Below are 230,686 nucleotides of genomic sequence, written 5' to 3' on the forward strand. Positions count from 1 at the left end.
CATCGACACCGGGCACGCTCAGTTAGCCCGTCGCATGTCTGGTGCCCCGCCCGTCGCCGACTTTATCACTGATGCCGGTGCGCAGCTTGCCCATGTCCATCTGCAAGACGTCGATGGCCATGCCGACCGCCACTGGGCCCCGGGGGAAGGGGAAATCGAATGGACTGCCGTTTTTCGCGCACTAGCGACAATCGAGAGCGCCCCGAATCTGGTGCTTGAACTGCGCAACAAGGCCGACATCCCTAAGGGCTTCAAATCCCTGAGTGATCTTGGTCTGGCAGTTTGAGAAGGGCCAATCCAAAAATAGAAACGTATTGTACATGACAGAGATCCCACTTCTTCACACCAGCCGCCTGAAGTTGCGTCGAATGACGTTTGAAGATTGGCTGCCTTATGCCACTTGCATGCAATCCGAGCGCGCAAAATACATGGGCGGCCCGTTTACGACCACAGCCGCTTGGGGAGTGTTTTGCTCCGATCATGCGCAATGGGATTTTTGCGGCTGCGGTGCCCTGATGATTGAAGATCGGCAAACGGGTCTATGCCTTGGACAGGTCGGGATTAATGCCAGGCCACTTTTCCCAGAACATGAACTGGGCTGGCTGGTTTTCCCCAAAGTCGAAGGACAAGGCATCGCCTTCGAAGCCGCCACAGCATTGCGCAACTGGGCACAACAGGCGGGGGCATTTCGTTCTCTCGTAAGTTATGTCGACCCTCAAAATGAACGCTCGCGCAGACTAGCTGAGCGTTTAGGCGCGACTCAAGATGACACTGCTGCAAAGCCGGACCCAACAGACATCGTCTATCGGCACTTCTGACGAAATTCGATTTTGACCAAACTGCATAGGTTGCCTTTAGGACATCTCGGTGACCAGCAAGGCTCGCTCAATGCTCATCTTCAACGCTTGCAGAATCATATGACACCGAAATATCGTCATCCTAGTGTTACAAACTATGGCTGGGGGGCCCTATGGCGGATTACATTGCTGAACTCGACGAAATGCAAAATATCGCTGCTGTTTGGATCAAAGAGAAGTCGGCGCGGGGGCCAAGTGTTTTTGACCCAAAAAAACATATCTTTGATGCCAACAGGCCATCGGGATATTTTGGCGCTCCTAGAGAAAAAATGATGAACTGGATCGCTGACACTCAAGAGCAGAATCGACTGTTGCGTTGACGCAAGCCTACCCATTGTTCGTAACTCTGAGGCGCAACGTAACGGCTGTCGGCATCCAATGCGGCGCAACCGCAATTTCGTCTCGTGTTGCGCCTATGCGATCGGCAAGTCGCAGAGAACGTTGATTTTTGTTCTCTATGCGGATCAGCATTTCAGCAAAAGAGTCAACCTTGGGGACATGCGCAAGGTAGGCAGTTACGGCTTCAATAGCATAACCCTTTCCTTCATATGCATCCTCCCAGATCGTCCACGTCAATTCGGGCGGCTCGGCCGTATCAATCTGAAGCGCACCAACATGACCAATAGGCGGTTCTGTCGCAAATTTTGTTGGAGTTTGAGTGCGGGCATCGCCCGGACATAACTATGCTGCGAGCGCAGCAAACTGCTGAAATGCGGTGAGGCCGTTGGCATGGAGCTGCCCCTTTCGGATCATATGCGTGGTCTCGATCCCAGCCAAGGTCGCCTCGGCAGAATGGAAGGCCTTGAAGCCAAGCATTGGGCCCGTGATCCGCTTTATGAAGCGATGATCTTGTTCGATGATGTTGTTGAGGTATTTAACCTGCAGTATCTTGATGGTGTTGCATGAGCCCGTGAACTTCAGGATCACATTGACGCTTTGCAGACCCGCCAGATTAGCGCCGCTTTTGTCGATGACAACACGGTCAGGCACGCCGTTCGTGCCAATCGCGCGCTTGAAAAACCGACGGGCCGCAGCCTTGTCGCGGCGCTCAGACAGCATGAAATCAAGGGTTTTTCCTGTCTTGTCGACCGCTCGGTAATAGTAGGTCCATTTGCCCTTAACCTTGATGTAGGTTTCGTCCATGCGCCAAGATTCAGCCGTTGGCTTCTTGCGGGATTGCGCTTGTGCCGCCAGCAGCGGCGCAAACTTAACCACCCAACGGTTCAGCGTCCCATGATCAACATCAACGCCACGCTCCTCCATGATCTCCTCGAGCTCGCGGTAGGAACCAGGGTAGCGCAGATAGAAGAACACGGCGTACAAGATCGCTTCCTTTGGGAAATGTACGCCCTTGAAGTCAACCATCGCTCCGCCCCTATCGTCCGCCACCTCTGCCGCAAAATTACTGCTGCATCACGTGATCCGGCGAAAGTCAAAAAAGTTTGCGACAGAACCCATTCGGCGCGTCGCAGATTTCTGGCAGCTCCGGTGAAGGGACTGCGGGAAACGGTGCTGATCTCATCCAGTGAAGGCAACCCGCGCCGACACTGTTTCTTGGCCGGTTTGTTGTCCGGGTTACCAATGAAACAGTATCTGTGACAGTGAACTTTAACCCTGCGTCGCCAAGGAATGACGTCCACTGTTCTGTTTGATGCGCAGGTAAACTTCTGCGCCGATGAGATAAGGCAGAAAGAACCCCACGCTTTGTACCAGATCAAACCCTCCTGTGAATTGGGGGTTGGACCATAGACCGTTAGTGGCCAGATACCAAAGGCCATAGTGGACACGGTAGAACCAAGAACCCAAAGCCAGCCAGAAAAAACGCAATGCCCAAGCGTAGTGATCCGCGAAGCGCCTTGCCCTCGCGTAACGGATTGTCTGCATGGCGGTCAGCAGAACCAGTACCCCGTAGAGTGAAAAACCGATATTCATGGGCGTTCCACCGATTGTGCCCCTCAGTGGAATGTAGACGAGCCCACCCACCGCGGTCGCAACAGCAGCAATGATGATAAGCCGCCCCGACCAGCGGTGCAGCGCGGGCAAACGCCGCCGCAATAAAGCGATCAATTGGAGCGGCACCAGCACTGTAATAGCCGCTCCAGCGGCCATATGGCTAAAAATAGACAGATTGGCGATAGGATTATCGGACCGTATGTAGTGCGGCTCGGGCAGGGCATCCAGCAGACCGCCCTGCGCAAATTTTGTGGCATAAATCGCAAAGGGAAGCGTTAGCAGCACCAAAAGGACAAGCGACGACGTTTGGAGAACGTTTTTCATACACAACATTAGACAGCGTATGAAAGGTTTAAGCAACTTTATGGGAATAGACGTTTTTCACACAGAACTGATAGCAAGGTGCGTGCAAATCAGCATTTTGGTCTCAAGTTGCCGTTAGTCCCGCCTTTCATCAAGGTCCGGCCTGGGCCGGAATTTCGAGGGCCAATTTGTCATTTTCTCTGAACCCGACATTCGCTGCGCCACAGAAAACGGCAAAGTGGGCTCACTGCCGCCGAATGCATCGGCAGAAATGGTGTTCTCGGCTGACTTCCGAGAGCAGGCATTCACTCCGCTTGTACGATGACATCGTCAGCGCGGTGCTGATGTCTGGGGATGGAGGGTGGACCGGAGGGCAAATCATGCCAAGAGTCCAACTTCCAGCTGTCACCCCGAAACGCAAAGCCTGGAACAAAGGCCGAATCATCGGCCAGAAACGACCGCTCCTGCCGAAACAGGTCTGGGCGATCCGCGCGCGTCTCGAATTGGCGGGCAACCTGCGCGATCTTGCGCTGTTCAATGTGGCAATTGATAGCAAACTTCGCGGATGCGATTTGGTGAAACTGGCCGTCACCGACTTGGTGAGGGATGATCGCGTTCGCGAACGCGTGTCTGTGATCCAGAGCAAAACCAAGCTGCCCGTTCAGTTCGAACTCTCTGAAAACACGCGCGATACGATTGCCTCGTGGGTCAAGTCGCCGGAAATGATCGGCTGCCGTTTCATATTTCCCAGCCGATTTCACCACCGCCCGCACATCTCAACACGCCAATATGGACGGCTTGTGCGAGATTGGGTGGCGGCGATAGGGCTGGAACCTAGTGGATACGGCACACATTCGCTGCGCCGGACCAAAGCAACGGAGATATACCGAAAAACCGGAAATCTCAGAGCGGTTCAACTTCTGCTCGGACATACCAAGGTTGACTGCACAGTCAGATATCTTGGCGTCGAACTTGAAGATGCGCTGAGCATCGCCGAGCAAATCGACATTTGAACCATGTTGGCGGGCGGTACTTGCCGTTCGCCAATTCAGACCGGACCTACGTTCGCGCCGCAACGGTGGTTTGAATCGAGCCCGAAGCAGACGGAGCTACATTGCACTGTAACCGACTGACCCGCCCTCCTCAACCAAGCCTCCACTGACAGCGCCATCTGCCCAGTTATTAAGCCAACGGCATCAAGTTTCCCCTGACGCCGCCCATTCGACCCAAGAACTCTGCCGACGGACATTGCACGGTCAATCCAGCCCCAGATGGTCGGCAATTATGCCGAATACCATATCTGGCTGCTGTAAATGAGGACTGTGGCCCAATCCCTCCAGCATCCTGCTTGACGCAGAACCGGAACCGGCGGCAACGATGCGTTTGACTTGTTCTTCAGTGCCAAATTCATCCGCTGTTCCTTGCAGCAACAACAGTGGAGCCCGAATATCCCTCAAGAGCGGTTCAATAGACCATGACCGAAAGCTTTCGGACAGCCACAGATCGCGCCAGGGCCTGTATGCAGCATCAAGATCAATGTGCCTGTTCGCAAGACGCGTCAGAAATTCAGGCGTCGCGTCGCGGGAGGCAAGCGCGCGAACGCCATCCACGGAGCGTTACTCCACGAAAACATGCGGGGCGATTGCAATGACGCGATCCACACGGTCGGGATGATATGCGGCGGCTATCAAAGCTATGGTCGCGCCGTCCGAATGTCCCAGCAGATCAACTTTGTCGATCCCGAGCGCATCCAGCAAAGCCGGCAGCGCAAATGCTCCCTCATAATGTAGCTAGCCTGGCCCGAAGCCGGAACGCGCCGGGCTTTTGCCGCATCCGGCGCGCGAGTAGGCAATGACCCTCCGGCCATTATCAGCCAACCGTTCGCCAAGCCGGATCAAAGAGGCCCACGTTCCGAATCCATGGTGCAACAGGACCACCGGCGCGCCCTGCCCGAACTCGGCAACCTCCAAAGAGCCGCGCGCCGTCCGGACCATCCGAGTTTTTGCAGATTTGAACCGCACCTTGATATCTATACCGCCAGAACGTCGATCAGGCGCTTGCGGTCGTCATCATCGTCGCCCTCGCCCGTCAGGATCGCCTGACCGCGTTCCAGCACCATGAATCTGTCGCAAAGCGAAATCGCCTCGTGGACGTTTTGCTCCACCAGCAGGACGATGGTTCCGGCTTCGCGCATTTCGCGGATGATGGCGAAAACCTCGGCAACGATCATCGGTGCCAAGCCTTCCGAGGGCTCGTCGATCAGGACGACACGCGGTTCGGCCACCATGACACGAGCCATCGCCAGCATCTGCTGCTCGCCGCCAGACAGGGTGTTTCCGGCCTGTTTGCGGCGCTCCGCAAGGCGGGGAAACCGGTCATAAACCGTGTCTAGATGCGACTTACTGCTGCCGCCCTTGCGGCCCATCAGGCCAAGCACCAGATTTTCCTCGACGGACAGGCCGGGGAAGATTCGGCGATCCTCGGGAACTATGGCCACGCCCGCACGATTTATGGCATCGGGCGAATGCCCGGTCAACGTCTCGCCATCCAGCGTGACGGAACCGTCTGTCGGGCGCAGCCACCCGGCGATGGTTTTGAAAAACGTCGTCTTCCCGACGCCGTTGCGTCCGAACAGGCCGATAACCTCGCCGGCATCTGCCGTGAGGCTGACACCTTGCAAGACATGGGCAAGTCCGTAATGTGCATGCAATTGATCAATTTTAAGCATATCTCTCACCCGTGTCCAAAATAGGCAGCCTGGACCGCACTGTCGGCGCGAACCTCTGCCGGTATGCCTTCGGCCAGCTTGCGGCCCTGATGCATGACCACCACGTGGTCCGACAGGGACATCACCAGGCCGATGTCATGCTCGATCAGCAGAATCGTTACTTCGTCAGTCAGACTGCGGATCAACTGCGCCGTATCCTCGGTGTCGCCGTGGCTCATCCCCTGGGTCGGTTCGTCGAGCATCAGGACCTGGGGTTCAGAAGCCAGACACATCGCGATCTCCAGCCGCCGTTGTTCCCCGTGGCTGAGAGCCGCGACAATTTCATGCGCCTTTTCCGCAAAACCGAACCGCTCGATCAGTGCGGTGACCTTGTCCGCCGCGCGACCGTGTCTGCGCAGAGGCAGCAAGGCCTGCCCGAGCGGCTCCAGACGCTGGGCGGCAAGGCGCAGGTTTTCCCGGACGGTCATCTCGAAGAACAGGTTAGTGATCTGGAAAGACCGGGCCAGGCCGGCCTCCTGCAGGGCCGCAGGCCCCTTCCCGGTCACATCTTTGCCTTTGATGATAACGCGCCCGCCACTCGGTTTAAGAGCGCCGGAAATCAGGTTGAACAACGTAGTTTTGCCTGCACCGTTCGGGCCGATCACCGTGGTGATTTTATTGCGTTCGGCAGTAAAACTGACGCCGTCAACGGCCTTAAGCCCACCAAAGGCAATGCACAGACCCTCCACTTGCATGATATCGGTCATAGCGCCGTCCTTTCCGGCTCAGGCTTGGGTTGCCTTGCGCTGTTGCGCAACAGGTTGCGTTCGACGAAAGGCTTCAACATGCCAACTATGCCCTTGGGCATGAACAGGATCGCACTCATAAAGATCAGGCCAATCACGATCAGGTGGTGTTCTGTCCAACTTCCGATAACGGACTTCAGCATGGTCAGGATCACTGCGCCCCAAATCGCGCCGGCCAGAGTGCCGGCACCGCCGACGATCACCATGATCAGCGCATCGCCCGATGTCGCGAAGAACAGCAGTTCCGGCGAGACGAACCCGCGCAGCATCGGATAGAGCGCGCCGGCAAGCCCGGCGATTACAGCCGCAAGCACATAGGCGGCCATTCTGGCAGCCCATGTCGAATACCCCAGATAAGGCACGCGCTTTTCATTGGCTTTCAGCGCAATGATGATCCGGCCGAACGGCGTCCCCAGCAGGTAAGCCGACACGGAATAGAGCAGCGTTATGATCACCAGCGTAAGCAGGAAGAACCCCAGTGGATCGCCTGCTGACAGAGTGATTAAGCCGAGCGGAATTTCGATCACGGGAATGCCAATTAGGCCATCTGAGGCTCCCAGTTCCCGACTGTTATAGACAACCTTGGCGACGACCTGCGCCATGCCAAAGGTTATCAGCGCGAAATAGACGCCGCGCACACGGTTGGCGATAAGCCCGCCGACAATACCGGCCAGCAGGACGCAGACGCCCGCTGCGCCCATGGCGAGCCAGAACGACGGCTCCTCGCGCAGTACAAGCGCTGAGACATATGCCCCGATACCGAAATAGAGCGCCTGCCCAAGAGACAGAAGACCGGTGAACCCTAGAAGGATGTCGATCGATAGCGCCAGACCCCCAAGGATCAGCGCCTCGGTCGCAAGGCGCAGATAGAAAACGTCGCCGCTGAAGCTGGCGAAAGCTGCGAAAACAAGCGCCACAATAACCAGAATCCCAAAGAACACGTGGTTTGCGCGCATGGATATATCTAGACGATCATGCATGACCGATCCTCCCGAATATGCCCTGCGGGCGGAACATAAGAACAAGGACCATGACGCCGAAGACAATCGGATCGGCCCAGACGGGCGAAATGACCAAGCTTGAAATGGCCTGGACCTGCGTCAGCAGGACCCCAGCGATTACTGCACCCCAGATCGATCCCATGCCGCCGACGATAACGACGGTAAAGGCCATCAGGATGAAGTCATGACCCATTGTCGGGAAGACCGAATAGATCGGTGCCAGCAAAACCCCTGCCAGACCGGCCAGGGCCACGCCAAAGGCAAAAGCGCCTGAATAGACCCAACCGACACGGACGCCCAGCGAAGCCGCCATATTGCGATCAAAGGCTGCGGCGCGGACCATCGCGCCCAGACGGGTACGATAGACTACCAGCGCCACCGCAACGATCACCACGGCACCGATTGCAATAAGAAACAGCCTGTAGGTAGGGATGAAAACACCCAAAACCTCCGTGGCACCTGGCAACGGGTTTTCGGGGCGATGCGTGTTGGGGCCGAATACGATCTTCAGAAGGTCTTCGGCAATCATGCCCAGACCGAAGGTCAGCAGCAGGGTCGACACATGCCTGTCCCCGCCATCATAGACCCGGCGGATCAGAAAGCGTTCCGTCAGCACCCCGATTGGGATCATTAGGATCGGGACCAGCGCGATCAGCACCCAGTAGTTGAAACCCAGGGCGGAAAGCGCCAGCGCACCGAAGGCTCCCACGGCGTAGAACTCGCCGTGGGACATGTTAATTACGTCCAGAAGCCCAAAGATAATCGTCAGTCCAAGTGCCACAAGGATCACCGAGACCCCCAACGCAAGGCCATTAAGCATCTGTGGTGCCAGCACGAATTGGAGATATGAGATCAGATCGGGCATAGGGCGCTCAGAATTTGTCGCAGGTGTCAGGACCGATGGCATCTTCGCCGGCGATACTTCTTGCGATGGTGAACTGGCCGTTCTTTACTTCAACGACATACATCGGCTGTATCGCCTGATGGTCGCCTGCCCGAATGGTCTTGGTGCCTTGCGGCGTTTCCCAGGACAGACCTTCCAGCGCGGCGCGGACCGAGTCGGTGTCTGTTGCACCCGCAGCTTCGACAGCCGCCTTGTAGGCGAACAGCAAACCATAGCTGTCGGCACCGTACAGGTCCGGATCAGCACCGTTCCTCTCGCGGAATGCCTCGGTAAAGGCTTTATTCTCCGGGGAGTCGATAAGCACGGAATACCCAACGCCGGTAATGAACCCTTCGGCCGCAGCACCGATCGCATTGATGTTCTGCGCTGTCACGGTACCCGATGCACCAAGGATGGTGAGGCCTTCGCTAACGCCGAAATCGTTCATTTGTGTGAACAGACGCACGGTGTCATTGCCGGCGACCGATGTATAGAGGACATCGGGACGTGCCGCACGCAACTGACCGAAATACTGCGAATAGTCCTTTGAGTCGAGCGGAGCAAAAACCTCGCCGGTCGATGTCGCACCGACACTTTCGGCTCTCTCTTTGAACGCGGCGACGGTGGAGCGGCCCATTTCATAGTCCGGACCAAGGTAATAGACTTTTGCTCCCGGTTTTTCCTGCTTTAGCCATGCCGCAAGCGCCTCCGATTGCTGGCCCGCGCGGGCGTTGACTCGAAAGACGTTCGGTGAACAACCGGAACCGGTGATCGCATCTGAAAACGACACGGTCGTCGCGATCAGCTTGTCGGCCCGATCAGCGACTTGGCCCACAGCCAGCGTGGCTCCGGAATTGACGGTACCGGTTAAGAAGTCAACGTTGTCGACCGTGAACAGTTTCTCTGCCTTGGTGACGGCAACGGCGGGATTTGCCTCACTGTCCTCATAGACAAGTTCGATCTGACGACCAGCGATCCCGCCGGCAGCGTTGATCTCTTCCACCGACTGGTCTATGCCCCAGCGGACCTGCTGACCGATGCCGGCATAGGTGCCGGACAGAGGCGTAAGCACACCGATCTTGATAGTTTCCTGCGCGTAGGCGCTGGACGCCAGCAGCATCGCTATTGTTGTCGTCGTTAAAAGGTTATGTTTCATCAGGTTTCCTCCCAGAAGTTTTTAGGTGTTTCATTCAGCATCCGCGGAATGCTGGGCTGCGTTTTTCGTGAAAAGCGAGAACGCCTTCTGCGAAATCTTCGGATTGGCGCAGGCGGCTATAACAGTGGCCCTCCAACTCAATTCCTGTGGCGACAGTCGCATTCTCGCTGTCGTTCAGAAGTTTCTTGGCCGTGCGTTGCGCCAGCGGCGAAAACACCACCAGCTCTGCAACCAGCGCGTCGGTCGCTGCGACCAGTTGGTCAACTGCCACGCAGTCGACGACAATGCCCCAGTCGCGCGCCTGCTCGCCGGATATCCGGCGCGAGCGCATGACGACGTCTTTGGTGCGGGCAAGGCCGATCAGGCCCATCAGGCGGGCGGACCCGCCAGAGCCAGGAATCTGGCCGAGCTTCTGTTCCGGCAGGGCATAGCGCGTGCCGGGCGTGGCAATCCGGAAGTCGCATGCCAGCGAAATTTCAAAGCCGACGCCGAACGTGTAGCCCTGATTGGCCGCAATCACAGGTTTCGCGCAGCGCCAGGGCGCGGCGATATTGTCCGCAAGATGGCTGACATGCTCGGGCGAGGCATCAAGGAAACCTCTGATGTAACCGCCCGACGAGAAATTGTCCCCCTCGGCGCGCAGGACAATAACCCGGACCCGATCGTCCGCATCCAGTTCCTCGAAAGCCACCCGAAGCTCGTCCCGCTGCCCCATCGAAATGACGTTCATCGGCGGGCGAGACAGAATGATGTCGCCGCGTTGGCGTTCCGGGTCAATCTCGACCCGGAACCCGTCAAGGTCGCTTAGGCGGGAGTCTGTTGAAGTGTCGGTCATTATTTTCTCCTGAAAGGCTATTTCTCGACACCAGAGGCGTCAGTGGTTTCGGGGTTGTATTTGCCGGTCGCCAGAACGCGGCGCAGCAGCTTACCGACCGGCGATTTCGGCAGATCGGTGACAAAGACGATGCGGCGGGGTCGCTTGTATCCGGCAAGCCCCGAATTCCGGCAGTGACTGTCGATTTCATCAGGCGTTATCGGGCCGGAGCGGCGCACGAAGGCGGTTACGACATTGCCCCAACGTTCATCCGGCATCCCGACAACCGCACATTCGCTGACGCCTGGCAGTAAGGACAGGCAGCTTTCAACCTCGACCGGGCTGACGTTCTCCCCGCCCGATATGATCATGTCATCCACACGGCCGGTCACGAACAGGTCGCCGTCCGCATCCATACGGCCCAGGTCACCTGTGAAATACCATCCGTCGCGCAGCGCCTTGGCGTCTGACTCGGGCCGGCGCCAGTATCCTTCAAAGGCCTCATCCCCTGCCAGGGTTGCGATGATCTCGCCTTCTTGGCCTGCGCTCACCTCGGCCCTCGGGTCGCCGCTGCCGACGGTCACTATACGCAGATGCTGATTCAAACCGGCGCGTCCGGCAGAGCCCTGTTTGAGAGTTGCATTCTGGTTGATTGAAAACGTGTAAACTTCTGAAGAACCATAGTGGTTGACGAACAGGTCTGGCTTGAAAGCGACGTTCAGACGGCGCAACAGTCCGTCAGTCATCGACGCGCCGGCAAAGCCCAGCCTGCGGACCGAGGAGATGTCAGTCGTTGCGAAATCTTCATGCGCCAGCATATCGTGATAGAGCGTCGGAACCAGATAAAGGCTTGAAATAGCGTGATCCTCTATCAATCGAAGCGCAGTTTTCACATGAAAACGCGGCAGGCAGACAAAGCGTCCTCCCAGCAACATCACAGCCAGCAGCGACCGCACACCCATCGTATGATAGAGAGGCATGACGCCTAGCGTGCGCTCACCCTGCGGCATTAGGTTCTGTGCCACATGCGCCAACGCTGCAGCGCGTTCGGTTCGGTGCCTTCGCGGCACGCCCTTTGGCTTCGCCGTGGTACCGGAGGTGTAGAACATCAGAGACAGGTCGTCCGGTCCGGCCGCGGGCGTCGCGTCGGCCTGAGCCTGGTACAATTCGGCGATATCGGTTGCGTCCGCGCAGTTGGCTCCAACAGAAATCCACGGCATTCCCGGAGCCCTGAGCGAACCTTTGACAGCGTCTTCGCTGGAGGCGTCGAAAACTAGCGCCGTGCCTTCTGCGTCATCCAGCACGAAATCAAGTTCATCCGGTGTCACACGCCAGTTGATCGGAACGATGACCACGCCCGCAAACTGGCAGGCCCAGTGTAGCGTTGCCGCGTCTACGGTGTTTTGCAGGGCCGTGACCAACCGATCGCCCTTTTTCAGACCCACGCGGTGCAATCCATCGGCCAGAGCCGCGACACGCGGCAGCCATTCGGCGTAGGTCAATTGAAGGTCGCCATCAACCAGCGCAACTGCATTCGGGTCACGGGCCACAGAGGCCAGAAATGATCTGCCGAGATCAAGCATTCAAACGCTCCTTTTGCAGAATTTTAGCCGCTTCCATCGCGGCAGTGACAATCGGCTCGTATCCGGTACAGCGACACAGATGGCCGGCAAGCGCGTCGCGGATTTCGGTTTCGCCAGCCTCAGGATGACCGCGCAACAGTGTGTCGAGAGACATTAGGATACCCGCCGTGCAAAACCCGCATTGCAGTGCATGATGACGGCGAAATGAATTTTGCAGGACGGACAGGGAGCCTGGCTCTGGTGCCAGATGTTCCACGGTTTCGATTTCGGCTCCGTCGGCCTGCACTGCCAGTGTCAGGCAGCTACGGGCGAGGCCGCCGTCCATGCGCACCGTACACGCTCCGCAGACGCCGTGTTCACAGCCAACATGGGTGCCCTTGGCGCCAAGAACGTGGCGAATAAAATCGGACAGCAGCATGCGGGGCTCCGCCTCTGCATGTACCGGTTTTCCATTCAGTTTCAGACTGATGGCATGCGTTTGGTCAGCAATCAGGCGGCGCATTGGCGGGCCTCCGTTATGGTTTTGCGCCCCAGTCGCCGCACAAGATCCCGGCGGTAGCGGGCGGTGGCGTGGAGATCGTTGCGGGCATCGAGCGACCAAGCGAGATCGTTGAGCGCGTCGTCGACCTGCCGCTCATCCAGCGAGGACCAATCGCGCACCAGCGGCGTGTCGTTGACGCCGCCGATGGCTAGCCGTAGTCGGTCGCCGGTGGCGATTGCGGCAACGGAAACAATGGCAAAATCGCCGTGGCGTATGCCTACCTCGTTGAACGCGTGTCCGGTGCCTTCTTGGGAGAGCGGGAAGCTGACCGCTTCGATCATCTCGTCCGGTCTGGCGGCCGTCTGCATCATACCAGTGAAAAATTCGGCAGCGGGAAGGCGGCGCGCACGGCGCCCGCGCAGATGTACCGTGCCGTCGAGGGCCACCAGAGCCAAAGCGATTTCCGCAGACGGATCAGCATGCGCGACAGAGCCGCAAACCGTACCCCGTGCCCGTGTTTGGACGTGACCGACCCACGGCAGAGCGGCGGCCAGCAAGGGCACTTCCGACAGGAGATCCTGTCGATTTAAAAGAGACGCTTGACGCACGGCGAAGGGCACGACCAGTTGACCGCGCTCAACTCGTATCTCGGCACCGCCCGCCACATGCATTACGTCCACAAGCAGGGTCGGCCGCGCAAGGCGCATGTTCAGCATTGCGACCAGCGACTGGCCACCGGCGATGACCCGGGCGCCTTCGCCTTCGGCAGCCAGCGCTGCCTGTGCCTCCTGAACCGTGCCAGCCCGCAAATAGTCAAAGGGAGCAGGTTTCATTTACCATCTCCGATCCATACGAACAGACGTGCAAAAAGACTCCGCTGGCCACCGGCCCGACGACCTAGGGCCGTAAAGAACTGCCCGAGCACGATGCGCGCCGCACCATCCAGCAGGCGACCGCCCACGGAGGCGACCTTGCCACCGACACGGGCTTCGTATTCATAGGCGATCTCGGTTCCGCCATCAGGCAGCACGGTCAAACTGACGCGTCCCGTTCCCTCACCCATGCCAAGCGCACCGGCGGCACGCCCCGTCAAGAGGGCGGAGCTTGGCGGATCAAGCTCGCTGAGCGCGACATCGATCTTGTAGCGGCCCTTTACCGGGCCAACACCAAGGGTCACATCGGCGCTGAACCGATCTTCGCTAGGCCGGGTGACGCCGTGGGCCCCTGGAATAATCGCTGCAAGTTGTTCCGGGTCCATCAACAGATCCCAGATTGCCTGTGGCGACGCGGACACCTTGGCTCTGCCCCGCCCCGTCAGGCCCTTGCCTGTCGTAGGTGCGGCGGGTTGGTAGCCTTCCGGTGCTGCAGGTTCGGCGTCCAGAAATTCGGCAATACGCGCGGGCGTCAGCGGCAGGACAAGGTCGACCGCGCCACACTTCGGCGCCAGTGCGTCGGCGACGGCATTGGCTACGCAGACCGGCGTCGACATGCAGTTGCCCTCTCCGACACCTTTGGCACCGGTCAGCGTCAGCGGCGACGGCGTTTCGATATGCAGGATATCCAAGGTCGGGATTTCCAGAACGGTCGGCACCGGATAATCCGCGAAGGTGCCTGCCAGAAAGGCGCCGTCCGGACCGTAGGCGAACTCTTCGAACAGAGATGCGCCGATCGCCTGCGCGAAAGCGCCGCGAATTTGTCCTTCGACCATGCCGGCATGCAGAACGCGCCCACAGTCATGCATAGTAACATAACGGTCGACCCGAACCTGACCGGAGACCGCGTCGATCTCTACACCACAGAAATCAAAGATAAAGGAATGACACAGCGAGGAGTTGATCCCATCCTCGCCAGTAGGTGCCGCCAATTCTCCGGGCGACCAGATCGCTGTTTCACGAACTACGGGGTCCATATCGTCGGGCAGCGTTCCCGGAGCCCAATGGCTGGCCGAGGCGATACGCGCAAAGGATATGCTGGCTTCAGGGTTGCCATTCAGATGTACGCGCCCTCCGGCAAAGACGATATCTTCCGGCCGGCCGTTCAGTTGCCCCGCAGCGATCCGCGCGAGGCGATGGCGCAGTCTGTCGGCGGCAAGTTGCACTGCCGAAAGAGTGGAGGCTGCAAACCGGCTGGAATAGTTGCCGGCGGCGATGGACCAGGCATCCTTGGCGGTATCAAATTCGGCAACAACCCTGACATCTTTGGAGCGAAGTCCCAGAACACCGCTCACCAGTTTCGCCGCTACCGTCTGGTGCCCCTGTCCTTGCGGCACGCTGTCTATTTGCACAGTCACAGATCCCACTGGATCCAGCGAGATCGTAGCTGCAGCATGCGCGCCGTTTTTCGGGCCAGATTTGGCGCGCTGCGCCGGCGTCAGCGCCGTGGAAAGATAGCCCATGTTCGAAACAGACGGCTCGACTGCGGCAGTCAGGCCGATGCCATAGATCCGCCCCGCGGCGCGCGCCAGATCACGTCGAGACAACAGCTCGCCATAACGGCCGTCATTCAGTGCAACATCGAAGGCGCGGACATAATCGCCCGAGTCATACGTGGTTCCGCTGGCTGTCCGGTAGGGAAAAGAACTAATCAGGTTGCGGCGTATGACGTCAAGCGGATCAAGTTCCAGTTCGTGGGCGATCCTCTGCATTAGCCGTTCCAGCGCGTAGTAGATCTGCGGCCCTCCAAAACCCCGGTTGAGGCCAGTTGGCGTCTTGTTGGTCATCACGATCCGGTTTCGAACCGAAAGGTTCGCAATGTCGTAAGCACCGCAAAGATTACCGTGCATCCGGTAGAGCGTTGCCGGTTCAGGGGCACGCAGATAGGCTCCGACATCTTCGATCTGATCCCAGAACAGAGCCGTCACGCGGCCGTCCGGCTCGACGGCGGCTTGCAGTTCGACGACGCGGTTGGTCGCAGACACCGACGCGGTAAGGTGCTCAAGACGGTCTTCGATCCACTTCACGGGGCGGGCCGCGATGCGGGCGCAGGCAGCCATCAGAACGATATAGGGGAATACTCCCTGCTTGACCCCGAAACTGCCGCCGGAATTCGGCGGGGTGCGCAGTCGCAGCTTGCTTCCAGGAACCTTCAGCGCACGCGCGATTACGGGATGAATCGAAAACGGACCCTGGAAGTTCGCCTGAATGTCATATCCGGTACCGTGCGGATCGTATTCGGCCAGAACCCCGTAGGTTTCCATCGGCGTGCAGGAATTGCGGGGATAGCGGACCTTGACCGCGATGCAGCGTGGAGCAGCCTCGCGGGCGGATTCTGGGTCACCATAGCGGAATGTGCGTTCCGAACCGAGGTTGTTTTCAAGTTCTTCGTGCAGGACATACGCGTTCATGTCCAAGGCGGCCTCAGGGTCGATCACCGGCGGTAACGGGGTGTAGGTCACCTCGATCAGGTCAAGCGCATCTTCGGCAACATAACGGTCTTCGGCCAGCACAACCACCACCGGTTCCCCGACATATCGCGCGCGATCCACAGCCATCGGCCAGCACTTGATCGGAATTTTGACGCCGACCATCAGCGGTTCCGACACCTTGGCCAGGGCGGTGCCGTCGATTACGGCAGCCACACCGGGCAAGGCGCGGGCGCGACTACTATCTATCGAGACAATGCTGGCATGGGCATGAGGAGAGCGCAGAATAGCGGCGTGCAACGTGCCTACGGCAAAGGGCAGGTCATCAATGAATTGTGCCGATCCAGACAGGAGCGCGCCATCCTCGATGCGCTCTTCCACGTCCGCTGTCTTTGTATCAAATGCCATTAATGGCAGCCTCCCTGATGAGCGTATTCAAGCTCTTATCAGGGACGATGGACTACAATCCGGCTGTAAATCGATACCGCGGCATCGCAGAATTTACCCTAGAGTCTCAAAGATGGAAGGCTTCGCCTATATCCCCGATCCGGGCGATGGACCGAAACTGGCTGGGCGCAACGCCGGCGTGGTCGCGGAAGAAGCGGGTAAAGTGCGCTTGGGTGGAAAAGCCGAGCTTATCGGACATTTGGCCGAAACTCATATCGCTATTGACTGTGCCGAAAATGGCCTGTTCCAGTCGCACAACATTCAGAAAGACGCGCGGGCTTACGCCGGTCGAGGCTTCGAACACACGGAAGAAATTGGCGCGGCTCATGCCTGCCTCTGCCGCCAGTCGCTCGATATTGTCGACCTCGCCCGGTTCGCGTCGGATCATGGCTATGGCTTTTCGTACGCGCCAGTCCACCGATTGCACGCGCGCCGCCTCGCGCAGTCCCGCCCCGACACTGCGCCATTCTGTAAAGCGTTCGATCACAGCGATCATCAGGTCACCGAGCAATTTCTCGTGCTCTACGACATCCGTCGGCGCATGGATCATGGACGTGGCCAGCGCCATCGACAATTTGCGGATTTTTAGCGTTATGGCACCTGTGGCGGATGCGAAGAACCCGGTATCGCCGGACGAGGCCCAGTTCTTTCGGAACTCTGCCAGCCAGATCGGTTCAATATAGAGGGCAAGGATTAGACAATGCGGCCGGTCCGGCTTATGAACATAGGCATGCGGCGTCCAGGCATTCACCAAAACAGCGCTTTCATCCGTGAGGTGCGCTACAGTCTCGCGGACAAGAAACTGCGTGTCAGCACCATCGACTTTCAAAAGGACATGGCAGTGGGGATGAGCGTGCCGCACAAGATTGCGATCCATATCCAGAAGTGCGACACGGCCAAAACTACCAGAACGTATGCGCAGGGCTTCCGACATCGGCATAATCTAGCATTACAGACAGACAATAGATACTAGTAATGATGTAAGGCTGGAATGCCCCATCTGATTTGGCCCACCGTTATGTTTAGAATACGGAGGACGAAGGATGGCAAACAAGCGGCACAAGCTCGAGGAAATAGTTCAGAAGTTGCGGCAGGTTGATGTGCTTGTCGGCCAAGGGATGCAGCGGGTGGATGCAATCCGCAAAGCTGTAAACGCCATTCAGAAATGTCACCGGTTGCGTTGACTGGAGTGCAGCCTGACAGGGCGTAGACCTCAGATATCGGAGCCCTGGCTGGCTGCGCGGAGCTCGCGATATTGGGTTCTGTCGCAAATTTTCTTGACGATTGAAGGCGGCCGTTGTGCGGACGCAATTATGCTGCGAGCGCCCCAAACTGCTGGAATGCGGTGAGGCCGATGGCGTCGAGTTGCCCCTTTCGGATCATGTGTGCAGTCTCGATCCCAGCCAGTGTGGCGTCGGCTGAATGGAAGGCCTTGAAGCCAAGCATGGGGCGCGTGATCCGTTTTATGAAACGGTGGTCCTGTTCCACGATGTTATTGAGGTACTTGACCTGGAGGAACTTGATCGTGCTCCCAGAGCCTGTGAACTTCAAGATGACGTTGACGCTTTCCAGACCCGCCAGATTGGCGCCACTCTTGTCGATAACGACCCGATCCGGTACGCTATTGGTGCCAATTGCCCGCTTGAAAAACCGCCGGGCTGCTGCCTTGTTGCGGCGCTCGGAGAGCATGAAATCAAGGGTTTTGCCTGTATTGTCGACGGCTCGGTAATAATAGGTCCACCGTCCCTTAACCTTGATATAGGTTTCATCCATGCGCCAAGATACGGCGGTCGGCCGCTTTCGCGCTTGGGCATTCGCGGCGATCATCGGCGAGAATTTGACCACCCAACGGTTCAATGTTGCATGGTCAACTTCAGCCCCACGCTCCTCCATGATTTCTTCCAGGTCGCGATAGGAAACGCCATATCGCACATAGAAATACACCGCGTACAGGATCACGCTTTTAGGATAATGGGCTCCCTTGAAATCAACCGACATCCAATACACCCCGCTGCTTGCTTGTTTGAGAACCATGTCGCAAAATCAGCCAACAAACGAAAGACCGCAAAAGTTTGCGACAGAACCCCGCTGGCTGATGATATTTTCTGTCCCCTCGTCGGCCTTGAAGGGCTATCGTTTTCCACGCTCGGTCATTGGCTATGCCGTTTGGGCCTATCACCGCTTCGCCCTCAGCCTGCGGGACGTCGAGGATCTTCTGGCAGAACGCGGCACCACGGTGAGTTACGAGACGATCCGAGTTTGGGTGGCTAAATTTGGAACACAGATTGCTGCCAAGATCCGACGTGATCGAGCGAAGCCCGCTGACAAGTGGCATCTGGACGAAGTTATGATCACGATCCGCGGGAAGAAGCACTGGCTCTGGCGCGCGATCGATGGCAGTGGAGACACGCTCGAGATCCTTGTGCAATCACGCCGAAACGCTAAAGCCGCCAAGCGGTTTCTGCGGAAACTCATGAAGCGGTGGGGGACACCTCGAGTCATCGTGACGGACAAACTGCGCAGTTATGGCGTTGCCACGCGCGAGCTTTGCCCTAGTGTCGATCACAGATCACACAAGGGATTGAACAATCGCAGCGAGGCGTCGCATCGGCATACACGTCGACGGGAGAAGATATTCGGCAGGTTCAAATCTGCAAGACAAGCCCAGATGTTCCTGTCCGTCCACGATCAAACTGCCGTTCTCTTTCGTCCGAAACGCCACCGTCTTTCCGCCGCTGACTACCGCCGCACACGAACACAGGCCCAAGGCTTCTGGGATGGGGTTCTGTCGCAAACTTTTTTGACTTTCGCCGGATCACGTGATGCAGCAGTAATTTTGCGGCAGAGGTGGCGGACGATAGGGGCGGAGCGATGGTTGACTTCAAGGGCGTACATTTCCCAAAGGAAGCGATCTTGTACGCCGTGTTCTTCTATCTGCGCTACCCTGGTTCCTACCGCGAGCTCGAGGAGATCATGGAGGAGCGTGGCGTTGATGTTGATCATGGGACGCTGAACCGTTGGGTGGTTAAGTTTGCGCCGCTGCTGGCGGCACAAGCGCAATCCCGCAAGAAGCCAACGGCTGAATCTTGGCGCATGGACGAAACCTACATCAAGGTTAAGGGCAAATGGACCTACTATTACCGAGCGGTCGACAAGACAGGAAAAACCCTTGATTTCATGCTGTCTGAGCGCCGCGACAAGGCTGCGGCCCGTCGGTTTTTCAAGCGCGCGATTGGCACGAACGGCGTGCCTGACCGTGTTGTCATCGACAAAAGCGGCGCTAATCTGGCGGGTCTGCAAAGCGTCAATGTGATCCTGAAGTTCACGGGCTCATGCAACACCATCAAGATACTGCAGGTTAAATACCTCAACAACATCATCGAACAAGATCATCGCTTCATAAAGCGGATCACGGGCCCAATGCTTGGCTTCAAGGCCTTCCATTCTGCCGAGGCGACCTTGGCTGGGATCGAGACCACGCATATGATCCGAAAGGGGCAGCTCCATGCCAACGGCCTCACCGCATTTCAGCAGTTTGCTGCGCTCGCAGCATAGTTATGTCCGGGCGATGCCCGCACTCAAACTCCAACAAAATTTGCGACAGAACCACCACAAGCGCCAATACCGCGAGAGCGGTTTCGTCCTTGTCCCGCGACCTGTAAATTTGGGAAATAAATCTCGCTGCGACATGCTCAAATGGCTGGTTTTCACGCCGCGCAGCGGCGCTGAGAATGATGCGGACGGGTTCTGTCGCAAACTTTTGCGGTCTTTCGTTTGTTGGCTGATTTTGCGACATGGTTCTCAAACAAGCAAGCAGCGGGGTGTATTGGATGTCGGTTGATTTCAAGGGAGCCCATTATCCTAAAAGCGTGATCCTGTACGCGGTGTATTTCTATGTGCGATATGGCGTTTCCTATCGCGACCTGGAAGAAATCATGGAGGAGCGTGGGGCTGAAGTTGACCATGCAACATTGAACCGTTGGGTGGTCAAATTCTCGCCGATGATCGCCGCGAATGCCCAAGCGCGAAAGCGGCCGACCGCCGTATCTTGGCGCATGGATGAAACCTATATCAAGGTTAAGGGACGGTGGACCTATTATTACCGAGCCGTCGACAATACAGGCAAAACCCTTGATTTCATGCTCTCCGAGCGCCGCAACAAGGCAGCAGCCCGGCGGTTTTTCAAGCGGGCAATTGGCACCAATAGCGTACCGGATCGGGTCGTTATCGACAAGAGTGGCGCCAATCTGGCGGGTCTGGAAAGCGTCAACGTCATCTTGAAGTTCACAGGCTCTGGGAGCACGATCAAGTTCCTCCAGGTCAAGTACCTCAATAACATCGTGGAACAGGACCACCGTTTCATAAAACGGATCACGCGCCCCATGCTTGGCTTCAAGGCCTTCCATTCAGCCGACGCCACACTGGCTGGGATCGAGACTGCACACATGATCCGAAAGGGGCAACTCGACGCCATCGGCCTCACCGCATTCCAGCAGTTTGGGGCGCTCGCAGCATAATTGCGTCCGCACAACGGCCGCCTTCAATCGTCAAGAAAATTTGCGACAGAACCGCTTTCAATGCTATTGTTTCGATTGTTTCGAATATTTCGATTGATCTGGAAGGCATTCGAGACAATATAGGTATCAAGCGCGATCAACAGCGCCAACCAAGGAAAGGATGGGAGCGATGAACGTAACTTCACTCGCCGATTTTGGAGAAAGACTTCCCACAGCAGAAGAGGTGGACAGCGCCGCTGGTGCGATGATGGCCATTGAAACCAGCCGTGACGCTGACGGGTCCCTGACGATTGGCGACACCAAGCTGTCACCCTCGCTGGTCGATCTGATGAGCGACCTGTTCAGCATCGTTGCACGTGGTGAAACCGTGACACTGGTCCCGCTGTCGCGACAACTGACCACGCAAGAAGCAGCAGACCTTCTGAACGTATCCCGCCCCTTTCTGATCAAGCTCATAGATCAAGGCGCGCTGAGCTGTGAAATGGTCGGGACGCATCGACGTGTCGCGCTCAAAAATGTGCTCACTTACAAGGCCAATCGTACGGCTGGGCGGCGGACAGCGATGGCAGAGATGCAGGACATCGCAGAGGATTTGGAGTAACGCGTGATACCTGCGGCCAACCGATACACTGCCGTTCTTGATGCCAGCGTGTTGTTTCCCAACATGAAGCGCGACTTGTTACTCCGCTTCTTTGAAGCAGACTTGTACCGGGCACGCTGGACGGAGCAGATTCAGCAGGAATGGTTGACCAATGCCATCGCCAAATACGCAGACAAGGAAGACCAGCTAAGGCGGACGGATGCGCTGATGCGCAAACATTTTGAGGATGCCTGGGTGGACGGGTACGAGCGGTTCATCGATACCGTCGTCCTTCCCGATCTTGATGACAGGCATGTGGTCGCGGCTGCGATCCGCACCAATGCGCAGTACATTGTGACAGACAATCTCAAGCATTTCCCAGTGGACACTCTGGGCGAACTCGATATCGAACGCGGCTCGGCGGACAAATTTCTGGCAAGCACGTTCGAGCACTACGAGCTGGAAGCCCTAAGCATTATCCGCGAACATCGGGCAAATCTGAGAAGTAAGCTCACAGCACCAGAATATCTGATGAACCTGATTTCAAAGGGGCTGCCCTTACTTTCTGCAAGATTGAAACCACACCGAGACGCGATCTAAGCCTACCTGGACATGACACTCTTCCAATTTTATAGACACAAATTATTATTTGTCTCTAACTCGGCAAGTGCCAGATTATTCTTGTCTGTTTTAGAATGGCGAAGTTACCAAATTCGAGGGCCAGCTCGGCTGCGAAGCACCCCCAGACTGAAGACGTCTGACCCTGCGTGGAGCCAGGATGTGATGATGAGGCGGAACGGCGGGCGCGGAAAATCTAGGAAACCGGTCATTCTTAGCAAGGTATCAATTGACCCAGCGCCTGATCGTTTCCCGGGCTATAATCACGCCGCGTTCGGCAAAAAGGTCTTCAACATCCGCAGCGCTCTCAGCGACCTAGCTGTGAGCCCGTACCGCATTGGCGTTGATCTAAAGAGGCAAGTTAAAGACTTACAGGCGCGTCATCGGGATTGGTATTTCTTTCACCAGCCGCTACACGGACCAGAAGCGTCAAACAACTTGTCGATGCCGTTCTCATCCCCACTGTTCTCGCGGAAAATGGTTACGCACCTCAGGTTTTTTCTTACTTTTGACTTCAACAAAATGGTTACCTATTTGCGGAATTTGATTACTTTTGTGCGGAGTAACTGAGAGAGCCGACGAAAAATGGTTTTCAGCTCAATGTCGGAATTCGGGGCGATAACCAGCCCTTTCGAAAACCACTGAAAATACGGATCTTTGCCGAGTAACCTGACTGGCCGTTCTGAGATCGACCGAATGGTTAACGTCTTCTTAAAAGCAAGCTCCCCCCAAAGCCTCAACTAAAACTGAGCTTAACCATCGGAGGATATTCTGTGTCCAGACGAACTAATGGACACTCGACGTGAAAAACTTTGATCCCTCTAACGCAAATTCCAAACCAATCACCGCCCATTCCAACTATGAAGGCAAATCAGTTTCGCTCAGAAAACTAATCGTGAAAATGTCGACCGCTGCTCATGAGCCGAGCCGACTGCTAGCGCAGACTCTGACTTCGCTAGCCGTCAAAAATAGATGGGCGGTATTGACGAGAGACCTTCATCACAGCCCACCTCTGCGGTGCCCTCCCGTAGTGGTGTGCCCAAAAGTCCTATCCGCAAATCTGAGCGATCTCGTCGCGCAGTTCGGCGAAGTGGTTGCCAACTGCAACGCTCAGTTTGCGGCATACCAAATCGGCATGCTTTACAGTTCTCTTTTGCCAAAGTCCGCGAAATCGCTAGGTGGGATTTTTTATTCTCCGCCAGCGATCTCGGACATGCTTTTGGCCTTGGCTAACGATGCAAAAGCAGATTGGACCCGTCATCGTTTCCTTGAACCAAGCTGTGGTGGTGGCGTCATACTCACTGCGATTGCAGAACGGATGATTGACGCTATCAAACGACGGCCCTGCTCCGAGGTTTTGACCCATCTTTCAAAAAATCTGGTTGGATATGAAATCGATCCCTTCGGCGCTTGGCTCGCTCAAGTTTCAATAGATATCTTGGCGCTGCCGTTTTGCCGTGATCAAGACGCCATCTTTCGTACGATTGTTAAATGTGCTGACACGCTGGCCATCAGAGAGAGCAAACAGTTTGACTTCGTAATCGGTAATCCTCCTTTCGGCAGGACCAAGCTTACAGCCGAACAAAGGCGACATTTTGAACGCAGCACTTTCGGTCATGCCAACCTTTTTGCACTGTTCTGGGACCAAGCACTTCGTTTCGTTCGCGTCGGTGGAACTATCGTATTTGTTACACCTACAAGTTTTCTCTCTGGACGGTATTCCCGCAAACTACGTAATCTGCTGTCTGAACATACGGAACCAAAACACCTGCAATTTTTGCGCTCCAGAAGTAGCGTTTTTGAAGGTGTCAGACAGGAAATGGTAATTTCCAGCGTTACTCGTATTCAACCTCGCCCACCCGTTACTGTCCAAGAAATATACCATGGCTCCAACGGTGAATTGAAAATCTACCAACTCGGACGACATCAAATTACCAGGGAATTAGGTGCGCCGTGGGCGTTCCCACGATCACGGGAACAAGCAGGCCTTGAAAATATTCTGAACGGGTTTGAGTGCCGGTTGAGCGACTGGGGATACTCGGTTTCAACAGGTCCCATCATCTGGAATAGGCATAAGCACAGGCTCAGATCCAATCACACCGGCCAAAGCGTTCCGCTGATCTGGTCAGAAGCCGTTCGGCGGTTGGGGGTCTTTCAATGGCGCGCATCGCGGCAGAAAGGAAAGATCTGGTTTGAAACCGAGAACGGCGACGAACATCTACTGTGCACAGAGCAGTGCATTCTAGTCCAACGGGCAACCACAAAGGAACAGCCTAGGCGGCTCGTAGCGGCCCTACTCCCAAAAACCTTTCTTGACCAACACGGCTCAGTTGTTGTCGAAAATCATATCAACATCATCCGACCCATTCAAAACAGGCCCCGAGTCAGCTTGGAAGATTTAGCAAACTATCTAAACAGCAAGATAGCCGACAATGTACTGCGATGCATAGCAGGTGGCACGTCAGTCTCAGCTTCCGATCTACTTACGATGCCCCTGCCCTCTCCAGGAAAAATCGCATGCTATCTGTAGGTCTGCGTCGTAGCCATGCCCCCGCGGCAATTAATCCAACAACAGGATCAGATATTGCTGTGAAGCTGGGCTTTTTCGTTGGCAAGACTGGCTATTTTCTAAGTGTGGAAACGACTAATGCTGGCAAACATTTTCAGGCTTTGATGAAGGTTTTGTTACCGGCCAACATTGTCAAAGGGCTTGGCTCGCGAATATCCGGGTTGCTCTTATAAGGACCTCCCGTTCTTCTCGGAGAATGCGATTTTCGCGCCGTAGCCTTTCGTTCTCTTTTTCCAGCCCTTGGTCTTGCTCTGGCTCCTTAGCTGAATCGCGCTGCGCCACTATCCATTTGCCCAGAGTGGACTTACCTATACCAAGATCGTCCGCTACTTGCTGGCGTGATCGACCGCTTGTCAGTGCGATACGCACCGCTTCCTTCCTAAATTCGTCAGTCTGTTGTTGGCCCATGTGTTTGCCCTCTCTCGCTGCATCAAAATCGATGGTTTTGGCTGGATAACCCGCCAAATTATCCCAAATCTCCCGTTATGCTATCCACCTCAATCGGGATCACAGATTCCAAGGTGGACACACAAAGGGAGCTCTTGAGACTAATCACCTCGTATTTTTCGAATGTTGAACTTTTTGAGTATCAATTCGATCTCGCCCGTGTCTTCCATATGCTCAAAACAAGATCTCAAAAGACTGAAGAGCCTCCCTTTTTGAATTCCCGCGTCACGGAACAGTACGTTGAACCACTCCTGATCTTCTGGCAGCACTGTTAAGTGCAGCTGCCCTTGATATCTTGATTTTCTCCGATCATCACGTCTGCTCGAGCTGCCAGAATTCGGCGGAAAGCTATCCGTTTCATGCGGACTATCTGGAGGAGCGAGAGCCGCGATGAGTCCATCGCGAACACTCTCTTGAATAAGAGCTGCCAGTTCTTTTTCTAGAAAACTATTCTTATCCATACATCACGTTTTCCGTTTGCTGACCCTACTGGAGAGAACATTCATCCGCTTGAGACAAGTTGGACGAACCATTCATAGTATACTTCATTATTCACAGTATACTTCATAGTCGCAACCTCTATTTGTCTGCTTTGTCAGCGGATGGTCACTTCAGATTCAGATCCACTAATAAATGCGCTCGCGAAGGTACTTCGCAGACACCGCCACGCGGCCGGTTTGTCCCAGGAGGACCTCGCGTTTAGAGCCGGCCGGAGCATGCGATATATTTCGCTCCTTGAAAGCTGTCGGCATCAACCGACGCTGCAAACACTAAAGAGGCTATGTGATGGACTCGAAATATCGCTAGGCAGCTTTGTGACTGAGATCGAAGCTGAAGCAAAACGGATCGAACGTCAGTCTCCCAAAAGCAGCTAAGGTCGGCAGCAAGACGACGCTCCATTTCACCCAAAGCTAAAATCAGCTTGACTGGAGCGCCAAGCGCTCATTTATTAGTTCTATGGCCAGCGCATACACCGACAGAGCATTCCGAATATCCATCTGACTTTCAGACGGACAGTAGGAGTGCCAGGTGGGCAACGGGCCTTATACACCCTTTTTAAGCAGTAGATGACTGCCGGCGCGCGGGTTCGACTCCCGCCACTCCTAGCAAAGAAATAGCAAATTTGTAGAGAGCTATGTGAAAAATCCTGAAACATTTGACTGGAATGATATCAGAACTTCTCTTGAAAGATCGCTTGGCAAAAAAGACATGCAGGGGTGGATTGAGGGCATTGATTTACGCATGCAAAAGATGCGCATTGAGCTTGGAGATTATGAATCCTTACCAAAAATTGCACGGATCAAGCAAGAATCTGGATCCTTGGGCATCTACACCGAAGGCTCTGAAAATGCGCGCGCGAGACAAATGCTTGACGACATCGCCCGCGAGGTCGAACGCAGCTGCGAAAGTTGCGGCAATGCAGCCCAAGCCCAAAAGATTGGCTCAAATATCCGCACGCTTTGTTGTCATTGCTACAATCGCGTTTTGCGTGATCCCTTCAAAGAGAATGACGGCCACGGTACCCGTCTCTTTCTAGATATAGCTGAAAGCTATCCTGACTTGGTTTTGAATAACTGCGCCTCATTGCGACCTGCTGTCGGCAGAGGATGGCTAGATGCACTTGATCGATGTCTTCAGGAAATGGAGCACGCTGTTTTGGAAGCGGACCTTCCGCCTGGTACAGTTCAAATTTCCGATGCCAAGGAAAAATATGGAAGAATTTCAATCGGTTATCATAGATATCACGACTGTGTAGATCTTGCCGAGGCTCAACTTGAACTAGACACATACAAAACATGCGCGATTTGTGGCCATGTTGGCAGCCGAAGGCGGGGAAAAAGCGGAATTTATCCAGCTTGTGATCACTGTTCGTCTCAAAACTTTTACCTTTCGGGCCTCTATGCTGACGCGCGGGAAGCAGAATATAGCCATCCTGTATCATTGAACGATGTACCAGTCCCGACTGGGCCAGAGTTGATGACGTATCATCTAGGCCCGCTTGTTGCGGAGATTGCCGCCGAATTTACTGATTGGCATCCGATTACGATCATCGATCAACTGCTCAGTCATGATCCGGCAGAAAACGGACGCAATCTCGTCGATCTTGTCCGTGACAAGGATGAAGCGGCTCTCTACCGCGTCCTAGAAGCACTCAGAAGCTGAGGTGAACAAATACTGTCTAGGTCTGGACAAACTAACCTTTCACATCGCTTTGGAAATCAGGTTGGGTCCGTCCAATTAAAGGTCGTGGAAGATTCGCGACTGGGCTGCGGAAAGCTGACCGATCCCTAAGTTAGAGGACGGGACCATAAATTGTGTGTGCAAAAGTTGCTTGCACAACATCTTGCATCAAAAGGAATGAAAAATATTAAATTTAACGTTATCAAAACGTTAGGGGCATATATCGCACCAACGCATTAACTATTCCCTTACTTGCGGTATTATCTCAAAGCAAAAAATTGTTGCTTGAGGATAAGTTGCGTGCAATGAGTTAAGTTGTCGCTAACTGGCGCAAATCACGCCATTTAGCGACAAAATACAATCGGCCCACTAAGAGGCCCAGAGGGCAGAATACATTCGAACATGAAAGCTGTAGAATCCAGTTCAATCGCCGCATCCATTGCGTCTAACGCTGCCCGCCTTTCGGAAGCGCTTAACACTCATATGCGCAATAGCTTCCAGCCCGATAGCAGAAAAATGCTACGCAAGTTTCATCCTGCCGAAGTAGCCGAGCTTACCGGCATCAGTATGTCTAATCTCAGGACTCGCCATCAGGACGGTGATTTCCCCGATGTAGAGACCGATTCCAGAGGGCGTAGACTTTATACTGCTGAGGAAATTGACCAAGTTCGCCATGTAATGGCAAGAACGGGCCGCAATGGCGACGCGTATCTTCCTGGACGTCGGGACAACGACGCCCTTCAGGTTATATCAATCGTAAATTTTAAGGGAGGAAGTAGCAAAACGACGAGTGCTATCCACTTAGCTCAAAGATATGCACTGCGTGGCTACAGGGTACTTGCAATCGACATGGACCCCCAAGCTAGTTTGACCACCATGTTTGGATATCGTCCTGAAATTGAATTTGCCGAAGGTGGCACAATTTATGATGCCCTAAAATACGAAGACCCTATTGCTTTGAGTCGAATCATTAGGAAGACCTATTTTCACAACCTCGACCTCGCACCCGCAGGCTTATTGCTGTCTGAGTACGAGACCGAAACAGCCTATGCACTTCAGCACAAAGTCGACCCACCATTTACGCAACGACTTGCGATTGCCCTCGACGAAATTGAAACAAACTACGACCTCGTAATCATCGATTGTCCGCCTCAACTAGGGTTCACAACGATGACTGCTTTGTTGGCATCTACCGGCCTTCTGATCACGGTCGTTCCTAGCATGCTGGATGTTGCCTCAATGGCGCAATTTCTTGAAATGGCTGGAGAAACTGTGCAGACACTTGAGGAGGCCGCAGGGCCAATCGACTGGAACTTCCTTAAGTTCTTGATTGCTCGATATGAGCCAACGGACGTACCCCAGTCACAAATGGCAGGTTTCTTGAGGTCCATTCTCCTCGATCAGGTTTTGACCACACCCATGCTCAAATCTACAGCAATCTCTGATGCGGGGATGACGCAGCAAACCATTTATGAGCTGGACCCCTCCCAGGTTGTCAAAAAGACACTGGTTCGGATCCTTGAGAGTGTGAACGGCGTCGCTGACGAATTCGAGAAAACGATCCAGAAAGCTTGGGGAAGGGAGACTGACTAATGGCCCGTAGAAACCTTTTCCAGCCCCCTCCCCCACCGGATGCAGACAGCCCAGCGGTCCCCGCCGGAGAGCAAAAATCGCGCTTCCCAAATACTGGCGCGATGAGTGGCGTAAAATCCACCTTGAAGGACGTCGCGAGTAATGCGGTGAGAGAAATCTCAGCAGAAGTCATTGAGGAGAACGGCCCTAAGGACCGTCTCTCGTTCACCGATGCCGATGTCGCAACCCTAGCTGAGAGCATTAAGGCCCACGGCCAGCAAGTGCCTATTATGGTACGCCCCATCAAGGACAAACCCGGACACTATAAAATTGTCTATGGTCGCCGCAGATTGCGGGCCTTGCGATCCCTCGGCATCCCCGCGAAGGCACTTGTCAGGTCTCTTTCTGATGAAGAAGCCATTCTTGCCCAGGGACAAGAGAACACCCAGCGTTTGGATCCCAGCTTCATTGAAAAAGCGCTTTTCGCGGCTGAGCTCGCGACAAGTGGTTATGAGCAGGCAATCATTCTCGATGCGCTCGCTGTAGACAAACCAATGCTATCGCGCATGACTAAAGTTGCACGTTCCATTCCAAAGTTAGTCATCGAGCAGATCGGTTCCGCTCATGGCATTGGACGGAGACGTTGGGAAGAGCTCGCGGACCAGTCGCGCAATGATAGCGTCGATCTTGAACAGATCACCGCGACGCTTCAGCTTGATGTCGCCAAGAGCTCCGACTTCCGCTTTGGCATGGTCAGTGACGCCATCACTCAGGCGCTGAAATTTAAGGCCTCTGACAAACCAGCGGCCCCCCCTACCCTCTCCATCAAACTTAGTGATGGGACGGCTTTGGCTGAGGTGAAAGAAACGGCCCGCGCTTTGACATTTAAACTGTCAAAATCTGAGGCCCCAGAATTTGCTCAGTGGATGCGTAACAACGCAGAAGCTGAGCTTACACGTCTCTATGAGGCGTGGCAGTCAGAGCGAAAATCTGACTGATACGACCGAGCAGTAACACTTAAAAAAGGAGCACGACCAGCAGCCAAAAAAGAAAGAGCCCCCCAAGGTATTCCTAGGAGAGCCCAATCTGTTCTTTGCACTTTCAGATTTACCAGCTTCTCCGCGCCAGTCAACAACAACCGATTCGGTTGCAGTAGATTTGCGGCCTTTTTTCTGATTTTCAGAGATATTGGTGCCTTTCACATCAGGTTGTCGTGAAAAAATATGGCATTTACACAAGCAACTGCACCCACTGGGCTGCGGACCAGTGAAATATTGTCCGCGGACAATTCCATTCCAGAGCGCCACATCGTCGTTGCTACGCTTCGCAACGCGGCCCCGCGCCTCGGTCTCAGCGCATCGGTGATTTCGACATTAGATGCGATGCTTTCGTGCCTCGCGCCAAAACGCAACCACCACACAGTGTTTGCATCGAACGCAACACTCACGTTTCGACGCAACGGCATCTCTGACAGAACGATCAGACGTCACGCAGCAACGTTGCAAGAGATTGGTCTACTCGTGCGCCGTGATAGCCCAAATCGGAAGCGCTTCACAAAGCACAACACCCACGAGGGCAAGGCTCTTCGGTTTGGTTTCGATCTTTCACCACTCTTCGCCCGTTTACATGAAATTGCGGCGATGGCTGCGGAGGTCCTGAGGGAACAAGAGAAAATTGATTACCTGCGCGCCAAAATCCGCGCAGCTGCCAATGCGAGCCTCACAAACAACCCAAACGACACCACGGCCCTCAGCATCTTCCGTATCCTTCGCCGTAAATTGTCGCTCCAGGACTGCGAACAAATCCTCACAGACCTGCCCGTCACTAAAGTTGAAGCCGAGGCAACCGCTGATCAAAATTCTAATTTGACGACAACTATGACCGCCAGTGACGGTCATTTTGTCCGGCACCATCATAAGTCAAATAAAGAACATATTGATAAAGAGAGGATTGCTCTAAAAAAAGAACCACCTCTAACCGGTTCTGATGCTCCGATCACAATCCCAGGATTGCTATCAGCGTGTACAGAAGCAGCCAAATTTTCACTGAGAAAGATTGAAACAGTTCATGATGTCGTGGCCCATGCACGAACGCTTGCACCGATGATAGGAATCACTAGCCAAAACTATGAAGCAGCACACGAACGGCTTGGTGCTCTAAGAGCTGCAGCGACAGTATGGGCGATTATGCAGTTCCATGGCAAAATCAAAGCCGTTGGTGCATACTTTCGTTCAATCACTACAGGCTCAAAGAGTGAAGGCTTTAGTCCAGAGAAACTAATAAGCCGACTTGCTACAGCTCAGAACTATGCAGCTTGAACCAACAATTGTCCGCGGACAATTTTCTTCCCGCGAGGCTGGTTGAACGCGCTTCCATGACAATACTAGCTCAGAGAAAGTCACCGAGATCACAGTCCGGCAGCCTTCGTCAGGTTAACGCGGAACCGATCCCGCCGACGTTGATAGCACCGCGTCACCTCTACCTATGCATGACCAAGTTGCTTCTGGATGTAGCGTTCGTCGACGTCAGCACTCGAAGCCAGGCCCGCCCGCAAGCTATGCCCAGAGAACAGGGCAAGGCGCTCTTTCTCGGACAACTCGCTGCGGGGTGTTGTCACGTTAACTCGCCGAGTTTGCAAGTTAGCATGCCGTACGTTGATCAAGGGGCATTTGCCGCGGATTTCCACGCCTCCAATGCTTCGAGCCGATGGTAGCGGATGGTGAGAGCGGACCGACGGCGGGCTGGGACAGAGAAACAATTGCGGGTTGCGGACTGCATAGAGACGAAGCGCTGCAATCCACCCGGTGATCGGAAGCCCTGCATTACTCGCTCTCGTTTTCGGAAAGGTAAATGGCTATTCTCTGCCCGGTTATTCAGCCCCTTGTGTGACCAATGATCAAGGCCAGGCGCGACCTCGCGCTTTGCGGCGCCATAGGATCGTAATTTGTCCGTAATGATCCTTTTGGGCACGAAGCCCCAGCGTTTTATTAGCTTGACCAAAAGCCGCTTTGCGGCGCGCTTGTCTCGCCTCGATTGAAGGATTTCCTCAAGAACAACGCCGTGTTGATCAACCGCGCGCCACAGCCAGTATGACCGGCCCGCGATCTTCACAACGACTTCGTCCAGATGCCAGACATCGCCGGGGCGCGGCTGCCGTCGCCGTAGGACGTGGGCGATCAGGGGGCCGAACTTGACGGTCCAGCGCCGGATCGTTTCATACGAAACGTCCACGCCACGTTCCAGCATCAGCTCCTCGACCTCGCGCAGGCTCAAGTTGAACCGGACGTAGAGCCAAACAACATGAGCAATGATCTGTGGCGGAAACCGGTGGCGCTTGTAGTTAATTTTCAATGTCTGCATCGACAATGCCTACGCCCAGATCAATGAACCAGCAACCTCAGGCCCGTTAACGTGACAACACCGTCTTCTGCCCTCGACGACCTGCTCAGGGATAAATAGGGCGTAGGGCCTTGTGCTGGGTCAAACCAGAAACCGGCTCTGATGCCATTTATCAGATTAACTTGGCGGATTTCAGAAGTTCAGTCATCGGCCTGAATTCTTCCTCATACTTCTTCCACTTTTCACCACTGTTACGGTAGATCGGTTTGCGAACCTGATCTGCGCTTGCCGTCAATACATGGTTAACGGCCTGCTCCGGGGAGAGCCAGTCTGTGGACCATTCAAGATCGGTCGCCTCGGCCAAGGCTCTTGTTACCGAGACGGGGTCATCTACCAACTTCTGATAGTCCAGATCAAAGATCTGGTTTGGGTAACAGCTGTGCCAATGCGCCATTAGATCACGATAAATAACCATGAAGCGAGCAATGTCGAAGAAGTCGTAGATGAAACCATTCCCGATCCCGTCGAAAGCGTGACTATATAACGACCAAGCCACCGGTATCAGGTCGCGATGGGTATGCACAATTTTGGCTTCGGGCAATGCAGCACATAAGAAGCCGATCCACCTGAAATTCAGCGGCATTTTATCAATGATGATCGGGCTGCCATCAGAATATTTGGCAAGCGCTTCGCGAAGTGCTGCGCCAAGTTCTGCGATATCGTCCGTGGTTAACTTCAACTCCCCGCGGGCTTTGACCTTATCAATCAGACGAAGCACCTCGGTTTGAACGACAGACAGCTCGCCACACGGCTGCACACCTTGCCCACGCGACAGGATACGCTCGACCAATGTCGTGCCCGAGCGCGGCAGGCCAGTAACGAAAATCGGGCGGAATGTGTGTTCGCCTTTGATTGGCTCGATACGCTCCTTAAAAAGGGCCTTCGCTAAACCATAGTTTACCGCATCCTTCTCGAACTCATATCCGATCGCCGCTTTGGTTAACCGATTGGCCACCTCAAGATATTTGAAGGCCGCAGGGAAATCGCCCAAGTCCTCCATCGCCTTATACAAAGCAAAATACAGCGGAGCGGCCTTAATATCCGCTGGGTCGATAGAGGCGGCAAGGTTAATCATTGCCTTCAAATGCGGTTCATCTTTTGTATATGTGATCGCTTTTGAAAAATTTGAATGAAACCCTAACGTCTCTGGCTCAAGAGCAATTGCACGGCGGAAGTACGTTTCGGATTTGCTCTTGTCTCCCTGCGCGCGTGCGAGGACCCCCAGATGGTTCAAGACGGCCGCATCGGTACTTTCATGCCCCAATGCAGCTAGAAAACAGTCCTCTGCTGCCGCCCCTTGACCAAGTGCGTGAAGCGCTCGGCCCCTCAATATTTTAGCATTGTGATCATTCGGGGCCAGCTCCAGGACATGATCAATTGTCGCAAGCGCAGCCGGTAGTTGCCGCCGCTCGAGCTGGCTTTCTGCAAGTGCAAGTTTGATGGGCAGCACTTCCGGGGCAAGCGCCACAGCAAGAGTCAGGGCGCGTTCTGCCTGGTTCCACTTGCGTGTGTCCTTTGCGCTGCGTGCGATCTTGAACAATTCAGGCATCGCATCAGATTTGACAGCATCCAAGCCCTTCTTGGCACGGCTGTTGCCCGGAAAGCGGTCAAGCACATCCTGATATGCGCTCTGCGCCAAGTGCCAATCTTTTGCTGCTCTTGCCTTATCAGCGGTCGCCAAAATCTTAGCTATGGGTGCGGGTTTTGGCATTATCGTTAATCACTTCCATCATTTCGTCCCGTGCCACTGCAAACTTAGGCTTCAATCTAACAAGATTCTTTAGAGGGATGCACCATATTTTACTTGGCAACCTAAGTTCTACCCAAAATTAATCATGCTTTAACTGAAATGTTCTTCTAAAGAACAAAAAAATGTGGTGTTGTGAGAAAAAAAGAAAAGTTGGGCAGGCAAATGGAAATCTCATACGCGTTGGCGCGTTCAGCGCCCATGTTAGAGTGGGAGCAAGAACGGGCTCTCATTGAAGGCTGGCAAACGAACAAAGATCCAAGCGCATTGGAAGAGCTTCTTTTGTCCCATGCGCGCATTGTCTATTATTGGGCGCGAAAGTTGAGCAGTGACCAAGCTGACCGGGAAGACCTTATTTCAGAAGGAATAATCGGTTTGATCAAGGCGGCAGAGATGTTTGATCTTGAACGGGACGTTCGGTTTTCCACCTATGCCCGCTGGTGGGTGAAAAACGCAACGATCACGGCCCGAAACCGATTGCACGCGATCGTTGACACGCCCGAAGGCACATCCAAAGAAATCCCGGCACCGACCCGCCATTCGGTTGATGACGAAAACACGCTTCTGTCTTTGGTGTCTGACGATCCAAGTCCCGAAGAGCACTTGATTACCCGATCTTCCCATCAAAAAATGTGCAAGAATATTTCTGAGGCAATGGCAGGTCTTGATGCGATTGACCGGGAAGTCGTGCAATGCCGGATGATCAAGCAGCCCCCTGAATCAGTTAAGGATTTATCAGTTCGCCTTGGCGTTAACTCTGACAAGTTACGCCAGCTTGAGCGTCGTGCGATGGTACGGCTCAAAACTGAACTGGTGTCGCGCGGCGTCGTAACAAGTAGAGCAAGTTAACGTGAATTTCATTCTCCCACCAACTGGTACCGATACTGGCTTTAGCCCTGCCGCGAAACCATCAACAGCTTCGTCAGGCCCATTCTCTGCTTTGGTCGGAAACGGTCAAGTAACAAAATCAGGCGCTGCCGTCACACCCACAAAATCGGGTGCGACGCCGAATGTGACTGGTACAGGCGAAGGTCAAAACAAAGTCGGGCTCTCAGGCAGCCTTGGCGCGCTACTTTCTAATGTGACCGGAGAAGATGATCTTTTTGCGTTGGTTAATCCGGAAATGCTGGATGGTACCGACGCATCACTTGGAGGCCTGATATCAGCACAACCGATTATCCCGGCTCAACCACCTCTGACCGAGGAAGCCGCAAACGCCTTGATGGGAATGATGCCTGAAGCGGGTCTGCTGGTTCCGGCAACCGTCGATCCGGCTGCATTTAAAACCGGTGCGTTATTGGCAGAGGGTGGTATCGAAAGCGCTGATGGGCTTTCTCTGGTGACGCCGACTGCCAATAACGCACAAACGTCGGCCTCAAATGGCATCCAGACTGATCTTGGCACCCAAACAGCCGATCCTTTGCAGCAACTTCAATCTACGACGGCCGTGCAAATCAAACCAAGTACAGGTGAGCAAAAACCATCGGGAGCGGCTCAGCTTCTTACGCAAGCTACCAGTACCGCCCAGATGGCAAATACAGTTTCCGGACCTTCGCAAGGAGAAGGGCAGGGGGATTTGCAAAGTATGACCGGTGCCGTTGAGCCCTCGAAAATTCCCCAACAAGTGGCTGCGACGGTGCAGGCAGATGTGCCGGTTGCCGCCGAACCGATCAAGGATATCAAAGCTCAAACCTTCAAGAAAACGCGGGATGTTTTTCAAACCAATATGCAGCCAACGGCGTCTTCGGTAACTTCGGAAACAGCCGCTGATGAAGCGCCTGAACAAATTTCGGGCAAGTTTGCCATGGCGACAACCACCGCGCAAAACACACAGACACCAGATATTTTCAACAAGCTGACGTTTGACATGACATCCGTAAAATGGATCGGCGTTGGCGAAATCCCTACTGAAATGACAACGGACCTCCAGCTTCAGTCGATCAATGAGACCGAAGCGCTCGCGGCAACACAGAATACACTTTCCAGCAGATCAGTTGACGGGCTGGACGCACACCCCAAGACAGCACCAAAGCATTTTGCCGAAGCTCTGGTTGCCCAAGTGAAGTCATTTGAAGTCCGTAAAGGGCGTACAATGGTCAGTCTTTTACCTCGAGGTTTTGGAAAGATAGATATCGAAATCCTCACGGAAAAGGATAATACTACAAGGGTCATGATTAGAGTCGAAAACTCAATGGTTCTTCAAGCTTTGCGCGATGAGCGGCAATTGTTAGCACATGCTATTGGCATGTCTGACGCGAGTAATTTTGACTTTGAGCAAAGTGACGCCAATGATACTGGTGGTCAAAGCCAACAGCAGTCCCAAGGCTCTGTTAACCAGGGTACCATGATGTTCGAAGCTGAAACCAAGTCTGAACATGTTGATATCGTCGCAGACGGTCAGCTCGATTTGTTCACCTAAGGGAGATTACCGATGTTAACGAGCCAAACGTTGCTGAGCAGTGTTACCGCATCGAACACCGATCAGGCCAATTCATCCCTGTCCCAACTTGGTGATGACTATAACAAATTCTTGACGCTTTTGACGGCACAGATTTCGAACCAGGATCCGCTTGAGCCGGTTGATAGCACGCAATTCGTGGCGCAGTTGGCCCAGTTGTCGCAGGTCGAACAAGCGGTTCAGACAAACACACGTCTGGAGACATTAACCAGCCAAATCAGTGGCTTGATGAACCTGGGTGGCCTTGATCTTTTGGGCCGCGATGTGAACGTTGCATCAAATACGGTCATCATGGAAAACGGGACAAACGGCTCAAGCTATGAAGTGGGACCAGGTGCTACAGAAGTGACCGCCAATATCATCGACAATTTGGGGCGTGTCGTACGCAAGTTGTCCGGCTTGTCCACCTTGACCGGAACCGCCAACCCCTTGGAATGGAACGGTAAAGATAGCTACGGAAACGATCTACTTGCCGGAAAATACACGGTGCAGATGATCGCCAAAGATTCCGCGGGAAATGCAGTCGATATTCAGGTTTCCCGGAACGCTAAAGTTGAAGATGTTAGATTTCATGAAGGTGAGATCATTTTTGGCTTGGATGGCGGGGAAACCGTTTCCTCGATCACGGTAAAGTCGGCAAGCTGATCCTTAAACTAAAGACTTATTTTCTAACGCTTTTCCTCATGAAAATAGCATTAATCCTCGCGGTGCGGACCGAAGGGAAATTGACATAGAGCTTGCGCACGATCTGTTCTGATAGATCAAGCTTCATGACGTCCTCTTCGGAGGTCACAGTGATCCCTAAGTTTGTTGTCGCAAGCTCGGCTATGGCCGCGACGGCTCCATCACGCAGCAAAGCACGCCCATTTGCACCATTGATTTTGGCAAACGCCGCGGCCCCCATCACATAGACATCAAGATTAATCGTCATGTTGATAATTTCACCGGGCTGCGTGATCTGCATGGTGAAATCACCCAGAGGCATCTTGAACAAAAGCTCATTTTTACGGGCGGCAGCGGCCTCTGATACAGGGGCTTGGGACGAGCGCAAAAATTGCTCGCCAAAATAACCCGCCGCCCCCATTCCCAAAACGAGGGCACCGATAATCATGATTTTGATCATTGGAGGTACCTTCTAGTATGGAAGGATAACTTCAAGCACATCCTGCCCGTATCTTGGTGTTTGAACCGTCGAAATCTGTCCGCGACCACCATAGGTGATCCGTGCCTCTGCAACTTTGTCATAGTCGATGGTGTTATCAACATAGATATCCGCCTGACGGATAATGCCGGCAATCCTTAGCTCCCGCAGTTCGGCGTTAACTTTGACTTCCTGGCGTCCGGCGATCACAAAGTTTCCGTTCGGAAGCGTTTGGATAATCAGCGCGGCAACGCGCAAGCGGATCGATTCATTCCTGCGGATAGAACCTTCACCGTTGACCGATGAATTGCTGTCCAGGCCCAGTAACTTGCCGCTGTCAGTCGAGATATCAAAGTTAAGTATATCCGGATCTGCAACACTTTGTGACGCAGACCGACTGCGCCCCGAAGCATTTTGTAGCTGGGCTCGATCGTTAATGTCGATCAGCACTGTCACCAGATCGCCGACATTTCCGGCGCGGCGGTCTTGAAAAAGCTGGGGTTTGCGGGAATCCCACAGGCTCGACGCTTCGGCACGTGTTGCGACTGCAGGCGCGACCGGGGGCGGCATTGGAATGCTTATCCGGTTAACTTCACCCATCGCATTAGGATCAAGGGTCAGATCACTGACTGTTGGATTGCGCGTTTCATTAATCTGCTCGCAGGCGGATAAAACAAAGACGGATAGCAAGATTAGCAAACCCTTAAGGTCGATTAACCGCATCAATTTCATCTTACGACCTCTACGATTCCGGCACCTGTTGCGATGGCCGAGATTGCTTTGTTGCTGGAGAGATTAACCACGCGGATTTCTTCTCCCGCATGTGCATCAGCCATTGCTTTGCCCTTTGCTGTAAGGCGCAAGCCGCCATAATTTAACTGTATTTTCACGTCTTCGCCGCGGGTAATAATCCGGGGCGGCATAACAGATTGCCGTGGCACCGGTCTGCCGGCCACAAGCATCCGGCGCACCTGCTGGCCAACCAGTTCATCGACATCGCTTATGGCAAAAGACCCCAAGCGCTGCATTGGCATATCCACCATGGTGATGTCGCTTCTGCTTACGATCTGATCTGGTTGCAGACGCTGGTTTGGGACCGGAACAGAAAGGTTAATAATCACAACTCCCCAAACACGTTGGGGAATATTGGCCTCAGTCATGACATTCGCAATGAACTGACCGGTTTTATGATCGATCCAAAACTCTTGGATAAAGCGGCCACTGCTAATCATGCCTTCTGCCATCTGGATATCCATGCGTCCATTGACAGGGATCGTGGCACCAAGCTCGGCCATCGTGCGCTCTTCGACCAGTTCCGTCACCGGAATACTCTCTGCCGTCGCTACCGACGCCAAGATGACGGCGGCAAGGACGCCAAGATAAAGGCGCGTTAAACTTCTGATCAGCTTCATTTACCCGACCTCATTACTTGATTTGGTTCGTCGTGGTCATGATTTGGTCAGCAGTCTCGATCGCCTTGGAGTTCATCTCGTAAGCGCGCTGCGCCTGTATCAAATCGGTGATCTGCTGAATGATATTCACGTTTGATTGCTCAAGATAACCTTGTCTCAGGATGCCGATACCGGGCTCTCCCGGGTTCGACTGCACGGCTTCGCCCGACGCGGGTGTTGCTTCCATCATGTTGTCACCCAAGGGCTTAAGCCCCGCATCATTAATGAAAGTCGCCATGGTTAGCTGACCAAGTTCAACCGGGTCTGTTTGGTTTTCAACATAGGCCATGACGATACCGGCTTGGTTAATCTCGATTTGCCGGGTTAGTTCTGGAACAATAATGGCCGGCTCAACATCGTACCCATTCAGGGTCACGAACTGCCCTTCGGCGCTCAGCTCAAAGTTCCCGTCGCGGGTATAGGCTTGCGTGCCATCAGGACGATTAACCACAAAATAACCACTTCCCTCAATCGCGAGATCCATTTGGTTTTCTGTCTGGATCAACCCGCCTTGAGCGTTGTGCCGGATGACACCCGCCGCTTGCACGCCAAGGCCAATGTCGGTCCCAACCGGCCGTGCTGTGCCCTCTGCCGAGGTCAGCGATCCGGCGCTGTTCTGGCTTTGGTAGACAAGATCCTTGAACGCCGCGCGCCCGCTTTTGAAACCGGTCGTGTTGGCGTTGGCGATGTTGTTGGCGATGACATCAACGTTTGTTTGTTGCGCGAGCATACCTGTCGCGGCGATACCAAGTGCTTTCATTTGATGCTCCCATTCAATCTCATCAGATGCGTCCCAGTTTCTGGATCGCTGTTTTCGTCAATTCATAGTCTTGCGTCATTAGCTTTATGGAATTCTCATAGGCCCGCTGAATTGAAATAAGGCGTGTCATTTCAAGCACGGCCTCGACATTGCTGCCTTCAACAAAGCCTTGATTTACCTTAACATCTTCGGCGACTACAGGGGCCTCTGCACCTTCAGGCAGTTGATACATGCCCCGCCCAAGCGGCAATAATCCGGCTGCATTTTGTATCTTGAGAATCCCAATGCTCCCAAGAACGGCACCGCTCTGATCTGTAATCGTACCGCCTTGCGTGATGACAACCTGATCCCCGATATCATCGGGCAACAGCACCGGCCCGCCGCCCGCATCAAGAACCGGCAATCCAGCCGAAGTCTTAAGCTGCCCGTCCGCATCCACCACAAGGCGACCATGGCGGCTATAGCCGGTTTCACCGTTTTCCATCCCGAAGGAAAGCCAACCGTCGCCAGAGAGGGCAATATCAAATGGGTTGCCCGTGGGCGTCAGCGGGCCACTCGCAAGATCAAGGTAGCTTCCGCGATCCTGAACATAGCTGATGGTGTTTTCACCGCTGCCATACTCAACAGATTCGACCAAAGGATTGATGGCCTTGTAGCCCGAAGTAGACGCGTTTGCGAGATTATGCGCAGTCGTGTTCAGGTTCCTCTCAAGGAGCGCCGTCTGAGAAAGGGAAACATAGCTGATATTGGTCATTCAAAATCCCCCCGTGGCAACAATCACCCCATTTGAACAGCTAGCAGACTGTTGCAAAAGTATATCTTGGCGACTACAAGTTTAATACAGGGTTTAAACTTGAGAGCAAGAACAATGTAATGGTTAGATCATGTGTAAAATGCGGCTGCGTCGCTTTGCTTCTTGCTGGACCGCTCGGTTTTTCGAATGCTTCAGCAACTGAACTTGCTGGAAAGTCGACCACGCATCCTTTGGCATCAAGCCAAAGGCGCGGTGATTTAGACCTGCAGTATTGGCAGGCGAGCACATTCAAAGAAGATCTGAGCTCATTAATTGCAATGCTAAGTGCCGGAAGCGGGTCCGAGTATACAGAAACGTTAATGGATACCGCAGAGCTTTACCTGACCCATATGCTATTAGATGAAGCGTCGTCTGTCCTTGATAGGGTGGTGCCGGACAGCCCGGTAGGCGCAAAACGCTACCGTGCATTAAGTGACGCTGCAGCCTTGCTGAAAGGCGACCCGGTTGAGACGTTTGCCACGTCCCCCCTAAGTGACCCCGCCCGAACCGATATGGCCTTTTGGTCCAGCCTTCAGGCAATCTCCTCTTCCGACGGTCAGCTTCTGCAGGCGAATATAAAGTCGAGTTTCACGGGGCTTGGCCAGCAATCCAAGGCAGTATTGCGAGAACTGCTGCCATTATTTGTTGAGGCTATGGTGGAACTTGACTTGGCCCAGCACGCTGACATCGCGCTGCGCTTGATCAAAGAACTGCCCGAACTGGTAGGCACACCCACCGAGCAATTCTTGATCGGGCGCGCAAATGAGAGGCGCGACAATGATGCAGCGGCACTTGTCGCATATCTTGAGGCTGCCGAGGGGCAGGACGTCTATGCAGCGCGGGCGCGTCTGGCGATTGCCGATATGGCGCTTAAAGAAGGGGGCAGGGGGGCCTTGCTCGCTGCGCAGAGCATCCTTGAGAACGGATCAGAATCCTGGCGCGGTGACAATTATGAGCTTGAGCTGCACCGAAGAATGGCGCGTGTCTATCACCTGCTGCACAACGAGGTCGAAGAGGCGCTAACCTTGGGGAAAATGCTGGCTAGATTTCCGGCAGGGCCAAAGGTTGAAGAAACCCGAAAGGATGCGCAGGACCGGCTGGCAGCCATCTATCAAAAAGGTGCCGAGGGAAAATATCCGCTATCGGACTGGATGAAACTGCATCTAAGATTGCTGCCCGTTTTTCGCACGCTGCCCGGATTTGCGGACCAAATTGAAATATTGGCGGATTACGTTCTTAAACTTGGGTCCACTGATCTTGCTGCCATGGAATATCGCAGCGCGATCCGGATCACCCAAGAACAAGAAGAAGCCCAGCAAGTTGATTTTGGTGCCGAATTGTTCCGACTGAACATGAAACTGGCAAAAGCGCAGCTGAAAGGCGGGCTTCTTGACCAGGCACGGGTAACGCTCGATTTGATGGATCTGAATGCAGGCAAGAATTCGATTCAAGATTATCGCATTCTAAAGGCGCGCGTGCTGTCTGGTCTTGGTGATCGCGGCAAGTTTCTTGAGGTTTTTCTTGAAGACCCCTCTGTCGATCATCTGCGCAATATGGGCATGGCCTTGTCCGAAGAAGAGCAGTGGGAGCAGTCTGCAGATGTTTATTTGCAGATGTGGAGCTCCCATCCGAAAGAATTTGAACTTCAGGATGCGGCGCGTTTGTTGATCGCAGTAAATCGGTCAGGTGATCTTGATGCACTGGACAGGATTGTACGGGCCTTTCCTGACCTGACCGAGTCCAAGCACCTGATATCTATGGTGAATAACATTGACTCATCGCCATCCCCCCTTTTGCCTCTGCGCGTTAAGGGTGCCGTGGAGCGGCTCGAACGCCTGGATGCGGCAATTGATAGCATTAAGAAATCCGGAATTTCTCCATGAAAAAATCAGATTTCTTTTTGAAAGCATGTCCATAACAAGGACAAAAGTGAAATCTTTAACTTTCCTTAAATCTTAAACATGTAAGTAATGAGATAGGCAGGAATAAAAAGACAAAAAAAGGTGGTCAAATGAGTATTTCAAGCGCGCTTCAGACGGGCGTAAGTGGCTTGCGGGCAAACTCCCAAGCAGTTGGTGGCATCTCTGAAAACATCGCGAACTCTAACACAGTTGGGTATCGCCGCGGCTTTGCGCACATGGTCACAACGACCGCGTCGGGTGGTTTTGGCGAAGGCGTGCTTTCTGTAGCAGCGGTTGATCAAATCGATATCTCGACAGCTGGCGGGCTGATCTCAACGAACTCACCAACAGATATGGCTATTGGCGGTAACGGCTTTTTTGCCGTTTCATTGTCACCGAACGAGAAAGTCCCGACAAACTATATGTTGACCCGCGCAGGGTCGTTCCTTCCTGACAAGGATGGGAACTTGAAGAACGCTGCGGGCTATTTTCTGGCCGGCTACCCAGTGGGTGTGGACGGTACAGTCGGATCCGTAGACCGGAGCTCTTTCCAGCAGATGGAGACCGTTAACATCGGTAACTTGAACATTTCGGCTGATGTGACAACAACCGTTGAGTCCTTTGGGAACCTGCCATCCCAGGACACCGGCCTTGCCGTTGCTGGCGCACCTTTTTCCAGTTCCTCCGAGATATTCACAGCACTTGGCGAAAGCCAGCGACTGTCTTTCACATGGACGCCAACGACGACGACAAACATGTGGGATATCGCAGTTTCTGACCATGAGGGGGCTGCATTGGGTGGGATGACGCTCGAATTCTCTGACTCTGGGCCGCAGGCCGGTGCGCCGCTTTCCTATTCCAATGTAACCTCGGCAGCCGTTGCGCCATCGGCCTTTGCCTTTGACACCGCGACAGGCATAGCGAGCCTGACGTTGAATAACGGTGTTGTACCACAAGAAATTGAAATCAACTTTGGTGCACCCGGTAGTTTCGAAGGGGTGACCCAATTTGCGGGCGATTACAGCATCGCCTTTGACCGCGACGGGTCAAGCGTTGGTGAATTGGTGCGCAGTGAAATCGCCGAGGACGGAACACTTTATGGAATTTTCGACAATGGCCTGAGACGCGCGATTTATGAAATCCCTGTCGCGATCGTCGCCAACCCCAACGGCTTGGTCGAGGTGAAGGGCAATGCATACAAATTGTCCGGTGAAACGGGATCGTTTTCGGCTTTGCGCGCGAATTCTTCGGTTGTCGGATCGGTAAATGCGGGTGCCCTTGAAGCGTCAAACGTCGATATCGCCCAGGAAATGACCGACCTTATCAAAGCGCAGCGGGCGTTTTCGACCAATGCCAAGATCATTACCACCGTTGACGACATGATGGACGAGACAACAAGGCTCAAGCGATAGATCGTAACTAGCCGGAGGAAAACATGAGCCTTTCAGGCGCACTCAATTCAGCCGTATCGGGTTTGCAGACGACGCAAGGCCTCTCTCGAATTGCGGCTGATAACGTGTCCAACGCGATGACGCCGGGGTATGTTCGGCGCCAAGGTATGCTTGTGTCCCCCGGCCCCGGGCAAGGTGGGCCAGTTATCGGTGAAGTGAGGCGGGAGGTAGACGCCTCTCTTCAGCGTCTGTCCCGCCTTGAGAACGGAAAAATGGCGCAATATCAGGTGATCCAGGAGGGATTGAACCGGTACACCGCGTATCTGGGCCAACCCGGTGATGGCACATCCCCCGCGGACCGCTTTAACGACTTTCAAAACAGCCTGACAAACCTGGCAAATATGCCCTCTTCCAACGGAACACAGACTGCGGCTGTTTTATCGGCCGAAGATCTGGTTCAGTCCGTGCGCGGGGCGGCGACGACCCTAGGAACGACACTGAACGACGTAAACATGGAAATCCGCTATGAAGTCGCGGATTTGAACCAGGCACTGTATCAATTGCGGGACCTAAACGTTAACCGCCGCGATTTTGGCGGCGGCACGTTGCAAAGTGCGCAGATCGACGAAAAAATCGACGGCCTGATGGACCAGATATCAGGCATCCTTGATACGCGCGTGGCAGTGTCATCTAACGGTTCGATCAGCATTTATACCGCCAATGGCGCCGCCTTGCTTGAGGGTGATTTTGTACAAGACGTGAAATTCTTCCCCAGTGACGGCACGTTGATGGCAGGCTCGCAGGATATCACACCGTTCAAAGAGGGCGTCAGGGGGTTGCGGCATGGCAGCCTTGTCGGGCTTACCCAGCTCAAGCGCGAAGTGATCCCGCGGTTCAGTTTGCAGCTTGATGAATATGCCCGCGGCTTGGTCCAATCGTTTGAAAATGCCGACGCGACCTTGTCACCGGGGGAGCCTGGTCTGTTTACCGACAACGGCCTTGCTTTCGACCCGCTGAACAGTGTTGGTCTGGCAAGCCGCCTGCGCTTGAACGACAAAGTATCCTTGTCCGGCGACGGAGAGGTATGGCGCATTCGCGATGGTCTGGGCGCGACGGAGCCAGGCCCAGCGTCAGATTCATCGCAAGTTGTGCTATTTGTCGAAGCCTTGGCTAATCCTGTCGGTGCCGATCCTGATACGGGGATTCCGACGCAGATCGACCTGAAAAGCTTTGCCGCCGAAATGATTGCTTCCCAAGCTTCCGAGCGTGCGCGATCGCAAAACGACTTTAACGCGGCTAGTTCGGCGGCAGAGGTTGTCATGGCAGCGCGGCGCAACTCTGAAGGTGTGAATATTGATGACGAGATGCAGCAGCTCATGCTGATCGAGCAAAGTTATGCCGCAAACTCCCGTATCCTCACGACAGTGTCAGAGATGATCGACACGCTAATCGCAGCGGTGTGAGAAAGATAAAATGGTAATTGGCATCAACACATTCTCTTCGTTCCAGTTCAACCTTTTCAACCGGCAAAGTGTTCAGCGCGCGACAGTCGATCTTCAGCGTGCGGGCCAGGAAGCGGCAACAGGACGGAAAGCTGATGTCTATTCTGCTTTGGGGCCCCACGCTGCGAACTTGATCAAACTTCACGGGCAAGAGGCAAACACACAGACCTATATTACCTCGAATGAAGTCCTAGATGCCAAGCTTGGGGCGATGCTGACCTCTGTTGATGCCGCACGGAACCAGTTGCAGCAAGTCGTTGAAAACGTGGTCATTAACGCGACCCGCCCACAAAATGGTGCCGAGGTGTTGCAGCTTCAGGCAAACGCAGCCCTCGAGGCATTGATTTCCACGTTCAACATCAGCTTCAACGGCGATCATCTTTTTTCGGGGCTGGAGTCAGGCAAGCCGCCGTTTACTGAGTGGCAAAAAGAAAATGCGACAACAGGCCGATCACCAAAAGATGTGACCACCGCAATTTTTGGTTCAGGCCCGACAGATGCAGCAAGCGCTGCGGCCATTATCGACCAGATTGACCTTACCTTTGCATCAAATGATACCGCCGATCCGTCGAATAATTTCGAAGAGACATTTTATGCGGGAACGCCAGCGCTCGACGCCGGAGGAGTGCCCGCAAAGCAGGTGAAGGCAAGAATAAATTTCGGGCATGATCTTGTCTATGGCATTAGCGGAAACGAAGCGGCATTTCGCAACGCCTATAAGGGCCTTGCGATGCTGGCTGTCACCGATGTCAGCAAAATGGACGAGGAAAGTTATACAGCCTGGATGGGGAAGGTTGTTGAAAACCTGACCAAGGCCCAAGATGGCCTGCTGGATGTTTCCGCCCGCATTGGTTTTAATCAACAAATCGTCGAAAAATCACAAAAGCAGCTAGACGATGTTTCTCTTGTCCAGCGCACTCAAATTTCAAACTACGAAAGCGTCGACCCTTACGAGGCCGTCACGCGCATGAATAATTTGGAAACCCAGTTGCAAGCGAGCTACCAAGTGACAGCGCGCCTTTCCAGTCTCTCGATCCTGAACTTCCTGCGTTAACTGGCGATCTGCGAATGCGATTGCGGCGAGCTCAGCTTATAGCCGCGCCCGTGTACCGTTTCGATATATTGCCAGCCGCTTTCGGATGCTGTGGCAAACTTTTTGCGCAATTTACAGATGTAAACATCAATCACCTTGTCAAAGGGTTGATCGACACTGGTGCCATAGATTGCGTCATAGATCGCGTCTTTGGAAATCACCCGGTTAGAGTTCAACGCAAGGTGTTGAAAAACCGAGTATTCTCTTTTTGAAAGCTTTATCTGGCTGCCCGAGACAATCGGATCGCGACCGTCAAAATACGCCGTCAGTTCGCCGACGATAACGCTTTCCCCCGCATGACCGTACAGCCTGCGAATGATCGAATTTGTGCGCGACAAAAGCTCGGTGCCTTTGATTGGGCTAACGATGACATCATCCGCCCCGATATTCAAAAGCTCAGAGGTGTCTTGGGCATTTCGAAAATCACGGATAACGATGATGGGGTTAACGCATCCAGCCGCGCGGGCTACCTGGATTTGGCGCCGCATATCTTCACTTTCACCGATCAGAATAGCGCTGGTTTCGTGGCCTTGCTGCAGCAATTGACCAATGCCTGTAACGAAAAAATCGTCTGTTACGAAAATCGCCTCAAGACCTGCGGTACGTAGTTCCTTGGACAGCCCACTATGGCGATCCTGTCGTTGCTCAAAGACGTACATCCGCATTTTTGGTAGGCCCTTTTGATTATGTTATTCATGTGTTTAACAAGAATATATTTTTTTAACAATATTTAAAGAAATTTTTTACTTGTGCTTAAGCTTGCAAGAATAAATAAACTTACTGTATATGTAGGTATTCTTGTGGCTTGGGATTTATAAATGACAACTTACCATCTCATGCGGAAAACACTGAGAAGCAGCCTTTGCGCGCTGATGCTGGCAATGGTCGCCATCCCTGCAAGTGCAGATGTCCGGATCAAGGATATCGCGAGTTTTGAAGGCGTGCGTGAAAACCACCTGATTGGATACGGCCTGGTCGTCGGCCTGCAGGGCACCGGTGACAAGCTCAATTCAAGCCCCTTCACACGTGAATCCATTCGCGGGATGCTCGAGAGGTTGGGCGTCGCCAATCTGGACAGCGCCACCCTCAAGACAACTAATACTGCTGCTGTGATGGTGACGGCCAAGTTGCCGCCTTTCGCGCGCCGCGGATCGCCGATTGATGTGACGGTTTCGTCACTGGGTGATGCAGGAAGCCTGCGTGGCGGGACACTATTGATCACGCCCCTGACTGCGGCAGACGGCGAGGTTTACGCCGTGGCGCAGGGTGCAGTCGCTGCATCCGGCTTCTTGGCCCAAGGCAACGCCCAGTCCGTTGTGGAAGGCGTTCCGACCATTGCGCGCATCGCCAACGGTGCCATTGTTGAACGCGAGATCGAATTCAGCCTCTTCCAGCTCGACAGCATACGCATCGCACTCCACACACCCGATTTCACAACAGCTGACCGGGTGCGCCAAGCGATTGCCGATGAACTTGGGTCCAGCCAGGTCGAAGTCCTCGATTCAGGGACGATCGAAGTCTGGGTCGGCGGCAAAGAAAACGCCCCTCAAACCATTATGGCCGTCGAAAATTTGATGGTCGCCCCAGATGCCGTGGCCCGCGTCGTCATTGACGAAAAGTCGGGGACGATTGTGATGGGGGCCAATGTGCGAATCGCGCAGGTTGCTATCAGCCAAGGCGGGTTAACGGTGCGTGTACGTGAGAACTACAACGTTAGCCAACCCGGCCCCGTCAGTTTGGGCGGCGATACGACCGTGATTGCCGACGGTTCAATCAGTATCGGCGGTACGACTGTCATCGTTCCTGAGACGGAAATTGATATCACCGAAAAGGACGCCAGTTTTACGATCCTTGATGGCGATGTCAGCTTGCAAGAATTGGTTAACGGGCTGAATGCCATTGGAGTAGGTGCGCGGCAAACGATCGCGATCTTGCAAGCGATCAAGGCTGCTGGTGCCCTGCATGCGGATTTGGAGATCATTTGATGGATGATATCAGTGCAAATCCTCTCCAGGCTTTGATGCCTGCGGCAAGTCACCTGCAAGCAAAAGATGCCAAGGAAGTTCAAACAGGCAAGGATTTCGAAGCGCTGTTTCTGACCCAGTTTGTTGACCAGATGATGAAAACCGCAGGCTCCACAGCGTTTGGTGGCAAACAGCAAGCGGACATGTGGCGGTCGTTCATGTCAGAAGAGATTGCGAAAAACCTGGTTGAGCAGGGCGGTCTGGGCCTTGCCGGGAACGTCAGCGATATGCTGGGTGCCTATGGGCAGGCATCTTCTGTGACCGATGACAAAATAGGTGGATCATGACACAAAAGAAAAAATTCCGCTTTGGCGATCGTTCAAATGCCGCACCACAGAACGGACCGGCGGGGGAGCTGACACTCACACCCGAAGACGAGACCAATCTTCTGGATTACATGAGCAAGATCAAAGAGACCGTCGACATCCTTCAATACGAGATCGCCGCAATTAAGAAGGGTGATCTTGGTGTCGTTGGAGAAGTGTTTGAACGCAAAGAGCGTGCGCTAAAATGGTTGGAGTTGCGAACCCCTTTGATCGAACCCTTTTTGAACCACGAATTTTCGGAAAAGCTTATGATCCGGAAAAACCTATCCGAGCTGAAAAAAAATATTGAGGAAGACGACGCCATGCTGTCGCGCATGGCAATTGCCGCACGTACCATATTGCGAGAATTTGAAAAAATCATCAATCGCAATGGGTTAAGTGGGGTATATGGTAAAACCGGCCAAAAACTGGGGAAGCCAAACACGCTTCAAATGAGCATCGATCAGAAATTCTGACCAACGCACTGACAATTTTTCCGAATTCTTTAACCGCGCGTTAACCTCAGCCCTTACATAAGTTCTGTTGGCTAACGCCGATCTCAGTCAGAAGACTGGGTTATCAGTCAGAAGGCTGAGCAGTAAGAGAATAAAGGAGAACATCATATGTCGTCCATTCTCACCAATAACTCCGCAATGACAGCTCTGGCCACACTCAAAGAAGTGAACCGTGGGCTTAACGAAACTCAGTCCCGTGTATCCACCGGGCTGCAAGTATCGTCCGGTAAGGACAACGCAGCTTACTTCGCCATCTCCGAGACGATGAAGGGCGATAGCGGCATGTTCAAAGCCATCAACGAAGGCATGACAGCGACAAAGAACTCCGTCGCAACTGCCCGACTTGGCGCTGAAACTGTCAGTGATCTCGCGCAAGAAATGGTCGAGCGCATTGCGTTTGCCCAAAGCAACGGCATCAACAAGGCTGACGTTCAGAACGAACTCGACGCACTTGTAACGAACATGCAGTCCGCAATTGATCAAGCAACCTTTAACGGTGATGATCTGGTTGGGGAAGCATCCTCGACCGTGACAGTGGTTACGGGTATTTCGCGCGCAGGTGTTTCATTCTCAACAACAAGCATCACATTTGACACAGTCGATTTGCAGGGCATCCATGATGCGCTGGCTGCGATTGACCTGAATGCTGTTGATGTAGCAGACGATCCTTTGACAACCGGTACTGATGAAACCTTCAAAGCTCCGACAATGGAAAAAAACCTGGCCGCGGCTGAGGCACAACTTTCCGCCGCTATCACGGCATCGACTTCCTTGGGCATCACTGAAAATACCCTTGATGGCCAAATGCAGTTCCTTGACAGCCTGACAGACACACTGGACTCCGGTGTAAGCTCGATGGTTGACGCGGACATGGAAGAAGAGGCCGCGCGTCTGCAAGCCTATCAGGTACAGCAGCAGCTCGCGACACAATCACTGTCGATCGCTAACCAAGCGCCGCAGAACATCCTGAGCCTGTTCCGCTAATAAGGTTAGTTATGTTAAATAATCTCGCGGCTTAACGTTTTACCGTTTCGCTAAATGGATTATTGAGTACCTCCAAGCGACCCGGCCTGCATTGATTGCGGGCCGGGTCATTTCGTTTTGGAGACTGGTAAGATTCAGCGTTACTCCGGCTGGGTTTCAAAGAATCTTTGCAGCGGGTCTTTGATTCCGGCTTCCAGTATCATCCGGTAAATATCCGCAAAACCTTCTGCGGCCAGCGTCTTGTCGCCACGGCTTTGAGAGAGAAATGGCGTTGCCGTCTGGAAAAACCGGATCGCCTCATCTGTCTCGGGATCAGAGCCGGCTTTGTAAGCGCCAAGGCGGATCAAATCTTCCATGTCCGCATATGTTCCCAAGGCTTTACGGGCCACTTTTGTGATCTCGAACTCTTCTGGTGAATGGCACCCCGGCAACATTCTGGAGAGCGATTTTTGCAGGTTAACGGCCGGGAAACGGCCTTGTTCTGCAATGTGACGGTCCAGCACGATATGCCCGTCAACGATCCCGCGAACAGCGTCCGCGATTGGTTCGTTCATATCGTCCCCGTCGACAAGAACGGTGTACAGCCCCGTGATGTCCCCTTCATTGGCGCGGCCAGGTCCTGCGCGCTCGAGCAGGTGTGGCAGCTCGCTGAAGACCGAAGGTGGATAGCCACGCAATGTCGGCGGCTCACCTCGGGCAAGGCCGATTTCACGTTGAGCCATAGCAAATCGCGTGACGCTATCAAGCAGCAACAAGACCTGCTTGCCCTGTGATTTGAAGTGCTCTGCGATCGCTGTCGTCGTCAATGCGGCCTGCTTGCGCAGCAATGGGGCCTCGTCGCCGGTCGATACAACAACAACGGCGCGCGCCATGCCTTTTTCGCCCAGATCTTCCTGGATGAACTGCTGAACTTCGCGACCGCGCTCCCCGATCAGCCCAATGACGATAACATCGGCATCGGTATTCCGCGCCAACATCGCCATCATCGTTGATTTTCCAACACCCGAGCCCGCAAAGACCCCCATACGCTGCCCGCGACAAATCGGCGTGAAGATATCGATACATTTAATCTGAGTCTCGAGCTTCTCGCCCACTTTCTTGCGGTCAAATGCCCGTGGCGGATCTGCGCGGAATTTCGATTTGCGCTGCGGACGACGGACGCGGGTAAATGCGGACAACGGTTGCCCCAATGCGTCAACGACTGTGCCAATCCATGAATCGTCCGGGTGGATAACGTCGTCATGCTCTACCAGTTTGACCGGGTCGCCAATCGCAACCCCGTTCCAGGTGCCAAAGGGCAGAAGGCAAAGCTCGGACCCCTGCGCGCCAACCACCTCTCCCTCGATTATCCCGTTCTTTGAATGCACGCGACACCGGCTGCCGATCCCCGCGAGAGACTCAAGCCCCCCCACGGTCAGGGTCATCCCGACAATAGCTTTTACGGTGCCTGTTACCTGTACACTTGAGCAAGAATAAATACTGCTCTGTAGATTAGAGAAGGCAGAATGCAAATTTAACCCTTCCTTAATTTTTTATACTTGGTATATATCAAGTATAAATTGTGAGTCTAGAATGAATACAGAATCCACATCATTGTTTGATCTCGCGACTAAACGTTTGCAGTGGCTTTCGACACGTCAAAAGGTCGTTTCCGAGAACATCGCCAACGCAGATGTCGCTGAATATCAGGCGAAAGACATCGAGAGCTTCGCAAGCTACCTCAACGACACTCGGGCCAGTAATGCCCTTGAAGAGGCTGATGTGGTTGAGGCTTCTGTAAGCTGGCAGTCGGATATGACCGGAAACAACGTCGTTTTGGAAGAACAGATGATGGAAGCCAATTCCAACGCAAGCCAGTTCAAAATCGCCGCGAACCTGTACCGTAAGGCCCACGAGATGATCTATACGGTTGCCGGCCGCCGTTAAGCATTAGGAGTTATTGAATGGACGCCCTTTCAGCAATATCAGTGACGGCGGGAAGTGCCATGCGCGCCCAAGGTGATCGACTGCGCGTTGTCTCAGAGAATCTGGCGAACGCAAACTCGACTTCGCAAACAGCTGGCGGTGATCCTTACAGACGCAAGATTATCTCGTTCGAAAACGGCACGGATGAGCGCACTGGATCTGCAATTGTCGAGGCCACAAGCACCGAGCGGGACGAATCCGCTTTTACATTGCAATACGAACCGTCGCACCCCGCTGCAGATGAAAACGGCTATGTTAAGCTGCCCAACGTTAATCCGCTGATCGAGATGAGCAACATGCGCGAAGCAGCCCGTAGTTACGAGGCGAACTTGTCGATGGTCGAAAATGCCCGTGACATGCGCCGCCAGCTTGTAGAGCTTTTGAAGTAAGGAATTACGATGACTGATTTTTCAGCGGTCCGGTCTACGTACGTTCAGGCAGCCTATGCCAAGACCGTTCAGGGCGAACGCAGCACTGGCCCCGCCGCACCGGATGGCAAAGATTTTTCCCAGATGGTTGCGAATGCAGCCAGTCAAGCCATTGATAATGTTCGCGAAGGCGACAGCATGGCGATGAAGGGTCTGACCGGTCAGGCAGGGCTTCAGCAGGTGGTTGAAGCAACAATGGCAATGGAAAGTACCGTCCAGGTTTCTGTCGCGATGCGGGACAAACTTGTCGAGGCTTATCAAGACATTATGCGCATGCCGATCTGATGGGTCGCACGCTGGGGCATCGTCTGGAGGTTCGTTTTGGATTCCGTCACAATCTATGAAATTACGCGGCTGACGCTCACAACCACACTCATCGCTTCGGCCCCTGTTTTGGTCGTTGCGCTTGGGGTTGGCCTGATCATCGCGTTCTTTCAAGCGCTGACACAAATTCAGGAAATGACACTCACCTTCGTCCCCAAGATTGCCGCGATATTTGTCACCCTAGCCTTGTCACTGCCGTTCATCTTTTCGACATTAAACGCGCTTTCGAACCGCGTTTTCGACCTCATTTCCAATGGCGGTATCTAACGTGCCGCGCGTGAAAGAAACCTTAGCATTTTTAATCTTGGTGTTTTTCAGCGCCTCGAACGCAAGTGCAGAGGCAAATACTTGGTCATCCGGTTTTTACACATCTTCTGAGCCATCCAATACTGTGGTTATCCTGGAAGAAACAAGTCTCGCGCCGTCCTCCGTCTGCTTTCAGCAAATAATGGCAGCGCAAAAGAAATACGGGATACCTGACAACCTGCTCTTGGCGATCGGGCTTCAGGAATCCGGGCGCCGTGTCAGCGGCAAACTGGTGATCTGGCCCTGGACAGCAAATACAAACGGCAAGGGCGCGTTTTTTGGCAGCAAAGCAGCTCTTGATGCCTATGTGCGCAAAACCCAAGGCGAAGGCGTTTTTTCAACCGATGTCGGGTGCATGCAGATCAACCAGCGCTGGCATGCGGATCAGTTTGCCTCGCTCGAAGCGGCGACTGATCCGCATGCAAATGTCGATTACGCGGCGCGCTTTCTAAAGGGTTTGTTTGCGCAGACGCGTGACTGGTGGGAAGCAGCAGGGCGTTACCATTCGAAAAATGAAGTTTATAAAACCGCTTACCTGAAGAAACTGGTTCAAAACCAGCGCGTTGCGCAAAGAAATGCAAGCCAATTTTCAGACTATGCGCAAACCACCGACGAAGTTACGCTGGCTGTCGTCGCACCATCTGCACAACCCGGTTTCAACTGGAGCGCGGATATGACAGATGCCAATTCAGGGCGCTCGGTGGGCGCGATGTCGATATATTCGGCCCAAATATTGCAGCCGATCCTACCATCTTATGCAAAGGTGAACTGACCCATGGCAACGCCTGATACAAATCTGCCAAGCCGGTCGGGCTTTAGTTTTACCAAGCTGGGCGGCAACAACCGCGACATCGGTTTTGCATTTGGTATGGTTCTTATCCTTACCATGCTGTTCATTCCCCTGCCCCCGTTTTTTCTTGATCTTGGCCTTGCGATATCTTTGTCGCTGTCGGTTCTTATCCTGATGGTCGCCCTGTGGATTGGCACACCTTTGGAGTTCAACTCCTTCCCTACCCTGTTGCTTGTTGTGACCATGCTCAGGTTGGCGCTGAACGTATCATCGACGCGGCTGATCCTAAGCGAGGGTCACAACGGGCCCGATGCCGCGGGCGATGTGATACAAGGTTTCGCGCAATTTATTCTTGGTGGTGATTTCATAATCGGCATCGTTGTTTTTGCGATTCTGGTGATCATCAACTTTATCGTCATCACAAAGGGTTCCACCCGGATCGCCGAAGTCGCTGCGCGTTTCTCTCTTGATGCGATGCCCGGCAAACAGATGGCAATTGATGCCGACTTGGGCGCAGGGGCCATCACCGAAGATGAAGCCAAAGCCCGCCGCAAGAAAGTCGAAGAAGAAAGCTCGTTCTTCGGTGCCATGGACGGTGCTTCGAAATTTGTGCGCGGCGATGCCGTTGCCGGTCTGATTATCACGCTGATCAACGTTTTCGGCGGCATCATGATCGGCATGATGAGCCACGGGCTGAGCGTTGGCGAAGCCATGAACAAATACACTGTCCTGACCATCGGGGACGGTTTGGTCACGCAGATACCTGCGCTTGTCGTGTCGCTGGCTGCCGGTTTGCTGGTCACCAAGGGCGGCACCTTGGGCGCAGCAAACGAAGCGGTCTTGGGCCAGCTTAGCAACTATCCCCGCGCGCTGTACATGGCCGCAGGTCTGACATTTTGCATTGGCTGGCTGCCCGGCTTTCCTTTGGCAATCTTCTTGCCGCTTTCGGTGGGAATGGCCGGGTTTGGCTACATCATGCAAAAACAGATCGGCGAAAGAGACGCGATTGCAAAGATTGCAGCTGACAAGAAGGCCGCTCCGGAAGAATCCGCCGAAGACAAGATTTCCGAGATGCTCCGCGTCGACGACTTGCGTCTTGATTTGGGATCGGCACTTGTACCAATGATCACCTCGGTAAATGCGGCATTGCCCGGCAAGGTCAAAAGCCTCCGTTCACTGTTTATCAACGACTACGGGTTTGTCCTGCCCCCGGTCAGGATCAAGGACGATTCTGATTTGCCTGCAATGACTTACACAATCTCCTTGCAAGGGGTAGAGGCCGCCCGTGGAGAGGTTGACCCACTGATGATGATGGTCATCAACCCCACAGGAGGGGAGATCGACCTGCCCGGCAAACGGACACGTGAGCCGACGTTCGGCTTGGATGCTATATGGGTGGATGAAGCGCGCGGTGCCGAGGCTGAAATGATGGGGTTAACCGTTGTTGACCCTGAAAGCGTGGTGACGACCCACCTGACAGAAGTCATCAAAGAGCACATGCCTGACATATTAACCTATGCAGCGACCCAAGAATTGATTGAAGGTCAGGACAAAGACTATCAAAAACTGCTTTCCAGCAGCTCTGACAATAGTCCGGCGATCGTCTTGCAGCACGTCTTGCAGGCATTGCTATCGGAGCGGGTTTCAATTCGGAACCTCCCCCGGATCATCGAAGCCGTCGCGGAGGCGAGTGCCAACACCAAGAATATCCGTTCCATTATTGAACATGTACGTGGCAAGCTTTCCAAGCAAATATGCCAGTCGTTGAAAGACGCCCAAGGTTATATTCCTGTTATCAGTCTTGGTGGCGACTGGGAGAGTGAATTGGTAAAATCCATCTCTACGGCCAACGGCGAAGAGACGTTTTTAATGTCGCCCTCGCGGGTTCAGGATTTTGTTTTGGCGGCCCGAAAAGAAGTACAAAAATTCTCCAACGCGGATGAATGGCCGGCAATTCTTGTGACACCACATGCTCGCCCGTATGTACGTTCAATTCTTGAACGGGTTAGCCCCATGACACAGGTAATTTCCCACAACGAGGTCCACCGAAAAGCGTCCTTGCGCACCGTTGGCAAGATCGGAAACTAGTCGTGTCGCTGGATGCCTTTGTCTCATCGATCTTCTTTTCATACCTCGTCGTTTTCGCGCGCATCGGGTCTGCGTTGATGTTCATGCCCGGTTTCGGAGAGGCGCAGATTCCCCTTCGGCCGCGCCTGTCTATCGCGTTGCTCATCAGCGTTGCTCTGATGCCGATGGCCCCAATTTCACTTGCAATGCCCGACAGCCCCGTCAGCGCCGTTCTTTTAATCGCGAAAGAAGTGACAATCGGCCTATGGATCGGAATGTGCGCGCGTATCCTATTGTCAGCGCTGCAATTTGCGGGTTTCCAGGTTGGGCAGGTGTCAGGCTTGGCAAACGCTTTTGGGCCGTCCTTCGGGTCATTTGAGGGCGCAACGATGGTAGCGACCTTGATGCTGCTAAGCGCTGTGACCATGATCTTTGTGACAGACACACACCATCTTATTATTAGGGCATTAATGTCGAGCTATGAAATCTTTCCACCGGGACAAATAATGATCGGCGATTTGACCGATGAACTGCTCAAGGTTGCGGGCAAAAGTCTCTATATCGGGACAGCGATTGCGGCCCCATTCTTTGTCATGGGCGTGGTTTTAAACCTTGGCATGGGTCTTGCGAACCGCATGATGCCCCAGCTCCCTGTATTCTTTGTCGCCGCATCCATATTGATCGGTGCCGGCCTGCTAATCTTGGCCATCGCAATGCCCTCAATTCTTGATTTCTTTATTGAGCGTTTTCAAGAGTGGCTTTTTGGCTTTAAGATTTAGCCATGGCACAAGGTGGCGACAACGACAGCACAGAAAAGACGTTAGAACCGACTGAAAAGCGGCTTAAGGACGCGCGCAAGAAAGGCGATGTTCCCTCCTCCAAAGAGACGGGGAACATGGTCGTGATTCTTGCGCTTCTGGCGATCACGGCGCTTGTTCTTCCCTTGCAGGCACCCAAGATCATTTACGCCCTGAGTATTCTCATCGAGCAGACTTCAAATTTTGACGTGGCAACCGGCGACCCAGGCGTTAACCGCCTAGGCCAAATCATGAGCGATTTCTTCATGCGGCTGGCCATAGCAATCGGGCCTCTATTTGCCGTTTTGTTTGCAGGGGGCGCCATTGGCGCTGTTATTCAGGGCGAAACAGTCGTTGCCGTCGAGCGGATCAAGCCGAAACTGTCCAAACTCTCCCCCTTCGAGGGCCTAAAGCGGCTCTTTTCCGCGAATTCGATTGTCGAGTTCATCAAGAGCATCATCAAGGTCTTTGCAGTAGGTGCGATGGCGATCTGGGTGACCGAGGAAGCCGTTAGGCGCATCTGGACGACGTCGGGTTTCATTCCTGAATATCTTCCCGCCTATCTGGGCATCGCCGCGCAAAAACTATTGTTAGCTGCGGCAATATTTTTGGTGCCCGTTGCTATCGCTGACATTCTTTGGCGCCGTTTTGACTGGCGCAAGAAGCAACGGATGAGCCAAAAAGACATTCAAGATGAACAAAAGGAGAGTGAAGGATCTCCAGAGATTCGCAACAAACGCGCAAGACGGCGGCGTGAATTGTCACAACAGCGCTCGATTACAGCCGTTCCGCTGGCCGATGTAATTCTAACCAACCCGACCCACTATTCAGTTGCGCTGAAGTACAATCCCGAGAATGACATGGCTCCCGTCTGCGTCGCCAAAGGTGCCGACGCTGTTGCGCAGAAAATCCGCGAAATTGCCTTTGAAAACGGGATCCCCATGATCGAAAACAAACCTTTGGCGCGGGTTCTATATGATACCGTTGAAATCGATCAGGTCGTTCCCGTTGAGCATTGGGAGATCGTCGCTGAGATTATCCGCTTTGTTTTTGACCTCAAGAAAGACGGTAAAGGCAGCAAAGCCCCCGAAGGATCGACCCTGAGGACAAAGCCAAACTGATTATTTCAGTTTGATGCCCACCAGATCCTGGTCCCCAGGCAGTTGCGATCTCTCAAGGATAATTTTTGAAACTGCCCGCGCCCGGACCGCTGGAATTTTGGCAAGAATAGGCGCTGCGGTGCGTGGTCTCATATTGCCCAACACCATTATCGTTGTTTCAATGTCCATATCATCCATGATGCGTGCGGCATCTGTCGGTTTCATATTTGAATACAGATCGATCAGACGGTTCAAATCGTCCGTCTGAGCAGCTTCAACTTTGCCCAACAGCTCTTCGATCGACGTTTTCAATTCTGTCAGCGACGCCAGTTCAACCAAAAGACTTTCCTGAGCCAACGCCAGCTCGGCCATTTGGTTCTGAATTTCATCTTTTTGTTGTGCAACCAGATCGCGTTCACGGTTCAGCGAAAGCAATACTTCCTCCGGAGCGGTACAGGTTGTTTCCTTTTCCTCCAAACCACTCACAAGGGGCGGCGCATCCTCTTGAGGAACAGCTGCTGCATCCTCCTTGACTGCCGCTGTTTGAATAACCATCGGCGGGTTCTGGATTTCCGCGTCTTTGAATAAAGGCAGCAAAGGAAAAGAAAACGCCGCCTTTGCACAGAGAGTTACCGCGAGGCCGCCGAGGATGAGCTTACCGTTTAATAGCTTGATCACTGCTCAAACCCTAGCCGCGGGGGTATTTTCGAAAAATGCCTTCACAAGCTCTTTCTTGTCACGCAACACACGCATTTTGGAGGATGTATCAACTTCTTTTTGAGGGGCGCTACGTTGACTGGAGAACGCTTTTTCAACAGCCACAGTTTCGGCGACCGGTTCTGCGCCCGCCTTCTCGGCATCCTCAATGTTCTGGCGCATCAAATGAACTGAAAGCTCTGACTTTTCAACGGCATGGGAAAATTCGTGCACCAGGGGCTGCAACTCTTTAAGCGTCGCCATAAGAACACGGACTTTGCGCGATACAATGTACCCGTAACCAATACTGCCCATCAAAAGCAGAATAATTACGCTATCAATTATCGTCGTCATCATTTTCAGACTCCTCTAGAATTGCGAGCTTTTCAGTAATTTGAACGGCGACAAAGCCGTTATTTCGTTTGCCAAGAGAAACTTTAAAGATCGGGGAATCTGCGCATGTCATCAACGCCTCCACCCCGTCTTCAATGCCCAGATCAATTGTGTCGCCCGGCTTCCAGGACATGATCTTTTGAATTGGGAATGAAGTTTCCGTCAAAACGACTTCCATATCCATTCTGGCACTTTTGATTTGCGAACTGATGATTGCCTGCCAGCTATTTTCACCAGACGTCCGGTCGCCGAAATACATTCTGCCCAAATCGGGCAGAATAGGTTCAAGCGCATCATATGGAATGACCAAATCCAACGTGCCAACCTGACCCGCTTGAAGGATATTAAACCTCAACCGTGCGCACAGGCTGGCATTCTTTGTGATGATCGCCCCATCGCTATTCGTTTCTATCCGGTCCAGCGCCAGCTTTGTTGGTGTCACGACTGAAAACGACCTTTCCAACACGCTAAAGATGGTAGAAGCAAGACGCTCTCCAAACCGCAATTCAATCGCGGTGAATTCATGCGTCTCATCATCAATGTTCTTGATCTGGTGGGCCTTACCCCCAAGCATAAGCTCAACCGAGGTCATCAACAGGCTTTGGTCTAGAACCAGAAGGATTTCACCTTCGAACGGTTCGCCATCGGCAACCGCAAAAAACACCGGCGATGGCAGGCCCTCGATAATCTCTCCCATCGGAAGATATTCTAAAGACACCAGAGACACATCACACATGACGCGCGTCAAATCCGGGAATACTGCCGTGAGGTTTTCAACCATGCGTTCGGCGATAACGTCCAGCATCGGCAGGCGTTCGAAGTTGAAATTCGACATGCGGATAATCTCATCAACAAGATTAGCGCTGGCGGTATCAACTTTAGTATTTTGCGTCATTTTGTCCAACTCGCCACCTTACTGTACAATCAAGTCACGAATGAGGATTTCTTGCGGTAGATCATTGCCCACTGCGGCGCGTGCGCGCTTAAGAAGCTCCGATTTAACTTGTAGAATTCCCGCCATGCCTCTCACGTCGGATTCCGAAAGGCCGCGCAAATATCCATTAAATACATCACGCATGAATGGCTCCCGCTCTGTCATAAGAGCCTGAGCGCCGGGTTCAGTACGATAGGCCACAACCATACTGATCTTGAGAAAAACCCTTACAGCTTTGCCCTCACTGTCAAATTCCTGAATATTCGTGACAAAATCACCGATGTCCAACAACCCGTCATCGACGGCCTCAGACCCGTCTCCGCCCTTCGGTTTTTCCTGAAGCGCCATCGCATTCTCGGCAGGATGCCCATCTTTGGCCAACGGATCCTCAACCAAATTTGATTTTTTAGTGTGCGTGTCAGCATCATTTCCATGCGCGTCTGCTCCGCTCTCATCCGCCACCGCATGATCAGAATCAACTTCCTCAACGAGCGACTCGACCTCCTGGAGATATGCAGTCCGCGCGAGGAAAAACCCGCCGCCAAGCGACAGCACGCACATCAATGCAGCTGCAAGAAGCATCTTTCTTGACCCGCGCGGCTTTTCAGCACCCCCCTCGGGCGCATCCTTCGCAGCCGAAACACGTTTTTCTTTTTTTGCCACACCTACACCTGCAATCTATATCAAGAATAATTGCCACCTACCGTCAAAAATAACAAGGTTAAATTTTCTTTAATACTTGATCTTTCGCTGATATACATGATCTAAGATGAGAGGGCAGAAGAGTGGATATACTATGCAGGGATTGTTCGAAAATCTAATGGCGCTCGGCCGGACAAGGCTGGCTATCTTGCTTGGCGCAGGTGCTGCTATGGTCCTTGCGCTGGTCTTGGGATTAAGCGCAGTAACCAAGCCGGATTACACGCCAATCTATTCGAATCTCTCGGCTTCATCGGCCGGCTCCATTGAAGCGACGCTCACAAACGCCGGCTTCAAGGCCTTGATAACCGACAATGGGTCCAGCGTTTCGGTGCCGCGTTCCGACGCAGGCCGTGCACGTATGGTACTGGCCGAAACCGGCATTCCAATCGACGGCGATCCAGGTTGGGAACTGTTTGACGAAAGCAGCGGCTTGGCGATGAACTCGTTCTTGCAGAAGATTAACAAGATGCGCGCGATGGAAGGAGAGCTTGCACGATCTATCCAAACGCTTAATGGAATTGCCTCTGCGCGTGTGCATTTGGTTTTGCCCGATCGGGAGCCTTTCTCGCGGGATACTCCATCACCCCGGGCGTCAATCATTCTGAGGCCAGAGGCCGGTAGCGCGGTGAGCCGCAAACAGGCTGAGGCCGTCCGAAATCTTGTCGCATCTTCCGTTGCCGGCCTGGATATTTCAAAAGTAACCGTGCTGTCGGCAAGTGGCGAAACTATTCTTGCCGAAGGGAGCGAAGGCGTTGGTCAGAGCGGGATGCAAACAGCGAAAACTTCGGCAGAAGATCGCCTTGCTCAGGAAATTCAAAGCATTCTGACCGCCCGCGTTGGTGCCGGTAATGCCCGAGTTCATGTTAACGTCGAATTAAGCTCGCAGCGGGAAGTGATCGTAGAGCAGTCTTTCGACCCCGATCAGCAAGTTGTCCGCTCCACTGAAAGCAAGTCCAAAAACCAGAGCGATACTGAAGAGACCGGTAACGTTGGCGTCGAGAATAACATACCGGCGGCGCTGGCTGGTGGAGAGGGTGCGGCTGCAACAAATAACAAGTCCGAGACTGGCGAGACAGTCCAATACGAGATCGGAAACACGCGCCGTGAAATCGTCCGCGAAGCTGGGGATGTCCGGCGAATCTCGGTCGCTGTCTTGGTTAACGGGATCTACAATGCGGAAGGGTCTGACATCGTTTATGACGAACGCACCGTAGAAGAACTTGCCCGTCTGGAAGAACTTGTGAAATCCGCAGTCGGCTTCGAGGAAACACGGGGCGACAGTGTTTCGGTCGATAGTATGCGCTTCATGGACTACTCAATGGATTTGGGTGATCCGATCAACCAGTCTTTGGGCTCCAAGCTTACCGAAAGTATTGTTCCGATTTTCCGCGGTATTCTTGCGTTGTTGATTGTGGCCCTGGTTATGATCTTGGGTGTCCGCCCATTGCTGCGTAAATTCGGCGAGCCCCAAGAATTGAATAGCGTTGAAGAGGGCGTCTTGCCCCCAGCGAGTGCGGAGAATGCCGGGCTGTTGGAGACCGAGCAGAAAAACTATCGGCCCTTGATGCCGGGGCCATCGGCAGGCGCTAGTTCGGAAAAATTGACGCCAAATGAAATGTCTGGCGCGGACAACGGCGATCTGGAGTCGGCGGAATACATCAAAACGCAAGGTATCCGTGGCAACCTGCACAAGCGGAATATCGAAAAAATTCAAAACCTTGTCGATGAAAAACCTGATGATGTCTTGCGCGTCATTCGCTCATGGCTCCCCGCTGAGGCTGAGGCATGATTGAGCTGTTTGACCGCAATTTCGACGCTGAAGCGGGGCCGGTATTTCCTGAAAAACAGAACCCGAATTCGGAGCTGGACGATAAGCTGGCAAAAGCCCGCCAAGAAGGTTTTGACGCCGGTCGCCGTGTGGGAAAGCTTGATGCACATACTGAATTTGACGCCACCGAGACTGAGCGCCTGACACAGGAACGCGAGCAGATCAAAGCGCAGCTGAACCAGCTTGTTCAGACAGACGCCAACCAGGCCTATGAAGCCGAGCGCGATATCGTGGAAATGTTCCTAGGGATTGCTGATCGACTGGTTCCAGAACTGCTGGCCCAGCATGGAGCGGACTTGGCTGTGGCAAGAATTCGGGAAAGCGTAAAAAAAGCAAGAACAGATCCTATTTTATCCATCCACGCGCACCCGGATGTGGTGAAGGCCCTCGAAGAACAGGCCGCCACTTGGTTGGAGGAGCAGCCCTTGACTGCCAAGGTTACCATAGTCGGCGATCCAAAAATGGCACCCGGGGCGGCGCAGGTAAACTGGAAAGCCGGTCGTTTGAATTATGACATCGCTCAAGCGGCCCAAGCCATGCGAGAAGCGCTTGAAATTGCGGCCAATCAGTTGAAAGAAACCAATAAGGAAGCGGAATAAATGTCGGAAAATGAACGCGAAGCAATGCCGTCAGATCTGCCGAAACCAACAAAGGCTGCACTAGCTGCGAACAGCGCAAAGCAAACGTCAGAGCATGTCGCAGACTCCAAAAGCCTGGACGCTATTTTTGGTGTTAAGTTGGATGTTCGTGTTGTGCTGGGCCGTAGCCGCATGCCCATCTCGGAAATCCTTAATCTTACAAAAGGATCGGTTATCGAACTTGACCGCCGCGTCGGGGAACCTGTCGATATCATGATTAATGACCGCATGGTCGCGCGTGGCGATTTGGTTCGGGTTCAAGGTGACACTTTGGGCGTTGCCTTGCGTGAGATCGTCAAAGACTTCGTTTCCGAGATCTGAAGGCTGTGCGCATCGTTTTACCACCATTTCTGCGCCGTAGTTTAGCGTCCGCCCTATTCGTGAGTATCCTGTTGCTAATCGGCCAAACCGCATTCGCACAGGAAACCGATGTAGGGGGCCTGATCCGCGATTTATCGGCTACTTTTGGTGATGTAGCGCCAGGCAGTGATCAAGGCGCAAGCCTGTCGGGCCGGTTGATCCAGCTGTTCGCGATCGTGACCCTGCTTAGCATTGCGCCGGGCCTGTTGGTCATGGTCACCAGTTTTACGCGCTTCGTTATCGTGTTTTCCATGCTGCGCTTGGCACTTGGCCTGAACCAGACACCACCGAACATCGTGCTGAACGCAATGGCTTTGTTCATGACATTTTTCGTGATGCAACCAGTCTTCGAAGACGCTTGGGATGGGGGGCTCGTGCCCTTGATGGAAAACGCGATTACTGAAGAACAGGCGATGCGACGCATTTCGGAGCCATTCCGGACGTTTATGGTCGCCAATACCCGGGATAAGGATCTGCAACTGTTTCAAGATATTGCAAACGAAGCAGTCGATCCCGAAGCAGACACCCTGCCCAGCTGGCGGGTCATTGTACCATCGTTCATGATTTCCGAGTTGCGGCGGGCTTTTACCATCGGGTTTCTGATTTACCTGCCCTTCATCGCGATTGATCTTATCGTTGCGTCAGTCCTGATGAGCGCGGGTATGATGATGCTGCCCCCTGTTCTCGTGTCCCTGCCCTTCAAGGTCATTTTCTTCGTTCTCATCGACGGATGGTATATGTTGGCTGGCTCACTTATCCAGTCTTACGCGTCCGGATAATTAGCCGCGCTGACCCACAAAGGAATACTAATGGTGGATGAAATCAGGTAGTCTTGGCGGGCCTAGTTCATCCATGGTTGGAATCAAAAGAAGCTCATGAACCAATTCGCACCTCTCAGCAAAAACCGGGCTTTAACAGGCGCACAAAAGTCTGCGATCCTATTTTTGTGTCTGGGTGAGGCGCGCGGCGGCACAATCATGCAGCAGTTGGATGAAGATGAAATTCGACAGATCACCAAGGCCATTTCGAACATGGGCGAAGTTGATGCAGCTTTGGTCGAAGAGATAATTGCGGAATTTGACCAGAAGGTGAACCATGTCGGGTCGGTTGTCGGATCTATCGAAGCGGCAAAAGCTCTGCTTAATGAGTTCCTCCCAGAGGAACGCGTCACCGAGATTTTGAGCGAGATCGGCCAGAACAGTGCAGGGAACGTTTGGAAAGACCTGTCAAATCTGGATGAAAAGCAGTTGCTGAGCATTCTGGTCAAAGAGCATAATCAAACGGTTGCAGTGATCTTGAGCCGGATCAGACCGGATGTAGCCGCCAAAATTTTGCCCCTGCTTGGTGCTGACCGTGCCGCAGATCTGATCCAGCGTATGATGGGCATGGAGCGGCTGCCGAGCGACACGATCAAAAGCATCGAAACCACCTTGAGAGACGGCATAATGGCTCGGGTCGGTCAAAGCCCCGAGGCCAAGATCGAGGGGCAGCTCGTATCGATCTTTAACAAGATGGACGAAGAGCTTTTCAACACCATTACCAAAGCTCTTGAGAAAGACGCCCCCGATCAATTGCAGGTCATCAAGCAGAAGATGTTTGTCTTTGATGATTTGACAAAGTTCAGCGCTGTTATGCTTGGCAAGATCATGCGGGAAGTGTCGGCGCAAGCGCTGCCGCTCGCCCTGCGCGGTGCCAAAAAAGAAGTAAGGGAGCATTTTTTGGCGTCTTTGCCCGCCCGATCACGCGACATGCTTCAGGAAGAGATGTCTTCCATGGGGCCCGTCAAATCAAGGGATGTGAAAGACGCGCAATCTCAACTCGTCGATGCGGCACAGCGGCTGATCGCAGACGGAACGGTATCGCTGCCAGAAAGCGAAGAAGACCTTATTACCGAGGTTTCAGACTGATTAACGGTAAAGCTGTGAAGCCGAAAACGTTATGGTTGCGACATCGATGGTGATCGGCACAAACTGACTGCCAAAGTTTGACGACTGCATAATGCTCAGCGCAATATTGTTCGACTGAAACCCCTGCGGGTTCAGAATATCCGAAATCGCAGTGAACTTAGTGATAAGCCGATCCCGCTCGGCCGGGTCCTTAAGCTTTGTAATATCGTACTTTTCTTCAAGGATTTTCTTCTGTTGGTCCAGATCAAGTCCGGACATCTTTGACGGCAACCCGAGCGCTATCTGAAAAAAATTGGTCATCTTCTTGTCTCGAAGAACCTCGAACCAACCATCAATGCCTTCGGCCTGCTCCCGGAATTCCAAGACCGTTCCGAGGGTTTCGTTTTGGGCGTCATTCTCGCTGATATACTGCCTGTTATAAAAGCGGGATGCGATGTCATCCTGAAATGCTGTAGTTGAAAAATCGACAGTCCGAACGCCCGTTTCCGTGGTAAAGCCCAACGCAAGGTGCATCTCACGAAAGCGATTATCTGTGAGCCGGTTCAATAGCGATTCAGGCGCTACCGGGTCGCTTTCCAAAAGCTTCCGGATAAGACCCTTGCCAAAGATTTGATCCTCAAGATCAAAGGCCTTCATGACAAAGCTGTATACTTCGAAATCTTCGATCAGTTCTTTGGGCGAGGTTATATTTCCGATACGCTCGCGAAATGCTTCTTCAGCACGCTTGTTTACCGGTGAATCGCGCATTGTTGAAAGCTGCCGGTCCCGAGTGGCATCAAGCAGCTTGAGTGCTGTGGGGCTACTGAGTCCTGAAATGCTGATCATGTGTCCCCCTACTCTGCCGCAGTGGCGGTCGCGTTGTTTTCGATCAACTGCAATAGCCGCCCCTCATAATCCATCAGCGGCCGCAGGGCTCGCATCGCCCGATAGAAGTCGGCCTGAGAAACATGGCTCGCTGCCTGAAAGATATGATCGGCCATTTCATCATGAAAAACAGGGACTAACTTGCCTAGCCGCTTTTGAATAATTGGCACCAGCTTCTTGCGGATCGTTGGGTGCAAAAGAGCCGCCTGAATGAAAAAGTATACTTCCTTTACAGGCGATCTCGCTTCATCTTCTTTTAAAAGTTCCGCCTCGCGCACAACATCGGCTTGGTTTTCTATGACGATAACCTGCCGCCTGTCCGCGTTACGGACGACGCATCCGTTGATCAAAATGCGCTCATTCGGCTTCAATGTAAGTCGGAGCGCCATGATATTTACTCAGCCGCCAGGGATTGGCCGGAGCGCCCGCTCAAACCCTCAATGATGTTACGATTAACATCGATCAATGGCTTAACCAGTTTACCGCCTGCCATCACGCCTTGTGTGTGCTTTTCGACCCAAGCAGAAAGCGAAATCAACGAGGCGCGCAGTTCAGGGGAAAGACCGTTATTACTTTCCATCAGGTCAATCTTGAAAGTCAGCCAGATTTGCTGGTTCTTCCACAGCCAATGCTGAAGGCCGCCCGAAAGTATCCGAAGCCGATCCAGCCGGGCCTCGGCCGTATCAAATTCTTCATAGAGCCGTTCAAGTTCTGATGTCACTCCAACCAGAATACGCCGCTCAATCTGACGTGGTTCCTCGGTAAGAGAAATCGTCCGCTTATATGCGGTTACGCTCATAATCCTGCCTCATGTTTTTATTTTTCTACTGCACAAGGATTTATTTAACATGGTGAGGTTAAGGGAAATTTAAGGATTCAGAAATTACCCTCATTCGCATCAAGACTTGCAAAGATAGAAATAAGATTAGTGTATTAATGTTACACTAAACCAAGGCCAACTCGTCGAGTGGCGCTTGGCATGTGGCCGAAAATAGACCGCTAGAAATAAGGATTATTAACGGAAGCAATCAGTTAGGGCGCGATCCGCTAAAGCTTCCTGCGTGCGAGGTAACGCTGTGCATCTGGTGTTTTTGGGCGACCGAGAAACTATCCCCCTCGTGGTGATGACCTGCATCACAGCTTTCTTCAAACTTGGCGAGAGAAACCAGAATGTTGCCCATTGCCAAGCCCATCTTCTGCGCACTTACATGTGGGGCATTACGCATTTTTGCGCTTTCAATGAGGACGATAGTATCATCGCTGATCTCAATGCCGCATTCTTGGTCAAGAATATCCGCGAGCGTCGCGCCCGGTAGGACCTCCTCCAAACCATACATGGCGATCGGTTCATCGAAGCTGTAGCCACTTGTTGAGTAAAAGCAGGCCACCGGATGGGGCAAAAGGGATTGGAGCATTCGGGCCAGTGGCGAAATGCTGTCATCTTGACAGGCATGCAGGCTATTATTCCAGATTTGTTCCACCAGCATCGATCGCATAATTTCATTCCCCCATCGATATATTTCTACCTCAGGTTAACGTGAAGTTCGCGCTGGATGAATGAAGAATTTGTTAACTTTTGGGCTAGAAAGCTTGCTTAAAAATTCTAAAATATCGATGGGTCCATGTGCTCATATGGCTGTCTATTGAGCGCGAATGTCGCTAGAGCCCTGTAAAATATACGCTACATATTGCTACCTTAAGGCCAACAGCATCTATTTGTGGTGGTCGGCACAAAATACAGCCTAATCGTCATGGTTGAATTTTTTACAATTAACATTCTTGCTATGAGGGAAATTATGTGAGCGGGCGATTCGGAGCGAATCTCTCGAAATTGCCCACTTCAGATTGTATTGACGTTACGGAAGGAAAACGCCCTCAGATAACCTTCGAACCGTCATTCGGCCCTCAGCTGCAGGCCGAAGGTAATGTATTCCGGGGAAGACGGCCACCATTCAGATAGGGACATTCCGGCTAAGGCCAACAGCGGCTCTGATCAGCGTTGCCCTAAACTGACAGTCGCGCAATCTGCAACAGTTCGCCCAAGTCTCGTTTCACTGTGAGTTGATATCCGGATGAGCGAATGGTCGACAAATCAATTGCACCGTCAAACATGCCCACCAGCTTTTTCCGAATCTTGGCAACGTGAACATCAAATTTTCTGTCCCCGTAACGCCAAAGCCGCGAGTCCACCTCTAGGCTCAGCGCGTCACGAGACACAATTTCACCGGTATGCATGAAAAGAACATGTAAAATCTGGGATTCTTTGACGGTCAGGTCAGCGTTAGAGGCAACAATCGCTTCGATCTCGCCAAGCCGCTCGCTTCTATACAAATGTGCCAAGTCCAGGCTCTTGCCCAACCGCAGCAAAATTCGCAGTGCAAGTTCATTGATGGAGATCGGCCAGTCGAAGACATCAACGGCCCCCGCCAAGAACGAAAGAACGCCGGTTTCAGAACCCGTATTATTCAGAACCATGACCATAGGGCCGTCCGGCATCGTCGAGATTTCCTTGATGGCTTCAAATGTCGCGTCAGGGACCTCAGGAAGTTGAACCAAAATCAAATCATGTAAAGATGTCTTGCGAGGCTGGCTCTGGATGTCCTCTATCGTGTCGACCACATCAAGATCACAGCAAAGCACCGTTTCGACCATGCGCGTAACCGTGGCGCGCACAGCATCGTCGGCGCTTATCAGAAGAAGGGATATTTTCGCATGACCGTCCATTATACCTTCCAGATACTCCTGAGCATACAGTGCCCCGTTAACGACTCGTTTCCATCAAGGATATCAGTGTTTACGTTTCTCACAACCTTTTGGCGGTCGCCCAGGTACAAGGACAAATTTATTTTTGATATGTTTAACCTTTTTTAACTTTAAGCTCTAAGTATCCATCAAAGGGTTGCAGAAAGCACCCGATAATATTTTGAGGCTAGGTTCACTGATATGAAACATAGAATTGACCGACTTACCCCGCGCAACTCAGCGCTTGCCGCCGCTGCACATTTGCAAAAATTGATTACCCTGACCAAAGACGACAGTTTTTTGACAGAAACCATCAAGGTAGCCAATCAAGTCGTGCGTTCATCTGATCTTAGTATTTTCAATCAGAAGATGCATTAATAGTTTTCAATCGACCTGTTGTACGCGCCTTTGAGGGCCAATCATCTGACAATGTCAAGAAAGTTCACATGGTTTGTGTGACCTCAATACATTGAAAACAGGGTGTTTTATGGCAATTCTCAATTTCCGGTTGCAGTTTTACCAACAGTCAGGTTGCGAACAAAAGACTTGAGAAACTCTTGAAAGATGTGCATTAACAAATACTTATGTACTTAAGAGTATTCTTCCAAAAGAATGTAAGAAAGTGAGTGCCAGCGTGAGTGATTTTCTTGATGTTAGTCTGCCAAAGGCAACAGTCAGTATTTTGACTGCCTTTGCAGGACGTGAACACGTAACTGTAGAAGAAGTATTATCGCTGGCCCAGGAACTTCCCAAGGTTCTGGCGGAGAATGCTGGCTACAAAAAGACTGCAGTCGCGTCAAAAGAGCTGCCGCAAGCCCCCCCTTCGGACGCCCCTATGGTTGATGTTGCCAATTCGGTTACTGAAGACGCGGTGATTTGCCTTTGTTGTGGACGTGCGTTCACCATGCTCAAACGGCATCTGCGCGCAGAGCATGGGCTGACCGAAGCCGCCTACCGTGAGAAATTCAATCTCGCAGACGACCATCTTCTGGTCGCACCAAGCTATTCAATCCGGAAGGCTGCGACCGCCAAGCGTATCGGGTTGGGCAAGTATTCCCGGGAAAATACCGATCAATCCCCCCCGGTTTCGGGCGCTTAACCCCCCTGCCCCGCAGCGTCTCACCTTTGACATAGTTTCGTCCATCTAGTACTGATAAGTCTCTCAAGCTCAAGAAGCAGAAGCTTTTTTTGCCGACAGAACCGAAGAGTTCGAATTGTGAGAGGCGGAACTTATGGCAGCGACCACGCAGCCCAAGATTTTCAGGAAGATCGAAGTAATCGAGGGAGGCGGCCACCACGGTGGCGGCTGGAAGGTTGCTTATGCTGACTTTATGACGGCAATGATGGCCTTCTTCCTCCTCATGTGGATTTTGGCGAGCGCCGACGAGCAAAAGCTTCGTGGCATTGCAGAATATTTCACCGATGCCTCCATGCCAGGCGGGATTGGCGTTCTTGACGGTGCAACTCTTGGCCCGGCTGGCACTTTGACCGCATCCAACGGCGCGGTCGTTGCCCGGGGTACGCAATTGGGAATGGTTGACGATCCTGCGCCGGCCAAGTGGGAGATCAGAGACACAACCCAGTCGAGCGATGTGCAGCAGTCAGATGAAGAAATGAAATCTAAAGACGGCGCAGCAGACGAGCATGAAAACAGCTCCTCTTCGGCAGCTGACGCAGCACACGATGCGATTCTTCAAGATATGATCAAGCAGGAACGGCTTCTCGACGAACAGAAGTTTGCGGAGCTTGAAAAAGACTTGCTTCAGGCGATGCAAGAGCATCCTGAACTTGAGCCCCTGATGAAAAACATCATGTTCGAGAAAACGCCAGACGGATTCCTCATTCAAATTATTGACCAGGAAGGTCAGCCAATGTTCGTAAGTGGACGGGCAGAAATGCAAACTTCGACCTTGAAGCTGATTGAGAGCCTGGGAAGTTCATTGTCAAAGCTGCCCAATAGAATCGTGTTATCCGGCCATACAGACTCCATAAAGTTTCAGGATAGCAAAGTGTACGATAACTGGGATCTCTCATCGGATCGCGCCAACGCCACACGTCGAGTATTTGAAAGCTCGGGCGTTTCGCTGGACCGGATCATTCGTGTTTCCGGCCTTGCCGACACCCAAGCGCTCGTTCCGGAAAACCCCGAGGACCCATCGAACAGGCGGATTTCAGTTCTGCTCAAGTATAATGAGCCAAAAAATGCACCGCAGACCAATGACATTGTGAAAGACAAACCTGAAACCACAGGTCATGTTGAGCAAAAGGATAGCCAGCACGCCGACGCTACCGCCGACCATGTAAAAGAGGAAAACCTAGCAGCTGTCGATGATCAGGTGTTCGAAAACCTGCTTAACGTGCTACGGTAATCGCCCATCGTTACGCCTGCGCGAAGGATACAGACTTTCCGCTGCGCCGGCTTGAGAATTGCGGGCGGCGGGATCTTTCCGCAGACCGGCGCAAGAATTCGGGCAGCAGTGAATTAGCGCTGTCCGTTTGCGTTTTTCTCCCAGTCCGATAACCGGCAAAGCGGTTCGTCGCACATTGGGGGGTCGGCCGCTCGGAGCCTTTCAACCCAAGAAGAAGGGCCGGATCCAGCCCCTCTTCCAGTGCATAATTGTAGTTAACCGAATAATCCAAAGCGTCTTCCAAGATCCCTTGGTCAGATGCGATCAAGGTCATCAAGCGACGCTCATCAGAATAGAAGAATGTCTTTGTCTCATAACCCGGCACCTGAGGCACAAAATAAACGCTATTATCCTGAAGCTTCAGCCTCTCGACAAGTCGTTTTGGCATCGAGGCACGTTCATCACGCCGGAAAACGTTCAGACTACACTCACCAGACTGGTAAAGACATGTCGCCAGACAAATGTGATCAGGCCAGCCCGCAAAAATATACTTGAGATCATCCGCGTCAATGAGAACAACCAAGACGCGTTCAGTATCAGACATGCTTGTGAGCTCCGGAATCAAAAAGTTAAATTTAGTGTATGATCTAAGTTCATTTAACTATAATCAACCAAGCAGAACAATATCAAAAGCAAAAACTGTTGAACTGTTATTGCGAACTGCAAGATTAAGTGGCACCTTTAGCTAAAATGGCATGGATAAAAAATGACGATAATCATTGGATTTGCAGTTGTGATGGGCATGGTCTTCGGCGGCTATATGCTGTCGGGCGGTGACATGGGCATCATCACACATGCCCTCCCCTTTGAAGGGATGATGATTGGCGGCGCGGCTTTAGGGTCGTTTATTGCCGCAAACTCCTTTGCAAACATCGCCGGTGCAGGGAAGGCGTTGGTAAAAGCATTCAAAGGTCCCAAATGGAAATCAACTGACTACGTTGATCTCTTGAACCTGATGTATACCCTCGCGAAAATGTATCAGCAATCCGGGATGTTAGCCCTCGATGAACATATCGAAAACCCGAAGGAAAGCGCGATATTCTCTAAATATCCAAAGCTTCAGAAAGACCATTTTGCGATTGACCTGATCACTGACAGCTTCCGGATGCTGGCCATGCAATTTGACGATCCGTACCAAGCCGAAGACGTGATCAATAGGAAGCTCAAGAAGCACCACCACGAAGCGTCTGTCGCCCCGCATGGCCTTACAACTGTTTCAGATGCTTTGCCGGCGATCGGGATTGTTGCCGCTGTTCTTGGTGTTATCAAAACCATGTCTTCCATCGACAAGCCACCCGCGGTGCTTGGGGCCATGATTGGTGGGGCATTGGTCGGAACTTTTCTTGGCGTATTCTTGGCTTATCTTTTTGTTTCACCAATTGCGAACCGTCTGCAAGCGATCGAAGATCAGGACGGTATTTATTATGCGGTGATCCGCGATATATTCATCGCGATCCTGCACAATCATTCACCCGGGATTTGTACGGAAATTGGCCGCGGGAACATTCCAACCAGCCTTCAACCCTCCTTCTATGAGATGGAAGAAGCGCGGAAATCCCTCTCCGAGGCGGCATAATCCATGCCAACGCGGGACCGGCTAAGAGCACTGCGATTGGTGAGCCGTATCAAGCAATACGAGCTTGAGGCGATCGGAGCGGAACTGTCGGGGCTTCGTGCCAACCTGAATGACGTTGTTAATCAAAGTGAAGATTTGGCCAAAACCGCGTCGCAGGAAACCGCCAATTCCACAACAGATACGCGCCCATATCTTCCAAGCTATCTGGCTTCTGTTGACCATCACCAACGACTGCTCAGCCGGAAAAGCGAAGACATTGAAGCAGGGATTTCCAAGCTACAGACCAGTTTGCTGGATGCATTTCGCGATGTAAAAACCAAAGAAAATGTTCTTTCGCGGCTATCCCAAGCGGTCGATTTGGAGGTTGAGCGCACTGAAAACTCAGCCCTGGATGACGCAACGCGGAGCCTGTCGGCGCTCAAACACACTATTTAAGCCCAGCAGCATTGCCGCTAGGCTGAGTATTTGGCTTTCCAAATCTCGCGAATTTCGTCTGCGAGCGTCATCGGATCGAACGGCTTGACGATGATGGCCAAATCGTTCGGATCAGACAGCAACTTCTGGTTTTCCGGCCCGGCGCGCGCAGTCAGATAGATTGCGGGACAGTCTTTGTAATCAGGGAGTTTTCTAACCTGCTCCATCATTTCCGGCCCCGTCAAACCGGGCATCTGCACATCTGTAACAATAAGCTGTGGCGCAAACCCGTCTAACAGCTCAATTGCGCTCGTCCCGTTTTCGGCCTGTTTAATCTGAAATCCGCCAATAAGCTCAAGAGCAAGGCCAACGATCTCAACAAGCTGCTGATCGTCATCAACGTGCAAAATTCTTTCAAGGGTGTCCAATTTCAACAGTCCAAATATTGATCGTTTCAGCTAAATCTATGAGGCGATACGCTTGCTTGAGGCACCGCCGGAGGTGGAAAACTTGGAAACAACCCCATGGCCAGCCGATGGAGCGGCGACTGAATAGCCTAAGATGCAAGTCGGCCACCCTTCTGGCAATTTGCCGTTTTGAACTGGAAAAATTGCCAGCCCGACTATATCGTCAGTTCTTAAGAACTTTGCTAATAGATCATATTTGATTAAATTACTGTCTTCAACTGTCGATAGGTTGCTGGTGACTGTCGCTCTACTGTTTTCTGCCAGCCAAGTTTTCACATTTGCTTCGGTACATTCAGTCAAAACCTTAAGGTCGGCTACGTCGCCCAACAGGTCACCAGTATTGTTGAGCCACCTTTGAATTGAACTTTCCGCTGCAATCGACCCCTGAAAAACATTGCCGACCACGTGCGCCGGCACCTCGATTATATAAACGTCCGAATTGCGAAGAACCTTGTTTGCAAGCGCTGAATCAAGGAATTTATAGGTCGCGTCATTGAACCAATTCTTAGCATGCACTTGACCGACGACCCCCTTACTCTTGGAAAACTGTTTCAGACTTGGCTTGCCAGTTTCAAGATTAACCTTCACGTCATCTTCACCAAACTGATCGATCAGCCTTTGGATCGCGGAACTGCCCAGGATGCTATCAATTGGATGGATGTTGTTGGATATCTGTCCTGTAAAGTCGTGCATCGGTTGGCCATCAGGGGTTTCAATCTGTAGCGGAATCACGTCTTCACCATTCGCGGCGACCTTTGGCAGATCAACAAAGAACTCCGTCCCTTGCTTTTCTTTACTCACAAAATATACGCGGCCTTGGTGCTTGCCGATGATCTCTCTTACAATCGAAAGACCCAAACCAGACCCACCTTTTGAACGGGTATCGGAACTGTCGGCCTGCACGAACCGTTCGAATATCGTGCCGTGCAAATGTTGTGGGATCCCCACGCCAAAATCCCTAACGCTGAGCCTGAGCATGTTGTCCTTTTCGACCAGTGACACGAAAATCTCGTCGCCCTTTTGGGAAAACTTTGAAGCGTTAGAAATCAGGTTATCCATGACGCGGGCCAGACTGTCAGGGTTACCATAAGCAAGCAAAGGGGCGTCAATGTTTACGTCGATCCGGCGCACGTTGACGCCTAAATTTCCAGAGTAGATACTATTGGCTTCCAAGGCCTGGTTCACCAATGAACTCAGGTCGAAAACCTCCATTTTCAAGTCCATTTTCTTCGCATCGAACTTTTCGATATCAAGAATATCGTTGATCAGCTTGATCAGCCGGTCGCAATTGAGGGTCGCGATTTTTACAAGTTTGCCCATCTTTTCCGGAACGTGACCGACTGCATTTGACCCGATGATCCCCAACGCACCCTTGATTGACGTGAGCGGCGTACGCAATTCATGGCTGATCGTTGCAATGAATTCTTTCTTTGCGCGCTCCGCTACCTTTCGCTCCGTAATGTCACGATAGATCACAATGAACCTCGGCTCGTCCCCCGGCGGCGTCGCATATTCCAAGTTAATCTCAAAGGTGACGCCGGTCTTGGCCTCCACTTCCCATGTGGCACGACCAGACCCCTTTTCGACCAGGTCCAAACAGCGCTCTTTAAACTCCTCGAACCTTTCGGAGTTAAGGAAGTCGGAAACCTTCTTGCCTTTCCAACTGCCTTTCACGCTGCCATTTATTAAAATTTCCTGTGCTGCTGCGTTCACATAAGACAATTCATAGGTTTTGGGCCGAACGACGATGACCAGGTCCTGAAGCAGCTCAAGAGTATTGTTAAAGCGTGTCTCGGAAATACCCTCGCGGGTTTTGGTGACATCCGACGCCACCATGGCGATTTCGACCATTTCCTGGCTGGGGTTTTGCACCTGAATAAATGTGCACTCGAGCCAGACCGGCTTGCCGTTTCTGTTCAAAAACTGCTGCACGCCTTTCCATGTGCGACGTTTGGATACCATCGATCCGATTTCTTCATCAAAGGCGGCCTTGTTTTCCGGCACCAGAAAGTCGCTCAACGCGTGCTGGATCAGTTGGTTACGCTTCAGGCCCATCACATCTTGGAATTGTTCATTCACGTGGGTGATAACGCCGTCATGCGACAACATGCAGAAGACAGAGTGGGCCTCCACCGCAGTTCTGTAAAACTCCTTTGAACGCAGCTCGGACGCCAGTACGTTCCTGCGCTCTTCAGCAAGCCGCGCACTCTTAACAAGTTCTCTTACAAGAAAAACAAAAGAACCGATGATAAGGGCGGCAACAGCGATGGCGATCCATTTATATCGTTCAAGGATATTGGTCGCGGCAAGCTGCATTTGGCTTTCATAGGGACGCGCCCCGAGGGCCATCAATAGCTTGCGCACCTGCTGGTAATTTTGTGGGGCCTGCCAGACAACTCCGCCCATCGCTTTGGATTCAGCGGTTTGGCCGTTGATCTGCAAAAGGGATTCAATCGTAATGGCCATCGCTTCCTCGGATAGGCTTGGAAGCGCGGCCAGAACCGACCCTGGAAAAATCGGGGTACTCACCCAGAACGGATAATCGGCATGTTTAATAGCCGAGATTGGCCGTAATTCATCAAGTTCCAACCGCCCTTCGCGGGCTAGTTTTTCAAGAACACCGGCACGAATAACGCCAACATCCACAAGCCCGGACTGAACCGCCGAAACGACCTCCAGCTGATTGCCGCCGGAGAATATGGCCGTTTGTAATACAGATGCTTCGTCAATCCCTTGCGCGCGAAACTGTTGAACGGCCAACTTCCAGCCAATAAAATCGCTTCGATCGATGCCCATAATTCGCTGACCAACGGCATCAGACAATGTCTTGATATTGCTATCTTGGCGCGTAAAAATCACAGCACCGGTCTTGTCATAGCTTTTTCCGTCCCACACCTGCGCGATCGACGATAAAGCCCGCGCGCCCATCTCTTCTTCGGCGGCAACGAAACCGGCAGCATCGGTGAAAATCAGGTCAAACCCTGATGTCTCTTCAGCCGTGTAGTTTGACTGTGCGAAATATGGTTCGATCTTGAAACGGTAATTCAGCCCCCGATCCCGCGCTGAGGCATCCAGAAATTCCTTGGTCAGCTTCCAGTCTTCCAGAGCGCGTGTAACACCCTCTGAGGCGCTGACCCCAATCGTAAGTTCGGCTATTTCAGAAGGATCATTCGTTACCTCTTGAGACTGCAAAGGCCCGATTGAAGTAATAATAATGCTCAGGGCGAGAAAAAATAATCTGAATACTTGCCCGAGCTTGGACCGCAGGCCTACCAAATCTTGGGCAGCTCTATCGCAATCTAAGCATCGTCTCGATAGCATTTTCGTACCCAAGAATATTGATTTTGCCGATCACACCGCAGGACAGGCTCGTCACAGTAGTTAAAACGTTAATTTACGTTTATGGCAAATGTTTGACGACGGAAACAATGACGTTTCAGAGCCAGCATTGTATCATTAACACGATCTGTGCCCGAAATACCCTTCTGCAAGGGAACTCCCTTCAGTGTAAAGGGCACTATCACGAGGCCTGTCCATTCAACCGCCCGTAAAAACTGCGCTCCAGATGCAACTCCCCTGCCCCGGCTTTTTCAACCATCCCGCGCAGATAGCCCCCCGGAGAAACCACTTCGCCCGTGCAGTGTTTTTCGAACACAAGAACAAGGGCTGCTGTCGCCACTTGCTTGCCCAACTGGTCCTGCGCCACGTGCCATGCGTGTTCTGAAATACCAATCATTGGCCTGAGCTGACCCGCCACGCGGTGAACGTCAGACCAATCCTTGAGGTATCCACCCATATCCTGAGCCCATGATGCGAATTCTGGACAGGCTTGCATGACCGTTGGCAGATCAAGAGAGGTAGCGCGTAATTTATGCGTTTTGGCTGCCCAATCCTCCGTAACCATCTCGGTTTTGTAATCACCCATTGTGTTTATCACGGCATCAGCCATGTTTTCTTTATCTAGGCGGTTACTAATTACAGGTTTAAGTTTATTTGTAATTAGTATGTCAGGTTCAAAAATGACCTCCGTGGGGTTCATTTTATGTGTTTTCTCAGGTGTTTCTGACTTAATTATCGTGAAGTTATCAACAGCCTCAATCACCTCGGTTTCTTCGAAAATGGTCCGCTCAACACGGGCTTGAAGGGCTCTGAACCACGCAAGAAGCTGCTGCAATGCATCAGATGCCGTTGGGCGCCGAGGGAGCTTGCTGAGCAGCTCTTCGAAAAGATTTGTAAGTTGCGTCCATGGGCCGCTGTAGCCCCGTGACAGGGCAGCGTCGATTTGTGCGCGGATCATCCGACGGGAAACGGTAATCTGGCGCTTGAGGCGTTGGCAAAGCTCGCGTTCGGCGCGCAACTCCATATACAACTGCTCGAACTCTTCGACACGCGCCGAAAGCGGTGCCAGATCGAAACCATAGGCTTCGATGATGACACCATCCGCGTCCCTACGCCCCCAGCGTTTGCCATTTGGGCTATCCTTGAAAGCAATGACACCGGCTTCCGCAAGGCGCCTGGAGTGCCGTTTCAGCGCTGACAGTGAGAACCCCGTTTGGTCCATCAGATAAGCGTTAGAGGCCCAGACAATCGGGCGCCTGCCCTCTTCCCAGTCCTGAGCCTGTGTAAATGCCCCCAGCGTATCCAAAAGCATCATATCGCCGGCCTTCAGCCCGATATGTGCTCCTACACGTTTTACCGCGACGAATGCCTTTGATTTGGATGCAGAAATCTGTTCACCGGCTTGGGCAAATTGCGCTGCAACCCCAAGACCCGGTGTCGGCTTGCGCCAACCTGACTGTTTCATACCTGTGTCTCACCTCCATATATGTGGAGGCAAAAGAAATCCGTTCACCAAATCGGTGTTGCTTTGTTGACAGCGATTCGCGGGAGAGGTATCTATCAGGTGTTCAAATTGATTAGATCAGCTCTCAGGCCGCTTGGTTTGGGGGCTTTTCTTTTGCCTTTAGTTCACTCGATCTTCTCCTGTTTTGACGAGAGAAATGCTTGATAGAGGCCATCAAGGTTTTCAGCGAGATAATCACCGAATTCCGAGGCATCTGTTGATGTCAGTGAAACGCTGAACGCTTTGCCAGACTTCCCCAAAACACCTTTTATCCGTCCGCCATTGGCGGTCCAGGTCCGCTTTTGCGGGCCCGCGCGTTTCGCTTTATTCCGAACCACCCTGCCCTTTTCAGAGAGTTTGCTCAGAAGAAGCTCGAATCGCGCGTCACTGTGCAACTCGGCAAAGCTGGGCTCTGCCACCAATTGCTGCGTCAACTTTATGTTTTCCGGCTCAGACATCAATTTCTTGAAGCCTTCCCAACGGTCCCGACCGATCTGTTTTGCCGGGCCAACGGCATCGATGATGTCGTTAGGGATTTGCTGCGCGACGGACAACATCCGCGACAGCAGCGTGCCATCTACAGTCAGCGCAGACATAATGACATCTTTTGGCTGACCAATTTCTAACAGGCTTCTGGCAAAAACTGCCTTCTCTACGAACGACAGATCGGCCCGTGCTGTGTTTTCGTGGCCTTGTGCAAGGATATGCGCAACATCATCCATTGGCTTGACAACAGCACGGACCATACGCCCCAGCTCTGCGGCAGCACGTACGCGTCGGTGGCCAAAAACGACCATGAAACGTCCAGGGGTTTCTGGATGCGGGCGCAACAGCACAGGTGTGTCTTGTTGCCCTTTTGCGATAGACGCCTTGAGCTCTTGAAACGCGTCGTCATCCAGCCCGAGCCGGTCGCTGACAAAAGAGCTGTCGATTAGGTTTGGGGCGATTTCAACAATCGTTTCGCCCTCCATCATCCGGCGCGCATCTTCCGCAAGACTGTCGATGGACACTTTCATAGACTTTGAGGCACCGCGCATCGCGTAATTTGTGCGACTGCCATCGCGCGCCTTATCGCCGGCTGGATCCATTACACTTTTCAAGAGATCTTTACGCGCCATGATGTCCCTCCAAATCGGTTCCCCAGAGGCAATGTTTGATCGAAATTCTAAAATCTGCACGGCTGTCAAAAACGCTCATTATGGGCGCCCCCAAGCTTCGTGAATGAGATCGGCAATTTCATCATTAACAGCGTTAAGAGAATCCATCGCACGGTCATAGGTCGCACGCACGAACTGAGACCGCTCCACCTCGTAAAGGGTTTGTTTGGTGATGCCCGCGTCAGATATCGCCGTAGATTTGACCATATGAGATTGCAGCATTTGTCCGGGGAACATGGCTTGCATGAAGCCGACCATTTGCTTCTGCGGGCTGTCCGTTGGTTCAAACCGTGTCACCAGATAGCGGAACCATTTGAGGTTCATCTGGGCTCCCGCATCGCGGATCGTCTTCATGATCCCGCCCAACATCAAAAGGAACTGGCTCATCGACATGACGTCCAGCATTTGCGGATGAACGGTAATCAATACCGAACTCGATGCAGTCAGCGCCGTAAGAGTCAAATACCCCAGCTGTGGAGGGCAATCGATAACGACGATATCGTATCGGTCATCTACCTCCTTCAGGGCTTCGGATATCCGGGTAAAAAACGCGCGGCCAGCCTGAGGGTCTTTGCTCGTTAATGCGACGGGCGTATCGTATTCGTACTCCTGCAAATCTAGGCTTGCAGGGACGATGTCAAGGTTTGGGATATTTGTGTTGCGGATGACTTCCGAGATCGGGCGCCGCTCTCCATCATAGCGCAATGTCTCATAGAGAGAGGGGACTTCATCGAGCTCCGGCTGGATACCGTGAAGCGCCGTAAGCGATGCTTGAGGATCCAGATCAATCGCCAGAACCCGGTGGCCGCGCAAGGCAAGGTGCTGGGCAAGGTGCGCAGCGGTTGTGGTCTTTCCCGAGCCGCCCTTGAAGTTCACTACTGACACGACGTGCATATCTTCGCCGTCCTGGCGATGCGGCACATACCGCTTCTTTCCGGAACGCCCATGCTTGTCGAGATAGGCTCTCAATTCAAGCATTTGCTCTGCGGAATATGTCCGCCGTCCTGACGGTGACGTCGTTGGCTCAGGGCCTTTGCCTTCAAGGTGGAGTTTCTTGATGTTTGATTGAGTGACCCCGAGGAAGTATGCGACTTCAGCCAGGCTGAACTGGCGTAGACTCTTTTGTGCGTTGGGGGGATACTGCTCCATACGCAACATATTGAGCCTGTCAGAAATCAGTTCCCCTTGCTCGAGAATGATCTCGTCGAAAGGTTTTGGAGCCTCGTTCTTCTCAAATTTTTGCATACTGACTGCCCGCTCTTATCAAATATCGCTTTTAGCGCGATTTCACTTACACAAGTGTCACTAAAGGGGATTTTCGAGTCGGGCAACAAGTTTTCATCCCGGGACGCCAGACAGTGTAAATATTGTAGGGAGCCCCACATCTTGTGGCGCGCCGATGTTGTGGCGCAATTTCAGCATACGCACTGCCTGAGGTTAAGGCGGGAATAACAAGCCAGCACCATCTAAGATACTGGTATTAATTCATTTATTAGATTTGCACGGCTGTCAAACTGCAGCGTTCGGACCATTCTGCTGAATTTTGGCCGGCTAGGAGGTGGTATCAGCCCGATGATTGGTCCGTTTGGTCGTCAGAGTGAGTTTAAATACAAAGATCTCGCAATCCGCAGGTGGGACCGAGGAAAAAATGTGCGGTTCGCGGAATGCTCTCCCGGCGATTCTCTTTCGCAAACAGAGCGGTTCACCCGATCTCAGAACCTTCCGATAGACCCTCCCAGGATCACAGATCACCTCCATCCCGCAATTTTTTGTCTGCTTCTTTGAAGCGGAGGCGAGCCATGGTAAACAGGCGCATGCCATTTCGGTTTATAATCCTACCGACATCATTTTGACCGTAGCGTTGCGGTTGAGCCAGAAATCGTCCGCAGATAATTTGCTTTCAATGAGGCAGTCGAAGAGGGTTCATGACAATGCCAGCCCAGACAACCCCATCGAAATCAAAGTCCCGCAGCCTTCGTCAGGTTCACCCTAAACCTGTCTCTGCGCCGCTGGTACCTGCGGGTCATCTCAGCCGATGCATGGCCAAGGTGCTTCTGGATGTAGCGCTCGTCGACCTCTGCACTCGAAGCCAGACCCGCCCGCAAGCTATGCCCCGAGAACAGGGCAAGCCGATCTTTCTCGGACAGATCACTACGGATGCCCGCGTCCAATACAGTTTGTTTGATCAGCCGTGCGACGTGTTTGTCAGAGAGGCGCGCATCGAGGGCGCGCTTGTTGTCACGGGTGGTCCGGCGGAAGAGGGGGCCAAAGTCGATCTTGGCGAACTGCAGCCATTGCTCCAGCGCATGGACTGGGCAGGTTTGATCCGACGATCCCCGGCCAATCTCGACCTCGCGCCAGCCGGTTTTTCCGCGCAGGAACAAGACCGCGCCGTTATCTTCGATCTCGACCCAGCCACCGCTATCTGGCGTATCATCGCGGCTATGATCAAGGCTGACAATCTCGGAGCGACGTAGCCCACCCGCATAGCCAATCAGCAGGATCGCACGGTCCCGCAATCCGCGCAGATCGAAGGGCAGGGTGGCGATCATCGCACGGATATCCTCCGCCAGCACCGCTTCTTTCTGAACGGGCGGCCGCGCGTGCTTGCGCCGGATGCCAGCCAGAACAGTCGCGATATGCCGGTCCTTTCGATCAAGCGTAAAGCCGCGCTGCTGGTAGTGCCAGGCAAGGCCAGACAGGCGGCGCTCGATGGTCGATACCGACAGCGGTCGTGCTGGACGGGCAGGGGCCTCGGTGTCGGGCGCTGCACAGTTCGCAATGTAGAGCCCGATCAGTTCCGGGCTGGGGGGCAGCGCGTTTGCGCCGCGCCTGCGACACCAACGCGTAAAATGCGCCCAGTCTTTAGCATACGCCTTATTCGTGTTCTCAGCCGTTGCCTGACGTGCATAATCGCGCGCTGTATCTACAAGGCGGTCGAGAGGACCCGACCCCGCTACATCGTTAGGCAGGCTCAAGCGCTCATCAGTAGACGGAAGCGCATCGTTTGCTTCATCGGGCCTAGGTATATTCAGGCGTGATTTGTCGTTGTTTTCTGTCATGCTGCTGAACATACCCGTTATGTCCGATAATGCAAACTTATTGGACATAGCGAGGTCATGCAGGGCGGGGCGGTTGTGTCACTATATACTGGCTAAAAGCGCCGCCCAAGGTTAGGCTTCGCATATGAAACACGCGCTAACCCCACTTGATGCGGACAAAGAGACATTACCCCCGATGCCGGGGTGGGTCACCTCTGCCCGCAATGAATCTCTTGAAGATGTGGCGTTTTTGTCAGGTGCGGCGCTTGGCCACCTGCATCTTGTGGTGACGCGGGCGGACGTCCCCCAAAGCTTGTTACGCGAGCGGTTGGCACTGCGCGCTGCAGAGGCCTGTGTGGCCCAGTCGGGACGGCCAGAGCGGGCCGCAGACCTGCGCGATGCGGTACATCTGCTGCGCCCCGACGATCTGCCCGGCCCCGCGGGGGAGATTTATCAGCACTGGCGACAGGCGATCGAACGACCGGTCTCTGTCACCGCGCTGCACCGTGCCTTACCGACCTATTCTGAGACCGAGCTTAAGGTATGGCTCGGCAGACCTGGCGCGGGGCAGGGTGGCCCGGTGGGGCGTGCGTCATCCGTGTTTGAGGCGGTGATGTCGGATCATCCGCGCGCGGAGCATGTGGCGCTCCTTCTGGCGGATGCAGCGCTGGCGCAGGCCTTGGGATGGCACTATGCGGTGCCGTTGCTGGGGGTCGGGCTTACACCGCGCGATCTGCGCAAGACCGGTGATGATCTGCGGCGCGCCTGTCACCGCGCTGTCGTGGCATCGGCCATTGAGACAACCCGGATGGCGGCTGATCTGGCGCGGCGCGCGGCGCGTCTTCACGCGGTGGCTCCCAGGCTGCGCGCCAAGGGGGCAGGGGAGGCGGTTGAGATGTTTCTGACCCGCGATGCCGTGGCTCCGTCTGCCTTGCCGTTGCCGGATCGGGCGGCGCGGCGGCTGTGCGATCGGCTGGTGGCCTTGGGTGCGCTGCGCGAAGTGACGGGGCGCGACAGTTTCCGCCTCTACGGAGTGTGAATATGGCAAAACACCACCCCGCTGACCTGGACCGCGCCCTTGCCGATCTGTCGCCAGAGCAGCGCTGGCGCATATGGATGCGCAGGATCGAAGCGGTGCTGTTCGCGAGTTCTGCACCGGTGCCGCGCGCGGATCTGGCGCGGGTAGTGGGGGATGCTTCGGTTGATCTGCTGATCGAGGATCTCGCCGCCGACCTGGAAGGGCGGGCGTTCGAGGTTGCCCGCGTTGCCGACGGGTGGATTTTGCGCACCCGCGCCGTCTACGCGCCCGCGATCCGCGCGGCAGCAGAGGTGGGTAATCAGGATCTTGACCTGAGCGAATTTGACACCGCGGTGCTGGCCGCCATTGCCTATCATCAGCCAATCACGCGCGACGGATTGATAGACATTTTCGGCAAGGAGATCAGCCGCGATCTGATCGGACGGCTGAACGGTCTGGGTCTGATCGGGACGGGCCCCCGCAGCCCCCGCCGCGGCGCGCCCTACACCTTTGTCACAACCGACCGGTTCCTGGTGGCCTTCGGGTTGGAGAGCCTGCGGGATTTGCCGGACAAGGAGCAATTGCAAGATGCGGGAATCGCGCTGTAGTAGGGCAGGTCTGCCGTGGTATCATACGAAATACGCCTGCTAGCCCTGACTTCCAAACGACGGCGAGACTTCAGTCTTGATCGGGGCGGATCAGTCCTTCGGCATACTCATAGCAGAACGAAGCGTTTGCTATGACCTCGCCTATCTTCTGAAAATTAAGAATATCAAGACGCAGGCACTCGGCCAGCGGAATAAAAGACTTGTGTTCTAGCCCACGCATACGAGGCAAGGCGCTTGCTTTGGCACCATGTCCGAAAATCAGCCGGAAAGGGAAAGAACCAGAAAAATTTACGCCAGATCCAACAAAACACACCGGCCAACTGATTGATTGGATGTGCAAAAGGTTGACGCAAAGCAAACATATTTTTTACCTCAATTTAATTTATCGACTTCAGAAAGGTGACTACTTAAAGAGTGAGGGGCTGAACATGGCCACTGTGACCGGCGGAACCGGCGACGATACATTGACCGGTACGACGGGCGCGGACAGCATCCAAGGCAACGGCGGCAACGACTCTCTGCGTGGCCTTTCCGGCAATGATACGATTGCGGGAGGCACCGGGAACGACACCATCTATGGCGGGCAAAAGGGTCCGCCAAGCTACACGGCGGTCAATAACGGGCAGACAATTAACGGGACCACCGGCCAGGACTATTTCCGTTGGGCCGCCGAAGATGGCTCCATTGCGACCATCCGTCTTGATGACGGGGGCGGTAGCGACAATGATGGTGACAATGTCGCGGATTACGTGCTGGTCGGGACGACGAACACGACCAATACCCTTGCCTTGCGTGGATTCGACTATGGCACGGACAAGATCGTCCTGCAGGAAAACTACACCGGCATCACATCTTCGGTCACTCAGCATTCGCCGACCACCTACGGCGTTATTTACACAGTCACATATGCAAACGGGAACACGCAAACCTTCAATATCGAACTGAACGGAACAGGCACGATCAGCCCCGATCAGATATTTACGACGACGCAGCCGACGGTCAGTGACGACGACAGTCTTTCCGGTGGTGATGACGCCGATACCTTCGTGATCGAGGATGACTTTGGCAACGATACCATCGTCGGGGGCGAGGGCGGGACTGATTACGACACGATGGACCTGTTGGCTCTGACGGGTCCGGTCACGGTGACATATACCGGCGCCGAGGCCGGGACGATCACCTATGGCACGAACACAATCACATTCTCCGAGATTGAGCATCTGGTACTGACCGAGCAGGCGGACACAGTCGATGGCTCTGCCGACACCGCAGGCATGTACATCGAAGCCCGGGGCGGCAACGACTACATTCTCGGCGGCGCGGGCAATGACAGCCTGCGAGGCGAGGACGGCAACGATACGCTGTCCGGCCAGGCGGGCGACGATTCGGTTGCGGGCGGGGCGGGCGACGATCTGATCTATACCGGATATGGTGCCGACACGGTCTGGGGCGATTCCGGATCGGATCGGTTCGTCATCGACGATGGGGACGGGTCGGTGACGGTCTATGCCAGCGACGAAGGCGGCGACACCGATACGCTGGACTTCAATACCGGTGCTGCAACGAATGGGGTCATTGTCAGTTTCGGTGGATGGGAATTCGGCACGTTCAATTTCGACGGGACGACCGGCACCTTCTACGAGATCGAGGCCGTTTCGGGAACGGATCTGGCCGATAGTCTAGATGCGTCCGCTGATATGTCGGGGCTCGAACTGTCCGGTGCGGCGGGTGACGACACGGTTCTGGGCGGAATCGGCGATGACGTTATCGATGGCGGCACCGGTGACGATACCATCGCAGGCGGGCAGGGCAACGACACGATTACCGGCGGTGATGGCAGCGACACGTTCAGCTATGCCGCAGGCGACGGCATAGACACGATCACCGATTTCAACACCGGCAACACGGGCACGCTGAATGACGGTGACAGCACCAACAACGATTTCATCAATCTGTCGGCTTTCTATGATGACATCTGGGAATTGCACGCCGACCAAGCCGATGATGGCATTCTAAACCAGTCCAACGACGGGATCGGCGGTGCCGACTACTCTAACAATGCGAGCTTTGGCACCGGCGGCCTTATCTTTTCAGGGGCCAGCGCGGATAGTCCCAGTTTCACCTCCGAAAACACCGGTGTTGTCTGCTTTACGACCGGTACTGCCATTCGCACACCGCGCGGTGATGTCCTGATCGAAGACCTTCGGGTCGGCGATCTGGTGATCACGGCCGACAATGGTCCGCAACCCATCCGCTGGATCGGCACACGGCAACTGGATCACGAGGCCCTGCGCGCTGCGCCAAACCTCAGGCCGATCCTGATCAAGGCAGATGCCTTGGGCAACGTGCGGTCATTGTTCGTCTCTCCGCAGCATTCCATGATGGTTGGCGAAAGCAATCTGGTGCGCGCGAAACATCTTGCCGAATATATGCCGGGCGTGCGCATCGCCAGCGGCAAGCGGTCGGTCTGCTACGTCCATCTGATGTTCGACGCCCATCAGATCATTTTTGCCGAAAACGCCCTGTCGGAGAGTTTTTATCCCGGACCGATGAGTCTCAAGATGATGGGGCATGAGCCTCGAACGGAGCTGCTATCGCTGTTCCCCGATCTTCGGGCAGACCCGAGCTTGCGCGCTTTTCCGGCAAGCTGGTACGGCGGGCCTGCCCGCGCGGTGATCAGACGGCGCGGCTTGGCCGTCCTGTTTTAAACGCATCGTCTGAATTTCATTTCGGGTAGGGCCGGTTCCGAACTGCAGATGATCGGTGCAGCAACGCCCCGTTTATCGATAGTTTGATGGGCGACACTTCGGTGCCCAGCGACGAAATCGCTGCTTGAGTAGTGCGCACCGAAAGCCCCCCATTGGCCAAGTGCAAGAAAAAGCAGCGTCACGAAACGTGTCAGCGATCATCGTTCAATCGGATATTGGCACTGGGGTCAGACACTGGTCTAAGATCATCTTAGTGAATTCCCGCACTGCCCCTGAAACGGTAGCGGCTCGGAAGCCCTTTGATCAAGCAATAGAGACGATTATGAAAGCACGCGCATTTGCCGACAAAGCTTCAGGGCTTCTTCTTTGCGCGATGACGGTGCTTGTGATCTGCAATGAATGGGGGGTGGCCAAGTGGAGTGAACCTCTCAAGCTGGTTCTCGTACTGAGTTTGGTCGCGATCCTGACATCTCAGGTGCGATTGTCGCGCAAGGCTTTCGTTCTGGTGGGGCTGATTTTGAGTATTGCGCTGGCGGTCACGAACCGTGACTGGCTTGATATTGTCGTAAAAGGCCTGAGTACCGCTGCGTTTATCGGTGCGTTTTTTGCGGCGCTTTCGACGCTCAGAACTGTTGCCCAGACGTCTCCTGCTATCCAACGGGCAGGAACATTTCTGGCCGAGCAAAAGCCGGGCCGTCGCTATGCCGCGCTGACGCTTGGGGGGCAAGCATTCGCCTTGTTGCTGAACTATGGTTCCATTCAACTTCTGGGTACATTGGCGATGGCAAATGCGAAAAGTGAACCCGATGCCGAAATTCGCGGGCATCGTATCAGGCGGATGTTGCTGGCCATCCAACGCGGCTTTGTCTCATCTTTACCGTGGTCACCGCTTTCGTTTGCGATGGCAATTACCATAAGTGTCATTCCGAATACCACATGGACGCAGGTCTTGGTCCCGGGGCTCATGACGGCATTCATTCTGGCTGGCATCGGCTGGGGTCTGGATACTGTATTCAAGCCGCATTTGGCGGTAACGCCAACCCGAACAGAGCCGACCGGAACTTGGTCCACGATGTTACCGTTGCTCGCGCTTTTGACGGTTCTGGTGGTCGGCGTTGTCAGTTTGCACGAAGTTTCGGATGCGCGGATCGTTGGTTTGGTGGCCGTTTTGGTGCCCTCTATCGCCTTGGTCTGGATGCTGATCCAGCACTGGTCTGATGCCCCGTTTGCCAGTACCGGGGCCCAAATCAAAAGCTATGTTCTAGTGGAACTACCCGGATATCGTGGTGAGCTGATTTTGCTGATGATGGCCGGTTATATTGGCACTGTTGGTTCGCAGTTGTTGGGGCCTTTGATGCTCAAAGCAGGGTTGGATCTTTCAACGGTGCCGCCTTGGATCATCTTGGTTGCCTTTGTTTGGATTATTCCGCTGGCGGGTCAGATTGGCATGAACCCGATCCTTGCCGTTACGCTGATCGCACCTTTGATACCTGACGCGGCCAGTCTGGGTGTGCAACCCACGGCGCTTGTGGTTGCACTGACGGCGGGGTGGGCGCTGAGCGGCGCAAGTTCGCCTTTCACGGCAACCACGCTGCTTATTGGTTCATTCGCTGGGATCAGTGCGCTTCGTGTGGGGCTGGTCTGGAACGGTGCATATACGCTGATCTGTGGTGTCGCGTTGTCGGCGTGGGTATTGATCTACGCGTTTGTGATCTAGTTTCTAGGTGTCTCAGGGCTTTGTCAGGTTATGTCCCAACGCTTTGATATGGAACTGATACGGTAGCATCAGACCACGAATTCACCTACGCAGCCAACCCAGAGGCTATGGGCCTCTGTTCGTGTTCGGCGCGAATGCACAAGGATTTCGAGCGTGTATCCGTTGCCATCGACCGCACGCCAGAGCCAGTGCTTCTTCCCGCGGATCGGGATCACAACTTCGTCCCGGGTGCTACTTGTCGGCGGGCTGAGGTCGATTACGTCGGATCTTGGCCGCAATTGGTGTTCCAAATTCCGCTACCCAATCTCGGATCGTCTGATGGCTGACCGTAATGCTGCGTGCTGCCAACAAATCCTCAACGTCCCGCAGGCTGAGGGCGAAACGGTGGTAGGCCCAAACGGCAAATCCGATGACCCAACGTTGAAAGCAGGGGAGTAGGCCAGCTTGCAGAGACAGTCCCTTACCATTGCTACGGCTTCGTGAGAGGGCGTGGTGTTCGTCATGAGTTATCCTTCCTAGTGTGACACCAAAAAGTTATGCGCCGAAAGGGGCCGTTGATACGGGTCCGGGGATGTTATCCACATATACGGCTTGGATCAGGCCTGATGAGAGCAGGGTTTCCCAGAAAAGTGCAGTTTTGTGCTGAGGTTTCGGGAAAACGTGGCGCATGTGGACTGCCACGCCATGCCTGTAGGAAATAGTTTTTCGCGGAAAGTCTAAAGTGCCTGTCATTCCGGGAGCATCGGCAAGATCGATCACAGGATCGAATAGGGGACCGCGCGTGATTGAGCGCCGTGTGTGGCGGACGGGACTGATTAAAGAATTTCCGATGGGCTCGCAATCCCCTTAGAAAACGTCCCTGCGGTGCAATTCGCGATCGCTTTTCTGCCTTCGTGGGCGAGTTTTGTCACAGAAAATCGGTCTTTTCGTCGCTATTTCCAGAGAAATATCGCTTTTATTCAATGAATTCAATCGTGTAACAGAATTCGGCATGTGTCACACGTTAAGTGACACTCGTAAGCCATTGATTTAACTAAGATATATCTCTTAATCTATCTATGTCACAGAATTTATATAAATGTATTAACGTACGCACACACATGCGCACGCACACACACACAAGGACACTCATTCGGGTGTGACACGTGACACAAGCTAACTCATTGTTTTCATTTAATAGTCATGTCACAGCCTTCTGAATTACAAAAAATCTGTGACAGTTTCAGCCTGGTCTACCCCTCTTACCGATCCGTCCGGCCTGACCGAGACAGGTTTTCTACCTCAACTGTTCACGGCTTCGAAGCAGGGGGTTGTTTGGTAAGGACCCGCGCGCGCCGGACGCGACCCGGGTGTTTCGGTTGCCATCGGAGACAAAGATGGAAGATTGGACCCGGAGCATCGGAAGCGCCGCGCTCCCCGCCGCTCTGCGCTGCGGTGACTTTTCTGACAACCGTCCTGACGCACGATGCTGATCCGGAGAGATGGGAGGGTTGGGGTTTGGAAGTAAAGCCACGACCATCTTCGGCGCGGCATATCCAGCGTGCCCTGCCGCCGCGCTGAGCGAGGGTCTGTCGTGACCCCCTGGCGGGATTTCTGCGCACTGCTATCATCACTGACCCTGGTAGTGATCTGAGCACTACCCGTGCCGGTGAGCCAAGCACTGACCTCAGCACGCACCTCAGCGCTGATGTGCGTGCTGAGGTCAGGGTGCCCCTCTATGCTCCGCTATCGACGGATCTTGGCCCCGAGTGCAGAATGCGTAGCAAGTCCTTGCCGTTCAACTCGGTTTCCTGCAACAGACCGTCGGCTACGCGATGAACCAAAGCCCTATTATCCTTAATGATCTTCTTGGAAACCGTACCGGCGCGTCGTAAGTCGGCGTTCAGCTTTTGCACAGCAGTGGATGGCAGGTTTGGTAAAAGTCCGGCGTCTTGTGAGATCGAGATCATTGTGTTGTGCCGCATGCCCCAGCGATAACGCATACTGAACGCCAGTTGTGTGGCTTCTGCCAGATCGCTATCCGCTCCGCTGGAGCAGTTTCCGAGCAGGACAATCTCGGCGGTGCGCCCGCCCAGTAAAGTCGCCAGATGGTCTTGCGCTGTCCGCTCCGTCAATGTGTCCGGAATAGCGTATCCATATTCGCCGCCAAAAGCCGTCAGCTGCAGATGACGAGGAGGCGGCAGGCCCAGCCGGTGCCCGACTACGGCATGCCCCGCTTCGTGGATCGCAATACGACGCAGGAGCTCGGGAGGTCTTTGCGGTGCAATGTGATCGACGGCAGACGATAAGTGCTCTGGCCGCATGGGGTTGCCTGAGCGTCGGGCTTTTTCGCGTGCGTCGCGGATCACAGCGCTGACCTGAGCGCCTGATACGCCGAGCAAGCGGCTTGCGATATCGGCTGCGCTAAGTTCCTTGGCATTGGCACCCAGCTCAATTTCCATGATACGCAGAATGCCTGCGCAATCGGGGTTGCCTAGGTGGATTTTGGCGTCGAAGCGGCCGGGGCGCAAGATGGCTGGATCGACGAGATGCGGATGGTTGGTGGCACCGATGACAATGACGCCAGGCGTGTCATTGAGCCGTGACAGATGTTCCAGCAGCCCGTTCACGACGCCGACAATGTAGTCAGAATTGCGGGTTGGTTTATTGCGAAGCCCAAATGAATCCAGTTCATCGAGAAAGAACACGCAAGGTGCAGAGCTGATTGCTTCTGTCACCTTGTCTGAGAGAACTCTCAGAAAATCGCCCTGATGTCCCGCCCGCTGGCAGTCGGCATAACTGGTGGAGACCAGCGGGATGCCTGCCGATCCGGCGAGGGCTGCGGCGAGGCTTGTCTTGCCGTTGCCGGGCGGCCCGTAGAGGAGGGCGGAGCAGGGCACCTCGGACCACGATACCTTACCGATCTGCCAGTCTTGTAGATCTGTCAGCACCCCGTCGCAAAAAGTGGCAGCTGTCAGTGGCAGGTGGATCTGTTGCAGGGTCATCCGGTTTGACGGAGGCGCGGCCACCGATGCGTCTGAGAGTTTGGACAATCGGCTCAGAACCTTTTGCGCGGTCTCGCCGTGAAACGCGGTGTGCAAGAGCGGCAACGGCATCTTTGCCAGTGCCGTATCCGAAGGCATGAGATCCCGCAAAGCGGCCCCGGTGATGTCGTCGCCCAGGGCATGGGTGTGCCGCAGGATCTCAATGACCATGGTCCGGCAGAGTGGCGGCAGCGTGATGGAGCGGGTGACGAGCGGTTGCATGTGCTCCGAAAGATAGCTGCGCCCTGGCACAAGTGCGACGATGCTTCGGCCGCATTCAATCGCAGTCTCCAGGCCATCTTCGAAATCCTTCAGCGCCCGTTCCTGATCAGATTGTGTCTTGCCGCGGTATCCTAAGACGATGGCTTGCACCGAAGACAAGGATTTGCGGTGAGGCGAGGCCAGGTGGCCGAGATGAACCAAGACGTTTGGCAGGTCGTCCCACGCGCGCTGACGTTCCGCGCGATGCGGGAGCTCCAAGCAGGTCAGGGACTGGGGTGCCGCTAAGTTAAGCAGTTGCGCAGGGGTGTCAAAACAGGCGGCGAAGCGGGCTGCCAGAAGCATTCTGGCAAGGGGAACCCGTGCGGCGCGCTGTGTTCCCGCCCGGTCTGCGTCGCGGGTTCGATAGGTCTCCGTTTCCGATAGAAACTTCGCGGCCTCAGCTGGCTTCTGATCATGGGCTGTCGACGTGCCGTGGCCCTCAACATTATCATGTAGTTCATCAGCATCTGCCTCGGCGTCATCCGTGGATACGGCGGAAAACCCGTTGTAGTGCTCGTTGTACTGTTCGAGGATGCGGCGGAGCAGGTCGTGGGTGAGCTGTTTGGTGTAGGCTGTGGGATTGGCTTGCATAGGATGCCTCAGGAATAAAGAATTTGGGAAATGTTCAGGCTGATCGTTCCGCATGCCTTGCATCGATGTCGTCGAGCAGAGCGTGCATCCGAGCCTCGGCAATGGGGTAGTAAATCTCAGAGACGGTATTGATCGCGTCGCCATACGCTGACTTCGGGACCAGCCACTCCGGGTGGTCCCGCTTGAGGATGGTGTGGCATTGCGTCTCTTCTGAGCGCGCTACGTGACCTGTGGGAAGGCGGATCGCTCGGATGACCTCTGTCTTGACAGTTTTTGCGATCCCGAGCTGATGTCGCAATCGCTTCGCTGGGCGCGCGCTGTAGCCGAGTTTGAGGACCGGAAGCCCCGGCAGGTGGATGCGAAACATGTAAATATGGGACGGGCGCGATGTCCGGCCCGGGCTGCATCCGGCGCAGGCACAGTCACCCCATAGTATGTTGCCGACCATGATATCCTGGCCGTGGCCGCAGGTGTGCCGATAGCGACGATACCCTTGTCTGCCGCTATGTGCCGCGCCGGACAACGTCCAGCCAAAACGTAGAGATTGTGCGGCGTATCGGTTCTCCCGACAGATATCGCATCCAAGGGCGTGGTCGCCACGTGCGGCGCTCTCCACGCGGTAATACTGCCGGTGAATCTCGTGACCGCAGGGCAGGACAAAGTGGCCGTGACGCTGACTTTTTTGCGAATGGCGGACGAACGAGACGCCGATGCGGGCTGCCGCGGCAATGCGGCGATTTCGAATGCAGTGGGGGCATTCTGGTTGATTGTTTGAGATCACGCTTGCGCGTTTCACCTGGTGCTGACCGCAAGTGTGGCAACGGATGATCAGGCGACTTCGGTCCACTACGACGGCGATGGCATCGAACCCTTTCGCGAGTGCTGCGGCGCGCACGTCGTCGCGTTTTAGTGGGCCGTGGACCGGAATTCGGTCATCACCAATGCGAAAGTTGAAGCGGGCGTAAGGTGAAGAAAAGGTGCTGAATATCAAAATCCTTGGGTTGGAGAGGCTGAAAAAGGGGGGGTGTCGATAGGGTCGAAAGGGGGCGGTGGAAGAAAGGCGCGTGACATCATAAAAGAGGCGTGTGCAATTCGCGCACGGGTAGACCCCGGAATTGCCATTGATCTCGCTAACGATGCGAGGTCGGCGAGATGTTGGCGATCCTGTTCGGAATCAGTGCCATCTGACCGCTGGAGCGCAAATAGGTGCCGTGCAGCTGCCGCGAACGGAACCGGGATCAGTGGTTGGCGGGCAAGATGCCACAGGCGGGATGCAACAACGTGCCACAGCTGCTCCGCCTCGTCCCGAAGACCGGATAATGCCGGGTCGAAGTCTGCACCAGACAGGTCCATGTCGATGCGATGGGCCTCGGCCATCATGGAGATGATTGCGTCGAGAGCGACATCAACATCATAAATAGGTTCGGAAGATCTGGGGTCAGGATACACCATCATGAGACAGGCCTTTGTTTTGGGCGGAGAATAGAACGCGGTCGCAGCCGACAGCGTCGCAATGGCCGCCGTCGCTTTGACGCAATTCATGCAACCTTGTCTCAGGCTTCGTCGAGCAGGTCGTTGATGTCCGGGATCGGATAACTGGGATCATGACTGTACTGCACGTAGCTGCCCGCTTGCATCAGCAGATCGGCAAGGCGGTCATCCTGTCCGCGTTCCGACCGCAGGCGGCCTGCTTCCCGGACGAGGGCCGCGCTGTCGACGGTATGGCGCTTTGTCTTTGTCAGGCGCATGACAAACACGTTCGAAAGCTGGTCTACGGCTGTCTCAAGCGCTGGCATCAAAGACGTGATCCGCGCAACAGCGGACAAAGAAACATGTACGGTGTGCCAAGCGGCGTAGGCATCAGCATGACGTTCGATACGTTCCGCCGAAGTCTGGGCGCAGAAGTACTGGTAGTCGGCGCGGAAAGCGCGAAACAGCGCATCGCAAAGAGCTTCGAAAGCGTCGATTGACTGCTCTGCAGTCAGGTCAGAATTTTGGGGTACGGGGCGGCCGAGAAGCGTGGTACAAATGGTGTCAGTCATGCGGATCTCCTCACAGATCAGTGTGGCCAAGGCGGTGACGGAGGTTAGGCCTCTTGCGTCGTCTGATTACTATATGGTTTAATAGCGCTAAGAAGTCAAGAAGATAACATGCACAAAAAGATGGGCCGACCCAAAATAGATTCTGAGGCAGTCAACGTTCGCCTCACGCGCGACGTCATCGGAAGGATTGATGAAGCCCGAAAAGAACAGCCAGATTTGCCCACGCGCCCAGAAATGATACGCCGGATGATTGAGGACTGGCTGGACAAGGATGACGGTTCTTGATGGACCCGGCATGGAACGCGTGACCAACTTTTCGCTCGGTGATTTTTAAATCTCTGGTTTTCCGGCCGGGGCAGGGTTCAACCTAATGTGTTGGTAACCGAGTCGGAGAGGAAGACTTTGACGCTAGCGTTTCCGGATATTTCTATGTCGCTAGAAACAGCAAGGGTGCAGATGCGACGCTCTGTACGGTACCGTTTTCCACCCTGAAATTTAGCATGCGAGAAGTAAGAGGCCTGCGCTGAGAGATGCTTCTCTTGAGCGACCTGCCTATAAGCAAAGAATCCTTTCCGCCAATTAATAAATGGATAACCAGCTTTTTTGTCGTGATGGGTCTGGCCTACTGATGGCCGTCGCCATGTCTTTTGTGGAGTGTAATTTTCGGTGAGGTGCTGGCAGAAGGGCGGGTGTTCTCCTTGCTAGCAAATGATTGCGAGATCGGGCAGCGATTGCAGAAACGCTAATGAGTAAAACCCAGCACAGCACTTATCTCAAAAATGGCTCTCAGAACTTTCTGGGACCTAGTCGATCTTATCCTTCAGAGCAGCAATTCTTGAAGGTGATACATGTCCATCCATACATCAATCAATACGCCCGCACGCATCCCGCAGGTTGACACAGCGCCGGTCGTTCTGCGCTTCAAGGGCCTGCGACCCCAGAACCTGGGCCGGTTCCGGATGCATGATCAGCGCGTCGGGGGAGATCTTTCCCACGTCGATCAAACCCGTTCAAAGGGCAATCATGTCCTCTTTGGCAGGCAGGACTGGATTGAAACCCTGCGATCCGAAATCAAGGAAATGTCGGACTTGAATCAAGAACGTCAGATCGCTGCGCTAACCGCAAGATCCCGTGTCGCAGAGGCTATCCGCGTCGAGGAGGCCGGCCCTTCGCAGCCATGGCGTCAGTCCACCGCAGGGCCTCTGCGGGAAGGGATCCTGTCTGTGAGCAAAACGTGGTGCGGTGGAACAGGTGCAGCGTGTTGGGATGGACCCCGGATTGCGCAATTCAGGGACGCTTCACTGGGATTTCTTCGGGCGCATTTTACTGAACAGCAGTTGCGATATGCCGTCGGGCACATGGATGAAGAAGCTTACCACATTCACTTTGTGATCGCCGTCTGGACAGAAAAGACGACTGCAAACCGGGGACAGCAGTTCCTTCTGCGACCGGCTGCCAACCCGCTTTTGGCAAGCTACGAGCATGCGCAGGACCTTGCTGGGGAGCATTTTGGAAAGATCGGTTTGGAGCGCGGAATGCGGCGGGCCGCAGCCATACGTGCGGCAAGAGAAGCTGGCAAACCGTCGGCCGAACCCCGCTCTCATGTACCACCATCGGAGTGGCGGGCACGAGAGGTTGCCAAGGCTCAGGTGGAGGTAAAAGCCATTCTGGATGCGGCACATGAAGAAGGAGCGCGCGTTGTCCAGCGCACGCGCGATCTGACGGCCCGCGCATTGCGTAAATCTCGGAAAAGGGCCAGCCTTAGGGCAGCGGAACGCACCGCCGCTGCGGCCCGGGAAGCACAAAAATACCTGTCGATTGCTGAAGCTGCTCGGGAACATGCGCGGACTGCAACCCTCGACCGGGACGTTGCCGTCCAGAAGCGTGCTGCCGCTCAGGACGCCGTCACACGACTGGAAGAGGCGTCTGTGCAGATCACGAGACACTGCGCGGCGATGGAGCAGCGGGCGATCCGGGCGACGGAAACCCGGCTGGAAGAGGAGCGTAAAACGCGTAAGGTCAGGGAGACGCAGACGGGACTGTTGACCACCTCGCGTCGGATCGAAAGCAAACTCGTTGCAGCTCAGCGCGACCTGGAGCGGCGCGAAGATGCACTCACTTTGCGCGAGAAAGCGGCAGAGGCGCTGGAGCGTGGCATCTCGTATATCATCGGTGGCGGGATTGCCTGGGATGAACACGCGCAAAGGTTTGCGCTGGATGCTGAACTGGTGCCCGTAGACAGGGAAACCCTTAGGCAGACCGTCCGGACAGCGGGCCCCTTGTTCCTACGCGTTGCTAAGGCGATTTCACGCGCGGCATGGGTGGCCCTTGGTCGAGCGCAGGGACAGATCAGCGCAGACGCAATTATCCTGACAAATATTCGCGCAGAAATGGGGCTGCCGCCCGAGCGCAGTCTGGCGGATGTTCTGGATCGCACCGGTGATGTCGACCCGGATCTTTAGCCGAGGTCCAGCACCATCTGACGCGGATCGAGCAGCCTGCGCCTTGGCTTGGGCTTCGGCTTGGCGGTCCGCGAGGCGAGCGGCTTTGCGCAGACGCCGCACGTCTGACGGGACATTTCTCCCATAAACCGGGCCACCGACGCGTCCGCCGCGTTCTTGAAGGCGGTCTTCTCCGTTGCCGGCACCCAAATGCTGAGGCGGGTCAGATCTGCCGCCCGCTTCCGGTCCGTGGACCGCTGCGCATACATCGCATGGTCTACCTTTTCCGCCTTTGTCCGCCGCCTCGCAGGTTTTACCGTTTCTGTCATGATGTTTCCCGGCCAACAGGCCGCTCCGCTGTTTCGTTCGTCGCTGAGCTATGAGAAATTGCAGAAAACGGTATCGACTGGGGGATACCCTTAGCGGATAACCTGTATTTAGGGGAACGGTATTGCCTAGGCCGGGGCCGCTTGAAGGCCAGAAGGACCAGTCGATCCGTCAGAGCATGTCTGGATTCCGGTCGCAGTTGTAAATAAAGATTCTCATCAACGTGGAGCGGTCCTCCTTTACGCTGGTCAAAATCGGCGGGGCCGAATTGGGGCCGCCACGCGATGGCCGTCGCGCCGATCTTCTCACGCGCAACGGTAATGACAAAGCAGGACCCGACAGTTCTCAAAGATTCAGGGGCCTTTGCCGCGGATCTGGCAAGCTAATCTTGGTCTTTGACCTTGGGCTGTCCAGTGTCGGCGCGAGTGCCGCCCGGTTCACAAATTGCAGTATGATCCGCGAGCCGGCACCCGTTTCGGAGACTGCTCCCTAGTCAAAATACCTTGCTTTGCAGGTTATCCACATAAAGCCATCACCCATGACCTTCGCAGCCGTAGTAAACTCGAAAATCTGCTCCTTTATACATTTAAGAGATCGGGTGAAGCCGAGACATTTCTGGACAGACAGGTCCGGCCACCGATCTCTGCTTGTTGTAACGCCGACCAACACCCGGCAATCTGAGAGGACTTAAATGTACTACCTTGTCGCAGCTTATGAACGCGAACAGCCCGAACACCCGCTCCACGACAACATGGTGTTCAGTGCGATCTGCAATATGCCACCTCGTGCTGTCCATACCTCCCCTCCGGAAGCTTCTCGCCGTGGCCTGAATGCCAACACTGATTTGCGCCTGATCGGCGAGCATGACGAGCTGACCGACGCTTTGAGGGCCATGCATGACATGTACTGTCGCCCACCTTCGGCGCATGGAACGATGCTGCGGAGCCTGCATGACATGATTGATGGTTCTTCGGTCGTTGAATGGTTCACTCCCGGTAATCTTTACGATCTCTCGGAGGATGAAACTGAGCAATTCATCTCAAAATTTGCGCACGATGCCGCGTTTGAGATTGAGACGGAAGACGAACTGAAGATCCAGGTCCAACAGATGTACATGGAGGGAGAAGCTGGCGGTTACGAACTTTGCATTAAGACAATTTACGATATGTTCCGGAGCTACAACGACCTCTGATGATCTGGAACGGCGTCTTCTTGGCGATTGCCGTGCAGATCAGATGCATCGCTGCTGGACGCTCGCCTTGAATGTGGCTGGCCTGAGCGATACCCGAACCCTGTGGTCTGGGTATGGGAGGACGATTGGAGATACCCTATTTGGACGGGCCGACCGTTGCGACCAGTAGTTCATGCCAACGGGCACATCGGTAGACATGCGAAGCGCGAAAGCCGCCTACCACGAGTACATGCCGTTTGTTCGCGTGATCCTGCAAACTTCCGGAAGCCGTCGAGACTCAATCCTTGGTCTAAGTCCAACGCGTCCTAAGCATGCGCCGCTCGGAACGAACAGACGCGGCGCTAGGTTTCTTTCAACAGCCCGATTCCCTGTTCAAGAGGCATTGCACGAATGTTTTCAGCTACGGGAACATCACGCTCTCCAGCGTAGATCAGCAGCTTCCGGTTGGCCTTGATATCTTCCGCACCCGTGTGGAATCCGCGCGAGACCTTGGGTGTCGTCGTACGTTTGATCTCGATGGCCCAAATCTCGCCACCGGGCAGACGAAGGACCAAATCAAGTTCAGCTCCGGCAGAGGTACGATAGAAAAAGGGCTCGGTGCCAGCGGGTGCCGCCGCCAGAAGGGTCTCGATGCAGAACCCCTCCCAACTGCCGCCGACGACAGGATGCCCGAGCAAGCCCTCGGTCGTACCAATACTCAACAGCGCATGCACGATCCCGCTGTCCCTCACATAGACCTTTGGCGATTTCACCAGGCGCTTTCCGACATTCTCATGCCACGGCTGCAGCCGCCGGACCAGCATGAGATCGACGAGCAGATCGAGATAACGACCGATGGTTTGGCCCGACACACCGAGCCCTTCAGCAAGTGCGGCGGCATTCAGCAAGCCGCCTTGGACATGCGCCAACATGGTCCAAAAGCGCCGCAATGTCGCGGCGGGAATACGCGGCCCAAGGGCAGGGATGTCACGCTCCAGATATGTGCGCAGGAAATCCAGACGCCAGTCCATGCTGGCCTGATCGCTGCCAGCCAGGAAACTGTCAGGGAAGCCGCCACGCAGCCAGAGCCTATTCAACTGATCTGCGCCCACCTCGGTAAGTTGCAGAGGGGGCATTTCGATATACCGTACACGCCCGGCAAGGGACTCTGCCGATTGTTGCAAGAGGACATTTGAGGCTGACCCCAAAAGCAGAAACTGTCCCGTCCGAAACCCAGCCCGTCTGCGCTGGTCGATCTGACCACGCAGTGTCTTGAAGAGGCCAGGCATCTGCTGCACCTCGTCGAGGATGACGAGTTTTCCCGCCTGTTCATCCAGATAGAGATCCGGTTCGGTCAGGATCTGCCGGTCCGCCTCACGTTCAAGATCGAGGTATACCGATGGTCGCTCCGAAGCGACGTCGAGAGCAAGCGTGGTTTTCCCTACCTGTCGGGGGCCAAGGAGGACTACAGCGGCTTGGTCCTCCAGTGCGGATTGCACAAGTTGGTGAGTTTGGCGGATATACATACCTTGCAATTATTCCATGCAATGGAAGGTTTGCAAGGTTAAATTGGTGTGCAGTTAGTGTTACAGGCCAATTTCAAATGTAACTTGAAGTAACAAATAGGCTTTGCCCTAAAATTCACTCAACTAATCAAAGTCGCTCCGCCCGTTCCGGCAGCATGCTGACGGACGACGGCTGCCAGTTGGTATATCCACGCGGTTGCCCCGCTCCGCTTTCTTGCGCCATCTCGTGGTATTGTTCGTTTCTGCCATAGTGTTTCCCGGCCGACAGGCCGCCCCGCTATTACGTTCGTCGCGGGCTATGAGGAATTGCAGAAAATGGTACCGGCTGCGGGATACTCTTATAATGATTACATGGATTTAGCGGGATCGCGGATGTCCGCGCCGGTGTCGCTTAAAGGCCAGAAGGATGGCCGACCCGCCAGAGCAAGTTCGGAGTCCGGCCGAACAGGTCAATGACGCATTCAGCGAGAGCATTGTCATAGGAATCGCCGACTCTTCCAACCGACGGATCAATGCCAACTTCGACAAGGCGCTCGGTATTCTTGATCGAGAGATATTGCGATCCACGGTCTGAGTGGTGAACCAAGGCATTGTTATCAGGTGTTTTTCTTTGCCAGATTGCTTGATCCAAAGCGTCGAGAACGAACTGCGTTGCCATTGACGTAGATACGCGCCAGCCGACGATGCGATGGGCGAAGACATCAATGACGAAAGCGACATAGACCGTTCCCGACCACGTCGAGACGTATGTGAAGTCGGAGACCCAAAGTTGATTGGGCCATTCTGCTTTGAACAAGCGGTTTACCTTGTCGTCAGGGCACGGCTGTGAGGTGTCCGGATTGGTCGTGACAACCTTTTTACCCCGAACCACGCCCTTCATGCCCAAATTGCGCATCAACCGCTCCACCGTGCATCGTGCGATCTCCTGATTATCGCGCAGTAAGACATGCCAGATCCTCTGCGCGCTATAGAGCTTGCGGTTCTCTTCCCAGGCAGCATTGATCTTAACGCACAGATCAGCGTTCGCCATCGCCCGAGCTGAAGCCCGATCACGATCACGATCACGCGCGATGGCGCGCCGTTCATCATATGTGGACTGGGCGATTTGCAGTATTTTTCACATCGGCTCGCCCCCGAACGCACCGCGATGTTCTTCAATGAAAGCAGTTGCTTGCCAAACGGGCGGTCGAGCTCCGCCCCAATGCCCGGCAGTGCCTTGCGCAGCAAGGTCACCAGAGGGGGGCAAAATACGCTGATGCTTTCTTCAGAATCTCATTGGCTTGCCGTTGTTCTCGCACCTCGCGCTCTAACGCCTTGATGCGCGCCTTCTCGGCGCTGGATTGGCCCGACCGTTCGCCACCACCACGCCGGGCCTGCCGGACCCAAACGCGAAGACTGTCTGGCGAACAGCCTAATTTGCTTGCAATCGCTGTGACTAAAGCAGCTTCGCTCCGATACGCATCACGGTGTTCCATCGCCAACCGCACCGCACGTTCGCGGCACTCACGTTCTCGTGCATTGCTCCGCAATATCCTGCGGGCAGTGGGCAACGCCGCTTGCAACATCAAAAACAAGCCGAACACTCAAGCTCTGGCCCTCGTCAGTCGCGGAAGTCAAAAGAGCGCCCGTCAGTCGCCTCTTGGATTGGGCGATGCAAAAAGACCCGAAGCTAGGGCAAGTGGCAGACCCAGAGCCAGCCAGCCGAAGCGATTACATTGATCTCATTCTGGAAGGTGGCTTTCCTGAAGCCTGAATGCTGCCACTTAGCTCCCGCCAGCCGCAGTGTCGGGATTATATAGATGCGGTCGTCGAGCGCGATGTGGGTGATATCAACCTGGTTCGAAAGCCTGATGGCCTGCGTATCGTGATCGACCAGATGGCGGCGCGCTCAGCTCAAGAAATCAGCATCTCGGAACTTGCCAAACTGAGCAGGTTGCAACCTGTTACGGTCGAACAATATCTGGATATCCTGATACGGTTGTCGATGCCTATCAAGCTGGGAGCCTGGACATCGGGTGTGAGCAAGCGGGAAATTAAGAACCCAAAATACCATTTCGCGGATTCAGGCATCGCCTGTGCCTTGCGTCGTTTCACCAAAGATACCTTCTCCATCGAAAACAATTGGCAGGCCTTGGGCGGTCTACTGGAGAGCTTTGTTTTGAACGAGCTGCTGCGCGCTGTCCCGATGCAGTGGTCTTGTCACGGTTACGTTCCGGTCTCTCAACTCATTTATGCGGCCTTTCGTTCGAATGCCAAGGGGCTTTTCCCGCCGAGCGATGAGTGACGTCGGCGTGGATTATAGAAGCCATTGATATACTGGAATATCGCGCCTTCTGCCTGGCGGCGTGTGTCCCAACGATTGCGCCAGATCAGCTCTGCCTTGATGGATTTGAAGAATGTCTCAACCATCGCATTGTCGTAACAATTGCCCTTGCCGCTCATCGAGACCTTGAAGCCGTGCTTTGACAGGCGGCGCTGATACTCGTTGGAACAGTATTGCGACCCGCGATCCGTATGGTGAATGCAGCCTTCGGGCGGTTGCCGTAGCGCCACAGCCATGTCCAACGCCCGGATCGCCAAATCCCGTTTCATGCGGTTGCTGACAGCCCAGCCGATGACGCGGCGAGAGTAGAGGTCGAGGATGACAGCCAGATATAGCCAGCCTTCGCTGGTCCAGATGTAACTTATATCACCGGCCCATTTCTGGTTCGGGCCATCCGCAGTGAAGTCCTGATCCAGCAGGTTGGGCGCGATGTTGAACGTGTGATCGCTATCTGTTGTGACCTTATATTTTTGGGTCCTGACGACCTTGATGCCGTTCTCGCGCATCAAACGGCCCACACGCCCGTGGCCGACGCTCAGCCCCAGTTCTTGCAGTTCTTCAGTCATCCGTGGGCGTCCGTAGCTTTGCAGGCTAAGCCGATGCTGCTCACGGATGTGGGCGAGAAGTACCATATCATCTCGCTGCCGTTGGCTCATTGGGCGTATCCGCCACGCACGAAACCCACGAGACGTGACCTGCATGATACGGCAGAGAAATTCTACGGGCCAAGCTTCCTTCCAGGCGTCGATGAAGGCGAACCTCACCGGCTTTCGCCTGCAAAGAAGATTGCCGCCTTTTTTAGCACTTCCCTCTCCTCGCGCAGTAGCCGGACTTCTTTGCGAAGGCGGATGTTTTCCTTCTCAACATCCTCATGCGGCCCAGACATCAGATCGTCGTGCTGATGTTGCTGAACCCACTTGTTCAGCGTGGAGACGCCAACCCCTAAATCCGATGAAAGCTGCGGGCGCGTTAAGCCGCTGGTCGTCGCCATTCGCACAGCATCACGCCGAAACTCGTCTGTGTATCGCTTTGCCATTCCTTATCTCCTTCATAGCAAACATTGCTCGAAAGAGACCGGAACTAAAACGGGGCAAGACCACAGGTTGCTGACCAGCGCGAGATTGACATCCTGATCGACGGCGGCAGCCTTCTTGTCTGTGTTGAAATCAAAGCGTCTGCATCGGTCTGCAGTGATGACTTCAAACACCTCAAATGGTTCTCAAAAGACGGGCCCGGTCGCAGCAGGACATGTACAGGGATTGTCTTTTACCTGGGTCAAGAAAAGTTCACCTTTGGTGACCGAAGCTTTGCTCTCCCGGTGAGTGCCCTTTGGAGTGAGGTCAAAGTCTGAGTTGCTATTTCAGATTTTATCAACCCAGTCATGATCCACTTTGAACGCAACCTCCCATCGAAATTATCTATCAGTCTATATGGCCTAGTATCAGCGTTCAAAAACTGCTTAACACCTTGCAATAATTTCCAAAAAGGATTTCGCGATGATCCAGCCCACTGTTTCGTTCAAGAACAATCTGCAACTGCTTCCGTCAATCGAGGGCCTCGCTCGCATCGACCTTATCGACCCGACTGGTATCGTTGTCTCGTCTATCGAAAACCAGCCCGGCAAGCAGGGTTCGCTCGCCGTCTATCGGTATCTGGAGCAGAGCTTCGGCACTTTGGATGCAGAAGCCGCCGCACATGGCCTTGCCGTGTTTGCCGAGCACACAGAAGATGCGAGGAACCGCCCGGGCGCGCATCCAAACATCGACCGCTTGCTGGAAATCGTCGGTGGCGCTGATCCTTTGAGCATACGGCTTTTTGAAGCTTAAGAAGACACGGTCCATCTGCATTACAGGTTTTTTGGGAGCCACGCCCCGAACCCGGCTTTCATGATATTTTTGCGATGGTCAAAATCGGTCGTTACCCGAAGGTCGAACACCCGGATGGTCTTGGGCCGATTTCTACCAAGGTGCTGGCCAAAATACCACGACCTGACAGCTAGAACAGGCGGCCACCCTGCGCGATCCGGGTTGGAGGAATGGCCATGCTAAAAGCCAATAAGCATATGAAAACTCATCAGGCTTGCTTGGATAGTTGTCCCTGAACAGTTGTCGCCCGCTGCGTGTTAGCGGCACCCATAACATTCTTTTTCGTGTCAAACCTTGTCATACGCCCTTGATCAAGAACGAGAATTTTATTCACTGCGGCAATAGCGCTTGGTCTGTGGGCCATGACGATCACCGTGCTGCCCGCAGCCCGTAAATCCGAAATCGCCCTTTCAAGGGCGTCGTCGCCAGCACCGTCAAGATTTGCGTTGGGTTCGTCCAAGACCACCAGCGCAGGGGAAAAAATGACCGCGCGTGCAAGGCCAATGCGCTGGATTTGCCCCCCGGATAAGGGCGTCCCGGATCTGCCGCCGACCATGGTCGCATAGCCATTGGGCAGACGCAGGATCAAGTCGTGGACCCGCGCGAGCTTGGCTGCAGCGATAATGTCGGCATCGGTGGCAAGCGGGTCAAAGCGGGCAATATTCTGACCAATTGTGCCGGGCAACAAGATCACGGATTGAGGCAGATACCCGATATGTCGTCCGATTGCACCCGCAGGCCATTTGTCAAAGGCGGCACCATCGATTTGCACTTCGCCGCGATCTGGCTTCCATGCGCCGACTAAAAGACGGGCCAATACCGACTTGCCCGACGCAGATTTGCCGATCACGCCCAGCCCGTCCCCCGGCTCAAGATTGAAGCTGACACTTTGCAGCAGAAGCTCTTGCTGCGTATGGGCCGCATTGTCGGAAAATTTCGTAAGCGACGTTACCGTAATCCGTCCCGCAGGTTTGGGGAGGTCAATATTGCTTTCGCGATCAGGGGTGTTTTCAAAGAAATCATGCAGCGATCTATGGGCAAACAGGGTCTTTGCGATGCTGCGCCACTGGCTGATCGCCTGATCAATCGGTGCCAGAACCCGGCCCGAAAGGACCGAGGAAGCGATGATCATACCCGGTGTGATTTGATCATTTAGAACCAGCACCGCGCCAACGGTCAGAATAGTTGACTGGAGCAGCACCCTGAAAGTTTTGCTAAAGGATGCAAGAATTTCAGTCCCACGGGCTGACCGCTGTTGGGTGCCGAGGTTTTTGATCTGCATGGAGCGCCAATGATCCGCAAGGCAACCCTGCATGCCCATCGCCAATACGGTTTCGGAATTTCGCATCGCCTCGGTCGAGAATTCAGACTGAACTGTCGCGTCTTGAGTGCGCCGGTCTTGCCACCGCCGCGCAATCACCCCTGCAAGAAACCCAGAAAACGCGGCAACCATAGCGCCGCCCACGACGATCAATCCAAGAACCGGATGGACAATAAAAAGAACGCCCAGAAACAGCGGGGCAAATGGCACATCAAACAGGCTGGATGCAGAGGGGCCGGACAAAAACTGGTTAAGGACAGAGAGCTGTCCAAGCGGATCAACCCTGATGTTTTCGCGGCTTTGACAGGCCTGTAGTTGAGCCACAAAACTGTCGCGGCCAAGATCGAATTCCAGTCGCGTTCCGATCCGTGACAACATGCGTTGGCGCAGCAGATCAAACAGCCCGTAAAAAAGATAAAGGACCACGACGATGCTGAACAGGCCGACCAATGTGATGATTGACCCGCTGGACAGGACCCGATCATAGACCTGAAGCATATAGATTGAACCGGTGAGCATCAAAATGCTGATCAGGCCGCTGAAAAGCACGATAACCGCAAAGCCTGCTTTCTGGCGGCGCAGTGCAATAGCATATTTATTTGACGCTTTCGCCCCCGCCATTCCCATTGCTCCTTGGATACTGATTGATCCTGAAGCTAGGCGAAAACCCTTTATCTTTGGCAAGCGGCCCAGATCTTTTTACGGATAAGTTGATCGATTTTTGTGAAATTAATTTAGCATGATTAGAGCCCGAGTTAGTCTCTAATTAGGGTTTTTACTATAGCCAAATCCCTGAACGACAGCCCGTGTGTAGGGGGCCTGCGATGGTTTGTGAAAGGGAAAGGACGGGTTCAATTGAATATAGTGGATTTCTGAATTTTTGGCGGTTTCGGCCTTCTGGGGCCAAAGCCAGATGCCAGCACCGAATATGAAAAAAACCATGGCGTAAATTGCCCCCCAGATGTGTACTGTCATCAAGGCAAATGTCAGGCCGAGCATACAAAACATCCACGCGCGGCGAAATTTCCATTGCCGATCGTCCACCTGTAATGATCGTGTGCCTATGCGCCAAAGGGCATAAATATAGCCGGCTGCCAAAAGGCTGAAACCGGGCAGGCCGTAACGCATGGCAATCAGCAGCCAGAAATTGTCGACACTGGGGGTGTGCATCCAGATCGGGCGCACCCAGTCCTTGAGGCCCAGGCCCCAGATCGGGTTTGCCCACACATTAACCATCCCCCATTCAAAGATCGTGGCGCGCCAGTATGCGCTATGTGCGGAAAACGTCGCGTAGGTCATAAAGACGCGCAGGGGTGTTCGGTTCGATGCCAAATCCACAACGAGATAGCACAGACAAAGCACCCCCAGCAGGATCACCCAACGTTTGGCGGTTTTTTCAAAAAGCGTTGCCCAGAGGATCAGTCCGACCTGTATGGCGATCGCGAGAATTGCACCGCTGGAAAGCGCCGACAGGCCTGCAATGCAGGTTATAAGGGTGAGGGCCAGACGCTTTGGTAACGTCAATTGACCGGCGAGGCCGACGAAACACAGGGCCGTTCCGATTGAACAAAACAGCCCCCAATGGATCGGATGTTCAAAGCCAAGTTGAACTCTCTCCAGCCCCAGCCGCTTGTCGATAGAAAGGTCGGTCGGTGCGGAAATAACCGGAATTTTCCCCGCAATTTCAATCAACAGGGACGTTCCGGTGATCGCTTCGAAGATCGCGAAAGGGGAGCAAAGGACGATACACCCGACCAGCGCACGGATAAGAGTGAGAAAATCATCACTACTGCGGATACAGGCCCGACCCAACAGATAAGCCCCGAAAAATTCAGCCCCTGTCGCGCCCGCATTCTGGACCATCTGATCGGGGTTGTTCACCCAAAGCGCCAGAACCATCCAACCGAAATGGAGTGCGAAAAACGCATCCGGTAAACGCAAAGCCCCGTAATGACCGCGCAGCAAATTCACGGCGAGCGGCACACTCAGCGTGACCAGGAAAAAGCGAACCCCTGACAGAAAAAGGGATCCGACGTTGAACCCGATGGGCAGAATAATGAGCGCAAGAAACACCCCCACGCTAATCGCGGCATAGGTCCGTGGCGCGCGGGGCGCGATGGCAAGAGCGTCTTGATCGCGGCAATAACGGTTTTGGGGGCTCATCCACTAAATCCCTGTCGCGACCCGATGACTTCACTTGCGCGTGTTAGTCAGAAAACCCCCAGAGCCTTAAGATTTAGTGAAGATTAACCATGCCAACGATCAAGGTGACACAGACGCAACGCCAATCTGCACGCTGCTATACCCCGGAGCCTGAATTGATAAGCAACAGGAAGGTTTGCCATGCAAATGACAATCGGGATCGGCACGCAGCTTGGGCAAACAGGAGTTGGCGACATCCGGACGGTGCCAGAGGTCACGCCACCGGCAGGGGTGACGGAAATTTTGTCCGATGGCTGGCGCGCAATTTATCCTGATATTGCAGGGGAAATAGCCGACCCTATTGCGGTAGAAAGACAGGGGTTTGACGGGTCAGGCGCGCAGGTCATGCATATGGAAACCATCACAATTTCCGCCCGCGTTCGCGCCCCTTACCCCAATCACGCAACCCTGACGGATGGTGATGTGGCTTTGTCGGACTATGTTTTCGCGGCCGACACGGTAGCCGGCGCGACCAACACAAGCACCCGTGCCTACCCCAAACCGATTGCGATGTGGCTTAACCATGATCGCGAACATGCCACCGGACCGACCCATAGGCTTCGTCTTGCTGTCGCACATGCATTTGCGCGCCAAGGACGCCCGGTTGCTGCGGTGCAGTTTATTGCCACTGACGGGGTTACCAGCGTCGCGCAAACAGTGTCGGCAATGACGAAGATCAGCTTTGATGCCTCTGGCCTGCATGTGCCGCATTTTGCCACTGACATGGATCTGTCCTTGTTAACGCAAGGCGCTGTTCTGACAATTGATGCGGTAATCTATCCTTGGGTCGGCGAGGCGTTTACGATTTCGCTGCACGCCGATCCTTACCCTTCCCCGAACTTGACCACATTGCGTCTGTTGAATGATCGCTCCGGTGCTTATGGAACCGCCTTTGCCTATGTCGATCCAACCGCCGGCGATGATGGGGCGGGTGTCGTTTCAGCCAACCCGGCGCATGCCGCCGCACTCCCTTTTGCGTCGATTGCGGCGGCGAGCACGGAAATTCGCGCGTTCAACTCGACCACATATGGCCGCGTGAATGATGCGGGTGGTGGCGTCATCCGGCTGGTCGAAGGGGTACACAGCTTTAGCCCGTTCAAAAGCCAAGGCAGCAGCGTTGATGTCCCCTTGATCGTGGAGGCCGCCGACCCTGCCGCGCGGGAAACGACCGTTCTGACAGATGGGGGCAGCAGCAAGTTCAACGCCATTCCAACCCTGCTGAAGATACGCAATCTGACCCTGCGCAAGACGGGCGCAAGCGTGGTGTTTCTGGACAGTGCCGCGTCATCGGCCAGCAGTCTTTTCGTGGCGGAAAACTGCATTTGGGATGCCAATAACACCAATTACTATGGCGCGTGGGTTTATCGCGTTGGTCGGTTCTTTCAAAGAAACTGTAGCATTGGTGCGGGGGGCGATCCACAGCAGGGCAACTTTTTCTCGACCGAAGCCACGATGGTAACGGCCATTGGTTGCGAGCGCTGTGCGGGGTCGATCACCTATCAAGCGGCGGGGTGTTCGGACCTGCCAGAGTTCACCTGGCGCGATGCCACAACCGCCCGGCCTGAAATGACAGGAATTTTCCTTGGCTGGAATAAGTTCTCTAACGGGACAACGACCAACCCGATTATCAGTGTCAGCGCCCCGATTGGGCCGCGTGGCCTCGCCTTTGTCGGGAATGTCGTTGAAAGTTGGGGTACGAGCAGTAATGCCGCGATCCGGTTGAATGCAGATAGCGATGCAAATCCGGCGGAAAACATCGTTGTTCAACACAACACTGTCGTCGGAGAGCGCGTCAATCTGCTGTATCTGGATGGCGCTGTGAACGTGGCTAAATCCGCACATGTTAAGTTTAATCTGTTTGAACGGCTGAATATGAAAAGCGATGTATTTGCGAGTCAAAGCGGGAATACGGGGAACTGGCCGGTCAGATACAAGGTCGGCTGGTCGTTCAATGCGATGTTGAACGGTTCAAATAACGCCACAGATTACGGGCCGGCTTCGTGGCTTGGGGAGATCGGTTCGACGGGGGAGGTGACGGGTCTTCAGCCGGACTTCGTTGCCGATCAGTCGCATCAGGGGACAAACACGGGCAACGGAGACTATGCGCCAAATGCGGGCACTGCCGTGCCGGTCATTCCGCTGGGAGCCGCTGCATATTCATTTGACCTGATGGGAAATAGTATCGGCACCGCAGCCTATATCGGGGCTATCGCCACGCCCGCCTGACGGGCCGCTGAAACGCGCCGGCCCGCACGTAGTCAAGCGCGGGCCGCTCTATCCAATGCCACGATGCAACGGCACAGAGCAGGACCATCGGCAATGACAGCGCGATGTTCAACAGTGGCCCCATTGGCCCCCAGAGCCAGATTGCGAGGCCCTGCATCGGGAATGCATAGATATAGATCCCGTAAGAATAGTCGCCAAATCTGTTAAAGCTTTTGGCAGCGCCCGATGGCGCATATCCCAGCCAAAATACCGTATAGCTGAGCGCCAATATCAGCGTCGGAAAGGCAAGGCGGGTTTCATGGCTGAGCCAGGCAATCGCCACCAGCACCAGCATGACCGGGACAGACAAGGTGATCTGACCGCGCCAGACCCAAAAGATGGTACCGACCAAAAACGGGAACGACAGCGTTTGTAACTGGATCAATCGCGGCGGCCAGTCGAACGGCAAGGCCGCCAGACACGCATAGAAAATCAACACGGTGCCAAAGGAAACGCGTGACGACAGCACGCCGGTCAGGCCCAAGATAAACAGCCCGAAATAACACGCGACCTCATGCGCCAACGTCCAGATTGACCCTTCGACTGTAGGGTAGGGCAAATCAGTGAATACGCCCGGAAGGGTATATTGCGGGGCGATCAAGGTGACGTTTCGGGCAAGAAAAGAGAAGGTGTTAGGGTCTGATAGATAGTCTAATGCGGGTAAAGTCGTCACCAAGGGCCCAAGCGTAAAGGCCACAAACACCAGCGAGGCTGCGAGGCCGGGAAACAGCCGGCCCATGCGTGCGAGGATAAAGTCCGCAGGCGAACGTGACCGCTCAAAACTCCCCGCGATCAAGAAACCGGACAGCGCGAAAAAGACATAAACGGCCAGTTCCCCCATGGTGTGACCGGTTGTGGATTCCAGCGGCTCGATGCTGTGCGGTCCAAGCGATATGGGCCATGCATGAGAGATAAGCACAGCATTGGCTGCGCAAAACCGGATCAGGTTGAAATTATTGTCACGCCCGTGCGCGGCGGAATGCAGGCGAATTGTGGTGTTTTGCCTGAAACGGGTGCGTGTTGAATTAGATTTTAACCCCATGCTCATGTCTCCGCCATAAATCCGGTGGCGGTATTGCAGCGCAGATAGGTCATCAACTCAGCCATCGTTAGGGCAAGAACAGCGAAGCTCGCAGAAAAAAGGGCCGCAGCGGCCCCCCAGCTAAGGTGGTTACCGACCATAACGGCAGTGCCTAGAATAAGCATGGCGATGGCAAGCGGCATGAGGAGCGGCCGCAGCGGCAAGGTCTGGCGACCAAGGGCCAATGACAAGCCGACCCCAAAACCCGCAGCTTCCCCGACGATACCGATCCAGACCAATATCATAACATTGCCCCCGTCTTTGACGGCCAGCCATGCGACCGGCAAAAGCGACACCCGCACAAGGTTTGTGATAACTTCATTCTTGGTGTGGCCTGCCGCTAAGGCAACGATTGCGCAGCCCCCGGCGAAAACGCGAACCGCGTATAATGTGGCCAGCCAGACCAGCAACGGGATCGCGGCCGCGTATTTTTCCGACAGCACTGTCAGCAAAAAAGGCCCACCAAACAGCGCGACACAGACAACCATCGCGCAGCCCATGAGAATATGCGCCTGCAAGGTGGCGGTCACTAAACCTGCATAGCTGCGCGTCCCACGGGCGGCCGAAAGCTGCGGCAGGAAAAAGCTCATCGTGCTGCGCGAGATCACCAAGGCCGGGGTTAGGGTTAACGACAGCGCCATCGAAAAAAGCGCCAGCGTTTCAAGGCTGAACCGAAGTGCGATGATGCTGCGTTCCCCGTGAAACACCAAGAACAGCAATGCCCCGCTTACCATCAACGGCCACCCGAACCGAAGCGATTGCTGCATCGCAGAGCGATCAAAACAAAGGCGATATGGCCGTTTTGCGACACCATGCGAGACGATGAACGAGAGTGCGGTTTGCACCAAAATTGAAAACAGCAGAACACGGTAATCACCGAACTGCTGATACAAGGGCCACACAGAAAGCAGCGACGCGGCGGGCGGCAGCAAGCCAAGGGTAACAGTCGGGCCGAACGCCATCTGGCGACCGAAACGATGCGCGTCAAAATGGGTAAACCCCAGAACCAGCGGCACAAAAGCAATCAACTGAAACGCCCAAAGCGCCTGTGGTATCCCAAAAAATGAGGCGAGGGGTGATGCGATGAGCAGCAGCAGACCTGCGCAGAAAATACCCCTTATCGCAGCAAACCCTTGCAGGCCATTTTGGAAAGACGGGCTATCACCGTCAGCCGATTGGGCCATTTGCTGTTGCAACCCCAGGGCGGTCATCATCTCGATCATGGCCAAGGTCAGGAGGAATATTGATCCCACCCCGAAATCTTCGAGACTGATCAGGCGCGACACCAAAAGAGTGCGGGCCATCATCAAGGCGGCGCTTGCAACGTTTCCGGACAGGATCAAGCCAAGGGAGCGGAACATCTTGCGCTAACCCGCTCTGACGGAGCGCATGGAAACCGGGTCAAAATTTCGTCTATTCTGCCGCTTTTCATCCGGTACAGGTTTCAAGCCCTCGTGGCGGGGCAGGGCAGGGGTTTCAGCCTTTCGCAAAGACGGTTGGTTAATTCGCATCAGTTCTGTTCCACTGGGTGACAAGGTGGCTATCAACCCCGCCCAAAATAAGATGCAGCATCCGCCTTGCGCGATAAATCCGGATCCTGACGAGGCAGGAAAATGCTTTGCCACGGTTGCGCAACCCGCTGATCCTTCTGCAAAATAATATGCGCGGGATTTCAGCGATGGGTGATCCAACCAACAGCAATGCCTTGCCGATCCACCAGAATCTGCGGGCCTGTCCGCCAGCCTTTTGCAGGTCGTGAAAAATATGGCGGTCCCATTTGATCTGAAGGTCGGAGAAGCAGAGCCGGGGTGGATGGAATACCGTCATTTCAGGAAGATAATGAATGGTGTGGCCCAATCGGGTGGCCCGCTGCCCCCAATCGCGGTCTTCAGCGATTTTCAGGCCCGCAAACGGGCCAACGCGGTCAAAAACCCGTCGCCGCACCACCATATTTCCGGTGCCAGTAAACCCTTGCCGCCGGATGTAGCGATCCATTCGATAGGCAAAAATGCTTTCATATGCTTCGATCGCGGTCAGCCGTTTGGGGTCATCATAGGCGATCCGCACATCGCCGCCCAAGATGTCGACACCTTGATTCTGCAAGGCCCGTTCTGCAACGGCCAGCCAGTCAGGGGCCGGGATGCAATCGGCATCGATAAAGGCAATAATCGCGCCTTTTGCCTGTTCTACCCCAAGGTTTCGCGCCAAGCCCGGCCCCGCCAGCGGTTGGTGAAGCAGTCGGACATTGTCAAACTTTGCGCAAATACCATCGGGTGGGCGGGCAGACCCGTTATCAACCACAATGATTTCAACGGGCTGCCGCCGACCCGCATCAAGAGCAGTCAGGCAGCGCAGTAAACCCCCAGCTTGGTTAAGATGGGGGATCACGACGGTAATCTCTGTCAAGGCGCGCGCATGGTTCATCCGGTCTTAAGACATCTTTTAGGTAAAGGTTTGCTTAACGCCTGCGCCTGAATTTCAAACTTATTCCCTAAATCCGTGGCTGATTTGCGCCAACAATGGTTCGGTCAGATAGTGAAAAACGGATTTTTCACCCGTCTGAAGAAATACATCAATGGGCATTCCAGCGATCAATCGTTCGGCCTTGGGCAGCCGAGCAAGCTCGGCCTGTGGGACATCGAGGGTAACGCGATAAAAATATTCGCCTGTTAAGCGGTCTTGAACGGTTTCCGGCGACACTGCAGCAACAGTTCCATCCAATTTCGGCGCGCTCTGTTGATCCAACGCTGTCAGGGCGATCTGTGCCAGCTGGTCCTGGCGTACCTGATTTATATCGCGCGGCGGCACGCGCACCTCAAAGGAGAAACCGGCATTCTGGGGTATGATCTGCAACAGTGTATCCCCGCCACGGATCACGCCCCCAAGCGTCGTCATGGCAAGTTCATGAACGATCCCATCTGCGGGCGCGCGTAGATCCAGGCGGTCAAGCTGCGCCTGAAGGGTGAAAATCTGTTGTGTCAGCTCGTCTATTTCAACAAGCACATCGCGCAGGTCACTGGTGACTTGTTCCTGAATTGTGCGGAATTCTTGGGATGCATCTTCGGCCACCTCGTGCCGTCTGATCTTCATGCTTGCCAGCTCGGATTGTCGGGCCGCGAGATCCCCTTCCAAGATGGCCTGCCTGCGCAGCGCATCTGTCAGTTTTTCCTGTCGCGACAGTCCTTTTCCCATCAATGCATTGATATTCCGTAGTTCCTGATCCAACAAAACCTGCCGCCGTTCCAGCGATGTGATCTGCGCCAAAACCCCCTGCATCTGGGTGTCCAGATCGGCAATGCGCCCGCGCATCTGACGTCGCGACCCGATCCTAAGGTCCCTTCGGGCTTGGAAAATATCCTGCTGAAGGTTTTCAGCATCGCCTAAATAGGCGCTGAGTTCAGAAACCGGAATCCGCAGTTCGTCATAGGCGAACACCAACTGCCGCGCCCCGGTGCGTTCTGCGTGCAATCGCGCGCGCAAGGTGAGCGCCGCAGATAGATGCGTGCGGACCCGGCCAAGATTGATTTTAACAAGGGTCGGGTCCAATCGGGCAAGCACCTGACCTTTTTCAACAAAATCACCGTTGCCAACCAAAATTTCGACCAGGGCACCGCTATCAGGGCTTTGCACGGTTTTGGGTTTCCCCGCGACGCCGACTTGCCCGGTTGCGATAACCGCGCTGCTGATTTTTGTGGTGACAGCCCATCCGCCCAGAATTCCGACAAGGATAAAGACGGCGCTAAAGCCAACAGCGCTTAGTCTTGCCAGGCTCGTTTCAGGCCCTGACGGGGTATTGATCGGCATATTGGTCCTCTCAGGCAGCAGCAGGTTGCATGTGCAACACACGCCCGCTGAAATCGCCTGAAAGATGTGTCAGCTTCGCGGCAGCGAGCAGTCAAACAGAGGACTAATCCTGACGAATCAATATTAATTCGCCGCGGATTTACGAAAAATTCATTTCTTTTGACACCAATAAACGAACCTTTTCTTAACTCCGCAGGGCATATGACGACACACACAGATCGCCACATTCTGATCGTCGTCGAAAACCTGCCGGTACCCTTGGATCGCCGCGTCTGGCTCGAGGCGACGACGCTTGCGCGCGCAGGTTACGAGGTTTCTGTCATCTCGCCTATGGGGCGCGGATGGGATGCCACCTACGAGGTTATCGAAGGCGTGCACATTTATCGATACACGCTTCCGGTCGAAGCACATTCCGGCGTTCTCGCCTATGCTCAGGAATACGGTCATGCCATCTGGCAATGGTATAGGCTTGCCAAAAAGGTGTGGAAAAGACGCCGGTTCGATGCGATCCAAGGCTGCAATCCACCTGATCTGGTCTTTTTGCTGGCGCTTTTATACCGGCACCGGAGCGTCAAATATATGTTCGACCACCATGATGTCAGCCCGGAACTATTTGAGGCCAAGTTTGGAAAACGTGGCGTGATACACTGCCTGATGTGCGTATTGGAACGGATCACTTTTCGGGTCGCTGACGTTTCAATGGCAACCAACGACAGTTTTCGCGCCATCGCGATGACGCGGGGCAAGATGGACCCGTCTGATGTTTTCACCGTTCGGTCCGCACCAAAAACCGAACAATTCCTGCCCGCCACCGGCGATGCGACCTATCGCAAAGGGGCCGAAACTCTGGTCGGCTATGTTGGCGTCATCGGGCAGCAAGAAGGCATGGATTTACTGGTGCGCGCCGCCGATCATCTGGTGAATGCGCTTCACAAGGATGTGCATTTTCTGATTATCGGCTTTGGTCCGGCGCGTCGTGACATGATGCAAGATGTGACGGACCGGGGCCTGACAAAGCATTTTACCTTTACCGGTGCCCTGTATGGCCCAGATCTTTTGGATGCTTTGAATGCAATAGATATTGGTGTGGCATCGGACCCTAAAAATACGATGAACGACATTTCGACGATGAATAAGGTGATGGAATACATGACCTTGGAAAAACCCGTGGTTCAATTTGACCTGACCGAAGGCCGCGTGTCGGCTGGCCCCGCGTCGCTCTATGCCAAACCCAACGACCCCATTGATTTCGCAATAAAAATTGAAACGCTGATAGACAACCCCGCGTTGCGACGCGACATGGGTAAAGCAGGGCGCAACCGTGTTCTGGACCGATTGTCCTGGACGCATTCCGAGCAATCGCTTTTGGCGGCCTATGCACGTTTGTTTGAAAAATAGACTTAATAACGCGTTTCAAAATTGCGGGTAAGGGAAATGAAAACCTCGTTTGATCGCCCTGCACCCGTGACCGTATCGCGGATATCACGGCGGCGCAGCCCGATGTTGAATGTCGCGTCACGTTTCAATGTGCGCGCATAACTAACAGCGATTGCGCGGTTCATCGTGGTTAATCCCGACAGGGTATTTTCCGCCTCTGCCCAGTCGAGGCGAAACAACAGCCGGTCCAATGGGGTCATATCCAGATGAACCCCCACCCCGAATTGTGTATTGATCTGTTCGCTGTCATCCTGATCACTGCTTGCTAACGCGCGTCTTAGGCGGGTTTCCACACCCCCGAAAGGAAGTGCGGCATGGTAGTTTAGATGCCCGATGACATGCCGGTCGCCGCCCGCAGTGCGGCCGATACCGGCACCCGCCACAAACGCCCCATCAGGCAAGCTGATGCTCCGCTCGATCATTGCGTGCATGCGATGCCCGCTTTCCGTCGACACATACCCGTATTTGAACGCCAGCGGCCCGCTCGGACGATCAATTTGGTAAGTAGTATCAAAGCCGTAACTCTCGCGGCGGCCGGTCACTGTCTCTTGATTGAAAACGCGATAGCCCAATGTAGTGGTCAGCTGGCTGACCCTGTTCAAATCCAGCCGCGCCATCAGGTCGATCCGCTGGCGTGATGCGCCGCTCAGCACTTGGCCGCCTTGTCCGATTGCGGTGCCGCCCTTGTATTTGACCTGTTCGCTGGCCGCCAAAATACCGAAACCCAAGGGGGCATTTTCTCTCCATTTCAGGTTTAGTTCAGCACTGAGCTGCCTGCGCCTTGCTGTCCCGATAGGAAGCGCTGGCCCAAAGGCGGTCGCGTCCATCTGAATCAAATCAGCCTCTTTCACACTGGCGTCAAAGGTTAACGAGGCATCGCGCGCCTGTCGAAAATACTGGATCGCCAAGAACGGATCGACTGCCCCATCTGCCACGCTTCCTGCACCCGCGCCCCCCGATGCGCGCAGGGACAGCCCGCCTTTCAAAGCAAGATGCTGACTGCGCGTTTCGCTAAACAGTCCAAAGCGGAAAGCGGTGCTTGTCTGGTTCAGTCTTTGCGGGTTTACCGTGTTGAGCGCCGGGTTAGAGTAGCCCTGCACCGAGGTTTCGACCGAAAGAGTCAATGCGATGCCACCCGTGCCACCGGCTTGCGCCAGATTGGTGAACAAAATCAGAATCGCCACCGTCAAAAGGCTGCATCGTATCGGGCCAATCATGCCCTGGCCTTCATTCAAACAGACGTCTTTGGGGTACAACGATCACGTCGCCATCTTGCAATGTCATCTGTGCGGCCGCAGACCCTGCTTCGATCTGTTGGTAATTCAGCGGCACGATCTTGGCCGCGCGCCGCAATTGGACGCGTTTGATCGCTGCGAATTTGGTGAACCCGCCCATCGCGGCAAAGGCTTGCAATACATTGGTATTTTCCGGAATTTCGAAATGTCCGGGTTTGTTTGCTTCGCCCATTACGAATACGGAAATCAGCTTTGGTTCCGTTGGCTGGCGCATGTCGGGTCGCCTTTCTGCCAGTCGTTCGACAGACACAAATACATTCGGCGGGTTGGCGAAACTGGCCGACAGACGCGCGGCAAGGCCCCGTTGAACCGCCTCGACGGGCTGCCCGGATATCCGCATCGTTCCGGCCATCGGCACCGAAATCCTACCATCCGGCGTGACCAGAACGGACCGGTTCAGTTCAGGGTCCTCCAGCACTTCGATCCGCAGAATATCACCCGGCCTGATATGGTAAGACTGCGCCGCAACACTGCCCGCCCCCAGGATCACGGCCACATATATCACGGTGGTCAGCCGGACATGAAAAATCGTTCGAGCAAGCAACCAACGCATGTGTTTCCTTTCAGACCTGAATCTTCCGTCACATCCAATTGACCCCGTAGGAGTTAAAGAATTGTAAACGGTTAACCATGATCTTGATCCCGACTTGAATTGGACATCGGGATGGGACGGCATTGTGGAAAAGATCCTTTTGATCAAAGGCAAAGGCGGGTTGGGCAATCGCATCCTCTCGGCGGTGTGCGGCCTTGTTTATGCGCGGCTCACCGATCGCACCCCCGTCATTGACTGGCGCGACGGCAGCTACGCCCCGATCGGGACAAATGCCTACCCCTTGCTGTTTAACACGCCAATCACGCAAAGCGCCGACGCGTTCGACGCATTTTCGGGGCCGGTTTCACCGCAAATCTGGGCTGGGAATCTGCAATTGACGCCGCAGGAAATGATCGAAAAATACGCGCCCCACAGCCATTCGAACCCCTTGGGGTATCGCAAATTTTGCGTTGATCTGGGGCGGTTGAACACATCCGATGATGTCGCGGTTTTCTGGTCGTATCTGCCAAAGTTCCGCCGCATCGCCCACCACCTGCGCCGGCATCCCGAGTTTGCCGGCAAGTCAGAGCGCCAGATCGTTGCAGATTGTCTGGGCCAGTTTTTCACACCAAATGACCATGTTCTAGGACAGGTCACCGAAAATGCCGCCAGGCTGTCAAAGCCAAGTATTGGCGTTCATATCCGCTATACGGATCGCAAGATTCCGCTTGGGCCCATCAAAACGACCCTCAGGAAAATGGTAAGACAACTCCCCGACGCGTCAATCTTTTTGGCAACGGATAACGCGGATGTTCAGGCGCAAATGGCGTCGAAATTTTCCGGTGTGCACTTTATAGACAAATACCTGCCAGCCGATGGCAGCAGGCTCCATTGGCCCACGTCCGACATTGCAAAGCTGGAAGAGGCCGAAAATGCCCTGATTGATATGTGGCTTTTGTCGCGCTGCGACCACCTGATCTATTCGCGCCATTCGACGTTTTCGGTCACCTCGTCCTACTTGGGGAATATCCCTACGTCGCGGTTACATGACGTTGATCGCCTGACAGCTTCCGTTGTCGCAAAACGTTGGATTCAGGCCTATGCGTAACCTGCCAACCACTCGGCCCGCCGCGCCCAAACCACCTGCCAATGATGCGCCGTTTCACGCAGTCGTGCATTGCGAGAGATGGTTAACGGGCGGGTACCAAAATACCGAAGCGCCCCCCATAACCACATCAGGAAAATACCGCTGCCGATTTTCCAGCGAGGCCAATGATCCCGTATCAGTGACGCGCGTGATTTCATGACGGAAATCGTCTTTTCCTCATTTCGGGTGGTCGATGCGCCGACGTGATGGGTGATCTGGGCGTCAGGGGTGATGGCAGGCAGATACCCAAGTTTGCGCGCACGCAGGCACAGATCTGCATCCTCTCCATACATGAAGTATTTTGGCCGGAACCCGCCAAGTTGCTGCCAAAGCGGTCGCCCGATCATCAAGAAACACCCCACGACAATATCGACTTTGCGGATACTGTCCCTTTGCCAGCCGGTGTATTTCTCGGGGTTAACCATGTCCGATTCCGGCCAAAGGGTCGTCAGACCGATTGCCCTGAAAAACAGGCTCCTGACAGATGGTGCCGCCCAGCAGGACGCGATGTTCAAAGACCCGTCGGCAAACACGGTCCGCCCGCCCCAAATCCCTGTTTCGGGATAGGATTTTGCAAATTTGACCAGCGCATCGACAGCCTGCGGGTGGGTTTCCGTGTCGGGGTTCAACAGCAAGAAATAAGGCGTGGCGCATTCAGCCGCGACCACATTATTCGCCATCGCGAACCCGATATTTTCGGCCGATGCGATGACCCGCACTTGTGGGAAAGCAGCCCTTATTCTTGCGACTGAATCATCCCGTGACGCGTTGTCAAACACGACGCAGTCAAACACGGTATCCTGCGTATTGGCATATAGGGTTTCGACCGCTTTCAGCGTCAGGTCAGCCGTGTTGTAACTTATGATAATGACAGTCAATTCGGCAGTCTGTGTCCGTAACCGTGGCTGGCAATGCGCATTCATTTCAGTGACCGTTTGCCTTTAGAACGACGCCGATCGTTTTTACCAAAATCATCAGGTCTTCTCGGAGGGAAAGCCTGGCAGAATAGGCACTGTCGAACACGGCGCGGTCGGCAAAATCTGATAGATTTCGGGTAGATACCTGCCAGTTCCCGCTGATCCCGGGCAGCATATCATAGTAATCGCGCCCTGTATAAAGCGGCTCTTGGCAAATCATCATGGGGCGCGGGCCGACCAGGCTCATGTCTCCCCACACCACGTTCCAGATCTGCGGCAATTCATCAAGAGAAGTCCGCCGCAAAAAATGTCCGAAATGGGTGACACGGGGGTCGTGTTTCAGTTTTTGCATACAGTGCCATTCCAGCTTGGCCGCTGCATTATCGGCCAGATGCCGTGCAAGAACCGTGTCCCCGTTGCTGACCATAGATCGCAGTTTCCACATTTTGAAGACACGACCGTTAAAGCCAATTCGAAACTGTGAATAAAATGGTGCCTGACCTGTTAACCAAATCATCAATGCACAAATGCCCACAAGGGGGATCACCAAGGGTGCAAGAAACAGACAAATCAAAAGATCGAGCGCCCGTTTGCCACCGTTTCGGTACAAACCGCTGCGGGTATTCTCCTCATTTTTTCCTAATGTTTGCGGGGGCTCCCGGACGATTGCGCGCGTGACATCAAGGGTCGAAGACGGGCTGTTGAAGTCCTGAAAAATCATATGTCGGCCCATCCCTGTTTCGCGGTTTCAAACCAGTGATCCTCTCCGGAATACGGCGGGATCTGGTTAATCAGTGCTAAATCCCTAGGCCGCCGAGAGTTACCAAGCCGTTAAGCAGCAGCCCAATTAACCAAAATTCTTTGGGGGTCAGCGGCGGCTCTCCAAAACAATCCGATCAGGGTTGCCCAATTAACCAGCATTTAACTTTCTGCGGCCAATCTGGAGTTCGGATGTTTCACAGATCGTTAATGCACCAGTTTGAAGGGACCACGAGGCAATGACTCACAAACAGCGTTTGCATCGTTTTTTCCGCTGGCTTTCCGGCGTTGGTACCGGCTGAAAATGGATTTTCCTTTCTTCATTTCTCGGCTTGTCCTGCGGTGGCACTGGATTGCGGTCTTCTGCGTGATTGGCGTCACCTCGGCTGCCGTCATGACCAGCCTGCGAACCCCCGTCTATGTCGCCCTCGCGCGTATATTGGTGGAGCCGGAGCAGATATCGAGCGATCTGGCAGGTTCATCTGCACCCCTACAATCGCAGTCTCGATTGGATCTGATATTGCAACGCATCCTGGTGCGCCACAGCCTGTCAGACCTGGCGTGGCATGAAAAAATCTATGAGGGTTTGCGCCAAAATACCCCCCTCACAGACGAGCAGGTCAGCGATTTAAGGTCGAGGATACGCATGACCCACGCGCCGGGACGTGACGCCGCACCCCTTATCAGCATCAGTTTTGAGGCCTCCTCCTCCCAGCTTGCAGCGGATGTCGCCAACAAGATTGCCACAATGGTGATGCAAGAAGACGTCGCGACGCGAACGCAAATCGCGCGAAAAACCCTCGAATTTTACACACAAGAAGTCACGCGACTTGAGAGGGAGCTTGCCGCTCAGGATGCTGCAATTCTGGCTTTCAGGCAGGAAAATACCGACAGTTTGCCCGATAGCCTTGCCTTTCGGCGAACCCAGCAAACCACGCTTCAGGAACGACTGTTGCAAGTGGAGCGTCAAATTGGAACGCTGCGCGAATTCAGGGCAAAATCGGAACGCCGCCGGCAACTCCTTGCTGCGGCCGATGCGATCAAACCCTCCATCTCCCAATCGAACGAAGAAATACAACTCGCCGTTTTAGAAGAGGATCTGGCGACCCAGACCACGCTCCTCTCCCCTGATAACCCCCGTGTAAAAATCCTGTTGTCGCAGGTGAACGGCTTGCGTCAGCGTCTGCAAGCTGCGGGCAAAACACCCGATCACCCCGTCCCGCTGCCAGAACCGGCATCGAGTTATGAGATAGAGCGCGCCGAAATTGAAGGGGACTTGGCAGAACTCACGACCCGAAAGACGCAGATAAGCGATTCATTGACCGCACTTGCTGAATCTATTGAAGCGACCACATCGAACGGCATTACCCTCGGCAATCTTGAACGCACACAGGCCAACACACGCGCACAGCATGAACAGGCCGTCGCCAGCAAAACGCGCGCCGAGACCAGCAAGATGATTGAAACGTTGCGCCACGGGCAACACATTTCCTTGTTCGAAAAAGCCTTGCCGCCACTTCACCCCAAGGGGCCAAGCCGGCTTGTCGCGCTTGTTGCCGGGTTTCTCTGCGGGTTGCTCGGTGGAGTTGGGTTTGTTTTCATTCAAGAGCATTTTAGCAAAAAGATCCGGCGCGCTGCGGACATCAGCAATGCCTTGGGGATCATCCCCTTTGCAACCTTGCCGTATCAAACAGCCGGAACCGAAATATCGCGCCGCCGCACACCGACACAGGTGACGGTTGCCCTTGTGCTGGCCGGTTTGTCTGCGGGGCTTTGGGCGCTGCAGGGGTATTCGGTGGGTGCTTCGCATGTTGACGGAACAATTGGGCCAACAGAATTAACGACTGCCAAATTAACAACTGAAAACCTTCAGACAACAGGTTCGGAACGTCATTGAATACCCCCCTTACAACCCTTGATCAAACCCAGAGGCCCGCGTTGAATACGCGCCTCAAACCCATTCCGTCCGTTCAAGAAAAGCGGGTCCTTCAGGCCGCTTGGGAAGGGATAAAAATTGCCGATCTGTGCCCCGGCCACCTTTCCCAAAACCTGATTTTTACCCATGGATCAGGCGCGGGTGCGATGCCCTATGATATGCTGCGCACCCGTCTGCTGCACCACATGCGTGCCAAAGGGTGGCGGCGCGTTGCGATTACGTCACCCACCGCTGAATGTGGGAAAAGCACGGTGGCGCTTAACCTCGCGCTTAGTCTGCAACGGCAACCCGACTGTCGGACCATCTTGCTGGAAATGGACATGCGGCGACCCTCGTTGGCAGCCATGTTGGGATGTGCACCACCCGCTGATATGGCGCATTTCTTACGCGGCGACCGCCCGTTCCACTCTGCCGCATTGCGCGTGGGTGACAATCTTGCGATCTCCTCCAATCGGAACCCGGTGACCGACGCTGCTCAAATTCTGGCAAGCCGCTTTTTCCCCCTTGCGCTGAGCTCTCTTGATGACACCTACGCAACGGACATCACTATTATCGACACCCCGCCGATGCTTTTGTCCCATGATATGATGGCCATCGCGAAACATGTGGATTGCGTTCTGGTTATCGCCGCCGCCGACCTGACAACCACAGACCAGATTGACCAATGCGAACGTGAACTGTCGGGGCAAACCCAGATGCTAGGGGTGATCCTGAACAAATGCAGACAGCAGGGACCCGGCTACGGATATGGCACTTATGAATAATACGAAATACTGATCGCGATGATCGCCTAATAGTTAGGCCATGCGCCCCAATCTAAGGCGGTGATCCAAGCTGATCCCGCTGAAACCCTTTGCTTTATCGGATGGCTCGTCCAAAATTACAGAGTCCGTAATCAAAAAAGTACCCTTTCCATGGCCGAGAAAACACCGCCCCTAAGCGTGAAAATCGCGCGGATTGTTAAGGATATATACCCTGACCTCGATGCCGACGTTCTGTCCAGTTTGATTGTCGAAGCCTTTTGGCCCGAGACTGCGCCGCGCCGCAAACGCGGGCGTTTGCCTGGTAACAATCTGTGGTCCGAAAAAGACGCGCTGGTGATCACCTATGGGAATTCGATCATTGACGGGTCATTCAAACCCTTGGACTTGCTGCATGATTTCTTGCTGCGTTACCTCAAGGGGGCGGTGAACAGCGTACATATCCTGCCGTTTTTCCCCTATACATCGGATGACGGGTTTGCGGTAACCGATTTTCGGGCGGTGCACCCGCAACTGGGCGACTGGTCAGACATTAACCGTATTGCGGCCGATTTTTCGTTAATGTCGGATCTGGTGTTGAACCATGTTTCAAGCCAAAGCAATTGGTTCAACGCCTACCGACAAGGGCAGCCCCCTTATGACAAGTTCTTTTTCGAGGCGGACCCCGCTGATGATCTGAGCATGGTAGTGCGGCCGCGCACGACGCCGCTGCTTCAGGAGGTCGAAACGACCAAAGGCACGCGTCACGTTTGGTGTACCTTCAGCCACGATCAGGTCGATCTTGATTTCCGAAATCCCGAAGTCCTGTTGGAATTTTTGCGAATTATTCGCCTGCATGTCGACAATGGCGTCCAGATCATCCGTCTGGATGCCGTTGCATTCATCTGGAAACTGGCGGGCAGCCCTTCGGTCCATCTGCCCCAGACCCACGCGATTATCAAACTCATGCGGCTGCTGTGTGACTATGCGCCCGAAAAGATCATCTTGCTGACCGAAACCAATGTGCCCAAGGCTGAAAACCTGAGCTATTTTGGGGCTCGTGACGAAGCACATGCGATTTACAACTTTCCCCTGCCACCGCTGGTTTTGCATGCCATGATGTCGGGCTCCGCCAGATATTTGCACAAATGGCAACGCGCAATGCCGCCGGCCCCGTTGGGCTGCGCCTATCTTAACTTTACCGCCAGCCATGATGGCATCGGCATGCGCCCCGCCGAAGGGGTATTGCCCGATGCTGAAAAAGACAAAGTAATCCAGACGGTTAAAGAAATCGGGGGCCTAGTATCCATGCGCGCGCTGCCCGATGGCGGGCAATCCCCTTACGAGCTGAACACCACATTTTATGATGCCATGGGGCGCACGTTCAAAGGATCGGACGCCCATCATTTCGACAGGTTTATCTGCTCGCAAACCATTGTTATGTCGCTCGAAGGGATCCCCGCGTTTTATATCCATTCGCTGTTGGCCACGCTCAATGATCATGCGCAGGTCGAACATCGCGGCATGAACCGCGCGATCAATCGCCACCGCTGGGATTATCCAACGCTACGCGCATTACTTGGCGATGAAACGACCCCGCAGGCGCGCGTGTTGGACGCTTTGACACAGCGGCTAAAACTGCGGTCCCGCCAATCCGCGTTCCATCCCAACGCCACGCAATTCACCGTGAACCCGGAGGACGCGCGGGTGTTTGCCGTCTGGCGCCAAAGCCTGGACCGCCACCAATCGATTTTTGCGCTGCACAACGTCAGCGATGAAACCGTTTCCGTTCCGACCAGCACGCTGAACATGATCGAGGACGAAACATGGGTTGATCTGCTGTCGGGCGAAACCGTGCCCGCGGATGCGGAAACGGTCACCCTTGCGCCCTATCAGTGTCGCTGGATCACAAACCGGATCTAGCTGAATTCCGCTTCATCCGCTGCGGCGGCGGCATGTAGGTCAGCCAGAAAACCGGGATCGGCAGAATGCACCCGGTTCCAAGTCGGAATGAACGGCGTCTCGCGGGGGTTCTCAAGGAAAAAGCTGCCGGCACGCATGATGTTATTGGCGAATAGTTCAATCGCCTGTTCCTCCTTGTGACGGTCGATTTCCAACCCGTTCATCACTGCATCCGCGTGATAGGCCTCAAGCAGATCCAGCGCTGTGCGGTAATAGGTGGCCTTGAGCGTGCGGAACGTATTGTTGGTAAATATCGTGCCATCTGCGGCAAGTTTGCGGAAAATCGCCTTGCAGATATCGGTCGACATCCGGCTTAGACCGGCGCTCGCATCCTCGGGCGACAAATCCTGATGTTTGTGGTCATAGTTATCGCAAATCTCGACCTGGCAGACCGCTTTGGGTGCCAGATTGCGCCATGCCTCTGACAATACTCCGATCTCGAGCCCCCAATCAGACGGGATACGAAGATCAGGCAAAATGCCGGTGCGCATAGCGAATTCGCCAGATAGTGGATAGCGGAAACAGCGTAAATATTCGATGAAATCACGATCCCCGACGACCTTTTTTAGCGCGATCAACAGCGGGCTGACCAGTAGACGGGTCACGCGCCCGTTCAGATGGTCATTGCCCACCCGCGCGTAATATCCCTTGGCCACCTGATAGGAAAAATGCGGGTTTGCTACGGGGTAGATCAGCCGCGCCAGCAGTTCGTTGGTGTAGGTGACGATGTCACAATCATGCAGCGCCATGACCGAACTGTCCTGACAGGACATAAGATACCCCAGGGCTGTCCAGACGTTTTTGCCCTTGCCTTGTTCGGACGGGGCCAACCCCAAAGCGTCAAGCCGCGCGCCCAGTTCAAGCATCCGCGGGCTGTCGTTCCAGATCACCATATGGCGCTGGTTCAGGCCCTTGAAGAATTCTTTCGCGTGGCGGAACTGTGCTTCGTCTGCGCGGTCAAGGCCGATGATAATGCGGTGAAGATAGGTAACCTTGGACAGCTCGGCCAGAATGTTCGGCATCGCGTCGGTTTCCAGCTCAGAATAGAGGCAGGGCAAAATCAACGTCATTTTGCGGGTCTGTGCAAAGGTTTCCAGCTCGTATGTCAGTTCATCCAGCGACCGTGTCCGCAGGTTATGCAGCGTCGCGATGTTACCGTTTTGGTGAAAATCTGACATGGGTGATCGTTCCTATCTAAGGTTCAGGTCAATAAGGAGGCCAAGGATCGCAGCGTTCCACCCTTGGGGGCCAGGCAATGCGGTGCGGATAATGGCGCCGGTTTCTTCGCCTTTTAACGCAGGCAAGGCTTTGCGATGCGGGTTTGCCACAATAACGCCGGTGTCTGCCGTTTGCAGCATCTCGACATCATTGGGGGCGTCGCCCAAGGCAACCGTGTGGGCCGGTTGATATTCGGCAATCAATTCGGCCATCCGGTCGGCCTTGGTCTGGCCAAAGGACAGGGTCAGAAACCGCCCCCCTTCGCGCGCCGTAATGCCATGTTGCGACAGATGGTTCAGGAGCAGGTCCAGCTGTTCGGCGGTGCCGCCCCATAGGCCGGGTTCCGAAAACGCTCGCGCCATGGCAAGTTTTGCCTGCCCGGCATCAAGGCCGGTCACGGCTGACACCTGTGCTGCGGTCATATCCCCAAAACCGCGAAAATGCTGGCGCAAGGCGGGGGGGGTGTCGTCCAATATCGCCCGCAGCTTGGAATACTGCGTACTGTCTGCCATCCCAGACCCGTTTGCCAGCAACAGACCCGCGCCGTTTTCAACGATCGCAGGCCAGTGCGACCATCCAAGCACAGCGCGAATGTTTGCAATTTCGGGGCCGGTTTTACTGCTTGCCATGATCAGCCCGCCCCCGCAGGCGCGCAATGCCTCTAATGCCGGTTTTGCCGCATCCCAGCTGTAGGTCGCATGATCAATCAACGTGCCGTCGAGGTCGGAAAATACTAAAATTGGAACTGCGGGCACGGATGACATACCCAAATGTTGCCGTCTGGGCCCCAAGGAAACAACAGCCAAAGCACTTTTTTCGGGCAGCATTCCGGCTAGTGCCTATTTTTTAATCACGCGCTTTGGATGTCGGTCCTATGGCTAGTGTTTTGGCATACCCTTGGGGCGCATTAGACGTTTTTGTGCGGCAATTCGGAAGGGTGCGTTGGGGGCACCGTATCCTTTGTAGCCACCGCGCCGTTCGACAATTTCAAAGAACATTCCACCGGCATAGGGCTGGGAATAGAACTGGAAAAACGCGCCGTTTGCGTCTTCGTCATACAGGATATTGCCAGCCTTGAGACGGGCCAGAACCGCAGGATCAAGGTCAAACCGCGCGGCGAGGTCAGCATAGTAGTTGTCGGACATCGGCAAGGGTTTGAAGCCGCGTTTCGCCATGGCATCGCTGGTAACAAAGATATCGTCGCTGGCCAGTGCGATGTGCTGCACCGATGCGCCAAAGCTGTCGGCAAGGAAATTGCCCGCCATGGTGCGGTGGGTTTCTGCCCCGTTCAGCGTAATCCTGAACGTCCCGTTTGGTGTCTCAAGCGCCTGGCTGCGCACCAACCCGTCGGGGTCAACCACATCGACCATGGGCGATTTGTTCATCTGGAACAGCGTTGTATAGAACAGCGACCAGCTGAGCATTTCATCATAGCTCATGGTTTGGGCTAGGTGATCAATCCGCATCAACCCTGCGTCGCTGTCATCTTGGGCGGTTTGGGTGAATTCGACCGACCAGACATCATTCAGACCGCTGGTTTTGTCGATGAAATGCATCACACTACCGCTTAGGCCGCGGATCGCGGGGATGTTCAGCTCTCCGGGGCCGACGGGCTGGTTAAAGGGGGCGGCCCCCAGACGCTGCGCGCGTTCAACGGTATCAGCAGCAGCGTCGACCGCGATGCCGATGTCACAGACGGTGGTGCCATGGGCCATATAGGCGCTGCTGGCATAGCCGCTTTTCTCACGGTTCACGACAATCCGGATGTCGCCTTGGGTCCACAAGGCCAGCTTCTTGGCGATGTGGGTGCCGGAGTGTTGGAAGCCCAAGGTGCGCAGGATAGTCTCCAATGCGTCCGCTTCTTCGCCGCGCGACGCGAATTCAACAAAGGATACACCATCAACTGTGGAGCGTGCGGGCATCGGGGCCAGCATGGCCGCCGCCGCAGGTTCGGCGCGTTGCACGTCATCCATCAAGGCAATCAGCGACCGATGGCCGTCTTTGGCAATCGTCTTGGCGCTGCCGCCACGGAACTGGTCGTTGAAAATCTCGAGCGAGATCGGGCCGGCATAGCCTGTGGCCATCACGGCGCGCATGAAATCGGTTACGGCAAGGTCGCCTTCGCCGGGCATATTGCGGAAATGGCGCGACCAATACAGCAGGTCCATGTCGATCTGTGGCGCGTCGGCAAGCTGGACAAAGAAAATCTTGTCACCGGGGATACGCCGGATCGTGTCGGGGTCGATCTTGCGGGCAAGGGTATGAAAGCTGTCCAGAATGATGCCCACATTCGCATGGTCGGCACGGCGCACGATTTCCCATGCATCGCGGTGGTCATTCACATGTTTGCCCCATGCCAAGGCCTCAAAGCCGACGCGCAGCCCGCGTTTGGCAGCGCGGTCGCCCAGTTCGGCAAAATCAGCCGCCGCACGGTCGATCCCGCCAAGGGCTTCCGGATGGCAGCTAGAGCAGACGAGAACCAGATCGGTGCCCAGTTCCTGCATCAGATCGAATTTGCGTTCGGCCCGGTCAAACGCCTTGGCGCGCAGAGGTTCTGGCAACCCTTCGAAATCGCGGAACGGCTGGAACAGGGTGATCTCTAGGCCCATGGACCGGATCAGGTCGCCGACCTCGCGGGGGTTGCCGTCATGGGCGATGAAATCCTGTTCAAAGATCTCGATGCCGTCAAAACCGGCGGCGGCAATCGCCTCCAGCTTTTCGGGGAGGTTACCGGAAATCGAAACGGTGGCGATAGATGTTTTCATCTTAATATCCCAATACACGTGGCAGCCAGATCACCGTCTCTGGCACAAAGGTCAGGATCAGCAGCACCAGCACTTCGACGGCAAAGAACGGCAGGATTGCGCGGGTCAGTCGCGCCATGCCCACACCTGCGATGCCTTCGGCCACGAACAGGCACAGGCCCAAAGGCGGGGTGATCAGGCCGATCATCAGGTTGAAGATGACCAGAATGCCGAAATGCACCGGATCAACGCCAAGGCTGACAGCGATGGGGTGCAAGATCGGGACCAGCACCAGCATCGCGGCGATCCCTTCGAGGAACAGACCGACAAACAGGAACAGGATGATCACGGCGATCAGGAAGGTGGTTTTGCTGTCGACATTGCCCAAGACCCAGTCGGTCAGCATGTTCGGGACGCGGTTATAGGTCAGCAGCCAGTTTGCCGCCGAAACCGACGCGATGATGATCAGGATCACGGCACTGTCGCGCATGGCGTCGGTGAAAATGCGCGGCAGGGCGCTGAACGCGATCTTGCGGTACACAAACATCCCGAGAACCAACGCATAGGCCACTGCAAAGGACGCCGCTTCGGTGGGGGTCACGATGCCAAGCAGGATGGACCCGACAACAAACACCGGCATCAGCAGAGGCAGCACACCGCCCAGCAAGGCCGTGCGGGCAGGGGGCGCTTCGGCTTGGGCGGCAAGTTCGGTCGCGCGGTCGATTTTGACTGTCATCATCACGTAAGCCGACAGGAAAATCGCCAGCAGGATGCCCGGAATGACGCCCGCCATGAACAAGGCAGGTACTGAGACGCCCGTGACGATCAGCGCATAAATGATGACGGGGATCGACGGTGGAATGATCGGCCCGATTACGGATGAAGCCGCGGTCAGTGCCGCAGCATAGGCGCGGTCATAGCCGTGTTTTTCCATCTCGGGGATGAACACGCGGCCAATCGCAGACGTATCGGCCACGGCAGAACCGGAAAGCCCCGCGAAAATCACCGAGGCCCAGATATTGACCAGTGCAAGCCCCGCGCGCATCCGTCCCACTAGAACATTCGCGAATGCGATAATGCGGCCTGTGATGCCGCTTTCGTTCATCAGCTCGCCCGCGAGGATGAACAGGGGAATGGCCAGCAGCGGATAAGAGTTTAGACCCTTGAACATCTCGGTTGCGACGATGCGCAGCGCATAGGGCGCGTCGCCCGTGGCCATGAAAAGGCTAAGGGCGGCGACAATGGCAAAGGCAATCGGAAGGCCTGCCAAAAGCCCAAGGATAAGGACGATATAGACCATCTTAGGAGACCTTCAGCGCGGCGCGGCGCTCCATGAATTTCAGGAATGCTGCGATCATCAGGAAAACGCCCCCGACGGCGATCGCGAATTGATAGGTGCTGACCCGGCCAATCCAGATCATGCCTTCGATGCCGGTGGATTCAACCAGCCGTTTGGCTGTGCCAATCAGGCCGGAACTGTCAACAGCGGCGCGGCGGGTGGCAAAGGCATAGCCGGACCATGCAAGTGCGGCCCCGACGGCAATCATCGCCAGATCAACCCCACAAAACAGGATGTCGCGGCGGCGTTTCGACAGAAAATCGGTAAGGATGGTAAATCGAATGTGGCGGTCTTGCATATAGGCAAGCGCAAAGCCGAACATCACGCCGTATACGGCGATATAGATCGGCAGTTCCTCGCCCCATTCGACTGATTTACCCAGAGTATAGCGTCGTAGCGAATTAACAAAAATAATCATAAAAACCAGCGCCATAGAGACACCGGCACCCGTTGCAAAGAAACGTCTGAAGAAAGTGTTTAGACGATCCATAGCGGTTCGCTCCCTTGGGTAAGATTGCCGCGCACCAACATGTCAGAGCGCGGCAAATTGATGTATTATTCAGACGCGGTGGAAACGGCGGCTTGCAGATCGTCGATCCACTTGGCGTCGTCACCCAGTTCGCCGCGCAGATATTCTACGACCGCAGGCTGTGCTTTTTCTGCAAACATAGCCAGTTCTTCGGATGTTGGCGAATAAACCTGCATCCCTTCGGCCTGGACTTTGTTCACGCCTTCGGCTGTGCCCCACTGCTGGATTGCGCGGCCCATTGTACCTGCAACGCGTGCCGCTTTGGCAACGACTTCCTGCTCTGCAGGGGCAAGCGACTGGAAGAATTCATCGTTGATGATGATAAAGTCGGCTGCATAAACGTGACCGTCGAGGGTCATGTATTTTTGCAGCTTGTGCAGGTTGTTGGCATAGATCACGCCGACAGGGTTTTCCTGACCGTCAACAACACCGGTGGACAATGCGTTTGGCAGTTCTGTCCATGCGATCGGAGTCGGTTCGCCGCCCAGACCTTTGACCATTTCGATATACAGCGGAATAGGCTGCACGCGGAATTTCAGACCTTCCATATCCGCAGGTGTGCGGATTTCGCGGGTGCCGTTGGTGAAGTTCCGGAAACCGGTTTCCCCATAGGCCAGCGTGCGCAGGCCGGTTTTGTCAAGGCAATGTGCGGCCAATGCGTCGCCGAACGGGCCGTCCAGAACATCCCACGCGATGGTGGCAGAGGCGAAGGTGTAAGGAATATCCAGAACCGACGCGGCAGGACAGACCTTGGACATGGCGCCCGATACCAATGCGATCTGTGTCAGACCTTCCTGGACCTGATTAACCAACTCGTCTTCGTTGCCCAAAGCACCGGCGGGAAACAATTCAACGGTCAGGTCGGTTTCGCCTTCGACAATGTTCTTGAACACATGGGCTGCGGCTCCCTTTTTGGACGCGGTCCATTCGTCGGGATCCACATGCGCAATCCGCAGGGTTTGTGCCTGGGCACCGGCAGCGGCAAGGCCGAGTGCAAGGGCCGTTACGGCCGTAAGTTTGGTGATATTAAAACGCATGATATCCTCCGTTTTGCGTTTGGGTGCTGTTTGAACAGCGGGTTCTTTTATGAGACGAAAGATTCGAACGTGGCTTTCATCCGCATGGGGTCGGGCGTGCGCCCGGTAAACAGTTCAAAGGCCCTGACCGCCTGATAGACGGCCATGCCGGACCCCGGCAGAACCCGGCAGCCAATGGCACGCGCGGCGGCCAGAAGTTCGGTTTCAAGCGGGAAATAGACAATGTCGGCGACCCACATTTCGGGGCGCAGGGATGCCAGCGGATAGGCAGAGCCGGGCAGTTTCGCCATGCCGACAGGTGTTGCATTCACCACGCCATCGGGGCGCAATGTCGCGATGTCATCCAAGGTGACCACATCGACCGTTGTTGTTGGCGCGCTGGTCTTGAGCAGGGTTTGCAACCCGGTCGCCCGGCTATGGTCGCTGTCGGCAATCGTAAGCCGTTTCACCCCGAGGGCAGACAATGAATGGGCCACGGCCACGCCCGCGCCCCCAGCACCGACCTGCAAGACATGATCCAGCGTCGCGCCTGCCATGTTCTCGCGGAACCCTTCCTCAAAGCCCCATTTGTCGGTGTTATGCCCGATCCGTTTGCCATCGCGAAAAACGACAGTGTTCACGGCACCAATGGCGCGGGCATTTTCCGAGATGCTGTCAAGCAGGGGCATCACGTCGATTTTGTAGGGAAAGGTGACGTTCAGCCCGGCAAAACCGCAAAATTCGGCGGCATCTATGATCGCCTCAAGCGGGCGGTCGCCGCGGGGGAACTGATCGACATCCAATATCTGGTACAAGATGCGTTGCCCGTGGGCGGCACCTTCTTCCATGTGCAGTTTAGGAGTGCGCGACTTTTGGATGCCACGACCAACCAGCCCGATCAACAGATCAGGATAGGACTTTTGGACAGCCGGCTTGGGCGCGTTCACAACGTTCGAATTCATGTAGTCCTCCGCTTCCTGTCGAATCTTGCTGCCGACTAGGATTGTCACAATGAACCACACGGTTAATTGTGTGTCAACAGAGTTGTACTGAACGGTTAATTGTGTTCGGTTTTGAAAAAGGCTAGAAAATCTGGATGACGTCAAAACCCGCCTCCAACTCGGTGAAAAACCGTGGGTCCTGGAAACAGAACCCTGATGCCGTAAAGGCAGATATCTTGCGTGTTGCGCGGGCCGAGTTTGCAGATCACGGCCTGTCAGGCGCCCGCATCCAAGAGATCGCGGAAAAGACCAAGACCTCCAAGCGGATGATTTTCTACTACTTCAAGGACAAGGAAAACCTGTATCGCGAGGTGCTTGAGCAAGCCTACCGCGAGGTCCGCCAAGGCGAGAAGGCATTGGCGCTGGATAGTCTTGATCCGGTCGAGGCGCTGACCCAGCTGGTTGCATTCACGTTCACCCATCATCGCGCGAACGAAGATTTCATCCGTTTGGTGATGATCGAGAATATCCATCGCGGCGTGCATCTATCTGCATCCGAAACCATCCGTGCCGGCAACTCTCCGGCGGTCGAACAGCTTAGCGCGATCCTTGAGCGAGGAACGGCGCAAAAACTGTTCAAACCGGATATCGCAGCGCAGCAACTGCATTGGAAAATCAGCGCGCTGTGCTTTTTCAATGTGTCGAACGAACCCACGTTCAGCCGGATTTTCGGCAATGACCTGATGACGGAAGCGGGTCAGGCAGCGCTGCGGCAGGACGTTGTCGACACCATCGTCGGGTCGGTGCTGGCATAACTGTCTACTCATGGCAGGCCCGATCACGACGCTGTTTTCAGCGGTTCGAATCGTATGGATTTCCGGGCAACCAACACGCAGAAACACCGATTTCAGAGATCGTTTCAGGCCGATTTTTGAAGCTTAAAATTTTTTATTCGTCATCCTTATCGTGCGGTGGGCTTACTATTTCCCGCAATATTGACCACGTCATATCACCGCCATAACTTGGCTTGGCCGCTGACACAAAGCAGTCCGGAAAACGTAATACTTTGGTATGAAACACCTGCACCCTTTGGGGGGACAGCGGTATTTGCCACCTAGGTAGGATTTCGAAAAGCCCGTTAGCGCGTCAGTTTCAGTCTCATCAGGGTCACTCCCGGCCCGACACACTGAAAGAGAATGAAATGACTATTACACGCAAAGCGCTTCAGGTTTTCGCCCGCACATTCGCAAAAGACGAAGACGGCGCTACAGCGATTGAATACGGTTTGTTCGCAGCCCTTGTTGGCGCTGTGATCGTTGGCACCGTTGCAACATTGGGCAAGCAAACCAACTCCGGCTTCAGCACAATGAGCACCGCGATGACCGAAAACGGAATTTCGGCCACCCAGTAATCCTGACTGGTACGAGAAAGAGGGGCGCGCAAGTCTGGCGCGCCCTCCGTGCCCAATGCACCCAACAAGGATGAACCCCATGCCATTTGACGCTGTCACCAATCGCGATACCGCGCAACTTGTCGCCTATGTCTGCACGGACAAAGGTGCCGATGTCGCGCGTTCGGCGCTTGAGTTGAGCGGCAGTGAAAGCGCGGCGCTGCATGGCGGGGGATTATCGGGTGCTGCGCGGTTGTGTTCGGGCACGGCACAGGCCCAAATCGTTCTGACCGAGATCGGAAATATCCCGGTTGAAATGGCCTGCGAATGTGTCACCGAGATCGCCAGATCCGGCGCGTTGGTTGTGGTGATCGGGGCGCAGACGGACATCGGCACCTATCGCGCCTTGCTCAAGGCGGGGGCGGCTGAATACTTTAGCTTTCCTGTCAGCGCGCAGGAAATTCTGAGCGTGCAGCGCAATACACCCGAGCCATCAGTTGTTGTTGAACTTCCCCTGCCGGTGACCAAGGCACCTTCGGTCGCGATCACGGGCAGTAATGGCGGGGTCGGCGCTAGTATTCTGGCGCAAAACCTGGCCTATTATGCGGCGAACGCCAAAGGCCCGAACCTCCGGACCGCCCTGCTGGATGCCGATCTTCAATTCGGGTCCCAAGCCATTGATCTGGACCGTGACGAAACCGTTGGGCTGTTTGATGCGCTTCGGGCACCAGATCGTCTGGACAGCACATTCATGACAGCCACGATGGAGCATATTACGGATCAGCTGTCGCTGTATTCGCAGCAAATTCGTGCCGGTCAGGATGTTCAGGCCTACCGAAAAGGTCTGCCCTGGCTGTTCCCCCCCTTAAGGGAAGAATTTGACGCGTTGATAACCGATCTGCCGCGCACTGTTTTGATCCAAAGTGCCGATCTGACCCAACATCTGAGCGCGATTGTTCTGGTGATCCCCGCCGGATTTTCGGGTGTGAATGCGGCAAGTCGTTTGATCGGGCGGATCAACAGTCACGATCCTGACGTGAACATCCTGCCGGTGCTGTCAGAATTGCGCCATGACGCAGGATTGTCCAAAAAGGATATCGAAAAGACGATCGGGATTCCGATCGTGGCTACTTTGCCCCGGTGTGATGCCCCCATGGCAAAAGCCCAGCGGGCAGGGCACCCGTTGATCGAAATGCAGCCCCGAGGGGCCTATGCCAAGGGTGTTGCCACGATCTGGGATGCGGCTGTTGCGCCGCGCAAAAAGGATAGCGGGCACAGGTCCGGTTCTATTATTAGCAAGATTTTCAGATGAGTATCCATTCAACGTCCACCCATGACCCTGATGATTTATCATCGGTTCTTTTGATCGCCAGACAGATTGACGCCGAAGGTTTATCCGCATCCGAACGCGCAAACGTGGCCGTGTCCTATGTGGTGGAGAACGCGCAGACAGCCTGGTCATTGACGCGCCAGCGCAAGGCACTGGCTGATGCGACGCGCGCATTGCAGGCGGAATTGGGTCAGGACGCGCCTGCGCCTGTTGCCAATGTGGTTGATTTCAAACCAGCCGAAGCCGCCAAATCGCGTGAAAAGCCCGCCGCTGAACCTGCAAAAGAAACGGGTCAGGTGATTGCCGAAACATCAAGTGACATGATGAATCTGGCCAATGAGGTTGTGCAGGCGCTGTCTGAAATCCTCGATTTTTCCGATCTTGTCGGCCAGCCCCGCGCCGAGCAGGAAAAGCTGATCCATGGGTCGATACGGGCCCTGTCCGAAGATCGCAAAATGCATCTGAACGGGCGCGAAGTGTCGGCTTTGGTGACAGCAGTCCTGGCGGATATGCTGGGTCTTGGCCCGCTGGAGGCCTTGCTGGCGGACGAGAATATCACCGACATAATGGTGAACGGTCCCAAGCAGGTTTATGTCGAACGCAAAGGCAAGCTTGAGCTGACTGGCGTCCGGTTTCGCGACAACGCCCATGTGTTTGCCGTGGCCAGCCGGATCGTTGCAGCCGTGGGACGGCGCATTGATGAAAGCCAGCCGATGGTCGATGCGCGCTTGAAAGACGGCAGCCGCGTGAACGTGGCAGTGCCCCCTTTGGCCATTGATGGCCCGACCATCACCATTCGCAAGTTTCCCGCCAACCCTGTGACGTTGGACGCATTGGTTGACGGCGGCAGTCTGACTGCACAGATGGCCGCGTTTCTGGGGCTGGCTGCGTATCTGCGGCTCAACATTCTTGTTTCTGGTGGCACGGGGTCGGGCAAGACGACCCTCATGAACGCGATGTCGCAGTTTATTCCGGCGGGCGAACGGCTGGTGACCATCGAAGATGCCGCCGAATTGCGGTTTCAGCAGCCGCATGTCGTGCGTTTCGAAACGCGCCCCCCCAATGTCGAAGGCACGGGCGAGGTGACGATGCGGACGCTGGTGCGCAATGCGCTGCGGATGCGCCCCGACCGGATCATCATCGGCGAAGTCCGGGGCGACGAAGTGCTGGATTTGTTGCAGGCGATGAACACCGGGCACGACGGGTCGATGAGCACGCTGCACGCCAATTCCCCGCGCGAAGCATTGACCCGTGTGGAAAGCATGGCGGCACTGGCAGGCTTTGCCCCCGGTGGCGGTGTGGTGCGCCGGCAATTGGCCGACGCGGTGCATCTGGTTGTTCAGGTGTCGCGGATGCGGGACGGCAAAAGGCGGGTGACGTCGATCTCTGAGATTGCTGGCCTTGAGGGGGATACGGTGACGCTGCAAGAATTGTTCACGTTTCACGCCGACGCAAGCAGCACCCGTACCCATGTGAAGGGCGAATTTCTGTATTCCGGTTTCCGTCCGAAATTTGCGGTCAAAGCGGCTGACTACGGTGTCGCGGATGACCTTGATGGTATCTTGGGGCTGACCGCATGACATTGACCCTGATCGTGACCGCTGCGGCATTTGTCGTGTTTGCGGGTCTGGCGCTTGGCTTGCTTGTGCGCAGCGATCGCCAGCGCCGCTGGCATTTGGCGCGGCTAAAGCGGGTGCGCCCCGATACGGCGGTGCGGCTTGAGAAACCTCAGCGGGGTGTCTTGGATAAGCATCGGAAATTCGGCTTGGTGGGCCGGATCGAACAAGAGCTGGCCAAGACCAGCTTGCGCAGCAGTGTGAACGAAATTTTCATACAGGTGTTCTTGGCGGCCATCGGTATTTACGGGCTGGGCGTCATTCTTGGTGGGCTTCATCCGTTAACGGCTTTGCCCTTGGCGATCTTGCTTCCTGTCGGGGGGGCTGTGCTGGTTTTGCGCATAGCAAGAAACCGGTACCGCGCGGCGTTTACCGCCGATTTGCCCGAAGCGCTGGATGTTTTCGCACGGGGGCTGCGGGCCGGGCGGCCGGTGTCGGATTCCCTGTCGATCGTTGTGGCCAATGCCAAAGGTCCGATCCAATATGAATTCTCGCGCTGTCATGATGAAATTACCATGGGTACGACTTTGCCCGACAGTCTGGCGCGTCTGGAATTGCGCATTCCGACGGCCGAGGTGTCGTTTTTTTCCGTCGCGACATCGCTGCAGGCGGAAACCGGCGGCAACCTGATCGAAACGATGGAGGGCCTTGCCAACCAGCTGCGCGAGCGCCGCAAACTGCGTAAAAAGGCGCGTGCCCTGTCGTCGGAAGCGCGGGCAAGTGCGCTGATCCTTGCGCTGTTGCCTTTCGCGGTGACCTTGGCGATTGCGGTGTTGAACGGCGCGTATCTGGAGCCGCTTTATGCGGATCCGCGCGGCCGGATGATTTCGCTGATCGCGCTTGGCAGCATAACTCTGGGCGTTTTCATCATGGCGCGGATGGGCAAGCTGGATGTCTGAGGGGGTGCTTCAACCGATATTCTGGCTGGCGCTTGGGGGGATTGTTCTGACTATGTTGGGCTGTGCCGCGCTGTTGCAGTTTGAACGGCAGCGCAACCTGATCGCCGCGCGCTTGATGCGGGCCAAAGGCACGGGACCTTCCCGTGCCACCCATGACAAAACACGGCAAAGCGGCAGCCTGGCCCATGCTGGCAAACAGCTACGCCGGATTGTCGGCCTGATCGGAGAGCGCATGTCGGTCATATTGGGCGGTGAATCGCGCGATACGGCGGCTGAACTGTCATCGGCAGGGTTTCGCAGCCGTGACGCCTTGCTGATCTATGCGTTTTTGAAAACTGTCTTGCCACTGGCTGCGATGATCTTGGGGATGGCTTGGGTCTTTACCACCACGGAAATCGGTATGGACATGATGATACCGGTTGCGACGGTGATCGCTGCCGCCTTGGGTCTGTCAAAGGGCATCGACATGGTCGTCAGTCATCTGCGTTCGACGCGGCTTGCCCGTATCCGCCGTGGGTTTCCGGACATGCTGGAACTGTTGGTGATTTCATCCGAGGCAGGGCTTGGCCCGCAGCCCGCGATGCAAAGGGTGGCCGTCGAGCTGGCATCGACCAGTTCTGAACTCGCGCAGGAGATCCTGCAAATGGTGTCTGAAATGCGCATGACCAATGACCGGCGCGGCGCGTATCACAAGCTGAATATCCGTGTGCCCCTGCCCGAAATCGGCGTATTCACCCAGACGCTGGATCAGTCCGACACCTATGGCACGCCGTTTTCACGGGCCATGCGCACCTTGATCAACGAACAGCGCGCCAACCGGATGATGGCGCTAGAGGAAACGGCAGCGCGGTTGCCAGTGATTATGACGCTGCCGCTGATTTTCTGCATTATGCCGGCGGTTTTTGTCGTGCTGATCGGCCCCGCCGTCCTGAGCGTTTTTGACAATATCATTGCAGGAGGATGATCAAAATGACCCGTTTCTGGCGTGATCAATCCGGCGTTGTCGCGGTTGAATTTGTACTGATTGCCCCGCTGTTGTTCGCCCTGCTTTTGGGCGTCATTTCGATTGGCTATTTCATGGGGATCACCCATTCGGTGCACCAGCTTGCGGCAAGTGCGGCGCGCGCATCCGTGACCGGGCTGGATCAGGAAGAACGTGCAAGCCTTGCAAACACCTATCTGTCGCAAGCGGGCAGCCATTATCCCTTGCTGCAACAAACAGCGATGACGCCCAAGCTCACTTTTGACGGTACCAGCCCCGAAGGGATCACAGTCGAGGTGACCTATTCCGTCGAAGGTACCCTGCTGGATTTGGCCAACGGGTTTCTGCATCTGGGGATCAGCGACATCAAGGGGAGCGCGTATCTTGCCTATTGATCCGCTGACAGATTTTGCCAAGGCCCAAGACGGTGCCGTTGCGATCATCGTGTCGCTGATGTTGACGGTGTTGATCGGTTTTGTCGCTTTGGGCGTCGATGTGGCATCGCTGTATCGGGATCGCGCCCATTTGCAGGCGGTCGTTGATCTGACAGCCGTAAGCGCGATGGGCAACCGCGATGACGCCCATATGCGGGCGCAACACACCGTGGCCCGCAACGCAGGTGCTGCTGACGCGATCAAGACCTTCGAGACCGGGCGGTATTTGCGAAATCCGGCGATTGCGCCGCAAGACCGCTTTGCCCCGCTGCCCGAAGGGGACGCGGCGGTGAACGCCGTGCGTGTTGTGTTGAAAGATGCCGGTGCCCTGCATTTCGCGCGTATTTTCAGCAAGGTAGACCACGTCATGCTGAACCGCACGGCGCTCGCCACACGCACTGCCGCGGCCAGCTTTGCCTTGGACAGCCATGTTTTGCGCCTGAATGTTGCTGCCCTGAACGATACCTTGAAAAATGAATATGGCGTATCGGCCGAGATCAATGCCGGTGACATCGCGGTGCTGGCCGTTACATCCATCAACCTTGGATCGCTGCTGGAAACCTTGGGCAAGCTGGCCGGTGTTGATACGCGCAATCCGGCAGACATCCTGAATGCCACCACCTCGACCGCTGATCTGATTGCCGCGCTTCAGACAGTGTTGCCCGCAGGTCTGGCCAGCGGGTTGAACGGTTTGGCGGGGTCCGTTGACGGCGCGCGTTTCTCTGTGGCGTCTCTGATCGGTGGCATTGATACGGAACTGGGTCTGACCGTCACCGATTTTCTATCCGGCACCGATATTGCAGCGATTGATGTGATCTATTCCCTTGCGGATGGTGCGCCTGCGCGTCTGGACGCCGATATAAATGTTCCGGGGGTTTTGGCGGTCGATTCCAGCATGATCGGCAAGGAACCCGCTGCGCAATCCGAGTGGTACGGGTTTGGTGAAGAGGGCGCGCAATTGCGACGCACGGCCATGCGTCTGAAAACCGTCGTTGTCGCAGAACCTGATCTGCTGCCGAACCTTGGCGCTGGCGTGCAGGTGACCAAAATCAGGTTGCCGCTCTATACCGAATTGGCAGGGGCGGTGGCGTCACTGGAAAAGATCGGCTGCGGTGGTGGCGCGTCGGATGTCGCTGCGCGGTTTTCTACCGATGCGACCCCGCTACACGCTGACAACGGCACATCCATCGCAGCACTTTACCTAGGGGAGTTGTCCGGTGCCGCGGGGCTGGTGAACCCAGCTGATCTGGCCTTTGCGGATTTGTTGGAGGTGACGATTGTGGTTGATCTGCCAATCCTGCCCGACATCGTGATCCCCGGCGTGATCATTCAGGCGCGGTCGCATGTTGGACTTGGGTCATCAAATAGCGATCAGGTTACGTTCACCCGTGGCGATATTCGCGAGGGCGTCACGCGCAAAAGCTTTGGGTCGGCAAACCTGCTGTCTGCGGGGGTGACCAGCCTGCTGTCGACCGACACAACCGAATTCCGGCTGAAACCGGGCCAGGAAGGGCTGATAACAGGTCTGGCCGAACCCATTCTATCGGGTTTGCTGAACGCGTTGCCCGGGGCGTTATTGGCGGAAATGGTCGGCCCGCTGGATGCGATACTGGACGCAACGCTTGCGGCGGCCGGGCTGGAACTGGGGGCTGGTGAACTCACCCTTATCGGGCATTATTGCGAACCCATCCGCCTTGCGCGGTAATCTGGCCGGTCGAAGGATGTGTCGGCATAGGGCTGAAAAGAACCGGTTACGAAGCGGCGGTTTCAGCAGCAGAAGTTTTGTTTCGACCGGCAAGGGGCAGCCTGTCTTTGGTCTTGATCCGCTTCTTAAAATGCTCCGGCTCATTGGCAACCGCGACGACTTCGTCCGTGACAAAGGCGATCAGCTGGTATCGGGAATCCAGCCCTGACTTGTTGTAGATCCGGCTAAGTTGCGATTTTACAGTCGCAATTGCACAGCCGCGCATTTCGGCGATTTCGCTGTTGGAAAAGCCTTTGGCGACGAAAATGGCGACATCCGCTTCGGACTGCGACAGGCCCCATTCCGGGGCATAACTTAGAATGACGGTTTCTTTGGCGGCGGTTTTTCCTGCGCCGGGCGTCAGTTTGCCCTTGCGCTGACGTTCCAGATAGGCCCGCAATTGCGTAAAACTGACATAGGCCACAGCCGCCGTAAGCGCGAAGAAAACAGCGAATAATGCGGCCACTGTCGCAAAGTCGAAGGTTGTCCCGGAAAGAGCAAATTTATACACCACAAAGGTCTTTAGCGCTGCAACCGCAGTCACCAAGAGCACCGCCATCATCCAAATCTTCGTCATCCACCTGCTCCTAACGACGTTTATCCTTCGCTAAATTCATGAAAATGAGGCAATTTTCAGGCCTTATGAATTTATATGCATTTTCATAAATATGCGTGGTCAGTTGGTACCGCGCATCACCAGCGTTTATCAACGCTATATGCACTAAATGTCACAACGTAAACTTGAGTGGTGCCAATTTTTCCTGTTCGGGCAAGCAATTGCGCGTTTTTCGGGCATCATGGTTTGAACGCGCTGGACGGCCCCAATGATTTCAGGAACATTGCCAAAAGCACCGCGTGACAGAGCGCAACAATTTGGGGGAACGATATGAAATTGGTAAGATATGGCGAAACAGGCGCGGAGAAACCGGGCCTGATGGATGGCGATACCCTGCGGGATTTGTCGGGCGTCATACCGGATATCACAGGCGCTGTTCTTGATGATGCGACCCTTGATAAGCTGCGCGCCATTGATCCGGCATCGCTTCCAAAGGTGGAGGGTGCGCCACGGTTGGGGCCCTGCGTCGGCAACATCGGCAAGTTTTTGTGCATTGGCCTGAATTATTCGGATCACGCCGCCGAAACCGGTGCCGATATCCCTAAACATCCGATTTTGTTTTTCAAAGCCAACTCTGCCATCGTTGGGCCAAATGATGATGTGATCATGCCTCGCGGTTCGACCCACACAGATTGGGAAGTCGAACTGGGTGTCGTGATTGGCAAGAAGGCGAAATACGCCTCGAAAGAGGACGCGCTGGAGTATGTCGCCGGCTATTGCGTGATCAATGACGTCAGCGAGCGGTTTTTCCAGACCCAGCTGACCGGGCAATGGACCAAGGGCAAAAGCTGCGACACCTTTGGCCCGACCGGCCCGTGGCTGGTAACCCGAGACGAGGTGCCAGACCCCCAAGCGCTTGATATGTCATTGGATGTAAACGGAAAACGTATGCAGACGGGCAACACCAGCACGATGATTTTCTCGGTGGCCGAGATTATCGAACACCTTAGCGGATTGATGACCCTGCACCCTGGCGATGTTATCACCACCGGCACCCCGCCCGGCGTTGGCATGGGCATGAAGCCGGAACCGGTTTACCTGAAAAAAGGTGACGTGATGGAACTGTCGATCCAGGGTCTGGGCAAACAGCGCCAGAATGTGGGCGAAGACGCCTGAACACCTGACAGTCTAACCCTGTCGACCAAACCGCTGGGGGGCAAAGTTGCTGATGTCGCATTGGGGCACCTGCCCCCTTGCCAGTTCGGTGACAATCTTGCCGGTCACACCCCCCAGCGTCAGGCCGATATGTTGGTGCCCAAAGGCAAGGATGACACGGCTTGAGGCGCTAGATGGCCCGATCACCGGAAGCGCATCCGGCATGGTCGGGCGATGGCCCAGCCATGTGTCGTCGGGGTTGCCAAGCTGGCCGAACATTTCGTGCGATTTGCGTTGCAGATAGGCGATGCTTTTCGCGTTGGGTGCCGCGTCGATGTTGTTGATCTCAACTGTTCCTGCAATGCGCAGCCCATGCGCCATTGGCGTCGCATAAAACCCCGCCTCGGCCCATCCAACAGGGCGCGAAACCTGGCCACCGTGATTACGGTAAAGGATATGATAGCCGCGCTCCGTACCCAAGGGCAGGTTTTCAGCGCCGGTGCCCTTGATCTGGCCCGATCGCGCACCGGCTGTCAACGCCAGATGGCCCGCGCGGATTTCCGTGCCATCCCCCGTGTAGGCCGTGACGCCTGTGTCATCCGGTTGGCACCGGACAACACCCTGCGGCAGGTATTTCCCGCCAAGCGCCTCAAAGCGCCTTTGCATCCGGGCAACCAATTCTTGGGGGTCGGTTATGTGCCGCGCGCCTTTGAATTGCAGGCCGCGGTGAATTGGAATCTGCAAATTCGGCTCCAGCTGGCGTACTTCATCTGGCGACAGCTCATCAAATTCAACGCCTTGCGCGCGCCGCATTGCGTTACTGTCCTCCGCGCTTTCATAGCCGGAACGGCTCGACCACACATAAAGGCAATCATTGCTGACGATCAGATCTTCGGCCTTTGCTTCGGCAATCAGGGGGTCAAGCCCGCCATCCGCGCAAGCAAGGATTTGTCCAAGCGCCTGAGTGATGTGGCGCACATTGGCCGCGCGGCAATTGTTCAGGAATGACAGCATCCAGCGCGGGTTTTTCAGCCCGTGCCAAAGGTTGAAGCTAAGCGGGCTTTCGCGGCTCGTCAGCAGATGCGGCAGCGAGGTAAAGATCGACGGGTTGTTGACCGGGATGCAGGCATAGGTCGCGATGGTACAGGCAGAGCCATAGGTCGTGCCTGACCCCGGTGGGTTGGGGTCGCAGATCAGGACGTTCAGCCCCTCCTTTTGCGCCCAAAGTGCCGTGGACATGCCAACGATACCAGCGCCGACGACAATCAGATCATAGTCATTCTGTGGCACGGGCATATTGGTCGCCTCATTCATGTATGCGGACGCTAGTTTTGCGGAGCATGCGGGATTTCGGCACCATGAGCAATCGGCACAACAGCCATCGCCAGATGCTGCCCGACGCAAGGCGCATAAACCCGCAGGTGGTCAGTGCAATGACGCATGGGACGCCCGCACCGCTCGGGTTTATCGCCCACTCTAAGGCCCCCCATAACGGGGTTCTATGACGAATCTACTGAAAGTCGGGACCACACATAGATCATCATGGCAAGGTGGGTGATCTCAGGGGGCGTTATTGAAGTGTTGAAGGGGGCTGCGTTTTTTCATTCCGCGGCGCTATTTTTTCGCGCTGCCCACCTCAAAGGTTTTCTTTTGACTGTGCCAAAAACTCAGCCTGCCAACTCATCGTAGCATTCAAGCGCTTTTGCTGCATACATCATGGCCGGACCGCCACCCATCTGGATCGACATTGCCAGCACGTCACCAAGTTCCTCGCGTGTGGCACCCGCCTTGACCAATGCTTCGACATGCAACGAGATACATGGCTCGCATCGGATGCCAATGGAAATACCCAGTGCGACAAATTCCTTGGTCTTGAAATCCAGCGCACCGCTTTTCTTCACGGTTTTGCCCATTGCGTTGAATGCAAGGGTTGTATCTGGGATCGCGCCATTTAAATTGCGCAGCCCGTTGCGGGTTTCGCTGAGTTTGTCTTTCCAAGTCATTGATTATTCTCACTAAGGTAAAATCTGTGGCCTTGCTATCTGGTATTTTCAAAGTGCTCTTTGATCCAAGTCAAAAAAAGGACTTAGCTTGAAACAGCCACGCGTGCCTTTGCGGCCCTATGTCTGAACTTTATACTCCTGAATGGTGTTTCCAGCATCAACCACAATCAGTTGTCCGGTGACATAGCTGGCCTCTTCACTTGCCAGAAAGACAGCAACATGACCAACTTCGTCAGGCTTTCCCGAGCGTCCAACAGGTGTGTATTTTCCGGCAACTAATTCAAGCGGGCTGCTGGAATCCGTTTCGATCCAACCAGGTCCGATACAGTTTACAGTTACGTTATGCGGGCCAGCCTCAATCGCAAGTACACGCGTTAATCCCAGCAACCCAGCCTTGGCTGCTGCGTAGACCCCGCTTCCTGCAATGCCAGCCACCGGTCCCGTTACCGAAGACATCTGCACGATCCGCCCATAGTTTCGCGCCACCATGCCGGGCAGAACGGCGCGGGTCACTAAAAAGGCACTGCTGAGATTGATATCAAGGCCGTAATATCAATCGGCATCACTGGTGTCCTTCAACGGGGCCGATGGTTCATCACGACCCACTTGTACCATACCTGCATTGTTCACCACGATATCGATTGGGCCTAGATTTTTACGGCGCTCCGCTTGTGGCAACTGCATCGGGGCACAATATTTCCTGCTGCGGCGCGTTTGACTGAGGCCGGATTACGGCCGTTCGCTGCGGCTGCCCAAACGGCCCCTTTCGACAGCCTTCCAAAAACGGTGGTTATTGCTAGGCGCTCAGGAACTGTGAGCTCTAAGGGCTTCCGGCACTGCTATGATCAGCAAAAGAATTGCGGCGATTATAAAAAGCCAGCTCCCGACAATCTGAAACAATAGCGCACCGCTGAAACCACCCATGGCAAAACAGGCGAGGGTCAAACTGTGTAGCCGGAGCTTTGGCGCGGCCTCTTGCCGCGATTTTTCACCCCCGACCAACGCTGCCAGCTCTATTCCAATGTCAGTGGCCATTCCCGACACATGGGTAGTGCGGACCCGCGCCCGCGAAATCATCGTGGTCACAGCGTTTTGAAGACCCATGACAAAGCTGAGGACAATGACCAGAAATGTCTCGTGTTCTGTGGTCGATGACATTGTAAGGGCGGCACCAACCAGCAGAAGAAGGGTGGCCTCGGCGGCGATTGCCAAAGCGTAGACCGAGCGGAGCTGTCGACGTTCGCCGGCTTGAATAGCAAGGGCCCCCATGCCTGCCCCCCAGATAAAGGCAACGACCAGCCCCAAGAAGGAAAACGCAACCGGGATCGCGCCATTAGCGATGTGGTCAGCAAATGCCGAGATATTCCCTGTCATGTTTGCCGTGAACGATCCGGCGATAAGGAAACCGACGGCGTTCAGCGCACCGGCAACCGAAGAAAGTAAGCCCGCCAGAACCAAATCAATATTTGAGGTGCGGGCATCGCCTACTTTGATGAGCATTATACTTCCCAATAATTAGGTCTTGAGGGATGGCCCAGACCCAGTTTCCTTAGTCAGGCAGTTCCACGGGGCCAAACTCTGCATAGCGTTCGCCCGGGCCGGGATTGGTTTTTGGGCTTTGACCACCAAAGTGGTTCATAACGCCCCAAACCGCGTTCAAACCGGTCTGCACGGCCCCTTCGACCCACGCCGGCGTCCAGCTGATGCCATCGCCAGCCAGGAAAATCCCGCGTTGTTCTGGGGGCATCTCGGCTTGCATGAAGTGCGAATACATGCGGTGATTATAGCGGTAGTGCCCTGGCAGTGCGCCTTTGAAGGCCCCTAGGAAATTCGGGTCATCTTCCCAGCTCACGGTGATGGGTTCACCCAGGATGTGGCTGGCGATATCGACGTCCGGATAAATTTTGGCCAAGGTAGACAGTGCGAGCGAGACCCGCTTTTCGATTGGCAGAGGCAGCATTTTCAATGCGTCTGTCATCCAAGAATAGGATAGGCAAATCACCGACGGTTTGTCAGGACCATTGTCAAAGAAATATGTGCCGCGCGTCATCCTGTCGGTGAGCGTCATGGACATGACATCGCGTCCGGTATGGGGGTGTTTGTCTTTCCAGAAGGGGCGGTCGACCATCACGAATGTTTTGGAGGATTGCATGTAGCGGGTCCGATCCAACGCCATCCAAAGCGATTGGTCAAATATTTGTTCATCCGTGTCGATCGCAGTGGTCAAAAGATGGGTCTGGCATGTGACAATAACTGAACCAAATGTGTCTTCGCGCCCCCATTGATCAACCAGATTGAACGCCCCATCCGCCTGTCGCGAAATCCGCACGACACCGGATCGCGGTGCTCCGCTATTGAGCTGCGAAAGGGTTGTCCCCTCTGGCCAGTGTTGCAGTTTCTCCGGAGCATGGGTCCAGAGCTTGCGCGGCATTTGCTGCACGCCGCCAACCATAAAGCGCTGATCATCGTCCAGTTCGCAAACATTGACCCGCAAAATTTCAAGCATGGTGTTGGAAAAATCAGAATCCCAACCGCCGGTCCCAAAACCAACCTGCCCGAAAATTTCACGATGCCGGAATTCCAGTTTTTGAAAGGAGCTGGAGGAGGCGATGAAATCATAGAATGATTTTTCGTCCCAGGCACGGACGATTGGATTCCATATCTCTTTAATGCGTTTTGCGTCTCTTGCCCGGATGGCCGCCTTGAGATCACTAAACTGCGCACCTTCCTCCAGTGCCTGATCATAGGCCTGTGCAACATCGCGGAAAACACTCGGAAGGTCGCTCGCCGTTTCGGCGTAATACGTCTCGCCTAGCAGGTCGATCACCGTCGAGCCTGCTGCCTTTGTCAGTGGATTGGGGAACGGCTGGCTCTCGATGCCGAGCTTTTCGATATAATGATAGAACCCTGCAGAGGAGACAGGAAAGCGCATGCCTCCCAGTTCCGCGATAACCCCTTCGGCACCTGCAAATTCCCGCGAGCGTAATCGCCCTCCAAATTCACCAATCTCATAGAAAACCGGCTTGAGCCCCATCTTCATTAACTCATATCCGGCAATAAGCCCAGCAGCACCCGCACCGATAATGGCGACGGTCGTGCCATGTCGGCCCTGCGGAACCGTGCCCAGCCCATCTGGATGGGTGATCCAGTCGTCGTAGGCAAAGGTGAAGTCGGGGCCAAAGTTGGTATGGGGGGCCATCGGTTTACTGCTCATTTTCTGACGTTTCTTTCCCGCGGAGTTGGTAGAGGTTCGCTTGGATATCGGCCAGATGGGTCGCCGTTTGGCGAAGGCTGGCCAACTCCTGCTTTGAGACATCCCCATAGAGGATTGCCGCCTCGGTCCCTGCACGCGCAATATCCTCGCCATCCGGGCCACACAGGCAGGATTGACCACAATAGTCAAAGGGCGGTTCGCTGCCGATATAATTGGCGTATGCGACGTATACGGTGTTTTCCTGTGCTCTGGCCGGGACGAGCCGCGTTGCTACGCTGTCATAGGGTTTCATATTTGCTGTCGGGACAAGGATCAGATCCGCCCCGCCTATCGCCAGATGACGCGCCACTTCGGGAAATTCGATATCATAGCAAATCGTCAGGGCGATGGTCCAACCTTTGTAGGGAAACGGGCGGCAAAGCTGATCTCCGGGTGCAAATTGGGTTTTATCAACGTCACCATATAGGTGCGTCTTGCGGTAATGTGCGCTTGGCTTGCCAGACGGTTCTATAAATACCGCCGTGTTAAATATCGCGTCGCCGCTGCGTTCGGCAAAGCCGGTCACCAGCGCGATGCCGTGCTGTCGCGCGATTTCCCCTGCATCCTGCATCATGCCCCCGGTGAGGGGTTCCGCGCAGAGCCTAATTTTGTCGATCCCTATGTTATAGCCAGTCAGGAACATCTCTGGTGTAATCAAGATGTCGGCACCCTGCCCGGCCGCTGCCTTGGCGGCAGATTCCAACTCGATCAAGGCTTCGCGGCTGCCATTGGCAACCGGTGGGATTTGCAAAAGGGCGATACGCATTGTGGTTTCCGTGTTTGGAGGTCGAGCCCGACAAGGCTGAGTTTACAATGAGACCTAACCGGGACTTATAAGCCCCGGTCCCGGATAGGAAAAGCGTCAATCCTGGCGCAAGTTGTGTTTGTATGCGTCGGGATTGGCAGCCTTTTGAAAGCCGGGTTTGCTACAAGAAACACGAACGACCGCTTTCTTGTAGCGGCAACCACAGTGCTCCGAGCGTCGGGCGACGTCCGCTCTGGGCCGCTAGCGCTTTGGATTTGGAGTATCAAGGGATATGGCAAAGTTTGATCAAAGCGTCGTTCTCGACATCGGATAAATTCATGACGAACACCACTACATCAAGCCAGACAACGCGTAGCACCGCGGCGGCGAGAACGATTGCAGCGCTACACTCCGAGGAATGCTTTGAGGAGATCGCGCGCGCCCTCGAATTCGCGCTTTTTCGCACCTATGCAGCCCCATCAATTTCGGGACTATTGGCAAAGACGGGTGAGTTCGAATTTCGACCGCGTAAACGCTATGACGACACCGAGCTCATTCTTGCGGAAACAATTGAGCATGGGTTGGTCAGGTCCGAAGGGCAAAGATCAATTGCGCGTATGAATGCGATGCACGGCCGGTTCCGGATCAATAATTCCGACATGCTTTATATGCTTTCCACCTTTGTTTGCGAACCGATCCGCTGGTTCGAACGCTTCGGGCGCAGACCGATGACCGACACCGAACAACGCGCGTGGTTCTTGTACTATTGCGGGCTTGGGGAGCGGATGGGCATCCAGAATATCCACTCACAGCTTGATGATATGATGACTTGGAACGAGGAATGGTGCAGGTCCGATGGGATCATTATACTTTCCCATGGGCTGTGGCTTCCATTCGGTCAAGTAGTCTGGGACAGTGAGCTTCGCCTTCTGAGATCGGTTTCCATCGACACAACAACTGCGGGTACTTTACGTGGCATTTACTATACGACAGTTGAACTATTTTGTTGCTGTTGCAGAGCATGGGTCGGTCAGCGCTGCGGCGCAATCGCTTTCAATTTCACAAAGTGCCGTGACAGAAGCGGTGAAGGATCTTGAAGCGGATTTGGGCGTGCAGTTGTTCGTCCGGCATTCGCGTGGTTTGCGGATCACCCATCGGGGCCACCAATTTTTGCGCCATGCGTCAACTATTTTGTCGGATGTTGCCAGCGCACGTCAGGCTTTCGCAGGAGAGGCGCAAGAGACGCAAGGCAAGCTGCATCTGGGTATGACGTCGCTGGTCGCGGGCTATGTCATTTCAGATTTTCTTGCTCAATACCGCCGCGCCAATCCCGAAGTCGAAATCAACGCAATAGAAGAGTCGAGTGAGTATCTTGAGCATTTGCTAATCGGTGGCGAGCTTGATGTTGCGGTGATGATGACGTCGCGGGTAACAGAGCGACATGCCCTTCATACCGAAGCACTGGATGTATCGCCTTACCGGTTGTGGATGCCGATGGGCCATCGGTTGGCAGCGCAAAACAGTATCAGCCTGTCGGACCTAAAAGACGAGCCGCTGATTATGCTGAACATCGATGAGATGGAGCAAGAAACTGTAAAGCTACTGTCGGTTTTTGGTACCCGTCCAAGGGTTGCGTTTCGCACCCGATCGGTCGAGGCAGTAAGATCGCTTGTTGCGACGGGGGCAGGCGTCGCGCTGCTTCCCGACCTAGTGTACCGACCATGGTCCTTGGAAGGCGACCGCATCGAAGCGCGTGATGTTTCAGGCGCTTTGCCTGTCGTCCAAGTGGGGCTGGCTTGGCGCAGAGGGTCCACTCTTTCCAAGGCTGCGCGGGAATTTATTGACGTTGCACAGTCGCATAATAGGATAAGTGGTAGTTAACGCTGGGCCTCCCTCGTGATATCGGAAAAACCGATAGTGTGTTTCTGATAATTGAATTTGTGACCGGTGAACCCATGCGCCATCCTGCGCGGAATAAGGTCCAAAATGGACAGCACACCAACATTGGGAATCACTTATGAAGAACGCTTTGAAATCCAGCGTCGCCATCCTGCTGGGACTTACTTTTGCCAGCCAGACGCTTGCACAAACAATGGTTACAGAGCTTGGCCAAGGCGAAGGCCAAGTCAACATCGTCGCATGGCCAGGCTACCTTGAGCGTGGTGAAACATCGCCAGATTTTGACTGGATCACCAGTTTCGAAGAAGCAACCAGCTGCAAGGTGAACGTTAAGACCGCCAATACCAGCGACGAAATGGTTGCGCTGATGAATGAGGGCGGTTTTGACCTTGTTACGGCCTCTGGGGATGCGTCATTGCGGATGGTCGCGGGTAAACGCGTTCAGCCGATCAACATCGATTTGATCCCAAGCTGGTCTACTGTCGATGATCGTCTGAAAGAAGCGCCCTGGCATTTTGTTGACGGCACCCACTTTGGCGTACCCTATATGTGGGGCCCAAACGTTTTGATGTATTCGACCGAGGTTTTCCCAGAGGCACCCACAAGCTGGAATATTGTATTCGAGCCAATGAACTTGCCTGACGGCGCGCCAAACGAGGGCCGCGTACAGGCCTATGACGGGCCGATCCATATCGCGGATGCTGCAAACTATCTGATGTTCCACAAGCCCGAGCTTGGCATCATTTCGCCCTATGAGCTGAATGAAGAGCAATACACGGCGGCACTTGAGCTGTTGCGCGGTCAGCGCAAATTGGTTGGCCGCTACTGGCACGATGCATTTATCCAGATTGATGACTTCAAGAACGAAGGTATGGCTGCGTCGGGCACATGGCCGTTTCAGGTTGGCTTGCTGCAAGGCGATGGCGCACCGGTTGCCTCGACAATTCCGCAAGAGGGCGCAACAGGCTGGGCCGATAGCACTATGATGCACGTCGATGCCGAGAACCCGAACTGCAGCTACATGTGGATGGAACACACGCTGGCCTCAAACTTGCAGTCTGATCTTTCTGTATGGTTCGGTGCCAACCCTGCTGTACCCGCCGCCTGTACAGATGGCCGCGGCATGCAAACGGCTGAAGGCTGTACCAAAAACGGTCTTGATGACTTTGAACGGATCAAGTTCTGGACGACGCCAGTATCGTCCTGCGAGAGCCAAGAAAGCTGCGTGCCCTACTATCGTTGGGTGTCCGACTACATCGGCGTAATCGGCGGCCGCTAAATCTAAAGTCTTTCCGCCCGCTACTGGCAACGGTGGCGGGCAACTTACTGGAAAAAAAATGAATTCTGCTATCCGATTTTCAGGCGTTTCGCGTCACTATGGCGCTGTAAAAGCGGTTGATGATGTGAACCTCGACATCGCCGAAGGCGAATTTTTTGCCATGTTGGGTCCGTCAGGTTCTGGCAAAACCACAAGCCTACGTTTGATCGCAGGGTTCGAGCGCCCAACGGCTGGAGAAATCCACATCTATGGCGAAGAGGCGCAGAGCATCCCGCCCTATAAGCGCCCTGTGAATACAGTGTTTCAGGATTATGCGCTGTTTCCCCATCTCAATGTTCGCGACAACGTCGCGTATGGCTTGATGGTGGCTGGTGTTGGCAAAAAACAGCGTGCCAAGTCGGCGGATGAAACGCTCGAAATGGTTGCGCTTGGCGCGTACGGAGGCCGCAAACCCTCGGAACTTTCTGGCGGGCAACGCCAGCGTGTTGCGCTGGCACGGGCGCTGGTTAACAAGCCTAAGGCCCTGTTGTTGGACGAACCATTGGGCGCGCTTGATCTAAAATTGCGCGAGCAGATGCAGGAGGAGTTGAAGAGCCTTCAGCGTAGCCTTGGGATCACGTTTATCTTTGTCACCCACGACCAAAGCGAAGCATTGTCGATGGCCGACCGTGTCGCCGTGTTCAACAACGGACGCATCGTGCAGATTGGCACACCCGAGGACATCTATTACCGTCCGCAGCAACCTTTTGTCGCTGATTTCGTCGGCTCATCGAATGTGCTGCCACCAGAGTTTGTCGCAAAACTGACTGGCAAAACTGCGCATGGATCCCTAAGGCCCGAAGCAGTGCACTTGTCCGAGACAGGCCATGCCGCGCAGATCAAAAGCGTTAGCTTTCTCGGCACGGCGACAAGGGTTTCGATGACTATTCAAGGTGTTGCTATGACGATGCTTGTGCCCAAGGGGGCTGTGATCCCCAAGGCGGGGGACACGGCAACCGTATCATGGGCAGATGATGACCTGCATTTGATGGCCGTCCAATGAGTAGCCACACAAACGCCGCCGTCAGTCTGTCAGACTTGCTATGGCGCAGACCCAACCTGTTGCTTTTGATATTGATCCTGCCACCGGCGTTGTGGTTGGGCATCATTTACCTAGGGTCACTTTTTGCGCTTTTGGCGCAAAGCTTTTTCTCAATCGACGAGTTTTCCGGCGTCATACAATATGAGCTGACCTTCAAAACCTATGGCGAACTATTCCGCCCGGCCAATTTCGACATCATCGTGCGAACTGTCGTCATGGCGGGTGCCGTCACAATAGGGGCCGCAGTTGTCGGGTTTCCAGTGGCTTATTACGCAGCGAGATACGCGCGGGGCAAGTGGAAGGCGATCTTCTATCTTGGTGTTATGATGCCGCTTTGGTCCAGCTATCTGGTCAAGGTTTACTCATGGAAACTGATCCTTGCCAAAGAGGGCATTCTGAATTGGCTGTTTGAAACCCTGCATCTTGGATGGCTGCTGAATGCCTATCTTGCTATCCCGATCATTGGCGGAAATTCACTGTCGGTGAGTTCAACAGGCACGTTTCTCGTGTTCCTTTACGTCTGGATTCCCTTCATGATCTTACCGATCCAAGCATCGCTGGAACGGGTGCCGCATACGATGCTGGAGGCCTCGGGCGATCTTGGGGCACGGCCCTACCAAACCTTTCTCCATGTCTTGCTGCCATTGGCCTTGCCGGGCGTCATTGCGGGGTCGATCTTTACGTTCTCGCTGACACTGGGCGATTACATCATTCCACAAATCGTTGGTTCGTCGCGGCGATTTATCGGGCAGGCCGTTTATGCGTATCAGGGTACGGCAGGGAACATCCCGCTGGCCGCCGCCTTTGCTGTCGTACCGATCGTTTTGATGGCATTTTACCTTTGGATCGCGAAACGCAAAGGAGCTTTTGATGCACTCTGATCGCGCGCCAATGGGTCTGAAAGTTGCGGCGGGTCTTGGCCTTGCGTTTATGCACCTGCCAATTTTGCTCATCTTTGTCTACGCCTTCACCACCGAAGACAAATCCTACCAGTGGCCGCCCCCCGGCTTTACGTTGAAATGGTTCGCAGTAACCTGGGGCCGGACAGACGTCTGGGAGGCAATGAGCCTATCCCTCAAGGTCGCAAGTATTTCGACCGTGATCGCGCTGTTTCTTGGCACATTATGCGCGGCGGCTGTAAGCCGGACCAAGTTTTTCGGTCGCGAGGCGATTTCGCTATTGGTGATCCTGCCGATTGCCTTGCCGGGTATCATCACGGGGATTTCGCTGCGGTCTGCATTCAATCTGGCCGAGATTCCGTTTAGCTTTTGGACCATCGTCTTAGGCCACGCCACTTTTTGTGTTGTGGTGGTGTACAACAATGCGGTTGCCCGGTTCCGGCGCGTTTCAGGCAGCTTGGTCGAGGCATCTATGGATCTTGGTGCGAACAGCTTTCAAACTTTCCGCTATGTAATCCTGCCCAATATTTCGACAGCTCTTTTAGCGGGCGGTATGCTGGCTTTCGCCTTGTCCTTTGACGAAGTAATCGTGACGACCTTTACCGCCGGCCAACAACAAACCCTGCCTATCTGGATGTTGGAAGAACTTGTCCGGCCGCGAGAACGCCCCGTGACAAATGTGGTCGCGATGGTCGTGGTGATTGTCACATTCTTGCCGATCCTCGGCGCCTATTACCTGACACGCGGTACAGACACCGTTGCCGGTCAGGGCAAATAACAAACTCAGGGAGAGAGTAACCATGGACACCAGTATGTTGATCGGCGGCTCGTTTGAGGCCGGTACAGAAATCCACGAAAACGTACTTAACCCGCGGACAGGCGAAGTCATTTTGACCCTGCCCGAAGCAAGTGTGGCGCAGATCGAGCGTGCAGTAGCTGCCGCAAGATCCGCGTTCAACGGGTGGTCACGTACCACCCCGTCTGAGCGGGCCTCAAAGTTGCTGGCCATCGCCGATGCGGTAGAGGCAAACCTTGAAAAACTGGCACAACTTGAAGCGCTAAATTGCGGCAAGCCGATCAATGAAGTTCGCAACGAAGAAGTCCCGGCTGTGGCAGATTGCTTCCGCTACTTTGCAGGGGCCGTGCGCAACATGCATACATCAGCGGCAGGCGAATATATGGCAGGGCACACGTCGATGGTGCGTCGTGATCCGATCGGCGTGGTGGCATCGATCGCGCCGTGGAACTATCCTATGATGATGATGGCGTGGAAATTGGCACCCGCATTGGCAGGGGGCAACACGGTGGTGTTAAAGCCTTCTGAACAGACACCACTGACAGCGATGGCGCTGGCAAAGATCATGGCTGACATACTGCCAGAAGGGGTCGTCAACGTCGTTGTGGGGCAGGGCGCAAGCGTGGGCAACGCCCTGATCAGCCACCCAGATGTTGATATGGTTTCGATCACCGGCGATGTGGCAACGGGCAAAAAGGTTCTGCAAGCGGCGTCAAAAACCGTAAAGCGCACCCATCTGGAATTGGGTGGCAAGGCCCCAGTAATCGTATTTGACGATGCAGATCTGGGTCGGGTGGTGGAGGGCCTTAAGGCGTTTGGCTACTATAATGCCGGCCAGGATTGCACAGCGGCTTGCCGTATTTACGCAGGGCCAAAGATCTACGAAAAGCTGGTGGCCGAACTGTCATCCGCGGTGTCCAGCATCGTCTATGATAATGTCGACGATACACTTAACGAAATCCCGCCGCTGATCTCGATGCGCCAGCGCGACCGTGTTGCGAGCTTCGTGGAACGCACCCGCGAGCACAAGCATATGGAGATCACGACAGGCGGCGCGCTGCATGAAGGACCGGGTTTCTATTATCAACCGACAGTAGTTGCGGGCGCGTTGCAGACTGATGAAATTGTCGAACGCGAGGTATTTGGCCCCGTGGTTTCCGTGACACGCTTCACGGATGTTGATCAGGCGGTCAACTGGGCAAACGATAGCGTTTACGGTCTTGCCTCCTCCATTTGGACCCAAGATGTGGGCCGCGCAATGGATGTGTCGGCCCGCATGCGCTACGGTTGTACATGGGTGAACACGCATTTCATGTTGGTAAATGAAATGCCCCATGGCGGGTTAAAGCAGTCGGGGTACGGCAAGGACATGTCGATGTATGCCCTGGAGGATTATACTGCCGTGCGTCACGTGATGATCGCGCATTAGCGTTGTTCCACGAATTGAGCCGACTGGTGATATGCACATAGGCGAGTGTGAGGCGTCAAAGCAGGTTTGGTCTTGGTCCAGCTTAGACTGACTGCAAACTGGTCGAATTACTGGGACCACCTCTCCCAGCAAAACTTTCCCAAAAGGATTTGGCGATGATCCAACCAACTGCTTCGTTCAAGAACAATCTGCAACTTCTGCCGTCAATCGAGGGCCTTGCCCGTATTGACCTTATCGACCCGACTGGGATCATTGCTGCGTCTATCGAAAACCAACCCGGCAAGCAGGGTTCACTCTCCGTTTATCAGTATCTGGAACAGAGTTTCGGGGCCCTGAATGCAGAAGCCGCCAAACATGGTCTTGCCGTTTTTGCCGAGCACACAGAAGATGCAAGGAACCGTCCAGGCGCGCACCCGAACATCGACCGCTTGCTGGAGATCGTCGATGGTGCTGATCCTTTGAACATACAGCTTTTTGAAGCTTAAGAAGCCACGTCAGGTCGCAATAGGTTGCTAGCCCTTGTTCATGGGGATCAGAGGGTGGGCTTCACAGTTACATCGGCAGCATTATTCATGCGGTCATCGTCCGGATGCCGCGAGAGCTAGCGCTTGAGCGATGATGCCGAAGGGCGAACATAGTGACGCTAGACGCCTGAAAACCTGACAGTCTAACCCTGTCGACCAAACCGCTGGGGGGCAAATTGCTGATATCGCATGAGGGAGCCTGCCCCCTTGCCAGATCGGTGACAATCTTGCCGGTCACACCCCCCAGCGTCAGGCCGATATGTTGGTGCCCAAAGGCAAGGATGACGCGGCTTGAGGCGCATGATGGCCCGATCACCGAAAGTGCATCCGGCATCGTCGGGCGGTGGCCCAGCCGTGTGTCGTCGGGCGTACTAAGTGGGCCGAACATTTCGTGCGATTTGCGTTTCAGATAGGCGATGCTTTTAGCGTTGGGTGCCGCCTCGATGTTGTTGATCTCTACCGTGCCGGCAATGCGCAGCCCATGCGCCATGAACGTTGCATACAACCCTGCCTCGGCCCATCCAACGGGGCGTGAAACTTGTTCGCCGTGATTGCGGTACAGCATATGATAACCGCGCTCCGTACCCAAGGGCAGGGTTTCAGCGCCGGTGCCTTTGATCCGGCGCGACCGCGCGCCAGCGGTCAACGCCAGATGGCCCGCGCTGATTTCCGTGCCATCCCCCGTGTACGCCGTGACGCCTGTGTCATCCGGTTGGCATCTGACAACAACCGTCGCCAGATGCTTCCCGACGCAAGGCGCACAAACCCGCATGTGGTCAGTGCAAACACGGGGGCTTTCCATTAAGCTGGCTTGCGATGCTACAGCGGTTTTCAGGCTAGGGTATGATGCAGGCGTATATGAACGATATTTTGCCTTCGATCCCGTCGTTGGGTCTTTGGGGCTACTGGTTGATCGGTCTGTTTGCCTTTGGCGAAGCCATGGTTTTGACGAGCGTCTTTGCCCCCGGCACTGTGGTCGTTGTTCTTGGCGGTGCGCTCGTTGCCCGTGGCATCTATGATTTCGGGGATATGATCTGGTTTGTGGCGATCGGCACAATACTAGGGGCCGAGATCAGTTTCAGGATTGGGGTCAAAGGTGCCAGCCTTTTTCAAGAGGGCAGGCGGGTATTCTCACCTGCACATCTGGGGCGCGGAAAACGTTTCTTTGAGAAATACGGGGCGCCCAGCATCATTCTGGGCCATTTTTTTGGCCCGCTGCGGCCGATCATTCCCGTGGTGGCGGGTTTGTCGGGGATGTCCCGACGCCGGTTTCTTTTATGGAACGTGATCGGGGGCTTTACCTACGCCGTTGCGCTGATCAGTGTCGGCTATTTCTTTGGCACCGCGACGGGCCTGTTCAGCGCCACGATGACCCGGGCCGGGCTGTTTGCCATCGCGGTTCTGCTGGTCTTGGCGGTTCTGTGGTTCGCTGTGGTCAAACTGCGCAAAGCCTTGCCGTTCTTCATTTCTGTTTTGCGTTCTGTCGCTTCGGCGATCAAGAATAACCCCGATGTCCGCGCCCTGATAGAACGCCATCCGATCCTTTTCAGATTCCTGTCAGAGCGCGTGTCGAGAGAGTCGTTCGCGGGTTTGCCTGTCACTATTCTGGCATCTGCGTTTGTATATTTTCTGTTTCTTTATGCCAGTTCGACGCTGGATTTCGTCATGCAAAGCCAGATTGTTGCGTTGGATATCCGTGTCGCCAACCTGCTGGCTGCCTTTCGTGACCCAGCTTTGGTGCGGTTTTTCACAGTGTTTACCGCCCTTGGAAGCTGGAAGGTCATCGCGTTACTGGCGATCAGTGTTTCCGCCGTGTTGTTGTTGCATCGGCGGCAGCACTATCTGCCCGGCCTTTGGCTGGCGCTGATCGGCAACCAGTTAACGGTAACCTTGCTCAAGAACATTTTCGCGCGCCCGCGCCCCGAGATGGCCGTATTCGCCGAAAGCAGTTATTCCTTCCCCAGTGGTCACAGTGCTGCCAGCGTCGCGTTCTTTGGGTTCGTGTTTTTCATTCTTATCCGAGAGCGCGTAGGCCCGATTGTCGTTTCGTTTCTTGTTGGTTCTACGTTGATTTTGCTGATCGGGCTCAGCCGGGTCTATTTGGTTGAACACTACCTGAGCGATGTTTTGAACGGGTATCTTGTCGGGACTCTCTGGGCGCTGCTGGGGATCTGGCTGGCGGAGTGGCTACAGACCAGAAGAGATATAAACATGCGGCCTGCGGTTGTGCTGTGGCGCAAGATCGTCTCCATCGCTGTGGTTTTCAGCGCTGTCATAGCCGTTATGATTGTCGTGAAAGACCACCAGCAAACCCGCAACTTGCGATCCGTTCCGGCGATCATGCAGCTGGATGCGCCACTTCAAACAGCCTTTGCGACAGGGCGGTTACCCACCCATTCCGAAAACATTCTGGGCCAGCCGCAGGAACCGGTCAGTCTGGTTGTTCTGGCTGAGAATGGTGCGGACTTTGTCAAAGTCTTTGGCACGGCCGGGTGGCGGATCGCAGACCGACCGGGAATTAATACCATGTCACGTGCAGCATTCGCGGCCTGGTTCAGCAAAGAGTATGACACGGCCCCGATCACGCCCGCTTTCTGGAACGGCCGACCGAACGATTTTGGGTTTCAAATCGGGACAGAGGAAGAAAGCCTGAGAATACGCCACCACGCCCGGTTCTGGCGCACAGATTTCCGCACCCAAGATGGTTTGCTGATCTTTGTCGGTACGGCCAGTTTTGATGACGGGCTGAAATGGGGACTGACGCACCGCATCGACCCCAACATCGATGCAGAGCGTGATTTACTTGTGACCGACCTTCAAAAAACGGGGCTGGTCAGGTCAGAACAACCGATCCAACTTGTTGCGCCGATCCTTGGGCAAAACCTGACAGGTGATCCGTTTTTCACAGATGGGAAGGCTATCGTGTTTCAACTGGTGCCGGACCGGAGCACCACCCCTGCCCAGCCTGCGCTAGCGAAACCATCGCGCTAACATCCCAAACCACGGTAGGACTTACACTTGGCGGCGGTGCAGCGCATGGGCTGGTTGGCATCGCGGTGCTTGAAGCGCCCGATCACATCTGGCTCGCTATTCGCCACCAATTACGGTCAAGCCAAGCAGACGCCAGGTTTGCATGCCTCCGCGATAATAGAAAATGCGGTTTGCCGGGTAGCCAGCCTTGATCATATTGCGGATCGCCGCGGGCGACTGGCCGCACCAGACCCCGTTGCAAAACAGCGCTACGGGCTTTGCCGCCGCACAGTCCCAGCCGTCAAAATCCGGCTCGCAGCCCAACTGTGCAAGCTCATCCACGACATAGGTATAAGGAATGTTTATCGCGCCGGGTATCGTGCCGCCCTCGAACCAGTCACGCGTGCGGCTGTCCACCACCACGGTGCCGGGGTCCTTGAGCATCTCGATCAGTTCCAGTTCGCCGATCGTGGTGACTCCTTCCGCAGGGCTGTGCGGTTGAATGCAAAAATTCGGGCAGGGGCGGGATGTCAGCGCCCATTCACCGCTCAATTGGTTTTCGGTGTCCTGGATCCGGTCGATCTCCACCATCCCGTTCGCCGTCGGCACGGTGACCGAAGGCATGTCCTTGGTGATACCCACTTCATTTCCCGCCATCGCAGCCCCGGCGATGAATGTCAGGGCGATTGTCCATGCGAGATTTTTCATGATTTGGTCCTCCAGATTACATCGGCGGTCTGAGGCAAAGCTTAGCCCCTGTATGGCGCTCCGTCATCAAAATTTACCCGATCTTAAGGTGGCCCACCGTCATGAAGGAGGTTTTCGTCGTCCTGCGCGTCGGCGTAAAAGTTGAAGACCTCGCATAGATACGACACCCAGGAACGACCACACAGCGCGATCGGAAACAAGTCACCGGACATGCTCGTAAAATCAGAAGGTGATACCAGCCGACCAGTCTGACTGCAGGATGTGACATTGATCAATTGACACAGCGCTTCAGAGTTTAGTTTCGGATCAACAACGTTTTCGACGTTGGATACAAAAACGAGCATCGTGAGCGGATATGCGTTTCAGTCTTCCTAGAGCATTGGGTTATTTTGCCAGCGGTCGTTGGACGGCTTGGGGCGGACGAAAACGCATAGACGCAAGGCAACTTCACAATCTACGACGTCTCGTGGAAAAGGCGCGGCGCGATTCCCCTCTGTTTCGCAGACTCTATGCGGATCTGCGACCCTCAAGCGAGATCGAACTGTGCGACTTGCCCGTTACCCGCAAACCCGGCCTCATGGCAGAATTCGACGACTGGCTGACGATACGCTCTCTTCCCCTCGAAAGGGCCCACGAGCATCTTCGAGATATGCAGAAGGTCGGTGTGCCGGTTGAAGATGTTGCCGTTTTTCAAACCTCCGGTACGTCGGGCGAACCGGCAGTCATAGTCTTGTCGTCATCCTTCGTGGAATATGTCTATGGAATTATGATGGCGCGTTTTGAATTGTACCATTGGAGGCTCCTACGGGACATCAGCAAGCTCGGCGTGAGGGTGACAATTAGCGGTGGGAACGGTCACTTTGCCGGAAACGGATTCAACAAGCTGATGCAACGCCTGTACCCACCACTGGCGAAGCGGTTGGGTTTAACCTTCATCGAGGCCGAGCAGCCGATTGATCGGCTTGTTGACAGGCTCAATATGATCGGGAACGTCGCTTGGATCGTGACATACCCCAGCATGCTGGCCATCCTCGTCGAGGAAAAGATGGCCGGGCGGCTGCAGATCGAGCCTGCGCTTTTTACCACGGGTGGCGAGACACTCACGGATGACCTTCGAGAGCGGGCCGGGCGGGCCTTTCCTTCGCTGAAATACGGCATTTCCGATCCCTATGGGAGCACCGAATGCTTGGCGCTTTCGTTCGAGTGCAGCCACGGGAGGAAGCATGTGAACGAAGATTGGGTCATCCTCGAAGCCGTCGACGAGGCAATGCAGCCCGTTCCCGATGGCACGGTGTCAGAGACCGTTCTGCTGACGGTGCTCGCTAACGAGGTTCAGCCTTTTATCCGATACGATCTCGGCGACTGTGTCCGCTACGACCGGGACACCTGCCCCTGTGGGTCACCGTTCCGCAGTTTTCAGGTGGAGGGGCGACAGGCGACGCTTGTGCGTGTGGGCGAAGTGACGCTGTCGCCGCTCGTCTTCAATCTGGAGCACGCCCACGCCCGGCGCATCCAGCTGGTCCAGACGCGTGAGAGAGATTTCGAACTGCGCATACAATTGGCCGAGGAGGCGCTGGCAGGGCCGGTGTTTCAAGAGGTCATCGGCGCGGTGAAACAGGTATTTCGCGATAACGGGTTGGATGATGTCACCGTGCGCAAAAGCGATGCGCCTCCCGAATTCACCGCGAGCGGGAAGTTCCATGAAGTAATGCCTTTGCGACCTGCTGTCTCAGGGGCATGCCATGAAGCGGCGAGGGCCAATCTGCCTCCGCAGCAAAGCCCACGACATCTATCATAATCGACAACCAATTCTTGGGTAGGTCAGTGCCTTATCGGACTACGGCACCGTCCCATCAATTTTCCTGGGTGCTTTGATGCGCGGCAAGGGCCATCAACCGCCGATCGCGCCATGTGCAGCGATCTGGCAGCGCCTCAAGCGGCAATGCCGCACGCCGTTCTTCATCCGCGCGCTTGATAAGCGCCTCGCTCCATGGGGCGTGAACCGGGCGCTCTGCGGCTATCGATTGATATAGGCTCCCCAAACGGTGGGCATAATCGGCAAGGCCACCCGGCGCGTTCAAGTCTATGGTCTCAAACGGGCCCATGAAAGACCACCGCATGCCGAGGCCCTTTGAAATCGTCGTGTCAATATCGGCGAGGCTGCAATAGCCCTCTTCATAAAGCGCCCAAGCCTCGCGCAGAAGCACCCCTTGAAGACGGTTCAGAATAAACCCCTGGACCTCGCGCGTCACGCGGATCGGTTGCTGGCCGACCTCTTCCATCAGCGCATGCACGGTGTCTACCGCTTCGGGTAGGGTCCATGTTGCTGGAACCAATTCGACGACGGGCATCAGATAGGGTGGGTTCACCGGATGGGCCACAAGGCAGCGCGGGGCGATGGATAGGCCAACAGTGAATTCGGAGGACGGAATTCCGGATGAAGAGGAGCCAACAATCGCATCATCATCAATCAACGTATCCAGTTCCTGATAAAGGCTCTGTTTTACATCGACTCTTTCGAGAATGGATTCTTGGATATACGTGGCCCCCCGAACGGCATCAGCGAGTGAAGAGGCGATCTTGACCCTGTCCGCGATGGCCGCAGGATCTTTGATCAAACCAAATTCCAGCAGGTCCGCAAGTGAGACTGCCAACCTGTCCGGCAGGGCAACCAAAAGATCGGGGTTGGCATCGTAGACCCGGACGTCATGCCCGGCGCGCGCAAATACTATTGCCCAACCCATTCCAACGAGGCCTGCGCCAACAACGGCGATTGATCTTGCTGTCGATGATGTCATGTCAGTGGCTCTTCTTTTTGAGTGAGAATTGGCTTGCACGCTCAAGCTTTAGCCACCCGCTAAGGTGTTTTTAGCAACCCGAACGCTCGCATTTGGGGGAAATGGAATTCCGAAGTGGCGCTGCTATGCCTGCCATCGGGTTGGTGCCTAATCTGCGGTCCACCCTCCGTCGATCATCAGGGCTGTGCCCGTTACCATCGCCGAAGCCTCTGACGCGAGATAGATCAGGCCACCCATGATATCGCTGACTTCACCAACACGTCCAAGTTTGATCTTTTCCAAGATCCACGCGGCTCTTTCGGGGTTGGCAAACGTAGGGGCGGTTAATGGTGTGCGAATGAACGTCGGACAAAGTGTATTGATGCGGATGCCAAGTTCGCCCCACTCGATCGCCATGGATTTCACCATACCCTCCAGCCCGTGCTTTGCTGCGGAATAGACGGCACGTTCTACGCCGCCAACATGGCCCATCTGGCTCGAGATATGGATGATAGACCCAGACTTTGCTTCCCGTTTCATTGCTTTGGCTGCATAGGCGGATAAAAAATATGCCGAGCGAAGATCAACATCCATAACCGCGTCATAGTCTTGCGGGGTGGTTTCCAGGGCAGGGCTATGGCGCGCCATGCCTGCCGAATTTACCACCACATCAAACGCCGGCCCTTCAAACGTCTGCGCCAGTGCCCCAAGATCTGTTTGATCCAACGGTAGAGCGCGCGCAGACCAACCCGCCGCGCTAATCGCTTCCACGACTTGGGTCAGTTTCTCTGCGCCGCGTGCAGCGCAAATGACCTCGGCTCCGGCACTCGCTAGGGCAGTCGCACAGCCCAGCCCGATGCCAGAGCTCGCGCCCGTTACCAGCGCGCGTTTCCCGTCCAGACGAAAAGAAGGCACCTGTGGCAAATTCATGAAGATGTCTCCTTGAAAGGTGCGCCTTCGCCATAAGGGACATTCACGCCACCATAACGCCGTACACGGATATTGCATTGTTCAGCGTGACCTACAAAACCCTCAAGCATGCACAGTCTCGACCCATATGCTCCAATTTCGGCGGCCGCCTCATCGGTTGTGATCTTCTGGTACGAATGCGTTTTGAGGTATTTTCCGACCCAAAGACCGCCCGTATAGCGGCCCGCCTTTTTCGTCGGAAGCGTGTGGTTTGTACCGATGACTTTGTCACCATTTGCCACGTTGGTTCGCGGGCCAAGAAACAGCGCGCCATAGCAGGTCATATGTTCAAGGAACCAATCATCGCGATCGGTCATGACCTGAACATGCTCCGAGGCGATACCATCGGCAACTTGCAGCATTTCCTCATAGGTATCGCAAACGATGACTTCACCGTAATCCTCCCAAGATACCCGCGCTGTGCCTGAAGTTGGCAAGATTTTCAGGATGCGCTCGATCTCGGCCATTGTCTCTGTCGCGAGTTTTTTGGAATTTGTCAGAAGCACGCAAGGGGAGTTATACCCATGTTCCGCCTGCCCAAGCAGGTCGGTTGCGCATAGTTCGGCGTCAACTGTTTCATCCGCGATCACCATCGTTTCTGTTGGCCCGGCAAACAAATCGATTCCAACGCGCCCGAACAACTGGCGCTTTGCCTCGGCAACAAATGCATTGCCCGGGCCAACAAGCAGGTGAACCGGTTCTATTGTTTCGGTTCCGATGGCCATCGCCCCAACGGCCTGAATGCCGCCCATGACGTAAATCTCGTGTGCGCCGCCCAGATGCATTGCCGCGATCACTGCCGGATTGGGGGCACCATTGAACGGGGGCGTGCAGGCGATGATCCGTGGCACCCCAGCAACCGCAGCCGTTGCCACAGACATATGTGCCGACGCGACCATGGGAAATTTGCCGCCGGGCACATAGCAGCCCACCGATTGCACTGGAATGTTTTTATGCCCAAGGATCACGCCCGGTTGCATTTCGATTTCAATATCTTGCATGGAATCGCGCTGCGCTTGGGCAAAGCGGCGCACGTTCTCTTGCGCGAACTTGATGTCTGACATCTCGCGCGGACTTACCTGAGCCATCAGAGCATCAATTTCTGACTGAGACAACTTGAAGGAGAGGGGAGAGTAGTTGTCAAACTTTTCGGAAAGTGCGCGCACGGCGGTGTCGCCGCGTTCTTCAATGTCCTTCAGGGTGGCTTCAACAACACTGCGGGTTTTGGCGTCTTCGTCGGCGCGGTCTGACTCTGGCTTGCCGGTCTTCAAATAGCTGATTGTCATGATGGTGTCCTCATTCGCAGAGCGTTGGCTAAATTCCTTTTCTGGATATCGAAGGGCTTAATCCCCTGCAATAAATGTACATGACGATGAAATATTTCATTGCGCAAAAATTCAGGTGGTGTCCCGCTCGATCAAGTGGCCGGGCGTTATCCTGATCGTTCCGGTTGCGCCGGGATCCTCAATAAGCTGGGATATCAATGTGAGAGTGTCTTTGACCATTAGTCGAATTCTTTGGCGCACAGTTGTTAAGCGATACGACCGCCATGCCGCCATTGGCACATCATCAAACCCCACGATTGCCAAATCATCAGGAATGCAGAGCCCTATGGATTTTGCAGCATCAATCGCAGCAAATGCCATAATGTCGTTGGCGCAAAAGATCGCATCGGGAGGTGCATCGTTGGTTAAAAGATCTCGGACTGCGTCAAATGAAGTCTCGTAATCGAATTGGCCCGAAACGGATTTAAAAACCGGCATTTCTGCTTGGGTCATTCGATCTTCGAAACCGCGCCATCGCTCCAAATGGGTTGATGTATTTTTCACCCCGCCAACAAAAGCGATCTTCCGGTATCCCTTTGATAACAAGTGGTTCGCGACCTGTTGTGCCCCTGCGTAGTTGTCACAGCACACCGCAGAGACTGCTGTATTGATCTGGACACGGTTAAACAAAACAACTGGGATTCCCTTTTTCATACAATGCTCGGCTAAAGCGGATGAAAGCGTGGCTGATGTGACCACAACAGCGCTCGGTCGTTGATTGAAAACATGGGCCATGACACTGTCAACGCTTTCGCCTTTTGGCACAACATGCAAATCTAGCAACATGCCGCTACCTAGAACTGCGCTGGCAAATTCTTCAAGGATTGAAGGATAAAAGGGGTTCAATACATCCCCCACGACCAGTGAAATTGTGTTGGACCCGCTTTTCGCGGCAAGCCTCTGGGCAGGAATTGTATAGCCCATCGTTGCTGCCGTACGCAAAATCCGTTGCCGCATTTCAGCGGAGAGCGAGGACTGAGGGCGAAACGCTCTTGAGACAGCTGACACTGAAGTCCCCGCATGTAGGGCCACGTCTTTCGCCGTTACTTTCATATCACGCCTCCAAGTTTATGAAATTATTGCATGTGTTGATGTTGGATTTCTAGGGCGCATTCCGGCATTCACGTCTGGCGTCGGAGCATGCGAACCCGTTACTTCGAACAACCAGAGCAGGGCATCACTGTCCGCAAGGGTTTGCGCGCCTTGCAGAATTCCTTCGAGACCGTTCTTTAAGAACGCAAAGAAGAGATATCACTGCGGGTGCGTAAGATATTCATCGGACTCTTTGGTGATTGAATCTGGCTGGCGCTGCGATCAAAGCGCACTTGTCGCGCGAAAGGCTGATTGGCATAGTACAAATGGTTGCAGAGTGGTCTGATTGATCAATGTCATGCCATCCTGAGCAACACGGTGCCAAATACGACCTTGGATACTATGGAGGCAAATATGAACCCTGACTCTCAATTCGATTCTTTGGTGGAATCCGAATTTGGACTGCTCCTTCCGGTGCGTGCCCTTGTTTCCAGCACGAACAGCTTTGCTTCGCTGTCGGGTGGCGGCTTCAGGCTTGATAACAAAGTCTTGACCCTCGACTGGCCATCAAAGGTGATCAACGCAATTGGCCTTACGCCCAAGGAAAGAAAAATTGACTTCAAATTTGATTGTCTGACCCGCATTCTCTTTACACCAAATGAAGAACGTTTCCCCTCCAGCTATTGGGGGATGCTTTTTGGCGATCAGATGCCCGGATTGGTCATGGAGTATGAAATTTCCGACGGCGAAAATACCATTGTTGATCACACAAACGAAGCTTGGTTCAGTTGGCCATGGCACGTGGATTACGTGAGCCGTCTTGCCTCAATCGAATCCGCATTAGCGGCCCAGACACAATTCGAGGAGCGCATAGGCTGGCTTGGATTGTCTGGTAATGCGGTGGATGGATCGAGTGCAGAATTATTTGATGGTGTCGCCAACTACTTTGAAACCCTGAAGGTTGCGACATAGCCGAATTTTAAGGAGTGTCCGGTCTTCAGAACCCGCTTAGGGATCGCCAGACCGTTGGTTCGACCCTTTGCTTCAGACATGGGCCGTCTCGATCCTCAGGGCGTTTTGGCAATCTCCAGATAACGGGCCAACCGTGTGAACTCCGATGAGATCTGATTGCCGCGGCTGAGCCGGTCCTTGTTGAACGGATACCAGGGCCCATCGGCACTCTCGCTGGTCGACCAGAGCTGACCGTCGGCATCCTTGCGGAAATAGCGGCAGCTTGTCGTCTTTTCGCCGGTTTCGGTGCCGAAGTCCTGCCGCCAGCGCCAGATACTCTCGGTGCATAGTTTGCTCTGGGTCGTCACATACCACCGCCCCAAGCCCAAGCTCTGCTCGGTGGTATTGACGGCCCGCCAGGTGCCATCCGCGCCATAGTAACTTCCCGATCCCCGATTCCAGCCTTCCGTCCGGTTCGCGAACATCCGCAACAGCGTTTCGGGTGCAGGTTTCATCGTATCTGCCAGAATTGGGGTCTGGTCCGTGGTGCTCTCGCAGGCAGAAATAGCCAAGCAGACTGCCAGGATAGATGCCACACGACGTGCCCGTGATGTGGGTGCTGTCGGGCCGCATGGACCATTTGTTGCTGTGAAATCGGATGACATGGCGTGACCTCTTTCGTTTGCTCAAAGGGGCACCACGTCTCAGGCACCCAGATTGCTCCAATCCACATTCCGCGTGTCCGGCTGCCAATGCCACCGCGCAGAATATGACGTCTTGATACCGTCAATTCTCGTGTGCCCGAGCTTTAGACACATTGATGTATGTCAATATGGCCAAGTTAACACATTGATATGTGTCAAAGTTGCCGAGTTGAGATGAAGCTACAGTCATAACCCTAGGCCCACGTTGGACAAAGGATCTTGCCTCGACTGACATAAATGCGGACCGCCCTGATCGGCCATCTGCACTAGGGTCGCCAGACATTTCGCGCTCAGCGCAGCCTCAAGCCCGGGAAGCGACCGTGCAGCAAGAAGCCCCTTCGGCCCGTCCCACACGGCGATAATCGCCGAAAGAAAGGTAAGTTGCTATGACAAGGATTATAGAAATGAAGCCGGACACAAAGGCCAAGTACGATATTGCGACGTCCATGGCCGGGAAGACTGTCATGGTGGCTGGTGGCGCGGGGTTTCTGGGGTCTCACTTGTGTCGCGCCCATCTTGATCGGGGCGCACGGGTGATCTGCGTCGACAATCTCTCGACGGGGCGTTTTAGCAACATCTCTTCGCTGCTCGATGATCCGGATTTTGCGTTTGTCCAGCATGACGTCATCCAAAAGTTTGAGCCCGCGGAACCGATAGATTTCATCTTCAACATGGCAAGCCCGGCTTCGCCCCCGAAATACCAGATGGACCCGATCGCGACGTTCGAGACCAATGTGATTGGCTCCGAGAACCTGCTCAAGCTGGCCAGCCAGACAGGTGCGCGGATACTTCAGGCTTCTACGTCAGAAGTATATGGCGACCCGTTGATCAGCCAGCAGGTCGAAAATTATCGCGGAAACGTCCAGACTATGGGTCCGCGCTCCTGTTACGACGAGGGCAAGCGGGCCGCCGAAACGCTGTTCTACGAGTTCCACAAGCACCGCGGCGTCGATATCCGGGTTGCGCGCATATTCAACACCTATGGCCCCATGATGGATCCTGCCGACGGTCGTGTGGTGTCGAACTTCATTGTACAGGCACTGTCAGGCTCCGATCTGACCGTCTACGGAGACGGAATGCAGACACGGTCCTTCTGCTATGTCGATGACCTTTTGTCGGGCCTCATGGCCCTGATGTACACCGAAGCAGATCTTGCCCGACCCGTAAACCTGGGCAACCCCGATGAGTTCACCATCATGGAGCTAGCCGAGAAGGTTCTCGAGTTGACGCAAGGTCGGTCGCGGCTGGTCTTCAAGGATCTTCCCGAGGACGACCCGATGCAGAGACGGCCGCATATCGCGCGGGCCCATACCCTGCTGGGCTGGAAACCGAAATTCTCGCTGCGCGAGGGTGGTCTTGTCACGGTTACGTTCCGGTCTCTCAACTCATTTATGCGGCCTTTCGTTCGAATGCCAAGGGGCTTTTCCCGCCGAGCGATGAGTGACGTCGGCGTGGATTATAGAAGCCATTGATATACTGGAATATCGCGCCTTCTGCCTGGCGGCGTGTGTCCCAACGATTGCGCCAGATCAGCTCTGCCTTGATGGATTTGAAGAATGTCTCAACCATCGCATTGTCGTAACAATTGCCCTTGCCGCTCATCGAGACCTTGAAGCCGTGCTTTGACAGGCGGCGCTGATACTCGTTGGAACAGTATTGCGACCCGCGATCCGTATGGTGAATGCAGCCTTCGGGCGGTTGCCGTAGCGCCACAGCCATGTCCAACGCCCGGATCGCCAAATCCCGTTTCATGCGGTTGCTGACAGCCCAGCCGATGACGCGGCGAGAGTAGAGGTCGAGGATGACAGCCAGATATAGCCAGCCTTCGCTGGTCCAGATGTAACTTATATCACCGGCCCATTTCTGGTTCGGGCCATCCGCAGTGAAGTCCTGATCCAGCAGGTTGGGCGCGATGTTGAACGTGTGATCGCTATCTGTTGTGACCTTATATTTTTGGGTCCTGACGACCTTGATGCCGTTCTCGCGCATCAAACGGCCCACACGCCCGTGGCCGACGCTCAGCCCCAGTTCTTGCAGTTCTTCAGTCATCCGTGGGCGTCCGTAGCTTTGCAGGCTAAGCCGATGCTGCTCACGGATGTGGGCGAGAAGTACCATATCATCTCGCTGCCGTTGGCTCATTGGGCGTATCCGCCACGCACGAAACCCACGAGACGTGACCTGCATGATACGGCAGAGAAATTCTACGGGCCAAGCTTCCTTCCAGGCGTCGATGAAGGCGAACCTCACCGGCTTTCGCCTGCAAAGAAGATTGCCGCCTTTTTTAGCACTTCCCTCTCCTCGCGCAGTAGCCGGACTTCTTTGCGAAGGCGGATGTTTTCCTTCTCAACATCCTCATGCGGCCCAGACATCAGATCGTCGTGCTGATGTTGCTGAACCCACTTGTTCAGCGTGGAGACGCCAACCCCTAAATCCGATGAAAGCTGCGGGCGCGTTAAGCCGCTGGTCGTCGCCATTCGCACAGCATCACGCCGAAACTCGTCTGTGTATCGCTTTGCCATTCCTTATCTCCTTCATAGCAAACATTGCTCGAAAGAGACCGGAACTAAAACGGGGCAAGACCAGGGGCTGCTCAAGACGATCCCCTATTTCGAAGCCGAACTGGCGCGAACTTCAGCGGCGGAGGGCTGAGCTCATGACCGCAACTGCCGTCATCGTGACCGGAGGTGCAGGTTTCGTGGGAAGCCACGCGTGCAAGGCACTTGCCGCGTCGGGTTATCTGCCTGTCACCGTCGACAACCTGAGCACCGGACATGCCGATGCGGTGAAATGGGGCCCGCTGGAACAGATTGACGTGCGCGACAGATCGGGGATCGAGGATGTTTTGCGCCGCCACAAGGCCACTGCCGTGATGCATTTCGCGGCCTTTGCTGTCGTCGCGGATTCGATTGCGCGGCCGGACCAATATTATGACAATAATGTCGGCGGGCTTATTTCGCTGCTGGCTGCGATGAAGACGTCCGGCATTGACCGGCTGGTGTTTTCGTCAAGTTGCGCGACTTACGGTATCCCGCCAAGCGTTCCGATTCGCGAAGATGCGCCGCAGGTGCCAATTAATCCATATGGCTGGACCAAGCTGATGGGCGAGCAGATGATCCGCGACCAGGCACAGGCCTTTGGACTTCGTTATGCGATCTTGCGCTATTTCAATGCTGCCGGTGCCGACCCGGAGGGTGAATTGTCAGAACGGCATGATCCCGAAACCCGGCTGATCCCACTGGCCCTCATGGCGGCTGCTGGAACGCATCCGGGCCTCAAGGTCTATGGAACGGATTACGATACGTCGGACGGCACCTGCATTCGCGACTATATTCATGTCAGCGATCTGGCAGCTGCGCATCTCAAGGCTTTGCACCACCTTGAACTGGGCGGCGAGCCTCTCGCGCTGAACCTTGGAACCGGGCGAGGCCAGTCAATCCGCGAGGTCTGCGCCGCGGTCGCGCGCGTCACGGGCCGGACTGTCCCGTCGGTAGACGCGCCGCGTCGCCCCGGTGATCCGCCAGCGCTTGTGGCCGATCCCTCGTCAGCACAACGCAAGCTCGATTTCCGGGCCACGCGATCCGATCTCGACACGATCGTTTGCGATGCCGCCCCCCATTTTGGGCTCGCCCTGCGCCATGACACAAACGTCTGAAAACCTTTCAACCGCACCTTTGGTGCCACCTAGGCCAGAAGGCACGGCGCAAGGATATATGCGCCGGCTGCTGACAGGGAGAACGCGTGTAAAGTACAATCTTCTTATTCTGTTCTGGGGCGGGGTAACGCTGTGGTTCTGGATCTGGTGGCTGGACCCGGCGCATATATTGCCCGGCGCTCAATACTGGGTGGCAACGACCGCCTTTGCCTGGCTCTTGTTCATGCAGGCCTATTTCATCCTGATCTTTCGCCGCGCAGCGGTGCCCGCAGGTGGTCTGCCCGACCCGGCCGAAACCCGCGCCGCCATGATCGTGACCAAAACGCCGTCCGAGCCGTTTTCCGTGGTCAAACGAACACTGGAGGCAATGCTCTCGCAAACTTATCCGCACGACACCTGGCTTGCCGATGAAGACCCGCAGCCCGACACCATCGCCTGGTGCGATGCGCATGGGGTCCAGATTTCAACGCGCAAGGACCGGCCCGATTATCATCGTGCACAATGGCCCCGGCGCACACGCTGCAAGGAAGGCAATCTGGCCTTCTTCTACGATCACTATGGCTATGACCGCTATGATTTCGTTTCGCAATTCGATGCGGACCATGTGCCCAGCCCGACCTATCTGGCGGAAATTCTGCGCGGTTTTGCGGACCCCAAGGTCGGCTATGTCAGTGCGCCATCGATGTGCGCGGCCAACGCGGCGCAAAGCTGGGCCGCACGGACACGCCTGCACACCGAGGCGGGTTTTCACGGGGTTTTCCAGGCGGGATATGCTGGGGCGCTAGTCCCGATGTGCATCGGCTCGCATTATGCCGTGCGCACCCGCGCGCTTCGCGAGGTCGGCGGGCTGGGCCCCGAACTGGCCGAGGATCATTCCACCTCGATGCTGTTAAACGCAGGCGGCTGGCGCGGTGTGCATGCGCTTGATGCGCTCGCTGTAGGCGACGGGCCCGCGACCATCGCCGACCTATGCACGCAGGAATTTCAGTGGTCGCGCAGCCTTTTGACGCTGCTGCTAAGCCACACGTCGCGCTATCTTCCGACGCTGCCGCCACGGCTCAAGTTTCAGTTCGTGTTCTGCCAACTTTGGTATCCGCTCTTCGCGACATTCATGTTGGTTCTCTATCTGATGCCGATTGCTGCGGTCGTGTTCGACATGCGCTATGCCGATGTCACGTACCCCGCCTTTGTATTCCACGCGATCTGGCCAGCCGTTGGGGCGACAATGATGGCCTTTGCGATCAAGCGCGACGGTTTCTTTCGCCCGCGCGACGCCAAGGTGCTTGGCTGGGAAAAGGCGCTGTTTCTCGCGCTCCAGTGGCCTTGGGTGCTGTGGGGATGCACAATGGCCCTGCGCGACCGGATATCAGGCCGCTTTGTCGATTTCCGCATAACTCCCAAGGGCGAAGCCGCCGAGGCATTGCTTCCGCTCCGGGTTGTGCTGCCCTACGCAGCGCTGGCCTTGGGCTGTATCCTGCCGGTTCTGCTGGTCAACGAGTTGGACGAGGCACTGGGTTTTTATTTCATCACACTGATGAACGGTTCCATCTATGCCGTGATCACCATCGTCATCGTGATCCGGCACATCAGGGACAACGCGATCCCGATCCGCCACGCTCTATCGGCGATCCCGATCCAGGTGCTGACTGTGCCCATGTTGTCGGTGCTGTTAATATGGGCCCTGGTGTTCCGGGGCCCAGAAAGCATACTCGCCCTCAGCGTTGGCTTGGTGGACGCAGAAATTGTCTCCTACGAATACATGGTGTCGGGTGCCGGAATGGGCGGAGGCGACAATGTCAGATTTCGGTGGAATCCCGAATTCTGGAACAATCTTATTAATTTCTAGCAAAAGGAGGATATCCAATGACCTGCAATCCTAAAGGCCTGCACCTACCAGGCATCCTAGCTGCGACGCTTTTGTCGGCAACGACAGCTCTGGCCGCACCACCCGGATCGTTGCCATTTGGCGTTTACGATCCCGAAGGTACCTTCAGTGAAGATGCTGACGTGCGCATCGAGCATCTTTTCCTGCCCTGGCAGGATGTCTACCTTCCATCGCTTCTGGAAGCTGACGCCTATGCGACCGAGCGTGGCCGCTCTATTCTGGCCACGATCGAGCCCTGGACCTGGACGCGAAACGAGCGGAACCGGCCTTCTGTCTTGATGGCAGGTATCCAGAACGGCGATTTCGACACCAACATGGCCGAAATTTGCAAAATCTTCAGTGGCTTCCAGAGTGCGGTAACCGTGCGTTGGGCGCATGAAATGGAAGACGTATCAGGCCAGTTCATCTGGGCTGGTTGGGACAAAGACACTTATATTGCCGCCTATAAACGCATGGTCGATGTCTGCCGCAAAGAGGCATCGGACATTGATTTCATGTGGTCGCCGCTTGGTCTGGAAGGCATGGAAAAATACTATCCGGGCGACGACTATGTCGATGTGATCGGTTTGTCGGTGTTTGGGCTGCAAGCCTGGGAAAAAGAAATCACCGGGCAAGAGCGCAGCTTTCGCGAGGTTCTTGATCCGCGCTACGAACGTGCGCTGCAATTCAACAAGCCGATCATTGTGGCAGAGTTGGGATATGTCGGCGACCAGGCCTATTTCGACCGCTGGAACGAGGATATCCGCCAAGATCTCGACGGGCTTGATCGGCTGATCGCGGTTGTCTACTTCAACTATCCCGAGGTCTATCCATGGCCTGATGGGTTTGGTCTGCCGGACTGGCGCTTCGACCACAATATCCTCGAGTAACCAAATTGCGCTTGCATCGGCGGTATACTGCCGATGCAAGCGTCACGATACTGCACTCATAGCGTGTACTAAATAAATCAACGATTTAGTAGCATTTGATCAGGTAAAAGCAGACCTGAAACCGCCTCTTTCCAGACCATATGGGGCGGAAATCTTGCTGTGCGCGACATAGACGGGACCAAGGCTGTTTTCTCGATGCCATTCTTGCTGTAGTTACGCCCCTACCCACCGTTTTAGCTCGGCGCAAGACCGAGATAATTTGAGCTACGGTCGAGAGGAGCAGTCTAATGGCAAACGCAGAGTGCGCGTTCTCGCGCAACTTAGGTAATTTGTTTTGCCGCGCGGACTTTCTCACAAATGTTTTTGCATTCGGCCTGGCCGCCAATCGGGGCCCTGACCCAATTTGCCCAAATTTCGCCGCCTTTTCGCCTGCGAAAGGGCGTCATCATCCCCCATCATAGAACATCTTCCTTCACACAAGACGGTATCCGTCCCTTTGGGCGGGGGCGGTCATCAACCTAAAATGACGGAGAGCAGCAACCATGACCATCACCAGACAGAGCATCCGGCCCGCCACCCGTATCTTGGCCGGCGCGATCGTGGCAACCGCGTTGTGCGCTGGCGCAGCCTTTGCAGACCAGAACAAATCAACAAAGACGCGGACGCAGACCACCAAGGCGAGCCTCAACCTGCTTTCCCTACCGCGTTTGGGAAAGCCTGTCGTGCGCGTGCGGCAAATGGGTTCTGGCAGCTGGATTTGTTCGCCCGCCGGCTTTGGCCAGCGTTCGCGCTGCTACCGCGGCTGAGGACCAACATTGCGACAGAATAAATCAAGGAGACCAGAGATATGACTATGGCCCGGAAGGTCTCGTCGTTCGTCGGGGCATTGATTTTGATGGCACAAGCTGCGGTGGCGCAGAGCGCCGGTGTAGGCGCTTGGGAAAACCCAAGTTATACAACGCTTGAGTGGATCGAGAGCCAGCGTGGTCTTGGCTGGTACTATAACTGGCGGGCAGACGAAATCTGGCAAGACGGCAATCGCCGCCGCTCTGTCGAATTCGTCCCAATGATTCACACTGCGGCAAACATCGATGATCAGATCCGATCCAGCCGCAAGCCAAGCACCCTTCTGGGCTTTAACGAACCAGACGGGCATGGCGGGAGCCATCAGGCCGGAATGAGTGTTCAACAGGCTGTCGCGCTTTGGCCACGGCTCGAGGCATCCGGTCTGCGTCTTGGCAGCCCGGCAACCACCCAAGAGGGAGCACTCGGCCAAAAGTCCTGGCAGCGGAATTTCATGAACGAGGTCGAACGGCGCGGTCTGCGCGTCGATTTCATGGCGGTTCACTACTATTCGAAAAATGGCGACGTGGCCGCATTTCGCAAATGGCTGATTGCGGTTCACAAGGAATACCGGCGACCCATCTGGGTGACCGAGTTCGCCTTTATCGACTGGTCCAGACCGGGCCGCGCAACGTATCAGGCCAATGCGAGATTTGCGCAAGCCGCAGTGCGCATGTTGGATGACCTGCCCTTTGTCGAGCGGTACGCCTGGTTTGCCGCGAACCCCTATCCTTGGAAGGGCAAGGTGCCCGCAATCAATCTGGTGGACAACAAGATGCGGCCTACGCCAGTGGGGGCGGCCTATGCCGAAGCGATCTCCGCAGGCGCAACTGTCACGGTTGCGAGCCTGGCTGTGCAAGGCGGGCAAACGTCACGCTGACGGCCCTTCCGCAGTTCGTTTGGCACATCCCATAAACGCACCTATTGCGCCTGCCATCACACGGGCCGGCATAGGGGCTGCTAAGCGATTTTTATTACCCAAAAGAAAGATGATTGAAGTTCATCAGCCTGCAGCCGTTGAGTAACCCGACGGTTGGTGTCAGTTGTTTCAGGACCGCGGCGCTTGTATCTGCGCCGGTTCCGGTCGAATTGGAATGAATTGCGTAAATATATGAAAAAGAACAACTCTGTATTGCGCGGTCCGGATGTTGCCCTTCGTTCCTTGTCGAACACCCTGTTGCCATGGGTTGCCGCAGTTGTGATTTTGACGATGTTGCCTTCCGTTTTTGCAGCAAATTCGACGATCACCATCATGAACCAAATGGCGATCACCATCATTTTCGCGCTTTCTTACAATATGTTGCTAGGTCAGGCAGGCATGCTGAGTTTTGGTCATGCGATCTATTTAGGTTTTGGCGGGTTCATGTGCATTCATGTGATGAACCATCTGCAGGCGGTCGGTGTCCCCATTCCACTTCCCTTTCTACCTTTGTTTGCCGGTTTCTTTTCTATGGGTATGGCAATGCTGATCGGGTCGTTTTCGACCCGCCGGTCAGGCACCGTGTTCGCCATGATATCGCTAGGCGTGGTCGAACTGGTCGCATCGTATTCGATCATTGGTTATTCGTTCTTCCGTGGCGGCGGGGTCGGCGGCGACAGGACCCTTGGCGTGCCGTTCTTTGGCGTAGAATTTTTGCGCCAGATAGAAGTCTATTATCTGATTTCCTTCTGGTTGGTTGTCTCTGTTGGCCTCATGTATTTGTTCACCCAAACGCCGATGGGACGGATGGCCAATGCCGTCCGGGACAATCCCGAACGCGCGGAGTATTTGGGATATTCGGCACGGTGGGTCCGGTTTTTTTCGTTCTGTGCCGCGGGCTTTTTCGCCGGTGTCGCCGGAGGGTTGTTTGCGATAAACTATGAATTGGCCACGGCTGAAAACCTCAGCGTACAGGCTTCGGGAACCATACTGATGATTGCGTTTTTGGGAGGGATCGGGGTCTTTTATGGGCCGATCCTGGGGGCAGTCGTGTTCACATTGCTACAAACGGTACTTAGCCTGCATACCGATCTGTGGCAGCTATATGTCGGGGTTTTGTTTCTGGCCGCAGTGATGTTTTTCCCCTCGGGTCTGGCTGGTGTCTTGATCATGCATCTATCTGTTATCGGGCAGAACAGATGGGTAGGATTAATCGGCCCGTATTTCAAAACCGTAGGGCCTGCTGTTATCGGCACGCTGGGCGTTTGCGGTTTGGTTGAGTTGGTGTTTCACAGCCGCCACCTTGCCCGCGGGGGGCAAGAGATGACCTTATTTTGGATCACCTTTCATACCTCCAACCCGGCCCCCTGGTTGATCGCTGCCGGAGTCGCGATAATCGGCATATGGATCAGCAAACGCAATGCGCCGGCACTGTCGACTGCTTGGCTGGCTATCTGCGATTAATCGATAAAGGGGGCCTGCAAGGGGTATTGATGGTGTTTCACCTGAATGCAGGACCGTGCGCCCAAACAGTCAATGAATAACGTATGCCACCTTTGACCGGCGTCACCTGATGAAGTGTGAAGCTTGGAAAAACACTGGCACACCCCTGAGCGCGACTGGCGGTGAGTATCTGAGCGCCAGGCATAACTTCCAGATCGCCGCCTTCGTAGGTATCGGCGGCACTTAATTGCAGAACGAGCGTGAGCTTTCTTTTTCCCGAGGCCGGACCGCCGCCAATATCGGAGTGCCAGGCGAAGTGCCCGCTATCTGACGACTTGTAGATTGCCACCTGAGGGCTTTCGGCAAACTCGTGCAGGTCAAACCCGTACTGATCTTTGTTGGCGCTCCGGACAATCTCGATCAGGCGCTCCATCACCCACTCCATGCCAGCCACGTTATCAGTCCATACCAACTCCGCTTTACGAAGATTGTGATTTTTATTGCGACCGACGAGGAGAGCTTCATCGGTTGACGCTTCGGAAACCATCGCAATAATCAGCGCACATTCACTGATGGTAAATGCATCGGGTATCGCATGTAATGTGAGCATTCCGTCCACCTTTTCGAATTGTAAAAGAGACTTCTTGGAAGAGCGTGCTGGGTTGCAAGCAACTTGGCAGCACCAAAGGGCCCAATCACACCTCGTAACATGAAACGATTGCGAGTGTGCGAAAGATAAAGCCGACATCGGTGCAGGCGGTTGCAGTTTCTTTTGGCGGGCAGGCATGACCTTTGTTGCCTGCTTGATGTAGATCACAATGGCCCCTCTGGTTCGATGGTATCTGCGAAAATGACGGCTGTTGGAGCCGCATAATAGGAGACGTCAGATGCCAATGAAAAATATCTCGCGGATCGCAGGTTTGGCCGCGGTGACGGCAACATCAGCTGCGGCGCAAGTTGTTGAAGTTCCAGAACTTTACGAGCAGTCCTTCCATGGGCACGATATGATGTGGGGCGACAGTCAGTGGGGCGGCTTCGGCATGTTTCTTGGGCCGGTATTCATGGTCTTGCTGATCGTCGGGATCGTCGTGGCCACTATCTTTATCTTGCGCCTGCCCAATGGTGGCACTGCATTGCAGCCAAACACCAACGCCCTGGCGATATTGAACGAGCGGTTCGCGAAGGGCGAGATCGACGCTGAAGAATTCAATGCGCGCAAGAAGGCGTTACTTGACTAAATCTTGGGCAAGCAGACATTTAAGATGTAGGGTCATGATCAGCACGGTTTTGGTCAAACATTGCGCTGAAAGGCTCCCATGAAAAGACGTCAGTTCCTGAGTTCTTCTGCAACCGCCCTTGCTGCCGCAGCAGCCCTGTCGCACGGGGCTGCGCGTGCATTTGCGCAAGAACAAACCCCCAAGCAGCGTCTGTCCATGCCGCCGCTTCTTGATACACGCTCAACGGGGCGTCTGTCTTTGCAAGCGCAGTCGGGCAGTCAAACCTTTCTTGGCGGGGTGGCCACACCAACGGTTGGGTTTAACCAAGACTATCTGGGGCCGACAGTTATCCTCAAGAACGGGGATCTGGCTGCAGACGTAAAAAATGGGCTCAAGGCCCCGGTCAGCGCCCATTGGCATGGCCTTTTGGTGCCCGGAGAACATGACGGCGGCCCGCATCTGCCGATCGCACCGGGCGAAAGCTGGCAACCAGAGATGCATATCGCCCAAGACCCCGCGACCATCTGGTATCATTCCCATATCCACGAGCGCACGGCAGAACAGGTGTATTTCGGGCTCGCGGGGGTCATTCACATCACCGACGGCGAAGACGACGCGCGCGGTTTACCATCGGCCTATGGTGTCGATGACCTGACCCTTGTCTTGCAAGATCGCCGTTTCGATAACGCGGGCCGCATGGTTTATGATCCCTCGATGATGGACGTGATGCACGGGTTTGCGGGCAACCGTTTGCTGGTCAACGGCCAAGCGGGCGCGACAGCGGTCGTGCCGCAGGGGATCGTGCGGCTGCGCCTGCTCAACGGGTCAAATGCGCGTGTCTACACGCTATTTTTCGACGATACGCGGCCGATGCATCTGGTCGCGACGGATGGCGGGTTCCTGCCCGAACCGATTGCTTTGAACACGCTGACCCTTGCGCCGGGTGAACGCGCCGAGGTGCTAGTGGATATGTCAGACGGCAAGGCACCTGTCCTGTTGAGCGATCCGGCCCAGCCATATGGCGTTCTGCCTTTTGCGGTCGACGCGGCGCTGCCCGCGCGTATCACCCGCCTGCCAGACAAACTGGACGGTGTGTTGGAGGACCTGGCCGGAACCGAGGTCGAAACGCGGGATATCTCGCTTGATATGGGGATGGGCGGCATGATGCGCGGCGGCGGCTTTGCCATCAATGGACGCCCCTATGATATGGGACGGATCGATTTTGCGGTCGCGCAGGGCACTGTCGAACGTTGGCGCATCCGCAGCACGATGATCGCCCATCCGTTCCACGTGCATGGTGTACGGTTTCGTGTGCTGAGCGAGAACGGCGCGCCGCCGCGACCTGAAAACACAGGCTGGAAAGATACAGTTCTGGTGCCCGGCGAAGCAGAAATCATCGCGCGTTTTGACCAACCCGCCGGGCAAGAGACGCCTTATATGTTCCACTGCCATATCCTCGAGCATGAAGATGCGGGGATGATGGGGCAGTTCACGGTCACTTAAAGGGGCCCGTTATTGAGCCGAAGATTCACGGGAAGGATCAAAAATGCCGACGTCAGAACACATCTTTGCTGCCGAGCCGCAGTTGCGCCTTGGGGTGTTCCTTGTCGTTTTGGCAATCATGGCGCTTTGGGAAGTGCTCGCCCCGCGACGCCGGCGCGATATTCCGCGGGTGATCCGCTGGTCAAACAATCTGGCCTTGGTGGTCATAGACATAATTGTTTTGCGCCTGACCTTTCCGATCCTCGCGGTCGGTTTGGCCATCATCGCACAAGAACGCGGCTGGGGATTATTCAATTTAATCGAGGCACCGGCTTGGGTTGCTGTTCTTGTGAGTATCATCGTTCTGGATTTGGTCATCTATTTACAGCACGTTATGTTTCATGCGGTTCCTGCCCTTTGGCGGTTGCACCGTATGCATCACGCTGACCTTGAATTTGATGTCACGACAGGCCTGCGGTTTCACCCCATCGAGATTGTGCTGTCGATGGGGATCAAACTGGCAATGGTGCTGGTCTTGGGTCCGCCTGCCGTGGCGGTCTTGATCTTCGAGGTCTTGCTCAACGCCACCGCGATGTTCAACCATTCCAACGTTCGGCTGCCTCTGGTCGTGGACCGGCTTCTGCGTTTGATCATGGTCACGCCTGATATGCACCGTGTCCACCACTCTATCCTGCCCGAGGAAACGAACAGCAATTTCGGGTTTAACCTGCCGTGGTGGGACAGGCTATTGGGCACCTATAGGGCGCAGCCTGCTGCGGGCCATGACGCCATGACCATCGGCATAGAGCAGTTCAGAACGCAGCGCGATCTATGGCTCGACCGGATGTTGGTTCAACCCGTCAAAGGTCCTGCAAGCGGTTATCCAATCAATCGGGAAGCAAGTGATAAGTAATATACCCACGCCTGAATTTCAGACGTAGACGAGATAGGGCCCGCCAAGAGATCAGGCGTTTTCTTGAGGTTTGTGAAAAGCACCCAGTGCGGGCAGGTACCAACGCAACAGACCTAGCCCAGCCAAGGCAATCGCCGTCAGGCATGCCCCCGAGAGGAATGTGGCCTGTGCGCCGAACCCTTCCCAAAGCACTCCAGCCAGAATACTTGCCGCCAGCAGGGCCAGCCCCCCGGTCAGGTGGAACATTCCAAAAGCTGTTCCGCGCAGTTCTTGTGGGGTGGTGTCGGCAACAAGTGCTGCAAGCAGACCCTGTGTTAATCCCAGATGCAAACCCCATAGTGCCACGCCGAAGCCTACGCCAACCAGACCATCTGCGAATGCAAGCACAAGATCGGCGGCGATAAGAACGCAAAATCCGATGATTAAAAGCGTTACGCGATGATAGCGGTCCGACAGCGCCCCCGCCGGATAGGCCACCAGCGCATAGACAACGTTCATCAACACCAAAACCATCGGGATCAGCACCAGTGGCAGCCCTATGCCTTGCGCCCGCAAAATCAGAAAAGCCTCGCTAAAACGCGCAAGCGAGAAGACCGTCGCAACCGCGACCACCAGCCAGTAGTTTGACCCGAGGCGGTTGAGTTCGGGCAAGCTTAGAGGGAATTTTACCTTGCGCAGGCCGGTGGGTCTGGCGGGTTCGTGGACGGCAAAGACCAGCAGAGCCAAGGCGAGAAAGGCGGGGATGACAGCGACCCAGAAAACCGCCTGAAAGTTATTGGTGGTCAGCCACATCAGGAAAATGGCCAGAAGCGGCCCCAGAAAAGCGCCAATAGTATCAAGGGATTGCCGCAACCCAAAGCTGCCGCCGCGCATGTGCGCAGGGGCCATATCAGCGATAAGCGCATCGCGCGGCGCGCCACGAATGCCCTTGCCAACCCTGTCGACAAACCGGGCCGCGATCAGCAAGTTGACGGAGCCGGCCACGGGGAAGATTGGCTTTGTGAACGCTGCAAGGCCATAGCCGATGACAGCCAGGAGTTTGCGCTTACCCAGCCAGTCCGACATCGCGCCCGAGAAAATCTTGACGATAGATGCCGTTGCCTCTGCGATGCCTTCGATGATGCCCACCGTGACCATCGACACGCTCATCACGGTGACCAGATAAACCGGCAACAACGCATGTATCAGCTCGGATGAAATATCCATGAACAGGGACACGCATCCCAGCACCCAGATCCCTTTCGGGATCTCGCGCATCCGCGCTAATATGGGTGATGCGGTGGCCATTTGAAAATCTCGCTCGGGATATGGATTTCAATGAATGCTTGTGTTCATTCCTAGCCGGTATGACCGTGCATGAGTATCGGTAATTGGATCGGCGGCCCTGCATTTGGTGCCCAACGTCGTATCGCCGGACACCAATGCAATTTAGCGCTGCCATGTTCGGATGTCAGAAATCCCAATCTTCGTCTTCTGTCGCCACGGCCTTGCCAATGACGTAAGACGAACCACTGCCGGAAAAGAAATCGTGGTTCTCGCTGTCAGGTGACAAGGCGGCCAGGATCGCGGGGTTCACCTCGCAGACTTGCGCGGGAAACAGCGCCTCGTAGCCCAGATTTTGCAGCGCCTTGTTGGCGTTGTAATGCAGAAACGCTTTCACGTCCTCAGTCAGGCCCATATCGTAATAAAGCTCTGCGGTATATTGCGCCTCGATCTCGTAAAGGTCGAACATCAACGAAAACGCGAAATCCTTGAGGGCATCACGATCCGCCTGTGGCAAGTGTTCGGTGGCACGCTGGAATTTATAGCCGATGTAGTAGCCATGGATCGCCTCGTCGCGGATGATCAGGCGGATCAGATCGGCGGTGTTGGTCAGCTTGGCACGGCTGGACCAATACATCGGCAGATAGAAGCCCGAATAGAACAGGAAACTCTCCAGAAACACCGATGCGATCTTGCGCTTTAGCGGGTCGGCTGTTGCGTTGTATTCTTGCAAGATCAAACGGGATTTCGCCTGAAGATGCGGGTTTTCCTCTGACCAGCGAAAGGCGTCATCGACCTCTTTCGTGGAACATAGCGTCGAAAAGATCGACGAATATGACCGCGCATGCACGGCTTCCATGAATGCGATGTTGGTCAGCACGGCTTCCTCGTGCGGGGTTTGTGCGTCGGGCATCAGCGACGGCGCGCCAACGGTGTTCTGGATCGTGTCGAGCAGCGTCAGGCCCGTCAACACGCGGATCGTCAGCGTGCGCTCGTCCGGTTTCAACGTGGCCCAGCTTTGGACATCGTTGGAAAGCGGTACCTTTTCGGGGAGCCAGAAATTGACGGTCAGACGGTTCCAGACCTCAAGGTCTTTGTCGTCCTGGATGCGGTTCCAGTTGATGGCGCGGGGGACAGCGGTGGCGTGGTCAAGGTCTTTCATATCGGGCCTCACAATGTGCAGGAAACGCAGCCGTCGACTTCCGTCCCCTCAAGGGCGGTTTGGCGCAGGCGGATGTAATAGATGGTTTTGATGCCCTTCTTCCACGCGTAGATCTGCGCGCGGTTGATGTCGCGGGTCGAGGCATCGGCGGGGAAGAACAGGGTCAGCGACAGGCCCTGATCCACATGGGTGGTTGCGGCGGCATAGGTGTCGATGATCGCTTCGGGCCCGATCTCATAGGCATCGCGGTAGAATTCGAGGTTGTCGTTGTTCATGAACGGGGCAGGGTAATAGACGCGCCCGATCTTGCCCTCTTTGCGAATTTCGATCTTGCTGACGATGGGATGGATCGAAGACGTGGAGTTGTTAATGTAGCTGATTGACCCCGTGGGCGGCACCGCCTGCAAGTTGCGATTGTACAGCCCGTGTTCCATGATCAGATCGCGCAGCTTGGCCCAATCTTCGCGGGTGGGAAGGTCTTTGCCCTCGAACAGTGCCTTTACAGCGTCACTTTCGGGCAGCCAGTCGCGGGTGGTGTAGGTGTCAAAAAACGCACCGCTTGCATAGGTAGAGGTCGCGAAGTCTTTAAAGGTTTCGCCCTTTTCCTGCGCCAAAAGGTTCGACGCGCGAATGGCGTGATAGGCGACAGCGGCGAAATAGAGGGACGTGAATTCGACCCCCTCGGCGCTGCCATAATGGATGCGTTCGCGCGCGAGATAGCCGTGCAGGTTCATCTGCCCCAGCCCGATCGCATGGCTTTCGTCATTGCCACGCCGCACGGAGGGTACCGAATTGATCGACGACATTTCAGACACAGCTGTCAGCACCCGAATGGAGGTTTCGACCGTCGCGCCAAAGTCGGGTCCATCCATCGTTTTGGCGATGTTAAGCGACCCCAAGTTACAAGAGATATCCGTGCCAAGGTGGTCATAACCCAGATCATCGTGAAACGTGCTGGCCTCGTTCACTTGCAGGATTTCCGAGCACAGGTTTGACATCGCGATGCGCCCGTTGATCGGGTTGGCGCTGTTCACCGTGTCTTCGAACATGATGTAGGGATAGCCGCTCTCGAACTGGATTTCAGCGAGGGTCTGAAAGAATTCACGTGCGTTGATTTTCTTTTTGCGGATGCGTTTGTTGTCGACCATCTCGGCGTATTTTTCGGTCACTGAAATGTCTGAAAACGGCAGGCCATAGACACGCTCAACATCATGCGGCGAGAACAGGTACATATCCTCGTTTTTCTTGGCCAGCTCAAAGGTAATATCCGGGATTACCACGCCAAGGCTCAGCGTCTTGATGCGGATTTTTTCGTCTGCGTTCTCGCGCTTGGTATCAAGAAAGCGCAAAATATCAGGGTGATGCGCATTCAGATATACCGCCCCCGCACCTTGCCGCGCGCCCAGCTGGTTGGCGTATGAGAAAGAATCCTCCAGCAGCTTCATCACGGGGATGACACCGGAGGACTGGTTTTCGATCCCTTTGATCGGGGCACCTTGTTCGCGAATGTTGGTCAGCATCAAAGCGACGCCACCGCCACGCTTGCTAAGTTGCAGGGCCGAATTGATACCGCGCCCGATGCTTTCCATGTTGTCTTCAAGCCGCAGCAAGAAACAGGATATCAGCTCCCCTCGGCTTTGCTTTCCGGCGTTAAGGAATGTGGGCGTGGCGGGTTGGAAACGCCCCGACAGGATTTCGTGCATGAACGCCATCGCCTGCACCTGATCGCCACGCGCCAGCGTTAACGCGGTCATGACCACGCGGTCCTCGTAGCGTTCCAGAAACCGGTTCCCGTCTCGGGTTTTCAGCGTGTAGGAGGTGTAATATTTGAACGCGCCCAGAAACGTGGGGAAACGGAATTTTTGCGCAAATGCGGCCTCCCAGATCTGGTGAAGGAAGGCGCGCGGGTATCCGTCAAGCACCGCCGCTTCGTAATATCCTTCGTCGACCAGATAGCTGAGTTTTTCGTCCAGCGAATGAAAGAAAACGGTGTTCTGGTTCACATGTTGAAGGAAATATTGACGCGCTGCCATGCGGTCTGCGTCAAACCGGATATGACCCTGAGAGTCGTACAGGTTCAGCATCGCATTCAGCGCATGATAATCCATCCCTGCGTCTATACCGTCATCAAGCATTGCGTTCTCCAAAATTTGTCCAGCCCGTCGCGGATGCGGGCGATATCATTGTCTGTTCCTGCCAGCTCGAACCGGGTGAGCACGGGCACGTTGCATTTTTGGGCGATCACATCGCCAGCCAGGGCGAATGTCGCCCCAAAGTTGCGGTTCCCCGCACCGATCACACCGCGCAGCAAGGCGCGATTGGCGGGGGCATTCAAAAACCCGATCACCTGTTTGGGGACCGCCCCGCGCCCTGCGCCATCTGCAAATGTCGGGCAGATCAGCACAAAGGGGCGGGCAGGGGATGGCATCAGTTCGGACGGGCGGATCGGAATGCGCATGGCATCACGCCCCAAGGCGGCAACCAGCCGCGCGGTATTGCCCGTCGCAGACGAATAATAGACCAGCCCGCCCATTCCCATTTATGCCAGTTGGCCGATCATATCGGGGCGAAACCCGGCCCAATGCGCATCACCCGCCACAACAACCGGAACCTGACGGTAGCCCATTTCGGTCACGTCATTCATCGCGTCTGCATCTTGTGTCAGGTCGATAACGCGGTAGTCCAGACCGCGCATGTCCAGCGCGCGGGTGGTGGCTGTGCATTGCACGCAAGCAGGTTTCGAATAAACAGTGATGGTCATGCCCATATCCTTTGGTTGTTTTGCAAAGGAACAGGGGCGCGCAGGGTACCGCCTGAATAGGGCCATACCATAAACACGTCCCCAAGCCCTCCGCTCGCGGTTATCGTATCGTGCTTGGGCAGGTCTCCTGGCTCGCGGCTCGAATGTGTTGCCATCCTTCCCGGTGCAGATGCACCAGTGGGTAAAAGGCCAACACTTGCCGCTTACAGTTGCGGGGGCAGCGCCGGTATTTCACCGGCTTCCCTCTTAGCCTGCGACTCGCATCGCAGGAACCAAAGCACCTATATCTTGGGGTGCTTTCCCATGGGGTGTCAATATACTGCGTTTGGTTTTGTCGAACTTCCCGGTTTGACCAAGATCAATGCCGCGGCCTTGAAAAATGTTCAAATCCAGAAACGCGGCTAGGGCATCGCAATTCCCCGGTTAGAAATTGCCGTCTATGATTGGAGACATGCATGAAAGTTCTGATAGCCTATGCTTCCACAGAGGGGCAAACGCGAAAGATCGCCCAGAGATTGGCCGATCACATCGTGGATGGCGGGCGTTCTGTCGAACTTGTGGAACTCGCGAATGCGACCCGAATGGACCTCCAGCGGTTTGATGGCGTAATTCTGGCGGCATCGGTCCATGTGGGTCACTACCAGCGGGCACTGACCAATTTTGTGGCGGAACGGTCCAAAGACCTCCAAGCGAAACCGACCTTGTTTTTGTCAGTATCACTTGCCGCTGCGGGGCATGAAGCCGAAGATTGGAAGACTCTGGATAAGATCAAAGATGAGTTCGTCGAAGCGACGGGCTGGGTGCCAAGCCGTGTTGAGCAAGTCGCGGGTGCATATCTGCCGTCAGAGTATGATATTTTCCGACGGTTCATCATGCGTCGCATCCTGGCCTCAAAAAACCCGGAGGCAGACTTGGACGCGGATAAGGAATATACTGATTGGAATTCACTTTTCAGGACGACCGATGATTGGCTGGCCGGTATCGACGCCACTGATTAACCAGATCAAAGACGGGGTTTAGAGGCTGAGGCACACCTCTTGGGTGCCAGCGCCGACCCCTGAAGTAATTGCTGCGACGTAAGAAATGGATCACAAAAGAATATGAAGCCGCTGTTTTTGGTTGTCTGCTATATTGCGGCTGTCACCTTGCCCCTGATCTTGTCCTGGCTGGTCGGCGGGCCACCGCGGGCATTCCATCAGGAACTTGCCTCCGGCCTTGGTATTCTTGCGTTTTCCATGATCCTTATGGAGTTTGTGCTCTCCGGCCGCTTCAAGAATATTTCGAATGATATCGGCATGGATGTGACCATGCGGTTTCATCAGATCATGGCAAGGATAGCACTGGGTTTTGCGGCGCTTCACCCTTTTCTATATCGCGGTACACCGTCTGGTGGACAGCGCCCTTGGGATATGACCCGCCAACTGGTCATCACGACCGATATTGCTGACCTATCCACAGGTATCGCCGCATATCTGATCCTGCCCAGCTTTGTCATTCTTGCGATCTGGCGCAGCAAATTAGACTATAAATACGAGACGTGGCGCTTGATGCATGGTGTTGGTGCCCTGTTGATCGCCGTGCTTTTGCTGCACCACACGGTATATGCAGGCCGCTATGGATCGCAGACTGTGATGACCGGCTTCTGGCTGGCAATGACTGCCGCCGCTGCCGGGTCGCTTTTCTACGTTTACTTGATCGCGCCGCTTCGGGAAAAGGCCCGCGCGTGGCGTGTTACGTCTGTTGTGCAGGTTACGCCGAAACAATGGAAATTGACCTTAACACCCGACGGCCATGCAGGTCTGGTTTACCAAGCGGGTCAATTTGTCTGGCTGAACGTGGGGCATGGTCCGTTTTCGTTGAAAGAGAACCCTTTCTCCCTTTCGTCAGCACCCGCCGCAGGGCCAGAAATCTCTTTCATGATCAAGGAACTTGGCGATTTTACCCGAACGATCGGTCAGATAAAACCTGATACGGTCGCGTATCTGGATGGCCCGTTTGGAAGCCTGACTGTCGACGGTCACCCCGAACCGGGCGTTGCCTTGATCGCGGGCGGCGTGGGGATTGCGCCCCTGTTGGGAATTCTCAGGCAGATGCGCCTGACCGATGATCCGCGAAAGGTTAAGCTGGTTTACGGAAACCGATCCGCTGAACAAATCGCCTACCGCGAGGAGCTGGATAGGGAGGACACGACCTTTGTCTTGTCCGAACCGCCGGAGAGTTGGGAGGGCGAGACAGGGTTTATTGATGCAGCGCTTTTGGATCGGGTTTTCTCGGCCGACGACTTCAAGGAATGGGTCTTTGTCCTGTGTGGCCCGTCAATCATGATGGACATCGTCGAAGACCATTTGATCACGCGCGGCACGCCGTCTCATCGTATCCTATCAGAGAGGTTTGACTATGATTGATCGCCTGAGGCACCTGAGTTTGCACAGGCGCATCTCCCTCTCCATTTGGGTCGTGAGTGTGATCATTTGCCTGATCCTTTTGGCGTTTGTCCTTCGGTGACTTAATCTTGCTTCAAATGAATACGCCCGAAAATACAACGGCCAACCCGGCCCCGACCATCAGCACGGTTGGCACAAGGGTGCGCGCGCCGATCAACCCGTAAGATACAAGCGTTAGCCCAACGGCGACCCGCAGCATCGCGATGATCGCGGCAATCGGTGTTTCGGCCAGGCGCAGCATGTCGGGGTTCGCGATCATGCCCAAGGGGATGATATACAGACCAACGCCTAGCGCCATTGCCGTCATCGCAACCTTGAGCCAGTTTTCCCCGATCATGCCCGCCGCGATAAAGACGGCACCGCAAACAGGGGGCGTGATGGTGGACAGCAGCGCAAACCAGAACACAAACAGATGCGCCTGTAACGGCTCAAGCCCCAGTTGCGTCAGCGCCGGACCCGCGACTGACACGCAGATGACATAGGCGGCGGTGGTCGGTACCTCCATCCCGAGGATCAGGCAGGCGAGGGCGGTCAGAAGCAGCGAAGGCCAGAGCAGGCCACCCGACCCTTCAAGGATCAACGAGGTGATTTTGACCCCCAGACCGGTGATCGACAGAACCCCGATGATGATCGACGCACATAGGATGATGGCCGCAATCATCGACACTTGTTTGGCCGCGTTCAGCACCGCGCTGGTGAGGCGGTCAATGATCTGGGCGCGGTCGCTTTTCAAGTCAGCGTTGATGAACAGCAGCAAGGCCCCCGCAAGAATGGCCAGTGCGGCGGAATATTCAGGGGTGAATTTTGCGCCGAACATCGCCCAAAGCAGCACCGAAAACGGCACAAGAAAGAATAGCGAGGTGATGATCACATCGCGCCGGGCAGGGCGGTCGGCAGCATCCACACCCTTCAGGTCAAAGCGCCGCGCGTAGGCGTTGATGCCGACCCAGACGGCAAGGAAATACAAAAAGGCAGGCAGGATCGCCGCAGCCATGATCGAAGTGTAGGGCACGCCCGTCAGTTCAACCATCACAAACGCCCCCGCACCCATCAGCGGTGGCATGATCTGCCCACCCGAAGAGGCCACAGCCTCCACCGCAGCAGACAGCCGTTTTGGGTAGCCGAGTTTCGTCATCGCGGGCAGGGTGATCGCGCCCGTTGACGCGACATTGGCCGATGCCGACCCCGAGATAGAGCCGAAAAGGGCCGAGGAAATTACCGACACCTTGGCGGCACCGCCCTTTAGCCGACCAGCAGCGGCAGCGGCGACATTCATAAAGCCCTGGCCAGCCTCGCCCGCGTTCAGCACAGCACCAAAGATGACAAAGATCGACACCACCCCGACGGATACCCCCGTAAGCGACCCCCAAATGCCGCCTTCGGCAATGGTCAGCGTACCCAGAAAACTGTTTAGCGGGGTGCCGGAATGGCCAAACTGGCCGGGAATATATTGGCCGTACAGTCCGTAAAGTAGGGCCGTTCCCGCCACCAAAGGCAGGGGCCAGCCGATGGCACGACGCGCGGTTTCAAGCGTGACGGCGAGCAGTGTGATTGCAATCGCTCTTTGGAAATTCCCTTCGAGAAACCCGTATTGATCCCCCAGCATGTCATTGTTCAACGCAATCCAAAGTGCGGCACCAATACCAAGCACAGCCAGCACGATACCACTGATCAGGCCCGCACGGCTGGTGGCCCCCAGAACCAGCACGAAGGGCAGGATGAATGCCATATGCAACGGCCGGCTAACCAGATTCGACACCAGACCCGAGAAGATCAGCGCAAGGTGATAGCCGACCAGACCAGCGGCCAACAGCAGCCAGAAAGCCGCGGCGATGCGACCATTGAGAAGTGTATTCATGGGGGACGTCTCTTTGGAGAGCGACAGCAGGCCGGATGCGTGATCCGGCCTGCCAAACGGGTAGCTGCTTACTTTTGCGCGTCAGTCAGCTCGATGCCTGCCTCGGCGTAATAGCGCGCGGCACCGGGGTGGATTTTGCCGGCGATATTGCTCAACATGGCTTGGTCGACGCCGCTCCACCATGGGGAGGTATCGCCGAGTTTGGCCTTGCTGTCCCAAAATGTCTTGGTCAGCTGGTACGCCGTGTCATCATCCATCGCAGTGGTCGTATAGGCCACAACCGGCAGCGAGGTTGTGGTGATGTCGGCGTCTTGTCCAGCATAGGTGCCCGCAGGGATCGTCAGCATCGTGCGCTTGGTCTGGGCAATCTGGTCATCGCTGAGTGACAAGACCGTGACCGTCGTAGACGCCGCCGCTTCGATCACATTGGGTGCGGGCCACGAACCTGCGGTGACAAAGCCGTCGATCTGACCGTTCTTGAGCGCGGCAACCGCATTGGAAAGCTCCGCATCCGCGATCTTGACCTTGTCGGTCAGCCCGAACATCTCGATATATTTTGCGCCTTCGGTCGCCCCGAACGAGCCCTTGCCCAGTAGAATGGTCTTGCCTTCCATCCCCATCAGATCAGTCACACCGCTGTCGGCAGACATAACAAAATGCATGGTCAAAGACGGGATCGGGAAAAGCGCGCGAATTTCGTCAAAGGCCGGATCTTGCTTGCCCTCGAACATGGCTTTGCCTTTTTGCGCAAGGCCTACCAGTGCGGGTGGTGTGGTGAACACATAGTCACCCCCGCGCGCCTTGGTTTCCATCACGTTCTGGACGGATCCTTGGCTTTCTTCGACTGTGACGATCACATCGCCGTTGGTGCCGGCTTTCATGGCTTCGGCCAGTTCAACGCCCATCTGGTAATAGGACGACCCGGTTTTGGCCGACTTATACGTAATGCGCGTTTCGGCTGATGCGGCTGTTACGGCCAGTGTCGTCAGGGCGACTGCCGCCACTGCTGATCTTAGTACGATATTCATCTGAAATCCTCCCCTACGATGTTGTTCACCGCAAATCGTGACCTGTCTGGTCTGTTTGCACAAGCTGGAATGCAGGGTTTTTTCGTCGGATGAGACGTGGCACTGGCTTTGCCACAGGAGGCATTGACCACCAAGGGACCATTCGGCACGCAACTGATTATCTGCCACAGAATATCGCCAGACGTTCAACGGAATAATCAGAAAAGCGGTTGTCCGACAAAGCGTATTGTAAAAAGCACGGCAGGAGGCGACATTCAGCTCTCGGTTCTGCGACCGGTCAGGCAGTATTGCCCGGCACGACTGTTCCGGAGGAAGAGAACATGCCACCGCCGTCGGTCATGAGGCAGCACATCAGCTTGCGGAATGGGTAGGCGACCATTCGGCTCGACAGAACCTCATCGACAGTAAGCGGGTCGCGAAAAGAGGCGCGGGGACAAGCAAGCTGGACATGTCACGGCTTCAATTTGGTCAAGAAAAGCGCAGGAAGGGGATATCACTCAAAGCAATGCGATACCGCTCTTGATTATCGACTGCCCAAAGGCGAGTGTATTAGTGAAATACTGATGAAGCTCAATTGAGCCTCGAACCTCACAGATAAGGTGAGGCCCCTCCAAAAGCCGGTTCTTCAATATGAAATCTTTTGCCCTATTTCGGGTTGTGAGAAAGGCCTGATGGGCAAAGATCTAATACCCCCACCAAAATACATCCCAAGCAATGCCGGCATAGACAGGTTGCTGCCTGCCCATTTACGTGACCCCAAGCTTATGTCCGCACTGCGTGTCTGGAGAGGGTTGCTGCCAGATGACCTTTTTCGGGCCGCCGTTCTTGGACCTAAGAAGGCCTTTGCCGCCTTTCAGAGGGCTCAGGAAGGTATAGATTTCTCGAGTGTCGCCCAGAACCAGGTGTTGCCGCATATTCATTATTCGCTCGGGCCCAAACTGATCGATGACCCCAGAGAACCGCAGTTAAAAATTATGCGGGTGCAAAATGCGTTCAGCAATCAGCTACTCTTGAGGCAGCTTCAGATGATTGCCCGACAGTTCGTGGAATTCGGTCTAGAGTTCTTGATCTTTAAAGGGGCCGCATTGGCACCAACCGTCTATCCGCATCTTAGTTGTCGTCGTGTCGGTGATATTGACATGCTGGTCCGCGAGGCGGATTTCGATCGTGCTGCAGCGCATCTTAAGGATCTGGGTTGGTATCCAAAATCCCTACATTCGGCGTCTGCGGATAGTCTTACTCGATTGTTCCGCTCTGGCCTTTCTTGGGCGCATACCGATCATGAATTTGACTTGGACTTGCACCTGCATATCAACCACCATGCAAGCTGGCCGGGAACCGACGAAATTTACTGGGAACGAACGGCCACCTACATTGTCAATGGCACCACTATTCGGACACTGTCTCTTGAGGATCAGCTATTGCAGGTCTGCGCGCATGGCCTCGCGCAAAATTTTCATCCACCCGTGCGTTGGGTGCTTGATGCGCATTGGATCTTGCAAACTGCCGACAAAACCTTTGATTGGGACCGCTTGGTTGCAAACGCTGAACGAACGCACTCCTCAATTATCATGACTGTGGCTTTGGGCTACCTTAGGGATGTGTTGGAAGCTGATATCCCACCCGAAGTCCTGACCCGTCTAAGTCGCACTCCTTTCGATAAGACTGAAATACGAGCATTGAAGAGCCGCCTTGCATCAGAACGGTTTAGTGGGCGGATTTCTGCAGAATGGAACCGTTTCAGAGAGAGTCGTTCAGACGATAGCCTGTTACAAGCACTTCCTCATCTGCCAGACTATTTGCGTGAGACGGCCGGAGCCAAGAGTCTTCTTTTCGGATTTTGGAATATTGTGATGAAACTGATAGGAGAGTTGGAATCTGATCGATCCAAGCGATGAACATGGTTGGTATTGCGGAGTGAGGACGTTGCAGTCCACATTTCGGAACGTTGACTTCGCGTGCGGGAAATGGTCTGGTTTTTTTGAATTGAAAGCGAGGCATGGCATTGGACAATCAAGGCAAAAATCTTACTGATGAGGATCCGGTGCAGGGCAAAATGTCTGAGGATGGAATAGAGTGCCCGAGAAGACGGGCCTTCATCAGACGTCTGGCGAAAGCGGGTGCAATCGCTCCGGCAGTTATTTTGCTTCATGACGCTTCATCGAACGGAATGGCTTTTGCGAGCTGATTTCCTCAACGCAAGGTTTCATCGTTTCTTCAATTTCAGAAAGGTATGCTTCCATGGCTGATCGCAAGGACACTCAATCAGTTGATGGTCAAGTGCAGCAAGCTGCCCCCGAGAACAGAGCGGAGAACCCAAGGCGCCGCGCTTTCATCAAAAGGCTCGCAAAAGCTGGCGCAATAGCGCCGACGGCGGCTTTGCTCTATAATGCGTCATCCACGCCCGCCGCAGCAGGAGATTAATCCTGCTGGTGGCCGCCGCGTAGGAGATGTAACAGCTTTTTACTGCTTTGGCTTCTTGGACATCTCTAGGCAACAAGTCATTTGTGGCTTTTTCCGAATGCGGCGCTGGCTCATCTACTAAAGTTAACGTCGCACTTTAGCGGTGTGGGATGTCAGGTTAGCTTGCAACTCAATTTAGCAATCACAAAAAAGGTTCACGATGCGCAAACGTGATGACAATCAAACGAATGATGAGGCGCTAAAAGGTAGTGCGCCTGGAAGCGAAATCGATAATATCCGGCGCCGTGCTTTCATCCAACGGCTTGCTAAGGCTGGTACGATCGCGCCGGCCGCAGTTTTGCTCTATAGCGCCTCTGCAAATGCATATGCCGTTGGAGACTAATCCCGCTGATCGGCCACTCCCGCACTGTGATCCCGATATATGCCTGCTATCGCACGGTAATTGGGAAGAAACAGAGCGTGCAGTCCGATCGGCGCTTGGATTTGGATTGAAGGTCCACCTTGGGGTAACTGTCGATGATACACCGCCCTTTTCGGATCGGAACCTGACGGTATATACCGTCCCTTGGACCAACCATTTTGCCGATGCCAGAAATAACTTGCTGGGGCAAATAATCAGCAAGAACCGCTATGTTCTCTGGCTGGATAGCGATGAATTCCTTTTTTCTTTTCCAACGGGGCAGCACAAAAGCCTGAAGGATCCGATCTACGGAGTTCAAATCGTAGTGCAAGATGGCCAGACTACCTCCGTCAGGTCGTCCTGTCATCGCCGGTCGGATGAAGTGAGCTTTTCTGGGCGCATCCACGAAAGACTGCATCTTGCCTCTGCCCACGCCGAAGCGCGTATATCAGTGCTGAGAGGTGTCGTCATATTTCATTCAGGTTACGAAGACGCTGATCATACACACGCCAAGGAATTGCGGAATCTAAAGATTGCCGAAACGGCAATAGGGGAAGATAGCGATGATTGGGGCGTGGTTGTTTCAAAAGCGCGCTATTATACGTCCATCGGTAAGGCGACCGCGCTAGACTGGATTAAGGTCTACAAAGCGGCAAAAAAGTCCGCGACTAAATTTCCAAATGCCGGTGACAGACGTTGGGAATCTGCAGCCGCGCTTGCCCATTGCGGATTTCTGAAACCGGCTGAAATCGTAGCCGCCTCCGAGCCATTGAACATTCCACTGCACATGTCGCTGCTGGTTGGCTCCTTTGCACTTTCGGGTGCTTACTGTCCGGACCGCATGGCGTTCGTGGCTCGTTGCCTCGAAAATCGCATCTGGGACAATCGGTATGCTTTTCCTCTCGCTTGGTTGCAGTTCAGCGACGCAGAACTTGCGGACTATGTGATTGAGCAAGCGGATGAGCTTCCGTGGGCAAAGGTGTCGAACCACAAAAAACAAAAGGACGAAATTATGGATCAACACACGGTATTTGTTAGAGCAGGTGAAATATTGTCAGAAACTTTTGAGGATGATCTGGTCCTGTTGTCCCGAGATACCAATCGGGTACTGACACTGAATGAAACGGCACAAGTTTTCTGGGACGCGCTGGAGTTTGGCCTTTCCAAGGTGGAAGCTTGTGACTTGATGAAGGAGGCTTTCGAAAATCAACCTCCGAGCAAAATTGAGGCGGAAATCGAAGCTCTCTTTACTGCATTTCTTGAGCATGGGTTTATTCAAAATACGTCAGATCGAGTGGAGTAAAATTCCCAGCTGCGCAGTTCTGAACCAGAGTTAATGACGGAGTTGCAAGCCAGCTATGCCGAATTCCTGATATAGGACAGAATCACAAAAATATCGGGTGATATCCGATCGACAGCCCAGCCATCGTGGATGCACGCATGGGTGTCCATGATATAGGCTTCGCCCGGCAAGATCTTCAGGCGCATAACAGGATGATCACCCTGTGCCGACATAAATCTTTGTGCCCATTCTTGTGGATTTTCTTCCAGCAGTTTCGCGGCCTCCATGTCGGGATTTGCGTCCAAGATCATCTGTGAAATTTCATCCGGTGCCGCGTTGACAAAAGCCACATAGCGCGGCTCCCACCCTATGTTGACGATACAGCGAAAGGGCCGACCGTCCTGCATAAAATCGCGCTTATGCGCCCAAGTATCCAGATGCAGCCCAATTGCCTTGTCCGAATTCGGATAAAACGTGGTCGATCCATGCGGCACGGTGCCCGTGTCTTCTTCGACATCAGAGTGGGTGGCAGGCTCCACCTGTCGCAATAACGACGAAACCAGATGCGCCTCGTGGATATTTTCACCCAACAGATGTTCGAGTACCCTTTGCCCTAAGGCAAGAGGGATCACGCCTCGCGTCATTGCGCCATCGGGAGACTCCAATACACTCAATTCGATGGTACCAGAGGCCGCTCGAAGGGCCGCAAGCACAGTCGGTTCCAGGCGCACAAGCGAAATTTCCTGATGCAGACCTTTGCGGCTCATCGAATCCGCTTCCACTGCGGAAAGGGTGCGCCATTCCGGGCGGGGAACGTACATTCCGAAAATGTATTGGGTTCCAAAAAGAATATGGGGTGGGCGAACAGTGATTAGACCGGGTGATACGCTAAACCGGTCCAATAGGTCCGCCGCATTGTCTGTTGTATTGATTTGATCGGTGAACATGCGAAATCTCCGTGATGGTCAGCGAATACAAAGAGCCAAATTTGCGGCCCTACATGCACTTTTTTACCACAACCATGGCGTCAGCGCCCCTTCAAAAGAACACCAACCATGAGATCGAAGGCCTCATCGTAAGCCTCGCTGCCGACGCTGAGCGTATAGATAGGTGTACCTGCAGCTAACAAGGATTTCGCGAATGTGACAGCCCGCAAGGTCATTGTAGCTTCGTCGAGCAACGTTTGTGCTAAAAGCAGGGGAAGCGCATCCCTACCGCGTATCGCTTTGATATGGCTGGTTGCACTTTCTGACTTCTCGAGAAAAACAAAATGGTCAACATGCACTGGTCGATCCCAGTTGTTGTAAAAGCCCTCGGATCGGCCAACCATAAGCCGGTGCTCTCCCCGAAATGAACCATAGGTGTGCGGTCGGCTTGCGCAAAGCGCAGACATGGCATGCAAATCAACGGGGCGTACTCTCGGCTTTAGGGGCTTGGGAAGTGGGGAAACCTCGGGGCTGTCGGTGGAATAGTAAAGCCAGTCATCGCCCAAAATCTGGTGGCCGCGCGACCAGGCTATGAAGCTCAGGTTGGATTTCCCGAAATATGCGGGGCCAGAAAGCAGCGTAGCACCTTCGCCCAGCATAAAACCCGCCGCGTGTAGGCGATTAGGAAAGTTGACCTTCTCGACAAAGGCAGCGGCGACCAAAGTGGCTAGATGGATTAGCAAGTCTTGTTGGTTGTTAAAACGGTCGCGAGATCGATTATAACGAACGTCTATGTCAGAACCTGAGCAAGATATGACTATATCGATAATATCCCCATCATGGGATTGGCAAAGCTCCAGCGCTAATGTCGCGGAAAGCTCCACCGACATTTCTTGGGAGCATCCGGACAACACCACACGATGACTGCGCCATTCAAAACAGCACATTTCATTCTCGTACATCGGGTCTGGCCTATGGAGATGGGTCACCTACAATAGTACCTGACCGAAGCTATACCGAATGTCAAAGCGCGTCTCGCGTACGTGTCGAAACAATTGGAGATAGGAGTGGACAGGTCGCGATTTTGTGCCACGCCGCGTGCTCGTTTAGACTACCTCACCATCTGCGCGCGCAGGATGTCCAAGCCCTGATCCAGCAAGGCCTGTGCGGCTTCGGGGCTGTCAGCCTCTGCGTAGAACCGTAGTTCTGGCGCATTGCCAGAGGGGCGCAGATGCACGATGCGGTTGCCTGTGCAGATCATCCGCAAACCGTCGGTGCGGTCGACCGCCGCCTCGATTAGTCCAAAGCGCTTCAGGAAAGCTGCGCGAGTGGCGACTTGTGCGCTTAGCTCAGCGATAAAGGCTTGCGCGGTTTCGGTGGCGACACCCTGCAAGCGGTCTGCTGCGGTGAAACGTGGGGGTTGGGTGGCGACGGCCGCGGCCAGACTGCCCGCCGCTTTTGCCGCCATCAAGCTGGCCAAGATCGGCAGCACGGCATCGCGGGTCATCAGGGCTGGCAGGGAGCCAGAGGGGCCGCTTGCATCATAGCCAAGCAAGAAGCCGCCGTTTGCCTCGTAACCCACAACGCGCCCCGTGGCCGTTTTCATCCCTGCAATGACGAAAGGCGATCCGATCCGCGTGCGGATCACCTGGTCAAATACCTGCTCGGCCCCCGAGTTTGACGACACAGGCGTGACAGCAATCTGCGCGCCAAGGGCGGTACCCGTGATCTGGCCCAACACGTCCCCCGGAACCACGGTGCCCGTAGCGTCCGCCACCAAAGGCCGGTCGCCATCACCATCGGTGGAGACAATCGCATCCAGCGGATGGCTGCTCGCCCATGCACGCAACTGTGCGCGCACGTCTTCAGGTACAGCTTCAGTATCGACCGGCACAAAATGCGTGGCACGGCCAAGTTCAGTAATTTGCACCCCCAGTTGCGTCAGCAGGTTAACCATCAAATCACGCCCCACGGCGGAATGGCTGTAAACCCCGATGCGCATCCCCGTCAACACCGTCCCATAGGCGCGGGTATAGCGCGCGATATAAGCAGCTTTAGTGCCAGTATCTGTGATCGGCTCCGGGCCGCTATTGGTAGGGGACGCATCGAGGTTGGCAATAATAGCGGCCTCATGGCCCTTGGTGATCTCGCCCGCTGGCGTGTAGAATTTGATGCCATTCCGGTCGTCTGGAATATGGCTGCCCGTCACCATCACCGCCGCACACCCCGCGTTCATCGACGCCAAAGCCAAGGCTGGCGTCGGCACCGCCCCCGCATCGGTGACCTGCACCCCCATCGCGCGGGCTGCATCGGCCACCATCCCTGCGATCGCAGGCGAAGACCCCCGCAAATCCCGCCCAATCCAGATGCCATTACCCACGGGGCAAGCCGCAACAAAGGCCCTGACATGGGCACCGATCAGGTCCGGCGTAAGTTCCGTGACCAGACCGCGCAGGCCGCTGGTTCCAAATTTGGGGGGCATAGGAGGGTCCTTTGGTTGCTTAAGCCACTTGGTATAACAACCACGCGAGGCATGTCATCTGGGAAGGTGGTATAAAGTCAGCCTGTTGGGGGAGGGATGAAAGCCCGGAACTTCCGCACCTAATCTTGCTGTGACTGAGACGGGGCCCAGCACATGCTCAAAAACGAGGTTCTGATGGATTGGACATCCCCCACCTAGCGTTGTGCTAAGATTGAGGGATGAACATTATCAGGAGGTTATTACGATGGAAAATTTGGATCTTGTCGGCATAGATCTGGCGAAGAATGTATTTCAGCTTCATGGTTGCAACTCAACAGGCGCGGTCATTTTTCGCAAACAGCTTAAACGCAACAAACTACTCTCGTTCATTTCCGAGTTGCCAACATGTACCATTGCGATGGAGGCTTGTTCAGGGAGCCACTATTGGGGACGCGAGTTTGAGGCACTTGGCCACTCGGTACGCTTGATCGCACCTAAATATGTCAAACCGTTTGTAAAACGCAGTAAAAGTGATGCGATCGACGCTGAAGCCATTTGCGAGGCGGCACTGCGACCTACGATGCGGTTTGTCCAAGTCCGAAGCGAAGATAATCAAGCGGCAGGCCTGGCATTCAAAGCGCGGGATCTGTTGGTCCGGCAACGCACGCAGATCATAAATGCCTTACGCGGCCACCTTTCCGAGTTCGGTTTTGTTGTTGCAAAGGGCCCAACGCATGTACGTAAACTTGTGTCTGCGGTTGAAGCCGGAGATCTTGAATTGCCAGAAATATCACGCCCTCTCTTGAGCATTCTCGTAGATACGCTTGAGGCGTTGAATACCCGTATTCGGCTGTTGGAAGCCCAAATAGAGCAGCGTGCGAGAGAAGATGAAATCTGTCAAAGGCTGACCACGATACCTGGCATTGGTCCGATTATTGCGACAGCGATTGCTGCACTTGCTCCACCCCCTTCAACATTTAGACGGGGACGCGATTTTGCGGCGTGGGTAGGATTAACTCCACTCCAGCATTCGACTGGCGGCAAGCAGCGACTAGGACGCACGTCAAAGATGGGAAACCGAGCTTTGCGACGCCTCCTCATCATTGGAGCCAGCGCTGTGGTCAGATGGGCCGAGCACAAAGGGGCTGCACCAGGCTCTTGGCTAGCGAGGATGCTGGAGCGCAAACCACCCATGTTGGTAAGGGTAGCGTTGGCCAACAAAATGGCACGTATCGCCTGGGCGTTGATGGCACATGGCGGAGAATACCGGGCACAAACTGTCACACGCTAGAACCGTGTGAACGATTTGAGCCCGGAGACGTAGGAAGGTCAAACGGAAGGTAAGGCGCAACAGTCGACGAGACGAGATCAGGAAAACCAGATTGCGACGAAGTGCCTTTGCGCACGTGGTTCTGAATTGGATCTGATCTGAGAACTCCATACGGGCCCGCGGTGTATGAAGGCCGCAACATGAGGCCGAATACATGTCAGCACCCGACTACGCGAACTGCCAACTCAAAGATTCTTCTTGCGCAAAGGGGGATGTCCATACATGTCGCAAACTTTTTTGACGTTTGAGCACGGCCCTCCATCGACACCCCGCCGATGAACAAATTGCACCACATCCTGGGGCACAATCTGAGCTATGCCCAAAATTTGGTGACGGCGTGATCAGGCGGCTTGTATAAGTTGTTTGATCCCATCTTTGAATGCAATCCCTTGGATGATCTCTGGCATTCGATTTCCCCCACCAAATTTGCGCCATTTTCCTTCGGCTGACATCATCAACTTGAACGCCATAGCTAGGCCAGTTTTGCGACTGAGGCATCCCTTTGTTTTTCTGGTGCGATGTCGGACAGTGGCGAAGGTGCTTTCAATCGCACTGGTTGTACGGATGTGCTTTCAGTGTTCAGCCGGGAAGTCATAAAAAGCCAACAGCCCGTCGCGGTCTTTAACCAGCTTGCCTAATGCCTTGTCGTATTTTACGCCCTAGGTCGCGACGAAGAAGTCGAACGCAGTCTGTGCATAGACACACGTCTCAGCCTGCCAAATGTCGTGCAGGTGGCCCTTGGGCTTGGCCTGAACAGACTTGGCATCGCGTTCAGTACGTTGCCCGCCAGCAGCAGCGCTGCTCTTTCGCCGCACCGAAGACCTCAAGCAGCGCGCTCCAGAACCCTAACGCACCTTCGCCAATAGCAAGATCGGGCGCACCGGTCAGCCGACGGCGCTGCAAATCAAGCAGCAGTTCACGCCAGCTTTGGGTGATTTCGCGATAGCCATCGGCAAGGCCGCTGAGCACCAGAACGCATTGCTTTTCTTCAGCCATACGTGGCCGGCAGTAGACGCCATCCGCCCAGATGTAGACGAACCGTCGCGTGCTGAGATCCCGGCGTTGCCAGCGGTCGTACTCATTCCACCAATCAGCTTTCAGCCGTGAGATCGTCGTCGATGACAGACCTGCCGCATTTGGCCCCAGCAAAGCGGCCAGCGCTTCCTGGAAGTCACCCGTGGAAATACCTTTGAGATAAAGCCAAGGCAACAGCTCTTCGATGGACTTGGCTTTGCGCAGGTATGGCGGCAGGATCGTTGAAGTGAAACGAACTTTCTCCGCGTCGTCACCCCGGTCCCTAACGCGCGGCACTTTGACCAGCACCGCGCCGATCCCGGTGATGATTTCGCGTTCAGGCAAGTGACCATGGCGCACCAACCGAGCGCGGCCATCTGCCGTGGGATCATTAGAGTGGGTTTCCAGCAGCGCTGAAAGTTCCGCCTCAACCGATTGCTGGATCTAATCATGCGCACCGGCAAGCAGAATGTCGGTAAAAGGATCAAGTGAAAATCCATGTGGATCGGGTAACGTCGTGATGCAATCTTCGTCATGTGGCATATCCCTTTCACAAATGAGAATTGCGGCGCGTGAACAACGCAATGATATGCCGCCTCTCAGGGGCTATCACCAACTTTTAGCTATATCTCTCACGATCTTCAGCGACACCACTGCCGGATATTGGAAGCATTTCCTATTTCGCCACACGACAATGTTGTAAATTTGCCGCGCAATGTCGAGCACTAGCGTTTCGAGGTCTGGGAACGTTTTTTCCGAAATTGAATAGACAATTGGACCTAGTTGATGCGTGAGGCATCACTTAGGTGTTTCCCATAGTACCAAATTGGGAAAATATTCTATTTACTCCCCACTTGTTTCCTGAAGGCTTATCATTTTGAGAAATTCTCAGAACTAATCTCTGAATTAAAACTCATACCAAAAACATAATAATTTGCATCAACTGTGGAAACTTTGATAAATTCATTTCAAGAAAACCAAGAGCACAAAAAGCTCAATCGAAAAAACATCTACTGAAAGTAGCCAAGCATGTGTTTGGCTAAACTAAAATCTGATACTAAAAGTCATGGAGAACAAGATAGTAATGCTAAACCAGAAGAAAGGAAACTTATGTAAAATTTGCCATTTAGCTAAATGAACCCCGTTCATGACAAAAATCACAAATCTGATAGATCGGGTGAAATTGAATATAATTGTAAAAACTAATGGCTATGATGGTCAGCTTCACGAGGACACCTATTCACAGCCTCCTTAAATATAACATTTGTTTTCTCATTGACCAAGGTGGGCCGCTTAGCAATCATGCAGGGTTTTTGAATAAGTTGTAAACCTATTGCTGTGGTAGTGGCGATATTCCATTGAGCGATTCAAAATTTCTCAAGTAGTTTTAGAAGAACTTGGAAACTCAGGAGGCCGAGACTTTGGCAATATGATCGAGGCTTCACAAATTCTGTCGAAGTATATGTAAAGTAGTATACCAATGCCAATTTAGGATATGCAAAAATAAGATCTATCTCCTAGAATTGATTGATTTGTAAAAATTATAAATATTTCTAGCCCCCCGAGAAATATATATGAACACCGATGAATTGAGTTTCATCGAACGGCTCAGATTTGCCCGTAACCAAGCAAAGAAACCAACATGAAGGAACACCGATGGCCAAGAAAATTTTAATAACCAGCTCAAAAATCAAACGCAGACGGAATTCAATTGAAGATGCTTTGAAATGTATCGCGCTCGAACTAACCGACAAACAATGTCTGTTGGATAGCTATGCTCGAAAGCTTAGTGAACTTGAGGATGACCCATCGGAAGACCTCAGAGGTCTTCCGATTCAGCTTTGCAAATATGAGTCTGAGTTGGCCGATGTTCTGGTTAGAAAAGAATGCTTGGAGAGCGAAAAGCTAGGTGTGGACGCAGAAATTCACATAGCTCTTCGTGATCACCTCGCGGTCGTAAATGGAAAAGCTCATACATATGTACTAACCGCAAGTGATGTAATCCTTTTGGCCGAAGAGGCAGAGCAAACACTGATTCGAAAAGGTGTCACAATAAAAAACCGGGTGGGGTCGGAACTCGAATTCCGCCCTGCCGGGAAAGACGCCAACGCCAGTTACGCCCGCAAAGCGGGACCCCAGATCACTACATTCGTGAAAATGATCCGTGTAACTGACGGTTGGCGGCTCGTGGAAGCCCACCGTGACAATTCTTGGTGCAACCAGAAGGAACACTGGAAAATGGGGGTGTCAAATGCGGCGCGCGATGAGATCGTTCTAAATGCTATGAGGTCAATTTTCGTTCACCCAAAAGGAGCCGCCTGAGTTTCCGAATAGGGGCGACATCTATCTGTTTTCAGTTTTTTGTCATCCGTGGCACCTCTTCAATTCATACGACAAATGATCTGAACATTCAGAGTTCAGTTCCCGCAAGTCAAAAAGGAGAATTACTTGCTGAAACCTATGCTTTTCATACTTCGGGGCCCATCCGGCTCAGGAAAGTCGACGTTCGCCAACACATTACTAATAGCTGGCGTGGTTGAGCAGATATTCGAAGCTGACCAATTTATGACCGATGAGCATGGCAATTATGAGCATTGCCGCGCCCGTCTGACATTCTGCCACGCAGAATGTCTACGACTAACCAAAGCGGCCCTTGCCCTCGGTGACAGTGTTGCCGTTGCAAATACTTTCACTAAAAAATGGGAAGTCGAAGCTTACACTCAGTTGAATTCAAATGTGACAATACTCACTATGGAAGGGCGCTTCCAGAACGTGCACGGAGTACCGGACGACATTGTCGCTCATCAACGCCTGCGAATGGAACGATGGTGGCCGTCGCAAGGCCAAGCCAGATAAATGTAATCTTTTTCTAAATCGAGTCAGTTTACCTCTTTTAATAACCTTGAAGACGCCTTCCTTTCGGAAGGCGTCTAGGTGTTTGATCCCATGGTTTGATGGTGCGATCTATTCTTTGGAATGGAAGGAAGCATTATGGGACAAGTTCGTCATGGGAGCGCCACGACCACGCACGCCGTCAGAGCGGCAATACAGCGATCGCAAGCTACAGTGTGCTTACAGGTCAAAATCGACGGCTTTTGAGGGAATAGGGCTCAGGAGAAGTTCGTGAGATATTCCGCCCAATATTCTCCCGGCTCTGTGTCGATCACCGCCCTGAAAACACGCGGACCTGTAACCTGAGCGCAGTTTGTGGTCAAAGTGTTGGAGATGTCCGAGACATCTCGGGAGCACTTCTGAGAAGTGTGCCTAGCCTGCACCAATGATGCGGCGTGGGCTCCCGGTCAGGCAACCTAAGTGACATCTAAGTTTTCACTTGTGCGACTGCTGAACAACTGTTATCGCTCAAAATTGAACAATTTAGATTTGTTTTTAGCACTCACTTTCATTTTAGCTGCAGCTTTGATCAGGCCTTGCTCGGAAGATTAGGAACACTCCCAAATGACAAGCAAGCGTAGCAAGCTGCAGGAGGATACGTCTTTTCGCGTCCTGCGTCTCCTTCAGGAAAACCCCGAAATGTCCCAGCGTGAGTTGGCACAAGTAGCAGGAGTAAGCGTTGGAGGCATGCACTACGTGTTGAGTGCACTCGTTGATAAGGGCCTTGTAAAGCTGGGAAATTTCACAGCTTCGCAAGACAAGCGGCGATATGCATATGTTTTGACACCAAAAGGCATCGCCCGTAGAGCGGCGCTCACACGTGCTTTTCTTACCCGTAAAATGGAAGAGTATGAGGCGCTCAAGTACGAGATAGAACAACTGAGTTCGGAGCTGGACGGTGAAGAGCCAGCAACCAATTCATCGGAATTTTAAGACGGATTTGCTTAACATGAATCAACGTAAAGTACTCATTACTGGCACAGCCGGGTTCATCGGATTTCATCTGGCCAAACTGTTGCTGGCCGAGGGGTATATCGTTCACGGCTTTGACGGCATGACAGACTACTACGACGTCTCACTCAAGCAGCGCCGCCACCAGATGCTGCTGCAGAACCCGAATTTTGCTGCAACCGAAGGGATGCTGGAAGAACAGCATCTTTTTGACCAAGTGGCTGACGACTTTGCACCTGACGTGATCATCCATCTCGCGGCCCAAGCCGGTGTGCGCTACAGCTTGGAGAACCCTCGCGCCTATCTTGACGCGAATGTGATTGGCACATTCAATGTGATGGAGGCCGCGCGCCGCCTGAGTGTTCAGCATTTGCTGATGGCCTCGACCTCCTCAGTTTATGGGGCCAACACCGAGATGCCGTTCATAGAGACGGAGAAGGCTGACACCCAGCTCACCATCTATGCCGCCACCAAGAAGGCGAATGAAAGCATGGCCCACGCCTATGCGCATATCTATGATCTGCCGACCACGATGTTCCGGTTCTTCACAGTCTATGGTCCTTGGGGCCGTCCGGATCTGGCGCTTTACAAATTCGTCGATGCGATCCTCGATGGGCGGCCCATAGACATCTATAATCACGGCGACATGTACCGTGACTTCACGTACGTCGAGGATTTGGTTCGCGCTATCCGCCTGCTAATTGATGCGGTTCCTGAGCGACCAGAAGACGGCGTCGTGTCCGAAGGTGATAGCCTGTCGCCCGTAGCCCCCTATCGCGTTGTGAATATCGGCAATTCCGACAAGGTGCGGCTCTTGGACTTTGTTGATGAGATTGAAAACTGTCTAGGGCAAAAGGCCGAACGGAATTACATGGGGATGCAGACTGGCGATGTGCCTGCCACATGGGCCAATGCGGATCTTCTTAAAACACTGACGGGTTATCGCCCACAGACCGACTTTCGCGAAGGCATCGCGAAATTTGTAGACTGGTATCGGGAATATTCAGGGAAATGACATCTGACATGAAAACCATTGCTGTTATCGGCCTCGGCTATGTTGGCCTTCCGCTTGCCGTTGAATTTGGCAAATCTCGGCCTGTGATCGGGTTCGACCTAAACGAAAGGCGTATTGACGCGTTGCGCGACGGTAAAGACGCAACGCAGGAAGTATCAGCGCAGGAACTAGCTGCCGCTCCTCATTTGCGTTACACAACCAATTCCGCTGATCTAGCTGCGGCATCAATCTATATCGTGACTGTTCCCACGCCAATCGACGCGCACAAGCGACCTGATCTGACCCCTCTGGTCAAGGCGTCTGAAACTCTGGGCCGAGTTCTCAAGCGCGGCGACATCGTGATTTACGAGAGCACCGTATACCCTGGTGCGACCGAAGAGGACTGTGTGCCCGTTCTGGAGAGCGTTTCAGGCCTCACCTTTAACAAGGATTTTTTCGCTGGCTACAGCCCAGAGCGGATCAATCCGGGTGACAAGCAGCATCGCTTGCCGGACATTCGCAAAGTTACTTCTGGCTCAACACCAGATGTTGCAGAAGAGGTTGATCAGCTTTACGCAAGCATCATCACCGCGGGTACATATAAGGCAGAAAGTATTCGCGTGGCAGAGGCAGCCAAGGTGATCGAAAACACGCAGCGCGACCTCAACATCGCGCTCGTCAACGAATTGGCGATCATCTTCAACAAGATGGGGATCGATACGGAGGCGGTGCTAAAGGCTGCTGGAACAAAGTGGAACTTTCTGCCTTTCCGGCCAGGCCTAGTCGGTGGCCACTGCATCGGTGTGGATCCCTACTACCTCACCCACAAGGCTGAAGCGATCGGCTACCACCCTCAAATCATTCTTGCCGGACGCCGATTGAACGATTCAATGGGCAGTTATGTCGCGGGCCAGCTATTGAAGGCGATGCTCAAGCGGGGCATTCAGGTGAACGGTGCCAAAGTGCTTTTGTTGGGGCTGACCTTCAAAGAGAACTGCCCGGATCTGCGCAATACCCGCATGGTTGACGTCGTGGAAGAGATCAAGTCGTTCAGTTGCGACGTCGATGTGCATGATCCGTGGGCAAACCCCGTAGAAGCCCTTGCAGAATATGGCATCTATCTTGTCGCCGAGCCTGAAAAGCAGACGTATGACGCCGTGATCCTTGCGGTTCCGCACACATCGCTGACCGATCAAGGCGCGGATGCCATCCGCTCATATTGCCGCGAAGATGGTGTATTCTTTGACCTCAAGTCAGCATTCGATATCGAGAGTTCCGACCTACGGCTCTGAGGCAAGGGTAAGTTGACCCAATCAGGAAGGAAACGTGTTATTTCGTCCAAACGCCCCATAATGGCTTTACTGACGGTAAGCGCCGGCAAAGCTGGTGTTGCAGTTCTTGCGTTAGCAACGGCTGCCCTCGTCGCGAATTTCTACGGGCAGCTGGGCCTCGGCATCTTCGCGCTGCTGCGAGTTGCTCCGGCCGTTTTCATGGCTGTGACCGACCCAGGGTTTTCACACGCTGTTCCCTACCTAAGCGCTAATCGCAAGGTGGGCGCTAAAAACCTGATCGGCAGCAGTATCCTTGTTTATTTGGTAGTCGGTGCCGGTCAGATAAGCCTCTGGCTGCTACTATCGCCGCTGATCCACGAACACTTGCTGACACCGCTTCCCATAAGCGCAGTCTATACGGCGGCGTTGCTAGTTCCCGTGCAATCAATCATGGTTCTGATTGTCAATCTCTTGCGCTCGCGCTTGCTCTATAACCTCGCAAACAGTGTATTTCTGATCGCCGAGGTTGCGCTGGTTCTGCTGGTCGGAATGTCGACGATCTGGTTCGACTATGGCCTCGAAGCCTTGGTATTCCTGCTTTTGCTCTCGTCGGGAGCCGCATTGCTGATGGGAGTGATCTTCCTTATTGGCTCAGGCGTGAAAGGGCTAGCTTACCCGGACAGAGCGGTTGTTACAGAGGGCATTATATTCGGCATCAAAAGCCAGATTGGAAATGCCTCCCAGATTCTGAATTACCGACTCGATCATTTGTTGCTGGGTGCTTTCTTGACCCCCGAAAAGGTCGCGATCTATTTCGTAGCGACGAAGTCGGTCGAGTTTTTCCGCTTTTTCACAGCGTCGATTGTGTTCGTCTTCGAGCCGATCTTTGCCGCACAAGTGAAGAATGATGCAAAAGCCCGTGTGCAAAAGATGATTGTCCCGCTCCTTCTTGCCAATCTGGTCCTCCTGTCAATTGGCGTGTTGCTTGCGCCGCTGCTTTATCCGCTGGTCTTTGGCGAATGGTCGACAGATGCGCGGGTGCCGCTGTTCATTCTGGCGATAGGGCTGGCTATCAGTGGTGCTAATAGCTTGTTTGGCGCATTTTTTCTTGGTCAAGGGCATCCTGGTGTTACCACGATTGCAAGTTTGGCTGGGTTGATTGTAACGGTGGTTTTTGCCCTGATCCTAATCCCGACCCTCGAGATCATTGGGGCTGCGATCACCTCATCTTTGGCCTATTCCGCTATTACAATTTCTTACTTGTTGGTTTTCTTTCGGATGGTCGGCAACTTTGAGCATGAGGAAAAAAATGATGCTTTCTGATATGTGGGTTGGTTTCGTAATGCGAGTGACCTCGTTGTTGCCAGAGGTCTTGCACACCATGCAATTGAGGGGATGGCTGATTGGACGTGTTTCCGGTGGCAAGCGGCCAAGGAACCTTCAAATCGCCAAGGGCACACGCCTACACAACATTCGCAATATTAGCTTTGGTGATGACGTTTTTGTATCGGCCAGTTGCTGGATCCTCGCCAATTGTCCGGTCACGATTCAAGATGAAGTAATGTTCGGTCCAATGTGTATTGTCGTTGCGGGCGATCACACATTAGAAAATGGCTCGTATCGCTTTGGCAAAGCCAACCGGGCCCCGATTGTCATCGGTCGTGGAACCTGGGTAGGCGGCCACAGTGTTATAACAAAGGGTGTCGTTCTGGGGCGCGCAACCTGTGTCGCCGCCGGTGCTGTTGTCGGTAAATCGTTCCCAGATGGTGCAATCATTGGGGGTGTACCTGCCAAGTTGATTCGCCGAGTCATGCTCTAGTTCAAGTTGCACGATAATTGTAAAGTAAATTCCAATGACATATCATCCAAGCTACGAGAAGATCTTCCGCAAATTATACCCGGTCTATCGCAAGATGATCGGTCGCGATGGCCAAGCCATCTTACTTGAACGCCGCAAGACCCAGTATCTGCCTTTGGTCGAGATTGAAGCAATCCAGCTTGCCAAGTTGAAGAATGTGCTAATCAATGCTCGTGAGAACGTCCCCTATTACCGGGAAGAGTTCGCGCGAATCGGCTTTGTGCCTGAGGATGTTGCTTCGTTGGCTGATTTCAAGGCGGTCAACTTTTTCATAGACAAGGCGATCGTGCGCGATAATGTTGATGCGTTTCTTGCGCAAAACCGTGACGATAAGGACCTGAACTGGCATCGAACAGGCGGCTCGACGGGGACGCCGCTGAACTTTCCGACAGACAAACTGACGGATGCCGCAAGCGCCTCTGCAATCATGAAGGCACTGGAATGGTGGGACATCGAGCTGGGTGCCCGCCACGCCATGTTCTGGGGAAGTCCCTCCTTTATCAGGCGAAAACGCACCGACATCTTCAAGCAATGGGCCAACATGGTGCGCAACAGATTGATGAACCGTCTGTTTTTTCTGAACTATGACATCGGCGAGCACAATGTTCATAAAATATATGAGCTGTTGGAAAGATTCCAGCCACAGTATATTCGCGGGATGCCAACCTCACTTGCCGTCTTTGCGAAATTAGCAAAGAAGGAAGGACTGATGTTGGACAAAGGGCGGCCGAAGTTTATCCACTCAGCTTGCGAGCAACTTTTCGACTGGCAAAAAGAGATCATCGAAGAGGTGTTCCGCTCCCCTGTCGTCAATACCTATGGGCTTAGCGAAGTGGGCGATATCGCTTACGGTGCTCCCTGCGGCAACATGCACGTTATGGACGAAGACATTTTGGTCGAGCTGTTTGACTATATTGGTGGAGAAAAGGAGATCGTTACCACCCAACTCAACAATATGGCTTCACCACTGATCCGCTACCGGACGGGGGACATTGCCGCCAGCATCACGCCATGCACATGCGAGCTTAATTCCAAGACGATACAAGGTTTGAAAGGGCGGGCGCATGACTTCATACTTTCGCCCAGTGGCAAGTTCCTGCACGGCCAGTTCCTGACTCATATCATTGTCTATGAACCCGGCATCCGAAAGTACCAAGTCATTCAGAAAACAACAGATAGCCTTGATATCAAACTGGTCATTGATGAAGGCTACGAAAATGCCTGTCAGGCACGAATCCGGTCCGCAATCCAGTCGTACATGGGCGACGAGGTCTCTATCAAATTTTTAATCGTTGATGATATCCCACTCACGGCGGCGGGCAAGTACCGATGGATCGTTTCGGATCTCGGACCACTAGATGAGCATATCTGATGCTGGGTCAGTTCGTTCGCGCAGCAATCCTGACCAAATCGCCCCGCAGCCTTCTAGGTTCTCGGGTCGGAAGCGCTGTGCGCGTGGGTCGAGGTTGCAGCATCATTGGATCGCGGTTGTTCGGCCATGTGACGGCTGGCGACGGCACACATTTCTATCAAGTAAATGTCTCGGGTCCGGTGAACATCGGGCATCACACATATCTCAGTGGTCCTCGTATCGATATTATCGGACATCTGAATGCGATTTCGATAGGTAGTTTCTGCTCGATTGCGCGCGGCGTCCAGATCCAAGAATACAATCACGCGACCAATGGACTTTCTACAGCCTTCTTGTCTCGCCGTATTGCCCCCAATCGCGGGCTGTCACCCGATGAAATTGACAGTAAGGGCCCGATTACAATCGGTCACGACGTCTGGATCGGGACCAATTCCATCATCGTATCCGGTGTAACAATAGGCACAGGAGCCGTTATCGCAGCTGGATCTGTGGTAACCAAGGATGTTCCGGCCTATGCTGTTGTCGCGGGAAACCCGGCCCGGATATTGAAACACCGCATTGAATCGGCCGGATTAAGAGAAGAGCTATTGGCATCCGAATGGTGGACATGGCCCCTCGAACGCATCGAAGCATACGCCAAAGATTTCCCGGGCCGTACTCATGTTGATTAGCGTATTTACCCCAACATATAATCGCGCGGATTTGATCCACCGGGTTTTTGACTCGCTGAAAGTGCAGGATTTTCGCGATTTCGAATGGATCATTGTCGACGACGGCTCAACCGATAATACGGCCGACACACTCGAAGTATACCGCAAGACGGCCGATTTTCCGATCAAGGTCTACCACCAGACAAACCAGGGCAAGGTGGCCGCGATCAATCGTGGGCTCAATATGGCCGAAGGTGAACTATTCATTTGTTTTGACAGCGACGATTGGTGCACGCAAGATGCGCTCTCGACAATCGCCAAGCAGTGGGACGCTTTGGGTCCCGAAGGTCGGAACGCGTATTGCGGCATTTCGTGCCTGAAAGTCCTGCCCGATCAAAGCATGGTCGGCGAGGACTACGCACGGATGAAGACCATGGGCGAATCTTACGTCGACAGATTCAATCGTCGGATCAAAGGAGACAAGTGGGAGATCCTGCGAACCGAGCTGCATCGTCACGCACTGTATGATCTTGCCGCGCACGAACGCTATATGGCACCTGAGTATGCCTGGTTGAAGATGGGCCGCACGCACAAAACTGTCTTCCTGAATAAAGCTCTGTCGATCGTGGAATATCAAGAAGGCGGTATTTCCCTGAACAACTTGGCGCACAGGGCATCAAGCCCGGTTTCGGCGATGCGGTTTTACCAGCTCGCCTATAGCGTCTCGGATAACTGGGGTAGCCGGTTGCGTTCGACGATCAATCTTGTGCGGTTTGCGTATCATGCCCAATGCGCCTCGGAGTTGCCGCCAGTCATGAAAATGATCTCGGCGGTTCCCGGCTGGCTCTTGTATAGAAAGGACCTGAGCAGTCTGAAAAAACGCCCACGTCAGGGCGCGAAATGAAGATCCGTATGCCATCCAAATATGTGCTATTGGGAACGAGCCTCGCACTGATGCTTCAGACCAACTACCGCCTTGCGGGGCCGGTCGGGGCGGGTGAACTGCTGGCAGTCGCTTTCATCTTTCTGAAACTGGCAAAACACGCGCTGTCGGATCGTACAATGTTCATAAGTCGGCCCGACACATTGACGCTTCAATACATCGGCATCGTGTGCCTGATTGTCATACCGATGACCTTACTGTCGAGCACAATGAACGTACCTGGAACGAGCATCAGAGATTTGTTCGCGTACGTTTTCGTTGGCGCCATCTTGCTAGTTTTGCCACAATCCAATCGAGATATGAGGGCGATGATTGTAGCGTTTCTATTTGTAGCCTATGCTACCATTATCATTAAGTATTTGGTTGGCGGCAGTTCAGCCTACTATTTTTCGCGCTTTAGTGGCGGAGCAAAAAACCCGAATCAGTTGGGCCTCTATCTTATCGCATCAGTTTGTATGGTGGCGTATCTACCCAATCTGTGGGCCCGCGTGGGTGTAATTTCCGTCGCAATGTTCTTTGGTTTAGCCTCGATGTCGGACGCGTTTCTTGCCGCAGCCTTCGGGGGTTTTTCCGTTTTGGTTATGCTCAGAATTTTCTCGCCGCGGGCGGTACTATATCTTATGCCTGCCGTGTTGTTGATAGGCCACATCACACTCGTCTATTCCGGCCTACTCGATACCTTAAGTGCGCGTTGGGCGGTAGCCGACGAGGGCGGTGCCCGAACAGTTTTGTATCTATCAGCGATACAAGCGTGGTCGGATTCGGTTTTTTCTATGCTTTTCGGGTATGGCGCAGGCAGTTTCGCAGGATTTGACGGGCCTTTTCAGGGGGCAGAAGCCCACAACACGATTCTCGATCTCGCTACCATTGCAGGTATTTTTGGGTTTTTCCTCTTTCCACTAAAGCCGATTTGGCTAGCGATGAATTCGCTTTCGAAGAAGTTGCATTTTGTTCCTGCAGTACTCGCGGCGCTGATCGCATTCGGGTTGTTTCACTTTATCGGCCGTCAACCGATATTCTGGGTCGCTCTAGTAATCATCGCTCGTATAACCAGTGAGGCTCCAAAGCCCAAAACATTGGTCGTGCAAAAAACCATTAACAGTAAGCCGACAGGAGCGTAGAATGTGTGGATTTTGCGGATTTTGGGAGAGCGGTACAGCTGATCGTTCAAACTACAACATTGGCCTAAGCATGGCCGACGCAATCGCCTCCAGAGGCCCCGACAGCACCGGCGCAATTACACTAGATCAAGACCGGCTGGTGCTTGCGCATCGTCGCCTATCGATCATCGACACCAGCGATGCTGGACTCCAGCCAATGGTGTCAGCAAGCGGGCGTTTCAAGATCGTCTACAATGGCGAAATCTACAATCATCAAGCATTGCGTTTGGCGCTTTCAGAAGAAGGTGCTTCGCCGGATTGGCATGGGCATTCGGATACTGAAACGGTACTTGCTTGTTTTGAAGCTCTGGGAGTGGAAGCGACGCTTTCACGTCTTGAAGGGATGTTCGCCTTTGCCGTTTGGGACCGAGACATCGCATGTTTAACGCTAGCCCGCGACAGGATGGGCGAGAAACCATTGTATTACGGCACAATTGATGGTGTCTTCCTGTTCGGGTCTGACCTAAAGGCCTTTGAGCGCCACCCACGTTTCGACCCCAATGTTGATCGCGATGCGCTTACGGCCTTTATCCAGAGAAGCTATGTCCCGGGACCCTCGTCAATCTACAAAGAAATCAAAAAACTTCAACCTGGGCATGTGATTAACGTCACATGGATGAACAGTGATAACGCGCAGCCTGAGATTTCCAACAACACTTTTTGGAGCTTGAAAGATGCTATCGAAAGAGGCCGCGCTGCGCCTTATCATGGTGGACGAACCGATGCAGCCACGGATCTAGATACGCTGCTTACAGAGGTGATCAGCTCGCAAATGATTGCCGATGTGCCGCTCGGATCTTTTCTGTCAGGCGGAATCGACAGCAGCCTCGTCACAGCCATAATGCAAAAGGTAGGTGGCAAGCCGGTGAAGACGTTTTCGATCGGCTTCGATGACCCACAATTCGATGAAAGCGCAAGCGCGCGCTCCGTAGCCGAACATATTGGAACGGATCATGTCGAGCTGATCGTAACGCCAGACCATCTCATGAATATCGTGCCGCTACTGCCTGACATATACAGCGAACCTTTTGCTGACAGTTCTCAAATGCCCACCTTCCTTGTGAGCGAACTGGCGCGGCGGCACGTCACGGTTGCCCTGACCGGTGATGGTGCCGATGAAATCTTTGGCGGTTACAACCGCTATCTTGCGGCTGGCAAAATATGGAAACACACTTCCAAGGTTCCGACGCCTATCCGGCGCGCGCTCGGCCACTATGCCCTGGCGGTCTCAAGAGCGAATTGGGACCGGCTGTTCAATAGTCTGGCTCCAGTTCTGCCGCCGCGCCTTAGGGTTAGAATGCCAGGTGAAAAGATCCACAAGATAGGCAGGTTACTCAAGCAAAGAACGCGACAGAAGTACTATGAAAGCCTAATTTCCATGGTCGACAACTCACAGGCATTGGTAATCGGCGGTGAAATGCCGTTAACTATAGTGAATGACGCCGCAGCGCAGCCTGAAACCGATAGCTTTGAACACTGGATGATGGCGGTTGATGCGCTTACGTATCTACCCGATGACATTTGCGCCAAAGTTGACCGTGCCTCAATGGCAAACTCACTGGAAACCCGCGCGCCATTCCTTGATCGACGTATCGTCGAGTTCGCTTGGCGGCTTCCTCTGGATTACAAAATCGTTAACGGGCGGAGCAAGCAGATCTTACGCGATGTACTATCGAATTATGTACCGCGGAGCCTCTTTGAGAGACCTAAAATGGGGTTTGGAGTACCCTTTGGTCATTGGCTGCGGGGTCCTATGCGCGATTGGGCTGAACATCTTCTATCCGAAGAACGACTCAAAGAGGATGGCTTTTTCGATCCAGATGCGATCCGCGCTGCTTGGGCCGCGCACCTCGCAGGAAAGGGGAGCAACGAATATATGCTTTGGAATGTTCTGGTGTTCAACGCTTGGCTGGATCGCTGGCATAAATGAAGATCCTAATTCTCGCCTCCTATGCCCCATCGTTAGTGAATTTTCGCGGGCCCTTAATTGAAACGTTGATCGATATGGGACACACGGTGATCGCTGCCGCTCCGGACTTCACCGAACCGCTGCACGAGGACCTTCGGTCGATTGGTGCCATCTCGCATGAGATCGCCGTTAGCCGGAATGGCATCAGTGTGCTTGGGGATATTCGCTATTGTCTGAATATCTACCGCTTGATCCACGAGCATCAGCCGGATCTGCTGTTTAGTTACACGATCAAGCCGAACATCTGGGGGGCCTTCGCTGCCGCCATGGCTGGCATTGCGTCAATTAGCATGGTAACTGGCCTTGGCGCAGCATTTACGGTCAGTGACGCGCCGCAGAACGCCAAAAAGCGACTAGCTTTTTCCATTGCGCGCCGCTTGTATCGGTGGTCTAGCAGTCTTAATAAGTGTTTGATATTCCAAAACCCTGACGATCTGCAGGATTTCATCGACGTCGGATGCCTACGCGATCCGAGCAAAGCCACGCTAGTCCACGGGTCGGGCGTAGATCTGTCGCATTTTTCACCTGCGCCGTCGGTTCGCAAACCTGTGTTTCTGATGATCGCGCGATTGCTTCGCAACAAGGGCGTTCTCGAATACGCTGCGGCGGCAGAGATCTTGCGAGTACGCCATCCGGATGCTTGCTTCCGACTGATCGGCCCCCTTGATCCGGGCATCGATGGCATCGACAGCGCTGACCTTCAGGCCTGGGTCGCAGCTGGCACGATTGATTATGCTGGTGCGGTTGAGGATGTGCGGCCCCATCTCGCCGATGCGATGGTTTACGTTCTACCCTCTTACCGTGAAGGCACACCCCGCTCAGTCCTCGAAGCGATGGCGACAGGCCGTGCCATCATCACAACGGATGCACCTGGGTGCCGCGAAACGGTTCAGGAAGGTGTGAATGGGTTTCTTGTCCCAGTTCGCGACTCGGTTGCATTGGCTGCAGCAATGGAAAAGTTCATTATTGAACCAGAGTTGATTGATCGCATGGGAACGCAATCTCGACGGATTGTGACAGAAAAATACGATGTCCATAAAGTAAACGCCGTCATGATAGACGCCATGGGGCTATAATTATGGCGCGAGTTGAAGGGAGTTTGGCTCAGAAGGTCTTGTCTCCGCACGGCACAGTTGATGAAATTGTTCCAAATAGGTGCGAGAGCCGTTGAGCGTGCCATACCCATGCGTTTGCCAGATAGACGAGGAAACGAATTTGAAACGAATGCTAGATATTATAGGTTCTGCCGCAGGATTGGTGATGCTATCCCCTGTGCTTGCGATAGTCGCCTTCATGATCCGCCGCGAGATGGGCGCACCCGTGCTGTTTGGTCAAGTTCGTCCCGGTGTGCATAGCAAACCTTTCCAGATGATTAAATTTCGGACGATGCGAGATGAAATCGATTCAAATGGAAATTCTCTTCCAGACTCTGAACGGTTGACGCGGCTCGGACGGTTCTTGAGGTCTAGCTCCCTAGATGAACTGCCTGAACTTTGGAACGTGCTGAAAGGCGACATGAGCCTCGTCGGTCCGCGCCCCCTACTCATGGAATATCTACCCCTCTACTCGCCTGAACAGGCTCGTCGTCACGAGGTGCGTCCTGGCATCACAGGCTGGGCACAAGTCAACGGACGTAACGCGATCTCATGGGATGAGAAATTCGCGCTAGATGTCTGGTACTTAGATAACCGCACCACCTGGTTGGATTTGAAGATCATCCGGCTTACCATACACAAAGTATTGAAACGGGATGGGATTTCGGCGGCTGGCGAAGCGACGATGCCGAAATTCACAGGAAACCAATCTTGAGTAGTTTTATAGGCATCTATGGGGCATCAGGCTGCGGACGAGGGGTCATGCCCATTCTGCGGGTGCAATATCCAGACTCCGAACTTGTATTTATCGATGATGGTCAGTCAGCAAGGCATGTGAACGGCCAAAAAGTCGTCAACTGGATTGGGTTTTCTGATCGCGAAATTGAAGACAAGGCTGTCAGCATCGCCATCGCGGCCTCCAAAACCCGTGAGGTACTTGCGAAAAAATGCGATGATGCAAGGATTCCCTTGCTTGAGGCCCGCGCGGCAACTGTTGTAGAGATGGACGATGTCATTATCCAAGATGGCGCATGCCTTTCGCCTTTTGTGACCCTTACCTCGAACATCCGTATCGGTCGCTGTTTCCACGCAAATCTCTATTCCTACGTCGAACATGATTGCATCATTGGTGATTTCGTCACCTTCGGCCCCGGAGCCAAGGTGAACGGCAACGTAACTATTGGCGATCATGCCTACATCGGCTCTGGTGCGGTCATTCGCCAAGGCATCCAGATCGGTGCGTATGCCACAGTTGGCATGGGCGCTGTCGTTACCCGAGATGTAGCCCCCGGAACAATCGTCGTCGGCAACCCAGCCAAACCCATGATCAAGGACTGACCTATGCGCATTTTCCTCTCCCGCCCTCATATGTCCGGTTATGAAGAACAGCGGGTCGCAGAAGCATTCGCCTCGAATTTTGTCGCTCCGCTCGGTCCGCAACTTGACGCTTTTGAGGCGAGGATCACCGAATACCTTCGCGAAGACGTCCACTGCGTCGGATTGTCCTCCGGGTCTGCCGCTCTGCACTTGGCATTGCGCATCGCTGGTGTGGGCCGAGGCGACGAGGTCTGGATTTCCTCAATGACCTTCGCCGGTGGGATCTTTCCCGTAAACTATTTAGGTGCCAAACCGCGCTTCTTTGATCTTTCACCCGACAGTTGGACAATCGATACCGACCTTCTGGCCAACGAACTGGCCAAGGCTGCCAAGGAAAACCGTCTGCCCAAAGCGATCGTGCCGACCGATCTTTACGGGCAGTCTGTAGCCCTTGATACCTTGGAAGCTTTGGCCGCTCAGTATGACATTCGTCTCATCCTCGATAGTGCTGAAAGCCTTGGTGCAAGCTATACCGGCAGTCGCAAGGCCGGCAGTGGCGGAGACGCCGCGATATTGTCCTTCAACGGAAACAAGATCATCACCACATCAGGCGGCGGTATGCTGGTCACGCGGCACAAAGCTTGGGCAGATGAAGCACGGTTCTTGGCCACGCAAGCTCGCGACCCTGCCCCACATTATGAGCATTCGACCTTCGGCTACAACTACCGGCTATCGAACATCTGTGCGGCTATCGGCCTTGGCCAGATGGAGGTTCTTGATGACCGCGTTGCACGCCGCCGAGAGATCTTCTCGCGCTACAAATCGGCGCTTGAGCGTCCTGGCATTTCCTTCATGCCGGAGCCCGAAGGCCAGCATTCAACGCGGTGGCTCACTGCCCTGACAATTGACCCGAATGAAATTAGCAGGACTCGTGAGGACATACGCTTGATGCTGCTGGAGCACGAGATCGAGTCGCGGCCTCTCTGGAAGCCGATGCACATGCAGCCACTTTATGCAGGTTCAGATTACCATGGGAACGGCGTCGATGAGTCCTTGTTCGCAAATGGTCTTTGCTTACCGTCAGGCAGCGATATGAGCGATGAAGAACAAGATGAAGTTATAGACCGCATCACGACATTCTTGAGGTGATGCACGGAGGTGATTTTTAAAAATTTGGCGTTGGCATTGCTTCACTTGCATTGCATACGAGTAAGGCAATGCCGGGAGCTCAACTCACCCTCACATCCCCACCCTGCACGTGATACCCCTCGACCCGCGCGGCAATCAATCTTCGCAGCCGCAGCTTATCCGCGTCCATGATCGAACCCTGCAACTCACGCAGCATCGATGCGACCTCGATCTGGCTCAGCATGCATTCCTGCGCGCGCAGGATCTTTGCGTGCGGCGTCGGGAGCAGGCTGTCGTCGTCGATCAGCAGCTCTTCATAGAGCTTCTCACCGGGGCGCAAACCGGTCACCTTGACCTCGATGTCCCCTTCCCCGGTTTCAGGGTCTTTTACCTTTCGACCCGACAGGGTGATCATGCGGTGTGCGATGTCGATGATCTTCTGGGGCTCGCCCATATCCAAAACAAACACGTCTCCACCTTTGGCATAGGCACCGGCCAGCAGCACCAAGCGGGCGGCTTCGGGGATCGTCATGAAAAACCGTGTTACGTCTTTATGAGTGACCGTGACAGGCCCACCACGGGCGATCTGCTTTTGGAACAGAGGCAAGACCGAGCCAGACGAGCCCAGTACGTTGCCAAAGCGGACCATAGCAAATTTCGTTCCACCATGGCGGGTCTGGGTATCTTGGACGACCAGCTCGGCCATGCGTTTGGTAGCGCCCATGATACTCGTCGGACGCACCGCTTTATCGGTCGACACGAGAATGAATCGCTCCAGCTTCGCCTCTGCCGCGGCTTCGGCGACGACTTGCGTGCCCAGCACGTTGTTGCGCGCGCCTTCAAGCTCGTTTTCCTCGACCAAAGGCACGTGCTTATAGGCTGCAGCGTGAAGGATGATATCGACCCCTTCTGCCGCAATCACGCCCGCGACACGGGCCTTATTGGTGACCGACCCCAAACGCGCGACCACGGGAATGCCTATCGCCTTGGCCTCAGCTTGTAGTTCCTGATCAATGGAATAGAGCTGGAATTCGCCCTGCTCAAACAGGATGAGCCGCGCGGGATTACAGTTGAGCAATTGGCGGCAGAGTTCCGACCCGATCGACCCCCCAGCCCCTGTCACCATCACCACACGACCGGCATAGGATTTCGCGATTTCGGGTGTATCAAGGGCTACCTTATCGCGACCCAGAAGCTGATCGGGGGCCACGGTACGCAGGCTTTCCACCAGACCTTTGCCAGACATCAGTTCAACATAAGAGGGCAGCACCTGCACCTCGACCTGATAAGTGGCCAGCTTTGCCAGCACCTCGTCGCGACGCTCTTTTGGCACCGACGGCGCAGCAAGCAGGATTTTTGCTATATGGCGCTTTTCGATCAGTTGCGGTAATTGCTTGGGGTCATGCACGGGCAGCCCCGCCACCATCAGCCCATGCAAATTGGGGTTGTCATCAACAAAGAACACCGGCCGCGCCTCGGATGCCTGACGCAAGGCGGCAGCCAGCTGGATCCCCGCAGCCCCCGCCCCATAAATAGCCACAGGTTTACGGTCGCCACCACGTTCAGAAGCCCACCGTAAAAATGACAAGCCGCACAATCGGGCACAGAGGACCGAAAAGCCGAAAAACAGTCCCAGCAGCACGGGCACGGAGCGTGGCGCAGACAGGTTCAAAAGATAGCTCAACATCATCGCGCTGCATGTCAGTAAAACCACGGCAACCCCGATATTCGAGATCGAATGCGTGTCAAAGGCGTTAAGCTTGATGCGATGCAATCGCAGTGCCCAGACAAAGCCCGATCCGATCAGCGTCAGCATCGGGAACAGGACCCAGCTAGAGACGATAGGATCCCAAGGGGTGGCCGTGCCGTATCGCAAAGCAAAGGCAAGATAGAGACTGATCGGGATAAGCAGGCTGTCGACAGTCAGAAATATAGACCGCTTCGTCGCCCTCGAAAGGTCGTGAATGCTGTTGATGTTCATTTTCAAATTTTCTTTGGTCCAAAAAGCGCTATAAATCTGATATAGACCCTGAAGTGCAATAAGAAACGCGAGACTTCACCGTTTGTAACTAACAGATTTTCGCAGCCTTATGAAGGGGTTTTTGCGGGATGCGTCTGCTCTCGCCCCTGATGCATTTGAACTAGAGCATTTTCCCTCAATATATCGGCGCACGGCATTAGATGACGGCCATATACACTAGTGGAGGTGCCTTATCCGCTCATGGCAAAATTGAGCCTCAATCATAACAGATTGGTCAATTCCCAGCGTCTGGCAATCTGGCCTCAGGACAGCCTAGCATTGAACAATGCGGGCATCCATAAACCAAGGCCCCTCGAGGAACACCGCATTCCTCCTCTCCACGAAACCGATTCTTCAAAACCCATGCCCAAGCCAACCACAATGTTTCCCGAACTGACTGTAATCGCCGAAAATCACCTACTTTGGAGATCGAAATATGGCGATTAAGGCGCGAATGTGGCAAAAAGTGGGAAAATATTTGCAATCAAATCCGATACGCCAAAGGATATGACTCTGCCCACAAGGAGATGGGCTGGAAATTGAATGGGCTGGCACTTCGGATGACTAGACGAACAATGCGCATAAGCTACACTTGGCAGCAAGACGTGAAGGAAATCGACTTTCTTTCCGGCCGCATGATCGCGGGGTCACTGCCGACCGAAGCACTTTGCGACACACATCCGGGCAACCCTGCGATTTCATCGTCACGCGTTGGCGCGAACGCCTATAAAATAGCGCAGGGACAAAGCGTGGCTCGGGCAAAAAAACCTTCTGGGTTAGTCGAGTCTTTGGATGCGGCAAGAGCAAATAGACCACTGGACAGAGATGTTAGGTCGACAAGAGAGCTCAAGATCGGTGTCTTGAAATACCTCCAATCGCAGTCAAATTCCGGGCTTGTGCGGTTGAAAGATGTGTCTTCTGGGTGTTGTCACGTTAACTCGCCGAGTTTGCAAGTTAGCATGCCGTACGTTGATCAAGGGGCATTTGCCGCGGATTTCCACGCCTCCAATGCTTCGAGCCGATGGTAGCGGATGGTGAGAGCGGACCGACGGCGGGCTGGGACAGAGAAACAATTGCGGGTTGCGGACTGCATAGAGACGAAGCGCTGCAATCCACCCGGTGATCGGAAGCCCTGCATTACTCGCTCTCGTTTTCGGAAAGGTAAATGGCTATTCTCTGCCCGGTTATTCAGCCCCTTGTGTGACCAATGATCAAGGCCAGGCGCGACCTCGCGCTTTGCGGCGCCATAGGATCGTAATTTGTCCGTAATGATCCTTTTGGGCACGAAGCCCCAGCGTTTTATTAGCTTGACCAAAAGCCGCTTTGCGGCGCGCTTGTCTCGCCTCGATTGAAGGATTTCCTCAAGAACAACGCCGTGTTGATCAACCGCGCGCCACAGCCAGTATGACCGGCCCGCGATCTTCACAACGACTTCGTCCAGATGCCAGACATCGCCGGGGCGCGGCTGCCGTCGCCGTAGGACGTGGGCGATCAGGGGGCCGAACTTGACGGTCCAGCGCCGGATCGTTTCATACGAAACGTCCACGCCACGTTCCAGCATCAGCTCCTCGACCTCGCGCAGGCTCAAGTTGAACCGGACGTAGAGCCAAACAACATGAGCAATGATCTGTGGCGGAAACCGGTGGCGCTTGTAGTTAATTTTCAATGTCTGCATCGACAATGCCTACGCCCAGATCAATGAACCAGCAACCTCAGGCCCGTTAACGTGACAACACCCACCCGACCCCTGCATGCGAAAGCGGTCAGGTCGAAACGGAGGGGTAGTCCTTGCCGACCCAATGCTGAAGCCGGGCCGCGAATTCCTTTTGGAAGGCGAGGGGGCCGTTCTTAAGCATGTGCGCTTCGTCGTAGATCCCGATAAAGATCGTCAGGTTAAGGAAGAAATGCGCGCCCATCTCGAAAAGCGCGACATAGTCGTGCTCGATCAGCGCCGTGCGCTCCGCTTCGGTAAAGCTGTGGACGGTGGACATCTCGGCGTCGTTGAGGCGCGGGCCGATGGACTGTTCCCATGTCGCGACGAAGGTGCGCGGGTCCTTCGTGTAGCGCTCAAGGTATTCCGGGTTGCGGTCGACGGTGAACAGGAACTTGTTGACGTAGTACTTGCTCATGCGGCAGCCTCCTTCGGATACCATGTGAAATAGGCTTCCATCGTGTGGAAGAGATCAAGGTTGTCGACATAGTCGGCATCCTCTGGGCCCGCGACGCCCAGCATCAGGATGAAGTTTAGGAAGCCGTGCGTGGCATTGCCGCTGCGCGCCATGCTTTCGTGATCGACGTTTTCTAGGATGGCACCGATATCGCCCGTGCGCAGCCATTCAATGGCCTGTCGGTCGAACACGGGATCTGGGCCGGTCTCCATGAACTGGCGCGGCCCGCCTAGTTCCAGCGACAGGTGCCCGGTGCCGATGGCGGCGACGCGCTTGTCGGAAGGGTAATCGTCGATGGCTTTGCGAATCGCGCTGCCGAGATTGTAGAACCGTTTGGGCGAGGGGAGGGGGGGCGCGAAGATGTTCGTATAGATCGGCACCACGGGCAGGTCGGCGTCGGGGCGCACGGTGATGATCGGGCAGATAATGGAATGGTCGATCTTCAGCTCGTTGGAAAAGGCGAAATCGAAATCCTGACCCATCAGGTGCCGGTGCATGAAGCCCGACATCTCCTCGTCGCCCTCCAGCACGTATTTCGGGATGCCGAACTCGCGTTCCTCATTGTAGAAGGTCGCGTCGTAGCGGGCGGCCTTGCCGATCAGAAACTGCGGGCAATTGTCGAGGAAAATCTGGTGGAAGTGGTCGGACCCGATCATCACCAGAATGTCCGGCTTGGTGCGCGAAAGGGTCTCCCGGTAGGCCTCGATCTTGCGTTTCCATTCGGGGGCCTGTGGCATCTGCTGCTCGGGCGGCATGGTCGTGGCCTTGAGGTAGAACGGGTGGTGGGTCGAGGCGAGGGTGGCGACGAGTTGTGCCAAGGTATTGCTCCTTCTTGATGTCTCGGGCACCTGAGGTTGCCGCAGTCCGATTTAATGAATGTGCGGGTGCCGACTTAGCGTGCAGAAGCAAGATCGGGGGCCCACAAGAGACTTGACGAAAGGCTAATTGACTGCAAGTATTTCGGCAAGAGAATTTATTTTCGATATGCGAAAAAAGGAAATCGAATGCGAATTGGCAAACAGGATCAGGCACAAACGGCCATCGCGACGTCGGATGCGGAGTCGATAACCGTTCGCGGGCTTGATCTTTGTGACGATCTGATCGGGCAGATAGACTTTACCGACTACTTCTGGCTGCTCGTCATCGGCGAACGCCCGACGACAGCACAGCGCAAGATGCTGGATGCCTGCCTTGTCGCTATTGCCGAACACGGGCTGGTGCCAAGCGTTCAGGCCGCGCGGATGACGCTGGCGGCGGGGCCGGATGCCTGGCAGGGGGCGATGGCAGCGGGACTTCTGGGCATGGGCAGCGTTGTCGCGGGCAGTTCCGAGGTATCCGGGCGCTATCTCGCAGAAGTGATGTCAAAGGCCGAAGCGGACGGCACTGATCTGGAGACGGCAGCCATTGCATCGCTTGAGGATCTCAAGGCACACCGGCAGAAGGTGCCCGGCCTTGGTCACCCGCAGCACAGCGGGGGTGATCCGCGCGCGGACAAGCTGTTGGAAATTGCCGATGAACTGGGCGTATCGGGCAAGTATATCGAGACGCTGCGCATCCTTGCAAAGCACGCACCGGGCATCATCAACCGCCCGCTGCCGATCAATGTTTCAGGCGCGATCCCGGCCGTTATCCTCGATGCCGGCTGGCCGTTAGAGGCGCTGAAGGCGGTTCCCCTAGTGGCGCGATCTGCCGGGCTGGCGGCGCATCTTTTCGAGGAATCGGTGCGGTCCATCGGGTTCATCATGTCGCACAAGGCCGATCAGGCGATTTCCTACGACGGTTTGGCGCAGGCCGATACGTCGAAGTCGGCATAGGAGCGCTGCGAGATGGTAAAGATCCTTAAGAACATTCGTGTCATCGAACTGGGCACCTACATCACTGGTCCCGCAGCGGGGATGCATCTGGCTGATCTGGGTGCGGACGTGATCAAGGTCGAACGGCCCGGCACGGGCGATCCTTTCCGGGCGTTCAAGGGCGGCCTGTATTCGCCACACTACCAGACCTACAATCGTAACAAGCGGTCCATCGCGCTGGATACCGGGCAGGCGGACGATATTGCGGTGTTTCATGACCTGATCGCCGATGCCGATGTGTTCATCCAGAACTTTCGTCCCGGCGTGGCGGAAAAACTGGGTGCCGGCGAAGAGCAGTTGCGCGCGATCAATCCCAAGCTGATCTATTGCGCGATCTCGGGCTTTGGCCCGTCCGGTCCCGATCGCGACCGCCCTGTATTCGACACGGTGGCGCAGGCCGCCAGCGGCTATTTGCGGCTGCTGACGCCGCCGGAAAACCCCCGCGTCATCGGCCCGGCCATCGCGGATTCCGTTACCGGACAATACGCGGCCTTGGGCATCCTTGCCGCCCTTCTTGAACGCGGCACGACGGGGAAGGGCAGACGGCTCGACATTTCGATGCTGGAGGCGATGAGTCACTTCAACCTCGACAGTTTCACACACTACTATTCCGAGGGTGAGATCATGGGCCCGCTGTCGCGCCCGGTCGTGTCGCAAAGCTATACGTTCGAATGCAGCGATGGAAAGTGGATCGCGTTCCACCTGTCGTCGCCCGTCAAGTTCTGGGAAGGGCTGCTGGAAGCGACGGGGCAACAGGCGCTTGAGAGCGATCCGCGCTTTTCCGAGCGGCTGGAGCGCATCAACCATCAGGACGAGCTGATCGAGGTTTTCACGCCGGTCTTCAAGTCCGACACGCGAGACAACTGGTGTGCACGCCTGCGCGCGGCCGAGGTTCCCTATTCGCCCGCCTATGACGCGGACGAGGCGCTGAAAGATCCCCAAGCCGAGCATCTGCAAATCGCGGTATCGTCGGAGCATCCGGAGATGGGATCGTTCACCACCGTGCGGGCGCCTTACAACTTCGATGGGAGCGCGGAACTGGACGTCCGCCCCCCGCCGACCCTTGACGAACACGGAACTGAAATCAGGGCGGAGTTGGCCCATCGCAAGGCCAGCTGACGCGACATCGGAACGGGAGGGTGAAGATGAGTGCAGACGAAAATCCCAAGGCGGTGCCTGTCGGTGCGGTGATGGAGGCGAGCGCGGGCATGCTGCAAAAACAGCTTTACGCGATCTTCACCACGCCGACGGACGGGTTGGGCCCGGTCTTTGCCAACATGGAGGCGCATCTGGCGTTTCAGGTGCAGCTTGAGGCGGATGGTATCCTCTATGCTGCCGGGCCAATGTGGACTGACGACGAGCAAAGTTGGGAAGGTGAGGGGATGGTGATCGTCAGGGCCAAGTCCCGCGCTGAAGCGACAGAAGTTGCGGAGCGTGATCCCATGCATGTCAGCGGCGCGCGCGTGTTTCACGTGCGGCCCTGGCTTATCAACGAAGGCAGCGTCAATCTACGGCTCGATTATTCGACCCAGAAATTCACGATCAATTAAAACATAAAGGGAGGAACACGATGAGGAAACTACTTGGCCTGCTGGCCGGAAGTACGATGCTTTTCTCGGTTGCCGCACAGGCGCAGGAAACGATCAACCTGACTGTCGCCGCCAGCCACCCGACCGTGGTGCCATGGGTCGGCATGATCCAGACCCATTTCATGGCGCGGACCGACGAGATCCTCGCGGAAAAGGGCGACTACAAGATCGAGTGGAACGAAGCCTTTGGTGGCACGCTCTACAAGGCCAACGCGACACTGAGTTCAGTCGAAGAGGGCATCACCGATATCGGCTGGGTGTTCTCGTTTCTCGAAGCGGCGAAACTGCCGCTGAGCCAGGCGTCGTCCAACGCGCCGTTCGCAACGTCGAACCCGGCGATCCAGCTCGAGGTCATGCAAGAGCTGATGGAAACGAACGAGGCGTTCCGCGATGAGTGGGAAAGCCACAACCTCAAGGTGCTCGGCCTGACCGGCACCGACCTTTACGACTTTTACACCAAGGAGCCGATCACCGGTATCGACGACATCGCGGGCATGAAGCTGTCGGCACCCGGTGTCTTGGGCAACTGGCTCCGGGGGACGGATGCCAATGCCGTCGACGGTGCGCTGACCACCTATTACACCGACGTACAGACGGGTGTATCGGACGGCGCGCTGACGCTGGCGCTGGGTGCGCTGCCGATCAAGCTTTACGAGGTCGCGCCCTACATCAACCGCTTTGACGCCGGTGGCGCGTTCTCGGGGGCGGTAGCCATCAACCGCGACAGCTGGGACGATCTTCCCGAAGAGGTGCAGAATGCCATGATCGAGGCGGGCAAGTATTATACCGAAGCACACGGCAAGGATCTGGTCGAGCGTCATGAATTCGCGCTCAACAAGATGATCGAGCTTGGGTCGGGTCAGAACCCGAAGGTGCAGATTGTGGAGATGCCCGAGGGCGAGCTGGTGAAATGGGTCAACAAGATGCCCAACATCGCCGCCGAATGGGCCGAACCGCTGGACGCGAGTGGAATTCCCGCGACGGAGTTCATCGCGGCTTATATGGAAGGCCTGCGGGCGAAGGGCGAAACGCCCGCGCGCGATTGGGACAAGTAAGGCTGCATCTGTGCCGCAGGGTCTGAAAGAGACGAAGGCCCGTGAGACGGGCGGCGGGCTGCTCGGTGCCATGGACCGGATCTGGTCCTTGGTGGTCGAGGGGCTCGCCGTCGTGGGCACGGTCATGATCGGCGGGCTGATGCTGATCATCTGTGCCGATATCGTCTTTCGCAACCTTTTGGGATCGTCCCTGCCGATGGTGTCGGAACTGGGGGGGTTGCTGTTGGTGATGATCGTCTATCTGCAACTCGCGGCGACGATCCGTGCCGGGCGCCTGGCCAAGACGGATATCTTTCTGCCGCTCCTGACGGGCAGGCTGTTCTTTCTCAGGCGGGTGCTGATCGCGCTGTTCAACCTTGTCGGGGCGGGGATGATCGGGCTGATTGCCTGGTCGACCGTCCGTATTCTGGAAAAGGACGTATCCTCGGGTGAGTTCATCGGTATTCCCGGCATCGCCACGCTGCAGACCTGGCCGTTCCGGGTGCTGATCCTCGTGGGGGTCACAGTCGCCGCGATCGAGTTCATCCTGCGCGCGATTGCGGCGTTTCGCGTCCCGTCACAGATGGATACAGACACATGAGTCCCGTCGAAATCGGAACCTACGGGATCGGCGTGTTGATCTTCCTGATCTATATCGGGATGCCGATTGCCGTGAGCATGCTGGCCGTCTCCTTCGTGGGGGTCGCGCTGATCCGGAACGAGCTTGTCGCGACACGCATGATCGGCGCGGTCGCGAACGATTCGCTGCGGGAATATCTTTTTGCCGTCGTGCCGCTTTTCGTGCTGATGGGGCTGCTTGTGGCGTTGTCGGGTGTCGGCAAGGACACGTTCGACGTCTTCGAAAAGCTGCTGCGGCGTGTGACGGCAGGGCTGGGTGTGGCGACGGTGTTCGCCAACGCGGTGTTCGCGTCGATCACCGGCATCTCGATCGCCTCTGCCACGGTGTTCAGCCGGGTTGCGGTGCCCGAGATGACCCGGCACGGCTATACCAAGAAATTCGCGACGGGGGTCGTTGCGGGCTCCTCCGTGCTGGGGATGCTGATTCCGCCGTCGCTGCTGATGATCGTCTATGCCGTGCTGGCTGAGGAATCCGTGGGCCGCATGTTTCTGGCTGGGATCGGGCCTGGCGTCTTGCTGGCCGGCCTGTTCACCGTCACAATCCTGCTGCTGGCCAAGTTCACCCCCGGTTTCGTTTTCGAGGCGACCCGCGACGATGCCAGCTTTGTCGATCTCGGACTGCTGGACGCGGCACGAAAGGCAGTTCCCATTCTGGTGTTGATGCTGCTGGTGCTGGGCGGGCTATACGGCGGGTTTTTCAATCCGACCGAGGCGGGGGCCGCGGGGGCGTTCGGGGCGCTGGTCATCGCGATCCTGCGGCGCTCGCTGGACGGCAGGACGCTCTGGCGGTTGCTGGTCGAGACGGGCCAGATCACCGTATCGGTGCTTTTGCTGATCATGGCCGCGACATTCTTCAGCCGGATGCTGGCGATGTCCGGTGTGCCACGGGAACTGGCGGAGTTCTT

216 protein-coding genes, 8 pseudogenes, 1 riboswitch and 1 other annotated feature (1 of these 226 cut by a window edge) are annotated in these 230,686 nt (G+C 54.7%); of the genes and pseudogenes, 118 read left to right on the forward strand and 106 right to left on the reverse strand.

Features of this window, described 5'->3' with window-relative positions; genetic code table 11:
• From ACSQ13_RS00315 to ACSQ13_RS00325, 3 genes are all read left to right on the forward strand, one after another.
• The coding region (locus ACSQ13_RS00315) for a sugar phosphate isomerase/epimerase family protein (RefSeq protein ID WP_435988051.1) at positions 1–286 on the forward strand (286 nt) is incomplete at its 5' end.
• A 34-nt stretch (positions 287–320) separates the two neighbouring features.
• Positions 321–818 carry a GNAT family N-acetyltransferase gene (locus ACSQ13_RS00320; protein WP_295512868.1) on the forward strand — a complete coding sequence of 166 codons (498 nt, stop codon included), beginning with the start codon at positions 321–323 and terminating at the stop codon, positions 816–818.
• 152 nt (positions 819–970) lie between these two features.
• On the forward strand, positions 971–1,177 hold the full coding sequence (locus tag ACSQ13_RS00325) for a hypothetical protein (protein ID WP_295512867.1): 207 nt from the start codon (positions 971–973) through the stop codon (positions 1,175–1,177).
• A 7-nt stretch (positions 1,178–1,184) separates the two neighbouring features.
• Here the strand turns inward: ACSQ13_RS00325 and ACSQ13_RS00330 are convergent, their stop codons facing one another.
• The 3 genes from ACSQ13_RS00330 to ACSQ13_RS00340 all read right to left on the reverse strand — a co-directional run bounded on the left by ACSQ13_RS00330 (position 1,185) and on the right by ACSQ13_RS00340 (position 3,134).
• Entirely contained in the window at positions 1,185–1,481 is a 297-nt protein-coding gene (locus tag ACSQ13_RS00330) for a GNAT family N-acetyltransferase (protein WP_367268373.1), read from the reverse strand.
• Positions 1,482–1,538: 57 nt separating this feature from the next.
• Positions 1,539–2,222 (reverse strand): IS6 family transposase, encoded by a 684-nt coding sequence (locus ACSQ13_RS00335; protein WP_435988052.1) that lies wholly within the window; start codon positions 2,220–2,222, stop codon positions 1,539–1,541.
• A 243-nt stretch (positions 2,223–2,465) separates the two neighbouring features.
• Positions 2,466–3,134, reverse strand: coding sequence for a DUF2306 domain-containing protein (locus ACSQ13_RS00340; protein ID WP_295509710.1), 669 nt, complete (start codon positions 3,132–3,134; stop codon positions 2,466–2,468).
• Positions 3,135–3,493: 359 nt separating this feature from the next.
• Here ACSQ13_RS00340 and ACSQ13_RS00345 point away from each other — a divergent pair, with 359 nt between their 5' ends.
• A complete protein-coding gene (locus ACSQ13_RS00345; RefSeq protein WP_295509717.1) occupies positions 3,494–4,126 on the forward strand; it encodes a tyrosine-type recombinase/integrase in 633 nt (210 codons plus the stop codon).
• 243 nt (positions 4,127–4,369) lie between these two features.
• Here the strand turns inward: ACSQ13_RS00345 and ACSQ13_RS00350 are convergent, their stop codons facing one another.
• The 15 genes and pseudogenes from ACSQ13_RS00350 to ACSQ13_RS00420 form a co-directional block, all read right to left on the reverse strand.
• Positions 4,370–4,723 carry an alpha/beta fold hydrolase gene (locus tag ACSQ13_RS00350; RefSeq protein WP_295509707.1) on the reverse strand — a complete coding sequence of 118 codons (354 nt, stop codon included), beginning with the start codon at positions 4,721–4,723 and terminating at the stop codon, positions 4,370–4,372.
• Positions 4,724–4,729: 6 nt separating this feature from the next.
• A pseudogene (locus ACSQ13_RS00355) lies at positions 4,730–5,107 on the reverse strand (alpha/beta fold hydrolase).
• Positions 5,108–5,142: 35 nt separating this feature from the next.
• Complete coding sequence (locus ACSQ13_RS00360) at positions 5,143–5,841, reverse strand: ABC transporter ATP-binding protein (protein WP_295509704.1); 699 nt, start codon at positions 5,839–5,841, stop codon at positions 5,143–5,145.
• Positions 5,842–5,846: 5 nt separating this feature from the next.
• The gene (locus tag ACSQ13_RS00365) at positions 5,847–6,587 is read right to left on the reverse strand and encodes an ABC transporter ATP-binding protein (RefSeq protein WP_295509702.1); all 741 of its coding nucleotides are present in this window, start codon (positions 6,585–6,587) and stop codon (positions 5,847–5,849) included.
• Complete coding sequence (locus ACSQ13_RS00370; RefSeq protein WP_295509699.1) at positions 6,584–7,606, reverse strand: branched-chain amino acid ABC transporter permease; 1,023 nt, start codon at positions 7,604–7,606, stop codon at positions 6,584–6,586. The genes ACSQ13_RS00365 and ACSQ13_RS00370 overlap by 4 nt, the downstream gene beginning before the upstream one ends.
• On the reverse strand, positions 7,599–8,492 hold the full coding sequence (locus ACSQ13_RS00375; protein WP_295509697.1) for a branched-chain amino acid ABC transporter permease: 894 nt from the start codon (positions 8,490–8,492) through the stop codon (positions 7,599–7,601). Before ACSQ13_RS00375 ends, ACSQ13_RS00370 begins: the two co-directional genes overlap by 8 nt.
• A 7-nt stretch (positions 8,493–8,499) precedes the next feature.
• Entirely contained in the window at positions 8,500–9,666 is a 1,167-nt protein-coding gene (locus ACSQ13_RS00380; RefSeq protein WP_295509695.1) for an ABC transporter substrate-binding protein, read from the reverse strand.
• A gap of 34 nt (positions 9,667–9,700) precedes the next feature.
• Complete coding sequence (locus ACSQ13_RS00385; protein ID WP_295509692.1) at positions 9,701–10,501, reverse strand: enoyl-CoA hydratase/isomerase family protein; 801 nt, start codon at positions 10,499–10,501, stop codon at positions 9,701–9,703.
• Between the two features lie 17 nt (positions 10,502–10,518).
• Entirely contained in the window at positions 10,519–12,063 is a 1,545-nt protein-coding gene (locus tag ACSQ13_RS00390; RefSeq protein WP_295509690.1) for an AMP-binding protein, read from the reverse strand.
• Positions 12,056–12,565 (reverse strand): (2Fe-2S)-binding protein, encoded by a 510-nt coding sequence (locus ACSQ13_RS00395; protein WP_295509688.1) that lies wholly within the window; start codon positions 12,563–12,565, stop codon positions 12,056–12,058. Before ACSQ13_RS00395 ends, ACSQ13_RS00390 begins: the two co-directional genes overlap by 8 nt.
• Complete coding sequence (locus tag ACSQ13_RS00400; protein ID WP_295509686.1) at positions 12,553–13,377, reverse strand: FAD binding domain-containing protein; 825 nt, start codon at positions 13,375–13,377, stop codon at positions 12,553–12,555. Before ACSQ13_RS00400 ends, ACSQ13_RS00395 begins: the two co-directional genes overlap by 13 nt.
• Complete coding sequence (locus ACSQ13_RS00405; RefSeq protein WP_295509684.1) at positions 13,374–16,313, reverse strand: xanthine dehydrogenase family protein molybdopterin-binding subunit; 2,940 nt, start codon at positions 16,311–16,313, stop codon at positions 13,374–13,376. The genes ACSQ13_RS00400 and ACSQ13_RS00405 overlap by 4 nt, the downstream gene beginning before the upstream one ends.
• A gap of 106 nt (positions 16,314–16,419) precedes the next feature.
• Entirely contained in the window at positions 16,420–17,286 is an 867-nt protein-coding gene (locus ACSQ13_RS00410) for a helix-turn-helix transcriptional regulator (protein ID WP_295509681.1), read from the reverse strand.
• Between the two features lie 88 nt (positions 17,287–17,374).
• Positions 17,375–17,524 (reverse strand): hypothetical protein, encoded by a 150-nt coding sequence (locus ACSQ13_RS00415; protein WP_295509720.1) that lies wholly within the window; start codon positions 17,522–17,524, stop codon positions 17,375–17,377.
• 139 nt (positions 17,525–17,663) lie between these two features.
• On the reverse strand, positions 17,664–18,350 hold the full coding sequence (locus ACSQ13_RS00420) for an IS6 family transposase (RefSeq protein ID WP_435988053.1): 687 nt from the start codon (positions 18,348–18,350) through the stop codon (positions 17,664–17,666).
• Between the two features lie 97 nt (positions 18,351–18,447).
• On the opposite strand from ACSQ13_RS00420, the pseudogene ACSQ13_RS00425 reads away from it, so the two are divergent.
• Both ACSQ13_RS00425 and ACSQ13_RS00430 read left to right on the forward strand, forming a co-directional pair.
• Positions 18,448–19,137, forward strand: a pseudogene (locus ACSQ13_RS00425) (IS6 family transposase); the annotation flags it as partial.
• A gap of 86 nt (positions 19,138–19,223) precedes the next feature.
• Positions 19,224–19,907 (forward strand): IS6 family transposase, encoded by a 684-nt coding sequence (locus ACSQ13_RS00430; RefSeq protein WP_435988052.1) that lies wholly within the window; start codon positions 19,224–19,226, stop codon positions 19,905–19,907.
• Here ACSQ13_RS00430 and ACSQ13_RS00435 read toward each other — a convergent pair.
• Positions 19,870–20,199, reverse strand: a complete 330-nt coding sequence (locus tag ACSQ13_RS00435) for a hypothetical protein (protein ID WP_435988054.1) — start codon at positions 20,197–20,199, stop codon at positions 19,870–19,872. The two genes, ACSQ13_RS00430 and ACSQ13_RS00435, sit on opposite strands and share 38 nt — an antisense overlap.
• On the opposite strand from ACSQ13_RS00435, the gene ACSQ13_RS00440 reads away from it, so the two are divergent.
• The 3 genes from ACSQ13_RS00440 (at position 20,183) to ACSQ13_RS00450 (ending at position 22,049) form a co-directional block, all read left to right on the forward strand.
• Positions 20,183–20,869 (forward strand): IS6 family transposase, encoded by a 687-nt coding sequence (locus ACSQ13_RS00440; RefSeq protein ID WP_435988053.1) that lies wholly within the window; start codon positions 20,183–20,185, stop codon positions 20,867–20,869. The genes ACSQ13_RS00435 and ACSQ13_RS00440 overlap by 17 nt on opposite strands.
• A 169-nt stretch (positions 20,870–21,038) precedes the next feature.
• Positions 21,039–21,470: an excisionase family DNA-binding protein gene (locus ACSQ13_RS00445; protein ID WP_295512945.1), complete on the forward strand. Its 432-nt coding sequence runs from the start codon at positions 21,039–21,041 to the stop codon at positions 21,468–21,470.
• A 3-nt stretch (positions 21,471–21,473) separates the two neighbouring features.
• Positions 21,474–22,049, forward strand: coding sequence for a PIN domain-containing protein (locus tag ACSQ13_RS00450; protein ID WP_295512944.1), 576 nt, complete (start codon positions 21,474–21,476; stop codon positions 22,047–22,049).
• Between the two features lie 246 nt (positions 22,050–22,295).
• Here ACSQ13_RS00450 and ACSQ13_RS00455 read toward each other — a convergent pair.
• Positions 22,296–22,379 (reverse strand): annotated as a pseudogene (locus tag ACSQ13_RS00455) (IS6 family transposase); the annotation flags it as partial.
• A gap of 490 nt (positions 22,380–22,869) precedes the next feature.
• On the opposite strand from ACSQ13_RS00455, the gene ACSQ13_RS00460 reads away from it, so the two are divergent.
• Together ACSQ13_RS00460 and ACSQ13_RS00465 are read left to right on the forward strand one after the other, a co-directional pair.
• Positions 22,870–24,597 (forward strand): HsdM family class I SAM-dependent methyltransferase, encoded by a 1,728-nt coding sequence (locus ACSQ13_RS00460; protein ID WP_295512943.1) that lies wholly within the window; start codon positions 22,870–22,872, stop codon positions 24,595–24,597.
• Complete coding sequence (locus tag ACSQ13_RS00465) at positions 24,585–24,809, forward strand: hypothetical protein (protein ID WP_295512947.1); 225 nt, start codon at positions 24,585–24,587, stop codon at positions 24,807–24,809. Before ACSQ13_RS00460 ends, ACSQ13_RS00465 begins: the two co-directional genes overlap by 13 nt.
• Here ACSQ13_RS00465 and ACSQ13_RS00470 read toward each other — a convergent pair.
• Together ACSQ13_RS00470 and ACSQ13_RS00475 are read right to left on the reverse strand one after the other, a co-directional pair.
• Positions 24,808–25,044: pseudogene (locus tag ACSQ13_RS00470) on the reverse strand (transposase); the annotation flags it as partial. The gene ACSQ13_RS00465 and the pseudogene ACSQ13_RS00470 sit on opposite strands and share 2 nt — an antisense overlap.
• Before the next feature lie 140 nt (positions 25,045–25,184).
• Positions 25,185–25,544, reverse strand: coding sequence for a hypothetical protein (locus ACSQ13_RS00475; protein ID WP_295512940.1), 360 nt, complete (start codon positions 25,542–25,544; stop codon positions 25,185–25,187).
• 141 nt (positions 25,545–25,685) lie between these two features.
• Between ACSQ13_RS00475 and ACSQ13_RS00480 the strand changes: the two genes are divergently transcribed.
• The 5 genes from ACSQ13_RS00480 (at position 25,686) to repC (ACSQ13_RS00500) (ending at position 31,154) form a co-directional block, all read left to right on the forward strand.
• Positions 25,686–25,958, forward strand: coding sequence for a helix-turn-helix domain-containing protein (locus ACSQ13_RS00480; protein WP_295512939.1), 273 nt, complete (start codon positions 25,686–25,688; stop codon positions 25,956–25,958).
• Positions 25,959–26,220: 262 nt separating this feature from the next.
• Positions 26,221–27,246 carry a hypothetical protein gene (locus ACSQ13_RS00485; RefSeq protein ID WP_295512938.1) on the forward strand — a complete coding sequence of 342 codons (1,026 nt, stop codon included), beginning with the start codon at positions 26,221–26,223 and terminating at the stop codon, positions 27,244–27,246.
• A gap of 420 nt (positions 27,247–27,666) precedes the next feature.
• Positions 27,667–28,857, forward strand: coding sequence for a plasmid partitioning protein RepA (gene repA / locus ACSQ13_RS00490; RefSeq protein WP_295512935.1), 1,191 nt, complete (start codon positions 27,667–27,669; stop codon positions 28,855–28,857).
• Complete coding sequence (gene repB / locus ACSQ13_RS00495; RefSeq protein ID WP_295512934.1) at positions 28,857–29,834, forward strand: plasmid partitioning protein RepB; 978 nt, start codon at positions 28,857–28,859, stop codon at positions 29,832–29,834. Before repA (ACSQ13_RS00490) ends, repB (ACSQ13_RS00495) begins: the two co-directional genes overlap by 1 nt.
• Positions 29,835–30,059: 225 nt before the next feature.
• Entirely contained in the window at positions 30,060–31,154 is a 1,095-nt protein-coding gene (gene repC / locus ACSQ13_RS00500) for a plasmid replication protein RepC (RefSeq protein ID WP_295512932.1), read from the forward strand.
• A gap of 89 nt (positions 31,155–31,243) precedes the next feature.
• Here repC (ACSQ13_RS00500) and ACSQ13_RS00505 read toward each other — a convergent pair.
• From ACSQ13_RS00505 to ACSQ13_RS00515, 3 genes and pseudogenes are all read right to left on the reverse strand, one after another.
• Positions 31,244–31,495 (reverse strand): annotated as a pseudogene (locus ACSQ13_RS00505) (integrase); the annotation flags it as partial.
• On the reverse strand, positions 31,495–32,196 hold the full coding sequence (locus ACSQ13_RS00510) for an IS6 family transposase (RefSeq protein WP_295512931.1): 702 nt from the start codon (positions 32,194–32,196) through the stop codon (positions 31,495–31,497). The gene ACSQ13_RS00510 and the pseudogene ACSQ13_RS00505, both read right to left, overlap by 1 nt.
• Before the next feature lie 151 nt (positions 32,197–32,347).
• Positions 32,348–33,946, reverse strand: coding sequence for a tetratricopeptide repeat-containing sulfotransferase family protein (locus tag ACSQ13_RS00515; RefSeq protein ID WP_295512677.1), 1,599 nt, complete (start codon positions 33,944–33,946; stop codon positions 32,348–32,350).
• A gap of 201 nt (positions 33,947–34,147) precedes the next feature.
• Here ACSQ13_RS00515 and ACSQ13_RS00520 point away from each other — a divergent pair, with 201 nt between their 5' ends.
• The 3 genes from ACSQ13_RS00520 to ACSQ13_RS00530 are packed head-to-tail and all read left to right on the forward strand — an operon-like array spanning position 34,148 to position 37,085.
• Positions 34,148–34,831 carry a sigma-70 family RNA polymerase sigma factor gene (locus tag ACSQ13_RS00520; RefSeq protein WP_295512676.1) on the forward strand — a complete coding sequence of 228 codons (684 nt, stop codon included), beginning with the start codon at positions 34,148–34,150 and terminating at the stop codon, positions 34,829–34,831.
• Position 34,832: 1 nt separating this feature from the next.
• Positions 34,833–36,401, forward strand: a complete 1,569-nt coding sequence (locus tag ACSQ13_RS00525) for a hypothetical protein (protein WP_295512674.1) — start codon at positions 34,833–34,835, stop codon at positions 36,399–36,401.
• A 12-nt stretch (positions 36,402–36,413) separates the two neighbouring features.
• The gene (locus ACSQ13_RS00530) at positions 36,414–37,085 is read left to right on the forward strand and encodes a flagellar hook assembly protein FlgD (RefSeq protein ID WP_295512673.1); all 672 of its coding nucleotides are present in this window, start codon (positions 36,414–36,416) and stop codon (positions 37,083–37,085) included.
• Between the two features lie 16 nt (positions 37,086–37,101).
• On the opposite strand, the gene ACSQ13_RS00535 is transcribed toward ACSQ13_RS00530, so the two are convergent.
• From ACSQ13_RS00535 to ACSQ13_RS00555, 5 genes are read right to left on the reverse strand one after another with little or no spacing between them, the layout of a single operon-like run.
• On the reverse strand, positions 37,102–37,563 hold the full coding sequence (locus ACSQ13_RS00535; RefSeq protein ID WP_295512671.1) for a flagellar biosynthesis protein FlgH: 462 nt from the start codon (positions 37,561–37,563) through the stop codon (positions 37,102–37,104).
• A 12-nt stretch (positions 37,564–37,575) separates the two neighbouring features.
• On the reverse strand, positions 37,576–38,313 hold the full coding sequence (locus ACSQ13_RS00540; RefSeq protein WP_435988055.1) for a flagellar basal body L-ring protein FlgH: 738 nt from the start codon (positions 38,311–38,313) through the stop codon (positions 37,576–37,578).
• Positions 38,310–38,993 (reverse strand): flagellar basal body P-ring formation chaperone FlgA, encoded by a 684-nt coding sequence (flgA, locus tag ACSQ13_RS00545; RefSeq protein ID WP_295512668.1) that lies wholly within the window; start codon positions 38,991–38,993, stop codon positions 38,310–38,312. The genes ACSQ13_RS00540 and flgA overlap by 4 nt, the downstream gene beginning before the upstream one ends.
• A gap of 13 nt (positions 38,994–39,006) precedes the next feature.
• Positions 39,007–39,792 (reverse strand): flagellar basal-body rod protein FlgG, encoded by a 786-nt coding sequence (flgG, locus tag ACSQ13_RS00550; RefSeq protein WP_295512667.1) that lies wholly within the window; start codon positions 39,790–39,792, stop codon positions 39,007–39,009.
• Between the two features lie 22 nt (positions 39,793–39,814).
• Positions 39,815–40,546, reverse strand: a complete 732-nt coding sequence (locus ACSQ13_RS00555) for a flagellar hook basal-body protein (protein WP_295512666.1) — start codon at positions 40,544–40,546, stop codon at positions 39,815–39,817.
• 119 nt (positions 40,547–40,665) lie between these two features.
• On the opposite strand from ACSQ13_RS00555, the gene ACSQ13_RS00560 reads away from it, so the two are divergent.
• The 4 genes from ACSQ13_RS00560 (at position 40,666) to ACSQ13_RS00575 (ending at position 46,433) form a co-directional block, all read left to right on the forward strand.
• Entirely contained in the window at positions 40,666–42,468 is a 1,803-nt protein-coding gene (locus tag ACSQ13_RS00560; RefSeq protein ID WP_295512665.1) for a hypothetical protein, read from the forward strand.
• 128 nt (positions 42,469–42,596) lie between these two features.
• Positions 42,597–43,898 (forward strand): flagellar hook protein FlgE, encoded by a 1,302-nt coding sequence (locus ACSQ13_RS00565; protein ID WP_295512664.1) that lies wholly within the window; start codon positions 42,597–42,599, stop codon positions 43,896–43,898.
• A gap of 23 nt (positions 43,899–43,921) precedes the next feature.
• The gene (gene flgK / locus ACSQ13_RS00570; protein WP_295512663.1) at positions 43,922–45,340 is read left to right on the forward strand and encodes a flagellar hook-associated protein FlgK; all 1,419 of its coding nucleotides are present in this window, start codon (positions 43,922–43,924) and stop codon (positions 45,338–45,340) included.
• A 10-nt stretch (positions 45,341–45,350) separates the two neighbouring features.
• Positions 45,351–46,433 (forward strand): flagellin, encoded by a 1,083-nt coding sequence (locus tag ACSQ13_RS00575; protein ID WP_295512662.1) that lies wholly within the window; start codon positions 45,351–45,353, stop codon positions 46,431–46,433.
• On the opposite strand, the gene ACSQ13_RS00580 is transcribed toward ACSQ13_RS00575, so the two are convergent.
• Entirely contained in the window at positions 46,430–46,960 is a 531-nt protein-coding gene (locus tag ACSQ13_RS00580) for a response regulator transcription factor (RefSeq protein WP_435988056.1), read from the reverse strand. The two genes, ACSQ13_RS00575 and ACSQ13_RS00580, sit on opposite strands and share 4 nt — an antisense overlap.
• Positions 46,961–47,308: 348 nt before the next feature.
• On the opposite strand from ACSQ13_RS00580, the gene ACSQ13_RS00585 reads away from it, so the two are divergent.
• From ACSQ13_RS00585 to ACSQ13_RS00600, 4 genes are all read left to right on the forward strand, one after another.
• Positions 47,309–48,457 (forward strand): flagellar basal body P-ring protein FlgI, encoded by a 1,149-nt coding sequence (locus ACSQ13_RS00585; protein ID WP_435988099.1) that lies wholly within the window; start codon positions 47,309–47,311, stop codon positions 48,455–48,457.
• Complete coding sequence (locus ACSQ13_RS00590; protein WP_295512658.1) at positions 48,457–48,783, forward strand: rod-binding protein; 327 nt, start codon at positions 48,457–48,459, stop codon at positions 48,781–48,783. Before ACSQ13_RS00585 ends, ACSQ13_RS00590 begins: the two co-directional genes overlap by 1 nt.
• Positions 48,780–49,277, forward strand: a complete 498-nt coding sequence (locus tag ACSQ13_RS00595; RefSeq protein WP_295512657.1) for a flagellar biosynthesis protein FlgI — start codon at positions 48,780–48,782, stop codon at positions 49,275–49,277. Before ACSQ13_RS00590 ends, ACSQ13_RS00595 begins: the two co-directional genes overlap by 4 nt.
• 147 nt (positions 49,278–49,424) lie before the next feature.
• Entirely contained in the window at positions 49,425–50,300 is an 876-nt protein-coding gene (locus tag ACSQ13_RS00600; protein ID WP_295512655.1) for a flagellin, read from the forward strand.
• A 140-nt stretch (positions 50,301–50,440) separates the two neighbouring features.
• On the opposite strand, the gene ACSQ13_RS00605 is transcribed toward ACSQ13_RS00600, so the two are convergent.
• A complete protein-coding gene (locus ACSQ13_RS00605; protein ID WP_176250961.1) occupies positions 50,441–51,811 on the reverse strand; it encodes a FliI/YscN family ATPase in 1,371 nt (456 codons plus the stop codon).
• A gap of 61 nt (positions 51,812–51,872) precedes the next feature.
• Between ACSQ13_RS00605 and ACSQ13_RS00610 the strand changes: the two genes are divergently transcribed.
• Genes ACSQ13_RS00610 through ACSQ13_RS00645 form a run of 8 tightly spaced genes read left to right on the forward strand, consistent with a single transcriptional unit; the run spans position 51,873 to position 58,098 of the window.
• Entirely contained in the window at positions 51,873–52,226 is a 354-nt protein-coding gene (locus tag ACSQ13_RS00610; protein WP_176250960.1) for a flagellar basal body protein, read from the forward strand.
• Positions 52,227–52,243: 17 nt separating this feature from the next.
• Entirely contained in the window at positions 52,244–52,654 is a 411-nt protein-coding gene (gene flgC / locus ACSQ13_RS00615; protein ID WP_176250959.1) for a flagellar basal body rod protein FlgC, read from the forward strand.
• A 9-nt stretch (positions 52,655–52,663) separates the two neighbouring features.
• Positions 52,664–52,978 carry a flagellar hook-basal body complex protein FliE gene (locus ACSQ13_RS00620; RefSeq protein ID WP_176250958.1) on the forward strand — a complete coding sequence of 105 codons (315 nt, stop codon included), beginning with the start codon at positions 52,664–52,666 and terminating at the stop codon, positions 52,976–52,978.
• A gap of 36 nt (positions 52,979–53,014) precedes the next feature.
• Positions 53,015–53,284: a flagellar biosynthetic protein FliQ gene (locus ACSQ13_RS00625; RefSeq protein ID WP_176250957.1), complete on the forward strand. Its 270-nt coding sequence runs from the start codon at positions 53,015–53,017 to the stop codon at positions 53,282–53,284.
• A 10-nt stretch (positions 53,285–53,294) separates the two neighbouring features.
• Positions 53,295–54,095, forward strand: a complete 801-nt coding sequence (locus ACSQ13_RS00630; protein ID WP_435988057.1) for a lytic transglycosylase domain-containing protein — start codon at positions 53,295–53,297, stop codon at positions 54,093–54,095.
• Between the two features lie 3 nt (positions 54,096–54,098).
• The gene (gene flhA / locus ACSQ13_RS00635; protein WP_295512650.1) at positions 54,099–56,201 is read left to right on the forward strand and encodes a flagellar biosynthesis protein FlhA; all 2,103 of its coding nucleotides are present in this window, start codon (positions 54,099–54,101) and stop codon (positions 56,199–56,201) included.
• Positions 56,202–56,203: 2 nt separating this feature from the next.
• On the forward strand, positions 56,204–56,959 hold the full coding sequence (locus ACSQ13_RS00640) for a flagellar biosynthetic protein FliR (protein ID WP_295512648.1): 756 nt from the start codon (positions 56,204–56,206) through the stop codon (positions 56,957–56,959).
• Positions 56,960–56,961: 2 nt separating this feature from the next.
• Positions 56,962–58,098 carry an EscU/YscU/HrcU family type III secretion system export apparatus switch protein gene (locus ACSQ13_RS00645; RefSeq protein ID WP_295512646.1) on the forward strand — a complete coding sequence of 379 codons (1,137 nt, stop codon included), beginning with the start codon at positions 56,962–56,964 and terminating at the stop codon, positions 58,096–58,098.
• On the opposite strand, the gene ACSQ13_RS00650 is transcribed toward ACSQ13_RS00645, so the two are convergent.
• From ACSQ13_RS00650 to ACSQ13_RS00665, 4 genes are read right to left on the reverse strand one after another with little or no spacing between them, the layout of a single operon-like run.
• Positions 58,099–58,755, reverse strand: coding sequence for a MotE family protein (locus ACSQ13_RS00650; protein ID WP_295512644.1), 657 nt, complete (start codon positions 58,753–58,755; stop codon positions 58,099–58,101).
• A 3-nt stretch (positions 58,756–58,758) separates the two neighbouring features.
• The gene (locus ACSQ13_RS00655) at positions 58,759–59,130 is read right to left on the reverse strand and encodes a flagellar motor switch protein (RefSeq protein WP_295512643.1); all 372 of its coding nucleotides are present in this window, start codon (positions 59,128–59,130) and stop codon (positions 58,759–58,761) included.
• On the reverse strand, positions 59,111–60,061 hold the full coding sequence (locus ACSQ13_RS00660; RefSeq protein ID WP_295512688.1) for a flagellar motor switch protein FliM: 951 nt from the start codon (positions 60,059–60,061) through the stop codon (positions 59,111–59,113). Before ACSQ13_RS00660 ends, ACSQ13_RS00655 begins: the two co-directional genes overlap by 20 nt.
• Positions 60,062–60,079: 18 nt before the next feature.
• Positions 60,080–60,763: a flagellar basal body-associated FliL family protein gene (locus ACSQ13_RS00665; protein WP_295512641.1), complete on the reverse strand. Its 684-nt coding sequence runs from the start codon at positions 60,761–60,763 to the stop codon at positions 60,080–60,082.
• 133 nt (positions 60,764–60,896) lie between these two features.
• Here ACSQ13_RS00665 and fliF point away from each other — a divergent pair, with 133 nt between their 5' ends.
• From fliF to ACSQ13_RS00690, 5 genes are all read left to right on the forward strand, one after another.
• Positions 60,897–62,591: a flagellar basal-body MS-ring/collar protein FliF gene (gene fliF / locus ACSQ13_RS00670; protein WP_295512639.1), complete on the forward strand. Its 1,695-nt coding sequence runs from the start codon at positions 60,897–60,899 to the stop codon at positions 62,589–62,591.
• The gene (locus ACSQ13_RS00675) at positions 62,588–63,229 is read left to right on the forward strand and encodes a FliH/SctL family protein (RefSeq protein WP_295512638.1); all 642 of its coding nucleotides are present in this window, start codon (positions 62,588–62,590) and stop codon (positions 63,227–63,229) included. Before fliF ends, ACSQ13_RS00675 begins: the two co-directional genes overlap by 4 nt.
• A complete protein-coding gene (locus ACSQ13_RS00680; RefSeq protein ID WP_176250948.1) occupies positions 63,230–63,589 on the forward strand; it encodes a FliM/FliN family flagellar motor switch protein in 360 nt (119 codons plus the stop codon).
• Positions 63,590–63,657: 68 nt separating this feature from the next.
• Positions 63,658–64,407 carry a flagellar type III secretion system pore protein FliP gene (gene fliP, locus ACSQ13_RS00685; RefSeq protein ID WP_435988100.1) on the forward strand — a complete coding sequence of 250 codons (750 nt, stop codon included), beginning with the start codon at positions 63,658–63,660 and terminating at the stop codon, positions 64,405–64,407.
• A gap of 96 nt (positions 64,408–64,503) precedes the next feature.
• Entirely contained in the window at positions 64,504–65,535 is a 1,032-nt protein-coding gene (locus ACSQ13_RS00690; RefSeq protein WP_295512634.1) for a flagellar motor switch protein FliG, read from the forward strand.
• On the opposite strand, the gene ACSQ13_RS00695 is transcribed toward ACSQ13_RS00690, so the two are convergent.
• The 5 genes from ACSQ13_RS00695 to ACSQ13_RS00715 form a co-directional block, all read right to left on the reverse strand.
• Positions 65,536–66,360 (reverse strand): DUF1217 domain-containing protein, encoded by an 825-nt coding sequence (locus ACSQ13_RS00695; protein WP_176250946.1) that lies wholly within the window; start codon positions 66,358–66,360, stop codon positions 65,536–65,538. It abuts the gene before it with no gap.
• Positions 66,361–66,368: 8 nt separating this feature from the next.
• Positions 66,369–66,788, reverse strand: coding sequence for a flagellar biosynthesis repressor FlbT (locus tag ACSQ13_RS00700; RefSeq protein WP_295512631.1), 420 nt, complete (start codon positions 66,786–66,788; stop codon positions 66,369–66,371).
• Positions 66,789–66,793: 5 nt separating this feature from the next.
• Positions 66,794–67,198, reverse strand: a complete 405-nt coding sequence (locus tag ACSQ13_RS00705; RefSeq protein ID WP_176250944.1) for a flagellar biosynthesis regulator FlaF — start codon at positions 67,196–67,198, stop codon at positions 66,794–66,796.
• 229 nt (positions 67,199–67,427) lie between these two features.
• Positions 67,428–67,895: a hypothetical protein gene (locus ACSQ13_RS00710; RefSeq protein ID WP_176250943.1), complete on the reverse strand. Its 468-nt coding sequence runs from the start codon at positions 67,893–67,895 to the stop codon at positions 67,428–67,430.
• A gap of 508 nt (positions 67,896–68,403) precedes the next feature.
• The gene (locus tag ACSQ13_RS00715) at positions 68,404–69,123 is read right to left on the reverse strand and encodes a winged helix-turn-helix domain-containing protein (protein ID WP_295512628.1); all 720 of its coding nucleotides are present in this window, start codon (positions 69,121–69,123) and stop codon (positions 68,404–68,406) included.
• Between the two features lie 219 nt (positions 69,124–69,342).
• Between ACSQ13_RS00715 and ACSQ13_RS00720 the strand changes: the two genes are divergently transcribed.
• The 3 genes from ACSQ13_RS00720 (at position 69,343) to ACSQ13_RS00730 (ending at position 71,510) form a co-directional block, all read left to right on the forward strand.
• The gene (locus ACSQ13_RS00720) at positions 69,343–69,519 is read left to right on the forward strand and encodes a hypothetical protein (protein ID WP_176250941.1); all 177 of its coding nucleotides are present in this window, start codon (positions 69,343–69,345) and stop codon (positions 69,517–69,519) included.
• Positions 69,520–69,775: 256 nt separating this feature from the next.
• A complete protein-coding gene (locus ACSQ13_RS00725) occupies positions 69,776–70,240 on the forward strand; it encodes a MucR family transcriptional regulator (RefSeq protein ID WP_295512626.1) in 465 nt (154 codons plus the stop codon).
• A gap of 133 nt (positions 70,241–70,373) precedes the next feature.
• On the forward strand, positions 70,374–71,510 hold the full coding sequence (locus ACSQ13_RS00730; protein WP_295512624.1) for a flagellar motor protein MotB: 1,137 nt from the start codon (positions 70,374–70,376) through the stop codon (positions 71,508–71,510).
• 10 nt (positions 71,511–71,520) lie between these two features.
• On the opposite strand, the gene ACSQ13_RS00735 is transcribed toward ACSQ13_RS00730, so the two are convergent.
• Positions 71,521–72,093: a flagellar motor protein gene (locus tag ACSQ13_RS00735; RefSeq protein ID WP_295512623.1), complete on the reverse strand. Its 573-nt coding sequence runs from the start codon at positions 72,091–72,093 to the stop codon at positions 71,521–71,523.
• 162 nt (positions 72,094–72,255) lie between these two features.
• Between ACSQ13_RS00735 and motA the strand changes: the two genes are divergently transcribed.
• Together motA and ACSQ13_RS00745 are read left to right on the forward strand one after the other, a co-directional pair.
• Positions 72,256–73,125 (forward strand): flagellar motor stator protein MotA, encoded by an 870-nt coding sequence (gene motA, locus ACSQ13_RS00740; protein ID WP_176250937.1) that lies wholly within the window; start codon positions 72,256–72,258, stop codon positions 73,123–73,125.
• Between the two features lie 39 nt (positions 73,126–73,164).
• Positions 73,165–73,560, forward strand: coding sequence for a flagellar motor protein (locus ACSQ13_RS00745; RefSeq protein WP_176250936.1), 396 nt, complete (start codon positions 73,165–73,167; stop codon positions 73,558–73,560).
• Positions 73,561–73,577: 17 nt separating this feature from the next.
• On the opposite strand, the gene ACSQ13_RS00750 is transcribed toward ACSQ13_RS00745, so the two are convergent.
• The 6 genes from ACSQ13_RS00750 to ACSQ13_RS00775 form a co-directional block, all read right to left on the reverse strand.
• Positions 73,578–73,967 (reverse strand): response regulator, encoded by a 390-nt coding sequence (locus ACSQ13_RS00750; RefSeq protein WP_295512620.1) that lies wholly within the window; start codon positions 73,965–73,967, stop codon positions 73,578–73,580.
• A 36-nt stretch (positions 73,968–74,003) separates the two neighbouring features.
• On the reverse strand, positions 74,004–77,282 hold the full coding sequence (locus ACSQ13_RS00755) for an ATP-binding protein (protein WP_295512618.1): 3,279 nt from the start codon (positions 77,280–77,282) through the stop codon (positions 74,004–74,006).
• Positions 77,283–77,526: 244 nt separating this feature from the next.
• On the reverse strand, positions 77,527–78,810 hold the full coding sequence (gene repC, locus ACSQ13_RS00760; protein WP_295512617.1) for a plasmid replication protein RepC: 1,284 nt from the start codon (positions 78,808–78,810) through the stop codon (positions 77,527–77,529).
• Positions 78,811–78,974: 164 nt separating this feature from the next.
• The gene (repB, locus tag ACSQ13_RS00765; protein WP_295512615.1) at positions 78,975–79,967 is read right to left on the reverse strand and encodes a plasmid partitioning protein RepB; all 993 of its coding nucleotides are present in this window, start codon (positions 79,965–79,967) and stop codon (positions 78,975–78,977) included.
• 78 nt (positions 79,968–80,045) lie between these two features.
• Positions 80,046–81,251 (reverse strand): plasmid partitioning protein RepA, encoded by a 1,206-nt coding sequence (repA, locus tag ACSQ13_RS00770; protein WP_295512613.1) that lies wholly within the window; start codon positions 81,249–81,251, stop codon positions 80,046–80,048.
• 713 nt (positions 81,252–81,964) lie between these two features.
• Complete coding sequence (locus ACSQ13_RS00775) at positions 81,965–83,080, reverse strand: tyrosine-type recombinase/integrase (protein ID WP_295512685.1); 1,116 nt, start codon at positions 83,078–83,080, stop codon at positions 81,965–81,967.
• A 112-nt stretch (positions 83,081–83,192) separates the two neighbouring features.
• Here ACSQ13_RS00775 and ACSQ13_RS00780 point away from each other — a divergent pair, with 112 nt between their 5' ends.
• The 4 genes from ACSQ13_RS00780 to ACSQ13_RS00795 all read left to right on the forward strand — a co-directional run bounded on the left by ACSQ13_RS00780 (position 83,193) and on the right by ACSQ13_RS00795 (position 89,098).
• Positions 83,193–84,086, forward strand: coding sequence for a DUF1403 family protein (locus ACSQ13_RS00780; protein WP_295512611.1), 894 nt, complete (start codon positions 83,193–83,195; stop codon positions 84,084–84,086).
• Between the two features lie 2 nt (positions 84,087–84,088).
• Complete coding sequence (scpB, locus tag ACSQ13_RS00785) at positions 84,089–84,673, forward strand: SMC-Scp complex subunit ScpB (RefSeq protein WP_295512610.1); 585 nt, start codon at positions 84,089–84,091, stop codon at positions 84,671–84,673.
• Positions 84,674–85,101: 428 nt separating this feature from the next.
• Entirely contained in the window at positions 85,102–87,381 is a 2,280-nt protein-coding gene (locus ACSQ13_RS00790) for a Hint domain-containing protein (protein WP_295512609.1), read from the forward strand.
• 187 nt (positions 87,382–87,568) lie between these two features.
• Positions 87,569–89,098 carry a hypothetical protein gene (locus ACSQ13_RS00795; RefSeq protein WP_435988058.1) on the forward strand — a complete coding sequence of 510 codons (1,530 nt, stop codon included), beginning with the start codon at positions 87,569–87,571 and terminating at the stop codon, positions 89,096–89,098.
• A gap of 125 nt (positions 89,099–89,223) precedes the next feature.
• Here the strand turns inward: ACSQ13_RS00795 and ACSQ13_RS00800 are convergent.
• From ACSQ13_RS00800 to ACSQ13_RS00820, 5 genes and pseudogenes are all read right to left on the reverse strand, one after another.
• A pseudogene (locus ACSQ13_RS00800) lies at positions 89,224–89,554 on the reverse strand (DDE-type integrase/transposase/recombinase); the annotation flags it as partial.
• Between the two features lie 1,259 nt (positions 89,555–90,813).
• A complete protein-coding gene (locus tag ACSQ13_RS00805; RefSeq protein WP_435988059.1) occupies positions 90,814–92,973 on the reverse strand; it encodes an AAA family ATPase in 2,160 nt (719 codons plus the stop codon).
• Positions 92,974–93,007: 34 nt separating this feature from the next.
• Entirely contained in the window at positions 93,008–93,964 is a 957-nt protein-coding gene (locus tag ACSQ13_RS00810; protein WP_176250923.1) for a hypothetical protein, read from the reverse strand.
• Positions 93,961–94,515: a hypothetical protein gene (locus tag ACSQ13_RS00815; RefSeq protein WP_295512064.1), complete on the reverse strand. Its 555-nt coding sequence runs from the start codon at positions 94,513–94,515 to the stop codon at positions 93,961–93,963. Before ACSQ13_RS00815 ends, ACSQ13_RS00810 begins: the two co-directional genes overlap by 4 nt.
• An 11-nt stretch (positions 94,516–94,526) precedes the next feature.
• Positions 94,527–95,015, reverse strand: coding sequence for a hypothetical protein (locus ACSQ13_RS00820; RefSeq protein WP_295512065.1), 489 nt, complete (start codon positions 95,013–95,015; stop codon positions 94,527–94,529).
• Positions 95,016–95,135: 120 nt separating this feature from the next.
• On the opposite strand from ACSQ13_RS00820, the gene ACSQ13_RS00825 reads away from it, so the two are divergent.
• Positions 95,136–95,300, forward strand: coding sequence for a ribbon-helix-helix protein, CopG family (locus ACSQ13_RS00825; protein ID WP_295512072.1), 165 nt, complete (start codon positions 95,136–95,138; stop codon positions 95,298–95,300).
• A gap of 563 nt (positions 95,301–95,863) precedes the next feature.
• Positions 95,864–97,477 (forward strand): plasmid recombination protein, encoded by a 1,614-nt coding sequence (locus ACSQ13_RS00830; RefSeq protein ID WP_295512067.1) that lies wholly within the window; start codon positions 95,864–95,866, stop codon positions 97,475–97,477.
• Here the strand turns inward: ACSQ13_RS00830 and ACSQ13_RS00835 are convergent.
• Positions 97,474–97,785, reverse strand: a complete 312-nt coding sequence (locus tag ACSQ13_RS00835) for a hypothetical protein (protein ID WP_176250919.1) — start codon at positions 97,783–97,785, stop codon at positions 97,474–97,476. The two genes, ACSQ13_RS00830 and ACSQ13_RS00835, sit on opposite strands and share 4 nt — an antisense overlap.
• Before the next feature lie 689 nt (positions 97,786–98,474).
• Here ACSQ13_RS00835 and ACSQ13_RS00840 point away from each other — a divergent pair.
• Positions 98,475–98,975 (forward strand): hypothetical protein, encoded by a 501-nt coding sequence (locus tag ACSQ13_RS00840; protein WP_176250918.1) that lies wholly within the window; start codon positions 98,475–98,477, stop codon positions 98,973–98,975.
• A 341-nt stretch (positions 98,976–99,316) separates the two neighbouring features.
• Here ACSQ13_RS00840 and ACSQ13_RS00845 read toward each other — a convergent pair whose 3' ends face one another.
• The 3 genes and pseudogenes from ACSQ13_RS00845 to ACSQ13_RS00855 form a co-directional block, all read right to left on the reverse strand.
• Positions 99,317–100,480, reverse strand: a complete 1,164-nt coding sequence (locus ACSQ13_RS00845) for an ATP-binding protein (RefSeq protein WP_295512071.1) — start codon at positions 100,478–100,480, stop codon at positions 99,317–99,319.
• A 442-nt stretch (positions 100,481–100,922) separates the two neighbouring features.
• Positions 100,923–101,594 (reverse strand): annotated as a pseudogene (locus ACSQ13_RS00850) (IS3 family transposase); the annotation flags it as partial.
• Positions 101,577–101,686, reverse strand: a sequence feature (AL1L pseudoknot). It overlaps the preceding pseudogene by 18 nt.
• Positions 101,687–101,709: 23 nt before the next feature.
• Complete coding sequence (locus ACSQ13_RS00855; protein WP_367268367.1) at positions 101,710–102,045, reverse strand: transposase; 336 nt, start codon at positions 102,043–102,045, stop codon at positions 101,710–101,712.
• A 188-nt stretch (positions 102,046–102,233) separates the two neighbouring features.
• Between ACSQ13_RS00855 and ACSQ13_RS00860 the strand changes: the two genes are divergently transcribed.
• Complete coding sequence (locus ACSQ13_RS00860) at positions 102,234–102,764, forward strand: DUF4143 domain-containing protein (protein ID WP_435988060.1); 531 nt, start codon at positions 102,234–102,236, stop codon at positions 102,762–102,764.
• Here ACSQ13_RS00860 and ACSQ13_RS00865 read toward each other — a convergent pair.
• Positions 102,710–103,839, reverse strand: a protein-coding gene (locus ACSQ13_RS00865) for an IS3 family transposase (protein WP_295513100.1) whose coding sequence is annotated in 2 segments (ribosomal slippage) — positions 102,710–103,593 and positions 103,593–103,839 — 1,131 coding nt in all. Because the reading frame shifts where the segments join, the coding sequence is not laid out codon by codon here. The two genes, ACSQ13_RS00860 and ACSQ13_RS00865, sit on opposite strands and share 55 nt — an antisense overlap.
• 460 nt (positions 103,840–104,299) lie before the next feature.
• On the opposite strand from ACSQ13_RS00865, the gene ACSQ13_RS00870 reads away from it, so the two are divergent.
• Positions 104,300–104,629 (forward strand): DUF2322 family protein, encoded by a 330-nt coding sequence (locus ACSQ13_RS00870; protein WP_176250989.1) that lies wholly within the window; start codon positions 104,300–104,302, stop codon positions 104,627–104,629.
• Between the two features lie 247 nt (positions 104,630–104,876).
• On the opposite strand, the gene ACSQ13_RS00875 is transcribed toward ACSQ13_RS00870, so the two are convergent.
• Positions 104,877–106,610: a type I secretion system permease/ATPase gene (locus tag ACSQ13_RS00875; RefSeq protein WP_295513098.1), complete on the reverse strand. Its 1,734-nt coding sequence runs from the start codon at positions 106,608–106,610 to the stop codon at positions 104,877–104,879.
• A gap of 141 nt (positions 106,611–106,751) precedes the next feature.
• Entirely contained in the window at positions 106,752–107,870 is a 1,119-nt protein-coding gene (locus ACSQ13_RS00880) for an O-antigen ligase family protein (RefSeq protein WP_435988061.1), read from the reverse strand.
• Between the two features lie 462 nt (positions 107,871–108,332).
• On the opposite strand from ACSQ13_RS00880, the gene ACSQ13_RS00885 reads away from it, so the two are divergent.
• On the forward strand, positions 108,333–110,417 hold the full coding sequence (locus tag ACSQ13_RS00885; protein ID WP_295513095.1) for a hypothetical protein: 2,085 nt from the start codon (positions 108,333–108,335) through the stop codon (positions 110,415–110,417).
• Here ACSQ13_RS00885 and ACSQ13_RS00890 read toward each other — a convergent pair.
• The 4 genes from ACSQ13_RS00890 to ACSQ13_RS00905 form a co-directional block, all read right to left on the reverse strand.
• The gene (locus tag ACSQ13_RS00890; RefSeq protein WP_295513094.1) at positions 110,398–111,498 is read right to left on the reverse strand and encodes an acyltransferase family protein; all 1,101 of its coding nucleotides are present in this window, start codon (positions 111,496–111,498) and stop codon (positions 110,398–110,400) included. The two genes, ACSQ13_RS00885 and ACSQ13_RS00890, sit on opposite strands and share 20 nt — an antisense overlap.
• 2 nt (positions 111,499–111,500) lie before the next feature.
• A complete protein-coding gene (locus ACSQ13_RS00895) occupies positions 111,501–112,898 on the reverse strand; it encodes an oligosaccharide flippase family protein (RefSeq protein WP_295513093.1) in 1,398 nt (465 codons plus the stop codon).
• A 139-nt stretch (positions 112,899–113,037) separates the two neighbouring features.
• A complete protein-coding gene (locus ACSQ13_RS00900) occupies positions 113,038–113,961 on the reverse strand; it encodes a glycosyltransferase (protein WP_295513092.1) in 924 nt (307 codons plus the stop codon).
• Positions 113,962–114,021: 60 nt separating this feature from the next.
• The gene (locus ACSQ13_RS00905) at positions 114,022–115,341 is read right to left on the reverse strand and encodes an HlyD family type I secretion periplasmic adaptor subunit (RefSeq protein WP_295513090.1); all 1,320 of its coding nucleotides are present in this window, start codon (positions 115,339–115,341) and stop codon (positions 114,022–114,024) included.
• Between the two features lie 201 nt (positions 115,342–115,542).
• Between ACSQ13_RS00905 and ACSQ13_RS00910 the strand changes: the two genes are divergently transcribed.
• On the forward strand, positions 115,543–116,739 hold the full coding sequence (locus ACSQ13_RS00910; RefSeq protein ID WP_295513088.1) for a glycosyltransferase family 4 protein: 1,197 nt from the start codon (positions 115,543–115,545) through the stop codon (positions 116,737–116,739).
• A gap of 2 nt (positions 116,740–116,741) precedes the next feature.
• On the opposite strand, the gene ACSQ13_RS00915 is transcribed toward ACSQ13_RS00910, so the two are convergent.
• A complete protein-coding gene (locus tag ACSQ13_RS00915) occupies positions 116,742–117,962 on the reverse strand; it encodes a hypothetical protein (protein ID WP_435988062.1) in 1,221 nt (406 codons plus the stop codon).
• Between the two features lie 43 nt (positions 117,963–118,005).
• The gene (locus ACSQ13_RS00920) at positions 118,006–118,626 is read right to left on the reverse strand and encodes a polysaccharide biosynthesis/export family protein (RefSeq protein WP_295513085.1); all 621 of its coding nucleotides are present in this window, start codon (positions 118,624–118,626) and stop codon (positions 118,006–118,008) included.
• Between the two features lie 124 nt (positions 118,627–118,750).
• Here ACSQ13_RS00920 and ACSQ13_RS00925 point away from each other — a divergent pair, with 124 nt between their 5' ends.
• On the forward strand, positions 118,751–119,713 hold the full coding sequence (locus ACSQ13_RS00925; protein WP_295513083.1) for a NodZ family protein: 963 nt from the start codon (positions 118,751–118,753) through the stop codon (positions 119,711–119,713).
• Here ACSQ13_RS00925 and ACSQ13_RS00930 read toward each other — a convergent pair.
• Both ACSQ13_RS00930 and ACSQ13_RS00935 read right to left on the reverse strand, forming a co-directional pair.
• Entirely contained in the window at positions 119,704–120,630 is a 927-nt protein-coding gene (locus ACSQ13_RS00930) for a glycosyltransferase family 2 protein (protein ID WP_255200231.1), read from the reverse strand. The genes ACSQ13_RS00925 and ACSQ13_RS00930 overlap by 10 nt on opposite strands.
• A 46-nt stretch (positions 120,631–120,676) precedes the next feature.
• A complete protein-coding gene (locus ACSQ13_RS00935; RefSeq protein ID WP_295513081.1) occupies positions 120,677–121,390 on the reverse strand; it encodes a sugar transferase in 714 nt (237 codons plus the stop codon).
• Positions 121,391–121,732: 342 nt separating this feature from the next.
• Between ACSQ13_RS00935 and ACSQ13_RS00940 the strand changes: the two genes are divergently transcribed.
• The 3 genes from ACSQ13_RS00940 (at position 121,733) to ACSQ13_RS00950 (ending at position 126,027) form a co-directional block, all read left to right on the forward strand.
• Entirely contained in the window at positions 121,733–123,325 is a 1,593-nt protein-coding gene (locus ACSQ13_RS00940; RefSeq protein WP_295513080.1) for a GumC family protein, read from the forward strand.
• A gap of 185 nt (positions 123,326–123,510) precedes the next feature.
• The gene (locus ACSQ13_RS00945; RefSeq protein ID WP_295513078.1) at positions 123,511–124,128 is read left to right on the forward strand and encodes a tyrosine-protein kinase family protein; all 618 of its coding nucleotides are present in this window, start codon (positions 123,511–123,513) and stop codon (positions 124,126–124,128) included.
• Between the two features lie 150 nt (positions 124,129–124,278).
• Positions 124,279–126,027 (forward strand): alpha-amylase family glycosyl hydrolase, encoded by a 1,749-nt coding sequence (locus ACSQ13_RS00950; RefSeq protein WP_295513076.1) that lies wholly within the window; start codon positions 124,279–124,281, stop codon positions 126,025–126,027.
• On the opposite strand, the gene ACSQ13_RS00955 is transcribed toward ACSQ13_RS00950, so the two are convergent.
• The 7 genes from ACSQ13_RS00955 to ACSQ13_RS00985 all read right to left on the reverse strand — a co-directional run bounded on the left by ACSQ13_RS00955 (position 126,024) and on the right by ACSQ13_RS00985 (position 133,874).
• The gene (locus ACSQ13_RS00955) at positions 126,024–127,244 is read right to left on the reverse strand and encodes a glycosyl transferase (RefSeq protein WP_176250900.1); all 1,221 of its coding nucleotides are present in this window, start codon (positions 127,242–127,244) and stop codon (positions 126,024–126,026) included. The genes ACSQ13_RS00950 and ACSQ13_RS00955 overlap by 4 nt on opposite strands.
• A gap of 12 nt (positions 127,245–127,256) precedes the next feature.
• Positions 127,257–128,048: an HAD-IIB family hydrolase gene (locus ACSQ13_RS00960; RefSeq protein ID WP_295513075.1), complete on the reverse strand. Its 792-nt coding sequence runs from the start codon at positions 128,046–128,048 to the stop codon at positions 127,257–127,259.
• A 114-nt stretch (positions 128,049–128,162) separates the two neighbouring features.
• A complete protein-coding gene (locus ACSQ13_RS00965; RefSeq protein ID WP_295513074.1) occupies positions 128,163–130,049 on the reverse strand; it encodes a bifunctional sugar phosphate isomerase/epimerase/4-hydroxyphenylpyruvate dioxygenase family protein in 1,887 nt (628 codons plus the stop codon).
• Between the two features lies 1 nt (position 130,050).
• On the reverse strand, positions 130,051–131,328 hold the full coding sequence (locus tag ACSQ13_RS00970) for a TRAP transporter large permease (protein WP_176250897.1): 1,278 nt from the start codon (positions 131,326–131,328) through the stop codon (positions 130,051–130,053).
• A gap of 1 nt (position 131,329) precedes the next feature.
• Complete coding sequence (locus tag ACSQ13_RS00975; protein WP_255200230.1) at positions 131,330–131,785, reverse strand: TRAP transporter small permease; 456 nt, start codon at positions 131,783–131,785, stop codon at positions 131,330–131,332.
• A gap of 137 nt (positions 131,786–131,922) precedes the next feature.
• Entirely contained in the window at positions 131,923–132,933 is a 1,011-nt protein-coding gene (locus tag ACSQ13_RS00980; RefSeq protein WP_295513071.1) for a DctP family TRAP transporter solute-binding subunit, read from the reverse strand.
• A gap of 47 nt (positions 132,934–132,980) precedes the next feature.
• Positions 132,981–133,874, reverse strand: coding sequence for a shikimate dehydrogenase (locus tag ACSQ13_RS00985; protein WP_176250894.1), 894 nt, complete (start codon positions 133,872–133,874; stop codon positions 132,981–132,983).
• Positions 133,875–134,008: 134 nt separating this feature from the next.
• Between ACSQ13_RS00985 and ACSQ13_RS00990 the strand changes: the two genes are divergently transcribed.
• From ACSQ13_RS00990 to ACSQ13_RS01025, 8 genes are all read left to right on the forward strand, one after another.
• Positions 134,009–134,668, forward strand: a complete 660-nt coding sequence (locus ACSQ13_RS00990) for a TetR/AcrR family transcriptional regulator (RefSeq protein WP_295513070.1) — start codon at positions 134,009–134,011, stop codon at positions 134,666–134,668.
• 386 nt (positions 134,669–135,054) lie between these two features.
• A complete protein-coding gene (locus ACSQ13_RS00995) occupies positions 135,055–135,264 on the forward strand; it encodes a Flp family type IVb pilin (RefSeq protein WP_295513069.1) in 210 nt (69 codons plus the stop codon).
• Positions 135,265–135,343: 79 nt separating this feature from the next.
• Positions 135,344–136,555 (forward strand): AAA family ATPase, encoded by a 1,212-nt coding sequence (locus ACSQ13_RS01000; protein ID WP_176250891.1) that lies wholly within the window; start codon positions 135,344–135,346, stop codon positions 136,553–136,555.
• The gene (locus ACSQ13_RS01005; RefSeq protein ID WP_295513068.1) at positions 136,552–138,153 is read left to right on the forward strand and encodes a CpaF family protein; all 1,602 of its coding nucleotides are present in this window, start codon (positions 136,552–136,554) and stop codon (positions 138,151–138,153) included. The genes ACSQ13_RS01000 and ACSQ13_RS01005 overlap by 4 nt, the downstream gene beginning before the upstream one ends.
• A complete protein-coding gene (locus ACSQ13_RS01010) occupies positions 138,150–139,088 on the forward strand; it encodes a type II secretion system F family protein (RefSeq protein ID WP_295513067.1) in 939 nt (312 codons plus the stop codon). Before ACSQ13_RS01005 ends, ACSQ13_RS01010 begins: the two co-directional genes overlap by 4 nt.
• Positions 139,081–140,052, forward strand: a complete 972-nt coding sequence (locus ACSQ13_RS01015) for a type II secretion system F family protein (RefSeq protein WP_295513065.1) — start codon at positions 139,081–139,083, stop codon at positions 140,050–140,052. Before ACSQ13_RS01010 ends, ACSQ13_RS01015 begins: the two co-directional genes overlap by 8 nt.
• Positions 140,053–140,057: 5 nt before the next feature.
• Positions 140,058–140,465 (forward strand): TadE/TadG family type IV pilus assembly protein, encoded by a 408-nt coding sequence (locus ACSQ13_RS01020; RefSeq protein ID WP_295513063.1) that lies wholly within the window; start codon positions 140,058–140,060, stop codon positions 140,463–140,465.
• A complete protein-coding gene (locus ACSQ13_RS01025) occupies positions 140,455–142,209 on the forward strand; it encodes a pilus assembly protein TadG-related protein (protein WP_295513062.1) in 1,755 nt (584 codons plus the stop codon). Before ACSQ13_RS01020 ends, ACSQ13_RS01025 begins: the two co-directional genes overlap by 11 nt.
• Positions 142,210–142,255: 46 nt before the next feature.
• Here the strand turns inward: ACSQ13_RS01025 and ACSQ13_RS01030 are convergent, their stop codons facing one another.
• The gene (locus tag ACSQ13_RS01030) at positions 142,256–142,825 is read right to left on the reverse strand and encodes a helix-turn-helix transcriptional regulator (RefSeq protein ID WP_295513061.1); all 570 of its coding nucleotides are present in this window, start codon (positions 142,823–142,825) and stop codon (positions 142,256–142,258) included.
• 309 nt (positions 142,826–143,134) lie between these two features.
• Between ACSQ13_RS01030 and ACSQ13_RS01035 the strand changes: the two genes are divergently transcribed.
• On the forward strand, positions 143,135–143,980 hold the full coding sequence (locus ACSQ13_RS01035) for a fumarylacetoacetate hydrolase family protein (protein WP_295513060.1): 846 nt from the start codon (positions 143,135–143,137) through the stop codon (positions 143,978–143,980).
• A 12-nt stretch (positions 143,981–143,992) separates the two neighbouring features.
• Here ACSQ13_RS01035 and ACSQ13_RS01040 read toward each other — a convergent pair whose 3' ends face one another.
• The 6 genes from ACSQ13_RS01040 to ACSQ13_RS01065 form a co-directional block, all read right to left on the reverse strand.
• On the reverse strand, positions 143,993–145,255 hold the full coding sequence (locus ACSQ13_RS01040; protein WP_295513058.1) for an NAD(P)/FAD-dependent oxidoreductase: 1,263 nt from the start codon (positions 145,253–145,255) through the stop codon (positions 143,993–143,995).
• 371 nt (positions 145,256–145,626) lie between these two features.
• The gene (locus tag ACSQ13_RS01045) at positions 145,627–145,962 is read right to left on the reverse strand and encodes a carboxymuconolactone decarboxylase family protein (RefSeq protein ID WP_295513057.1); all 336 of its coding nucleotides are present in this window, start codon (positions 145,960–145,962) and stop codon (positions 145,627–145,629) included.
• A gap of 117 nt (positions 145,963–146,079) precedes the next feature.
• Entirely contained in the window at positions 146,080–146,499 is a 420-nt protein-coding gene (locus ACSQ13_RS01050; RefSeq protein WP_295513103.1) for an SDR family NAD(P)-dependent oxidoreductase, read from the reverse strand.
• 267 nt (positions 146,500–146,766) lie between these two features.
• The gene (locus ACSQ13_RS01055; RefSeq protein WP_295513056.1) at positions 146,767–147,462 is read right to left on the reverse strand and encodes a YoaK family protein; all 696 of its coding nucleotides are present in this window, start codon (positions 147,460–147,462) and stop codon (positions 146,767–146,769) included.
• 49 nt (positions 147,463–147,511) lie between these two features.
• Positions 147,512–149,176, reverse strand: coding sequence for a flavin monoamine oxidase family protein (locus ACSQ13_RS01060; RefSeq protein WP_255200229.1), 1,665 nt, complete (start codon positions 149,174–149,176; stop codon positions 147,512–147,514).
• Positions 149,166–149,981, reverse strand: coding sequence for a carbon-nitrogen hydrolase family protein (locus ACSQ13_RS01065; protein ID WP_295513055.1), 816 nt, complete (start codon positions 149,979–149,981; stop codon positions 149,166–149,168). The genes ACSQ13_RS01060 and ACSQ13_RS01065 overlap by 11 nt, the downstream gene beginning before the upstream one ends.
• Before the next feature lie 317 nt (positions 149,982–150,298).
• Between ACSQ13_RS01065 and ACSQ13_RS01070 the strand changes: the two genes are divergently transcribed.
• The 8 genes from ACSQ13_RS01070 to ACSQ13_RS01105 all read left to right on the forward strand — a co-directional run bounded on the left by ACSQ13_RS01070 (position 150,299) and on the right by ACSQ13_RS01105 (position 157,828).
• Positions 150,299–151,057, forward strand: coding sequence for an oxygenase MpaB family protein (locus ACSQ13_RS01070; protein WP_295513054.1), 759 nt, complete (start codon positions 150,299–150,301; stop codon positions 151,055–151,057).
• On the forward strand, positions 150,954–151,841 hold the full coding sequence (locus tag ACSQ13_RS01075; RefSeq protein WP_255200227.1) for a LysR family transcriptional regulator: 888 nt from the start codon (positions 150,954–150,956) through the stop codon (positions 151,839–151,841). The genes ACSQ13_RS01070 and ACSQ13_RS01075 overlap by 104 nt, the downstream gene beginning before the upstream one ends.
• A 136-nt stretch (positions 151,842–151,977) precedes the next feature.
• Positions 151,978–153,138, forward strand: a complete 1,161-nt coding sequence (locus ACSQ13_RS01080; RefSeq protein WP_295513053.1) for an ABC transporter substrate-binding protein — start codon at positions 151,978–151,980, stop codon at positions 153,136–153,138.
• A gap of 58 nt (positions 153,139–153,196) precedes the next feature.
• Entirely contained in the window at positions 153,197–154,180 is a 984-nt protein-coding gene (locus ACSQ13_RS01085; RefSeq protein ID WP_295513051.1) for an ABC transporter ATP-binding protein, read from the forward strand.
• Positions 154,177–155,100 carry an ABC transporter permease gene (locus ACSQ13_RS01090; protein ID WP_295513050.1) on the forward strand — a complete coding sequence of 308 codons (924 nt, stop codon included), beginning with the start codon at positions 154,177–154,179 and terminating at the stop codon, positions 155,098–155,100. Before ACSQ13_RS01085 ends, ACSQ13_RS01090 begins: the two co-directional genes overlap by 4 nt.
• Positions 155,090–155,896, forward strand: a complete 807-nt coding sequence (locus ACSQ13_RS01095; protein WP_176250873.1) for an ABC transporter permease — start codon at positions 155,090–155,092, stop codon at positions 155,894–155,896. The genes ACSQ13_RS01090 and ACSQ13_RS01095 overlap by 11 nt, the downstream gene beginning before the upstream one ends.
• 22 nt (positions 155,897–155,918) lie before the next feature.
• The gene (locus ACSQ13_RS01100) at positions 155,919–157,343 is read left to right on the forward strand and encodes a gamma-aminobutyraldehyde dehydrogenase (RefSeq protein ID WP_176250872.1); all 1,425 of its coding nucleotides are present in this window, start codon (positions 155,919–155,921) and stop codon (positions 157,341–157,343) included.
• A gap of 155 nt (positions 157,344–157,498) precedes the next feature.
• The gene (locus tag ACSQ13_RS01105; protein ID WP_295513048.1) at positions 157,499–157,828 is read left to right on the forward strand and encodes a DUF2322 family protein; all 330 of its coding nucleotides are present in this window, start codon (positions 157,499–157,501) and stop codon (positions 157,826–157,828) included.
• 85 nt (positions 157,829–157,913) lie between these two features.
• Here ACSQ13_RS01105 and ACSQ13_RS01110 read toward each other — a convergent pair whose 3' ends face one another.
• The gene (locus ACSQ13_RS01110; protein WP_295513047.1) at positions 157,914–158,669 is read right to left on the reverse strand and encodes an NAD(P)/FAD-dependent oxidoreductase; all 756 of its coding nucleotides are present in this window, start codon (positions 158,667–158,669) and stop codon (positions 157,914–157,916) included.
• Between the two features lie 56 nt (positions 158,670–158,725).
• On the opposite strand from ACSQ13_RS01110, the gene ACSQ13_RS01115 reads away from it, so the two are divergent.
• Positions 158,726–160,858 (forward strand): LssY C-terminal domain-containing protein, encoded by a 2,133-nt coding sequence (locus ACSQ13_RS01115; protein WP_295513045.1) that lies wholly within the window; start codon positions 158,726–158,728, stop codon positions 160,856–160,858.
• A gap of 96 nt (positions 160,859–160,954) precedes the next feature.
• On the opposite strand, the gene ACSQ13_RS01120 is transcribed toward ACSQ13_RS01115, so the two are convergent.
• Positions 160,955–161,545 carry a rhodanese-like domain-containing protein gene (locus ACSQ13_RS01120; protein ID WP_435988063.1) on the reverse strand — a complete coding sequence of 197 codons (591 nt, stop codon included), beginning with the start codon at positions 161,543–161,545 and terminating at the stop codon, positions 160,955–160,957.
• A gap of 577 nt (positions 161,546–162,122) precedes the next feature.
• Between ACSQ13_RS01120 and ACSQ13_RS01125 the strand changes: the two genes are divergently transcribed.
• Positions 162,123–163,343 (forward strand): phenylacetate--CoA ligase family protein, encoded by a 1,221-nt coding sequence (locus ACSQ13_RS01125; RefSeq protein WP_295511574.1) that lies wholly within the window; start codon positions 162,123–162,125, stop codon positions 163,341–163,343.
• Between the two features lie 55 nt (positions 163,344–163,398).
• Here the strand turns inward: ACSQ13_RS01125 and ACSQ13_RS01130 are convergent, their stop codons facing one another.
• The 4 genes from ACSQ13_RS01130 to ACSQ13_RS01145 all read right to left on the reverse strand — a co-directional run bounded on the left by ACSQ13_RS01130 (position 163,399) and on the right by ACSQ13_RS01145 (position 167,669).
• Complete coding sequence (locus ACSQ13_RS01130; protein WP_295511570.1) at positions 163,399–164,343, reverse strand: 3-hydroxyacyl-CoA dehydrogenase; 945 nt, start codon at positions 164,341–164,343, stop codon at positions 163,399–163,401.
• 147 nt (positions 164,344–164,490) lie between these two features.
• A complete protein-coding gene (locus ACSQ13_RS01135) occupies positions 164,491–165,252 on the reverse strand; it encodes an SDR family NAD(P)-dependent oxidoreductase (RefSeq protein WP_295511567.1) in 762 nt (253 codons plus the stop codon).
• Complete coding sequence (gene hisD / locus ACSQ13_RS01140; protein ID WP_295511565.1) at positions 165,249–166,577, reverse strand: histidinol dehydrogenase; 1,329 nt, start codon at positions 166,575–166,577, stop codon at positions 165,249–165,251. Before hisD ends, ACSQ13_RS01135 begins: the two co-directional genes overlap by 4 nt.
• Positions 166,578–166,688: 111 nt before the next feature.
• Positions 166,689–167,669 (reverse strand): LacI family DNA-binding transcriptional regulator, encoded by a 981-nt coding sequence (locus ACSQ13_RS01145; protein ID WP_295511562.1) that lies wholly within the window; start codon positions 167,667–167,669, stop codon positions 166,689–166,691.
• A 393-nt stretch (positions 167,670–168,062) separates the two neighbouring features.
• On the opposite strand from ACSQ13_RS01145, the gene ACSQ13_RS01150 reads away from it, so the two are divergent.
• Positions 168,063–168,620 carry a hypothetical protein gene (locus tag ACSQ13_RS01150; RefSeq protein ID WP_176250863.1) on the forward strand — a complete coding sequence of 186 codons (558 nt, stop codon included), beginning with the start codon at positions 168,063–168,065 and terminating at the stop codon, positions 168,618–168,620.
• A gap of 95 nt (positions 168,621–168,715) precedes the next feature.
• Here the strand turns inward: ACSQ13_RS01150 and ACSQ13_RS01155 are convergent, their stop codons facing one another.
• The gene (locus ACSQ13_RS01155; RefSeq protein ID WP_255200224.1) at positions 168,716–169,264 is read right to left on the reverse strand and encodes a DUF995 domain-containing protein; all 549 of its coding nucleotides are present in this window, start codon (positions 169,262–169,264) and stop codon (positions 168,716–168,718) included.
• 443 nt (positions 169,265–169,707) lie between these two features.
• Here ACSQ13_RS01155 and ACSQ13_RS01160 point away from each other — a divergent pair, with 443 nt between their 5' ends.
• Positions 169,708–170,775: a UDP-glucuronic acid decarboxylase family protein gene (locus ACSQ13_RS01160; RefSeq protein WP_435988064.1), complete on the forward strand. Its 1,068-nt coding sequence runs from the start codon at positions 169,708–169,710 to the stop codon at positions 170,773–170,775.
• Here ACSQ13_RS01160 and ACSQ13_RS01165 read toward each other — a convergent pair.
• A protein-coding gene (locus tag ACSQ13_RS01165) for an IS3 family transposase (protein ID WP_295513100.1) occupies positions 170,693–171,822 on the reverse strand; the annotation gives its coding sequence in 2 pieces (ribosomal slippage) (positions 170,693–171,576 and positions 171,576–171,822; 1,131 coding nt in all). The genes ACSQ13_RS01160 and ACSQ13_RS01165 overlap by 83 nt on opposite strands.
• Positions 171,823–171,956: 134 nt before the next feature.
• Between ACSQ13_RS01165 and galE the strand changes: the two genes are divergently transcribed.
• From galE to ACSQ13_RS01195, 6 genes are all read left to right on the forward strand, one after another.
• Positions 171,957–172,955, forward strand: a complete 999-nt coding sequence (galE, locus tag ACSQ13_RS01170; protein ID WP_295512808.1) for a UDP-glucose 4-epimerase GalE — start codon at positions 171,957–171,959, stop codon at positions 172,953–172,955.
• Positions 172,939–174,801: a glycosyltransferase family 2 protein gene (locus ACSQ13_RS01175; protein ID WP_295512806.1), complete on the forward strand. Its 1,863-nt coding sequence runs from the start codon at positions 172,939–172,941 to the stop codon at positions 174,799–174,801. The genes galE and ACSQ13_RS01175 overlap by 17 nt, the downstream gene beginning before the upstream one ends.
• Before the next feature lie 17 nt (positions 174,802–174,818).
• The gene (locus ACSQ13_RS01180) at positions 174,819–175,709 is read left to right on the forward strand and encodes a glycoside hydrolase family 26 protein (RefSeq protein WP_176250859.1); all 891 of its coding nucleotides are present in this window, start codon (positions 174,819–174,821) and stop codon (positions 175,707–175,709) included.
• Between the two features lie 542 nt (positions 175,710–176,251).
• Positions 176,252–176,515 carry a hypothetical protein gene (locus ACSQ13_RS01185; protein ID WP_176250858.1) on the forward strand — a complete coding sequence of 88 codons (264 nt, stop codon included), beginning with the start codon at positions 176,252–176,254 and terminating at the stop codon, positions 176,513–176,515.
• Positions 176,516–176,556: 41 nt separating this feature from the next.
• Positions 176,557–177,432: a glycosyl hydrolase gene (locus tag ACSQ13_RS01190; protein WP_295512803.1), complete on the forward strand. Its 876-nt coding sequence runs from the start codon at positions 176,557–176,559 to the stop codon at positions 177,430–177,432.
• Positions 177,433–177,663: 231 nt separating this feature from the next.
• Positions 177,664–178,935: a branched-chain amino acid ABC transporter permease gene (locus ACSQ13_RS01195; protein WP_435988065.1), complete on the forward strand. Its 1,272-nt coding sequence runs from the start codon at positions 177,664–177,666 to the stop codon at positions 178,933–178,935.
• Positions 178,936–178,972: 37 nt separating this feature from the next.
• On the opposite strand, the gene ACSQ13_RS01200 is transcribed toward ACSQ13_RS01195, so the two are convergent.
• On the reverse strand, positions 178,973–179,524 hold the full coding sequence (locus ACSQ13_RS01200) for a 2OG-Fe(II) oxygenase (protein WP_295512816.1): 552 nt from the start codon (positions 179,522–179,524) through the stop codon (positions 178,973–178,975).
• A gap of 277 nt (positions 179,525–179,801) precedes the next feature.
• On the opposite strand from ACSQ13_RS01200, the gene ACSQ13_RS01205 reads away from it, so the two are divergent.
• The 3 genes from ACSQ13_RS01205 to ACSQ13_RS01215 all read left to right on the forward strand — a co-directional run bounded on the left by ACSQ13_RS01205 (position 179,802) and on the right by ACSQ13_RS01215 (position 182,526).
• Positions 179,802–180,152 (forward strand): SHOCT domain-containing protein, encoded by a 351-nt coding sequence (locus tag ACSQ13_RS01205; RefSeq protein WP_295512801.1) that lies wholly within the window; start codon positions 179,802–179,804, stop codon positions 180,150–180,152.
• 78 nt (positions 180,153–180,230) lie between these two features.
• A complete protein-coding gene (locus tag ACSQ13_RS01210) occupies positions 180,231–181,634 on the forward strand; it encodes a multicopper oxidase family protein (RefSeq protein WP_295512799.1) in 1,404 nt (467 codons plus the stop codon).
• 43 nt (positions 181,635–181,677) lie between these two features.
• Positions 181,678–182,526 carry a sterol desaturase family protein gene (locus ACSQ13_RS01215; protein WP_295512797.1) on the forward strand — a complete coding sequence of 283 codons (849 nt, stop codon included), beginning with the start codon at positions 181,678–181,680 and terminating at the stop codon, positions 182,524–182,526.
• Positions 182,527–182,577: 51 nt separating this feature from the next.
• Here ACSQ13_RS01215 and ACSQ13_RS01220 read toward each other — a convergent pair whose 3' ends face one another.
• From ACSQ13_RS01220 to nrdH, 5 genes are all read right to left on the reverse strand, one after another.
• Positions 182,578–183,813, reverse strand: coding sequence for an MFS transporter (locus tag ACSQ13_RS01220; protein ID WP_295512796.1), 1,236 nt, complete (start codon positions 183,811–183,813; stop codon positions 182,578–182,580).
• Between the two features lie 163 nt (positions 183,814–183,976).
• The gene (gene nrdF / locus ACSQ13_RS01225; RefSeq protein WP_435988066.1) at positions 183,977–184,951 is read right to left on the reverse strand and encodes a class 1b ribonucleoside-diphosphate reductase subunit beta; all 975 of its coding nucleotides are present in this window, start codon (positions 184,949–184,951) and stop codon (positions 183,977–183,979) included.
• Positions 184,952–184,959: 8 nt separating this feature from the next.
• The gene (gene nrdE, locus ACSQ13_RS01230; protein WP_435988067.1) at positions 184,960–187,086 is read right to left on the reverse strand and encodes a class 1b ribonucleoside-diphosphate reductase subunit alpha; all 2,127 of its coding nucleotides are present in this window, start codon (positions 187,084–187,086) and stop codon (positions 184,960–184,962) included.
• A complete protein-coding gene (gene nrdI / locus ACSQ13_RS01235; protein WP_435988068.1) occupies positions 187,068–187,484 on the reverse strand; it encodes a class Ib ribonucleoside-diphosphate reductase assembly flavoprotein NrdI in 417 nt (138 codons plus the stop codon). The genes nrdE and nrdI overlap by 19 nt, the downstream gene beginning before the upstream one ends.
• 6 nt (positions 187,485–187,490) lie before the next feature.
• Positions 187,491–187,712, reverse strand: coding sequence for a glutaredoxin-like protein NrdH (gene nrdH, locus ACSQ13_RS01240; protein ID WP_176250851.1), 222 nt, complete (start codon positions 187,710–187,712; stop codon positions 187,491–187,493).
• 100 nt (positions 187,713–187,812) lie between these two features.
• A riboswitch (cobalamin riboswitch) is annotated at positions 187,813–188,004 on the reverse strand.
• A 163-nt stretch (positions 188,005–188,167) separates the two neighbouring features.
• On the opposite strand from nrdH, the gene ACSQ13_RS01245 reads away from it, so the two are divergent.
• On the forward strand, positions 188,168–188,710 hold the full coding sequence (locus ACSQ13_RS01245; RefSeq protein ID WP_435988069.1) for a flavodoxin domain-containing protein: 543 nt from the start codon (positions 188,168–188,170) through the stop codon (positions 188,708–188,710).
• 102 nt (positions 188,711–188,812) lie between these two features.
• Positions 188,813–190,117 carry a ferredoxin reductase family protein gene (locus ACSQ13_RS01250; RefSeq protein ID WP_435988070.1) on the forward strand — a complete coding sequence of 435 codons (1,305 nt, stop codon included), beginning with the start codon at positions 188,813–188,815 and terminating at the stop codon, positions 190,115–190,117.
• A 112-nt stretch (positions 190,118–190,229) separates the two neighbouring features.
• Here the strand turns inward: ACSQ13_RS01250 and ACSQ13_RS01255 are convergent, their stop codons facing one another.
• Entirely contained in the window at positions 190,230–192,014 is a 1,785-nt protein-coding gene (locus tag ACSQ13_RS01255) for a TRAP transporter permease (protein WP_435988071.1), read from the reverse strand.
• 68 nt (positions 192,015–192,082) lie between these two features.
• Positions 192,083–193,042, reverse strand: a complete 960-nt coding sequence (locus ACSQ13_RS01260; protein ID WP_435988072.1) for a TAXI family TRAP transporter solute-binding subunit — start codon at positions 193,040–193,042, stop codon at positions 192,083–192,085.
• A 671-nt stretch (positions 193,043–193,713) separates the two neighbouring features.
• Between ACSQ13_RS01260 and ACSQ13_RS01265 the strand changes: the two genes are divergently transcribed.
• From ACSQ13_RS01265 to ACSQ13_RS01275, 3 genes are all read left to right on the forward strand, one after another.
• Positions 193,714–194,940, forward strand: coding sequence for a nucleotidyltransferase family protein (locus ACSQ13_RS01265; RefSeq protein WP_435988073.1), 1,227 nt, complete (start codon positions 193,714–193,716; stop codon positions 194,938–194,940).
• Between the two features lie 101 nt (positions 194,941–195,041).
• Positions 195,042–195,230, forward strand: a complete 189-nt coding sequence (locus ACSQ13_RS01270; RefSeq protein ID WP_435988074.1) for a hypothetical protein — start codon at positions 195,042–195,044, stop codon at positions 195,228–195,230.
• 724 nt (positions 195,231–195,954) lie between these two features.
• Positions 195,955–197,169, forward strand: a complete 1,215-nt coding sequence (locus ACSQ13_RS01275; RefSeq protein ID WP_435988075.1) for a PqqD family protein — start codon at positions 195,955–195,957, stop codon at positions 197,167–197,169.
• A 53-nt stretch (positions 197,170–197,222) separates the two neighbouring features.
• On the opposite strand, the gene ACSQ13_RS01280 is transcribed toward ACSQ13_RS01275, so the two are convergent.
• The 3 genes from ACSQ13_RS01280 to ACSQ13_RS01290 all read right to left on the reverse strand — a co-directional run bounded on the left by ACSQ13_RS01280 (position 197,223) and on the right by ACSQ13_RS01290 (position 200,556).
• Entirely contained in the window at positions 197,223–198,095 is an 873-nt protein-coding gene (locus ACSQ13_RS01280; protein ID WP_435988076.1) for a hypothetical protein, read from the reverse strand.
• Between the two features lie 80 nt (positions 198,096–198,175).
• Positions 198,176–199,036, reverse strand: coding sequence for a hypothetical protein (locus tag ACSQ13_RS01285; RefSeq protein ID WP_435988077.1), 861 nt, complete (start codon positions 199,034–199,036; stop codon positions 198,176–198,178).
• Positions 199,037–199,185: 149 nt separating this feature from the next.
• The gene (locus ACSQ13_RS01290) at positions 199,186–200,556 is read right to left on the reverse strand and encodes a phosphomannomutase (protein ID WP_435988078.1); all 1,371 of its coding nucleotides are present in this window, start codon (positions 200,554–200,556) and stop codon (positions 199,186–199,188) included.
• 244 nt (positions 200,557–200,800) lie between these two features.
• Between ACSQ13_RS01290 and ACSQ13_RS01295 the strand changes: the two genes are divergently transcribed.
• On the forward strand, positions 200,801–201,826 hold the full coding sequence (locus ACSQ13_RS01295) for an IS110 family transposase (protein ID WP_435988079.1): 1,026 nt from the start codon (positions 200,801–200,803) through the stop codon (positions 201,824–201,826).
• Positions 201,827–202,206: 380 nt separating this feature from the next.
• Here ACSQ13_RS01295 and ACSQ13_RS01300 read toward each other — a convergent pair.
• Positions 202,207–203,422 (reverse strand): annotated as a pseudogene (locus ACSQ13_RS01300) (IS256 family transposase).
• A 1,113-nt stretch (positions 203,423–204,535) separates the two neighbouring features.
• Between ACSQ13_RS01300 and ACSQ13_RS01305 the strand changes: the two are divergent.
• The 16 genes from ACSQ13_RS01305 to ACSQ13_RS01380 all read left to right on the forward strand — a co-directional run bounded on the left by ACSQ13_RS01305 (position 204,536) and on the right by ACSQ13_RS01380 (position 220,499).
• Complete coding sequence (locus tag ACSQ13_RS01305; protein ID WP_435988080.1) at positions 204,536–205,201, forward strand: hypothetical protein; 666 nt, start codon at positions 204,536–204,538, stop codon at positions 205,199–205,201.
• Between the two features lie 126 nt (positions 205,202–205,327).
• Positions 205,328–205,735 carry an AAA family ATPase gene (locus tag ACSQ13_RS01310; RefSeq protein WP_435988081.1) on the forward strand — a complete coding sequence of 136 codons (408 nt, stop codon included), beginning with the start codon at positions 205,328–205,330 and terminating at the stop codon, positions 205,733–205,735.
• A gap of 600 nt (positions 205,736–206,335) precedes the next feature.
• Positions 206,336–206,704 carry a MarR family EPS-associated transcriptional regulator gene (locus ACSQ13_RS01315; RefSeq protein WP_435988082.1) on the forward strand — a complete coding sequence of 123 codons (369 nt, stop codon included), beginning with the start codon at positions 206,336–206,338 and terminating at the stop codon, positions 206,702–206,704.
• Between the two features lie 16 nt (positions 206,705–206,720).
• Positions 206,721–207,737: a GDP-mannose 4,6-dehydratase gene (locus tag ACSQ13_RS01320; RefSeq protein ID WP_435988101.1), complete on the forward strand. Its 1,017-nt coding sequence runs from the start codon at positions 206,721–206,723 to the stop codon at positions 207,735–207,737.
• A gap of 8 nt (positions 207,738–207,745) precedes the next feature.
• A complete protein-coding gene (gene tviB, locus ACSQ13_RS01325) occupies positions 207,746–209,008 on the forward strand; it encodes a Vi polysaccharide biosynthesis UDP-N-acetylglucosamine C-6 dehydrogenase TviB (protein ID WP_435988083.1) in 1,263 nt (420 codons plus the stop codon).
• Positions 209,009–209,068: 60 nt separating this feature from the next.
• Positions 209,069–210,310 (forward strand): oligosaccharide flippase family protein, encoded by a 1,242-nt coding sequence (locus ACSQ13_RS01330; protein ID WP_435988084.1) that lies wholly within the window; start codon positions 209,069–209,071, stop codon positions 210,308–210,310.
• Complete coding sequence (locus ACSQ13_RS01335; RefSeq protein WP_435988085.1) at positions 210,297–210,806, forward strand: acyltransferase; 510 nt, start codon at positions 210,297–210,299, stop codon at positions 210,804–210,806. The genes ACSQ13_RS01330 and ACSQ13_RS01335 overlap by 14 nt, the downstream gene beginning before the upstream one ends.
• A 34-nt stretch (positions 210,807–210,840) precedes the next feature.
• Positions 210,841–212,217 carry a phenylacetate--CoA ligase family protein gene (locus tag ACSQ13_RS01340; RefSeq protein WP_435988086.1) on the forward strand — a complete coding sequence of 459 codons (1,377 nt, stop codon included), beginning with the start codon at positions 210,841–210,843 and terminating at the stop codon, positions 212,215–212,217.
• On the forward strand, positions 212,217–212,888 hold the full coding sequence (locus ACSQ13_RS01345) for a CatB-related O-acetyltransferase (protein ID WP_435988087.1): 672 nt from the start codon (positions 212,217–212,219) through the stop codon (positions 212,886–212,888). Before ACSQ13_RS01340 ends, ACSQ13_RS01345 begins: the two co-directional genes overlap by 1 nt.
• The gene (locus tag ACSQ13_RS01350) at positions 212,878–213,771 is read left to right on the forward strand and encodes a glycosyltransferase family 2 protein (protein ID WP_435988088.1); all 894 of its coding nucleotides are present in this window, start codon (positions 212,878–212,880) and stop codon (positions 213,769–213,771) included. Before ACSQ13_RS01345 ends, ACSQ13_RS01350 begins: the two co-directional genes overlap by 11 nt.
• A complete protein-coding gene (locus ACSQ13_RS01355) occupies positions 213,768–214,931 on the forward strand; it encodes an O-antigen ligase family protein (protein WP_435988089.1) in 1,164 nt (387 codons plus the stop codon). Before ACSQ13_RS01350 ends, ACSQ13_RS01355 begins: the two co-directional genes overlap by 4 nt.
• Before the next feature lies 1 nt (position 214,932).
• Positions 214,933–216,900, forward strand: coding sequence for an asparagine synthase (glutamine-hydrolyzing) (asnB, locus tag ACSQ13_RS01360; protein ID WP_435988090.1), 1,968 nt, complete (start codon positions 214,933–214,935; stop codon positions 216,898–216,900).
• Entirely contained in the window at positions 216,897–218,015 is a 1,119-nt protein-coding gene (locus ACSQ13_RS01365; RefSeq protein WP_435988091.1) for a glycosyltransferase family 4 protein, read from the forward strand. Before asnB ends, ACSQ13_RS01365 begins: the two co-directional genes overlap by 4 nt.
• Positions 218,016–218,163: 148 nt before the next feature.
• Positions 218,164–218,748, forward strand: coding sequence for a sugar transferase (locus ACSQ13_RS01370; protein WP_435988102.1), 585 nt, complete (start codon positions 218,164–218,166; stop codon positions 218,746–218,748).
• On the forward strand, positions 218,745–219,371 hold the full coding sequence (locus ACSQ13_RS01375; RefSeq protein WP_435988092.1) for an acetyltransferase: 627 nt from the start codon (positions 218,745–218,747) through the stop codon (positions 219,369–219,371). Before ACSQ13_RS01370 ends, ACSQ13_RS01375 begins: the two co-directional genes overlap by 4 nt.
• A gap of 3 nt (positions 219,372–219,374) precedes the next feature.
• A complete protein-coding gene (locus ACSQ13_RS01380; RefSeq protein ID WP_435988093.1) occupies positions 219,375–220,499 on the forward strand; it encodes a DegT/DnrJ/EryC1/StrS family aminotransferase in 1,125 nt (374 codons plus the stop codon).
• A gap of 79 nt (positions 220,500–220,578) precedes the next feature.
• Here ACSQ13_RS01380 and ACSQ13_RS01385 read toward each other — a convergent pair whose 3' ends face one another.
• The 4 genes from ACSQ13_RS01385 to ACSQ13_RS01400 form a co-directional block, all read right to left on the reverse strand.
• Positions 220,579–222,459 carry a polysaccharide biosynthesis protein gene (locus ACSQ13_RS01385; protein WP_435988094.1) on the reverse strand — a complete coding sequence of 627 codons (1,881 nt, stop codon included), beginning with the start codon at positions 222,457–222,459 and terminating at the stop codon, positions 220,579–220,581.
• Between the two features lie 1,012 nt (positions 222,460–223,471).
• A complete protein-coding gene (locus ACSQ13_RS01390) occupies positions 223,472–224,173 on the reverse strand; it encodes an IS6 family transposase (protein WP_295512931.1) in 702 nt (233 codons plus the stop codon).
• 88 nt (positions 224,174–224,261) lie between these two features.
• Positions 224,262–224,627 carry a hypothetical protein gene (locus tag ACSQ13_RS01395; protein WP_295512929.1) on the reverse strand — a complete coding sequence of 122 codons (366 nt, stop codon included), beginning with the start codon at positions 224,625–224,627 and terminating at the stop codon, positions 224,262–224,264.
• Positions 224,624–225,484 carry a hypothetical protein gene (locus ACSQ13_RS01400; RefSeq protein ID WP_295512928.1) on the reverse strand — a complete coding sequence of 287 codons (861 nt, stop codon included), beginning with the start codon at positions 225,482–225,484 and terminating at the stop codon, positions 224,624–224,626. The genes ACSQ13_RS01395 and ACSQ13_RS01400 overlap by 4 nt, the downstream gene beginning before the upstream one ends.
• Positions 225,485–225,670: 186 nt before the next feature.
• On the opposite strand from ACSQ13_RS01400, the gene ACSQ13_RS01405 reads away from it, so the two are divergent.
• The 6 genes in view from ACSQ13_RS01405 to ACSQ13_RS01430 are tightly spaced (at most 26 nt apart) and all read left to right on the forward strand, a layout consistent with a single transcriptional unit that may run on beyond the window.
• Complete coding sequence (locus ACSQ13_RS01405) at positions 225,671–226,480, forward strand: citryl-CoA lyase (protein WP_295512926.1); 810 nt, start codon at positions 225,671–225,673, stop codon at positions 226,478–226,480.
• A 12-nt stretch (positions 226,481–226,492) separates the two neighbouring features.
• Positions 226,493–227,638, forward strand: a complete 1,146-nt coding sequence (locus tag ACSQ13_RS01410; RefSeq protein ID WP_295512925.1) for a CaiB/BaiF CoA transferase family protein — start codon at positions 226,493–226,495, stop codon at positions 227,636–227,638.
• A 26-nt stretch (positions 227,639–227,664) separates the two neighbouring features.
• Positions 227,665–228,069 carry a YciI family protein gene (locus tag ACSQ13_RS01415; protein ID WP_295512924.1) on the forward strand — a complete coding sequence of 135 codons (405 nt, stop codon included), beginning with the start codon at positions 227,665–227,667 and terminating at the stop codon, positions 228,067–228,069.
• Between the two features lie 20 nt (positions 228,070–228,089).
• The gene (locus tag ACSQ13_RS01420; protein WP_295512923.1) at positions 228,090–229,163 is read left to right on the forward strand and encodes a C4-dicarboxylate TRAP transporter substrate-binding protein; all 1,074 of its coding nucleotides are present in this window, start codon (positions 228,090–228,092) and stop codon (positions 229,161–229,163) included.
• A 10-nt stretch (positions 229,164–229,173) separates the two neighbouring features.
• Entirely contained in the window at positions 229,174–229,743 is a 570-nt protein-coding gene (locus ACSQ13_RS01425; RefSeq protein WP_295512922.1) for a TRAP transporter small permease subunit, read from the forward strand.
• Positions 229,740–230,686, forward strand: partial view of a TRAP transporter large permease gene (locus ACSQ13_RS01430; protein WP_295512921.1) — the 5' portion only. It continues 367 nt past the right edge of the window; the window shows 947 of its 1,314 coding nt (coding positions 1–947); the start codon lies at positions 229,740–229,742; the stop codon falls past the right edge of the window. Before ACSQ13_RS01425 ends, ACSQ13_RS01430 begins: the two co-directional genes overlap by 4 nt.

This window comes from Sulfitobacter sp. SH22, assembly GCF_965641905.1.
In the GTDB taxonomy this organism is placed as follows: Bacteria; Pseudomonadota; Alphaproteobacteria; order Rhodobacterales; family Rhodobacteraceae; genus Sulfitobacter.

Bases quoted from the DNA above. Each gene is read 5' to 3' on its own strand.
- ACSQ13_RS00320 (WP_295512868.1), top strand. From the start codon at position 321: ATGACAGAGATCCCACTTCTTCACACCAGCCGCCTGAAGTTGCGTCGA.
- ACSQ13_RS00325 (WP_295512867.1), top strand. From the start codon at position 971: ATGGCGGATTACATTGCTGAACTCGACGAAATGCAAAATATCGCTGCT.
- ACSQ13_RS00335 (WP_435988052.1), bottom strand. From the start codon at position 2,222: ATGGTTGACTTCAAGGGCGTACATTTCCCAAAGGAAGCGATCTTGTAC.
- ACSQ13_RS00340 (WP_295509710.1), bottom strand. From the start codon at position 3,134: ATGAAAAACGTTCTCCAAACGTCGTCGCTTGTCCTTTTGGTGCTGCTA.
- ACSQ13_RS00345 (WP_295509717.1), top strand. From the start codon at position 3,494: ATGCCAAGAGTCCAACTTCCAGCTGTCACCCCGAAACGCAAAGCCTGG.
- ACSQ13_RS00360 (WP_295509704.1), bottom strand. From the start codon at position 5,841: ATGCTTAAAATTGATCAATTGCATGCACATTACGGACTTGCCCATGTC.
- ACSQ13_RS00365 (WP_295509702.1), bottom strand. From the start codon at position 6,587: ATGACCGATATCATGCAAGTGGAGGGTCTGTGCATTGCCTTTGGTGGG.
- ACSQ13_RS00370 (WP_295509699.1), bottom strand. From the start codon at position 7,606: ATGCATGATCGTCTAGATATATCCATGCGCGCAAACCACGTGTTCTTT.
- ACSQ13_RS00375 (WP_295509697.1), bottom strand. From the start codon at position 8,492: ATGCCCGATCTGATCTCATATCTCCAATTCGTGCTGGCACCACAGATG.
- ACSQ13_RS00380 (WP_295509695.1), bottom strand. From the start codon at position 9,666: ATGAAACATAACCTTTTAACGACGACAACAATAGCGATGCTGCTGGCG.
- ACSQ13_RS00385 (WP_295509692.1), bottom strand. From the start codon at position 10,501: ATGACCGACACTTCAACAGACTCCCGCCTAAGCGACCTTGACGGGTTC.
- ACSQ13_RS00390 (WP_295509690.1), bottom strand. From the start codon at position 12,063: ATGCTTGATCTCGGCAGATCATTTCTGGCCTCTGTGGCCCGTGACCCG.
- ACSQ13_RS00395 (WP_295509688.1), bottom strand. From the start codon at position 12,565: ATGCGCCGCCTGATTGCTGACCAAACGCATGCCATCAGTCTGAAACTG.
- ACSQ13_RS00400 (WP_295509686.1), bottom strand. From the start codon at position 13,377: ATGAAACCTGCTCCCTTTGACTATTTGCGGGCTGGCACGGTTCAGGAG.
- ACSQ13_RS00405 (WP_295509684.1), bottom strand. From the start codon at position 16,313: ATGGCATTTGATACAAAGACAGCGGACGTGGAAGAGCGCATCGAGGAT.
- ACSQ13_RS00410 (WP_295509681.1), bottom strand. From the start codon at position 17,286: ATGTCGGAAGCCCTGCGCATACGTTCTGGTAGTTTTGGCCGTGTCGCA.
- ACSQ13_RS00420 (WP_435988053.1), bottom strand. From the start codon at position 18,350: ATGTCGGTTGATTTCAAGGGAGCCCATTATCCTAAAAGCGTGATCCTG.
- ACSQ13_RS00430 (WP_435988052.1), top strand. From the start codon at position 19,224: ATGGTTGACTTCAAGGGCGTACATTTCCCAAAGGAAGCGATCTTGTAC.
- ACSQ13_RS00440 (WP_435988053.1), top strand. From the start codon at position 20,183: ATGTCGGTTGATTTCAAGGGAGCCCATTATCCTAAAAGCGTGATCCTG.
- ACSQ13_RS00445 (WP_295512945.1), top strand. From the start codon at position 21,039: ATGAACGTAACTTCACTCGCCGATTTTGGAGAAAGACTTCCCACAGCA.
- ACSQ13_RS00465 (WP_295512947.1), top strand. From the start codon at position 24,585: ATGCTATCTGTAGGTCTGCGTCGTAGCCATGCCCCCGCGGCAATTAAT.
- ACSQ13_RS00475 (WP_295512940.1), bottom strand. From the start codon at position 25,544: ATGGATAAGAATAGTTTTCTAGAAAAAGAACTGGCAGCTCTTATTCAA.
- ACSQ13_RS00480 (WP_295512939.1), top strand. From the start codon at position 25,686: ATGGTCACTTCAGATTCAGATCCACTAATAAATGCGCTCGCGAAGGTA.
- repA (WP_295512935.1), top strand. From the start codon at position 27,667: ATGAAAGCTGTAGAATCCAGTTCAATCGCCGCATCCATTGCGTCTAAC.
- repB (WP_295512934.1), top strand. From the start codon at position 28,857: ATGGCCCGTAGAAACCTTTTCCAGCCCCCTCCCCCACCGGATGCAGAC.
- repC (WP_295512932.1), top strand. From the start codon at position 30,060: ATGGCATTTACACAAGCAACTGCACCCACTGGGCTGCGGACCAGTGAA.
- ACSQ13_RS00510 (WP_295512931.1), bottom strand. From the start codon at position 32,196: ATGCAGACATTGAAAATTAACTACAAGCGCCACCGGTTTCCGCCACAG.
- ACSQ13_RS00515 (WP_295512677.1), bottom strand. From the start codon at position 33,946: ATGCCAAAACCCGCACCCATAGCTAAGATTTTGGCGACCGCTGATAAG.
- ACSQ13_RS00520 (WP_295512676.1), top strand. From the start codon at position 34,148: ATGGAAATCTCATACGCGTTGGCGCGTTCAGCGCCCATGTTAGAGTGG.
- ACSQ13_RS00530 (WP_295512673.1), top strand. From the start codon at position 36,414: ATGTTAACGAGCCAAACGTTGCTGAGCAGTGTTACCGCATCGAACACC.
- ACSQ13_RS00535 (WP_295512671.1), bottom strand. From the start codon at position 37,563: ATGATCAAAATCATGATTATCGGTGCCCTCGTTTTGGGAATGGGGGCG.
- ACSQ13_RS00540 (WP_435988055.1), bottom strand. From the start codon at position 38,313: ATGAAATTGATGCGGTTAATCGACCTTAAGGGTTTGCTAATCTTGCTA.
- flgA (WP_295512668.1), bottom strand. From the start codon at position 38,993: ATGAAGCTGATCAGAAGTTTAACGCGCCTTTATCTTGGCGTCCTTGCC.
- flgG (WP_295512667.1), bottom strand. From the start codon at position 39,792: ATGAAAGCACTTGGTATCGCCGCGACAGGTATGCTCGCGCAACAAACA.
- ACSQ13_RS00555 (WP_295512666.1), bottom strand. From the start codon at position 40,546: ATGACCAATATCAGCTATGTTTCCCTTTCTCAGACGGCGCTCCTTGAG.
- ACSQ13_RS00560 (WP_295512665.1), top strand. From the start codon at position 40,666: ATGGTTAGATCATGTGTAAAATGCGGCTGCGTCGCTTTGCTTCTTGCT.
- ACSQ13_RS00565 (WP_295512664.1), top strand. From the start codon at position 42,597: ATGAGTATTTCAAGCGCGCTTCAGACGGGCGTAAGTGGCTTGCGGGCA.
- flgK (WP_295512663.1), top strand. From the start codon at position 43,922: ATGAGCCTTTCAGGCGCACTCAATTCAGCCGTATCGGGTTTGCAGACG.
- ACSQ13_RS00575 (WP_295512662.1), top strand. From the start codon at position 45,351: ATGGTAATTGGCATCAACACATTCTCTTCGTTCCAGTTCAACCTTTTC.
- ACSQ13_RS00580 (WP_435988056.1), bottom strand. From the start codon at position 46,960: ATGCGGCGCCAAATCCAGGTAGCCCGCGCGGCTGGATGCGTTAACCCC.
- ACSQ13_RS00585 (WP_435988099.1), top strand. From the start codon at position 47,309: ATGCGGAAAACACTGAGAAGCAGCCTTTGCGCGCTGATGCTGGCAATG.
- ACSQ13_RS00590 (WP_295512658.1), top strand. From the start codon at position 48,457: ATGGATGATATCAGTGCAAATCCTCTCCAGGCTTTGATGCCTGCGGCA.
- ACSQ13_RS00595 (WP_295512657.1), top strand. From the start codon at position 48,780: ATGACACAAAAGAAAAAATTCCGCTTTGGCGATCGTTCAAATGCCGCA.
- ACSQ13_RS00600 (WP_295512655.1), top strand. From the start codon at position 49,425: ATGTCGTCCATTCTCACCAATAACTCCGCAATGACAGCTCTGGCCACA.
- ACSQ13_RS00610 (WP_176250960.1), top strand. From the start codon at position 51,873: ATGAATACAGAATCCACATCATTGTTTGATCTCGCGACTAAACGTTTG.
- flgC (WP_176250959.1), top strand. From the start codon at position 52,244: ATGGACGCCCTTTCAGCAATATCAGTGACGGCGGGAAGTGCCATGCGC.
- ACSQ13_RS00620 (WP_176250958.1), top strand. From the start codon at position 52,664: ATGACTGATTTTTCAGCGGTCCGGTCTACGTACGTTCAGGCAGCCTAT.
- flhA (WP_295512650.1), top strand. From the start codon at position 54,099: ATGGCAACGCCTGATACAAATCTGCCAAGCCGGTCGGGCTTTAGTTTT.
- ACSQ13_RS00645 (WP_295512646.1), top strand. From the start codon at position 56,962: ATGGCACAAGGTGGCGACAACGACAGCACAGAAAAGACGTTAGAACCG.
- ACSQ13_RS00655 (WP_295512643.1), bottom strand. From the start codon at position 59,130: ATGATGACGACGATAATTGATAGCGTAATTATTCTGCTTTTGATGGGC.
- ACSQ13_RS00660 (WP_295512688.1), bottom strand. From the start codon at position 60,061: ATGACGCAAAATACTAAAGTTGATACCGCCAGCGCTAATCTTGTTGAT.
- fliF (WP_295512639.1), top strand. From the start codon at position 60,897: ATGCAGGGATTGTTCGAAAATCTAATGGCGCTCGGCCGGACAAGGCTG.
- ACSQ13_RS00675 (WP_295512638.1), top strand. From the start codon at position 62,588: ATGATTGAGCTGTTTGACCGCAATTTCGACGCTGAAGCGGGGCCGGTA.
- ACSQ13_RS00680 (WP_176250948.1), top strand. From the start codon at position 63,230: ATGTCGGAAAATGAACGCGAAGCAATGCCGTCAGATCTGCCGAAACCA.
- ACSQ13_RS00690 (WP_295512634.1), top strand. From the start codon at position 64,504: ATGAACCAATTCGCACCTCTCAGCAAAAACCGGGCTTTAACAGGCGCA.
- ACSQ13_RS00695 (WP_176250946.1), bottom strand. From the start codon at position 66,360: ATGATCAGCATTTCAGGACTCAGTAGCCCCACAGCACTCAAGCTGCTT.
- ACSQ13_RS00700 (WP_295512631.1), bottom strand. From the start codon at position 66,788: ATGGCGCTCCGACTTACATTGAAGCCGAATGAGCGCATTTTGATCAAC.
- ACSQ13_RS00705 (WP_176250944.1), bottom strand. From the start codon at position 67,198: ATGAGCGTAACCGCATATAAGCGGACGATTTCTCTTACCGAGGAACCA.
- ACSQ13_RS00710 (WP_176250943.1), bottom strand. From the start codon at position 67,895: ATGCGATCGATGCTGGTGGAACAAATCTGGAATAATAGCCTGCATGCC.
- ACSQ13_RS00715 (WP_295512628.1), bottom strand. From the start codon at position 69,123: ATGGACGGTCATGCGAAAATATCCCTTCTTCTGATAAGCGCCGACGAT.
- ACSQ13_RS00720 (WP_176250941.1), top strand. From the start codon at position 69,343: ATGAAACATAGAATTGACCGACTTACCCCGCGCAACTCAGCGCTTGCC.
- ACSQ13_RS00730 (WP_295512624.1), top strand. From the start codon at position 70,374: ATGGCAGCGACCACGCAGCCCAAGATTTTCAGGAAGATCGAAGTAATC.
- ACSQ13_RS00735 (WP_295512623.1), bottom strand. From the start codon at position 72,093: ATGTCTGATACTGAACGCGTCTTGGTTGTTCTCATTGACGCGGATGAT.
- motA (WP_176250937.1), top strand. From the start codon at position 72,256: ATGACGATAATCATTGGATTTGCAGTTGTGATGGGCATGGTCTTCGGC.
- repC (WP_295512617.1), bottom strand. From the start codon at position 78,810: ATGAAACAGTCAGGTTGGCGCAAGCCGACACCGGGTCTTGGGGTTGCA.
- repB (WP_295512615.1), bottom strand. From the start codon at position 79,967: ATGGCGCGTAAAGATCTCTTGAAAAGTGTAATGGATCCAGCCGGCGAT.
- repA (WP_295512613.1), bottom strand. From the start codon at position 81,251: ATGCAAAAATTTGAGAAGAACGAGGCTCCAAAACCTTTCGACGAGATC.
- ACSQ13_RS00775 (WP_295512685.1), bottom strand. From the start codon at position 83,080: ATGTTCAGCAGCATGACAGAAAACAACGACAAATCACGCCTGAATATA.
- ACSQ13_RS00780 (WP_295512611.1), top strand. From the start codon at position 83,193: ATGAAACACGCGCTAACCCCACTTGATGCGGACAAAGAGACATTACCC.
- scpB (WP_295512610.1), top strand. From the start codon at position 84,089: ATGGCAAAACACCACCCCGCTGACCTGGACCGCGCCCTTGCCGATCTG.
- ACSQ13_RS00790 (WP_295512609.1), top strand. From the start codon at position 85,102: ATGGCCACTGTGACCGGCGGAACCGGCGACGATACATTGACCGGTACG.
- ACSQ13_RS00805 (WP_435988059.1), bottom strand. From the start codon at position 92,973: ATGCAAGCCAATCCCACAGCCTACACCAAACAGCTCACCCACGACCTG.
- ACSQ13_RS00815 (WP_295512064.1), bottom strand. From the start codon at position 94,515: ATGAATTGCGTCAAAGCGACGGCGGCCATTGCGACGCTGTCGGCTGCG.
- ACSQ13_RS00820 (WP_295512065.1), bottom strand. From the start codon at position 95,015: ATGACTGACACCATTTGTACCACGCTTCTCGGCCGCCCCGTACCCCAA.
- ACSQ13_RS00825 (WP_295512072.1), top strand. From the start codon at position 95,136: ATGGGCCGACCCAAAATAGATTCTGAGGCAGTCAACGTTCGCCTCACG.
- ACSQ13_RS00830 (WP_295512067.1), top strand. From the start codon at position 95,864: ATGTCCATCCATACATCAATCAATACGCCCGCACGCATCCCGCAGGTT.
- ACSQ13_RS00835 (WP_176250919.1), bottom strand. From the start codon at position 97,785: ATGACAGAAACGGTAAAACCTGCGAGGCGGCGGACAAAGGCGGAAAAG.
- ACSQ13_RS00840 (WP_176250918.1), top strand. From the start codon at position 98,475: ATGTACTACCTTGTCGCAGCTTATGAACGCGAACAGCCCGAACACCCG.
- ACSQ13_RS00845 (WP_295512071.1), bottom strand. From the start codon at position 100,480: ATGTATATCCGCCAAACTCACCAACTTGTGCAATCCGCACTGGAGGAC.
- ACSQ13_RS00855 (WP_367268367.1), bottom strand. From the start codon at position 102,045: ATGTTGCAAGCGGCGTTGCCCACTGCCCGCAGGATATTGCGGAGCAAT.
- ACSQ13_RS00860 (WP_435988060.1), top strand. From the start codon at position 102,234: ATGCTGCCACTTAGCTCCCGCCAGCCGCAGTGTCGGGATTATATAGAT.
- ACSQ13_RS00870 (WP_176250989.1), top strand. From the start codon at position 104,300: ATGATCCAGCCCACTGTTTCGTTCAAGAACAATCTGCAACTGCTTCCG.
- ACSQ13_RS00875 (WP_295513098.1), bottom strand. From the start codon at position 106,610: ATGGCGGGGGCGAAAGCGTCAAATAAATATGCTATTGCACTGCGCCGC.
- ACSQ13_RS00885 (WP_295513095.1), top strand. From the start codon at position 108,333: ATGCAAATGACAATCGGGATCGGCACGCAGCTTGGGCAAACAGGAGTT.
- ACSQ13_RS00890 (WP_295513094.1), bottom strand. From the start codon at position 111,498: ATGGGGTTAAAATCTAATTCAACACGCACCCGTTTCAGGCAAAACACC.
- ACSQ13_RS00895 (WP_295513093.1), bottom strand. From the start codon at position 112,898: ATGTTCCGCTCCCTTGGCTTGATCCTGTCCGGAAACGTTGCAAGCGCC.
- ACSQ13_RS00900 (WP_295513092.1), bottom strand. From the start codon at position 113,961: ATGAACCATGCGCGCGCCTTGACAGAGATTACCGTCGTGATCCCCCAT.
- ACSQ13_RS00905 (WP_295513090.1), bottom strand. From the start codon at position 115,341: ATGCCGATCAATACCCCGTCAGGGCCTGAAACGAGCCTGGCAAGACTA.
- ACSQ13_RS00910 (WP_295513088.1), top strand. From the start codon at position 115,543: ATGACGACACACACAGATCGCCACATTCTGATCGTCGTCGAAAACCTG.
- ACSQ13_RS00920 (WP_295513085.1), bottom strand. From the start codon at position 118,626: ATGCGTTGGTTGCTTGCTCGAACGATTTTTCATGTCCGGCTGACCACC.
- ACSQ13_RS00935 (WP_295513081.1), bottom strand. From the start codon at position 121,390: ATGATTTTTCAGGACTTCAACAGCCCGTCTTCGACCCTTGATGTCACG.
- ACSQ13_RS00940 (WP_295513080.1), top strand. From the start codon at position 121,733: ATGGATTTTCCTTTCTTCATTTCTCGGCTTGTCCTGCGGTGGCACTGG.
- ACSQ13_RS00945 (WP_295513078.1), top strand. From the start codon at position 123,511: ATGCCCTATGATATGCTGCGCACCCGTCTGCTGCACCACATGCGTGCC.
- ACSQ13_RS00950 (WP_295513076.1), top strand. From the start codon at position 124,279: ATGGCCGAGAAAACACCGCCCCTAAGCGTGAAAATCGCGCGGATTGTT.
- ACSQ13_RS00955 (WP_176250900.1), bottom strand. From the start codon at position 127,244: ATGTCAGATTTTCACCAAAACGGTAACATCGCGACGCTGCATAACCTG.
- ACSQ13_RS00960 (WP_295513075.1), bottom strand. From the start codon at position 128,048: ATGTCATCCGTGCCCGCAGTTCCAATTTTAGTATTTTCCGACCTCGAC.
- ACSQ13_RS00965 (WP_295513074.1), bottom strand. From the start codon at position 130,049: ATGAAAACATCTATCGCCACCGTTTCGATTTCCGGTAACCTCCCCGAA.
- ACSQ13_RS00970 (WP_176250897.1), bottom strand. From the start codon at position 131,328: ATGGTCTATATCGTCCTTATCCTTGGGCTTTTGGCAGGCCTTCCGATT.
- ACSQ13_RS00975 (WP_255200230.1), bottom strand. From the start codon at position 131,785: ATGATTATTTTTGTTAATTCGCTACGACGCTATACTCTGGGTAAATCA.
- ACSQ13_RS00980 (WP_295513071.1), bottom strand. From the start codon at position 132,933: ATGCGTTTTAATATCACCAAACTTACGGCCGTAACGGCCCTTGCACTC.
- ACSQ13_RS00985 (WP_176250894.1), bottom strand. From the start codon at position 133,874: ATGAATTCGAACGTTGTGAACGCGCCCAAGCCGGCTGTCCAAAAGTCC.
- ACSQ13_RS00990 (WP_295513070.1), top strand. From the start codon at position 134,009: ATGACGTCAAAACCCGCCTCCAACTCGGTGAAAAACCGTGGGTCCTGG.
- ACSQ13_RS00995 (WP_295513069.1), top strand. From the start codon at position 135,055: ATGACTATTACACGCAAAGCGCTTCAGGTTTTCGCCCGCACATTCGCA.
- ACSQ13_RS01000 (WP_176250891.1), top strand. From the start codon at position 135,344: ATGCCATTTGACGCTGTCACCAATCGCGATACCGCGCAACTTGTCGCC.
- ACSQ13_RS01005 (WP_295513068.1), top strand. From the start codon at position 136,552: ATGAGTATCCATTCAACGTCCACCCATGACCCTGATGATTTATCATCG.
- ACSQ13_RS01010 (WP_295513067.1), top strand. From the start codon at position 138,150: ATGACATTGACCCTGATCGTGACCGCTGCGGCATTTGTCGTGTTTGCG.
- ACSQ13_RS01015 (WP_295513065.1), top strand. From the start codon at position 139,081: ATGTCTGAGGGGGTGCTTCAACCGATATTCTGGCTGGCGCTTGGGGGG.
- ACSQ13_RS01020 (WP_295513063.1), top strand. From the start codon at position 140,058: ATGACCCGTTTCTGGCGTGATCAATCCGGCGTTGTCGCGGTTGAATTT.
- ACSQ13_RS01030 (WP_295513061.1), bottom strand. From the start codon at position 142,825: ATGACGAAGATTTGGATGATGGCGGTGCTCTTGGTGACTGCGGTTGCA.
- ACSQ13_RS01035 (WP_295513060.1), top strand. From the start codon at position 143,135: ATGAAATTGGTAAGATATGGCGAAACAGGCGCGGAGAAACCGGGCCTG.
- ACSQ13_RS01040 (WP_295513058.1), bottom strand. From the start codon at position 145,255: ATGCCCGTGCCACAGAATGACTATGATCTGATTGTCGTCGGCGCTGGT.
- ACSQ13_RS01045 (WP_295513057.1), bottom strand. From the start codon at position 145,962: ATGACTTGGAAAGACAAACTCAGCGAAACCCGCAACGGGCTGCGCAAT.
- ACSQ13_RS01055 (WP_295513056.1), bottom strand. From the start codon at position 147,462: ATGCTCATCAAAGTAGGCGATGCCCGCACCTCAAATATTGATTTGGTT.
- ACSQ13_RS01060 (WP_255200229.1), bottom strand. From the start codon at position 149,176: ATGAGCAGTAAACCGATGGCCCCCCATACCAACTTTGGCCCCGACTTC.
- ACSQ13_RS01065 (WP_295513055.1), bottom strand. From the start codon at position 149,981: ATGCGTATCGCCCTTTTGCAAATCCCACCGGTTGCCAATGGCAGCCGC.
- ACSQ13_RS01070 (WP_295513054.1), top strand. From the start codon at position 150,299: ATGACGAACACCACTACATCAAGCCAGACAACGCGTAGCACCGCGGCG.
- ACSQ13_RS01080 (WP_295513053.1), top strand. From the start codon at position 151,978: ATGAAGAACGCTTTGAAATCCAGCGTCGCCATCCTGCTGGGACTTACT.
- ACSQ13_RS01085 (WP_295513051.1), top strand. From the start codon at position 153,197: ATGAATTCTGCTATCCGATTTTCAGGCGTTTCGCGTCACTATGGCGCT.
- ACSQ13_RS01090 (WP_295513050.1), top strand. From the start codon at position 154,177: ATGAGTAGCCACACAAACGCCGCCGTCAGTCTGTCAGACTTGCTATGG.
- ACSQ13_RS01095 (WP_176250873.1), top strand. From the start codon at position 155,090: ATGCACTCTGATCGCGCGCCAATGGGTCTGAAAGTTGCGGCGGGTCTT.
- ACSQ13_RS01100 (WP_176250872.1), top strand. From the start codon at position 155,919: ATGGACACCAGTATGTTGATCGGCGGCTCGTTTGAGGCCGGTACAGAA.
- ACSQ13_RS01105 (WP_295513048.1), top strand. From the start codon at position 157,499: ATGATCCAACCAACTGCTTCGTTCAAGAACAATCTGCAACTTCTGCCG.
- ACSQ13_RS01110 (WP_295513047.1), bottom strand. From the start codon at position 158,669: ATGGAAAGCCCCCGTGTTTGCACTGACCACATGCGGGTTTGTGCGCCT.
- ACSQ13_RS01115 (WP_295513045.1), top strand. From the start codon at position 158,726: ATGAACGATATTTTGCCTTCGATCCCGTCGTTGGGTCTTTGGGGCTAC.
- ACSQ13_RS01120 (WP_435988063.1), bottom strand. From the start codon at position 161,545: ATGAAAAATCTCGCATGGACAATCGCCCTGACATTCATCGCCGGGGCT.
- ACSQ13_RS01125 (WP_295511574.1), top strand. From the start codon at position 162,123: ATGGCAGAATTCGACGACTGGCTGACGATACGCTCTCTTCCCCTCGAA.
- ACSQ13_RS01130 (WP_295511570.1), bottom strand. From the start codon at position 164,343: ATGACATCATCGACAGCAAGATCAATCGCCGTTGTTGGCGCAGGCCTC.
- ACSQ13_RS01135 (WP_295511567.1), bottom strand. From the start codon at position 165,252: ATGAATTTGCCACAGGTGCCTTCTTTTCGTCTGGACGGGAAACGCGCG.
- hisD (WP_295511565.1), bottom strand. From the start codon at position 166,577: ATGACAATCAGCTATTTGAAGACCGGCAAGCCAGAGTCAGACCGCGCC.
- ACSQ13_RS01145 (WP_295511562.1), bottom strand. From the start codon at position 167,669: ATGAAAGTAACGGCGAAAGACGTGGCCCTACATGCGGGGACTTCAGTG.
- ACSQ13_RS01150 (WP_176250863.1), top strand. From the start codon at position 168,063: ATGAACCCTGACTCTCAATTCGATTCTTTGGTGGAATCCGAATTTGGA.
- ACSQ13_RS01155 (WP_255200224.1), bottom strand. From the start codon at position 169,264: ATGTCATCCGATTTCACAGCAACAAATGGTCCATGCGGCCCGACAGCA.
- ACSQ13_RS01160 (WP_435988064.1), top strand. From the start codon at position 169,708: ATGAAGCCGGACACAAAGGCCAAGTACGATATTGCGACGTCCATGGCC.
- galE (WP_295512808.1), top strand. From the start codon at position 171,957: ATGACCGCAACTGCCGTCATCGTGACCGGAGGTGCAGGTTTCGTGGGA.
- ACSQ13_RS01175 (WP_295512806.1), top strand. From the start codon at position 172,939: ATGACACAAACGTCTGAAAACCTTTCAACCGCACCTTTGGTGCCACCT.
- ACSQ13_RS01180 (WP_176250859.1), top strand. From the start codon at position 174,819: ATGACCTGCAATCCTAAAGGCCTGCACCTACCAGGCATCCTAGCTGCG.
- ACSQ13_RS01185 (WP_176250858.1), top strand. From the start codon at position 176,252: ATGACCATCACCAGACAGAGCATCCGGCCCGCCACCCGTATCTTGGCC.
- ACSQ13_RS01190 (WP_295512803.1), top strand. From the start codon at position 176,557: ATGACTATGGCCCGGAAGGTCTCGTCGTTCGTCGGGGCATTGATTTTG.
- ACSQ13_RS01195 (WP_435988065.1), top strand. From the start codon at position 177,664: ATGAAAAAGAACAACTCTGTATTGCGCGGTCCGGATGTTGCCCTTCGT.
- ACSQ13_RS01200 (WP_295512816.1), bottom strand. From the start codon at position 179,524: ATGCTCACATTACATGCGATACCCGATGCATTTACCATCAGTGAATGT.
- ACSQ13_RS01205 (WP_295512801.1), top strand. From the start codon at position 179,802: ATGCCAATGAAAAATATCTCGCGGATCGCAGGTTTGGCCGCGGTGACG.
- ACSQ13_RS01210 (WP_295512799.1), top strand. From the start codon at position 180,231: ATGAAAAGACGTCAGTTCCTGAGTTCTTCTGCAACCGCCCTTGCTGCC.
- ACSQ13_RS01215 (WP_295512797.1), top strand. From the start codon at position 181,678: ATGCCGACGTCAGAACACATCTTTGCTGCCGAGCCGCAGTTGCGCCTT.
- ACSQ13_RS01220 (WP_295512796.1), bottom strand. From the start codon at position 183,813: ATGGCCACCGCATCACCCATATTAGCGCGGATGCGCGAGATCCCGAAA.
- nrdF (WP_435988066.1), bottom strand. From the start codon at position 184,951: ATGAAAGACCTTGACCACGCCACCGCTGTCCCCCGCGCCATCAACTGG.
- nrdE (WP_435988067.1), bottom strand. From the start codon at position 187,086: ATGCTTGATGACGGTATAGACGCAGGGATGGATTATCATGCGCTGAAT.
- nrdI (WP_435988068.1), bottom strand. From the start codon at position 187,484: ATGGGCGGGCTGGTCTATTATTCGTCTGCGACGGGCAATACCGCGCGG.
- nrdH (WP_176250851.1), bottom strand. From the start codon at position 187,712: ATGACCATCACTGTTTATTCGAAACCTGCTTGCGTGCAATGCACAGCC.
- ACSQ13_RS01245 (WP_435988069.1), top strand. From the start codon at position 188,168: ATGAAAGTTCTGATAGCCTATGCTTCCACAGAGGGGCAAACGCGAAAG.
- ACSQ13_RS01250 (WP_435988070.1), top strand. From the start codon at position 188,813: ATGAAGCCGCTGTTTTTGGTTGTCTGCTATATTGCGGCTGTCACCTTG.
- ACSQ13_RS01255 (WP_435988071.1), bottom strand. From the start codon at position 192,014: ATGAATACACTTCTCAATGGTCGCATCGCCGCGGCTTTCTGGCTGCTG.
- ACSQ13_RS01260 (WP_435988072.1), bottom strand. From the start codon at position 193,042: ATGAATATCGTACTAAGATCAGCAGTGGCGGCAGTCGCCCTGACGACA.
- ACSQ13_RS01265 (WP_435988073.1), top strand. From the start codon at position 193,714: ATGGGCAAAGATCTAATACCCCCACCAAAATACATCCCAAGCAATGCC.
- ACSQ13_RS01270 (WP_435988074.1), top strand. From the start codon at position 195,042: ATGGCATTGGACAATCAAGGCAAAAATCTTACTGATGAGGATCCGGTG.
- ACSQ13_RS01280 (WP_435988076.1), bottom strand. From the start codon at position 198,095: ATGTTCACCGATCAAATCAATACAACAGACAATGCGGCGGACCTATTG.
- ACSQ13_RS01285 (WP_435988077.1), bottom strand. From the start codon at position 199,036: ATGTACGAGAATGAAATGTGCTGTTTTGAATGGCGCAGTCATCGTGTG.
- ACSQ13_RS01290 (WP_435988078.1), bottom strand. From the start codon at position 200,556: ATGCCCCCCAAATTTGGAACCAGCGGCCTGCGCGGTCTGGTCACGGAA.
- ACSQ13_RS01295 (WP_435988079.1), top strand. From the start codon at position 200,801: ATGGAAAATTTGGATCTTGTCGGCATAGATCTGGCGAAGAATGTATTT.
- ACSQ13_RS01305 (WP_435988080.1), top strand. From the start codon at position 204,536: ATGGCCAAGAAAATTTTAATAACCAGCTCAAAAATCAAACGCAGACGG.
- ACSQ13_RS01315 (WP_435988082.1), top strand. From the start codon at position 206,336: ATGACAAGCAAGCGTAGCAAGCTGCAGGAGGATACGTCTTTTCGCGTC.
- ACSQ13_RS01320 (WP_435988101.1), top strand. From the start codon at position 206,721: ATGAATCAACGTAAAGTACTCATTACTGGCACAGCCGGGTTCATCGGA.
- tviB (WP_435988083.1), top strand. From the start codon at position 207,746: ATGAAAACCATTGCTGTTATCGGCCTCGGCTATGTTGGCCTTCCGCTT.
- ACSQ13_RS01330 (WP_435988084.1), top strand. From the start codon at position 209,069: ATGGCTTTACTGACGGTAAGCGCCGGCAAAGCTGGTGTTGCAGTTCTT.
- ACSQ13_RS01335 (WP_435988085.1), top strand. From the start codon at position 210,297: ATGATGCTTTCTGATATGTGGGTTGGTTTCGTAATGCGAGTGACCTCG.
- ACSQ13_RS01340 (WP_435988086.1), top strand. From the start codon at position 210,841: ATGACATATCATCCAAGCTACGAGAAGATCTTCCGCAAATTATACCCG.
- ACSQ13_RS01345 (WP_435988087.1), top strand. From the start codon at position 212,217: ATGCTGGGTCAGTTCGTTCGCGCAGCAATCCTGACCAAATCGCCCCGC.
- ACSQ13_RS01350 (WP_435988088.1), top strand. From the start codon at position 212,878: ATGTTGATTAGCGTATTTACCCCAACATATAATCGCGCGGATTTGATC.
- ACSQ13_RS01355 (WP_435988089.1), top strand. From the start codon at position 213,768: ATGAAGATCCGTATGCCATCCAAATATGTGCTATTGGGAACGAGCCTC.
- asnB (WP_435988090.1), top strand. From the start codon at position 214,933: ATGTGTGGATTTTGCGGATTTTGGGAGAGCGGTACAGCTGATCGTTCA.
- ACSQ13_RS01365 (WP_435988091.1), top strand. From the start codon at position 216,897: ATGAAGATCCTAATTCTCGCCTCCTATGCCCCATCGTTAGTGAATTTT.
- ACSQ13_RS01370 (WP_435988102.1), top strand. From the start codon at position 218,164: ATGCTAGATATTATAGGTTCTGCCGCAGGATTGGTGATGCTATCCCCT.
- ACSQ13_RS01380 (WP_435988093.1), top strand. From the start codon at position 219,375: ATGCGCATTTTCCTCTCCCGCCCTCATATGTCCGGTTATGAAGAACAG.
- ACSQ13_RS01385 (WP_435988094.1), bottom strand. From the start codon at position 222,459: ATGAACATCAACAGCATTCACGACCTTTCGAGGGCGACGAAGCGGTCT.
- ACSQ13_RS01390 (WP_295512931.1), bottom strand. From the start codon at position 224,173: ATGCAGACATTGAAAATTAACTACAAGCGCCACCGGTTTCCGCCACAG.
- ACSQ13_RS01395 (WP_295512929.1), bottom strand. From the start codon at position 224,627: ATGAGCAAGTACTACGTCAACAAGTTCCTGTTCACCGTCGACCGCAAC.
- ACSQ13_RS01405 (WP_295512926.1), top strand. From the start codon at position 225,671: ATGCGAATTGGCAAACAGGATCAGGCACAAACGGCCATCGCGACGTCG.
- ACSQ13_RS01410 (WP_295512925.1), top strand. From the start codon at position 226,493: ATGGTAAAGATCCTTAAGAACATTCGTGTCATCGAACTGGGCACCTAC.
- ACSQ13_RS01415 (WP_295512924.1), top strand. From the start codon at position 227,665: ATGAGTGCAGACGAAAATCCCAAGGCGGTGCCTGTCGGTGCGGTGATG.
- ACSQ13_RS01420 (WP_295512923.1), top strand. From the start codon at position 228,090: ATGAGGAAACTACTTGGCCTGCTGGCCGGAAGTACGATGCTTTTCTCG.